Source organism: Enterococcus sp. C57 (genome assembly GCF_040887305.1).
Taxonomy (GTDB): domain Bacteria; phylum Bacillota; class Bacilli; order Lactobacillales; family Enterococcaceae; genus Enterococcus_B; species Enterococcus_B hirae.
Map to the genome: position 1 here is coordinate 1 of NZ_JBFOFP010000002.1, position 230,686 is coordinate 230,686.

Annotated in this window: 202 protein-coding genes, 1 tRNA gene, 1 other RNA gene, 7 pseudogenes and 1 riboswitch (1 of these 212 cut by a window edge); of the genes and pseudogenes, 118 read left to right on the forward strand and 93 right to left on the reverse strand. The window is 36.7% G+C overall.

Going from position 1 to position 230,686, the window contains the following annotated elements:
- Positions 1-119: 119 nt before the first annotated feature.
- Together AB5M32_RS01950 and AB5M32_RS01955 are read right to left on the reverse strand one after the other, a co-directional pair.
- Positions 120-391, reverse strand: a pseudogene (locus AB5M32_RS01950) (transposase); the annotation flags it as partial.
- A 253-nt stretch (positions 392-644) separates the two neighbouring features.
- Positions 645-1,343, reverse strand: a pseudogene (locus AB5M32_RS01955) (transposase).
- Positions 1,344-1,813: 470 nt separating this feature from the next.
- Between AB5M32_RS01955 and AB5M32_RS01960 the strand changes: the two are divergent.
- Positions 1,814-2,452 carry a hypothetical protein gene (locus AB5M32_RS01960; RefSeq protein ID WP_178286321.1) on the forward strand — a complete coding sequence of 213 codons (639 nt, stop codon included), beginning with the start codon at positions 1,814-1,816 and terminating at the stop codon, positions 2,450-2,452.
- Between the two features lie 192 nt (positions 2,453-2,644).
- Here AB5M32_RS01960 and AB5M32_RS01965 read toward each other — a convergent pair whose 3' ends face one another.
- On the reverse strand, positions 2,645-3,196 hold the full coding sequence (locus AB5M32_RS01965) for a DUF6580 family putative transport protein (RefSeq protein WP_096710395.1): 552 nt from the start codon (positions 3,194-3,196) through the stop codon (positions 2,645-2,647).
- 143 nt (positions 3,197-3,339) lie between these two features.
- Here AB5M32_RS01965 and AB5M32_RS01970 point away from each other — a divergent pair, with 143 nt between their 5' ends.
- The 10 genes from AB5M32_RS01970 to cbpB all read left to right on the forward strand — a co-directional run bounded on the left by AB5M32_RS01970 (position 3,340) and on the right by cbpB (position 18,492).
- Positions 3,340-5,838, forward strand: a complete 2,499-nt coding sequence (locus AB5M32_RS01970; RefSeq protein WP_368024263.1) for a vitamin B12-dependent ribonucleotide reductase — start codon at positions 3,340-3,342, stop codon at positions 5,836-5,838.
- 22 nt (positions 5,839-5,860) lie between these two features.
- On the forward strand, positions 5,861-6,424 hold the full coding sequence (locus tag AB5M32_RS01975; RefSeq protein ID WP_034699997.1) for a cob(I)yrinic acid a,c-diamide adenosyltransferase: 564 nt from the start codon (positions 5,861-5,863) through the stop codon (positions 6,422-6,424).
- Between the two features lie 111 nt (positions 6,425-6,535).
- On the forward strand, positions 6,536-6,934 hold the full coding sequence (locus AB5M32_RS01980) for a DUF4430 domain-containing protein (protein ID WP_223603268.1): 399 nt from the start codon (positions 6,536-6,538) through the stop codon (positions 6,932-6,934).
- A gap of 477 nt (positions 6,935-7,411) precedes the next feature.
- Positions 7,412-7,891, forward strand: a complete 480-nt coding sequence (locus AB5M32_RS01985) for a hypothetical protein (protein WP_178286317.1) — start codon at positions 7,412-7,414, stop codon at positions 7,889-7,891.
- Positions 7,892-8,016: 125 nt separating this feature from the next.
- Positions 8,017-10,245, forward strand: a complete 2,229-nt coding sequence (locus AB5M32_RS01990) for a hypothetical protein (protein ID WP_368024264.1) — start codon at positions 8,017-8,019, stop codon at positions 10,243-10,245.
- 561 nt (positions 10,246-10,806) lie between these two features.
- Complete coding sequence (locus AB5M32_RS01995) at positions 10,807-14,931, forward strand: hypothetical protein (RefSeq protein ID WP_368024265.1); 4,125 nt, start codon at positions 10,807-10,809, stop codon at positions 14,929-14,931.
- 269 nt (positions 14,932-15,200) lie between these two features.
- Complete coding sequence (gene racE / locus AB5M32_RS02000) at positions 15,201-16,022, forward strand: glutamate racemase (RefSeq protein WP_207432275.1); 822 nt, start codon at positions 15,201-15,203, stop codon at positions 16,020-16,022.
- Positions 16,023-16,025: 3 nt separating this feature from the next.
- Positions 16,026-17,375, forward strand: coding sequence for a ribonuclease PH (rph, locus tag AB5M32_RS02005; RefSeq protein WP_010737495.1), 1,350 nt, complete (start codon positions 16,026-16,028; stop codon positions 17,373-17,375).
- Entirely contained in the window at positions 17,372-17,884 is a 513-nt protein-coding gene (locus tag AB5M32_RS02010) for a metallophosphoesterase (RefSeq protein WP_010737496.1), read from the forward strand. Before rph ends, AB5M32_RS02010 begins: the two co-directional genes overlap by 4 nt.
- 107 nt (positions 17,885-17,991) lie before the next feature.
- Complete coding sequence (cbpB, locus tag AB5M32_RS02015; RefSeq protein ID WP_010719279.1) at positions 17,992-18,492, forward strand: cyclic-di-AMP-binding protein CbpB; 501 nt, start codon at positions 17,992-17,994, stop codon at positions 18,490-18,492.
- A gap of 90 nt (positions 18,493-18,582) precedes the next feature.
- On the opposite strand, the gene AB5M32_RS02020 is transcribed toward cbpB, so the two are convergent.
- The gene (locus AB5M32_RS02020; RefSeq protein WP_034697771.1) at positions 18,583-19,497 is read right to left on the reverse strand and encodes a mechanosensitive ion channel family protein; all 915 of its coding nucleotides are present in this window, start codon (positions 19,495-19,497) and stop codon (positions 18,583-18,585) included.
- Between the two features lie 168 nt (positions 19,498-19,665).
- Here AB5M32_RS02020 and AB5M32_RS02025 point away from each other — a divergent pair, with 168 nt between their 5' ends.
- On the forward strand, positions 19,666-20,679 hold the full coding sequence (locus tag AB5M32_RS02025) for a branched-chain amino acid aminotransferase (protein WP_010719277.1): 1,014 nt from the start codon (positions 19,666-19,668) through the stop codon (positions 20,677-20,679).
- Positions 20,680-21,127: 448 nt separating this feature from the next.
- Here AB5M32_RS02025 and fabI read toward each other — a convergent pair whose 3' ends face one another.
- Complete coding sequence (gene fabI, locus AB5M32_RS02030) at positions 21,128-21,883, reverse strand: enoyl-ACP reductase FabI (RefSeq protein ID WP_010719275.1); 756 nt, start codon at positions 21,881-21,883, stop codon at positions 21,128-21,130.
- Positions 21,884-22,099: 216 nt separating this feature from the next.
- Here fabI and fabZ point away from each other — a divergent pair, with 216 nt between their 5' ends.
- On the forward strand, positions 22,100-22,540 hold the full coding sequence (fabZ, locus tag AB5M32_RS02035) for a 3-hydroxyacyl-ACP dehydratase FabZ (RefSeq protein WP_010719274.1): 441 nt from the start codon (positions 22,100-22,102) through the stop codon (positions 22,538-22,540).
- Between the two features lie 127 nt (positions 22,541-22,667).
- On the opposite strand, the gene AB5M32_RS02040 is transcribed toward fabZ, so the two are convergent.
- The gene (locus AB5M32_RS02040) at positions 22,668-23,426 is read right to left on the reverse strand and encodes a peptidylprolyl isomerase (RefSeq protein ID WP_010719273.1); all 759 of its coding nucleotides are present in this window, start codon (positions 23,424-23,426) and stop codon (positions 22,668-22,670) included.
- A gap of 184 nt (positions 23,427-23,610) precedes the next feature.
- Here AB5M32_RS02040 and AB5M32_RS02045 point away from each other — a divergent pair, with 184 nt between their 5' ends.
- The 4 genes from AB5M32_RS02045 (at position 23,611) to AB5M32_RS02060 (ending at position 28,338) form a co-directional block, all read left to right on the forward strand.
- On the forward strand, positions 23,611-24,705 hold the full coding sequence (locus AB5M32_RS02045) for a DUF871 domain-containing protein (RefSeq protein ID WP_010719272.1): 1,095 nt from the start codon (positions 23,611-23,613) through the stop codon (positions 24,703-24,705).
- 342 nt (positions 24,706-25,047) lie between these two features.
- Positions 25,048-25,983 (forward strand): alpha/beta hydrolase, encoded by a 936-nt coding sequence (locus tag AB5M32_RS02050; protein WP_368024266.1) that lies wholly within the window; start codon positions 25,048-25,050, stop codon positions 25,981-25,983.
- A gap of 355 nt (positions 25,984-26,338) precedes the next feature.
- Positions 26,339-26,479 carry a hypothetical protein gene (locus tag AB5M32_RS02055; RefSeq protein ID WP_010719270.1) on the forward strand — a complete coding sequence of 47 codons (141 nt, stop codon included), beginning with the start codon at positions 26,339-26,341 and terminating at the stop codon, positions 26,477-26,479.
- A gap of 29 nt (positions 26,480-26,508) precedes the next feature.
- Positions 26,509-28,338, forward strand: a complete 1,830-nt coding sequence (locus AB5M32_RS02060; RefSeq protein WP_368024267.1) for a hypothetical protein — start codon at positions 26,509-26,511, stop codon at positions 28,336-28,338.
- Between the two features lie 131 nt (positions 28,339-28,469).
- Here the strand turns inward: AB5M32_RS02060 and gap are convergent, their stop codons facing one another.
- On the reverse strand, positions 28,470-29,480 hold the full coding sequence (gene gap / locus AB5M32_RS02065; RefSeq protein ID WP_010719268.1) for a type I glyceraldehyde-3-phosphate dehydrogenase: 1,011 nt from the start codon (positions 29,478-29,480) through the stop codon (positions 28,470-28,472).
- Positions 29,481-29,809: 329 nt separating this feature from the next.
- Between gap and obgE the strand changes: the two genes are divergently transcribed.
- From obgE to AB5M32_RS02100, 7 genes are all read left to right on the forward strand, one after another.
- Positions 29,810-31,123 (forward strand): GTPase ObgE, encoded by a 1,314-nt coding sequence (gene obgE / locus AB5M32_RS02070; protein ID WP_010719267.1) that lies wholly within the window; start codon positions 29,810-29,812, stop codon positions 31,121-31,123.
- Positions 31,124-31,390: 267 nt separating this feature from the next.
- Positions 31,391-31,942, forward strand: coding sequence for a hypothetical protein (locus AB5M32_RS02075; protein ID WP_010737501.1), 552 nt, complete (start codon positions 31,391-31,393; stop codon positions 31,940-31,942).
- A gap of 164 nt (positions 31,943-32,106) precedes the next feature.
- Positions 32,107-33,060, forward strand: coding sequence for a ribonuclease Z (gene rnz, locus AB5M32_RS02080; RefSeq protein WP_010719265.1), 954 nt, complete (start codon positions 32,107-32,109; stop codon positions 33,058-33,060).
- A complete protein-coding gene (locus AB5M32_RS02085) occupies positions 33,044-33,832 on the forward strand; it encodes an SDR family oxidoreductase (RefSeq protein WP_010737503.1) in 789 nt (262 codons plus the stop codon). The genes rnz and AB5M32_RS02085 overlap by 17 nt, the downstream gene beginning before the upstream one ends.
- A 10-nt stretch (positions 33,833-33,842) precedes the next feature.
- Positions 33,843-34,280: a lipopolysaccharide assembly LapA domain-containing protein gene (locus AB5M32_RS02090; RefSeq protein ID WP_034697790.1), complete on the forward strand. Its 438-nt coding sequence runs from the start codon at positions 33,843-33,845 to the stop codon at positions 34,278-34,280.
- A gap of 207 nt (positions 34,281-34,487) precedes the next feature.
- A complete protein-coding gene (recJ, locus tag AB5M32_RS02095; protein ID WP_094940435.1) occupies positions 34,488-36,785 on the forward strand; it encodes a single-stranded-DNA-specific exonuclease RecJ in 2,298 nt (765 codons plus the stop codon).
- A gap of 13 nt (positions 36,786-36,798) precedes the next feature.
- Positions 36,799-37,311: an adenine phosphoribosyltransferase gene (locus AB5M32_RS02100; RefSeq protein WP_010719261.1), complete on the forward strand. Its 513-nt coding sequence runs from the start codon at positions 36,799-36,801 to the stop codon at positions 37,309-37,311.
- 275 nt (positions 37,312-37,586) lie between these two features.
- Here AB5M32_RS02100 and AB5M32_RS02105 read toward each other — a convergent pair whose 3' ends face one another.
- Together AB5M32_RS02105 and lexA are read right to left on the reverse strand one after the other, a co-directional pair.
- Positions 37,587-37,805, reverse strand: a complete 219-nt coding sequence (locus tag AB5M32_RS02105; protein ID WP_010719260.1) for a hypothetical protein — start codon at positions 37,803-37,805, stop codon at positions 37,587-37,589.
- 507 nt (positions 37,806-38,312) lie between these two features.
- The gene (gene lexA / locus AB5M32_RS02110; RefSeq protein ID WP_010719259.1) at positions 38,313-38,936 is read right to left on the reverse strand and encodes a transcriptional repressor LexA; all 624 of its coding nucleotides are present in this window, start codon (positions 38,934-38,936) and stop codon (positions 38,313-38,315) included.
- A 148-nt stretch (positions 38,937-39,084) separates the two neighbouring features.
- Here lexA and AB5M32_RS02115 point away from each other — a divergent pair, with 148 nt between their 5' ends.
- From AB5M32_RS02115 to nth, 10 genes are all read left to right on the forward strand, one after another.
- Entirely contained in the window at positions 39,085-39,339 is a 255-nt protein-coding gene (locus tag AB5M32_RS02115; protein ID WP_010719258.1) for a DUF896 family protein, read from the forward strand.
- Positions 39,340-39,437: 98 nt separating this feature from the next.
- Positions 39,438-41,432 (forward strand): transketolase, encoded by a 1,995-nt coding sequence (gene tkt / locus AB5M32_RS02120; RefSeq protein WP_010737506.1) that lies wholly within the window; start codon positions 39,438-39,440, stop codon positions 41,430-41,432.
- A gap of 273 nt (positions 41,433-41,705) precedes the next feature.
- The gene (locus AB5M32_RS02125; protein ID WP_034697803.1) at positions 41,706-42,566 is read left to right on the forward strand and encodes a glucosaminidase domain-containing protein; all 861 of its coding nucleotides are present in this window, start codon (positions 41,706-41,708) and stop codon (positions 42,564-42,566) included.
- A 136-nt stretch (positions 42,567-42,702) separates the two neighbouring features.
- Complete coding sequence (gene cysK, locus AB5M32_RS02130) at positions 42,703-43,629, forward strand: cysteine synthase A (protein WP_010719255.1); 927 nt, start codon at positions 42,703-42,705, stop codon at positions 43,627-43,629.
- Between the two features lie 164 nt (positions 43,630-43,793).
- Positions 43,794-44,234 carry a Fur family transcriptional regulator gene (locus tag AB5M32_RS02135; RefSeq protein ID WP_010719254.1) on the forward strand — a complete coding sequence of 147 codons (441 nt, stop codon included), beginning with the start codon at positions 43,794-43,796 and terminating at the stop codon, positions 44,232-44,234.
- 286 nt (positions 44,235-44,520) lie between these two features.
- Complete coding sequence (locus AB5M32_RS02140; RefSeq protein WP_010737508.1) at positions 44,521-45,873, forward strand: NADH oxidase; 1,353 nt, start codon at positions 44,521-44,523, stop codon at positions 45,871-45,873.
- A gap of 211 nt (positions 45,874-46,084) precedes the next feature.
- Positions 46,085-47,341 carry a hypothetical protein gene (locus AB5M32_RS02145; RefSeq protein ID WP_053766071.1) on the forward strand — a complete coding sequence of 419 codons (1,257 nt, stop codon included), beginning with the start codon at positions 46,085-46,087 and terminating at the stop codon, positions 47,339-47,341.
- A 314-nt stretch (positions 47,342-47,655) separates the two neighbouring features.
- Complete coding sequence (locus AB5M32_RS02150; protein ID WP_014834686.1) at positions 47,656-47,943, forward strand: DUF5960 family protein; 288 nt, start codon at positions 47,656-47,658, stop codon at positions 47,941-47,943.
- A gap of 227 nt (positions 47,944-48,170) precedes the next feature.
- On the forward strand, positions 48,171-48,872 hold the full coding sequence (locus AB5M32_RS02155) for a DnaD domain protein (RefSeq protein WP_010737511.1): 702 nt from the start codon (positions 48,171-48,173) through the stop codon (positions 48,870-48,872).
- Between the two features lies 1 nt (position 48,873).
- A complete protein-coding gene (gene nth / locus AB5M32_RS02160) occupies positions 48,874-49,536 on the forward strand; it encodes an endonuclease III (protein WP_010737512.1) in 663 nt (220 codons plus the stop codon).
- Positions 49,537-49,581: 45 nt separating this feature from the next.
- Here nth and AB5M32_RS02165 read toward each other — a convergent pair whose 3' ends face one another.
- Entirely contained in the window at positions 49,582-51,963 is a 2,382-nt protein-coding gene (locus AB5M32_RS02165) for a PBP1A family penicillin-binding protein (protein WP_010719246.1), read from the reverse strand.
- Complete coding sequence (recU, locus tag AB5M32_RS02170; RefSeq protein ID WP_010719245.1) at positions 51,953-52,600, reverse strand: Holliday junction resolvase RecU; 648 nt, start codon at positions 52,598-52,600, stop codon at positions 51,953-51,955. The genes AB5M32_RS02165 and recU overlap by 11 nt, the downstream gene beginning before the upstream one ends.
- A 62-nt stretch (positions 52,601-52,662) precedes the next feature.
- Here recU and AB5M32_RS02175 point away from each other — a divergent pair, with 62 nt between their 5' ends.
- The 9 genes and pseudogenes from AB5M32_RS02175 to AB5M32_RS02215 all read left to right on the forward strand — a co-directional run bounded on the left by AB5M32_RS02175 (position 52,663) and on the right by AB5M32_RS02215 (position 62,257).
- Positions 52,663-53,202 carry a DUF1273 domain-containing protein gene (locus AB5M32_RS02175; RefSeq protein WP_178286305.1) on the forward strand — a complete coding sequence of 180 codons (540 nt, stop codon included), beginning with the start codon at positions 52,663-52,665 and terminating at the stop codon, positions 53,200-53,202.
- 90 nt (positions 53,203-53,292) lie between these two features.
- Positions 53,293-53,706, forward strand: coding sequence for a cell division regulator GpsB (gene gpsB, locus AB5M32_RS02180; RefSeq protein WP_010719243.1), 414 nt, complete (start codon positions 53,293-53,295; stop codon positions 53,704-53,706).
- Positions 53,707-53,724: 18 nt separating this feature from the next.
- An RNA gene (rnpB, locus tag AB5M32_RS02185) (RNase P RNA component class B) lies at positions 53,725-54,095 on the forward strand.
- Positions 54,096-54,333: 238 nt separating this feature from the next.
- Positions 54,334-55,497 carry a class I SAM-dependent RNA methyltransferase gene (locus tag AB5M32_RS02190; RefSeq protein WP_178286303.1) on the forward strand — a complete coding sequence of 388 codons (1,164 nt, stop codon included), beginning with the start codon at positions 54,334-54,336 and terminating at the stop codon, positions 55,495-55,497.
- A gap of 30 nt (positions 55,498-55,527) precedes the next feature.
- A complete protein-coding gene (locus AB5M32_RS02195) occupies positions 55,528-57,051 on the forward strand; it encodes a carboxypeptidase M32 (protein WP_025480194.1) in 1,524 nt (507 codons plus the stop codon).
- Positions 57,052-57,735, forward strand: coding sequence for an HD domain-containing protein (locus tag AB5M32_RS02200; RefSeq protein WP_010719240.1), 684 nt, complete (start codon positions 57,052-57,054; stop codon positions 57,733-57,735).
- A gap of 851 nt (positions 57,736-58,586) precedes the next feature.
- Positions 58,587-59,695 (forward strand): annotated as a pseudogene (locus AB5M32_RS02205) (aminotransferase class I/II-fold pyridoxal phosphate-dependent enzyme).
- Positions 59,696-59,884: 189 nt separating this feature from the next.
- Complete coding sequence (locus AB5M32_RS02210) at positions 59,885-60,838, forward strand: L-threonine 3-dehydrogenase (protein WP_178286299.1); 954 nt, start codon at positions 59,885-59,887, stop codon at positions 60,836-60,838.
- A 66-nt stretch (positions 60,839-60,904) separates the two neighbouring features.
- Complete coding sequence (locus AB5M32_RS02215; protein WP_010719237.1) at positions 60,905-62,257, forward strand: APC family permease; 1,353 nt, start codon at positions 60,905-60,907, stop codon at positions 62,255-62,257.
- Positions 62,258-62,349: 92 nt separating this feature from the next.
- Here the strand turns inward: AB5M32_RS02215 and AB5M32_RS02220 are convergent, their stop codons facing one another.
- Positions 62,350-62,676 (reverse strand): hypothetical protein, encoded by a 327-nt coding sequence (locus tag AB5M32_RS02220; RefSeq protein WP_010719236.1) that lies wholly within the window; start codon positions 62,674-62,676, stop codon positions 62,350-62,352.
- Between the two features lie 131 nt (positions 62,677-62,807).
- On the opposite strand from AB5M32_RS02220, the gene AB5M32_RS02225 reads away from it, so the two are divergent.
- Together AB5M32_RS02225 and AB5M32_RS02230 are read left to right on the forward strand one after the other, a co-directional pair.
- Positions 62,808-63,953 carry a VanZ family protein gene (locus AB5M32_RS02225; RefSeq protein WP_094940252.1) on the forward strand — a complete coding sequence of 382 codons (1,146 nt, stop codon included), beginning with the start codon at positions 62,808-62,810 and terminating at the stop codon, positions 63,951-63,953.
- 100 nt (positions 63,954-64,053) lie between these two features.
- Positions 64,054-65,403 carry a DEAD/DEAH box helicase gene (locus AB5M32_RS02230; protein WP_034697842.1) on the forward strand — a complete coding sequence of 450 codons (1,350 nt, stop codon included), beginning with the start codon at positions 64,054-64,056 and terminating at the stop codon, positions 65,401-65,403.
- A gap of 130 nt (positions 65,404-65,533) precedes the next feature.
- On the opposite strand, the gene AB5M32_RS02235 is transcribed toward AB5M32_RS02230, so the two are convergent.
- Positions 65,534-65,965, reverse strand: coding sequence for a GNAT family N-acetyltransferase (locus AB5M32_RS02235; RefSeq protein WP_010719233.1), 432 nt, complete (start codon positions 65,963-65,965; stop codon positions 65,534-65,536).
- Positions 65,966-66,328: 363 nt separating this feature from the next.
- Here AB5M32_RS02235 and alaS point away from each other — a divergent pair, with 363 nt between their 5' ends.
- From alaS to AB5M32_RS02250, 3 genes are all read left to right on the forward strand, one after another.
- Positions 66,329-68,971, forward strand: a complete 2,643-nt coding sequence (alaS, locus tag AB5M32_RS02240) for an alanine--tRNA ligase (protein WP_088745154.1) — start codon at positions 66,329-66,331, stop codon at positions 68,969-68,971.
- Between the two features lie 488 nt (positions 68,972-69,459).
- Positions 69,460-70,056, forward strand: coding sequence for an ECF transporter S component (locus AB5M32_RS02245; protein ID WP_010737525.1), 597 nt, complete (start codon positions 69,460-69,462; stop codon positions 70,054-70,056).
- Positions 70,057-70,094: 38 nt separating this feature from the next.
- Positions 70,095-71,216 (forward strand): cation diffusion facilitator family transporter, encoded by a 1,122-nt coding sequence (locus AB5M32_RS02250; protein WP_368024338.1) that lies wholly within the window; start codon positions 70,095-70,097, stop codon positions 71,214-71,216.
- A 50-nt stretch (positions 71,217-71,266) separates the two neighbouring features.
- On the opposite strand, the gene AB5M32_RS02255 is transcribed toward AB5M32_RS02250, so the two are convergent.
- The gene (locus AB5M32_RS02255; protein ID WP_010719229.1) at positions 71,267-71,668 is read right to left on the reverse strand and encodes a ribonuclease HI family protein; all 402 of its coding nucleotides are present in this window, start codon (positions 71,666-71,668) and stop codon (positions 71,267-71,269) included.
- A 77-nt stretch (positions 71,669-71,745) separates the two neighbouring features.
- On the opposite strand from AB5M32_RS02255, the gene AB5M32_RS02260 reads away from it, so the two are divergent.
- Entirely contained in the window at positions 71,746-72,168 is a 423-nt protein-coding gene (locus tag AB5M32_RS02260; RefSeq protein WP_034697854.1) for an EbsA family protein, read from the forward strand.
- Between the two features lie 577 nt (positions 72,169-72,745).
- Positions 72,746-72,976: a hypothetical protein gene (locus tag AB5M32_RS02265; RefSeq protein ID WP_228011854.1), complete on the forward strand. Its 231-nt coding sequence runs from the start codon at positions 72,746-72,748 to the stop codon at positions 72,974-72,976.
- A gap of 852 nt (positions 72,977-73,828) precedes the next feature.
- Here the strand turns inward: AB5M32_RS02265 and AB5M32_RS02270 are convergent.
- Positions 73,829-74,035, reverse strand: a complete 207-nt coding sequence (locus AB5M32_RS02270; RefSeq protein WP_010719225.1) for a cold-shock protein — start codon at positions 74,033-74,035, stop codon at positions 73,829-73,831.
- A 182-nt stretch (positions 74,036-74,217) separates the two neighbouring features.
- On the opposite strand from AB5M32_RS02270, the gene AB5M32_RS02275 reads away from it, so the two are divergent.
- From AB5M32_RS02275 to AB5M32_RS02415, 29 genes and pseudogenes are all read left to right on the forward strand, one after another.
- Positions 74,218-75,888 (forward strand): formate--tetrahydrofolate ligase, encoded by a 1,671-nt coding sequence (locus tag AB5M32_RS02275; RefSeq protein ID WP_178286297.1) that lies wholly within the window; start codon positions 74,218-74,220, stop codon positions 75,886-75,888.
- Between the two features lie 330 nt (positions 75,889-76,218).
- Entirely contained in the window at positions 76,219-76,671 is a 453-nt protein-coding gene (locus tag AB5M32_RS02280) for an LMxysn_1693 family intestinal colonization protein (RefSeq protein ID WP_178286295.1), read from the forward strand.
- A 362-nt stretch (positions 76,672-77,033) separates the two neighbouring features.
- Positions 77,034-77,267: a CPBP family intramembrane glutamic endopeptidase gene (locus AB5M32_RS02285; protein WP_229060502.1), complete on the forward strand. Its 234-nt coding sequence runs from the start codon at positions 77,034-77,036 to the stop codon at positions 77,265-77,267.
- Positions 77,268-77,624: 357 nt separating this feature from the next.
- Positions 77,625-78,010 (forward strand): annotated as a pseudogene (locus AB5M32_RS02290) (hypothetical protein).
- Complete coding sequence (locus AB5M32_RS02295) at positions 77,997-78,695, forward strand: CBS domain-containing protein (RefSeq protein ID WP_010719220.1); 699 nt, start codon at positions 77,997-77,999, stop codon at positions 78,693-78,695. Before AB5M32_RS02290 ends, AB5M32_RS02295 begins: the two are co-directional and overlap by 14 nt.
- 4 nt (positions 78,696-78,699) lie before the next feature.
- Positions 78,700-79,164, forward strand: coding sequence for a signal peptidase II (gene lspA, locus AB5M32_RS02300; protein WP_010737534.1), 465 nt, complete (start codon positions 78,700-78,702; stop codon positions 79,162-79,164).
- Positions 79,161-80,072: an RluA family pseudouridine synthase gene (locus tag AB5M32_RS02305; RefSeq protein WP_034697864.1), complete on the forward strand. Its 912-nt coding sequence runs from the start codon at positions 79,161-79,163 to the stop codon at positions 80,070-80,072. Before lspA ends, AB5M32_RS02305 begins: the two co-directional genes overlap by 4 nt.
- 238 nt (positions 80,073-80,310) lie before the next feature.
- On the forward strand, positions 80,311-80,850 hold the full coding sequence (gene pyrR, locus AB5M32_RS02310) for a bifunctional pyr operon transcriptional regulator/uracil phosphoribosyltransferase PyrR (protein WP_010719217.1): 540 nt from the start codon (positions 80,311-80,313) through the stop codon (positions 80,848-80,850).
- 13 nt (positions 80,851-80,863) lie between these two features.
- A complete protein-coding gene (locus AB5M32_RS02315; protein ID WP_053766058.1) occupies positions 80,864-82,147 on the forward strand; it encodes a solute carrier family 23 protein in 1,284 nt (427 codons plus the stop codon).
- Between the two features lie 12 nt (positions 82,148-82,159).
- On the forward strand, positions 82,160-83,086 hold the full coding sequence (locus AB5M32_RS02320) for an aspartate carbamoyltransferase catalytic subunit (RefSeq protein WP_010719215.1): 927 nt from the start codon (positions 82,160-82,162) through the stop codon (positions 83,084-83,086).
- An 18-nt stretch (positions 83,087-83,104) separates the two neighbouring features.
- Positions 83,105-84,385, forward strand: coding sequence for a dihydroorotase (locus AB5M32_RS02325; RefSeq protein ID WP_034697867.1), 1,281 nt, complete (start codon positions 83,105-83,107; stop codon positions 84,383-84,385).
- Positions 84,386-84,390: 5 nt separating this feature from the next.
- Positions 84,391-85,467, forward strand: a complete 1,077-nt coding sequence (locus AB5M32_RS02330) for a carbamoyl phosphate synthase small subunit (RefSeq protein ID WP_010737537.1) — start codon at positions 84,391-84,393, stop codon at positions 85,465-85,467.
- A 2-nt stretch (positions 85,468-85,469) separates the two neighbouring features.
- Positions 85,470-88,655: a carbamoyl-phosphate synthase large subunit gene (carB, locus tag AB5M32_RS02335; RefSeq protein WP_368024268.1), complete on the forward strand. Its 3,186-nt coding sequence runs from the start codon at positions 85,470-85,472 to the stop codon at positions 88,653-88,655.
- 178 nt (positions 88,656-88,833) lie between these two features.
- A complete protein-coding gene (locus AB5M32_RS02340) occupies positions 88,834-89,610 on the forward strand; it encodes a dihydroorotate dehydrogenase electron transfer subunit (RefSeq protein ID WP_178286293.1) in 777 nt (258 codons plus the stop codon).
- A complete protein-coding gene (locus AB5M32_RS02345) occupies positions 89,607-90,536 on the forward strand; it encodes a dihydroorotate dehydrogenase (protein WP_034697879.1) in 930 nt (309 codons plus the stop codon). Before AB5M32_RS02340 ends, AB5M32_RS02345 begins: the two co-directional genes overlap by 4 nt.
- Complete coding sequence (pyrF, locus tag AB5M32_RS02350; RefSeq protein WP_063627082.1) at positions 90,533-91,249, forward strand: orotidine-5'-phosphate decarboxylase; 717 nt, start codon at positions 90,533-90,535, stop codon at positions 91,247-91,249. Before AB5M32_RS02345 ends, pyrF begins: the two co-directional genes overlap by 4 nt.
- Positions 91,231-91,881, forward strand: a complete 651-nt coding sequence (gene pyrE, locus AB5M32_RS02355) for an orotate phosphoribosyltransferase (RefSeq protein ID WP_164445105.1) — start codon at positions 91,231-91,233, stop codon at positions 91,879-91,881. The genes pyrF and pyrE overlap by 19 nt, the downstream gene beginning before the upstream one ends.
- 593 nt (positions 91,882-92,474) lie before the next feature.
- Positions 92,475-93,116, forward strand: coding sequence for a YfbR-like 5'-deoxynucleotidase (locus tag AB5M32_RS02360; RefSeq protein ID WP_010719207.1), 642 nt, complete (start codon positions 92,475-92,477; stop codon positions 93,114-93,116).
- 31 nt (positions 93,117-93,147) lie between these two features.
- Positions 93,148-93,852: a carbonic anhydrase family protein gene (locus AB5M32_RS02365; RefSeq protein ID WP_053766052.1), complete on the forward strand. Its 705-nt coding sequence runs from the start codon at positions 93,148-93,150 to the stop codon at positions 93,850-93,852.
- Positions 93,849-94,757, forward strand: a complete 909-nt coding sequence (locus AB5M32_RS02370; RefSeq protein WP_053766051.1) for a LysR family transcriptional regulator — start codon at positions 93,849-93,851, stop codon at positions 94,755-94,757. Before AB5M32_RS02365 ends, AB5M32_RS02370 begins: the two co-directional genes overlap by 4 nt.
- A gap of 723 nt (positions 94,758-95,480) precedes the next feature.
- Entirely contained in the window at positions 95,481-95,654 is a 174-nt protein-coding gene (locus AB5M32_RS02375) for a hypothetical protein (RefSeq protein WP_179133717.1), read from the forward strand.
- Between the two features lie 243 nt (positions 95,655-95,897).
- A complete protein-coding gene (locus AB5M32_RS02380; RefSeq protein WP_368024269.1) occupies positions 95,898-97,130 on the forward strand; it encodes a hypothetical protein in 1,233 nt (410 codons plus the stop codon).
- A gap of 146 nt (positions 97,131-97,276) precedes the next feature.
- Positions 97,277-97,836 (forward strand): annotated as a pseudogene (locus tag AB5M32_RS02385) (transposase); the annotation flags it as partial.
- A 405-nt stretch (positions 97,837-98,241) separates the two neighbouring features.
- Positions 98,242-98,964: an ATP-binding cassette domain-containing protein gene (locus AB5M32_RS02390; protein WP_178286288.1), complete on the forward strand. Its 723-nt coding sequence runs from the start codon at positions 98,242-98,244 to the stop codon at positions 98,962-98,964.
- The gene (locus AB5M32_RS02395) at positions 98,961-99,632 is read left to right on the forward strand and encodes a methionine ABC transporter permease (protein ID WP_178286286.1); all 672 of its coding nucleotides are present in this window, start codon (positions 98,961-98,963) and stop codon (positions 99,630-99,632) included. Before AB5M32_RS02390 ends, AB5M32_RS02395 begins: the two co-directional genes overlap by 4 nt.
- A gap of 11 nt (positions 99,633-99,643) precedes the next feature.
- Positions 99,644-100,456: a MetQ/NlpA family ABC transporter substrate-binding protein gene (locus tag AB5M32_RS02400; RefSeq protein ID WP_161637818.1), complete on the forward strand. Its 813-nt coding sequence runs from the start codon at positions 99,644-99,646 to the stop codon at positions 100,454-100,456.
- A 262-nt stretch (positions 100,457-100,718) separates the two neighbouring features.
- Complete coding sequence (locus tag AB5M32_RS02405; RefSeq protein ID WP_178286284.1) at positions 100,719-101,528, forward strand: YusW family protein; 810 nt, start codon at positions 100,719-100,721, stop codon at positions 101,526-101,528.
- 172 nt (positions 101,529-101,700) lie between these two features.
- Positions 101,701-102,036 (forward strand): PadR family transcriptional regulator, encoded by a 336-nt coding sequence (locus AB5M32_RS02410; RefSeq protein ID WP_034697908.1) that lies wholly within the window; start codon positions 101,701-101,703, stop codon positions 102,034-102,036.
- Positions 102,017-103,576: a DUF4097 family beta strand repeat-containing protein gene (locus tag AB5M32_RS02415; protein ID WP_178286282.1), complete on the forward strand. Its 1,560-nt coding sequence runs from the start codon at positions 102,017-102,019 to the stop codon at positions 103,574-103,576. Before AB5M32_RS02410 ends, AB5M32_RS02415 begins: the two co-directional genes overlap by 20 nt.
- 145 nt (positions 103,577-103,721) lie before the next feature.
- On the opposite strand, the gene efbA is transcribed toward AB5M32_RS02415, so the two are convergent.
- Positions 103,722-105,431 carry a fibronectin-binding protein EfbA gene (gene efbA, locus AB5M32_RS02420; RefSeq protein WP_178286280.1) on the reverse strand — a complete coding sequence of 570 codons (1,710 nt, stop codon included), beginning with the start codon at positions 105,429-105,431 and terminating at the stop codon, positions 103,722-103,724.
- A gap of 202 nt (positions 105,432-105,633) precedes the next feature.
- On the opposite strand from efbA, the gene AB5M32_RS02425 reads away from it, so the two are divergent.
- From AB5M32_RS02425 to AB5M32_RS02485, 13 genes are all read left to right on the forward strand, one after another.
- A complete protein-coding gene (locus tag AB5M32_RS02425; protein WP_126343964.1) occupies positions 105,634-106,278 on the forward strand; it encodes a hypothetical protein in 645 nt (214 codons plus the stop codon).
- A 356-nt stretch (positions 106,279-106,634) separates the two neighbouring features.
- Positions 106,635-107,675: a tryptophan ABC transporter substrate-binding protein gene (gene trpX, locus AB5M32_RS02430; protein WP_034697916.1), complete on the forward strand. Its 1,041-nt coding sequence runs from the start codon at positions 106,635-106,637 to the stop codon at positions 107,673-107,675.
- A complete protein-coding gene (locus tag AB5M32_RS02435; protein ID WP_010737553.1) occupies positions 107,672-108,553 on the forward strand; it encodes an ABC transporter permease in 882 nt (293 codons plus the stop codon). The genes trpX and AB5M32_RS02435 overlap by 4 nt, the downstream gene beginning before the upstream one ends.
- Before the next feature lie 2 nt (positions 108,554-108,555).
- Complete coding sequence (locus tag AB5M32_RS02440; protein ID WP_010719188.1) at positions 108,556-109,326, forward strand: ABC transporter ATP-binding protein; 771 nt, start codon at positions 108,556-108,558, stop codon at positions 109,324-109,326.
- Between the two features lie 265 nt (positions 109,327-109,591).
- Positions 109,592-110,455, forward strand: a complete 864-nt coding sequence (locus AB5M32_RS02445) for a shikimate dehydrogenase (RefSeq protein ID WP_063627093.1) — start codon at positions 109,592-109,594, stop codon at positions 110,453-110,455.
- A gap of 127 nt (positions 110,456-110,582) precedes the next feature.
- Positions 110,583-111,770 carry an LCP family protein gene (locus AB5M32_RS02450; protein WP_368024270.1) on the forward strand — a complete coding sequence of 396 codons (1,188 nt, stop codon included), beginning with the start codon at positions 110,583-110,585 and terminating at the stop codon, positions 111,768-111,770.
- 264 nt (positions 111,771-112,034) lie between these two features.
- Positions 112,035-114,224: a type IA DNA topoisomerase gene (gene topB / locus AB5M32_RS02455; RefSeq protein WP_178286278.1), complete on the forward strand. Its 2,190-nt coding sequence runs from the start codon at positions 112,035-112,037 to the stop codon at positions 114,222-114,224.
- A 102-nt stretch (positions 114,225-114,326) separates the two neighbouring features.
- Positions 114,327-114,611: a hypothetical protein gene (locus AB5M32_RS02460; RefSeq protein ID WP_174270245.1), complete on the forward strand. Its 285-nt coding sequence runs from the start codon at positions 114,327-114,329 to the stop codon at positions 114,609-114,611.
- A gap of 555 nt (positions 114,612-115,166) precedes the next feature.
- Entirely contained in the window at positions 115,167-115,502 is a 336-nt protein-coding gene (locus tag AB5M32_RS02465; RefSeq protein ID WP_240187933.1) for a hypothetical protein, read from the forward strand.
- A 32-nt stretch (positions 115,503-115,534) separates the two neighbouring features.
- Positions 115,535-116,878, forward strand: a complete 1,344-nt coding sequence (locus AB5M32_RS02470) for a hypothetical protein (RefSeq protein WP_368024271.1) — start codon at positions 115,535-115,537, stop codon at positions 116,876-116,878.
- Positions 116,879-116,983: 105 nt separating this feature from the next.
- Complete coding sequence (locus AB5M32_RS02475) at positions 116,984-118,657, forward strand: hypothetical protein (protein WP_368024272.1); 1,674 nt, start codon at positions 116,984-116,986, stop codon at positions 118,655-118,657.
- Positions 118,658-118,745: 88 nt separating this feature from the next.
- On the forward strand, positions 118,746-120,794 hold the full coding sequence (locus tag AB5M32_RS02480; RefSeq protein ID WP_178286276.1) for a hypothetical protein: 2,049 nt from the start codon (positions 118,746-118,748) through the stop codon (positions 120,792-120,794).
- 510 nt (positions 120,795-121,304) lie between these two features.
- Positions 121,305-122,312, forward strand: coding sequence for a hypothetical protein (locus tag AB5M32_RS02485; protein WP_178286274.1), 1,008 nt, complete (start codon positions 121,305-121,307; stop codon positions 122,310-122,312).
- Positions 122,313-123,123: 811 nt separating this feature from the next.
- Here AB5M32_RS02485 and AB5M32_RS02490 read toward each other — a convergent pair.
- From AB5M32_RS02490 to AB5M32_RS02525, 8 genes are all read right to left on the reverse strand, one after another.
- Positions 123,124-123,321 (reverse strand): hypothetical protein, encoded by a 198-nt coding sequence (locus AB5M32_RS02490; RefSeq protein ID WP_155727568.1) that lies wholly within the window; start codon positions 123,319-123,321, stop codon positions 123,124-123,126.
- 214 nt (positions 123,322-123,535) lie between these two features.
- Positions 123,536-124,243 carry a hypothetical protein gene (locus tag AB5M32_RS02495; protein ID WP_063627102.1) on the reverse strand — a complete coding sequence of 236 codons (708 nt, stop codon included), beginning with the start codon at positions 124,241-124,243 and terminating at the stop codon, positions 123,536-123,538.
- A gap of 545 nt (positions 124,244-124,788) precedes the next feature.
- Positions 124,789-125,310, reverse strand: coding sequence for a hypothetical protein (locus tag AB5M32_RS02500; RefSeq protein ID WP_063627103.1), 522 nt, complete (start codon positions 125,308-125,310; stop codon positions 124,789-124,791).
- Between the two features lie 995 nt (positions 125,311-126,305).
- The gene (locus AB5M32_RS02505) at positions 126,306-126,995 is read right to left on the reverse strand and encodes a hypothetical protein (protein ID WP_368024273.1); all 690 of its coding nucleotides are present in this window, start codon (positions 126,993-126,995) and stop codon (positions 126,306-126,308) included.
- Between the two features lie 247 nt (positions 126,996-127,242).
- The gene (locus AB5M32_RS02510) at positions 127,243-128,187 is read right to left on the reverse strand and encodes an L-lactate dehydrogenase (protein ID WP_010719177.1); all 945 of its coding nucleotides are present in this window, start codon (positions 128,185-128,187) and stop codon (positions 127,243-127,245) included.
- 170 nt (positions 128,188-128,357) lie between these two features.
- The gene (locus AB5M32_RS02515) at positions 128,358-128,588 is read right to left on the reverse strand and encodes a hypothetical protein (protein WP_178286268.1); all 231 of its coding nucleotides are present in this window, start codon (positions 128,586-128,588) and stop codon (positions 128,358-128,360) included.
- Positions 128,589-128,759: 171 nt separating this feature from the next.
- Entirely contained in the window at positions 128,760-129,053 is a 294-nt protein-coding gene (locus AB5M32_RS02520; protein WP_034697939.1) for a hypothetical protein, read from the reverse strand.
- Between the two features lie 158 nt (positions 129,054-129,211).
- Positions 129,212-130,249, reverse strand: a complete 1,038-nt coding sequence (locus AB5M32_RS02525; RefSeq protein ID WP_178286267.1) for a Gfo/Idh/MocA family oxidoreductase — start codon at positions 130,247-130,249, stop codon at positions 129,212-129,214.
- 201 nt (positions 130,250-130,450) lie between these two features.
- Between AB5M32_RS02525 and AB5M32_RS02530 the strand changes: the two genes are divergently transcribed.
- The gene (locus tag AB5M32_RS02530; RefSeq protein WP_096709126.1) at positions 130,451-131,323 is read left to right on the forward strand and encodes a MurR/RpiR family transcriptional regulator; all 873 of its coding nucleotides are present in this window, start codon (positions 130,451-130,453) and stop codon (positions 131,321-131,323) included.
- 127 nt (positions 131,324-131,450) lie between these two features.
- On the opposite strand, the gene AB5M32_RS02535 is transcribed toward AB5M32_RS02530, so the two are convergent.
- From AB5M32_RS02535 to AB5M32_RS02550, 4 genes are all read right to left on the reverse strand, one after another.
- Positions 131,451-132,029: an SGNH/GDSL hydrolase family protein gene (locus tag AB5M32_RS02535; protein ID WP_368024274.1), complete on the reverse strand. Its 579-nt coding sequence runs from the start codon at positions 132,027-132,029 to the stop codon at positions 131,451-131,453.
- A 208-nt stretch (positions 132,030-132,237) separates the two neighbouring features.
- Complete coding sequence (locus AB5M32_RS02540; RefSeq protein WP_368024275.1) at positions 132,238-132,852, reverse strand: TetR/AcrR family transcriptional regulator; 615 nt, start codon at positions 132,850-132,852, stop codon at positions 132,238-132,240.
- The gene (locus tag AB5M32_RS02545; protein WP_368024276.1) at positions 132,845-133,534 is read right to left on the reverse strand and encodes an ABC transporter ATP-binding protein; all 690 of its coding nucleotides are present in this window, start codon (positions 133,532-133,534) and stop codon (positions 132,845-132,847) included. The genes AB5M32_RS02540 and AB5M32_RS02545 overlap by 8 nt, the downstream gene beginning before the upstream one ends.
- Positions 133,535-133,537: 3 nt before the next feature.
- Positions 133,538-134,611: an ABC transporter permease gene (locus tag AB5M32_RS02550; RefSeq protein WP_368024277.1), complete on the reverse strand. Its 1,074-nt coding sequence runs from the start codon at positions 134,609-134,611 to the stop codon at positions 133,538-133,540.
- 306 nt (positions 134,612-134,917) lie between these two features.
- Here AB5M32_RS02550 and AB5M32_RS02555 point away from each other — a divergent pair, with 306 nt between their 5' ends.
- The 5 genes from AB5M32_RS02555 (at position 134,918) to AB5M32_RS02575 (ending at position 139,818) form a co-directional block, all read left to right on the forward strand.
- Complete coding sequence (locus AB5M32_RS02555) at positions 134,918-135,937, forward strand: tyrosine-type recombinase/integrase (protein ID WP_368024278.1); 1,020 nt, start codon at positions 134,918-134,920, stop codon at positions 135,935-135,937.
- 159 nt (positions 135,938-136,096) lie between these two features.
- The gene (locus AB5M32_RS02560; RefSeq protein ID WP_368024279.1) at positions 136,097-137,617 is read left to right on the forward strand and encodes an AMP-binding protein; all 1,521 of its coding nucleotides are present in this window, start codon (positions 136,097-136,099) and stop codon (positions 137,615-137,617) included.
- Positions 137,618-137,954: 337 nt separating this feature from the next.
- A complete protein-coding gene (locus tag AB5M32_RS02565; RefSeq protein ID WP_034697951.1) occupies positions 137,955-138,755 on the forward strand; it encodes a hydroxymethylpyrimidine/phosphomethylpyrimidine kinase in 801 nt (266 codons plus the stop codon).
- Positions 138,756-138,758: 3 nt separating this feature from the next.
- Positions 138,759-139,247 (forward strand): ECF transporter S component, encoded by a 489-nt coding sequence (locus AB5M32_RS02570; RefSeq protein ID WP_178286263.1) that lies wholly within the window; start codon positions 138,759-138,761, stop codon positions 139,245-139,247.
- A gap of 16 nt (positions 139,248-139,263) precedes the next feature.
- Complete coding sequence (locus tag AB5M32_RS02575; protein ID WP_368024280.1) at positions 139,264-139,818, forward strand: TIGR01440 family protein; 555 nt, start codon at positions 139,264-139,266, stop codon at positions 139,816-139,818.
- A 168-nt stretch (positions 139,819-139,986) separates the two neighbouring features.
- On the opposite strand, the gene AB5M32_RS02580 is transcribed toward AB5M32_RS02575, so the two are convergent.
- The 11 genes from AB5M32_RS02580 to AB5M32_RS02630 form a co-directional block, all read right to left on the reverse strand.
- A complete protein-coding gene (locus AB5M32_RS02580) occupies positions 139,987-141,636 on the reverse strand; it encodes an alpha-glucosidase (protein WP_368024281.1) in 1,650 nt (549 codons plus the stop codon).
- Between the two features lie 380 nt (positions 141,637-142,016).
- Positions 142,017-144,251 (reverse strand): AAA family ATPase, encoded by a 2,235-nt coding sequence (locus AB5M32_RS02585; protein WP_368024282.1) that lies wholly within the window; start codon positions 144,249-144,251, stop codon positions 142,017-142,019.
- 21 nt (positions 144,252-144,272) lie between these two features.
- Positions 144,273-144,752, reverse strand: a complete 480-nt coding sequence (locus AB5M32_RS02590) for a DUF6530 family protein (protein WP_010719161.1) — start codon at positions 144,750-144,752, stop codon at positions 144,273-144,275.
- A gap of 158 nt (positions 144,753-144,910) precedes the next feature.
- Positions 144,911-145,759, reverse strand: coding sequence for a DegV family protein (locus AB5M32_RS02595; RefSeq protein WP_010719160.1), 849 nt, complete (start codon positions 145,757-145,759; stop codon positions 144,911-144,913).
- Positions 145,760-145,916: 157 nt separating this feature from the next.
- A complete protein-coding gene (locus AB5M32_RS02600; protein WP_368024283.1) occupies positions 145,917-147,530 on the reverse strand; it encodes an oligosaccharide flippase family protein in 1,614 nt (537 codons plus the stop codon).
- A 151-nt stretch (positions 147,531-147,681) separates the two neighbouring features.
- On the reverse strand, positions 147,682-147,999 hold the full coding sequence (locus tag AB5M32_RS02605; RefSeq protein ID WP_010737579.1) for an AzlD domain-containing protein: 318 nt from the start codon (positions 147,997-147,999) through the stop codon (positions 147,682-147,684).
- Positions 147,992-148,780 (reverse strand): AzlC family ABC transporter permease, encoded by a 789-nt coding sequence (locus AB5M32_RS02610; RefSeq protein WP_368024284.1) that lies wholly within the window; start codon positions 148,778-148,780, stop codon positions 147,992-147,994. The genes AB5M32_RS02605 and AB5M32_RS02610 overlap by 8 nt, the downstream gene beginning before the upstream one ends.
- Before the next feature lie 191 nt (positions 148,781-148,971).
- Positions 148,972-149,904, reverse strand: a complete 933-nt coding sequence (locus AB5M32_RS02615) for a cation diffusion facilitator family transporter (RefSeq protein ID WP_010737580.1) — start codon at positions 149,902-149,904, stop codon at positions 148,972-148,974.
- A gap of 138 nt (positions 149,905-150,042) precedes the next feature.
- Entirely contained in the window at positions 150,043-151,110 is a 1,068-nt protein-coding gene (locus AB5M32_RS02620) for a hypothetical protein (RefSeq protein WP_010737581.1), read from the reverse strand.
- The gene (locus AB5M32_RS02625) at positions 151,110-152,006 is read right to left on the reverse strand and encodes a hypothetical protein (protein ID WP_010719154.1); all 897 of its coding nucleotides are present in this window, start codon (positions 152,004-152,006) and stop codon (positions 151,110-151,112) included. Before AB5M32_RS02625 ends, AB5M32_RS02620 begins: the two co-directional genes overlap by 1 nt.
- A 329-nt stretch (positions 152,007-152,335) precedes the next feature.
- The gene (locus AB5M32_RS02630) at positions 152,336-152,527 is read right to left on the reverse strand and encodes a hypothetical protein (RefSeq protein ID WP_010719153.1); all 192 of its coding nucleotides are present in this window, start codon (positions 152,525-152,527) and stop codon (positions 152,336-152,338) included.
- A gap of 156 nt (positions 152,528-152,683) precedes the next feature.
- Here AB5M32_RS02630 and AB5M32_RS02635 point away from each other — a divergent pair, with 156 nt between their 5' ends.
- The 3 genes from AB5M32_RS02635 to AB5M32_RS02645 all read left to right on the forward strand — a co-directional run bounded on the left by AB5M32_RS02635 (position 152,684) and on the right by AB5M32_RS02645 (position 156,358).
- Positions 152,684-154,186, forward strand: a complete 1,503-nt coding sequence (locus AB5M32_RS02635; RefSeq protein WP_010737583.1) for a DUF1846 domain-containing protein — start codon at positions 152,684-152,686, stop codon at positions 154,184-154,186.
- Between the two features lie 230 nt (positions 154,187-154,416).
- Positions 154,417-155,598 carry a NupC/NupG family nucleoside CNT transporter gene (locus AB5M32_RS02640; protein ID WP_010719151.1) on the forward strand — a complete coding sequence of 394 codons (1,182 nt, stop codon included), beginning with the start codon at positions 154,417-154,419 and terminating at the stop codon, positions 155,596-155,598.
- 202 nt (positions 155,599-155,800) lie between these two features.
- Entirely contained in the window at positions 155,801-156,358 is a 558-nt protein-coding gene (locus tag AB5M32_RS02645) for a guanylate kinase (RefSeq protein ID WP_178286258.1), read from the forward strand.
- 74 nt (positions 156,359-156,432) lie between these two features.
- Here the strand turns inward: AB5M32_RS02645 and AB5M32_RS02650 are convergent, their stop codons facing one another.
- The 38 genes and pseudogenes from AB5M32_RS02650 to menB form a co-directional block, all read right to left on the reverse strand.
- Positions 156,433-157,422 carry a sce7725 family protein gene (locus AB5M32_RS02650; RefSeq protein ID WP_178286257.1) on the reverse strand — a complete coding sequence of 330 codons (990 nt, stop codon included), beginning with the start codon at positions 157,420-157,422 and terminating at the stop codon, positions 156,433-156,435.
- Positions 157,423-157,428: 6 nt separating this feature from the next.
- The gene (locus AB5M32_RS02655) at positions 157,429-158,118 is read right to left on the reverse strand and encodes a hypothetical protein (protein ID WP_010719148.1); all 690 of its coding nucleotides are present in this window, start codon (positions 158,116-158,118) and stop codon (positions 157,429-157,431) included.
- Between the two features lie 234 nt (positions 158,119-158,352).
- The gene (locus AB5M32_RS02660) at positions 158,353-159,801 is read right to left on the reverse strand and encodes an amidase (protein ID WP_178286256.1); all 1,449 of its coding nucleotides are present in this window, start codon (positions 159,799-159,801) and stop codon (positions 158,353-158,355) included.
- A 325-nt stretch (positions 159,802-160,126) separates the two neighbouring features.
- A complete protein-coding gene (locus tag AB5M32_RS02665; protein ID WP_034697978.1) occupies positions 160,127-161,059 on the reverse strand; it encodes a dihydroorotate oxidase in 933 nt (310 codons plus the stop codon).
- Positions 161,060-161,134: 75 nt separating this feature from the next.
- Positions 161,135-161,767, reverse strand: a complete 633-nt coding sequence (locus AB5M32_RS02670; RefSeq protein WP_178286255.1) for a PepSY domain-containing protein — start codon at positions 161,765-161,767, stop codon at positions 161,135-161,137.
- Positions 161,768-162,007: 240 nt separating this feature from the next.
- A complete protein-coding gene (locus AB5M32_RS02675) occupies positions 162,008-162,856 on the reverse strand; it encodes a MetQ/NlpA family ABC transporter substrate-binding protein (RefSeq protein WP_178286254.1) in 849 nt (282 codons plus the stop codon).
- A gap of 12 nt (positions 162,857-162,868) precedes the next feature.
- Positions 162,869-163,522, reverse strand: coding sequence for a methionine ABC transporter permease (locus AB5M32_RS02680; protein WP_161652411.1), 654 nt, complete (start codon positions 163,520-163,522; stop codon positions 162,869-162,871).
- Positions 163,515-164,461 (reverse strand): annotated as a pseudogene (locus AB5M32_RS02685) (methionine ABC transporter ATP-binding protein). Before AB5M32_RS02685 ends, AB5M32_RS02680 begins: the two are co-directional and overlap by 8 nt.
- 355 nt (positions 164,462-164,816) lie before the next feature.
- Positions 164,817-164,913 (reverse strand) — tRNA-Sec (locus tag AB5M32_RS02690).
- A 110-nt stretch (positions 164,914-165,023) separates the two neighbouring features.
- Positions 165,024-165,566 carry a CD3073 family putative ECF transporter S component gene (locus AB5M32_RS02695; RefSeq protein ID WP_178286253.1) on the reverse strand — a complete coding sequence of 181 codons (543 nt, stop codon included), beginning with the start codon at positions 165,564-165,566 and terminating at the stop codon, positions 165,024-165,026.
- Positions 165,559-166,059: a CD3072 family TudS-related putative desulfidase gene (locus AB5M32_RS02700; protein WP_034697986.1), complete on the reverse strand. Its 501-nt coding sequence runs from the start codon at positions 166,057-166,059 to the stop codon at positions 165,559-165,561. The genes AB5M32_RS02695 and AB5M32_RS02700 overlap by 8 nt, the downstream gene beginning before the upstream one ends.
- A complete protein-coding gene (gene selA, locus AB5M32_RS02705; protein WP_178286252.1) occupies positions 166,056-167,456 on the reverse strand; it encodes an L-seryl-tRNA(Sec) selenium transferase in 1,401 nt (466 codons plus the stop codon). The genes AB5M32_RS02700 and selA overlap by 4 nt, the downstream gene beginning before the upstream one ends.
- Before the next feature lie 14 nt (positions 167,457-167,470).
- A complete protein-coding gene (locus AB5M32_RS02710; RefSeq protein ID WP_178286251.1) occupies positions 167,471-168,595 on the reverse strand; it encodes an aminotransferase class V-fold PLP-dependent enzyme in 1,125 nt (374 codons plus the stop codon).
- 1 nt (position 168,596) lies between these two features.
- On the reverse strand, positions 168,597-170,492 hold the full coding sequence (selB, locus tag AB5M32_RS02715; protein ID WP_178286250.1) for a selenocysteine-specific translation elongation factor: 1,896 nt from the start codon (positions 170,490-170,492) through the stop codon (positions 168,597-168,599).
- A 12-nt stretch (positions 170,493-170,504) separates the two neighbouring features.
- A complete protein-coding gene (locus tag AB5M32_RS02720) occupies positions 170,505-170,762 on the reverse strand; it encodes a DUF3343 domain-containing protein (RefSeq protein ID WP_010737598.1) in 258 nt (85 codons plus the stop codon).
- A 10-nt stretch (positions 170,763-170,772) separates the two neighbouring features.
- Positions 170,773-171,372, reverse strand: a complete 600-nt coding sequence (gene yedF / locus AB5M32_RS02725) for a sulfurtransferase-like selenium metabolism protein YedF (RefSeq protein ID WP_178286249.1) — start codon at positions 171,370-171,372, stop codon at positions 170,773-170,775.
- Positions 171,373-171,441: 69 nt separating this feature from the next.
- Positions 171,442-172,473 (reverse strand): selenide, water dikinase SelD, encoded by a 1,032-nt coding sequence (selD, locus tag AB5M32_RS02730; protein WP_178286247.1) that lies wholly within the window; start codon positions 172,471-172,473, stop codon positions 171,442-171,444.
- Between the two features lie 199 nt (positions 172,474-172,672).
- The gene (locus AB5M32_RS02735) at positions 172,673-173,545 is read right to left on the reverse strand and encodes a sulfite exporter TauE/SafE family protein (protein WP_010737601.1); all 873 of its coding nucleotides are present in this window, start codon (positions 173,543-173,545) and stop codon (positions 172,673-172,675) included.
- 116 nt (positions 173,546-173,661) lie between these two features.
- The gene (locus AB5M32_RS02740) at positions 173,662-174,678 is read right to left on the reverse strand and encodes a proline racemase family protein (RefSeq protein WP_126343891.1); all 1,017 of its coding nucleotides are present in this window, start codon (positions 174,676-174,678) and stop codon (positions 173,662-173,664) included.
- Positions 174,679-174,691: 13 nt separating this feature from the next.
- A complete protein-coding gene (locus AB5M32_RS02745) occupies positions 174,692-175,171 on the reverse strand; it encodes a glycine/sarcosine/betaine reductase component B subunit (protein WP_034698007.1) in 480 nt (159 codons plus the stop codon).
- A 21-nt stretch (positions 175,172-175,192) separates the two neighbouring features.
- Positions 175,193-175,930 carry a proline reductase cluster protein PrdD gene (gene prdD / locus AB5M32_RS02750; protein ID WP_178286245.1) on the reverse strand — a complete coding sequence of 246 codons (738 nt, stop codon included), beginning with the start codon at positions 175,928-175,930 and terminating at the stop codon, positions 175,193-175,195.
- 12 nt (positions 175,931-175,942) lie between these two features.
- On the reverse strand, positions 175,943-176,668 hold the full coding sequence (prdB, locus tag AB5M32_RS02755) for a D-proline reductase (dithiol) protein PrdB (protein WP_080292465.1): 726 nt from the start codon (positions 176,666-176,668) through the stop codon (positions 175,943-175,945).
- Positions 176,669-176,977: a CBO2463/CBO2479 domain-containing protein gene (locus AB5M32_RS02760; RefSeq protein ID WP_010719135.1), complete on the reverse strand. Its 309-nt coding sequence runs from the start codon at positions 176,975-176,977 to the stop codon at positions 176,669-176,671.
- Between the two features lie 13 nt (positions 176,978-176,990).
- Positions 176,991-178,886 (reverse strand): D-proline reductase (dithiol) proprotein PrdA, encoded by a 1,896-nt coding sequence (gene prdA / locus AB5M32_RS02765; RefSeq protein ID WP_368024285.1) that lies wholly within the window; start codon positions 178,884-178,886, stop codon positions 176,991-176,993.
- 26 nt (positions 178,887-178,912) lie between these two features.
- The gene (gene prdC, locus AB5M32_RS02770) at positions 178,913-180,262 is read right to left on the reverse strand and encodes a proline reductase-associated electron transfer protein PrdC (RefSeq protein WP_178286241.1); all 1,350 of its coding nucleotides are present in this window, start codon (positions 180,260-180,262) and stop codon (positions 178,913-178,915) included.
- Between the two features lie 460 nt (positions 180,263-180,722).
- The gene (locus tag AB5M32_RS02775) at positions 180,723-180,893 is read right to left on the reverse strand and encodes a hypothetical protein (RefSeq protein WP_158000810.1); all 171 of its coding nucleotides are present in this window, start codon (positions 180,891-180,893) and stop codon (positions 180,723-180,725) included.
- A 51-nt stretch (positions 180,894-180,944) separates the two neighbouring features.
- Positions 180,945-182,111 (reverse strand): class I SAM-dependent methyltransferase, encoded by a 1,167-nt coding sequence (locus AB5M32_RS02780; protein ID WP_010719132.1) that lies wholly within the window; start codon positions 182,109-182,111, stop codon positions 180,945-180,947.
- A gap of 149 nt (positions 182,112-182,260) precedes the next feature.
- Entirely contained in the window at positions 182,261-183,076 is an 816-nt protein-coding gene (locus AB5M32_RS02785) for a maltodextrose utilization protein MalA (RefSeq protein WP_034698022.1), read from the reverse strand.
- A gap of 12 nt (positions 183,077-183,088) precedes the next feature.
- Complete coding sequence (locus tag AB5M32_RS02790) at positions 183,089-183,940, reverse strand: sugar ABC transporter permease (RefSeq protein ID WP_010719130.1); 852 nt, start codon at positions 183,938-183,940, stop codon at positions 183,089-183,091.
- A 3-nt stretch (positions 183,941-183,943) separates the two neighbouring features.
- On the reverse strand, positions 183,944-185,242 hold the full coding sequence (locus AB5M32_RS02795; protein WP_010719129.1) for a carbohydrate ABC transporter permease: 1,299 nt from the start codon (positions 185,240-185,242) through the stop codon (positions 183,944-183,946).
- 393 nt (positions 185,243-185,635) lie between these two features.
- Positions 185,636-186,895 (reverse strand): extracellular solute-binding protein, encoded by a 1,260-nt coding sequence (locus tag AB5M32_RS02800; protein WP_010737611.1) that lies wholly within the window; start codon positions 186,893-186,895, stop codon positions 185,636-185,638.
- A 98-nt stretch (positions 186,896-186,993) separates the two neighbouring features.
- The gene (locus AB5M32_RS02805) at positions 186,994-188,763 is read right to left on the reverse strand and encodes a glycoside hydrolase family 13 protein (RefSeq protein ID WP_368024286.1); all 1,770 of its coding nucleotides are present in this window, start codon (positions 188,761-188,763) and stop codon (positions 186,994-186,996) included.
- Between the two features lie 331 nt (positions 188,764-189,094).
- On the reverse strand, positions 189,095-190,204 hold the full coding sequence (gene menC, locus AB5M32_RS02810; RefSeq protein ID WP_368024339.1) for an o-succinylbenzoate synthase: 1,110 nt from the start codon (positions 190,202-190,204) through the stop codon (positions 189,095-189,097).
- Positions 190,194-191,030, reverse strand: a complete 837-nt coding sequence (menH, locus tag AB5M32_RS02815; protein ID WP_368024287.1) for a 2-succinyl-6-hydroxy-2,4-cyclohexadiene-1-carboxylate synthase — start codon at positions 191,028-191,030, stop codon at positions 190,194-190,196. The genes menC and menH overlap by 11 nt, the downstream gene beginning before the upstream one ends.
- A complete protein-coding gene (menD, locus tag AB5M32_RS02820; RefSeq protein ID WP_368024288.1) occupies positions 191,023-192,771 on the reverse strand; it encodes a 2-succinyl-5-enolpyruvyl-6-hydroxy-3-cyclohexene-1-carboxylic-acid synthase in 1,749 nt (582 codons plus the stop codon). The genes menH and menD overlap by 8 nt, the downstream gene beginning before the upstream one ends.
- Positions 192,768-194,129 (reverse strand): isochorismate synthase MenF, encoded by a 1,362-nt coding sequence (locus tag AB5M32_RS02825; protein WP_368024289.1) that lies wholly within the window; start codon positions 194,127-194,129, stop codon positions 192,768-192,770. Before AB5M32_RS02825 ends, menD begins: the two co-directional genes overlap by 4 nt.
- Positions 194,110-195,636 carry an o-succinylbenzoate--CoA ligase gene (menE, locus tag AB5M32_RS02830; protein ID WP_178286231.1) on the reverse strand — a complete coding sequence of 509 codons (1,527 nt, stop codon included), beginning with the start codon at positions 195,634-195,636 and terminating at the stop codon, positions 194,110-194,112. Before menE ends, AB5M32_RS02825 begins: the two co-directional genes overlap by 20 nt.
- Positions 195,581-196,396: a 1,4-dihydroxy-2-naphthoyl-CoA synthase gene (gene menB, locus AB5M32_RS02835; RefSeq protein ID WP_178286229.1), complete on the reverse strand. Its 816-nt coding sequence runs from the start codon at positions 196,394-196,396 to the stop codon at positions 195,581-195,583. The genes menE and menB overlap by 56 nt, the downstream gene beginning before the upstream one ends.
- Positions 196,397-196,523: 127 nt before the next feature.
- Between menB and AB5M32_RS02840 the strand changes: the two genes are divergently transcribed.
- From AB5M32_RS02840 to bsh, 6 genes are all read left to right on the forward strand, one after another.
- On the forward strand, positions 196,524-196,913 hold the full coding sequence (locus AB5M32_RS02840) for a PaaI family thioesterase (protein ID WP_010719120.1): 390 nt from the start codon (positions 196,524-196,526) through the stop codon (positions 196,911-196,913).
- 289 nt (positions 196,914-197,202) lie between these two features.
- On the forward strand, positions 197,203-198,051 hold the full coding sequence (locus tag AB5M32_RS02845) for a YitT family protein (RefSeq protein WP_010719119.1): 849 nt from the start codon (positions 197,203-197,205) through the stop codon (positions 198,049-198,051).
- 208 nt (positions 198,052-198,259) lie between these two features.
- Positions 198,260-198,670, forward strand: a complete 411-nt coding sequence (locus AB5M32_RS02850; protein WP_010719118.1) for an organic hydroperoxide resistance protein — start codon at positions 198,260-198,262, stop codon at positions 198,668-198,670.
- Positions 198,671-198,728: 58 nt separating this feature from the next.
- Positions 198,729-199,160 carry a MarR family winged helix-turn-helix transcriptional regulator gene (locus AB5M32_RS02855; RefSeq protein ID WP_088745335.1) on the forward strand — a complete coding sequence of 144 codons (432 nt, stop codon included), beginning with the start codon at positions 198,729-198,731 and terminating at the stop codon, positions 199,158-199,160.
- A gap of 131 nt (positions 199,161-199,291) precedes the next feature.
- A complete protein-coding gene (locus AB5M32_RS02860; RefSeq protein WP_010737621.1) occupies positions 199,292-200,317 on the forward strand; it encodes an AI-2E family transporter in 1,026 nt (341 codons plus the stop codon).
- A 304-nt stretch (positions 200,318-200,621) separates the two neighbouring features.
- On the forward strand, positions 200,622-201,599 hold the full coding sequence (gene bsh, locus AB5M32_RS02865; RefSeq protein WP_178286227.1) for a choloylglycine hydrolase: 978 nt from the start codon (positions 200,622-200,624) through the stop codon (positions 201,597-201,599).
- Between the two features lie 124 nt (positions 201,600-201,723).
- On the opposite strand, the gene AB5M32_RS02870 is transcribed toward bsh, so the two are convergent.
- The gene (locus AB5M32_RS02870; RefSeq protein WP_178286225.1) at positions 201,724-203,049 is read right to left on the reverse strand and encodes an LPXTG cell wall anchor domain-containing protein; all 1,326 of its coding nucleotides are present in this window, start codon (positions 203,047-203,049) and stop codon (positions 201,724-201,726) included.
- 143 nt (positions 203,050-203,192) lie between these two features.
- Between AB5M32_RS02870 and AB5M32_RS02875 the strand changes: the two genes are divergently transcribed.
- From AB5M32_RS02875 to AB5M32_RS02910, 8 genes are all read left to right on the forward strand, one after another.
- A complete protein-coding gene (locus AB5M32_RS02875) occupies positions 203,193-204,740 on the forward strand; it encodes a helix-turn-helix domain-containing protein (protein WP_368024290.1) in 1,548 nt (515 codons plus the stop codon).
- A 212-nt stretch (positions 204,741-204,952) separates the two neighbouring features.
- Positions 204,953-205,516 carry an alkyl hydroperoxide reductase subunit C gene (gene ahpC / locus AB5M32_RS02880; protein WP_096710313.1) on the forward strand — a complete coding sequence of 188 codons (564 nt, stop codon included), beginning with the start codon at positions 204,953-204,955 and terminating at the stop codon, positions 205,514-205,516.
- An 11-nt stretch (positions 205,517-205,527) separates the two neighbouring features.
- Positions 205,528-207,066 carry an alkyl hydroperoxide reductase subunit F gene (gene ahpF, locus AB5M32_RS02885; RefSeq protein WP_063627144.1) on the forward strand — a complete coding sequence of 513 codons (1,539 nt, stop codon included), beginning with the start codon at positions 205,528-205,530 and terminating at the stop codon, positions 207,064-207,066.
- 148 nt (positions 207,067-207,214) lie between these two features.
- Positions 207,215-207,562 (forward strand): DUF2200 domain-containing protein, encoded by a 348-nt coding sequence (locus AB5M32_RS02890; RefSeq protein ID WP_010737628.1) that lies wholly within the window; start codon positions 207,215-207,217, stop codon positions 207,560-207,562.
- 70 nt (positions 207,563-207,632) lie between these two features.
- Positions 207,633-208,157 (forward strand): DUF308 domain-containing protein, encoded by a 525-nt coding sequence (locus tag AB5M32_RS02895; RefSeq protein WP_053766849.1) that lies wholly within the window; start codon positions 207,633-207,635, stop codon positions 208,155-208,157.
- A gap of 246 nt (positions 208,158-208,403) precedes the next feature.
- Positions 208,404-209,555 carry a cation:proton antiporter gene (locus AB5M32_RS02900; protein WP_010719107.1) on the forward strand — a complete coding sequence of 384 codons (1,152 nt, stop codon included), beginning with the start codon at positions 208,404-208,406 and terminating at the stop codon, positions 209,553-209,555.
- A 71-nt stretch (positions 209,556-209,626) separates the two neighbouring features.
- Complete coding sequence (locus AB5M32_RS02905; RefSeq protein WP_178286223.1) at positions 209,627-210,079, forward strand: MarR family transcriptional regulator; 453 nt, start codon at positions 209,627-209,629, stop codon at positions 210,077-210,079.
- A gap of 175 nt (positions 210,080-210,254) precedes the next feature.
- Complete coding sequence (locus AB5M32_RS02910; protein WP_178286221.1) at positions 210,255-211,457, forward strand: MFS transporter; 1,203 nt, start codon at positions 210,255-210,257, stop codon at positions 211,455-211,457.
- Positions 211,458-211,570: 113 nt separating this feature from the next.
- Here AB5M32_RS02910 and AB5M32_RS02915 read toward each other — a convergent pair whose 3' ends face one another.
- The 4 genes from AB5M32_RS02915 to AB5M32_RS02930 form a co-directional block, all read right to left on the reverse strand.
- Entirely contained in the window at positions 211,571-213,607 is a 2,037-nt protein-coding gene (locus AB5M32_RS02915) for a penicillin-binding transpeptidase domain-containing protein (RefSeq protein WP_178286219.1), read from the reverse strand.
- Positions 213,608-213,728: 121 nt separating this feature from the next.
- Positions 213,729-214,610: an LCP family protein gene (locus AB5M32_RS02920; RefSeq protein ID WP_010737634.1), complete on the reverse strand. Its 882-nt coding sequence runs from the start codon at positions 214,608-214,610 to the stop codon at positions 213,729-213,731.
- A 79-nt stretch (positions 214,611-214,689) separates the two neighbouring features.
- Complete coding sequence (locus AB5M32_RS02925; RefSeq protein ID WP_368024291.1) at positions 214,690-215,883, reverse strand: FtsW/RodA/SpoVE family cell cycle protein; 1,194 nt, start codon at positions 215,881-215,883, stop codon at positions 214,690-214,692.
- 113 nt (positions 215,884-215,996) lie between these two features.
- Positions 215,997-216,162, reverse strand: a riboswitch (M-box (ykoK) riboswitch).
- Between the two features lie 458 nt (positions 216,163-216,620).
- Positions 216,621-217,235: a flavin reductase family protein gene (locus AB5M32_RS02930; protein WP_368024292.1), complete on the reverse strand. Its 615-nt coding sequence runs from the start codon at positions 217,233-217,235 to the stop codon at positions 216,621-216,623.
- 228 nt (positions 217,236-217,463) lie between these two features.
- Between AB5M32_RS02930 and AB5M32_RS02935 the strand changes: the two genes are divergently transcribed.
- The gene (locus AB5M32_RS02935; RefSeq protein ID WP_368024293.1) at positions 217,464-218,234 is read left to right on the forward strand and encodes an ankyrin repeat domain-containing protein; all 771 of its coding nucleotides are present in this window, start codon (positions 217,464-217,466) and stop codon (positions 218,232-218,234) included.
- A 282-nt stretch (positions 218,235-218,516) separates the two neighbouring features.
- Here the strand turns inward: AB5M32_RS02935 and AB5M32_RS02940 are convergent, their stop codons facing one another.
- From AB5M32_RS02940 to AB5M32_RS02985, 10 genes and pseudogenes are all read right to left on the reverse strand, one after another.
- Positions 218,517-218,990, reverse strand: coding sequence for a YbaK/EbsC family protein (locus AB5M32_RS02940; protein WP_368024294.1), 474 nt, complete (start codon positions 218,988-218,990; stop codon positions 218,517-218,519).
- A 201-nt stretch (positions 218,991-219,191) separates the two neighbouring features.
- Positions 219,192-220,952: pseudogene (locus AB5M32_RS02945) on the reverse strand (1-deoxy-D-xylulose-5-phosphate synthase).
- A gap of 282 nt (positions 220,953-221,234) precedes the next feature.
- Complete coding sequence (locus AB5M32_RS02950; protein ID WP_010719097.1) at positions 221,235-221,477, reverse strand: GlsB/YeaQ/YmgE family stress response membrane protein; 243 nt, start codon at positions 221,475-221,477, stop codon at positions 221,235-221,237.
- 36 nt (positions 221,478-221,513) lie between these two features.
- Complete coding sequence (locus AB5M32_RS02955) at positions 221,514-222,026, reverse strand: Asp23/Gls24 family envelope stress response protein (protein ID WP_223603608.1); 513 nt, start codon at positions 222,024-222,026, stop codon at positions 221,514-221,516.
- A 45-nt stretch (positions 222,027-222,071) separates the two neighbouring features.
- The gene (locus tag AB5M32_RS02960) at positions 222,072-222,260 is read right to left on the reverse strand and encodes a DUF2273 domain-containing protein (RefSeq protein ID WP_010719095.1); all 189 of its coding nucleotides are present in this window, start codon (positions 222,258-222,260) and stop codon (positions 222,072-222,074) included.
- 12 nt (positions 222,261-222,272) lie between these two features.
- Positions 222,273-222,836 carry an alkaline shock response membrane anchor protein AmaP gene (amaP, locus tag AB5M32_RS02965; RefSeq protein WP_010737641.1) on the reverse strand — a complete coding sequence of 188 codons (564 nt, stop codon included), beginning with the start codon at positions 222,834-222,836 and terminating at the stop codon, positions 222,273-222,275.
- A 690-nt stretch (positions 222,837-223,526) separates the two neighbouring features.
- Positions 223,527-223,685, reverse strand: coding sequence for a cyclic lactone autoinducer peptide (locus tag AB5M32_RS02970; RefSeq protein WP_081127549.1), 159 nt, complete (start codon positions 223,683-223,685; stop codon positions 223,527-223,529).
- Entirely contained in the window at positions 223,669-224,265 is a 597-nt protein-coding gene (locus AB5M32_RS02975) for an accessory gene regulator B family protein (RefSeq protein ID WP_368024295.1), read from the reverse strand. Before AB5M32_RS02975 ends, AB5M32_RS02970 begins: the two co-directional genes overlap by 17 nt.
- A 108-nt stretch (positions 224,266-224,373) precedes the next feature.
- Positions 224,374-225,120 carry a LytTR family DNA-binding domain-containing protein gene (locus AB5M32_RS02980; RefSeq protein WP_034698101.1) on the reverse strand — a complete coding sequence of 249 codons (747 nt, stop codon included), beginning with the start codon at positions 225,118-225,120 and terminating at the stop codon, positions 224,374-224,376.
- Between the two features lie 2 nt (positions 225,121-225,122).
- Positions 225,123-226,409 (reverse strand): sensor histidine kinase, encoded by a 1,287-nt coding sequence (locus AB5M32_RS02985; protein WP_368024296.1) that lies wholly within the window; start codon positions 226,407-226,409, stop codon positions 225,123-225,125.
- A 640-nt stretch (positions 226,410-227,049) separates the two neighbouring features.
- Between AB5M32_RS02985 and AB5M32_RS02990 the strand changes: the two genes are divergently transcribed.
- Together AB5M32_RS02990 and AB5M32_RS02995 are read left to right on the forward strand one after the other, a co-directional pair.
- Entirely contained in the window at positions 227,050-227,523 is a 474-nt protein-coding gene (locus tag AB5M32_RS02990; protein WP_010719090.1) for a DUF2975 domain-containing protein, read from the forward strand.
- Positions 227,524-227,531: 8 nt separating this feature from the next.
- On the forward strand, positions 227,532-227,753 hold the full coding sequence (locus AB5M32_RS02995; protein WP_010719089.1) for a helix-turn-helix transcriptional regulator: 222 nt from the start codon (positions 227,532-227,534) through the stop codon (positions 227,751-227,753).
- Positions 227,754-227,918: 165 nt separating this feature from the next.
- Here AB5M32_RS02995 and AB5M32_RS03000 read toward each other — a convergent pair whose 3' ends face one another.
- Positions 227,919-230,686, reverse strand: the 3' portion of a protein-coding gene (locus AB5M32_RS03000; protein ID WP_368024297.1) for a Rib/alpha-like domain-containing protein. It continues 2,137 nt past the right edge of the window; only the last 2,768 of its 4,905 coding nucleotides appear in the window; its start codon lies beyond the right edge, outside the window; its stop codon occupies positions 227,919-227,921.

Here is a 230,686-nt window from a genome sequence, read left to right on the forward strand (position 1 = left end):
AAAACTCTACTAAACCAAAATGTACAACAAAATAATCATTTACCTAAAAAGTCAGATGGATTTAGTCGATGAACAATAATTGCTGGCTCTTTGTCAAATGATGTTGGTAAAGAGAAATCTTAGAATAATTTGGACGAGATTGGGCCAATAATACTTTTCAAAAAGAAAATCAGGCTGATTTTTCTTATTTTAGACACTTTTTCCTTCATATATTTCCCCAATTTTCTCAAATTAAGTGCCATGAGTGCCAAGCCAATATCAATCGTTGCTCCTTGTTTCCCACGTAAGTGAAAACGGCCAAGTGAGCCTTTAGATGCTCGAACACTGGTTCGACATCAATTTTTCGTTTCCGATAAATTGAACCGGTTTTCTCCTCTAAAAGCTTTTTCCTGCATTCTGCTTTGAAATAGCACCAATTATTATTTAAAGGCAACATCCGTTTCTGGAATATATTATTGTTCTACATCTAGTGGTAAAGTTGTTTGATTGATGGTATAATTTTTAAACATAAAAGCATGCTCCTTTTTGATTGGGTTGGGTTACTTTAATCTCACAAGGTTGCGTGCTTTTTGTGTACCTTAAAATCAAAAAAATGGGGCAATAATCAGATTTTTTTTCTGACTATTGTCCCAGTTCAGTTCTTTTTATTTGGTTAAAATAGTTTTACCGTGTCGAATCATGATCCGTCGTTTGAAATTATAAAAATTTCGAAAACAATAAGTATTGTGTTTTAATACTTTAATATGGTTGTTTAAACATTCTAGTGGTCCGTTTGAATAACTGTAGCGGAGGACATTTTGGATCTGTGGCAGAAACTTTTTAAATGTTCGCAAAGTTATCGCATAAGTTTCAGGTAACTGGCTGACTTCTCTGGATAAACAGTCCTCAAATAGTGAATGATCTCTTTTCTTTACTCATAAAGAACATCTTGGTATAACTGATAGCCTTGTCGTAGATCGGCACAAGTAGCTAACAATCGGTCGACAATCTCACTTTCAGTTAAGTAATCTTTGAAACTGGAACACCAAACCCGTTTTTCATAGTTCAACTTTGCTTCTTCTTTTTGTAGGAGTTTCCAATAACGTTTCATTTTTCTACCAAGCCCACGTTGGTATTGAGAAGTACTTTTAAGTCGTGCATTGGTATCCTTCACTCGGTGGTTTAAAAAAGTTCTTCCTATATGTTGAATAATGTGGACACTCTTCGGGCGTGTATTGAAGAGTACCTTTGTAAATCAAGCAAAATTTCTCTTTATATCTTTCTTTGGTTTAACAATTTACCTCAAAATAGATAGTTAGGTCTAGAATATTTAGGGGATCTTTGATAAGCTGAGTACAAGACATCTTGAATTATCCTATGAATTGGTTCGTCAAATTAATTCTAAAGGATTTCAGGGTGTCTTTTCTATGTTTTTACATCATGAAAAAGATGTTGGTAAATTTCACCAACATCAAAAAATATAGAGCCCAAATTACATAGTATATGAGCTCGGGTCGTTAATCAGAAAAAATTGGATGAACGACCCGATTTTTATAGCTAAATCAAAAATAGGATTAAAGAATCAATGAAATATTATGAAAGGAACTGTTATGTATAGGACTTCTCAAATACAATTTTTTGATGCATAATTCTTTGAAAATACTATTCTTGACCTTGTATTCTCAGAAACTAAATGTAGTAACCTAGAATTTTAATCAATTAAATGGTATTAAATTACAAAAATTTCTTTTCCCGGAAATAAAAGTTTTTTATGTATTCTTTTTTTTTGATAAATTGATGAAGTAGTATATAAAATTTTAAAGGAGAAGATAATATGCCAAACAAGGAACAGGAAAAGACAAAAACTATTCAACAGGAACCAACTGAATTAAATTCGAATACAACTAAAGAAAAAGAGAATAGTCCATTCATAAGTAAAAAGAGAGCAGAAGAAAAATTGAAGAATAAACTTAGCAAAAAAGAGGATAAAGCGGTTAAACAAGAGATAAAAACAGTTATGAAGGATGCAGACAGGACTCAAGATCCTTCCCAAATATTTAAGTATCTCACATATGGATTAGAGCATAATCCATTCATAAGTAAAGAGAGAGCAGAAGAAGAATTGAAGAAGTTTAAGGGTAAATATAGAAAAAAAGAGGATAAAGCGGTTGAGCAAGTAATAGCAAAAGTTATGAAGAATAGAGCCATCCCTCGAAGTAGTGTATTGAGGTATCTTAAAAATGAGTTGAAAAAAAGTCCACACATAAGCCGACAGAGAGTAGTAGAAGAAATGGGGAAGTATGAGGGAGGTAATAATGTTAGAAATAGTTCTGAAGTTCCAGTGAACAAAGATAGAAGAGAAAATCTTAAAGAAAAACTAAATAGAGTATCTAAAGAAGAAAACTCATCCCCAAAAAGAGCAGCTGTATCTCAAGACCTACAGCATAAGCAGGATAACCCGTTACATAGATAATAATCAATAAACTCTAAAAATGATTACATAATAAATGAGTGTGGGATATTAATCAGAAAAAATTTGATTAATATCCCACTTTTTATGGCTAAATGAAAACTGGGACAGAAGAATCACTTCTGATTCTATACCCCAAAAAAAAGTTAGACAAAAATAATCAGAGGGCTGATAAAATAAGGATTCTCACGTCATTTATTTTTTATATCTGTCATCAAGCGTCTTACTGTATAGCGGAAATAGTATTCGTTGAAATACGGGAAAGAGAATCAAATAAAAAAAGAAATTACCTATACCATGGGCGAGATCAAAAGGAAGTCCTTGAAAATAGTAAGCCCAAAAAGAGGGAAGTTGATAGATGAAAGTTTCAATTCGTGAAACAATCAAACCGTAAATTAATCCACAAATAAAGCTCAAAATTGCTTGAATAGTTACATGCTTAGCGACTATAGGTAACTGATTCATCCAATGAAAAAACAAAACAATCCCGCTGAAGGCGAGCATTTGACTGATTGTCCAAGTCCCTAATCCTAAATATAGATTAGTGATGAATAAGCTCAATATGGAGACGATTAAAGCATCTGTTAAAGAACCAAATGCCGCAAGTAGTAAAAAAATTGCTGTCATAGGTTGAATATTTGGTAACCAAGCAAAAAAAATTCTGCCTACGACACAGGCAGCAATTAATAATGACAAATAAGCAAATTTGTGAATCGTAAAGTAAGGTTTTTGTTTAAATGTGTTCATCTTTTGAGGCTGCTCCTTCACTGATAATAGTTCTCATTATATCATAAATTTTTTTTATTACAAGATTGAAAAACACATGATGTAGTGTGATAATAATTAACAAACACTATATATAGTGTTTTTTATGATAAGGTGGCGATGGAATGGGAATTTATTCAAAAAAATATATAGAAAAACTTAATCAGGATATACGGAATTATCCAGAGGTCAAACCTATTGATCCACAAATGAAACTGACATTTGAAGGGATTTCACGCTTGATCATGTTGGATCGATATACTTACAAAGATCCACATAATCAGACGTTAACCATAGGTGATCTAGTCGTCTTGACGGTACATGCGGATCCACAATACCCGGCTCGTGGAATTGGAACGATCATTCAGCACTCTGGAGACGATTTAACGATCGAAGTGGAAGAGGAATTTCGCTCCTCTTTGACTGATCCTGAAGAAATAGCTCGTGGATTCGTTAAAAGAAACAAAAGTGAAGTTGAAAAACCTTTAGAGCTGTATTATGAACAAATTGCTGCTCGGGTTGCTTCCGGAATTAGTCAAGTCGAGGGCGATAGAAAAGCAGAATTTTTTGAAGATTTTTACAAACAATTGACTGAACAAAATTTGATTCCTGCCGGAAGGGTGTTATATGGCGCTGGTACGCAATCAGAAGTCACATACTTTAATTGTTTTGTCATGCCATTTATTCAAGATTCTCGCTCTGGTTTAGCAAAACACCGAGAAGAAGTCATGGAAATCATGAGTCGTGGTGGTGGAGTAGGAACGAATGGCTCAACCTTGAGACCAAAATCAGCTGTCGTACATGGCGTAAATGGAAAATCTTCTGGTGCTGTTTCTTGGCTCAATGATTTAGCTAATCTCACCCATTTAGTCGAGCAAGGAGGAAGTCGCAGAGGGGCGCAAATGATCATGCTAAATGATTGGCACCCAGATATTTTTGAATTTATTATTTCAAAAATCCAGAATCCATTGATCTTGCAACAGTTGATAACTACAAGTAAAAATCCGCTAATCAAACAGTTGGCAAGTGAGAAACTAGCTTTTTCTCCTTTAACTCAAGAAGAAAGGGAGCTATTTGAAGTCTTGCTTAAGGAAGAGGGGCTTTTGCAATTTGCAGAATATACTTTCATCAAAGAGGCTAAGCAAAAATTAAAAATGGGTGGAAGTTATAGTGTCAAAGATCCTGACTTCTTAACAGGGGCGAATATTTCAATCTGTCTGACAAAGGAATTCATGGCAGCTGTCGCACAAGATAAGACCTATGATTTGCGTTTTCCTGCTATTGACGAGTATACAGAAGTAGAAATGGCTGATTATGATCAACATTGGGCTGAAATCGGTGATGTTCGTGAGTGGGAAGCGACAGGACGTAAAGTGAAAGTTCATCAAACAATTCGAGCCAGAGAGCTTTGGGAATTGATCACTTACTGTGCTACTTATTCTGCGGAACCAGGGATCTTTTTTATTGATAACGCCAATGAGATGACTAATGCTGCTGCCTATGGTCAAAAAGTCGTTGCAACAAATCCTTGTGGAGAACAGCCATTGACACCGTATGCGGTATGTAATCTTGCGGCTATCAATTTAGCGAATATGGTAGATGAGCACCAAGAAATCGATTTTCAAAAAGTTGCAGAAGTGGTTAGAACCAGTGTACGTTTCCAAGATAATGTTATTGATGCGACCACTTATTTTTTTGACAAGAATGAGCAACAAGCAAAAGGGGAACGTCGTATTGGTTTAGGGGTGATGGGCTTAGCCGACTTATTGATCTATTGCGGCAAAACGTATGGCTCTAAAGAAGGAAATGCGTTAGTCGATCAATTGTTTGAAACGATTGCCGTTACAGCTTATCAAACGTCGATCGAATTGGCAAAAGAAAAAGGAAGTTTTCCTTATTTAGTTGGTAAGAACGAAGAAGAAACACGACAATTACGTGAGCGTTTTATCCATTCTGGGTATATGAAAAAGATGCCAGAACATATTAGGCAAGGTGTCTTAACTTATGGAATCCGTAATTCACACTTATTAACCGTTGCACCAACTGGCTCGACAGGTACGATGACTGGTGTTTCCACGGGATTGGAACCTTATTTCTCTTTTTCCTACTTTAGAAGCGGTCGCTTAGGAAAATTCATTGAAGTACACGCTGAAATCGTTGACGAATATCTAGCGAAACATCCAGAGGCAGATGCCTCAGAGTTACCGGAATACTTTGTCTCAGCAATGGAGCTTTCACCAGAAGCTCACGTGGATGTCCAATGTACGATCCAACGATGGGTTGATAGCTCCATTTCCAAAACAGTCAACGCACCTAAGGGATATCGTGTTAAAGAAGTAGCTGATATTTACGAACGACTTTATCAAGGTGGGGCAAAAGGCGGTACGGTATATGTTGACGGTAGCCGAGATTCACAAGTCCTGACTTTATCAGCGGAAGAAAATAGTTTTACCGATGAGCTAGTAACATCAGAGGTACACCCAGATGTTTTGCTAACAGAAGCTTCAAACGACTCAGCAACGAGTGAAGAGCGCTGTCCGATTTGTCATGAAGGTACAATTGAAGAAATCGGAGGTTGCAGTACTTGCACCCATTGTAAAGTACAACTAAAGTGTGGATTATAAGGTTAAAAAGGAGCATGGTACCATGAAAATCTATACTAAAAGTGGTGATGCTGGGATGACTAGTATTATCGGAGGGCAACGGCTAGCTAAGTCAGCTTCTCGTGTTAGAGCTTATGGAAGTGTGGATGAAATCAATTCTTGGGTAGGAACGATCGTTGCAGAATTAGATCCTGATAAATTTGCGCTTTTGATCGAACAATTAATCCAACTTCAACGATTACTATTTGATATCGGAACAGATTTTGCCACACCAACGGAAGTCAAAGAACGGATCGTGACTAAAAAAGATTTGGAGAAAATGGAAGAAATGATTGATTTTTATCAAGAAAAACTACCGGTGATCGACAAATTTATCTTACCTGGTGGACATCCAGTAGCAGGGCATTTCCATCTTGCCCGAACAGTGACCCGAAGAGCGGAACGTGAAATCACTGAATTGATTTTGGAAGAAACAGAAACGAATCAAATGAGTTATAAACTGATTAATCGGTTATCGGATCTCTTTTTTGTCTTGGCACGTTATGTCAATGTGGTTTATCATATTAAAGAACCATTCTATGAGCGAGCTGGGAAAGTATTCCATTAATTATTTATCAGACCTTACTGTTTGGATTAAAATCTAACTGTCTAAGAATCATATCTATAATGTTTAAAGTGATAACTTAAGTAAATTCTTTTTACAAATTAATAAATAGGAGTGTTTTTTTTGAAGAAATTCATAGTATTATTAGCTGCTTTATCAAGTATGATCGTTATGACTGGTTGTCAATCACCTACCACGACAGAACAATCAAGCGCTCAATCACAAGCCACTACAAAAAAAGTGACCATCACTTTGCAAGAAGAGGGAAAAGAACTATCGGCAAAAAACGTTACTTACCAACCAAATCAGACCTTGTTGGAATTACTAAAAAAACAGTTTTCAGTGAAAGAAGACAATGGTTTTGTGACGGCAATTGATGGGCACGCACAAGACAAAGATAAAGGATTATATTGGACGTTCACAATCAACGGCAAAATGGCGGAAAAAGGAGCAAATGATATTAAATTATCACCTAACGATCAGATAGTGTTCAATTTAGCAACATTCAAGTAAGAGTGTAACAGTTCAAAAATTAACTTGAGCGTGCGATCAAATCTTTCGGATGAACAAGCCTAAAAAGACGAAAATCAGGAGAACTGATTTTCGTCTTTTTATCTAGCTTTAATAAATATTGTGGTAGAAAATAGGCTCCATGTCATTAAGAGTCGATGAATAGTACAAAAACCAGTCAGGGTCATAAATTTCCTCTTTTTAACCAACACATGTAGTTAAGCAAATATTCAGAAAAATAGTTTAAAGGAATAGTTATGTACAGAGGTACTTAAATAAAATTCTTCTGTAGCATAATCCTTTAATAACACTAATCTTAGCCAAATATTCTCAGAGATTAAAAACAATAATCTAGATTCTGAATAAATACAATGGTATAAAATGCCAATAATTTCTTTCTGTGGAAATAAAAGTTCGTGATGTACTTTTTTTTCTGATAAATTTATAAAGCGTATATAAAATCTCAAAGGAGAAAACAGCATGCCAAACAAGGAACAGAATATAAATAAAGACAACGAAGAGAAAGTTAGAATACAGTCTCAAGATCAGCATGGTATTTTTAATAGAATAATTAATAAGCTTGAACTTAAAAAAAAGCAACTGAATATAGAAATAAAGAAAAAAAACGGAGAGACAGTAACAGAAACACCTAAAGATCTAGCAAATAGACTAACCAAAAAGTATAAAATTAAGAAACAGAAACATACTAATCTAGAAACTTTAGCAACATTGGGTGAAGATCTTTCTGAATATGATCCAGCTTCAATCGAAGGAACCCTCTCCTATCTTAAACTTTCTCCAGCAGAGAAAAAGCTGTTACAACAAAGAACTATTGAAATGAATAGCAAAGATAGAATAATAATAAATAGTCAAAATAGACTCCTGTTTATTAGCTTTCTTAATGAAAAACATAGACTTAAATCAAACACGCCTTTATCAGAAAAAAAAAAGCTGCACTAATTGAAGACCTTGATAAATTCTATCATACTCCTTTGAAACTTAGTACGTATCATAACTTTATTCTCGATCTGGATATAGTAGCTAGAAGGGATGTAGGTAGGCTTATAAATGATCAACTTCCAAAGGTGAATGAATTAATAACGCAGGTAATAGATGATGTTGCTATAGATATTACAAATAAATACCAACTTTTAGAGAACCACACAGTCTCCGAAGAAAAACTAGAGGCAACAGCAAATGAGGTCATGGATTTAAATCTTGATGAGGAAATGAAAAGGGCGGTTATAGCTAAACTTGAACTATCAAAAGAAGATCGAGCCACTCTTCGGAAAATATACAGAAAAAAACAAGACACATTGAAAACACAGGAAAGTAAGACAGATGCTAATTTAAAAGAGATTACAAAAGATGACGATGAAATATTATTTTATCAGCAAGTAGATGATGCAGCTATAGCTATCATAAATAAATATCAGCTATCTATCCCCGAAAATAAACTAAAGGCAATAGCAGATGAGATAATGGATTTAAATCTTAGTGGGGAACAAAAAGAGGAGGTTATTTTCCAACTTGGACTACAAACAGAAGATAGTGCCACTCTTTGGAAAATATACAAAATAAATTTGATGAAAGCAGAACAGTTATTTTATCAGCAAGCAAACAATGCTGCTATTCATGCTACTATAGCTATTATCAATAAATATCAGCTTTCAGAGAACCAATCTGTCCCTGAAGAGAAACTAAAGGCAATAGCAAAGGAAATTATGGATTTAAATCTTAGTGAAGAATACAAAAGAGAGGTTATTTTCGAGCTTAAAATATCAGAAGAAGATCGAGCCACTCTTCAAACAATATATAGAGAAAGACAAGACTTTTTAACAGCGCAAGAAAGTAAGACAGATGCTAAATTAGATGAGAACACAAAAGGTGAAGATAAAGTATCATTTTATCAGCAAATAGGTGATGCAGTTATAGGCATTATAAATAAATATGAACTATCTATCCACGAAAGGAAACTAAAGGCAATAGCAAAGGAGATTTTTAATTTAAAACTTAGTGAGGAACAGAAAGAAGAGGTTATTATCCGTCTTGGAATACAAAAGGGATATAAAGATACTCTTCTCGAAACATTTAAAGAACTACAGAAATGGCCAACACCAGCCCAAAGTAAGTCAGAAGTTATAATAAGAGGAGCTAAAGCATTACAGTTATTTAATCAGCTAGTACATGATTCAGTTACTTATATTACAAATAAATATGAACTTTCAGAAGATCAAGCTACTCATCATAGGAAACTAAAGGCAATAGCAAAAGAGATTATAGATTTAAACCTTAGTGATGAACAAAAAAGAGAGGTTATTAATGGTCTTGAAATACCAGAAGCTGATAGAGAAGCTTTTTGGAGAATATACAGAAAACTTGAGATATTGCCAAAAATAAAAGAAAGTAAGACAGACTCTAGAGTCAATGATCGGACACAAAATGGACATGGTGGCGATGGGGCACAATTAGTTAATAAAAATAACAATAAGAAACGAATTATCCGAAGAAATTTTGCCGAAGCAGCACCATTTTTTTTTAAGGGAATAAATGATGCTACTATAGCTATTACAAATAAATATCAACTTTCGAATGACCGACCTACCTTCCGAGATAAACTAGAGAAAATGGTAAATGAGATTATAGATTTAAATCTTAGTGAGCAACAAAAAAGGGTGGTTGTTAGAGTACTTGAAATATCAAAAGAGGATAGAGTCGCTCTTAAGACAATGTACAGAGAAAGACAAGACTTGTTAAAAATACAAAAAAATAAGACAGATGATGAAGTGTTCTTTTATCATGGAGTAGATGATGCAACTCTAACTATTATAACCAACTATCAACTTTCAGAGGACCAACCTAATCCCCCAAAAAAACTAGATGCAATAGCAAATGAGATTTTGAATTTAAATCTTAATAAGCAACAGAAAAGAGAGGTCATTTTCGAACTTGAAATACCAGAAATAGATAGAGATAAACTTAATGAATTAATAAATAAAAAAACAACGTTGCTAAACCAGGTAGAAACTTTACAAGAATCAGCTAAAACGATCCTAGGCTCAATATTAAGTCAGGGACTAAATAATCTTGAATCAAAACCCACTACGCCACTACAGACGTCATTAAAATCAAAATTAAGATCTCTACTAAAGAAAAGTGAGGATAATCTAGGATCGGAACCACCGATATCGCTAAAACCAAATGCATCAAAAGGTAATCCTTTAAAAATAGTAAACAGTCTAAGCTCGAAACCACAGACTCCACTAAACCCAACGATTCACTTATCTAAAGGTTTAGATGAATTTAGTCGATGAACCATAATTGCTCAAGCCGAATCATTTTCTGAAAAGGGATTGTTCGGCTCTTGCTGTTTTAGGGATGATTAATATTTTTCATCTCTTCGTCAATAAGTACTGATGAGTGATGCAAAATCAAATCTGGGCAAGAAGGTACCCCATTCTTTCTCAGATTTTTTTGTTTTCTCACATTTGTTCGTTAATTAATCAAAAAGTTTCTATTTTTCATGATGTCATTGAATTAAATCCGTAAATTACGTATTTCTATATTTTTATACAGGAATACTATTTTTTTCAAATCACTACACGTGGTTACGCAAATATATTCAGAAAAAAATTATGAAAGAAATAGTTATGTATAAGTGGACTCAAATAAAACTTTATTCATGCATAATCTTTTTGAAAACACTATTCTTGACTAATTATTTTCAGAAATTAAAAATAATATTCTAAAATTTGAACAAATACCATGGTATTAAATTCCAAGAATTTCTTTATTTGGGAATAAAAGTTTTTGATGTCCTTTTTTTTCTGATAAATTTATAAAGCAGTATATAAAAGTGCAAAGGAGAAAACAACATGGAAAAACTAAATAAAAAAAATGGAGAGAAAGTAAGCGTACAGTCCAAAAATCAGCGTGGTATTTTTTATAGACTAAAAGATAGGTTGAAACTAAATAAAAAAAACGGAAAAAAAGTAATTGTACAACCCGAAGATCAGCTTTCACTTGCTTATGAACTAACTAATAAGTATAAACTTGAGAAAAATAAATCTGATGATATGAAAGCACTAGTAGCATTAGGAAAAGATCTTTCTAAATATGCCCCAGCTACAATCGAAGGAATCCTCTTCTATCTTCCATTGACTCCAGAAAAGAAAAACCTGTTTCAACCAAGAAATAGAATAGTACAGCCTGAAGATCAGCAAAGTCATGCTTATAGACTAACCAATAAGTACGAACTAAAAATGGAACGTACTAATCCGGAGAAATTCGCAAAATTAGGTAGAGAACTTTCTAGATATGATCCAGCTACAATCGAAGGAATCCTGTTACATCTTCCACTGATTCCAGAAGAGAAAGACCTGTTACAACCAAGAAATAGAATAGTACAGCCCGAAGATCAGCTTGAACTTGCTGATAGATTAATCGATAAGTATAAACTAAAAAATAAACATACTAATCTGAAAACAATGGCAGCATTAGGAAAAGATCTTTCTAGATATGATCCAGATTCAACCGAAGGAATCCTCTTACATCTTCCATTGATTCCAGAAGAGAAAAAACAGTTACAACCAAGAAATAGAATAGTACAGCCCGAAGATCAGCTTGAACTTGCTTATAGAATAACCAAAAAGTATAAACTAAAACATCAACATACTAATCTAAAAACATTCGTAGCATTAGGAAAAGATCTTTCTAGATATGATCCAGATTCAACCGAAGGAATCCTCTTACATCTTCCGCTGATTCCAGAAGAGAAAGACCTGTTACAACCAAGAAATAGAATAGTAAAACCCGAAGATCGACTTGAACTTGCTGATAGATTAACCGATAAGTATAACCTAAAAATGGAACGTACTGATCCGGTGACATTCGCAAAATTAGATAGAGAACTTTCTAAATATGATTCAGATTCAACCGAAGGAATCCTCTTACATCTTCCGCTGATTCCAGAAGAGAAAAACCTGTTACAACCAAGCAATAGAATAGTAAAACCCGAAAATCAGCCTAATCTTGCTTATAGATTAACCAAAAAGTATAAACTAAAAAATCAACATACTAATGTGAAAACATTAGTAGCATTAGGTAAAGAACTTTCTAAATATGATCCAAATTCAACCGCAGGAATCCTTTTACTTCTTCCATTGAATCCAGAAGAGAAAAAACTGTTACAACCAAGAAATAGAATAGCACAGCCCAAAGATCAGCCTGCTCTTGCTTATGAACTAACTGAAGAGAAAAAGCAATCTACTAATATAGAAACACTAGTAGCATTAGATAAAGATCTTTCTAAAGATGATCCAACTTCAAGCGAAGGAAACATCTCCAATCTTCCATTGAATCCAGAAGAGAAAAACCTGTTACAACCAAGCAATAGAATAGCACAGCCCGAAGATCAGCCTGCTCTTGCTTATGAACTAACTGAAGAGAAAAAGCAATCTACAAATACGGAAACACTAGTAATAGATAAAGATCTTTCTAAAGAGAAAAATCTGCTACAACAAAGAACTATTGAAATGGATAGCGAAGATAGAACCTTTTTTATTGACTATCTTAATGAAAAACATAACCTTAATTCAAACACGCCTTTATCGGAAAAAACAAAAGCTGCACTAATTGAAGACCTTGATAAATTCTATTATCTTCCTTTGAAACCTAGTACGTGTTATAACTTTATTTCCGATCTACATATTATAAATAGAGATGATGTACGTGAGCTTCTAAATGATCAAATTCCCAAGGTGAATAAATTAATAACACAGGTAATAAATAATGCTACTCTAGCTATTACAAGTAAATATCAACTTGTAGAGAACCAATCTGTCCCTAAAGAGAAACTAGAGGCAATAGCAACTGAGATTATGAATTTAAATCTTGTTGAAGAACAGAAAAGGGAGGTTATTGCTAAACTTGAAATCTCAAAAGAAGATCGAGCTACTCTTGGAGAAATATACAGAGAAAAACAAGACTTGTTGCAAACACAAGAAAGTCAGAAAGACGCCGAAATAAAAGCTGCTACTATAGCTATTACAACTAAATATGAACTTTCAGAGGATCAATCTAACTCCCCAGAAAAACTAAATAAAACAGCAAAAAAGATTGCGAAATTAGATCTTAGTGATGAACAGAAAAGAGAGGTTATTTTCGAACTTAAAATACCAGAAAAAGATCAAGACACTCTTCTGTCTATATACGAAGAACAAAAGAAAGCTGCTAATATAGCTATTATAAAAAAATACAAACCTAACGCCCAACATGATCTAAAGGAAATAGCAAAACATATTGCGAATGAAAGACGTAATAATGTCAAAAAAAAATCAACAGAATCAGAACAATTATTTCAGCAGAATGTACATGCTGTTGCTACTACTATTACAAATAAGCATCAGCTTTCAGAGAAACGACCTGCAAACCCGAATAAACTACATAGAATAGCAAATGAGGTTGTGAATTTAAACCTAAATATAGACCAGAAACTGGAGCTCATGCGTACGCTTGCCTTGACACAAGCAGACAAAGACAAGCTTCGGAATATATTCTCAAATAGTGTAATAAATGATAAGATCGTATCCCTATTGGCTGAAGAAATAAAAGTAGCTTACCAACTTTCAGAGAATAAAACTATCTCTCCAAAGGATTTACATAACATAGCAATTACCATTGAGAATAGTTATCTTGATGAAAAGTATATGGATACAGTTTCTGATAATCTTGTCATGAGAAGAGAAGATAAAGAAGCACTTCGGGATATAATCAGAGAAAGAGCGAAACAACAAACAGAAAAAAAACAAGAAAATGAGGCAGATATTAAAATAAATGGGAAGACTATGGCTGAAGTACTAGATGACAACGCGCTTTTGTTATCTCGAGCAATGAACACTGCATTAGCACTTAAAGAGAACCAAAAGGTAGAACCAAAAATGCTATCTACGATGGCGGAATTTATTGGTAGCAGAAAACTTAATGAAATAAATAGACGCAATATACCTTATATGCTTACTCTGACTAAAGAAGATAAAAAAGAGCTTAATGAAATAATAAATGAAAAAACAACATTGCTAAATAAGGAACTCGAAATTTCACAAGAACCAGCTAAAATGAACCTAAGTTCAACATTAAGTCAAGGACTAAACAATTTAGATTCAAAACCAAAGAATCCACTACAGACATCACCAAAACCAAATTTAAGAACTCTACTAAATCAAAGTGAGAATACTCCAGGCTTGGAACCAAATACGTCGCCAAAACCAGGAACTTTACCAAAAGCACCAGCCCGAATTAATCTATTAAATGTTGTGGTACAGAATAAGATAGTCTCCCTATTGGCTGAAACAATAAAAGTAAATTATCAACTTTCAGAGAATAAAACTATCTCTCCAAAGGATTTACATGAAATAGCAATTACCATTGAGAATAGTTATCTTGATGAAAAGTATATGGATACACTTTCTGATAATCTTGTCATGAGAATAGAAGAAAAAGAAGCACTTCGGGATATAATCAGAGAGAGAGCGAAACAACAAACAGATAAAAAACAAGAAAATGAAGCAGACATTAAAATAAATGGGAAGACTATAGCTGAAGTAGTGGATGACAACGCGCTTTTGTTATCTCGAGCAATGAACACTGCATTAGCACTTAACGAGAACCAAAAGGTAGAACCCAAAATGCTATCTACGATGGCGGAATTTATTGGTAGCAGAAAACTTAATGAAATAAATAGACGCAATATACCTTATATGCTTACTCTGACTAAAGAAGATAAAAAAGAGCTTAACGAAATAATCAATGGAAAAACAACTTTGCTAAGTAAGCTTCCCGAACTAGATAGAACAAACCCAAATCCAATAGATCAAGTTCCATTACCATTGAATCAAAGACTAAGTAATCTAGGATCGGAACAAAATACTCCACCAAAACCAAACAAAAATATAAAACAAATGAATTCTTTATCTCAAGGATCAGCTGAAGTTAGTCGATAAACCATAATTGCTCAGAGACTGGGACAAAACTTGTCTCAGTCTCTTCTAGTATCTCTAAAACGAATCGCAATCATTCATGATAAGTGTAGATAAAGAGCAATCTTCATCTGCTAAAAACAACTAACTTAAGATCATTAAGTCAAACTAGTGATTCTTTAGATCGACTGTGTGAGCTATTCAAGCTTTATGGATAGAAGTACAAAGGTAGTACTTGAAAAATCACCTTAAAAAGTCCACAATAAGGAAGATAGAATTTATTGAGAAAAAGGATGATACTATTGACTGATAATCGCCCGATTGGTTTTATTGATTCAGGTGTTGGTGGATTGACGGTGGTCAAAGAAGCATTGAAACAATTACCAAATGAAAATATCTTATATGTTGGAGATACTGCCCGTTGCCCCTATGGTCCTAGACCGGCAGAACAAGTGATCGAATTTACTTGGGAAATGACGAATCATTTGGTGGAACAAAACATCAAAATGTTAGTGATTGCCTGTAATACTGCTACTGCGGTTGCTTTAGAAGAAATCAAGGCGGCACTTCCTATTCCAGTCATTGGTGTGATCTTACCTGGGACAAGAGCAGCTGTTAAACAAACAAGAAATAAACAAGTAGGGATTATCGGAACCCTCGGAACGATCAAAAGTCGTGCTTATGAAACAGCGCTGAAAACGAAGGTACCTGAACTTGCCGTGACTAGTTTGGCTTGTCCAAAATTCGTTTCGGTAGTGGAAAGTAATGAATATCATTCGTCAGTTGCAAAAAAAATCGTTGCCCAGACACTAGCGCCATTGGTTACTAAGAAAATCGATACATTAATATTGGGTTGTACCCATTACCCTTTGTTACGTCCGATTATCCAAAACGTTATGGGAGAAAGTGTAACATTAATCGATTCAGGTGCAGAGACTGTCGGGGAAGTTTCGATGTTGCTGGACTATTTTGAAATCAGCAATTCAGTCAGTGAGGGTCGGACGTTATGTCAATTCTATACGACTGGTTCAGCTAAGCTTTTTAAAGAGATTGCACAAGATTGGCTGATGCTCGATCAGTTGAATGTTGAGCATATTGAATTAGGAGGGAAATAACAGATGCGTCACGATGGAAGACAACCTCAGCAGTTAAGAAAAATAAAGATTGAAACAAATGTTTTTAAACATCCAGAAGGTTCTGTTATGATTCACTTTGGTGATACGATCGTCAATTGTTCTGCTACGATTGAAGAAAACGTTCCGCCATTTTTAAGAGAAACAGGAACTGGTTGGGTAACAGCAGAATATAGCATGTTGCCACGTGCGACTCATACTAGAAATCGAAGAGAAAGCAGCAAAGGAAAACTTTCAGGACGCACAATGGAAATCCAACGGTTGATTGGTCGTTCGTTAAGAGCGGTCGTTGATCTGAAAAAGTTAGGCGAACGTAGTATTATCATTGATTGCGATGTTTTGCAAGCAGATGGTGGGACAAGAACGGCTAGCATCACAGGAGCTTTTATTGCGTTAAAATTAGCAGTCGAAAAGTTACTTCAAACAAAAGTTTTACGTGAAGACCCAGTTATTGAACATTTAGCTGCTATCAGTGTTGGGATTTTACCCGATCAGACATGTGTGGCAGATTTAGATTATGAAGAAGATGCTGCAGCGCTAGTCGATATGAATCTAGTCATGACTGAATCTGGCAAATTTGTCGAGATTCAAGGAACTGGGGAAGAAGCAACCTTTGATGGAGAACAATTAAACGATCTGCTCTTTTATGGGAAAACGGCGATTGAGCAATTGATTCTTGAACAAAAAAATGTCTTGTTCGAGCAACGAGCAGAAAGAGAGGACGATTTGAAGACGATCGTTATTGCTACCAAAAATGCTGGGAAAGCAGAAGAATTTAAAGCGATGTTTGGCAAAGCAGGTTATGAAGTCAAAACATTGTTTGACTATCCTGAATTACCTGATGTAGAAGAAACTGGTTCAACGTTTGAGGAAAATGCTCGTCTGAAGGCGGAAACGATTGCTTATTTGTTGAATCAACCTGTATTAGCTGATGACTCTGGTTTGAAAGTAGATGCTTTAGGCGGCATGCCAGGGATCTACTCTGCACGATTTGCCGGCGAACACAAAAGTGACGCAGGAAACAATGCGAAATTACTTTATGAGATGACGGAGATTCCAGATGAGAAAAGAACGGCGCAATTTCATTGCACCTTGGTTTTTGCTGCACCGGATAAAGAAAGTCTAGTGGTGGAAGCGCAATGGCCAGGAAAAGTAGGAAGAATCCCAAGAGGAGACAACGGCTTTGGGTATGATCCACTATTTATTCCTGACGGTTCAACTGAAACTGCAGCCGAAATGTCAAGTGAAGAAAAAAACCAAGTCAGCCACCGGGCACAAGCAATGAAAAAATTGAGCCAAGTATGGCAAAGCTGGTTGGAAGGTGAAAACAAATGAAATATTTAGTTGTCAGTGATAACCATGGTGATCGGGAAATCTTAGCTGATCTAGTTGCTCGTTATCAAACGAAAGTGGATTTCTTCTTTCACTGTGGCGATTCAGAATTATCGCCAGAAGATCAATTGTGGACGCACTTCCATGTAGTCAAGGGAAATTGTGATTTCGGACCGGGATTTGTTGAAAAAGAGTGGGTTGATACTGGGAAAGATAAAATATTTATCACTCATGGACATTTGGCAAATGTTCGTTTTGGTCTTACTCAATTAGCGCTTGAAGCGCAAGCCAACCAAGCAACGATGGTCTTTTTTGGTCATACGCATCAAATTGGTTGTGAGGTAGTAGAAGGGGTCTTGTATTTGAATCCTGGAAGCATTTCGCAACCACGAGGACCGATCCAAATCCCTTCTTATGCCTTGATTGAACACAGTGGAGAACAAGTCAATGTTCAATATTATAATCGAGCGCATCAACCTGTCGAGGAACTGGCTTTCACTTTTTCCTTGTAAGCAAAAAATCTCTAATTTTTACTAAAATCTCGATTTTTTATATGAATTTTGCATCCGTTTTCGGTAAAATAATTATGTTGAAATGAAATTGAAATGGAGGCCCTCCAATGATTGGACCGATTGTAAGAGAGTTATTGCTACAAAATCGAGAGACTTTTTTGATCTCGGCTGAAAATGTAGCGAATGTCATGTATCAACATCCATTATCACATGGTTTGCTTGTTTTATCGAAAGTAGGTTATACGAAGATCCCTGTACTAGGAAAAGATGACCGTTTCGTGGGATTAGTTAGCTTATCTGATGTCGTCAATAAAATGATCGATCTACAAACGATCAGCATGGACCCATTAGAAGGACTAACCGTTGCAGATGTAATGGAAACGAATGTTGCAACGATCGATGAAAATTGGGAACTAGAAGAAGTTCTCCATTTATTAGTTGATTCACCTTTTCTACCGGTTGTTACAGAAGACAAAGTTTTTAAAGGGATCATTACTCGAAAAGAACTACTAAAGGCAGTCAACTATATGGTGCATGAATTGGAACGACGAAACATTGTTTCGCCTAAAGTCGAAGAATTAAAAGAAAAGTTAGACATCGTTAGTTAACGATTAAAGCAAAAAAGATTGAGACTGATTACACTTATTTCTCCATTAAGGTCATTTAATGGAAAGCGTAAGGAATCGTCTCACTCTTTTTTATTTCAAGCTGATCGGGCTGTTAGGAATGGTAAATCCTGCTGTTGTCAATTCTTTTACATAAGAACTCAAAAATTCTTCTTTCAAAACAAATTGTTTCCCATTCAAGGCATAACAAATGGTTCGAATCGCAAAATTACTGTTCCCTAAATCGACTAATCCAAAAATTGTTGGTTCAGTTTGTAAGTCGTCTTGGTATTTTTCAGCTAATCGTTGATTTACACGATCGATGATTTCGTAGATAGAATCATAGCCTTCTTCCGGCACGATGCGAATATCAAGTAGAACTTGCATATTCGCTCTGGATAGATTGCTGATAGTCGTGATGTTTCGATTGGGAATAAAGTGGACCGTACCGTCTACGGCTTTTAACTGTAACGTCCGAATACCGACAGAAGCCACTGTTCCTTCAATTGACAGATTCGCTAATTTTACATAATCTCCGACATCCATTTGTTGTTCCATAATAATGAAAAAGCCAGTAATCACATCACTCATAAAGCCTTGTGCGCCCAATCCAATTGCTACCCCAGCAATTCCCGCTCCTGCCAACAATGAACCAATCGGAACACCAATGACGGATAAAATCGCATAAATAAAGAAAAAACCCATCGTGTATTGGAAAATCGTATTTAACAGACTGTGTAACGTTTTTAAACGACTTTCATTCAAAACCGATTTCTTAGAATATTGTTTAAAAGATTTATCAATTAAATATTTTCCGACACGGTTGAGTATGGCAAATAAAAGAATTAAAAAAACTAAATAAAGTCCTTTTTGGATGAAGGTTGCAAAAATTGCATCCCAATCGATCGTATTCCAGAAACGTTGAAAAGCATTCACTTGGTGGACTGCTTGGTCAGTTAATGTTTCACCAGTGGAAGTGGTTGCTGTTGTCGCTAGTTGTAAAAACATAAGATCCCCTTTTCTAAAATATATACTCACTACTGTATTGTAACAAGAACGAGGGAAAAAGAAAATCAGCAAAACTGTTTCAAATTTCAGAAATTTTCCAAAAAATAAAATGACAAACCTCAAGGATAGTGCTAAAATATTCACAAAACAAAGATAGGTGGAATGAATATGCAATTGGATTGGAATAATTTAGGTTTCTCATATATCAAAACTCCTTGGCGTTACGTTGCAAAGTGGAAAGATGGTCAATGGGAAAAAGGAGAATTGACGGAAGACAACTATTTAACAATCCATGAAGGTTCTCCAGCGCTTCATTATGGACAACAATGCTTTGAAGGATTAAAAGCTTACCGAAGAAAAGATGGCAAGATCAATCTTTTTCGACCAGATCAAAACAGCCGTCGTTTGAATCAAAGTGCTAGACGGTTATTGATGCCGATGGTACCAGAAAAAATGTTCATTGAAGCTGTGAAAGACGTAGTCAAAGCGAACGAAGCATTTGTACCACCTTATGGAACAGGCGCAACATTATACTTACGTCCTTTTCTGATTGGTGTCGGTGAAAACATTGGTGTACACCCAGCGCCAGAGTACTTATTTGTCGTTTTCTGTACACCAGTTGGTGCTTACTTTAAAGGTGGTTTGAAACCAACGAACTTTATCGTATCAGAGTACGACCGGGCAGCACCTAATGGAACAGGGGCAGCAAAAGTAGGAGGGAACTATGCAGCTAGTCTGTTGCCAGGTACACAAGCGAAGGAATTAGATTATTCAGACTGCGTGTATTTAGATCCTGCTACTCACACGAAAATTGAAGAAGTCGGTGCAGCGAATTTCTTTGGTATTACTAAAGATGGGCAATTTATCACACCGCAATCGCCATCGATTTTACCGAGTATCACGAAATATTCACTCTTACAATTGGCTGAAGAGCGTTTAGGCTTAACTGCTGTCGAAGGGGATATCTTTATTGATCAATTAGATCAGTTTGCCGAAGCAGGAGCGTGTGGCACAGCAGCGGTCATCTCACCGATCGGAGGGATCTATTATCAAAATAACTTACATGTTTTCCATAGCGAAACAGAAGTTGGTCCTGTAACTAAACGATTGTATGATGAATTGACAGGGATCCAGTTTGGCGATGTAGAAGCGCCTGAGGGTTGGATCGAAGTAGTCGAATAAACAACAGTATAATCTAATAAAAAAGAGATGCTACGATTTCTAGGACAGATATAGATGATCTGTCCTAGTTTTTTTATAAATTAGTTTTACAAGCTTTCTTGCCACATACTACTTTAGAAGAGTTTATCCATCACCAAATAGAAGATACAATTTCACTCATATTAAAATATAAACTGTTTATATTTTAACAATCAATTGGCTTGTAATCTGCCGCATTAATCTAGATAGGCATATTTCATGCGTATCATTGTCTGGGTCTCATATTTTTTTAGGGATCAATAAAAATAAGACGACCCAATATTGATAAGCCTATCAATAGTAGGTCGTCGTTTAAAGTTTATTTGAAACCGGTGAGTTCGTTAGTGTTAAACGAATTTTCCGTTATCTTACTTAAATAAAAAGCGATTCGCGTTGTTTTAATGGGATGACTAAAGTAAATAGGGTTCTCTTAAGATAAGTGGACGCCTTTATCTACATAAACAATGTCGCCAATCATTCCGCTTGATAATGGGCTAATTAAAAAGGCACAGGCATTTCCGACTTCTTCGATCGTCACACCTTGTTGATCTGGTGTACGTGATTCAGATAATTGGATCAATTTTTGGTAATCTTTCACGCCAGTAACCGCTAATGTTTTGATCGCCCCAGCTGAAATACCGTTGACACGAATGCCTTTAGGAGATAGTTCTGCAGCTAAGTAACGGATGGCTGCTTCTAAAGATGCTTTTGCAATTCCCATCATGTTGTAGTTAGGAATAGCGCGTTCTGATCCTAAATAAGACATGCTTACAATTCCGCTGTTATGTGCTAGATACTTTTGTGCATATTTTGTTACAGCGATTAATGAATAGCTACTGATATCTTGCGCTAATTGATAGCCATCACGTGAGATATCGGATACGTTTCCTGATAATTCTTCTTTGTTTGCGTATGCGATCGCGTGTACTAGGCCGTGGATTTCTCCAGCATATTCGCCGATTGCATCCATTGCTTTTTCAATACTTTCATCACTTGATACATCACATTCCACCGTAAAGGCATCTTCGCCGACTAATTTAAGCAATGATTTTTTCATGCGTTCATTTTGATAAGTATAGATGATCTCAGCACCTTGTTTCATCATTGCTTCGGCACAACCCCAAGCAATACTTCGCTTATTTGCGACGCCCATAATGACGATTTTCTTTCCTTCTAAAAAAGACATATTGACACTCCTTTGATCTTAAAAAGATTTAATAGGTTGTATAATAAACAATAATTGCAAAATAATAACCTCTTGATTTTCTATTATTAGTCAAAATGCTTTGATTGTCAAACTATTTTTTTTAATAATAAAAAAAGATTGCTAAAAATTTAAGAATATGATACTTTGATAATCAAAGTAATAATCAAGGCAATTAGCCAAAAGAAGGAGTATATTATGTCTTACGTATTATCAGCTACTGAAGTAATGGATTTGATTCCCAATCGTTATCCAATATGCTATATCGATTATGTCGATACCTTAGAACCAGGAAAGAAAATCGTCGCAACGAAAAATGTAACAATCAATGAAGATTTCTTCCAAGGACACTTTCCTGATAATCCAGTAATGCCTGGTGCATTGATTCTAGAAACCTTAGCGCAAGCTGGATCGATTCTGATTTTAAAATCAGAAGAATTTTTAGGCAAAAGAGCGTATATCGGTGGGATTAACAAAGCGAAATTTCGCCAGAAAGTGGTTCCTGGTGACGTGATGAAATGTCATTTTGAAATCACAAAAATGAAGGGTGCAGTAGGGACCGCTTTATCTGCGGCTTATGTCGAGGATAAAAAAGTTTGTGAGTGTGAGTTTACTTTTATTGTGAACAAAGATGCTTAATTGGGTAAAGCGGCTTTTTTTATAAAAGCAGAATTTACAAGGACCCAGTTATCAGTAAAAGCCGAAGAACAGCGAAGGGCAATGGAGTACCTTTCGTTATTCTTCGGCTTTTACTTAATGATTCGTCTTATGATTCTTTCGCTTCTTGTAAGATATTGATTTTTTCAATTTTAACCGCTTCTTTTGGTTTATCTGAGGCATCTGTTTCAACCTCTGCGATTTTATCTACAACGTCCATTCCTTCGATGACTTGTCCAAAGACCGTATATTCACCATCTAAACTAGGATAGCCACCATTTTTATACGCATTGATGATTGCTTGAGGGTAATCATCTTTTAATAGTCCGTCATGCATATCATCTGAGTTTTGGACGATAAAAAATTGGCTCCCATTACTGTTAGGATCTTGGGCACGTGCCATGGATAAAGCTCCGCGGATGTTGTAAAGCTGGTTAGATATTTCAGTTTCAAATCCTTTGCCCCAAATACTTTCACCGCCAGTACCATCCCCTTTAGGATCGCCTCCTTGGATCATGAAATCTTTGATCACTCGGTGGAAAGTCAAGCCATCGTAATAGCCATCTTTAGCATGTGTCATAAAATTCTCAACTGCTTTAGGGGCCAATTCAGGGAATAATTTCATTTTGATTGTCCCTTTTGATGTGACCATCTCAACCAGATCTTCATTGGCAGCGACCTCATTGCTCAATTGAGGAAGAGGGAGTGCGTTTAAATCGACACTTTCTTTTGTACTGCTTTCCGTTGTTTTTTCTGTTGAACTTGTTGTTTCAGAAGTGTTTGTTTTTGGTTCACTTTGATTACACCCTGCTGCAAATAGTAGGGTTGCAACCAATCCCATACTTAAAAGAAGTTTTTTTGTTTTCATTTTTGGTTCCTTTCAAAGATAATCAGTTTGTTATCTATAATGATAACAAATAATGTTCAATTTACCTATTCTTTTTCTCATAATTTCTTCGTTTATGATCACTTTTCTCAAAGGTGTAGACCATTTAAAGCGATTTTGTTATAATGTAAGTGGATACAAAAAAGATTTTGGGAGGATTCAACTGATGGGAAAATTAGGTATTTCGATTTATCCGGAACGTTCAACGTTCAAAAAGGACAAAGCATATTTGGATTTAGCACATAAATATGGATTCAAACGTGTATTTACTAGCTTATTACAAATAGAAGATGACAAAGAGAAGGTTTTAGCTGATTTTTCTAAAGTTGTGGAATATGCAAACCAATTAGGAATGGAAGTTATGGTAGATATCAACCCAGCATTATTTGAACAATTAGGGATATCCTACGATGATCTTTCCTTTTTCCATAAGATGGGAGCGTACGGCATCCGTTTAGATATCGGGTTTACGGGAGCTGAAGAAGCAAAAATGACACGTAATCCATACGGTATTAAGATTGAGATCAATATGAGTTCTGGAACTAGTTATGTTGACAACATCATGAGTTATTCTCCGAATACTAATAATTTGTTAGGGTCTCATAATTTTTACCCTCATCGCTATTCTGGTTTGAGTTATGATCATTTTGTGTATTGCTCAGAAAAATTTAGAAATTATAATTTGAATACAATGGCATTCGTCAATTCTCAAACCGCTGATTTCGGACCATGGCCAACGCAAGACGGGTTGTGTTCGCTTGAAGATCATCGAAACTTAGAGATTTCTACACAAGTCAAGCACTTGATGCTTACGGGTTTGATCGATGATATTTCTATCGGCAATGCTTATGCGAGCGAGGAAGAACTAAAAGCGATGGCAGAAGCATTTAATGCAGATTATCCAACGTTGAAAGTAGATGTTGAAGAAGATATCACCGAAGATGAACGGATTTGTTTGTTTGATAATCTCCACAGCTATCGTGGTGATCGTTCAGAATATATCCTTCGATCAACAATGACACGAATCTACTATAAAGATAAACCATTCCCACCACATAATACCCGGGACATGTCTCGCGGGGATGTCTTGATTGATAATGTGGGGTATGACCAATACAAAGGTGAAACTCAAATTGCGCTAAAAGAGATGAAAAATGACGGTCGTGTGAATGTAGTCGGACGTATTTCAGAAGATGAATTGTTCTTATTAGACTTCTTAAAACCGTGGTCAAGTTTTAAAATGATCGAAAATAAAAAATAATGGTTCCTAACTTTTAAATTTTTTGTTTAAAAGCTAAGAACATCGGGGAAACTTCAAAGCCGGTTAATTCAACTGGTTTTGAAGTTTTTTTTGTAAAAATGATTGAAAAATTGATTAGTCTAAATAATTTGTCAAGATGTTATGTCTCTGAGATAACAAGACTGATCTTGATAGATTAGTTGTGTGAAGATGGTTTTTTTTACAACTATTTATAAATGAAATTTGAAGAGAAATGGGTGATGTGGAGCTTTATATTTACTCTTGGAAGGATTGCATCGAATAACTTCTTTGTTTATACTTAATCAAGAATTAGTATTAATAATGGAATAAGGAAGGAAAGCGATGAAACTTTTGACAAAAATAATAATCGGAATTGCTATTGTCGTGATAGTGGTTCTATTATTTGCAGGCAACTATTTTTATAATTATGCAGTTGTCCCATCAGAAAAGGATTTTTTAGAAAACGATACGCCGGGAACTTCTCAAACAACAAAAGAAAACGAGGCGACAAAGTGGTTCAATCAGAAAGAGAATCGCACTTACTGGTATCTAACATCAACAGATCATTTGAAATTGTCTGCGATCTATCTGCCAGCAGAAAAGAAAAGTGATAAAACAGTTATTGTTGCCCATGGTTATATGGGGAATGCAGAAACAATGGCAAATTATGCAAAAATGTTTCATGATTTAGGCTACAATGTGTTAGTTCCAGATGCTCGAGGCCACGGGCGTAGTGAAGGGGATTATATCGGATTCGGTTGGCCAGAGCGAAAAGATTACGTCCAATGGATCGATAAAATCTTAGCAGAAACAGGGCAGTCGCAACAAATCGTGCTTTATGGAGTAAGTATGGGTGCAGCAACTGTGATGATGACGAGCGGTGAGAAGCTACCAAATAACGTGAAAGCGATCATCGAAGACTGTGGGTATTCGTCAGTTGATGAAGAACTTGCATATCAACTAAAAGATATGTTCAACTTACCTTCTTTTCCATTGATCCAAGTGACTAGCTTGATTACAAAAATTCGAGCAGGGTATTTTTTTGGGGAAGCAAGTGCCGTTGATCAATTAACTAAAAATACGAAACCGATGTTATTTATCCATGGTGATGCGGATACATTCGTTCCCTATAATATGTTAGCAAAAGTATATGCTGCAACCAAGGGACCAAAAGAAAAATACGTGGTCAAGGGAGCCGAACACGCAAAAGCGTATCAAGCAGACCCAGAAAAGTATCAGCAAACCGTCAAAGAGTTTTTAGCAAAATATGTCCAATGAGTTGTTTGCTAATAGCTAATACAAAAATAATTTTAGGATTCTAATAGAGAGAACTCATTCTTTTTATTTACCGGCAGTCATCCGTTCACAATAGAAATATGGGTGACTGCTTACATATATAGTTGAGAATTTTACATAAATCAGACAAAAAAACGAACGAAAATCAAGAATAGGCAAAGAGGAACCTTTCTGTCATTATCGAAAAATACATTGTGAAGAATGAAAATAGAGAAAATGAATTTAGGAGCCTTTTTGACATAAAAACGGATATAAAATCGTTTCATGAAAAAAAGCGAATCAATCGCACGAAACGATTTTTATTATAAAAAATGATCTCAAGAAAGGGAGCGAAAAAATGCCACTGGCAAATAAACTAGAACTAGAACAAGCTTTGCGCGCACGATTATTAGTCAATTCAATATCCTCTAAAGATACTAAACATTCAATTGTGAACCGCACAAAACGTTTGTTCAAAAAAAACCTTCGATTGAAGTAAATAAGCAAGACAAATTTGGGAATTTCAAAATGTATGAACAATTTTTTGATCTTCCAGTTGGAGATATTCGGCATATTCCTGATTTGAATGAGACGAAAGCGATGTTTAAAGAGAATTTGAAAATTTGGGGTCATATGATCAACGGGAGTGCCGATCCTAACATAACAAGTTTAGTTGAAGAAAAAGGTCAGTTTACAATGTACGATTCATTCGAACGGAGTAGCGATGCTATCCAAGATACACAAAAAATAGAACAGGAACTTTTACACTTAAGTGGAGATGAAGCTCGTTTTCTCGTATTACCACTCCTAAGTGGGAGACCGTTACATAAAGAGGAAAAAGAGTTGATTAAAGACACCACTGAAAATGAGCCTATATATACTAGTTTAACAGGAGCAATTATCCAAAATCAAAAAAATAAATATCTCGTTACATTGGTGGCTTCGAATGACCAAGAGCTCACGATTCGCAAATACGCAGTCGATCAAGACAAAACCAAAGAGTTAGCCAATCTATTGGGCACGCCTTTACACTCTAGCCATGTGAATGAGACTACACTAGTGGATAAATTTGAGAATCTTAGGAATAAACAAGAAATAAAAGAAACGGCAAAGAATATATCACATTCAAAAAAATTTCATTTCTTACTTCCGCAACTATATTACACCGTTGACTACATTTTTTATGGGAATGCTATTGATCAAATTCATGAGGATGTTCAAAAGAACGGTCAAATACAAGATCAGAAGGGGAAGGCAATTGATGAACAAACGAAGCCCCCAATGGATTACTTCAATCTTACACCAGCAACTCAACAAAATAATCATAAACGTTTGATGAATGAGTTTCATTACGCAGCACTTAAGAGGATGAACCAATTACAATATTCGGAAGATCTTCTTCATTCGATGGTTATTGTACATAATAAAACTGAACAAGTGGAAAATATGGATAAGAATTGGAAAACAAAAATTGAAGATACAATACTCACAACTTCTCAACAAAGAAAATCGCCGTATAGACAAGATTCAGTAGAAGTAGAAGACAGAGGGATTTACCTAGCTGAGCTGCGGGAACCAAAAGAAATATTTGAGAAAGCAGAAGAACAATTAAAACAGTCAAGAGGGATTGTTCTGCCAAATGAAGTGGCAGCAATTAGCCGTTCACTTCAATATAGTAAGTATTATCAGTTAGAAAAAAATTCGATTGTACAAGAACTCTCTCGATTAATGCCAGGCGATCCAACTTCTTTTCTAGTTACTTCTCATGATATTCAGATCAAGTTGAAGGACAAGGGTCCTCATGAAAAACAGAATCTTGGTTGTGTGATACGGAAAAATACTTTCGGGAACTTTATCGTTTCAGTGGTTGATCCCACAGGTTACTATCAAAAAAGAACGCAAGTAAATGGTCTGTTACCTTGTGTACATGAATTTGAAATTTCTAAATCTAACCTATCAGAACTAGCACAAGCACTCAATAAGCGCAACGATAAGAACAAAAGTGACTTTATCCTTCAAAGGGATTTATCTTTAATTAGCAATGGAGGAAAAGTTACAGATTATATCATTGATCAAAGTGCTTATTTAAAATCAAAACAGGGATTTCATCATTTTTCTGCCGCAGTAGATTTTGCTATTTTTTCAAGTACAATGCAGTTAGGGCGTTATGTTTATATTAATGATCTTGAGAAATTGAGTGGAAAAAATACAGAGTTAGCGAATAATTTAGGAGAAGAAAGAGCATTGAAAATAGCTTATCCAGAACACTTTGCTCAAAAGAAAGTGAAAAAAACACGAGCTAGTAATTCGCAAATAAGGGATGTTTATAAAAATTCTATCTTTGATCAAGAGAGATGACAAGGTTTACCATCACTCGTTCTTTTTGAATCAGTTTAGAAGAACTAGACAAAGAGACCGTTTGAACCACTCAACGAGTCGTTCAAACGGTCTCTATTTTCTATCTTTGAAAACATGTGATTTTTTGGTGATTAAAGATTGGCAAATTTTTCCAACAAACGGATCATTTGGCAAGTGAAACCATATTCATTGTCATACCAAGCAACGGTTTTTACGAGTTGGTAATCGCCAGCCGTTGTGACTTCTGTTTGAGTTGGATCGAAAATCGAACCTTGTGTGGTACCGATTACGTCACCAGAGACGATTTGACGATCATCGTAACCAAATGATGGATTGTCTTCGGTATGTTTCTTGATCGCTTCGTTCACTTGTTCAGCGGTCACTTTTGTTTTTAAAATGGAAACTAGTTCTGTTAATGAACCATCCACTACAGGTACTCGTTGTGCGTGACCTTGCAATTTCCCTTGAAGCTCTGGAATAACTAAGCCAATTGCTTTTGCCGCACCTGTTGAGTGAGGGATCGTGTTGTCAGCTGCTGATCGAGCTGCCCGTAAATTTCCACCTTTTACTGGTCCGTCTAATAACATTTGTGTAGAAGTATAAGCATGAACGGTAGTCATAGTCCCCACTTCGATACCAAATTCATTATTTAAGAAATAAGCCATCGGTGCTAAACAGTTTGTCGTACAAGAGCCTGCCGAAATGATTTTATCATTAGCATCTAACGTATCATCATTTACATTGTATACGATAGTTTTCATTGCACCAGCAGGAGCAGAGATCACTACACGTTTTACCCCAGCGTTCAAATGGGCTTGTGCTTTTTCTTCCGAAGTATAAAAACCAGTACATTCCAGTACGATATCGACCCCGTTTTCTTTAACCCAAGGGATTTTACTTGCATCTGGTTCAGCATAGACACGCGTTTCTTCACCATCTACTACGATTGAGTCTTCTGTTGCAGTAACTGTACCGGGATAGGTTCCATGAGTTGAATCAAATTGTAGCAACTGTGCCAACATTGTTGGGCTAGTTAAGTCATTGATTGCTACGACTTCAATATCATCAGATACTTCTTTGATTCGGCGGAAAGCTAAACGTCCAATACGTCCAAATCCGTTAATACCTACTTTTACTGTCATAATCAAAAGTTCCTCCTTTAGTGATATTGAGGGTGCAAACTTCGCATCCTTGATTAATACACTGTCATTTTCCTCCTGTTCACAAAATTTGTCAAAAAAAGATACTTACAAAAGTAAAGTGATAAAATGGTCTGAGAGGTGAAAAGCACTAGGAGATCTTTGAAACAATTTCCTTAAGTAGAATAGAAAAAATGAACAAAACCTGGAAAGTTTAATTGAAACGATAGACAAAATAGCTTTTGACCGATAAAATAAATAAGACTTTTGTTTATTGTGGAAATTCAGGCAGTCAAATGAATAATAGATAATTAAAATAGGAGGACTTAAAGATGTCCATGTTTTTAGATCAAGTAACCATCGATGTGAAGGCCGGTAAAGGCGGCGACGGAATGGTCGCTTTTCGCAGAGAAAAATATGTACCTGATGGAGGACCTGCTGGTGGTGACGGCGGTCGTGGCGGTGACGTCATTTTGATCGTTGATGAAGGTTTACGTACATTAATGGATTTTCGTTTCAATCGCCATTTTAAAGCACAGCCAGGAGAAAACGGAATGAGTAAAGGGATGCACGGTCGGGGTTCAGAAGATACTTATGTAAAAGTCCCTCAAGGAACGACTGTCCGTGATGCTGAAACAGGCGCTTTGTTAGGCGATTTGATTGAAAATGGTCAAACCTTAGTCGTTGCTAAAGGCGGTCGAGGGGGACGAGGAAACATCCGCTTTGCTTCTCCACGAAACCCAGCACCAGAAATTGCAGAAAACGGCGAACCAGGTCAGGAACGCAGAATCGAATTAGAACTAAAAGTCTTGGCTGATGTTGGGCTGGTTGGCTTTCCATCTGTAGGTAAATCAACGCTGCTTTCAGTTATTTCTTCTGCTCGTCCTAAAATCGGCGCGTACCATTTCACGACATTAGTACCAAATCTTGGTATGGTAACAACTAGCGATGGACGCAGTTTTGCAGCAGCGGACCTTCCTGGATTGATTGAAGGAGCTTCTCAAGGTGTTGGCTTAGGAACGCAGTTTTTACGTCATATCGAACGTACTCGTGTTATTTTACATGTGATTGATATGAGTGGGATGGAAGGCAGAGATCCTTACGAAGACTATTTGGCGATCAACCATGAATTGTCTACTTATAATCTTCGTTTATTGGAACGACCTCAAATAATTGTAGCCAATAAAATGGACATGCCAAACGCAGAAGAAAATTTGAAAAAATTCAAAGAGCAGCTTAATAAAGAAAAAACAGATGAATTTGCAGACGATATGCCGATTTTTCCAGTTTCAGGGGTAACAAGAAAAGGCATTGATCCATTGCTGAATGCGACAGCGGATCTTCTAGAAGTAACACCAGAGTTTCCGTTATATGATGAAGAAATCGAAGAAGAAACAGTTCAATATGGATTCAATCCAGAAGGGCCAGAATTTAAAATCGATCGCGATCCTGATGCTACTTGGATCTTATCAGGAGAAAAAATTGAGAAACTATTCCAAATGACGAATTTCGATCACGATGAAACTGTTATGCGTTTTGCTCGTCAGTTGAGAGGAATGGGCGTTGACGAAGCTTTACGTGCTCGTGGAGCAAAAGATGGCGATCTAGTGAGAATCGGTGAATTTGAATTTGAGTTTGTCGAATAAGATTACCTATGTTCATGAAAAGAGCCCATGTTAACACTCAATATCAACAAAGCGTCAAACCAGAAAAATGGTTTGGCGCTTTTTTGGTTTAAGCAATGGTAGGATTTGTCTTTTGGTAAAAATTTTTAAGCTATCACCAATAGTATTCAGAAAGATTTTTTAATAGGAAAAATTTATATTTCTTATGTGTTATTTATTAAAGGGTTTTTCCTTTTGTTTTTTTAAAATAAAAGTTAGAATAAAGAAAATGAATAGAGGAGTGTTTTTATGAGCAAACGAGTGATTATTTTGAATTTCCCTGTAGAGAGTCAAGCTTACCAAGCATTTTCTGAAATCAAACGATTACACGCTTCTCGTGCCATCAAGGGTGAACAAATGGCAGTGATTAGTCATGATCCTAATGGAACGCATCAATTCAAAATAGAGGATTTTTTGGATTTTACTGGAAACAATAAATCTTCAAAAGGTGGTTTAATCGGGATGTTAGTCGGTGTCTTGGGAGGCCCACTAGGGATTCTTTTAGGCTGGTTTGCTGGCGGGATGATCGGTGCTACGCAGGATGCCAAGGAAATCCAAGATGCTCAGACAGTTTTTGATTTTGTGGGCAATAAAATTGGCGAAGGAGCAACCGGTTTGATTTTGATTGCTGAAGAAGAAGATAATCGTCCTTTGAACCAATTAGTCATGATGGATTTAGGTGGCGAAATTACTCGCTTAGATTATGAAGAGGTCGAAGAAGACGTCCACGCTGCCAAAGAAGTCGAAAAACAAACACAAGAAACGGCACGGAAATCGTGGAAAGACAAACATCCTCAATAAAGAGACGAACAGAATAAAGAAAGAGAAACGCGTGAAAAAGGCGTTTTTCTTTTTTTAGTACCAATAAAAATGCAATTATTTAGGAAGCAATACGGACTTTCGGTTGATTATCCGACACATTTCCCATAAAATTAATAGTGAGTTTAAAGAAAGTCAGGTAGATTATGGAATTACAATTTTTAGGAACTGGTGCAGGGGTACCTGCCAAACATCGAAACGTTACCAGTATTGCATTAAAACTTTTGGATGAAAGAAATGAAGTCTGGTTATTTGACTGTGGTGAAGGAACGCAAATGCAAATCTTACGTACCAACATTCGTCCAAGAAAGATTGAAAAGATATTTATTACTCACTTACATGGTGACCATATCTTTGGGTTGCCAGGCTTGTTAAGCAGTCGTTCATTCCAAGGGGGAGATACGCCCCTGGAAATCTACGGACCAAAAGGAATCGAAACATTTGTCAAAACTTCGTTAGCTGTTTCGCAAACACGTTTAGGCTATCCGTTGAAATTCATCGAGTTAGTTGAAGATCAGCCGATTTTTCAAGATCAGCATTTTTCTGTCTATACTAAAAAATTAGATCATGGAATTGCCAGCTATGGCTTTCGGGTTGTGGAACATGACCATAAAGGAGAGCTTCAAGTTGAAAAATTACAAGAACTGAATATTCCGGCTGGACCAATATATGGAAAGTTGAAAAAAGGAGAATCTGTTCAATTACCTGATGGAAGGGTTGTGGACGGGAAGCAGTTTGTGGGACCAGACAAAAAAGGGCGGATCGTTACGATTTTAGGTGATACGAGGAAGACAGCAAATTCAATCGTATTGGCCCAAGACTGTGATGTTTTGGTTCATGAAAGTACGTTTAACAAAAATGAAGCCAAGTTGGCAAAGAACTACTTCCATTCGACGACTTATCAAGCGGCTGAAGTAGCTAAAGAAGCAGCAGCGAAAAGTTTGTTATTAACCCATATTAGTGCGCGCTATTTAGGAAAAGCTGCGCAAGAACTAGAAGAAGAGGCACGTGAGGTCTTTGCAAATACAAGGATCATGAAAGATTTTGATACTGTCGATATTCCATTTCGTGAGGAGGAAAAGAATGAATTTAGAAAATAAAGTTGTCTTAGTTACCGGTAGTTCTGGTGGATTGGGCGCTCAAATCTGTTATGAAGCTGCAAAAAAAGGTGCTATCGTCATTGCTTGTGCTCGACGAAGCCAATTGATTGATGAGGTTAAAGCAGAATGTCAGAGATTAAGCGGAAAGGAAGCCTATGCTTTTCCAGTAGATGTGAGTGATCCTGACAGCGTCGATCGGCTCTATGAACAAGTGATGCAAACAGTCGGGCGTGTAGATGTGTTAGTCAATAATGCCGGCTTTGGCATTTTTGAAGATTTTTTAACTTTCGATTTAGGAAAAGCTTACGATATGTTTGAAGTAAATGTACTAGGAATGATGGTCTTAACCCAAAAATTTGCGATTGATATGGCTGAAAGAAGGCAAGGACATATCATCAATATCGCTTCAATGGCTGGGAAAATGGCGACGGCGAAATCAACGATCTATTCAGCAACAAAATTTGCTGTCTTAGGCTTTTCTAATGCCTTACGATTAGAATTAAGACCACTTGGAGTGGCAGTCACTACGGTGAATCCAGGACCGGTTGCTACTGAATTTTTTGATAAAGCTGATCCTACCGGCAGTTATTTAGAAAAAGTTAGTCAACTTGTTTTAGAACCGGAGAAACTAGCAAAAACAATTGTACGAACAATGGAACATCCAAAGCGTGAAGTGAATCGTCCTGTCCTTCTTGAAATAGCGGCTAAATTTTACACTCTCTTTCCGACTATTGGCGACTACCTCGCAAGTGGGATTTTTAATAAAAAGTAGGTGAAAGAGTATGAAAAAACAAAGTAGTGTGATTATTGGATTTTTGCTTGTCTTGATTATTGTCGTATTTGCTGTATTAAACAACAGAAATGTTCCTGTTAACTTTGGGATCGCTTCATTTTCTGCACCGTTGATTTTAGTTATCATTGGTTCGGCGATTATTGGTGCATTGATTGTTTTTGTTACTGCATCAACCACTCTATGGCAACAGAAAAAACAAATCAAACAATTAAAGCAGGAACTATCAGATTATCAAGAAAATCTTGATAAAAAAATTGCTGAAGCAAAGGAAGAGCAACAACGAACATTCCGAAATGAACGAGCAGAATTAGAAGCTGCTTATCAGGCAGAATTACAAGCAACGAAAAAACAACTACAACAAGCGCAGTCGACAACATCTGATACGCAGAAAATTTCAGCAAAGCAAAGCTATAATTATTTTGACTAAAGTTTCATGAACGAGATCAAAATAAAAGATGGCAGGAACCATTGTTACATTTGGCTGAGAGGTAAAAGGCTGAGTTTCGGGTTTGTCAAATGGTCTTCAAAAAGTGAGTAACGACTTTTTGAAGACCATTTTAATGTGTTTGTGGCTATCTTTCTTCTTTTTTTTAAACTTTTCGTTTGCTATAATAACTAGGTTAGGGGTGAGCAAGTGAGACAAGCAAATTATGATTGGCAATTAAGTGAATCAGAACCGACTGAAATGTTTCTTCAAAGTATAAAGCAAGAGAATCTATCGCCTTTTATTGGCAAATTACTTTGGCAACGAGGCTATCGTGATGTAGAGAAAGTAAAAGAATTTTTGAATCCCAAACATCAAGAATTGCATGATCCTTACTTAATGCATGACATGGATAAAGCCATCAGTCGAATCCAAGAAGCGGTGATCAATGGTGAAAAAATAGTCGTTTATGGTGACTACGATGCAGATGGGATTACAAGTACGACAGTGATGAAAGAAACATTGGAGCTACTCGGCGCCAATGTCGAAACATTTTTACCCAATCGTTTTATCCATGGCTATGGACCAAACAAAGCCGTTTATCAAGAAAAAATCGATGCAGGTGCGCAATTGATCATTACAGTGGACAATGGTGTGGCTGGTCACGATGCCGTAGCTTATGCGCAACAAGCAGGTGTGGATGTAATCATCACAGATCACCATGAAATGCCCAGTGAATTACCTGAAGCCTACGCTATCGTGCATCCACGACATCCACAAGGGAATTATCCGTTCCCTGATCTAGCAGGTGTCGGAGTAGCTTTTAAAGTGGCAACAGCATTATTAGAAGAACCTCCTGCTGAATTTTTAGATCTAGTGGCGATTGGAACGATTGCAGACTTGGTATCAATGACAGGCGAAAATCGCACACTTGTTGCTTTAGGGTTAGATACGATCAAAGAAACCGAACGGATCGGTTTACAAGCTTTATTTAATGAAAGTGGCGTCTCTATGAAAGAAGCAGATGAAACGACCATCGGCTTTTCAATTGCCCCTCGGCTCAACGCGATTGGCCGAATGGGTGATCCTAATCCAGCTGTCGAGATGCTAGCTACCTTTGATGAGGAAGCGGCACTCACGTATGCCAAAAAACTCAACACGATCAATGAAGAAAGAAAAGCAGTCGTTGAAAAAATTACCCAAGAAGCATTGGAAATGATTGATGAAACGAATCAGATCCACCTTCTTGCCCATCCTGGGTGGCATGAGGGAGTGTTGGGGATCGTAGCTGGTAAGCTGATGAATGCCACTGGTAAACCGACGATCGTCTTAACGATCAAAGAAGATGGTACAGCGAAAGGATCTGGCCGAAGTGTCGAAGCCCTGAATCTATATGAAATGTTAGATGCGATGCGTGACTTATTTACTTTCTTTGGAGGACACCATGCTGCTGTAGGGTTAACGATGCCTAGTGATAATCTTCAAGAATTACAAAAACGAATGAATCAGTATGTTTCCGAACAAAAAATAGATTTGACAAAAGGCGCAGCTTTACCGATCGACGAAGTCCTTACACCCAAAGATGTAACCATTGAATTGCTTAATGAATTAAAGTTACTTGCACCATATGGTACAGACAATGCGGTACCTCACTTTCTGTTTCGCCAAATCTTGGCTGAAAATGTGAAAAGAATTGGTACGAGTCAGCAACATTTGAAGTTAACATTGATGGAAGAAGCTAGTCCGTTAGATGCGGTAGCATTTGGTTTTGGCGACCAAGAAGCTGAGCTGTTAAATAATCCAGTGGATATCGTTGGGAAATTAGCTATCAATGAATGGAACGGTCGGAAAAAACCGCAATTGCTGGTATCAGACTTTGTTGTTGATGGATTTCAAATTTTTGATTGGCGTTCAAAGAGATACCGTCAGTTAACGAAGGTTGATCCACAAACATTGTATCTTGCGTTTGATCGCTCTTCTTTAAAAGAAATCTCTGGACTGGCTACAGACAATGTCCACGTGTTCGAAAGTGTGGAACATATCAAGCAGTTGATCCACGATAATTCATATCATTCCTTGTTGGTAGTTGATTGTCCAAATGATTTAGAAATATTAAAAGAAATCCTTGCCTTTGGTTCTTTCGATCGAATGTACTTATTAGGGATTTCTTATGAAGAAGCTTATTTGAATGGAGTTGGGTCAAGAGAACAATATGCCAAATTGTTCAAACTGATCCATACACAAGAAAAAATAGATATTCGCTATAAATTAGGCTCAATTGCTCAATATCTAAAAATACCACAAAAATTATTAATTTTTATGATTCAGGTGTTTTTTGAATTGAAATTTGTTACAATAGAAGATGGCGTTTTGCAAAAGATCGCTAATCCCAAAAGTCATCCGTTGACTGATAGCGTGCGTTATCAGCAACGAATAAAAAAAATCAAAGTAGAGGAATTCTTATTGTTAAGTGATATTCCCTCTATTAAAAAAAGGTTAACAACCTAGGAGGAGACAAATAGTGGATTTAAAAAAATATATTGCAAGTATTCCTGATTATCCAGCAAAAGGAATTATTTTTCGTGACATCTCGCCCCTTATGGCTGATGGAGATGCCTACAGAGAAGCAACGAAACAGATCGTAGATTATGCGAAAGAAAAAAGAATCGATATGGTTGTAGGACCAGAAGCGCGAGGATTCATCGTTGGCTGTCCTGTAGCTTACGAATTAGGAGTTGGATTTGCACCTGTACGTAAAAAAGGGAAGTTGCCTCGTGAAACGATCGAAGTAACTTACGGACTGGAATACGGTACAGATACATTGACACTCCATAAAGACGCGATCCAACCTGGACAAAGAGTCTTGATTTGTGATGACTTATTGGCTACAGGGGGAACGATCAAAGCAACGATCGAATTAGTAGAAAAATTGGGCGGTGTCGTTGTTGGTTGTGCTTTCTTGATCGAACTAATGGACTTAGATGGTCGTGAAAAAATCGAAGGATATGATATGATCACCTTGATGGAATATTAAACGATTTTTTGCTTAATAAACATTAAAAATAAATGTAAAAAGAAGTGGGACATTAATCAGATTTTTTCTGACTAATTGTCCCACTCTCTTTTTTGTCAAGCAATCCCAAGTACGCTTGCTCACTATTTTTAGTTTGTGCAGGTGTATTTGTAAAAGTAGTCAATTGTTTTTTGATGGGGGGAACAATCGACTACTTTTTTGTGCATGAGCCGTTTTCTGACTCTTACATATGTGTTTTTTTTATTTCGTTATTCAGGATTCTTTATGGGTCAAGATCAAGAGTGTCTCGATCGATAATAGGAGTCTGGATAAAAAGTGTCATCATGAATCCGACGCCGTTCAGACTGACGGTATTTCTTTTCATCCCACAACATAAACCATAAAGCAAACAACGGAACAAAGATCAACAATGCTGTACGCATACCAAAATTACCAATAATAATGCCTAAAAATAATACCATTAATACTAAGCCAAGACGTCTCATTGATTTCATGATTTCTCACCTCATTATTTTATGCGAACAAAAGTTCGTATAATTAGTATACGAACTTTTGTTCGTTTTGTAAAGAGGGAAGAACAAAAAAGATCGAAATCTATGTGTGTAATACTCAGAATTTTTTTAAACCAGCACAGGTCATTTGCTTATTCACCGTATTCAAAGCAGTTAGCGGTATTTGATCTAAATCATGCCACAGATCATGGTAGGTAAATGACGATTGTAGTTGTACCAAATGAAAAAAATCGAAATGGAAATACGACAAAGATCGACAAAAAAGTAGGAAATCGGTGCATTTTATTTAAGGAGTGAGGAAAGCACAAGAGAAAAAAATCAGGCCGTTTATGGACACTTAATCATCGTTTATCCATCTTAATGCCCATTAAAGAACCCGAGACACTTTGCCCCGGGTTTTTCAGTCTTTATTGATAGATATAGCAGTTACTGCAAATAAATGAGTATGCGAGTAAGACCTTCACTTAAGTCTAGTCAAAAAAATCGTCTTTAATAGATATGACTGCGGTAGAGCCCAACGACTCGACCTAAAATAGAGACTTGATCTAAAATGATCGGTTCAAGAAGATCGTTTTCCGGTTGTAAACGAAAATGATTTTTTTCTTTATAGAATCGTTTACAAGTCGCTTCATCTTCTGCGGTCATTGCAATCACGATATCCCCGTTTTGGGCAGTTTCTTGTTTACGGACAATTACATTATCTCCGTCTAAAATTCCTGCATTGATCATACTTTCTCCGCGGATCGTCAACATGAACAAGCTTCCATCTTCAGAAGAAAGGTTAGGAGGGATCGGAAAGAAATCGGACGCATCTTCAACTGCTAAAATCGGTTCACCTGCAGTGACCACACCAAGCACTGGAATCGTGGAAGGTTTTACCCCTATTTTGGCTAATCCTTGTTTTGTTAATTCGATTGCACGTGGTTTCGTAGGGTCACGTTGAATAAATCCTTTTTTTTCCAATCGTGCAAGATGACCGTGAACTGTGGAGGTAGAAGAAAGCTGAACCGCTTCTCCAATCTCCCGAACAGTTGGTGGGTAGCCTTTTTGGGAAACTTGCTCGTGGATATATCGTAAGACTTCGATTTGTCTGGTTTCGGTTTGTCGGGCCACAGAGTACACCTTCTTTCAATTAATAATTAAATAGTACCACATAAAACTACTTCTTTCAAACAAATGTTCGTATTTAAAATATTTTATACTAGTTGTTTTTTTCGTGATTTTTATATAATATGAAGTAGAGTAAAAAGGAGGACTTGCTATGTTATCACCGGAAAAAATTACCCGCATCAACGAACTGGCCCAAAAAAAGAAAACAGAAGGCTTAACAGCTGACGAAGAAAAAGAACAATTGGCGTTAAGAGAAGAGTATCTGTCTGCTTTTCGTTCTGGGATGCGACACCATATCGAAGGGATGAAAATCGTTGATCCAGAAGGTAACGATGTCACTCCAGAAAAATTGAAAGAAATCCAACGTGAAAAAGGCTTACATCGTCGAGGAAATAAGTTTCAGTAATAATTACTAAAAAACATTGCTTTTTCTAGACGTATCTAATAAAATTAGTAAGTAAGAAATAAAGGTAAAAAAAACCTAAATTAATAGGAGGGGTTATTTTGTTCGACAAAATCGACCAACTTGGCGTTAACACGATCCGTACATTAAGTATTGAAGCAGTTCAAAAGGCAAATTCTGGACACCCAGGGTTACCAATGGGGGCAGCCCCAATGGCATATGCACTCTGGACGAAACATTTGAAAGTGAACCCAACGACTTCAAAAAATTGGGTTGACCGTGACCGTTTTGTCTTATCCGCAGGACATGGTTCGGCAATGTTATACAGCTTACTACATTTATCAGGTTATCAAGTCACAATCGATGACTTAAAACAATTCCGTCAATGGGATTCAAAAACACCTGGACATCCAGAGGTCAATCATACTGACGGAGTAGAAGCAACAACTGGACCGTTAGGACAAGGAATCGCTATGGCTGTAGGTATGGCAATGGCAGAAGCTCACTTGGCAGCAACATATAACAGAGAAAACTTCAAAGTGGTAGATCACTATACTTATTCTCTTTGTGGCGACGGCGACTTGATGGAAGGCGTTTCGCAAGAAGCAAGTTCAATGGCTGCTCACATGAAATTAGGTAAATTGATCGTATTGTATGATTCAAATGATATTTCATTAGATGGTCCTACTTCAAAAGCTTTCACTGAAAATGTAGGAGCTCGTTATGAAGCTTATGGCTGGCAACATATTTTGGTTAAAGATGGAAATGATTTAGAAGCCATCAATCAAGCGATCGAAGAAGCAAAAGCTGAAACTGAAAAACCAACATTGATCGAAGTCAAAACAGTGATCGGCTACGGAGCTCCTAAAGAAGGAACTTCTGCTGTCCATGGGGCACCAATTGGCGATGATGGAATTAAAATGGCTAAAGGAGTGTATGGTTGGGAGTATCCTGATTTCACAGTTCCAGAAGAAGTAGCTGAAAGATTCCACCAAACAATGGTTGAAGAAGGGCAAAAAGCTGAAAATGAATGGAAAGAAATGTTTGAAAACTATAAACATGCTTATCCAGAATTAGCTCAACAATTTGAAGATGCGTTTGCTGGAAAACTTCCAGCTGACTGGGATGCTGAATTACCTTCTTATGAAGTAGGCGAAAGTCAAGCTAGCCGGGTTTCAAGCAAAGAAGTGATTCAAGAGTTATCAAAAGCAATCCCAAGTTTCTGGGGCGGATCAGCGGACTTATCAGGTTCGAATAATACGATGGTCACTGCGGACAAAGACTTTACTCCAGAACATTATGAAGGTCGTAATATTTGGTTTGGCGTTCGTGAGTTTGCGATGGCAGCTGCGATGAACGGTATCCAGCTTCATGGCGGAACTCGTATCTATGGCGGCACATTCTTTGTTTTCGTTGATTACTTACGTCCAGCAGTCCGTTTAGCAGCTATTCAAAATACACCGGTCATCTACGTGTTGACACATGATTCAGTGGCGGTTGGTGAAGATGGACCAACACATGAGCCAATCGAACAATTAGCGTCTGTAAGATGTATGCCAGGTGTTCACGTGATTCGTCCAGCCGATGGGAATGAAACACGCGCTGCTTGGAAAGTAGCAATGGAATCGACTGATACACCAACGATCTTGGTTTTAAGTCGTCAAAATCTTCCAGTTCTGCCATCAACGAAAGAAGTGGCAGACGAAATGGTGAAAAAAGGAGCTTATGTACTATCACCAGCTCAAGGGGAAACACCAGAAGGTATCTTGATCGCGACTGGTTCTGAAGTGGATCTAGCAGTCAAAGCACAAAAAGAATTGGCAGCAGCTGGAAAAGATGTTTCAGTCGTTTCAATGCCAAGTTTCGATTTATTTGAAAAACAATCTGCAGAATACAAAGAAAGCGTCTTACCAAAAGCCGTAACAAAACGAGTAGCTATTGAAGCAGCAGCTTCATTTGGTTGGGAACGCTATGTTGGGACAGAAGGAACAACTATCACGATCGATCATTTTGGTGCTTCTGCTCCAGGAAATAAAATTCTTGAAGAATTTGGTTTCACTGTGGAAAATGTTGTAGCAACTTTCAACCAATTATAAAATGAGTTAAAGAAGTTTTACGACAAACGTTTAAGAACATCTGAAAAAGGAAACTATTTTCAGATGTTCTTTTTTTGTAGTAGAAAATTAGAATAATGATTCGTGTTTAATATTACTTAATATTTCTTTAACATTACGTTCGTGTTACAAAAAGAAAAATAGTAAAGATTGATTTGAGTTTCCCATAAATTAAAAGTATAATTTAATTAATTAAGATTGTTTAAAGATGGAAACTTTATCAAGAGTTTTTTATTTTTTTGAGGAGGAATTCGAATGCAAGAGCTGAAAACCCGCAGTGCCCGACACCAAAAGAATAAAAGAACCATGGTGATCAATAAAAAAGCGATTGCTCCTTTGATGGGGACAACTCTTTTAGTGGGGCCAATGATGGTTACAGCAGCACCGCAAAATGTACGAGCAGATGAGCAGGTCACACAAACGACTGCAGATCCACAAGCTTTCATCAATCAAATCGGTTGGGCAGCTTCTGAAGTGGCTGCAAACAATGATTTATATGCATCGGTCATGATTGCCCAAGCTTTATTAGAAAGTGCTTATGGCACATCTAGCCTGGCAAGTGCGCCAAACTATAATTTATTCGGAGTTAAAGGAAGTTATAGTGGTCAAGTCGTTTATATGGCTACAAAGGAATATCTTAATGGACAATGGGTCACGATGAATGAACCTTTCCGTAAATATTCTTCTTATTGGGAATCTCTGCAAGATCATGCCAACGTTTTGCGTTCAACTAGTTTTTCAACTGGAGACTATCATTATGCTGGTGTCTGGAAAAGTAATACCACGAGTTTTTATGATGCGACAGCATATCTAACTGGTCGTTATGCAACAGATCCGGGTTACGGAGCAAAATTGAACTCATTGATTAATACGTATAATTTAACCCGATTTGATACGCCTTCTTCTGGTACCACAACGACGACAAGTACTACCACAACGACTACTACGTCAACTACCTCTTCAACAAGTGGTAGCCAGACCTATAAAGTGGTTTCAGGTGATACTTTGTGGGATATCGCACAGAAATTTGGTTTGTCAGTTGATGACTTAATGGCTAAAAATGGGATGACGATGTCTAACTATTCCTTATTAGTCGGACAAGAAATAAACGTTTAGTTAAATTAAGAGATAAAAACGGGAAAGGCTCTTCGCAGCTTTCCTGTTTTTTTACGTTGAAAAGGCGAATTATTCGCCAGAAGTTTCTTAGTTGTATTATCATTGAATAGAAGAAAATATTAAGGAGGAACTTAAAATGACACAAATTTATCATTCGATTACAGAATTGATTGGTCAGACACCGATCGTTAAGCTTAATCATTTGGTTCCAGAAGATTCAGCGGAAGTTTATGTGAAATTGGAATTTTTTAATCCTGGTGGTAGCGTAAAAGACCGGATTGCATTAAGTATGATTGAAAAAGCAGAACGGGATGGCCTTCTTAAGCCAGGAGACACAATCATCGAACCGACTTCAGGAAATACAGGGATCGGATTAGCCATGGTTGGGGTAGCTAAAGGGTATAAAGTGATCATCGTGATGCCAGAAACGATGAGTATCGAACGACGCTTATTGATGAAAGGTTATGGTGCTGAATTACTGCTCACGCCAGGTAAGGATGGAATCAGTGGCTCAATCAAAGAAGCGAAACGTTTAGCAGCGGAAAATGACTACTTCTTGCCGCTTCAGTTTGAAAATCCAGCCAATCCTTCTATCCATGAGAAAACAACTGGACATGAGATTCAAGAGGCGTTTGGTGTGAATGGGTTAGATGCTTTTGTAGCAGGGATTGGCACTGGAGGAACGATTTCTGGTGCTGGTAAAGAGTTGAAGCGAGTCTATCCAGCAATTGAAATCATTGGAGTTGAACCAGCCGAATCAGCGATTTTAGAAGGGAAAGAAGCAGGACCACATAAAATTCAAGGAATTGGGACAGGGTTTGTGCCAGATACTTTGGATACGAGCGTCTATGATCGGGTAGTTTCTGTAACAGGGGATCAAGCGTTAGCCACTGCTAGAGAAGTTGGAAAAAAAGAAGGAATCTTAGTAGGCATTTCATCAGGCGCAGCGATTGCTGCTGCTTTGGCAGAAGCGAAAGTGTTAGGTAAAGGGAAAAAAGTCTTAGCGGTTGTCCCAGATAACGGAGAACGCTATTTGTCAACAGCGCTTTATCAAGAAATGTAAAGAATTCTTACCACAACATTTAGACGTAATTAAGGAGATTTTTTCCTTAATTGCGTCTTTTTTCGCAATATTATGATTAATTTGAAATTTCTTTTCATGAAAAGTAGATTTTAAAAAGTAAAAATAGTATGATAGGACGAGAATAACAACGCGGGGTGTTAAAAATGGAGAATAAACTATTAGTTGAAGAAACAATCGAAAAATTGAAAAAGGAAAATATACGGATCACACCTCAGAGGTATGCAGTTTTAGAGTATCTGATTGAACATCATTCACATCCAACTGCTGACGAAATTTATCGTGCTCTGGAAGATCGTTTTCCGAATATGAGTGTGGCAACAGTTTATAACAATTTAAGATTGTTTACTTCAATTGGCTTTGTACAAGAGATGAAATTTGGGGATTCATCTAGTCGATTCGATTTTAGTTCAAAACGTCACTATCATGTGATATGCGAAAATTGTGGAAAGATCGTCGATTTTCATTATCCTGATTTAGCGGACATCGAAATGGCAGCTGGTCGATTGACGAACTTTGAGATCAATGAGCATCGTTTGGAATTATATGGTCGCTGTCCTGAGTGTCAAAAAGAACAAGCGATTTAGTTTGCTGAAAGTATTGATAAAAATATGAAAAAATAAAAAATTAGTCAGTTTGATAAACAAATCACTGACTTTTTTTTATTTTTTTCTCTTTCTTTCACAAAGGTTATAGTGTATGTTTTTGTTTTCACAAGTAAAGCGTGGAGTAATCAGCAATTGCGCAGGAGAATGAACAGAAAACAACAAGGTTGAATTTGTGAATTCACAAGCATTAAACTGTTGTATCCGTTTTATTTTTGCTATATTTAAACTTGTCGAAGGACAAATCGTTAATCGGAGGGATTCACATATGAAAGTTGTAGTAATTGGCTGCACGCATGCGGGTACAGCAGCTGTTAAAAGTATCTTAAAAAATCACCCAGAAGCGGATGTTACTGTGTACGAGCGAAATGATAATATTTCCTTTTTATCATGTGGGATCGCATTATACGTGGGTGGTGTAGTAAAAGACCCAGCCGGTTTATTCTATTCTAATCCTGAAGAACTACATTCTTTAGGTGCAACTGTAAAAATGGAACATGATGTAACTGACGTGGATACTGAAAAGAAAACTGTGACAGCCAAAGATCTAAAAACTGGTGAAGTTGAAACAGTTTCTTATGATAAATTGGTAATGACTACTGGCTCTTGGCCAATCATACCGCCAATCAAAGGAATTGAATCAAAAAATATTTTGTTATGTAAAAACTATAACCAAGCAAATGAAATTATTGCACAAGCAGAAGATGCAAAACGGGTGGTCATCGTAGGTGGTGGTTATATCGGTATCGAATTAGTCGAAGCTTTTGTTGAATCTGGTAAACAAGTTACATTGATTGATGGTTTAGATCGTATTTTAAATAAATATCTTGATAAACCATTCACAGATGTATTAGAAAAAGAACTTGTCGACCGTGGGGTTACACTAGCATTAGGTGAAAATGTATCTGAATTTATTGCGGATGAAGAGGGAAAAGTGAAACAAGTAGCAACTGCTAAAGAAACTTTTGACGCGGACATGGTCATCTTATGTGTTGGTTTTAGACCAAATACGACATTAGTTGATGGAAAAGTTGATACGTTACCTAATGGAGCCATCAAAGTTAATGAATACATGCAAACAAGTGATCCAGATATCTTTGCTGCAGGGGATTCTGCTGTAGTAAGTTATAACCCAAGTGGTACCCAAAATTATATTCCTTTGGCAACTAACGCAGTTCGTCAAGGATTGTTAGTAGGAAATAACTTGACTGAACATAAAATGGCGTATCGTGGAACGCAAGGAACGTCTGGACTTTACCTATTTGGTTGGACGATTGGTTCAACAGGGGTGACAAAAGAGAGCGCACCTATGAATAATTTAGAAGTCCAAGCAACGGTCTTTGAAGACAATTATCGTCCAGAATTCATGCCGACAAATGAAAAAGTGATGATGGAATTGGTTTATGAAAAAGGGACAAACCGCATTGTCGGTGCCCAATTCATGTCGAAATATGATATCACTCAATCAGCAAATACGATGTCACTGGCTGTTCAAAATAAAATGACCGTTGAAGATCTAGCGCTATCTGATTTCTTCTTCCAACCTCATTTTGACCGTCCATGGAACTACTTGAACCTATTGGCACAAGCTGCATTGGGCGAAATCGAAACTGCGCAATAAGCAATCAGCGAATGGTTGAACATTGTTTATTTGCTTTATAGCTATCAACGAGTCTAAGACGAATTTTCGTCTTGGACTCTTTTTTTTACATAAAGGTATCAACGGGTATTATCGAAACAAAAGAATCTTTTTTTCTAAAGATAAGAAAAAGAGATTCTTTTGTTTCTTTTTTATATGATAAAATTCAACTATTCTAATCAGGAGTGATGTTATGAACTTGTTTGAACGATCTTATATGTTGTTGGCACTAGCTTATGGGTTGGCTGATGCAGGAGATTTTAAAGCAGTCGGTGAAGAAGGAAAAAAAAATTATCAATTGTTATTCTCAACTTTTATTAAAATGCTTGAAAATGATGAACAGGAAGCATTGATTGACCGAGAGAAAAAACCAGCAATCATTGATTCCTTGAAAAGAACGATTAAATTTTATGAAATGAAAAATCCCAAAGAGTTACAGCAAATGATGGAAAACATGAAAAAAGATGATCCAACAGATTTTATAATTTTTCCAGCATATATCACTAAAAAAATTCAGGATCATGTATTTGGATTAATCCTTTATAGAAAAGAAGGACATTATTTAGTAGCGATGATTGATAAATTGGAAGATACGAACAGTGATCGTCCATCAGGTGTATTCACAACGATTCTTCCAGAAAAATTAAGTACTTTAAGTAAAATCATTTTCCAGACAAAATTTGAACATCACAAAGATAGTCGTTGCAATACAGCAAAAGTTATTCAGCAATTAGGCGAAGAAAAAATAGACCCTACATACCTCAACCTTAGTATGAGGGGATATAATGGAATGGCAAATTGTACGGTTAAAGAACTTTTTGGGACTTTTAGAGTCGTTCTCTACAACAGTCAGAAATCTATTTTTCAAGAGACAATAGCTACTGGGTTAAAAAAACTACCAGTAGAATTAAAAAGTAGAACAATTAAGCCAAAGGTAGGAAATACCAGAGATAATCGTAAGATGTTACTTGAAGCTTTTATAAAAGAAGCGAGATTTAATAAAAAACAAGTCAGTGCGTTGACTCATCTATATAACGTTTATTTAGAGCTTAAAGAACAACGAGAAAAAAGAATTGCTGAAAACCCCTATTATTTTTTGGAATACTCTCAGGGAGAATTTACAGCAAGTTTTACCAATAGTATAATCAACGACTCAAGTTCGCCGCTTACTTTCAAAAAAAGTCAATCGTTTGATAATTTTAAGGTGTTCACCTCGTCAAAAAGGCAATTACCAAACTTGGGGGAGATTTTAAAAGGAATACTTGATGAAGAAAATATCCGTAAGAATCTTCATCATTTAACAAGAAATGCTAGTATAAATGCTAGTGTGAAAAATGAATTACATACAAGAAAACAACTGACATCAGATGATAAAAATCTGAGCGTCAGCAATAACAAAAAAAACGATTGTATTGATTATTACAGTAAAATGGATGTCAAATCCAAGTGAAAGTATATAGATAGTCAAGTCTATCAATTGAATGAAATAATTTGAAAAATTACTGTTTTCTATATTTAAAAAATAGCGTCTTTTTAAGATGCCTAGGTTTGTAAGGGGATAAGTGAGGAAGTAGTTTGAAAAAATTTAGGTCTAAATAAGCACATAGATAACAAAGTAGACAAAATTTAATATTATTTTGAGATAAAGTATTCTTTTAATTCTTAGACATAAAAGCTATAAGTTGTCTTTCAATTCGTTTTCTGACAAAATAAATATAGGATGATGAAAATCATGTCAAACGATAACGAAGGAGCAATCAAATAATGGAAAAAGAATATTTTGTACAACAAGCAGCATTTCTGGATGATTATAAAAAAGAAGCAAAAGATGAAACGATCAATGTCGATCAATTAGCAGATCAAGTAATCAACCAATTGAATGAAACACAAGAGGATTATTATCTAATGAGTGGGGAAGTAGCAAAAGATGGCAATTCCCATCGTTTCCCATTCAGTCGTCGCGTTTATTCAGATGAAAACGACGGAACAATCAATACGGAGTATACTTATGAAGGAGAACCTTACGTCTTGCAAACGGAAGAAGATAAATAAGCAGTTCTCTAATCATTTAAAAAAAGTTCAGGTTTTTCAATCGAATGATGATTGGGAGACCTGGCTTTTTTTGCGACGGCAGATGCTCTTTGATAGAGCGAATATTATATTTATTCCGAAAAGTGAAAAAGTGGAACAAAAAATAAAAAACATATAGAAGTAAAGGAAAGCTACCTTGCCTCGAACAAGCTTTTTCCGTATACTGGATTTGAAGTGAGGGAAAAATCATGTTGAACTTAGAAAATTATTTAAAAGCGGGTCAAACAACGATATCAAACTTGTTGTTAAAAAATTATCATCGTATCGGATTACAAGCAGAAGAGTTTTTATTTATTTTGCAATTGCAAAGGGCGCAACTCGAAGGAGACTTTTTCCCAGATTTACACTCGATTGCGTTGGATATGGGTGTCAAACAAGAGCGTATCTATCAAATTTTAAATCACTTGATCAGTAATGGGTTTATTAAAATTGAAACAGCAACAATTGATGGTAAGCAAGCTGATCGTTACAATCTATATCCTATATATGAAATTTTAGGGAATTTTTTGGAAAGTCAAAATCAAAAACAAGCTGATTTAAGTCAAGAAAAAATGGTGCAGTCTGTTTATCAGTTATTTGAACAGGAATTTGGTCGCCCATTGTCAGCCATCGAATTTCAACGGATCGGTCAATGGTTAGAAGAAGATCATTATCAACCGGAAATTCTGAAACTTGCTTTACGTGAGGCTGTTTTGAATCAAGCGTATAGTTTTAACTATGTGGATCGAATCTTGTTGTCTTGGGAACGTAAAAATTTAAAGACGAAGCAACAAGTAGAAGAAGATCAAAAAAGACGAAAACAACAAATGTTACAAAAAGAAGTGGAAACCACTAACGCACAACCAGAAGCCTTGCCAAAAGTTACGTTGAAAAATTGGCTGGAGGAATAATATGTTAAGTAAACAAAAAACAATGGAAGCCTTGACAAAAATGTACGACATGTTCCCAGAAGCACATGGTGAATTAAAACATCGAAACCCTTATGAACTGTTGATTGCTGTCATACTCAGTGCTCAAGCAACCGATGTCTCAGTTAATAAAGCGACTCCAGCTCTTTTTGAAGCTTTTCCAACTCCTGAAAAGTTGGCTGCGGCTCCGATTGATGACATTATCCCTAAGATCAAAACGATTGGTCTTTACCGCAATAAAGCAAAAAATATCAAAGCATGTGCCCAACAATTGATGGATCGCTTTTCAGGTCAAGTTCCTCAAACTAGAGAAGAATTGATTTCTCTTCCAGGAGTTGGACGAAAGACAGCGAATGTCGTTTTAGGTGATGCTTTTGGTATACCAGCAATTGCTGTGGATACTCATGTCGAGAGAGTAACAAAACGTTTAAGGATTTGTAAGTTGAATGCCTCGGTGTTGGAAGTAGAAGAAACGCTGATGCGCAAAGTACCAAAAGAATTATGGGTCAAGACTCACCACACTTTAATATTTTTTGGTCGTTATCATTGCACGGCAAGAAGTCCACGGTGTGAAGTTTGCCCCTTGTTAGATATGTGTCAAGATGGAAAAAACAGAATGAAAGAAAAAACATTGAACGTAAAATAAAAGATAAAAAAAGGAAGTTGAGGTTTTTCTCAACTTCCTTTTTTGTTATGTGCCAGAAGACGTTGAACGACTAGAGGACTGTCCGGACTGTGCATTGTTCTCCGGAGGTGTTTGCGCTGGTGGTGTCGTGGATGACTCAGGAGTTGCCGAAGATGAAGAGCTTTGACTACTGCTGCTATTTTCTGGCGTTTCAGCTGAACTACTTGAATCATTTTTTTCACTTGAACTATCTACCGATGTCGAAGATTCGGCAGATGACTCAGTTGTTGAAGTTTCTGTCGATTCCGACGAAGAAGATACCGGTGTCGAACTTTCAGGTACCAGTGTCACTGATGAAGATGGCACCGTTGTTGAAGGGATCGTCGTACTTGGTGTTTTCTTGAGTTGATCGGTAAAGTATAATTCACCGCCAGATCTTACCAGACCGCTAGGCATTTGCCAATCGCTATTTGTGACGCTAGATGATACATATTTCATTAATTCTCGATAAACATCAGAAGCAACATGAGACGAAGCGGAGGTGACAGGTGTCATTTTGTTGTTATAACCGGTCCATACTGAGATGGCGTAGTTTGGTGTATAACCAGCAAATAAAATATCAGGATACACACCGCTAGAAGTTCCTAATTTTGCGTACTCATCATCCGTATAGTTGGAAGTCCCGGTTTTCCCAGCTTGGTATAATCCAGGAATCAACGCATTCGTCCCAGTTCCTTTTGTTAATGTATCTTTTAAAATATCTGTGACCATATAGGCTGTTTCTGGAGACATAGCTGTATTACCATCGGGATCGAACGTTTCTTCTGTGCCGTCTTGGAAGACGATCTTATTGACATATTGTGGTTTATAATACGTTCCTCCATTAGCGAAAGCAGCATAGGCAGCCGCCATTTTTAAGGAAGAAGCGCCATATTTTGTGCCGTCTTGTTTTTCTGTGTTACTTGAAATCGCATTTGATTGATGGATCGTACTATATTCAATTCCAAGATCTTTTAAAAAGGTGCTAACTTTATCTGCGCCGACTTCATTGAACAATTTGACAGCTGGAACGTTTCTGGAAAGATACAAGGCTTGTCTTAAGGTGATCGTCCCCATAAAGCGGTTATCCCAGTTGCCTACTGGTGTTGAGGTTCCTTCATAGTTATAAGGAGCATCACTGATCGTTTTTCCTGTAGAGTATTTTAGATATTCAAAAGCTGGGCCATAATCTGTGACTGGTTTCATTGTCGAACCGAAGTCACGAGAAGTATTAACAGCTAAGTTCATACCTAGTGTGACATCTTCTGCAATATGGCGACCGCCAATTTGTGCTTTTACTTGACCAGTATTGACATCGATCAACGTAGAAGCAACTTGCATTTCATCATCAGGATAGTTGACATAGTCATCAGTGTTGACAATATCATAAAGATGTTTTTGTGCGTCTAGATCTAAGTTAGTATAGATATCCAATCCATCAGTAAATACATTTTTATCCGTTTTTTCTTGAACTTCATTGATGACTTCTTTGACATAATTATCAACGATTTTTGAATTATCATCTTCTTTTTTCATCTCTTGAAGACCATCATCGATTGGTGTATTCACTGCAGCATCATATTCTGATTGAGAGATTTTCTTGTTTTGTAACATGGTATATAAAACAGTATCTCGCCGTTTTTTGGCTTGTTCTGGATATTGGTATGGGTCATAGGCAGAAGGCGCTTGTGGCATTCCAGCTAACAAAGCAGTCTGTGGTAATGAAAGTTCTGGTAATCTTTTACCAAAATAATTTTCTGCTGCCGTCTCCATTCCGTATAATCCGTTGGACATATAGACTTTGTTCACATAGTAAGTCAATATTTCTTGTTTTGATTTTTGTTGTTCTAATTTTACAGCTAACCAAGCTTCTTGTGCTTTTCGTTTCAAGGTTTGATCTGAAGCGTTGGTAGAGAAGTAGGAGAGCTTAATCAATTGTTGGGTCAATGTACTACCACCTTGAAGTCCTCCAGAAGTAAAGTTAGAAAGTGCAGAGCCGACGATCCGAACTGGGTCGATCCCGATATGTTTATAGAAACGACGATCTTCAACAGAAACGATGGCGTTTTCTAACGTTTTCGGCAATTCGTTTGCGGTAATCTTTTCTCTTTTTTCTGCTCCTAAATCTTCAAATAATTCGCCATTTTGTGTGTAAAGTTTAGAAGAAACAGTCGCATCTAATGCAGTGTCCGTTAATTTTGGAGCATCTTTTGCATAAAACCAAAATAATCCGACACCGGCTAGGAAAGCGATACAAATCAAAGAAAATAAAATCAAGATGATACGGATGAAAAGCCCACGCTTCTTATGCCCGGAACCTTTGCCAGAGGTTTTATTTCTTGTTTGACTCGTCTTTTTAGAAGAAGAGGGACTGTTTCGTCTGGAAGTTCTTGTTTGCTCATTTGCCATTCTTGCGATCTCCTTCGATAGTTAATGTTGATAAGTATTGATCTACCGCTTTTAGATAAGGGATACGTGGCGAAAAACCTGTTTGGATCTCGATCCCTATTTTTTCGATCAATGAAAGCGGAAGCGACTTTTTCCCCTGATCATTTTGCGCATGCCAATAATCGATCAGATAAGTACTATCTAAATAAAAGCAACGCTTCAACGTAGAAAACCATAATAGGACAAAACAAATTCCTTGTTGCTTTAGACAAGCTTCCATATGGTCAATTTGATGCGCATGGAAATTTTTGAAGGGAAAAGATGTCTTATTCTTTGTTTCTTTCGCTTCAAAATCCAAATAGAAACCTCGATATACACCGTTATAATCTGTTGTGGAGGCCTGTGAGAAATAAGCTTCCTTAATAACAGCGGCGCTACGTCGAGGATAATCTACTTTAACAATTTGAATGGGGGTTGGTTTTTTATGGATAACAGCTACTTGGTGCGCTAAGTAATACTGGTTACTTTCGTTAATTGCTTCTTCAAAACGCATCCCTCGATTGCCAAATTCAATGGCTGATTCTCTTTTTTCTTGAACTTTTTCCTTTAAAGAGGCATTCTTATGATAGGGTTGGCCGTTTGGATAGCGTAAAACCATTTTAATCACACTCCTAGCCAACATTATAGCAAAAAAGAATCAAGAAAGAAAAGGAAACTCAAATGGACCGATTAAAAGTGATGTATATTTCCGGTTATCGAAGTTTTGAACTTGGGGTTTTTAAGGAAAATGACCCTAAAATAACGGTTATTAAAAAAGTCTTAAAAAAAGAGATACAGCAATTAGTCGAAGAAGGACTTGAATGGGTTCTTACTAGTGGAAACTTGGGTATAGAAACATGGGTCACGGAAGTAGTTGCTGAATTAAAGCAGGAATACCCTGAGTTAAAGTTGGGGATCATCTATCCATTCAAAGAGTTTGGAAATAATTGGAATGAGAATAATCAAGAAAAGTTAAGAATGGCAGAACAGTTAGCAGACTACGTTGAAGCAGTTAGCCATCAAGCCTATCAGTCGCCTAGCCAATTAAGAAACCACACGCGTTTTTTACTTGACCATACCGATGGCTGTCTATTAATTTATGATCCTGAGTTTCCAGGGAAAACCCTGTATTTTCTGAAAGAGGCGCAAACCTATCAACAGGATCATTCTTATGAAATTCGGCTAGTCAGTATGGATGATTTACAAAATTTCAGTGAATAATTCAGATAGTGTTTGATTTATCAAGTTATTTCCGATACAATGATATAGGTAGAAACTGTTATTATGTAAATGAAAACTAGAGGTGTAAATATGGCGGAATTGGTTTATAGTCCTAAAGACATTTTACAACAAGAATTCAAAACAAAGATGCGTGGCTATGATCCCATCGAAGTGGATGAATTCTTAGACAATATCATCAAAGATTATGAAACTTACAGCAAAAAACTCCTTGCTTTACAAGAAGAAAATGATAAATTAAGTGCCAAAGTAGCACAATTATCAAAAACACAAGGAGCAGCACAAACGCGTGTTCAACAAGTTGAAACACCGAAAAGTGCAGCAGTCACAAATTTCGATATCTTGAAACGTTTGTCAAATCTTGAACGTGAAGTATTTGGAAAAAAATTGGATCAACAATCATCAACAGTGAATGTTTCCCAACCTAACCCAAACAACTACACAAATGCAAGTGACGATGATAACGAAAAGACACGTCAATTCTAAGATTGATGATACATTGCGGTTTTTGGGTAATCGCGGTCTGACATGATCAGGCTGAGGAAAGTCCATGCTCGCACAGGCTGTGATGCCTGTAGTGTTCGTGCTTAGCGAAACAATAAGCTAAGGTACTCTATTAGAGTAACGGCAGGAAAACAAGCTAAGGTTTTTAACTATGCTTAAGTATCCTTGAAAGTGCCACAGTGACGAAGCGAATAGGGAAACTTATTCGGTGGAACGCGGTAAACCCCTCGAGCGAGCAACCCAAACAATGGTAGGGGCGCTTTTTGTTGGGAATTAAGAACGAGACAAAAAGGCAGGTTAACTGCAGATAGATGGTTACCACATTGCTTTTTCTCCCTGGAAAAGTAGTGTACAGAACATGGCTTACAGAAAACCGCAATATAACAGGGAATACCTTCCAACCATGTTGTGAAGGTTTTTTTTAACATTAGAGTGTCACCACTGATTTATACCATTCAATAAATGGCTTGTTTGTTCAGGAACACAAAAATGAACGAGTGAAGAATGGCAATTTAGAGACAAGTATGAAAAAAATACTGATTCATTTTTCGGTTTGATTTTGCAAAAAGCTGGACGACCACGTTCAGCTTTTCTTATAAGGAGATAAGTATGGATACGACTAGAGAATTTAATCTTGTGGCAACGGCTGCAAGTGGGTTAGAAGCCCTTGTTGGAAAAGAACTACGTGACTTAGGCATTGATTGTCAAGTTGAAAATGGACGGGCACGTTTCAAAGGAACGATGGAAACGATCGCTACAGCAAATTTATGGTTACGAACAGCTGACCGGGTAAAGATCGTTGTTGGGGAATTTGATGCGTTTACCTTTGATGAACTATTTGAGAAAGTTAAAGCATTACCTTGGGAAGACTTTCTACCTTTAGATGCTGAATTTCCGGTTGCAGGAAAATCAATCAAGTCTAAGCTTTATAGTACACCTGATTGTCAGGCGATCACTAAAAAAGCGATCGTTGAACGATTGCGTAAGTATTATCACCGTCCGGCATCTGTTCCATTAACGGAGACAGGCGCACATTTTCAATTAGAAGTCGCTTTACTAAAAGATCATGTCATGATCACACTAGACACAACTGGTCCTAGTTTGTTCAAACGGGGATATCGTATGGAAAAAGGTGGCGCACCGTTGAAAGAAAACATGGCAGCCGCTTTAGTGATGTTGACAAATTGGCGAAAAGATCGTCCGTTTTATGATCCAGTGTGTGGTTCTGGTACGATCTGCATCGAAGCTGCCTTGATTGGACACAACATTGCACCAGGATTTAATCGTGAATTTGCTTGTGAATCATGGGATTGGTTTAGTAAAGATGTTATGGAAAATGTTCGAGCATTGGCAGAAGAGCAAGCAGACTATGATGTTGAACTCGATATCACAGGTTCTGATATCAATGGGCGGATGATCGAAATTGCTAAAGCGAATGCGGAAGAAATTGGCTTAGGCTCTTCAATCACGTTTAAACAACAAGCAGTCAAAGATTTCAAAACGGATAAAGAATACGGCGTAATCGTCGCGAATCCGCCTTATGGAGAGCGTTTAGGTGAAGAAGAAACGGTTCGTCGCTTGTATGAAGAAATGGGCGATGTTTTCCGTCCATTAAAGACATGGAGTAAGTATATTTTGACAAGTGATCTTACTTTTGAAGAGTATTATGGGCAAAAAGCTACTAAAAAACGTAAACTGTATAACGGAGCTTTACGGACTGATCTCTTCCAATACTGGGGAACGCGGCCACCAAGAAAAGACAAAACGATTTAAAATTATATTGGATGGATGGAGGAATAAATGATGAATGAAAAAGAATTGATGAAAGAACTAAAAGAAATCAATCTCTTGCAACAAACTTTGGGCATTTTAGATTGGGATATCCAAACGGGTATGCCAGAAAAAGCGAGTGAGGATCGTAGTGAAGTCAATAGTTATCTTTATAGTCTTTATTTCTCAAAGAAAATTGGACCTAAGATCAAAGAAGCCATCCAATATTTTTCTGAACATCCCAATGAATTATCTGAAACGGGAAAAATCGTGTTTGAGAAGGTCAAAGAAGACTATGAACTTGAATATAAAGTTCCTGAAGAATTGATGACTGCATTGACAGCAGCAACTTCTACCGCACAAGTGCAATGGCAGCAATCTCGTGAAACGAAAAATTTTGCGGATTTTCAAGAAGCATTGACTAAAAATATTGAGTTAACAAAACAGTTGATACCCTATTGGAAAAAAGACGAAGCAACTGATTATGATGTGTTACTCAACCAATATGAACCAGGGATGTCTGTTGAAATCTTAGATCGTGTTTTCCAACAAGTAAAAGAAGGGATCATGGAAATTAGAAAAACCTTAGCAGAAAAAGGTCATGAACCAGATACCTCTTTTCTTTCTCGAAAAATGACTAAAGCCCAACAAAAAAGGTTTGTCACAGGCGTGATTGAACAGTTAGGTTATGATTTCTCAAGAGGACGTTTAGATGACACAATCCATCCTTTTATGATCGGGATCAATCATAATGATGCACGTATTACGACTCGTTGGAATGAACATGACTTTAAAATGGCAGTCTTTGGCGTGATCCATGAAGCTGGTCATGGAATGTATGAGCAAGATATTGACGAAAAATTTGCTTATACTCCGATTTACCAAGGTACTTCAATGGGAATCCACGAATCTCAATCACTGTTCAATGAGATCATTATTGGTAGCAATCGAAGTTTCTGGGAAAAACAATATCCATTTTTCCAACAATGTGCAGAAGGAACATTCGATGATATTTCATTTACTGACTTTTATCGCTCGCTGAAACAAACCCAAGCAAGCTTGATTCGAATTGAAGCAGATAGTTTAACCTATCCATTGCATATCATTATTCGTTATGAAATTGAGAAAATGATTTTCAATGAAGGCGTGGACGTGGCTCAGTTACCAACTATTTGGAATCAAAAGTATGAAGAATATCTAGGAGTACGACCTGCGAATGATTTAGAAGGAATCTTGCAAGATGTCCACTGGTCAGGAGCTAGTTTTGGTTACTTCCCATCTTATGCTTTAGGATATATGTATGCTGCGCAACTGCTTCACGCATTAGAAAAAGAGCTTTCGATCGATGAAGTGTTAGCATCCGATGATTATCGACCAATCAAAGAATGGATGAAAGAAAAGATCCATCAATATGGTGCATCTAGAAAACCAACGCAATTGATTCAGGATGCAACCGGTGAGGTACTAAATCCGCAGTATTTGATCGATTACATGAAAAAAATCTATTTTTCGGTCTATCAAGTAGCTGAATTCAGTAGCGAGAAAGAAGGAAAATAAATGGAGAAACTGCAGGAAATTGCTGATTACAGTTTCAAGCAATTAGCAATGGATCAAACTGGACACGGGATTGATCATACGGTACGAGTCGTTAAATTAGCAGAGAAAATTTTAGCAACTGAACCGCAAGCTGATCCATTGATTACCCTTGCTTCTGCTTATTTGCATGATACGATCGATGATAAAGTTGTAGCCGATGAAACGAAAGCAAAAGCAGAGTTACATCAATTTTTGCAACGTTTAGAGCTATCAGATGCAACCATTGAATCAATCTTTTTGATTATTGAAAACCTGTCTTTTTCAAAAGGGTTGTCAGGTGAAGAAATGGCATTACCTATTGAAGGAAAAATTGTTCAAGATGCAGATCGTCTTGAAGCCTTAGGAGCAATTGGTATTTTGCGTACGGCTTATTTTGGTGGTGGACATGGCCATCCCATTTTTGATGAAAGTCGGCACCCAATCAGTTATCAAAATAAAAAAGATTATCGCAAAGGGTCTACTGTGATCAATCATTTTTACGAAAAATTGTTCTTATTACCAGATAGGATGAACACCCCATATGGTATAAAGGAAGCAAAACGACGAGAAGCCTTTATGCGAGAATTTATTGATGAATTCTTCAATGAATGGTCAGTAGGAGACCCTGATTTTACTCCCGAAAGCTGGTTGGCAACAGGAGGTTGAGACAAAAGTGTTTAGCATCAAGAAATAAGAAGGAATTTCCGAAAATTGACAAGAAACACAAAAACTCGTTTTTGATGTTGATTGTTACCTACTTGGTGCTTCTCAAATTTTTGGTAAATTTCGGCAAATTTTCCGAAGATGCTACTTTTGTCTTACCGTGAACAAGAGGTCGTGAAAAGAGTGCCTTGACCTGAGCGCTCACCAAGTAAAAACTGCGACGAGTAATCGCAGGAGCATTAAGGATGAAAACCTCGAAACAGCTCCCCATGTTTTGAGATTTTTTGACTTATCGCCGAAGGTCAGCTCTTTGAACACCGTTTATTCGATTTTAGAGAGACCAGAAGAGACTGAGGCAAGGTTTGTCTCAGTCTCTTCTTGTGGTCATGAGTAGTAACTGATGACCATAGGGAACGTTTTTTGTGTTGGGAGAAAGACTTCTGAAAATAGCTACAGGTAAGCGCCTTGGACCAAGTAATATATAGCTAGAGAAGCAAACATTAAAAGAATCTAATATACAAATAGAATATTCGTTTTTTTATTTCATAACAAAAAACAAGGCTAACTAATGGCGGAAAATTCAGAATATATGGAATATTTATTGGAAAGTTGATTAAGTTAAGGGTTGATATTAGCTAGATGTGATCCTCTTAAAAATAACGATAGTTACTAAAATAAGTAAAAAAATATTTCGTTAGTGGAGTACCGATTGTTTTGTTATGTAAGAAAATACTCAGTTAAATAACTCTCATAATTTGTGTAAGCGCTATCAGAAAAGGTATACTTATAAACAGGAATGAAAGGCTGCATATTCGTTCCTCAACCTTGAAGGTTAGAAAAATGGGGGTGGAGACATGTCTTCTGAAGTATTGTCAACTTATTTAGGACAGGAACTGGCTTTATTGAAGGAAAAGGGACTATACAACACGATTGATATCCTTGAAGGTGCAAATGGTGCGATCATTGAGGTAGCAGGGAAAAATTTGATCAATCTAGCATCGAATAATTATTTGGGGTTTGCTGATCGAGTGGAGCTGAAACAAGCGTGTATCGACGCAACGAATCGCTATGGTGTCGGCGCAGGTGCTGTCCGAACAATTAATGGCACATTTGTAATATGGGAGCTATTTCAGCCATTATGACTAAGGAGGATGCGATCTTATCAGATGAATTGAATCATGCTTCGATCATCGATGGATGTCGCCTCTCTGGTGCCAAAATCATTCGTGTTAAGCATCAAGATATGAACGATCTAGAAGAAAAAGCAAAAGAAGCGGTAAATAGTGGGAAATATAACAAAATCATGTATATCACAGACGGTGTTTTTTCAATGGATGGCGATGTAGCTAATTTACCCGATATGATCCCAATTGCCGAAAAATACGGGTTGATTACTTATGTGGATGATGCCCATGGTTCTGGAGTGATGGGAAAAGGAGCCGGCACAGTGAAGCATTTTGGTCTCCAACAGAAAATTGACATGCAAATGGGTACATTGTCTAAAGCAATCGGTGTCGTTGGTGGCTATGTCGCAGGATCTAAATCGTTGATCGACTGGTTAAAATCACGAGGACGTCCTTTCTTGTTTTCAACATCACTTACACCAGGTGCTGCTGGCGCTGCTCTAGCATCGATTCAACTGATGCAAGATCATCCAGAATTAGTCGAAAAAGTTTGGGAAAATGCCATTTATTTCAAAGAAGAACTGAAAAAAATCGGTTATGACATCGGAGTGTCGGAAACACCAATCACTCCAGTGATACTTGGCGATGAGAGTCTAACACAACAATTTTCTAAAAAGTTGATTGAAAATGGACTATATGTGAAACCAATCGTTTATCCAACCGTACCATTGGGAACAGGTCGTGTTCGTAATATGCCAACTGCAGCTCATACCAAAGAAATGCTCGATCATGCTGTAGCGATTTACCAAAAAGTCGGAAATGAAATGGGCATCATTTGATTTAGTAGAAACGATCTCGCCTGAAACCTAAGTGAAAGAAGATCATAGGATAGGGCATTTCGGTTGTGTTTCTGTGAAAATCGAAGAATCACCTTTTTTATATTTTGCTCGTCGATGGAATGGTCGATGGAATGTAGGTAGCATTTATTTTTAATAGATAGTGAAAATGAACTAAAAAGGAGTGTTTGTATGAAAAAAGTATTAGTTACTGGCTGTCTTGGACAAATCGGATCGGAATTAGTTTTACGTTTAAGGGAAGATTTGGGTAATGAAAATGTTGTCGCAACGGATATTCGTATGCCTGAAAAGCTAGAAGATGGTGAACTATTTGAAATTTTAGACGTCATGGATTACGAAAAAATGCGAGCGTTAGTCGAAAAACATCAGGTAGATACTTTGATTCATTTAGCAGCGCTTTTATCAGCTGTCGCTGAAGCAAAACCAAAGTTCGCTTGGGACCTCAATATGGTTGGGTTAGTCAATGCGCTGGAAGTCGCAAGAGAATTTAAGTTAAAATTCTTCACGCCAAGTTCAATCGGCGCTTTTGGACCTAATACACCAAAAGATGAGACTCCTCAAGATACACTCCAACGACCAACAACAATGTATGGCGTGACAAAAGTCGCAGGCGAGCTTTTGTGTGACTACTATTATACAAAGTATGGCGTAGATACACGAGGTGTACGCTTCCCAGGATTGATTTCTTATAAAACTTTACCTGGTGGTGGGACAACAGACTATGCAGTGGATATTTATTATTCAGCTATTAAAGAAGGAAAATACACGTGCTTTATTGATCGTGGTACAGCTATGGACATGATGTACATGCCAGATGCCATTGAGGCGATTATTCAGTTGATGAATGCTGATCCTAAAAATTTAGTTCATCGCAATGCATTCAATATCTCTGCGATGTCTTTTGAACCAGAAGAAATCAAAGCGTCAATCAAAAAAGTGTTTCCTGATTTTGAAATGGACTATGCAGTTGATCCAGTGCGACAATCGATCGCAGACTCTTGGCCAAATTCATTAGATATTAGTTGTGCGCAAAAAGAGTGGGGCTTTCAACCACGTTACGACCTAGATAAAATGACTCAAGATATGTTGACCAAGTTGCAAGAGAAATTGACAGCAACAGTCTAATTACTATAGTTTATCGTAAACTTCCGATCGAGTGGTGGGGAGTTTACGATAAAGGGAGGATAAGCGATGGAACGTAACCAAGTATCGGTTGAAAAAAACAAAGTCGAACTAAAGCGAACGATGGGCTTTTTTACTGCTTTATCGACTGTTATGGGAACAGTGATTGGAGCGGGAGTATTCTTTAAAGCAGCGAGTGTCGCAGAAGTTACAGGATCAGTTAGTTTACATATGCTTTCTTGGTTTTTGGGAGGTATCATCTCCGTCTGTGCAGGTTTAACTGGTGCAGAACTTGCCGCAGCGATCCCCGAAACAGGTGGTATGGTCAAATATATCGAACGAACCTATGGTCAAACGGCTGCTTTTTTGTTAGGTTGGGCACAAGTTGTGATTTACTTTCCTGCAAATGTAGCGGCACTATCAATCATCTTTGGGACACAATTTGTGAACTTATTTGCCTTAGAACAGCAATGGATTGTCCCCATCGCTATTATAGCCGCTGTGACGATCATGCTGATCAATTTTTTAGGATCAAAAGTTGGTGGAACTTTTCAATCCATTACCTTAATCTGTAAATTGATCCCACTGGCAGTCATCGTCTTGTTTGGCTTATTTCGCAGCGGTGGAGTAGAGTTTCAGCTGTTTCCCATAGAATCAGGAAAAGATCTGCCATTGTTTTCAGCATTAGGTGCGGGCTTGTTAGCGACAATGTTTGCTTATGATGGTTGGATTCACGTTGGAAACATTGCAGGAGAATTAAAAAAACCGGCAAAAGATTTACCGAAAGCCATTTCTATAGGAATCATCGGGATTATGGTTGTTTATTTATTCGTTAATACCGTCTTTTTAAAAACAGCTTCGATTGGAGGAATCAGTGGCAACAGTAATGCTGCTAGCGAAGTGGCTACCATGATTTTTGGTGGCGTAGGTGGGAAACTTGTAACTGTCGGGATTTTGATTTCAGTCTATGGAACAATCAATGGCTATACACTTACTGGGATGCGCCTGCCCTATGTGATGGCCCAAGAAAAACGGTTACCTTTCAGTCACCACTTAGGAAAATTGAACGATCGAACGAAGATTCCAGTGGTTGCTGGTGTTTTGGAACTAGTGATTGCGATCGGTATGATGATGGTCGGTGGATTTGATATGCTGACGGATATGCTTGTTTTTGTGATTTGGATTTTTTATACGATGGTATTTGTAGGTGTAATTATATTGAGAAAAACAGCTCCAAAACTTGAAAGGCCTTATAAAGTTCCGCTATACCCAATCATTCCGCTAATCGCCATTCTTGGTGGTGCTTTTATCGTGGTTAGTACGTTACTGACACAAACACTTTTAGCATTTAGCGGAATCGCTTTGACATTAGTCGGAATCCCTGTTTATTTATATTTGAAAAATAAATATCCTGTAGTTTAACATATAAATGATAGTTAAACGTGCATTCTGTTGTAGCGTGTCAAGTTAAGCAATGCTAACTTTACCAACCAGCTACAAGAGAATGCACGTTTTTATCCTGTTTTTTTTCTTAACTGTTTTAGTCGGCGCCAAGCACGAAAAAGGTTTAATAAGACGAGAAAACCAGCAACAGTAATGGGAATCCAAATCAAGTAGATCGGATAACCTAATTGATCTGATAAAGATCGAGAGGAAGCTTGCTCCATTTCAAGTAGTGCTTGTTGCCATGTCTGTAAGTTAAACACGAGCATGAAACTAGCAATAATTAACAAGATAAATCCAAGATAGCGGATGGTCGTTTTTTTACGTATATACGCAAAAATGAGATAGAGAATCAATAAAAAAGCGGGTACGCCAAACACAAAATAAATATTAAGCACGCTAATCGCCTCCTTTTGTTAATGATACTTCAATTAATATAAATTTAAAAATAATTACCCCATAACTTGCATAGTTTACAAGAGTACTGATAAGATGAAACCGTTAGTTAAGATGAAAAAGGGGGATGTTTATGGCTAGTTATATTGAACCGATTCGCTTTGCACTTATTGTTTTTCCATTTTTGGCATTAGCGATTTCTTCGGTTTTTTTCATTTATGAATATCGAAAGTATGGAACGTTTATTTTTTCGAGAGCGGTTATCTTATATTCGTTTGTTTTTTATTTGTTATGTGCTTATTTTTTGATCATTTTACCGTTACCTTCAAAGGAAGCCGTTGCTCAAATGACCGGACCTAAAATGGAATTACATTTATTTGCATCATGGGTCCATTTCCGAGAGAATACCGTCTTGGTTTTATCTGATCCAAGTACGTATTTACCAGCGATGCGACAAAGCGTTTTTTTAGAACCGGTATTTAATGTTTTGCTTTTATTACCTTTTGGGATCTATTTAAGATATTATTTTCGATTATCTTTTGTGAAAACCATCATTGCAAGTTTTTGTCTTTCCTTATTTTTTGAATTGACACAGTTAAGTGGGTTGTATTTTATTTATCCTCGACCTTATCGGCTATTTGATGTCAATGACTTATTGACGAATACGATCGGAGGAACGTTAGGGTACATTATGACACCAATCTTTACCTTCATGTTGCCTACGAGAGCAAGAATGGATGAAGTGTCATACGAAAAAGGGAAAACAGTTTCTCTAACGAGACGATTAGTTGCCTATCTCATTGATTGGGCTTTCTTATCGGTTTTATCCGTACTGATTGCTGTGACTCTTCAATTGTCTTTGAAAATAGGTGATATCACTTCAAGTAGTTGGTGGGTATTTTTAGAAGTCTTGCTTTATTTCATGGTCATACCATATGTAACAAACGGTCTCACTTTAGGTAAAAAAATCGTACGCATTCGTGTGGTTTCAGATAACGGAAAACGACTTTCTTTTAAAGCACTGTTTATCCGTTATGGGTATCTTTACTTTTTATTTTATGGGTTAGCTTGGCTTAGTCAGACGATCCAACATATCACTGACCATACGACAGGTGTATTACAGGTAAGCGGGATTTTTATTGTGTTGGGTGTTGCATTTGCACAGTTTATCTTCATGCTGAATCTTTTCTTGTCATTCCTTCGTAAGAAAAGAGTGCTGTTCTATGAAAAAGCCAGTCAAACACATACGATTAGTACCATTCAACCAAAAGGGAACTAGTGGATCGTGAGCGACTTTGAAAAGGATCAAGCAAATTGCTTGAGGATGTGGTATAATGCGAAAGTCGTGTAAAAAAGAAAGAGAAGAGGTGCTTACTTAAATGAGTAATTTTGAACAATTTCATTTTAAACCATATATAAATGAGGCGTTAGCAGAAAAAGGTTTTGCTCAACCAACTGAAGTACAAGAGCGTTTGATTCCTTTGATCGCTAAAGGAAAAAATATCATTGGTCAATCACAAACTGGTTCGGGCAAAACGCATACATTTTTATTGCCTTTATTTCAAAAAATCAATGCGGAAAAAGCCGAAGTACAAGTAGTAATCACTGCACCAAGTCGTGAACTAGCTACTCAAATTTATGATGCTGCTAGTCAGATCGCTAAATTTTCCGATCCAGAGATCCGAGTGACGAATTTTGTAGGTGGAACGGATAAGCAACGCCAATTGAGCCGCTTGAAACATCAACAACCACAGATCGTAGTGGGAACGCCAGGTAGAATCTTGGATATGATGAATGAACAAGCATTAAAAATCCATACAGCATTTGCATTTGTTGTAGATGAAGCAGATATGACACTGGACATGGGCTTCTTGAATGAAGTGGATCAAATTGCTAGTCGCTTGCCTGAAAAACTGCAATTTTTAGTTTTCTCAGCGACGATTCCTGAAAAATTACGACCATTTTTACGTAAATACATGGAAAATCCAATCATTGAAGAAATCAAACCGAAAGCAGTTATTTCAGAAGATATCGAGAATTGGCTGATCTCTACTAAAGGGAAAGATAAAAATCGAATGATCTACCAATTGTTAACAATTGGTCATCCTTACCTTGCAATTGTCTTTGCAAATACGAAACAACACGTGGATGAAATTGCTGATTATTTGAAAAATCAAGGCTTAAAAGTAGCCAAAATCCATGGAGATATCACTCCAAGAGAACGAAAACGAGTGATGCGCCAAGTTCAAAACTTAGAATATCAATACGTGGTTGCGACAGATCTAGCGGCACGTGGCATCGATATTGAAGGGGTTTCTCATGTGATCAATGCAGAAATTCCTGAAGACCTTGACTTCTTTATCCATCGAGTAGGTCGGACTGGACGTAATGGTTTAAAAGGAACTGCGATCACTTTGTACTCACCAAGTGATGAACAAACGATTGACAGTATTGAAAAAATTGGTGTCACATTTGAACCGATGGAAATCAAAAATGATGAAATCATCAAGACTTATGACCGCAATCGTCGGACGAAACGGGAAAAATCCAAAGATACACTGGATCCTACATTGATCGGCTTAGTGAAAAAGAAAAAGAAAAAAATCAAACCTGGATATAAAAAGAAAATCGATTGGGCAATTGCTGAAAAGAACAAAAAAGACCGTAAAATCGAACGCAGACAACAAACTAGAACTGCAAGAAAAAATAAGAAAAACTCCAATAAGTAAGTCAATGACCAGACCCTTTAAAAGAGACGTCATGACTTCACGCTCAAAGACCAAAGGATTGCATGTCTTCTGCATTCCTTTGGTCTGTTTTTAAGTGTTCATTTAGCAGATAATCTAGTGATAATAGATCTTAAATCAATTCTTTTTGCATCCCTACGCAGGTAATCCCATCCTCGATAAAAGGATCTGTACAAGTCTCGTAACCTTGTTGCTGATAGAAACTAAGGGCAGTCATTTCTGCTACTAGGTAACTTGACAGCAAGCCTTCTTTTTTTGCTTTCTGTTCAGCTAAGGACAACAGCTGACGACCGAAACCTTGTTGGCGATAATTTTTGGCGACGCAAAAACGATCGGGGTTAAGACAAGTGGACGATTTTTTTTGATAACGTAATGTTGCAATTGGAACATTGTTTTCCATTAACAGAAAGTAGTTATCAGAAGTGTCCGTTTCGTCAAATTCTAATTCTGGCAAAATGCCTTGTTCCAGAACAAATACCTGATAACGAAGATAAAAACTCGCCCCTCTGATCCAGGACTTGTTTCCAAAATAAACTTGCATCATCGATTCTCCTTTTGATTAATAGGCGTAATTCAAGCTTAACAAAAAATATTCTAGAAAGAAATAAGAGTTGAAGGAAAAGAGCGGTTGACAGAATAAAATAGAATACGTATACTTGTAAAGTACGAAAAGGACATGGTTTGTTTAAGTCTGACTTACAGAAAATTCTTTCCAGGCTGAAAAAAGAATAGTCAAAAAAACAAATTGCTCCCTTTTTTATTGATAGAAATATCAACGCTACTCAGCGTTATCGAGTTCAAGAGGTAATGATCGAACATCATTGCAACCAAGGTGGTACCGCGAGTTTTCGTCCTTGGCTGTGAGGGTGTTTTTTTGTCGTTTAAAATAAAGAAAGAAGGTAATAAAATGAAACAATTAAGTAGTGCACAAGTTCGACAAATGTTTTTAGATTTCTTCCAATCAAAAGGACACACGATTGAACCTAGCGCATCATTAATTCCGGTCAACGATCCAACGCTTTTATGGATCAACTCAGGGGTTGCTACGTTAAAAAAATATTTTGACGGCTCTGTCGTACCAGAAAATCCACGCATCACAAACGCTCAAAAATCAATTCGTACGAATGACATTGAAAATGTAGGGAAGACAGCACGGCACCACACAATGTTTGAAATGCTTGGGAATTTTTCTATTGGTGATTATTTCAAAAATGAAGCAATCCATTGGGCATGGGAATTTTTAACAAGTCCTGAATGGATGGCATTTGATCCGGAAAAATTATATGTTACCGTTTATCCAAAAGACACAGAAGCAAAACGAATCTGGCATGAAGAAGTCGGCTTACCACTTGATCACATTGTAGATGTTGAAGATAATTTCTGGGATATTGGTGCGGGTCCTTGTGGTCCTGATACAGAAATCTTCTATGATCGAGGCGAAGCATACAATGATGTCGCAGAAGATGATCCAGAAAACTACCCTGGTGGAGAAAACGAACGCTATTTAGAAATTTGGAATCTAGTATTTTCTGAGTTCAACCATAAACCAGATCATACATTTGAACCTTTACCACATAAAAACATTGATACGGGCATGGGGCTGGAACGGATGGTTTCGATCGTTCAAGACGCACCAACAAACTTTGAAACAGACTTGTTCTTACCGATCATTCATGCGGTAGAAAAACTAAGTAACCAAGTAAAATATGGTGAAAACCCGACAACCGACATTTCTTATAAAGTAATTGCGGATCATATCCGAGCATTATCTTTTGCGATTGGAGATGGGGCGCTTCCTTCAAATGAAGGTCGTGGCTATGTTCTTCGTCGTTTATTACGCCGAGCAGTGATGCACGGGAAAAAATTAGGGATCGAAAAAGCTTTCTTATATGATCTTGTTCCAGTAGTTGGCGAAATCATGGTTAGCTATTATCCGGAAGTCCTTCAACAAAAAGAATTTATTGAAAAAGTAGTTCGTACCGAAGAAGAACGTTTCAATGAAACGATCAACGAAGGTCTTGAAATCTTGAATCAAGTGATCGCTGAAGTCAAAAAAGCAAATGGAACAACACTTGCTGGAAAAGATATCTTCAAATTATATGATACTTACGGTTTCCCAGTGGAGTTGACCGAAGAAGTGGCAGAAGATGAAGGCTTGAAAGTCGATCATGAAGGCTTTGAAAAAGAAATGGAAGCACAAAGACAACGTGCGCGTGCTGCTCGTAGTACAGAAAAATCAATGGGAGTCCAATCTGCCCTATTAACAGATATCAAAGTGGATAGTAAATTTATTGGCTATGATCAAGTTGAATCAGACAGCAAACTATTGGTGATTATCAAAGATGAAGAACTAGTGAGTGAATTGTCTGCTGGACAAGGTCAATTGATTTTTGATCAAACACCGTTTTATGCAGAAATGGGTGGACAAGTGGCTGATCAAGGTTGGATCATCAATGCCTCTGGAGAAACGGTTGCGACAGTTGTTGACGTTCAAAAAGCACCGAATGGACAATTTATGCATACCGTAGAAGTGCTATCAACATTGACTGAAGGCGAAGTTTACCACTTATTGATCGATGTACCGATGAGAAATCGCATCATTAAGAACCATACAGCGACTCACTTATTGCATAAAGCTTTAAAAGAAGTTTTAGGGGAACATGCAAACCAAGCTGGTTCTTTAGTTGCTCCTGGACATTTACGCTTTGACTTTACTCATTTTGGACAAATCACAGCAGATGAATTAGTAAAAATGGAACGAATCGTTAATGAGAAGATATGGGAAGCAATCCCAGTAGAAACCATTGAAACAGATATCGATACCGCTAAGAATATGGGGGCTATGGCTTTATTTGGTGAAAAATATGGTCAAGAAGTCCGTGTAGTGAACATTGGTGGATGGTCTATCGAACTTTGTGGTGGAACCCATGTAACAAATACTGAAAATATTGGGATCTTTAAAATCGTTTCTGAATCAGGAATCGGTGCCGGTGTTCGTCGGATCGAAGCTGTAACAAGTAAAGAAGCTTATGAGTTATTGGAAGCGGAAGAAAAACAATTAAAAGAAGTTGCCACAATTGTCAAATCACCTCAATTAAAAGAGGTTGTATCAAAAACGGAACAATTACAACAACAATTAAAAGAACTACAAAAAGAAAATGAACAATTAGCAAGTAAACTAGCGAACCAACAAGCAGGCGATGTCTTTAAAAATGTGGAAACAGTTAGTGGTCATTCAATGATTACTGCACAAGTAAAAGTAAAAGATATGAACCAATTACGTCAATTAGCAGACCAATGGAAACAAAAAAACATTTCCGATATTCTTGTTTTGGCAAATGAACAAGACGGAAAAGTTAGTTTGTTAGTCGCTATGACGAAAGAAGCAAATGATGCTGGGCTAAAAGCTGGTGACTTGATCAAAGCAATCGCACCAAAAGTTGGTGGTGGCGGTGGTGGTCGCCCTGATATGGCGCAAGCAGGTGGGAAAAACCCTGCTGGTATCCCAGATGCTTTATCAGAAGCTAAAACATGGTTGTCTAATCAATAATCAACTTTAAATACTTTTCCAAATAAAATGGGAAAGCGTCGAATAGCTCAGATGATAATAACCTCCTTTTGAAACGGTATTTTATGTTTGGGAGAGAAAAAACTTATTTCAAGGAGCGAATGCTTGACCTTGTTTTAGCAAATAATGGGGAATAGGATGCTTTCATTGAAGCGAGTAAGCGGTCATTTTTTAAACAGCTTTTCATAGTTTAAACACTGATCGCTTATCGCTTAAGGAAGCACCGATAATACTATGTATTTTCATACATGCTAAAGGGCTCAAGAACGACCTTTTTTGTTCAAGGAGTATTGAATCCTCCTATTTGTTAAAGAAAAGTTCTACCGAATTTGTTTGAAACGGAAATCCCGTTGACAAATTCGGTTTATTTTATGAGAACTGAATGCAACCAATCAGCATTTTCTTTGAGAGTAATTAATTGACAAAAAAGCAAAACCTTTTACGATTAGAATAAAAAGGAGGGGGTAAAATTGAATAGTAAAAATAAAACTTTTCGTCTAGTTTTACGAGCGATTTTATTAGCAATCATTATCGTTCAAGCAATGGTTCCATGGTTAGGGTTTATTCCTTTAGGATTTATTAGTTTGACGATTATTCACATAACAGTTATCGTTGCTGCGGTTGTATTAGGACCGAAAGACGGCATGGTCATTGGTTTGTTTTGGGGGATCGCCACGATCATTCGTGCTTACGCCATGCCTACGACCCCATTTGATACCCTCGTCTTTACCAATCCGATCATTTCAGTTGTTCCTAGAGTGTTAGTTGGCTTAGTTGCAGGAATCATTTTTCACTGGATTTATCAACGTTATCATTCTGTAGTCGTTGGTTCGGTTTTAGCAGGAGTATTTGGCTCACTCGTGAATACACTTTTAGTTCTAGGGTTTATGGGACTGTTTTATACTGGGGCAACTGCTGATGCGTATGGCGTAGATGCGGATCTATTATTTAAAACTTTGGCAGGAGTTGCCGCAATCAATGGGATTCCGGAAGCGATAGGTGCCGGAATCATTACGCCACTGATTGCTAAAGCGCTGTTTGCTGCAACGCCACTTAAACCAGAATAAAGAATAAAGGAAGCGAAAAAGTGTCAAAAGAACAAAAAATGATTAGTGGGCAAGAACGTACCAAAAAAGGTATTATAGCTGGAATCTTAGGTCTTATCTCAAATATGTTATTGTTTGTTGCGAAGTTTATGATCGGCCTTTTTTCTGGCAGTGTTTCGATCATGGCGGATGCTATCAATAGTTTATCCGATACAGCTTCATCCATTTTGACGCTTGTTGGGTTTAAGATTGCTGCAAAACCCGCAGACCAAGAACATCCATTTGGACATGAACGATTTGAATATATCAGTGGCTTATTTGTTTCAATCATCATTACGTATGTAGGGTTTCAATTTTTGGACACTTCTATACGGAAAATTTTTCGGCCGGAACATTTAGTCCTGACACCGATCGTGTTTCTTGTCCTGATATTTTCGATTCTGTTAAAACTTTTACAAGGACGAATGTACACTAGATTTTCAAAAACAATTCAGTCAGAAGCACTAAAAGCGACAGCCAAAGATAGTTACAATGATGTATTCACGACGTTAGCTGTTTTAGTATCTGCAGGTATCGAAAGATTCACTGGCTGGCGTATTGATGGCTATGTTGGTTTTGTCTTAGCCGGGTACATTATTTTTAGTGGGATCATGATGTTACGTGATTTTGTCTATGAATTACTAGGTAGCCGTCCAACAGCTGAAGAAATCAAAACAATGGAAAAACAATTAAGTTCTTATAAATCGATTTTAGGTTTTCATGATCTGTTGGTTCATAATTATGGACCAAATAAAAAGTTTGCTTCTGTTCATATTGAAGTTGATGACAGTTTAAACTTGAATGAAGCACATAAAATCATTGATATTATCGAAAAAGACTTTAAAAAGACTTTGGATGTAGATTTAGTTTGTCATCTAGATCCGGTAGCAATCCATAATGAACAATACCGTGAAATATTGAAACAATTGAGACAAATTATCAAAGAGTTGGGGGAAGAGTTGAGGTTGCACGATTTACGGATCATACGTAAAGGGAAAGAGTTGCAATTCGATATTGTAGTTCCTCAGAATTTCAAGTTACCAGATGATGTTTTAGAAGAAAAGATTCGTCAAGCTATTGAGAAAAAGGTTGGTTCTTTTGAACTCGATATTACTTTTGATCACAATTATCTTCTCTATTAAATCAGAAACTTTAAAAAGACTTTTTAGTAAGTAGCTAAAAAGTCTTTTTTTTATGGATTTAATTGTTTTTGAAGCGCTTGGCGTGCCAGATTATCCGCCCCTTTATTCTTACTCTCGGGAATCCATTGTAAGATGAGTAAATGGAACTGAGCGAGTAATTGTTGGATCTCATATAGAAGGGAAGAGAAACTTTCGTTGTTCGTGTGGTTTTTGTCGATTGTAGAAACAAGTACTTTGCTATCGGAATAACAGAGAATTGTTTCATTGACCCAGCCTTTTTCCTTTAAAATTTCTAAAGTTTTTAAAAAGACTTCGAATTCAGCTTGATGATTGGAGCCATCCGAAAGTGGGACGGTAAGCTGTTCTTGTTTATTTTCATGGATAATTAAAATGCCTCCACCACTAGGTCCTGGATTGCCTTTTGTGGAAGCATCAATGTATACTTTGATCATAATAAGGAAGCTCTCCTTTTTATAAAAATAGTGTTATGCTATAATTATACCATTACAAATAGATGCGAGGTTAAAGAATGAAAAAAATAATTCGCTGGCAGCCGGAATGGGCGCAGACGATCATCTATTGGTCTTTATCTTTGATCATTTTATTTTTTAGTTTGATTTTATCACTTGAAAACACTAGACCCTATTGGAAAAGTAACTTAGTGATGGGGCTATTTTTAATTTTTCTTTTTCTTGGGTATCGTCGGTCATTTATTTTGAAAAACCATGCAATCAAAATTAAATATGCTGCTTTTTGGAAGGACCAAAATATCCCGCTACAAGATATTGACTCTGTAACACCGGTCAAAAGAGGTGTAAAGATTAAATATGTAGGGAAGGCTGAGCCAACCTTCTATCTGATGCGCAAAAAAAGTCAGACAGCTTTTTTGTCCTACTATTCTGAAGGTAAAGAGCAACAAAGCACTAACAACCAAGTAAATACAACTAGCTGATTGATTTTACTTGTTTAAACCAATTGATTCAGCAGATATAAAATAGCTGCGAGAAAAACATAACTATATATAACCTCTGAGAAAACAAGCCGAAGAATCCGAAGATCATTTTATGATCAGGGTGAGATTCTTCGGCTTGATTGTGTCTTGCTGACGTTTGTATGAACTTGACCCTAGAAAAATGGATGATATGATGTTCAACCAGTAACTTTCGATAAAGTAATGGACACCTGACCATTCAACCAAGGGATATATAACTTAATAACATAAAGGATATTATAAAAAATTTGCACTAAATATTTTTTAAAGGAAAAAAAGAAGTAAGATAACATTTTTTCTTATTTATAATAAAACTTACAGAAAAAGTATAAGGAGAAAAACGGACGTGGAAATAAAAAAAATGTTTGAAGATCTCTACCGAATTTGGAAGAAAACAGGCATTCTCAAGAGAAGAGGTGCGAAGCTATCGAGACTATGGCGGAGAAACGGTAGGAAGATAGTGAGACTATGGCGGAGGAACGGTAGGAAGATAAAAGGAATATGGAAAACGAGAGGTACAAAACTACGGAGAATGCACTTGGAAAAGCTAAATAAAAGAAAGGAAAATGGCAAAAGAACACAGATGAAAAAAGCACAGACATCAAGAGTGAAACAAGGTAGTTCGAATAATAAACAAGAAATACGTTCGCTATCTGTCCGTGCAACAAATCAAGCGAGTTGGAAAAATGCGCAAATTTCAAGAAATTTAGCGAATCAGCAGAAGGGCTACTCCAGGAGTCAACAGACATCTATCACCTCAACGAGATGAATCTTTCTATGGGTTCACATAGTTTTGATGTCAATCGTTGGAATCAGTGTTTTGATCGACTTGGAGTGATAAATGGTTGGCAATTTTTAAAAGAAAACAGCAAAACACAGGGTTATAACCTTCAGGACTTAAAAAATATCATGGCTGGATTTGATTCGCAGGAAATAACTTCAGGAACCAGTTCAAGAAGATACATAAATGAACGAATCATAAATAGTGAAAGTGATCGTTGAAACTAGTTATTAGAAAAGCTCGGTAAAAAAATGGTATAAAAGCAATCAAAAAAGATTATCAACCAAGGCTATATAACAATCAAGCCCTTGCTCGGATTGTCGATTCTTTAAATCCGTTGTCTCGATTTAGAAAGATTCTTTTAAAATGGCAATTAATGTTGAAAAGAAAACAATCTGATGCGAAAGACATCATTCACTCGGAAATAAGTGAGAAGGATGCATAGGTACAACGAGAAGAAATAATAGCGAAGAAAAAAGAAAAGAAATTTGTAAAAAATATTAAAGCAAACGCTAGAAATCAAGTTTTCAATACAGTCGAGCAGTCTTTTTCAAATCATCTGATAAATTCGAGATAACCTTCTTTCGATAGGATTAGAAAACAAACAGAAATATGTATCTTTTTATTTAAAAGTGAGATTTTGTAATATTAGTGAACGTTGTACTGTATGGAAGAGACGCAGCGTAAGTTGATTTTCTATCGTTCAAGCAATTATAAAATTATAAAAAAGCCGATACTTTGCAAAGAACATTTTGCGGAGTATCGGTCTTTCTTTAAATTGAATATTTTTGATGCAATCTCTTCTGTTTTGAAGAGAAGTTACTTATTGTTGAAACTTTCTTATAAGATCATTTTTTTGACATGAGCGGCTTGTGCCCCACGGTTTCCTTCGATTATTTCAAATTCTACAGATTGATTTTCTTCAAGGGTTTTGAAACCTTCTTCTTCAATTGCAGTAAAATGGACGAATATTTCTTCTGTTTCATCATAACTAATAAATCCATATCCTTTTTTGTTGTCAAACCATTTCACAGTTCCTGTGGTCAAAGCTCTCACGACCTTTCTAAAGTCTGATCATAACTAACATTATAAAGAGTATTTATATATACGTCAATTAAATTAAAAAAGCAATCTTGCCTATTTTGTTTTAAAATAAAAAAAGGTATAATAGATATAACTGAACAAATTCTTTTGTTTTGGGTATAAAGTTCGTGTAAAGGGGTAATTTGATGAAGAGCGATCTACAAATATCACAAGAAACAGAGTTAAAACCGATTATTGAAATTGCGGAAAAATTGGATATCCAACAAGATGACCTGGAGCTTTACGGAAAATATAAAGCGAAAATCGATTTTTCCACCATCAAGAAATTAAAGAAAAAACCAGATGGTCACTTGATTTTAGTTACATCCATCAATCCTACACCAGCTGGAGAAGGTAAATCGACCATCACGGTAGGTCTTGGGGACGCATTGAATCAAATTGGTAAAAAAGCAGTGATTGCGTTAAGAGAACCTTCCCTTGGTCCAGTCATGGGAATCAAGGGTGGTGCTGCCGGCGGAGGCTATGCACAAGTATTACCAATGGAAGATATCAATTTACACTTTACTGGCGATATGCATGCGATTACGTCTGCTAATAATGCATTGTCTGCACTTTTGGACAATCATATCCATCAAGGGAATGAACTGAGAATCGATTCACGTCGTGTGATCTGGAAACGTGTCGTCGATTTGAATGATCGCGAACTGCGAAAAGTGATTGTTGGCTTGGGCGGTCCGATTCAAGGTGTGCCGAGAGAAGATGGCTTTGACATCACCGTAGCAAGTGAAATCATGGCGATTTTATGCTTAGCAACAGACATCGATGATTTAAAAGCGCGTTTAGCTCGAATTGTTGTCGGTTATACCTTTGATCAAAAGCCAGTGACAGCTGGTGATCTCAAAGCAGAAGGTGCATTGGCACTGCTATTAAAAGAAGCGATCAAACCAAACTTAGTACAAACGATTTATGGCACGCCAGCATTTGTCCATGGCGGTCCTTTTGCCAATATTGCTCACGGGTGTAATAGTGTTTTAGCTACCCAAACAGCTCTTAAATTAGGGGAGTATGTGGTGACTGAAGCTGGATTTGGTGCAGATCTAGGTGGAGAAAAATTCCTAGATATCAAAGTTCCGAATTTGAAAAAGGCACCTGATGCGATCGTGATCGTAGCAACAGTTCGTGCATTGAAAATGCATGGCGGTGCAACTAAAGAAGAGTTGAAAACGGAAAATTTAGCAGCATTGGAAAAAGGATTCAGTAATTTAAAACGTCATATCCACAATATGGAGAAATACCATATCCCCGTAATTGTTGCGATCAACGAATTCGTGACAGATACGGAAGCTGAATTTACTTTGTTAGAACGTCTTTGCGAAAATCAAGGGGTGATCGTACAACGAGCAAGTGTTTGGGAGCATGGCGCAGATGGTGGAATTGAACTTGCCAAAGCGGTCGTTCGTGCGATTGATAGTCAGCAAGCAGATTATCAGCCCTTGTATCAACCGACAGCGACTATTGAAGAAAAAGTGGCAACGATCGTCCAAGAGATTTATGGTGGAAAAGGTGTCAGTTTTAGTAAAAAAGCAAAAAAACAAATCGATGAGTTTGTCCTTAATGGTTGGGATAAACTGCCAATTTGTATGGCGAAAACCCAATATTCATTTTCTGACGATCCGACACTTCTAGGCGCTCCTGAAGGATTTACGATTACCATCAGAGAGTTCGTTCCCAAATTAGGGGCTGGGTTTATCGTTGCGCTAACAGGTGATGTCATGACTATGCCGGGACTTCCCAAAAAACCAGCTGCATTGAATATGGATGTTACCAGTGATGGGGAAGTACTGGGATTATTCTAAAAAAGAAAGAGGATAGGGTGCTTCATAAAAAAGCCATCTATCAAAAATGTTTAGTGAGAATACACAAAAAACGAGTAAATACCTAAAATTAGGTAAAGGCTCCATTTCGATCAAAAAAAAGTATAAAGTCAGCTCTTGTATATGTTCATACAAGGGCTGACTTGTTTTTATACATATTGTGTTAGTCAACAAGTAAATAATGGCGGTTTCACGGATGATTTTGAGTTCAAAACAGCTTTTTATGATAGCAATCATATGTCTAAAATAAAATGATTTATAATCATTGTGAAGAAAACGTTCTCTTTAATACTAAAATAGGAGTGCAAATTTTTGAAAAAGTATTTATTTAGAACAATTTTGGTGTCTACGTCACTTTTGACTTTAGGAACTGCTGTAACTCCGTGTGTTACAGTATTAGCCGATGAAACGAATAGTTCTGGCATAGCAATTTGTAGTGATGATGAGTACTATGTATTAGACGAACCATCGATTCAGACAAAAACTTGGTCACAACCTCAAAGTTGGCGTATTTCTAAAGGAAATCGTACATATTCGGGTACAGAAACCCACAATAGAAAAACCACATTAGCAATTGGTGCAACGATCTTCGGAATGAATATTAAAATCGGGAACGAATACTCAGTAAACGGAAAATTCAAGAAGTATTGTCAAAATGCAAGGATAACGGTCACTTACCGAGTTTATCGTAAAGTAGACAATAAATATATTCGTACTCAAACTGCTACAGCAAATACACAATATATTGATTATGTAGCAATATGATACATAGGAATACTAAGAAACATTGGAAATTCATTCTTTGCTTGAGTTACTTTATTATTTATTTTATGATCCCAAATATAGGGATCCCAATCAAATATGATTTCATATTTGATTGGATTTCTTGGTTTCCGTTGATCCTAAGTTTTATGTTTTTGGTGTTGTTCCACCAGCTTCTCTATCAATCATTAGTAGAAATACAATGGCTGAAACTCATATTTATTGCAGTCTTTTGTATCGTTAGTATTATTGTCATTAATACTGCTTTGCCTGATACAAATAGCTTACCCCTAAATTCTTTAGCTAATAGTGAATTGAAAAAATATATAATAAGTGCTACAACGTACGGTGTATTTTTAGAAGAAATGATTTTTAGATTTAGTCTAATCAGCTTACATTCTGACAGGAAAACAAAGGCTTCTCTCCTCATAATCTCTTCATTCTTGTTTTCAATCGTACACGGAGGAAATTTCAACCTTTTTTTCTGCGGCGTTCTATTTGGATTCGTTTATATAAAAACTTCTAATGTGTGGTACGCCATATTGACCCATGTTTTTTATAATGGTGTGGGTATATTTCTTTTTTTATTCTTTACTTAGTTGTTGCAAAGCAATGAACGATAAAGTAGTTAAAGCAAGTGGAGATTTACAAAAAGTGAGGTTGAAAAAAATACTTCTAAACAGTAAAAAAGGATGACACAATTATTCATTACGGATAGTTGTGTCATCCTTTTATTTTCGATCGAACATCTTTAATGGATATATAAGGAGTGAAAACGATGTTACAACAGATTTCTAATAGATTTGCTGGTTGGCTACTTTTGCTGTACTCGCTGCATTTGAGCAAAAAATGTCTATAAATTAGTTAAATATAGGGAACTCAAACACTTTGAGACATCTACTTTCTTGTTCGGGTGTTTTACGGTATACTAAGAAAGCATCAGGAGGAGGGGCGTTATGGACGTACGAGTGACAAGACGAACAGGTTTTTATGGCATGGGTAGTCCGATCCAACTGCGGATCAATGGAAAGAAAAAAGGACAATTGAATCATAATCAATCGGTTTTACTTAAGTTAGAAGCACCTTTTACAATGCAAGTTTCGTTTTATTGGTTAAAAAGTCCAGTGTATACAATAACGCATCCGTCCAAAGGATACGTCATTACAATGACCTCTTATTGTTACAGATTTATCCCTTTTTATTTTTAGGAAGTGGATTAAGCGCATTGTGGTTACACAATCTAATTTATAGTATGTTCGTGGTACTTGTAATGATTGGCTTCTTTTTTTTCATCAAAAACCAAGCCTATGTGATCAAGGAGGAGAAAGATGGCAAACTCTGATATTTTTTTAAGTAGTTTTAATCGGATCGAAAAATGGATGAGAGATGAAATGGGTAACGCCCGCAATATGGGATTTACTGAGTTAGTTCGACGACTTGCCCAACGCAAAAAAGCAGTGATTCGTCAATATGAAGAAGATTTGCTTCAGCTGGCGCAGTTACGAAATGCCATTGTTCACGATCGGATTGCTGTGGACTTTGTGATTGCTGAACCCAATGATTGGGCAGTCAATAAGATCCAGCAGATTGAAGAAGACTTGATTCGTCCAGCAAAGGTTTTACCTCGCTTTGCGAAACATGTCACAGGTTTTGAACGAGATCTTCCTTTACTTGATTTGTTAGGAACGGTTGCCAAAAAACGATACTCACAGTTTCCTTTGTATAATAAAGGGAAATTCGTAGCGCTTGTGACATTGCGGGTCATTGGTTTTTGGCTAGCAAAGGAAAGTCAAAAAGGGACCATTGATTTAACAGATAAAAAAGCGGCTGATTTGATTTTTAGTGATGGTAAATATACGAATTATCGTTTTGTAGCTGAACATACTTATGTTTATGAAGTGGAAACAATGTTTCGGGAACAAGGAACTCTAGAAGCAGTCCTGATTACCAAAGATGGTCATCCTGACGGCAACTTACTGGGGATCATTAGACCTAGAGATATTTATCAACAAATAGAAAAGGAATGATTTTTTGTTAGCAATTTATTTTATGATCAGTGGATTATTAGTGGCTCTTGATCAGTGGGTCAAATGGTGGATCGTCAATGATTTATCTTTAGGCGAAACGAAGACATTGATTCCAGGCGTCTTATCGTTGAATCATATACGCAATACTGGGGCAGCTTGGAGTATGCTTGAAGGGAAGATGTGGTTTTTCGTCATAATCACAGTGATTGCTGTCATTGTTGTCGTGACATTGATGGTCAAGAATCGCAAACAGGGCAATCGATGGTTGCTGACAGGGCTAAGTTTTATTTTGGCAGGAGCTATTGGGAATTTTATTGATCGTGTTAGACTGGGATATGTCGTCGATATGTTCCAAACAGATTTTATGAATTTTCCGATCTTCAATGTAGCTGATATGACACTTGTTTGTGGTGTGATTCTTATTTTGATATACATTATTTTAGATGAAAAGGAACAAGGGAAAAAATGACAGAATTAAACGCAACGATTCAAACAGAAACAGGACGGATCGATAAAGTACTCACAGGTTTATTCAACGATTATAGTCGTTCACAAATCCAGCTTTGGCTCAAAGATGGTGCCGTTTCGGTCAACGGACAAGTGGTGAAAGCAAATTATAAAGTGAAGAAAAATGATGAAATCGTGATCGCTGTGCCAGAACCAGAGACCCTTTCAATTGAAGCAGAAGACATTCCATTAGAAATCGTTTATGAAGACGAAGCGGTTGCTGTTGTCAACAAACCACAAGGCATGGTCGTCCATCCTTCAGCAGGTCATCCGAATGGTACGATGGTCAATGCTTTAATGTATCATGTAAAAGATCTTTCGTCGATCAATGGTGTGATCCGTCCAGGGATCGTCCATCGAATCGATAAAGATACTTCAGGTTTGTTGATGGTAGCGAAAAATGATTTAGCACATGAATCTTTGGCCAAGCAATTAAAAGATAAAACTTCTTTACGTAAATACGTAGCGTTAGTCCATGGAGTGATTCCTCATGAAAAAGGAACGATCAACGCACCGATCGGTCGATCAAAAGTGAACCGTAAAATGCAGGCAGTTAGAGAAGATGGCAAACCAGCCGTGACCCATTTTAATGTCTTGGAACGATTCAATGATTTTACGTTGGTGGAGTTGACGTTAGAAACAGGTAGGACCCATCAGATCCGTGTGCATATGAAATATATAGGCTATCCTTTAGCTGGAGACCCAGTTTACGGACCAAGTAAGACATTGAAAGGGAATGGGCAATTTCTTCATGCGAAGCTCTTAGGTTTTACCCATCCAATCACAGGTCAGAAAATGGTCTTTGAAGCACCGCTTCCAACAATCTTTGAAAAAACTTTAGAAAAACTAAGGAAAAGTGTTGCATTTTGATTTAGATAACGGTATAGTATTTAACAACGAAAGCATAAAAACTTCATATCAGTTCCTTTAAGTTTAGTCCCGTGAGGCTAAGAAGGGTGTGGGTAAGAGAGCTATGGTGCGCCATAACATCGATTACTCAATGACGTAGTATAACTATCAGTGTATTTAAATGTACACTCAGTCTAGACATTCCTCCTGTCCTCTTAGGGCAGGAGTTTTTTTGTGTATAAAAAAGGAGGAAACAAACATGCAAGCAAAAGAAGTTGTGGATCAAGTAACCATGAAGCGGGCATTGACACGTATCACTTATGAAATCATTGAAAGAAATCAGACGATTCAAGATGTTGTCTTAATTGGGATAAAAACAAGAGGCATTTACATCGCATCAAGAGTTGCCGATCGTTTGAAGCAACTAGAAGGCATCGAAGTTCCGGTCGGAGAGCTGGATATCACATTGTATCGTGATGATAAAAAAGAAACACCAGCTGAAGCAGAACTTCATTCTTCAGATATTCCCGTTTCACTAGAAGGAAAAGAAGTGATTTTGATCGATGACGTCCTTTACACTGGACGAACGATTCGAGCAGCGATGGACGCAGTAATGGACTATGGTCGTCCTAGAAAAATTTCTCTGGCTGTCTTAGTAGACAGGGGACATCGGGAGTTACCGATTCGAGCAGACTATGTTGGGAAAAACATTCCCACAGCAAAAACAGAAGAAATCTTAGTCGAAATGCAAGAACTTGACGGCAAAGATCGAATCATGATTTTGAAAGAGGAAGAATAGAGGAGCAATTGATATGTCAGAACAGAAAAAATTCCATAATCACGATGCGGTTTTAGATATCCACGATCGCCCAAAAACAGGACATTGGATCGGCTTAAGTTTACAACATCTCTTTACGATGTTTGGTGCTACTGTACTTGTGCCGATTTTAGTGGGGATCGATCCAGGGATTGCCTTAGTCAGCTCAGGATTAGGAACATTAGTTTATCTTTTTACTACTAAAGGAAAGATTCCAGCATACTTGGGTAGTAGCTTTGCCTTTATCGCAGCTATGCAAATGCTGATGAAGACTGACGGATACCCAGCGATCGCCCAAGGAGCCGTAACAACTGGTCTGGTTTACTTGATCGTCGCATGGATCATCAAAAAGATCGGTTCAGCATGGTTGGACAAAATTTTACCACCGATTGTCGTTGGTCCCGTGATCATGGTAATCGGTTTGGGGTTAGCAGCGAATGCTGCAACGAACGCAATGTATAACCAAGGCAACTATGATTTTAAATATATTGCCGTGGCACTGATCACTTTAGCATTGACGATTTTTTTCAACATGTGGCTAAAAGGATTTTTAGGACTTATTCCAATTTTGTTAGGGATCATTTGCGGCTACCTCGTTGCTTTACTCTTCGGAATCGTCGATACAAAGCCGATCGCTGATGCTGCATGGTTCGCTTTACCAAACTTCGAGATTCCATTTGTTCAATATGAACCGAAGCTTTACTTAGGGGCAATTACGACGATGGCACCTATTGCTTTCGTTACGATGACGGAACACATTGGACACTTGATGGTCTTGAATAAATTAACAAAACGTAATTTCTTTGAAGAGCCAGGTTTACACAAAACATTGATGGGAGATGGCTTAGCGCAGATCGTCGCAGCTTTCGTCGGTGGCCCTCCAGTTACAAGTTATGGGGAAAATATCGGTGTGTTAGCAATCACTCGTGTACACAGCGTATTCGTCATCGGTGGTGCAGCAGTCTTCGCTGTGATTTTAGGATTTGTGGGCAAATTAAGCGCTTTGATCTTAAGTATCCCCGGACCCGTAATTTCCGGAATCAGCTTTATCTTGTTCGGAGTGATCGCAGCGAGTGGAATGAAGATTTTGATCGAAAATAAAATCGATTTTGATAAAAAGAAAAATCTGTTGATTGCTTCAGTGATCTTAGTGGTCGGAATCGGCGGCTTGGTTTTTGAAGTAGGCACCTTCACGTTATCAGCAATGGCTTTAGCAACTGTACTTGGTATCATTCTGAATCTTATCTTACCCGAAACTTCACGTAGCGAAGAAAACTAAGGAGGAACTATCATGATCATCAAATCAGAACGCATTAGTTTAAAACATTTATTGACAGTGGAAGCTTTAACGGATCAAGAAGTCATGGGCTTGATCCGACGAGGTCAAGAGTTTAAACAAGGAGCAAACTGGACACCACAAAAACCGCAATACTTTGCGACGAATCTGTTTTTTGAAAATAGTACTCGTACGCATAAGAGCTTTGATGTAGCCGAAAAGAAACTAGGCTTAGAAGTGATTGAATTTGAAGCGAGTACGAGTTCTGTACAAAAAGGGGAAACCCTTTATGATACGGTCTTGACGATGTCTGCGCTCGGTGTGGATGTTGCAGTAATCCGCCATGGAGATGAAAATTACTATGATGAATTGATCCAAAGTAAAACAATCCAATGCTCGATTATCAATGGTGGTGACGGAAGTGGTCAACATCCAACACAATGCTTACTTGATTTGATGACGATCTACGAAGAATTTGGTTACTTTGAGGGATTGAAAGTAGCGATCGTTGGGGATATCACACACTCACGAGTAGCAAAATCAAACATGCAAATGCTGAAACGATTAGGAGCACAAGTCTTCTTTTCAGGTCCACGCGAATGGTACGATGAAGAATTTGAAGTCTATGGGCACTACCTGCCATTAGATGAATTATTAGAACAAGTGGATGTCATGATGATGCTTCGCGTACAACATGAACGTCATGATGGGAAAGAAAGTTTTTCAAAAGAAGCCTATCACCAAGAGTATGGATTAACAGTCGAACGTGCGAAGAAATTGCAAAAGCATGCGATCATCATGCACCCAGCGCCAGTCAATCGTGATGTCGAATTAGCTGACTCCCTTGTGGAAGGACTACAATCACGAATCGTACAGCAAATGAGCAATGGCGTCTTTGTTAGAATGGCGATCTTAGAAGCAGTACTAAACGGAAAAGCGTAAAGCTAGGAGGAAGAAAAGATGAAAACACTCATTAAAAACGGTCAAATCAATACACGAAAGAATGAAACAACACCTGCAGAAATTTGGATCGAAAACGGAAAAATCAAAGCAATCGGCGAAGGATTTTCCGAGGCTGAATTTGATGAAGTGTTTGATGCCAAAGGACAACTGATCACACCTGGTTTAGTGGACGTCCATGTCCATTTAAGAGAGCCAGGATTTACATACAAGGAGACGATTGCAGCTGGTACTAAAGCAGCAGCAAGAGGCGGCTTTACAACTGTTTGTGCCATGCCTAATCTGAACCCTGTACCTGATACCCCGGAAAAATTAGAACAGGTCTATGACTTGATCAAACGAGATGCAGTGGTCAAAGTCTTGCAATATGCACCGATCACTGAAAATCTTCGAAGTGAAGTCTTAGTGGATCAAGAAGCGATGATTAAAGCAGGAGCATTTGCATTTACGAATGATGGCGTGGGTGTTCAGACCGCAGGAACGATGTATCAAGCCATGAAAGAAGCAGCAAAAAATAACAAAGCACTGGTAGCACATACGGAAGATGAATCATTACTATTCGGTGGAGTGATGCATGCTGGTGATAAAGCAAAAGAACTAGGTTTGCCAGGTATTTTAAGTGTAACTGAATCCTCACAAATCGCACGGGATCTCCTTTTAGCTGAAGCAACAGGTGTGCACTATCACGTCTGTCACGTTTCTACCAAGGAAAGCGTGCGGGTCATTCGTGATGCCAAAAAAGCGGGTATCCACGTTACAGCAGAGGTTTCTCCCCATCATTTGATCTTGATTGATGAAGATATCCCCGAAGACTTCGGCTTTTGGAAAATGAATCCCCCATTAAGAGGAAAGGAAGATCGAGAAGCGTTGATCGAAGGACTTCTTGATGGAACGATTGATTGTATTGCGACTGACCACGCGCCACACGGATTAGAAGAAAAAAGCAAAAGTTTCTTAGAATCACCATTTGGGATCGTAGGAAGTGAGACAGCTTTCCAACTGATTTATACGCACTTTGTTGAAACCAATCGTTTCACACTCGAACAAGTGATCAACTGGATGGCTACCAAGCCAGCGGAAATCTTCCAGTTAGAGGCTGGGACATTGACAGTTGGGGCACCAGCTGACGTAGCTATTTTCGATATTGAACACTCAAGTACAATCGATAAGAAAGATTTCTTATCGAAAGGCGAAAACACACCTTTTGTTGGATGGAACGTCAAGGGCGAAACATTAGGAACATTCGTTGATGGAAAATTGGCGTGGCACAAAGGGGAGTGAAGCAAATGGAACGATTATTGATTTTAGAAGATGGGACAGTTTTTAAAGGAAAAGCATTCGGAGCGAATAATAATGTGTTTGGCGAGATCGTGTTTACTACTAGCATGACAGGCTATCAAGAAACGATCACAGACCAAAGTTTCAATGGGCAAATCATTACCTTTACGTATCCGATGGTGGGAAATTACGGTGTCAACCGTGATGATTATGAATCTATCGCACCAACTTGCAAGGGCGTAGTCGTCAAAGAACATGCGAGAGTGGCTTCTAATTGGCGGAGTCAAATGACATTGGACGAGTTTTTGAAACGAAAAGGTATCCCTGGAATTTCAGGGATCGATACTCGGGCATTGACACGAAAAATTCGTCAAGTTGGAACGATGAAAGCGAGTATCGTGGATGCTGGTGATTCCTTTGAACATGCTTTTGATCAATTGAAAGCGACCGTTTTAGCTACAAACCAAGTGCAACAAGTCTCAACGAGTAAACCATATCCAAGTCCTGGAACTGGAAAAAATGTGGCTGTCATTGATTTTGGTTTGAAACATAGTATTTTGCGTGAACTAAGTAAAAGAAACTGCAATTTAACCGTATTACCTTATAATACGGATGCAAAAACAATTCTTTCCCTAGCACCAGATGGCGTCATGCTGACGAATGGACCAGGAGATCCAAAAGACGTACCAGAAGCTATTGAAATGATTCGAGAAATCCAAGGGAAAATACCAATTTTCGGGATCTGTTTAGGGCATCAATTGTTTGCCTTAGCTAATGGTGCGGATACCTATAAAATGAAATTTGGTCATCGTGGCTTGAATCATCCTGTCCGAGAAATCGCGACTGGAAGGATCGATTTTACTTCTCAAAATCACGGCTATGCTGTGGATGAAAAAACAGTTGATCCAGATCAGTTGCTGATCACCCATGTAGAAGTAAATGATGGGACTGTGGAAGGAATTAGACATCGCCATTATCCAGCGTTTAGCGTCCAATTCCATCCTGACGCAGCTCCCGGTCCACATGACGCCCTTCATTTATTTGATGAATTTATGGAAATGATGGATGCAGGAGAGGAGAAATAAACATGCCAAAACGTACAGATATCAAAAAAATTATGGTGATTGGATCAGGTCCGATCATCATTGGTCAAGCGGCGGAATTTGACTATGCCGGAACCCAAGCTTGCCTTGCTTTGAAAGAAGAAGGATATGAGGTCGTTTTAGTAAATTCCAATCCCGCAACGATCATGACTGATCAAGAAATTGCCGATCAAGTGTATATCGAACCGATCACACTAGAATTTGTTTCAAGGATCTTGCGAAAAGAACGTCCTGATGCTTTGTTACCGACATTAGGCGGACAAACAGGCTTGAACATGGCAATGGAACTAGCAGAATCTGATATTTTAGATGAACTAGGCATTGAGCTGTTAGGGACAAAATTATCTGCTATCGATCAAGCAGAGGATCGTGATTTATTTAAAAAGTTGATGGAAGAACTGAATCAACCAATCCCCGAATCTGAAATCGTCACAACTGTTGAAGAAGCAGTCGAATTTGCTAATAAAATTGGCTATCCAATCATCGTTCGTCCCGCTTTCACATTAGGTGGAACGGGTGGTGGAATGTGTAAAAATGAAGAAGAACTTCGAGTGATCGCAGAAAATGGTCTGAGCCTTTCTCCGGTGACCCAATGTTTGATCGAACGCAGTATTGCAGGATTCAAAGAAATTGAATACGAAGTCATGCGTGACTCGGCTGATAATGCCATTGTTGTTTGTAACATGGAAAATTTTGACCCAGTGGGTATCCACACAGGCGATTCGATCGTCTTCGCCCCAAGTCAGACCCTTTCAGATCATGAATACCAGCTGTTGCGTGATGCATCATTAGCGATTATTCGTGCATTGAAAATCGAAGGCGGCTGCAATGTCCAACTTGCACTTGATCCACATAGCTTCAATTATTATGTGATCGAAGTTAACCCACGTGTTTCACGCTCTTCTGCTTTAGCAAGTAAAGCAACTGGTTACCCGATTGCAAAATTAGCGGCTAAGATCGCTTTAGGTTTAACACTTGATGAAATGAAGAATCCGGTAACTGGAACGACTTATGCAGAATTTGAACCAGCTTTGGACTACGTCGTTGCTAAGATTCCTCGTTGGCCATTCGATAAATTTGAGAATGGGGAACGAGTTTTAGGAACTCAAATGAAAGCAACTGGCGAAGTAATGGCGATTGGTCGTAACATTGAAGAATCCCTATTAAAAGCTGTCCGCTCTTTAGAGATCGGGACACACCATTTGGAACTACCAGAACTAAACATGATCGATGATAGTGAATTGATCGAAAAAGTTGTCCGTGCCCAAGATGATCGCTTATTCTATGTCGCAGAGGCGATTCGCCGCGGCTATCCAATTGAAGAATTGGCGGAGTTGACAAAGATCGATTTGTTCTTTTTAGACAAGTTGCTCCATATCGTTGAACTAGAAACTGAACTGTTGGAACACCCGCAGGATGAAAACGTCTTACGTACTGTGAAACAAAACGGGTTTACGGATCAAAAGATTGCTGAACTGTGGAAAACTGAAGCAAAGCAGATCAGAGAGCTTCGTGAAAAATCCGACATCAAACCCGTATACAAAATGGTCGATACGTGTGCGGCTGAATTTGCTTCACAGACGCCTTATTTTTACAGCTCATACGAAGTTGAAAATGAAAGTGAACGATCCGAAAAAGATTCTGTTCTTGTCTTAGGCTCTGGACCCATTCGAATCGGTCAAGGGGTCGAGTTTGACTATGCAACGGTCCATTCAGTTAAAGCGATCCAACAAGCAGGTTATGAAGCGATTATCATGAATAGCAATCCAGAAACAGTTTCAACCGATTTCTCGATCTCTGATAAACTGTACTTTGAACCATTGACTTTTGAAGATGTGATGAATGTCATTGAACTTGAACAACCGATTGGGGTAATCGTCCAGTTTGGTGGTCAGACAGCTATCAATTTAGCGGAGCCGTTAGTTCAAGCGGGGGTCAAAATTTTAGGTACTACAATTGAAGATCTAGATCGAGCTGAAAACCGTGATTTATTTGAACAAGCGTTAAGAAGCCTGGAAGTACCTCAGCCACTAGGTGATACTGCAACTAGTAAAGAAGAAGCAGTAGGGATCGCTTCAAAAATCGGTTATCCTGTTCTTGTCAGACCAAGTTATGTCTTGGGCGGTCGAGCAATGGAAATCGTTGAAAATCAACAAGATTTGGAAGATTATATGGAACATGCAGTGAAAGCTTCCCCAGAACATCCTGTTTTGATTGACCGTTATTTGCTTGGAAGTGAATGTGAAGTAGATGCCATTTGTGATGGGGAAACAGTTCTAATCCCTGGAATCATGGAACACATTGAACGTGCAGGGGTCCATTCGGGGGATTCCATGGCTGTTTATCCGCCACAAGCACTCTCAGCAGAAATCAAACAAACGATCGAAGACTATACGATTCGCTTAGCTCGTGGATTAAACTGCATCGGTATGATGAATATCCAATTCGTGATCCACGACAATCAAGTTTACGTGATCGAAGTCAATCCTCGTGCAAGTCGAACGGTTCCGTTTTTAAGTAAAGTTACAGGAATACCGATGGCTCAAATCGCCACAAAAGCGATCTTAGGTGAAAAGTTAAGTGACTTAGGCTTTACGAATGGCTTATATCCAGAATCAAACGCTGTCCATGTGAAAGCTCCTGTATTCTCGTTTACTAAATTGCAACAAGTGGATACCTACTTAGGTCCTGAAATGAAATCTACTGGAGAAGTCATGGGCTCTGATCAAAACTTAGATAAAGCACTATATAAAGCGTTTGAAGCATCAGGTCTACGCCTGCCAGATTATGGTGCCGTCTTGTTCACGATCGCTGATGAAACTAAAGAAGAAGCGTTAGCGCTAGCTAAACGTTTTTCAGAAATTGGTTACAGCCTATTAGCTACCAAGCATACGGCAGCTTATTTTGAAAAAAATGGGCTGATCGTCACGCCTGTTGCTAAAATCTCTGAAAAAGCAACGGAGAAAAATGTTGTTGAGTTGATTCGAGAAGGAAAAGCACAGGTCGTTGTTAATACCATCGATAAAGATCGAGGAAATGCCTCGAAAGACGGATTTATCATTCGCCGAGAAGCAGTTGAACATGGTATTCCTTTATTTACTTCATTAGATACAGCGGATGCGATCATTCGGGTAATGGAGTCTCGAGCTTTTTCAACACAAGCGATTTGATCAGCATGTTCTAAAATGACAGTTCCTATAATGATTAAGTAATAGTTAAAATAGCTTGTAGGCACCTAAACAGAGATAAAAGTGATCATTTTCGTTCGCCTTGTTACTGACATTGGTTGAAAGGATCACTTTTGTCGAGATGTTTGGCAATGAAAAAATCCCAAAGAGGAGAGCAGATATGAAGCAAGAAGTCATGACAATCATTCAACAAACACAACTAGCACCACGTATTTATGAATTGACTTTAAAAGGAGAATTGGTCAAAGAAATGTTAATACCTGGGCAGTTTTTGCATATTCGAGTACCTAGAGCAGATTTGCTTTTACGCCGCCCCATCAGTATCCATTCGATTGATCAACAAAACTACACTTGCCAGATCATCTATCGAATCGAAGGTGAAGGAACGAAAGAATTTTCTACGTTGAAAGCTGGCGATTCTTTAGACGTTTTAGGGCCATTAGGCAATGGCTTTGATCTATCTGGGTTGTCCGCAGGAGAGGAAGTGTTCATCGTAGGGGGAGGAATTGGTATCCCACCTTTATATGAATTAGCCAAACAACTGAATATGCGGGACGTAAAAGTCACCAATTTTTTAGGATTTGCATCAAAAGAAGTCATGTACCATGAAGCAAAGTTTCATGAATTAGGTGAAACCAGAGTAGCGACGGATGATGGTACTTATGGGATCCATGGAAACGTCGGGAATCTGCTAATGAGTACTCATAAGCAACCAAAAGCTGTCTTTGCTTGTGGTGCAAATGGTCTCTTAAAAACAGTCGAACAACTTTTTGTGGATCACCCAAATGTCCAATTGTCCTTAGAATCACGAATGGCTTGCGGTATCGGTGCTTGTTATGCGTGCGTTTGTCATCGACCGGATGATGAAACTGGAACAAAAAGTGTCAAGGTGTGTGACGAGGGGCCAATTTTTAAAGTAGGAGAGGTTGTCTTATGAGTAATCCCTTAGCAGTTAAGCTCCCGGGTTTGGAATTGAAAAATCCGATCATGCCAGCCAGTGGATGCTTTGGATTTGGAAAAGAATATGGGAAATATTACGATTTGAATCAATTGGGGTCGATTATGGTCAAGGCGACAACGCCGCATGCAAGGTTTGGTAATCCCACCCCACGTGTGGCGGAAACACCCTCCGGTATGTTGAATGCGATCGGATTGCAAAATCCCGGTCTGGAAGTTGTCATGAATGAACTGTTACCAGAATTAGCTGTCTATCCAGATTTACCTATCATTGCGAATGTCGCTGGTGCCTGTGAAGAAGACTATGTCGAGGTTTGTCGTAAAATTGGAGAAGCGCCGAATGTCAAAGCGATCGAGTTGAATATTTCTTGCCCAAATGTCAAACATGGCGGCATTGCCTTTGGGACAGACCCAGACGTTGCCTTTCAATTGACACAAGCTGTCAAAAAGGTTGCAAGTGTACCAGTTTATGTGAAACTTTCCCCTAATGTGACGGATATCGTGCCCATTGCACAAGCAATCGAAAGTGGAGGGGCAGATGGCTTTACGATGATCAATACACTACTTGGTATGCGGATTGATCTGAAAACACGTCAACCTATTTTAGCCAACCAGACAGGCGGTCTTTCTGGTCCTGCGATCAAACCAGTGGCGATTCGTTTGATCCATCAAGTCGCCGCTGTTTCCGAGTTACCGATCATTGGTATGGGCGGTGTCCAAACCGTTGACGATGTCTTAGAGATGTTCATGGCAGGAGCCAGTGCCGTGGCAGTAGGAACAGCTAATTTTACGGATCCGTACATTTGTCCGAAACTGATTGAAGAACTACCTGTACGAATGGCAGAATTAGGGATCGAATCCCTCCAACAACTAATCAAAGAAGTAAGAGAGGAACGAATGAAATGAACCAACGACCAATTATTGCTTTAGACTTTTCGACGTGGCAAGAAGTGGAACAATTTATGCAACTATTCCCTGAAGAGGAAAAATTATTTGTAAAAATCGGAATGGAATTATTTTATCAGGAAGGACCGATTATTGTTCGTTGGTTGAAAGATGCCGGACATGAAGTATTTTTAGACTTGAAACTTCATGATATCCCTAATACGGTGGAAAAAGCCATGCGTGGGTTAGCAAAACTAGGCGTGGATATCACTTGTGTCCATGCAGCTGGCGGAATCAAAATGATGCAAGCGGCACTACGTGGGTTAGAAGAAGGAACACCTGCTGGCAAAAAACGCCCATTGTTGTTAGCGATCACTCAGCTTACTTCAACGAGTGAAGCGGATATGCATCATGATCAATTGATCCAAGTTCCCTTAGAAGAAAGTGTGATCCATTATGCGAAATGTGCCGAAGCTGCTGGACTGGATGGCGTTGTTTCTTCTGCCTTAGAAGTGAGTGGCATCAAAACAGCCACCCGCCAAGATTTCATTTGTCTTTCTCCGGGTATCAGACCAGAAGGAAGCGTTGCAGGTGATCAAACGAGGATCGTCACGCCTGCCCAAGCTCGAGGAATTGGTTCAACTTTCATCGTGGTTGGACGACCAATCACTCAAGCGAAAGATCCCTACCAAGCCTATCAAACAATCAAAGAAGAATGGAGTCGATCAATTTGAATACGATTGAAAAGAACATTGCCAAAGATTTGTTAGCTATTGAAGCGGTTTTCTTAAGCCCAAATGAACCATTCACGTGGGCAAGTGGACTAAAAAGCCCGATTTATTGTGACAACCGCATCACGATGAGTTATCCAAAAGTCAGAAAAGCAATTGCTCAAGGGTTAGCAGAAAAAATCAAGCAAGCATTCCCTGACGTGGAGGTCATTGCTGGTACAGCAACAGCAGGAATCCCTCACGCTGCATGGGTGGCAGAAATCTTGGACTTGCCTATGGTTTATATCCGTAGTAAAGCGAAAGATCACGGTAAAGGCAATCAAATCGAAGGACGGATTTTTGAAGGTCAAAAAATGGTTGTGATCGAAGACTTGATTTCGACAGGCCAAAGCGTTTTAGAAGCAACGGAAGCAGCCAAAAGAGAAGGCGCTAATGTATTAGGTGTAGCAGCGATCTTTACGTATGAACTACCAGCAGGTGAAGAAAATTTTGCCAAAGCAGAGTTACCACTATTTACTCTCACGAATTATTCTGTCTTGATTGAAACAGCGTTAGCCGAAAAATATATTGATGAAGCGGAATTAGCCTTGTTAAAAGAATGGAAAAAGAATCCAGCGGACTGGTTAAAACAGTAACGAAGGAAATGAAGATGGAACAAAAACAAAAGACTCAAAAAAGGGCTTTCGTTGAACAAAATCCATGGTATACTAGGATCAAACAAAACAACTGAATGAAACAAAGGAAGCATCCAAGACGAAAGTTTTGCTATGGACGAGTAGCGCGATTACGGAATTTCGTAAGAAAAATATTTCCTGCGAGGTTTTAGAGCTATGTTGTTTTGAATGCTTCCAAAACTGCCAAAATATTCTACTTCCCAGTCAGCATGTTTTAGAGCTATGTTGTTTTGAATGCTTCCAAAACTCAACAAAGGAACTTTATATATGCTCTTTTGTTTTAGAGCTATGTTGTTTTGAATGTTTCTGAACTAATAGTTGCTGTGCTTCGCTTGTCGTTTTTAAGGCGAGGAGCTTGCACAGAGCTGGTTTTGAATTTTATGATTATGTTTAATGGAAACTAGAGTTGTTTTTCTGGTTTCTATTTTTTTATAGCAAGAATGGCATGATTCTCATCAAAAAAATTAATTTTTCGTTGATTTACAAACGGGATGTTTGCGAAAGATAGTTATTTAATGATAAAATCATCGGAAAAGTAAAGGGGAGGCTATTTTATGGGATTGAATGAATTTATTTTAGGTTTGAATAATTTGGAAAAAATTACACGAGCGCCAGGGTTCTTTAAATTTACTGAACATACGGTAGCCGCTCATTCTTATCGAGTGGCTTCGATTGCTCAAGTCTTAGGTGACATTGAAGAGGTTCATGGTCAAGCGATCGATTGGAAATTACTTTATGAAAAAGCGTTAAATCACGATTACACAGAACGTTTTATCGGGGATATCAAAACACCGGTCAAGTATGCAAATAAAGAGTTACGGGGAATGTTACAAACAGTTGAAGAAAAGATGACGGATGAGTTCATCAACCAAGAGATTCCGGAAGAGTTTCAAGAAGTATACCGCCGACGATTGTTTGAAGGAAAAGATGACACAGTGGAAGGTGAGTTATTAGCAATCTCTGATAAAGTCGATCTATTGTATGAATCATTTGAAGAGATCATCAAGAACAATCCAGAAAAAGTATATAAAGAGATGTTTATTGAAGCGGTAACTACGATCAAAGGGTTTGAGCATCGTCCTTCTGTCAAGTATTTCTTCAACGAGATTTTCCCTGAATTACTGAATCAAGAATTTTATGGGAAAGAAGACTTTTTAGCGACTGTTTCCACGATCGTTAAAAATAGTCAACAATAGAAAATTTTGCAAAGATGCAGGAGGAATAAAAGTGAAAAAGAATATGGATGTTGAATGGGGATATACGGGAGAAAGAGGACCAGAACATTGGGCTGAATTATGCGACTGGTTTGCTAAAGGTGCGGCGTTTGAATTGCAGTCGCCCATTCCATTGACCACTTGTGAACCAGCGAAGGATCAATCAGATACCATTGCTTTTCATTATCAGAAGCAACGGTTTACAGATAAAGAATTTAAAAATACGATCCACTTGGTTCCTTATGATCAGCTTAGTTATGTCGAATTTAAAGGTCAGAAATATTATCTCACAGATATCCATTTTCATATGCCTTCTGAACATCTGATCAATGGGAATCAAGAAGATATCGAGTTCCACTTTGTTCATATGAATGCCAAAAAAGAAAATTTAGTTGTTGGTGTGATGTTTCAGCTAACGACGGATGAAGGTTGGTTGTATGATCGAGACAATGGCGATAGTTGGGATGTAGAAAAACATGAACATTGGACCAATCCATTGGTTCTTTTTCCTGAACAAAAAAGCCATTACCATTATGTCGGCTCTTTAACTACGCCACCAACGAGTGGGCCAATCCAATGGTTTGTCATGGATCAAGTGCAAAAACTAAATAAAGATTTCTTGATTCCTTTTAAAGGACAGTATGCACAACCAAACAACCGTCCGCTCCAACCGTTGAAAAATCGTCCAATCAGTTATTTTGTGAGGGATCATCAGTGAACTTCCAACAATTAAAATATGTAATTGCTGTAGCGAACAATGGGAGTTTCAGAGAAGCAGCTAAAAAACTCTATGTCGCACAACCAAGTCTTTCCGCAGGAATCAAAGAATTAGAAACTGAGTTAGGGATCACGCTGTTCACTCGAACGAATCGAGGGGCGTATCTAACCGAGGAAGGACAAGAGTTTTTAAAAAGAGCGGAACGGATCCTCTTACAGTTAGAGTCTTTAGAAAATTATTATTTAACGAATGAAAAGCGTGAAAGCTTTTCAATTGCTTCGCAACATTATGATTTCTTAGGTCCTTTAACAGCAAAGTTGATCTCTTCTTTCAAAAGTGAAATCAAACAGTTTCGAATCATTGAAACAACGACTGCTAATGTGATTGAAGAAGTGAAGGATCAGCATAGTGAGATTGGGATTCTTTATATGAATGAACACAATCAAGCGGGGATCAAGCGCTACTTAGAACAAGGGGAGCTAGTTGCCCATTCATTAGGAGAATTTCAAACGCACATTTTTTTACGTCAGGGACATCCGCTCAGTGAGAAGAAAGAAATTTTTAAAGAAGAATTACTTCCTTATCCCCAAGTGAGATTTACACAAGATGGCAATAATTTTCCTTATTTTTATGAAGACTTGATTGAAAGTCCTGATCAAGAAACGGTGATCTATACGAGTGATCGGGGAACTTTGATGAATATCGTGTTAGAAACAGATGCTTATGCTTCAGGTTCTGGGCTGGTCATTGGTGAGATCAAAGAGTATTTACGTTTGATTCCGTTGGCAAATAGTCCCCAAAATGAATTGTACGTGATTTATTCAGCTAAGCGCCAATTAAGCGAAATTGCACAAAAATTCATGGAAAGTCTAACCGTTTTACTGAGTCAGATCAAAACAAATTGAAAATGCTCTTTGTCAATAAGGGCTGATGAGTGGTGTAAAATCAAATCTGGGTCAGAATGAACCTCATTCTGTCTCAGATTTTTTTTGTGTTTTGAAAGACAATGAGACAAAATAAATACCAAATAATATTTTTTTCTTCACATTATTTAAGTTTCCTTAAAAGGTGTTAGATAGCACTTTCAACAAAAAAACGTTTTCTTATTCTGATATATTATATACTTTAAGTTATGTAAAAAAATTTCATAAAATATGTGTTTTACGTCATAATCGCTAATATTTACTTCTCCGTAATTGTTTAACTAAACCAATTTTTCATGGTATCTTTTTAGATATCTATCACTACATTATCTCTCGCTACTCCTTATAGTAATTTATCTAGTTGATTGATTTGTAAAATACGATCAACCTGTACAAATGAACAATGAATAAATTTATAAATTACCTTTATAAAATATAATAACAATTGTAAATTATTTGTATGCAAAAAATTTCGAGTTTTTATATCAACACCTTAATCTATATCCTAAAATGAATTGAATTTCGTTGTTCTTATTGACTGTGGATGTGGAAATAATTTTTTATAAATAAAGGACAATACAGAAAAAATGAACGATTATGACATGAAAACTATTTTTTATGACTTTTATATATATAATTTGATTTCTCTGTTATGATTTATTCAGAAAGCGCTTTCTGTTTTTTTGGATTTCGAGGTAATAGAAAATGAAAAATAAGTTTATCTTATCTTTAGATATTTTAACTATTGGAATTTGCGTATCTGAAAGCAAAATCTCTGGATATGCTTCTACAATAAATGAACCATCTACTGTGGCAGATAGTAGCCAAGAATTAACTCTTTTAGATAAAAATGTAGTAGCTAAGGTAAATATCTATTAAAAGTGAAGCGTCTCTATGTGCACTCTATCGTTGGGTACAAAAATAGGAACGTGAAGGACTAGTTGGTTTGATTAGAAAGACTCGAACAGACTTTGGGCAAATTAAAGTTCCAGACGTTAGATTTTTGGTCTAACTTTTGATGATCGGTGCATTATGGCTTTTGAAACAGAATTTTTTCTGTATAAGTTTTTATTTTCCGTAGGATAAGTGAAAATCATTAAATGAAAAGGAGATTGATGGCATATGAGATTAGACAAAATGATAGTTACTTTTATTAATGCTTTAAGCATAGCAAGTGGAATAGGCGGAGCAAGGGCACTGCCTAGTTTAGACAACCAAAATCAAGGGAGGGGATTAGGAAAAGTACTAGATTTAGAAAACAGGAATGAAACCACCCGTTTATCTGATAAAACTTATCCACACAAAAAACTACACTCAAAACACAGAAATAAGGGGAACTTAAAACATTTAGATAAAATACAAGATGATGTTTCAAGACAGCCATATTCTGCTAAAAAATTTTTACATAAAAAAATAAAGAATCTTATTAAGCAAGAAGAGACAGATTTTAAAAAATTAAAAGAGGGAATTTCTACTGAAAGTTCTATAGAAGTTAATCAATTACAAACGAATCTCCGGCGGGTTCAAAATTTTTGCTCGAAATTCCGTAAACTAAGAAATGATATAGTAATTGAATATGGTAAAATGACACAGCAAAAGGTAAATTTAAGAAAGCATAAAATAAAGAACAAAAAAATGCTTAAAGAATGCTATAAAGAAATAAAAGTTTTAAGTACAAATAAAAAGCATATCGACTATCTTATATCCAATTGTAAAGACATGGTAAATCAATTACAAGAGTCTATAGAATCAAAGAAAACCCATTCTGTGAGCACAAGTAAATCAACTATGACAACATCACACGCAGAGCAACCTACGACAACATCACACACAGAGCAACCTACGACAACATCACACACAGAGCAACCTACTATTTCTCTACAAGAAACAGAACGTATTCTAATGAGAAGTAAAAAACTTATATCCCAGTTCAACGAGGGAACTCAAGAAATCAATGCTTTCCGTAGGCAAGAAAAAGAGTTACTTTTACTATTACAGGATCAGTATAGGACTCAATTTGAAAATCCTCGTAATATTAGTGACGTAAAAGCAGACCTTAATGAGATAAATCGTAACATAATTCCAAAATTAGAGTCGGAAAAATTTCATATTCAAGCTGAAATAATTAAGGAGGTAAATCATATAAATTCGCTTGAAGGCCAAGGGAAAATAAGTCCTTTTGAAGCAAAAAAGTTTCTTAATGAGTATAATAAACTCAATATTAACTTTGCTAAAGAAAGAAATAAAAGAGACATATCATTGAAACAGAACCTTTCAAAAAAACTAGAAAGTATAGTTATAAATAATTCAGAGAAACCTATTGCACAAAATACAACTATATCTATGACAAGATAGTCTACAAAAAGTGTGTAAACCTTGGCTCTTTGTCAATAAGGACTGATGAGTGGTGTAAAATCAAATCTGAGACAGAATGAACCTCATTCTGTCTCAGATTTTTTTGTTATTTCATGTTGATTAATTGATTAATCAAAAAGATCCTAAGTTATCACAAAGAAAACAAAAAGAAATACAAGGAGAATCCATTTAACGTGGAAAACTGGCACTACCTTGAAGAACAAGATGAATACATTTGCCCAGCGAATCGTCCGATACCGTTCAAAAATGATAGTCGAAAGATGAAGGTGGCTTTATTCAAGATTTCAAAATCTATGAATGTGAGGATTGTCGGAACTGTCCAGTCCGTCGTTAATGTACGCGTGCGAAAAGTGAATAAAAGCGAAAAATTCAAGTAAATAATAATTGGCGCTATTTCAAAGCAGAATGCATAAAAAAGCTTTTAGAGGAGAAAATCGAAGTCGAACTAGTGTTCGGGAATCTGAAGACTCACTTGGCGTTCCATCGTTTCCATTTGCGTGGGAAACAAGGAGCAACGATTGATATTGGTTTGGCACTGATGGCATTAAATTTAAGAAAATTAGGAAAATATATGGAGAGGAAAGTGTACATAATAGAAAAAATAAGTTCGATTTTGACACTAGCCATCAAAGTCAAACTTATTTTCTTTTTGAGAAAGAACTATTGTCCCACTCTCAAATTATAGAGCCATTGAAAAAGTGGTTGAACGATCGACAACAGCGATCGTTTGACCGCTTTTTCTTTTCCTCCAATTTTTCGTTTTTATGAAAAATAAACTGAATTTGTTGAAAAAAGAAATAACAACGTTGTTAGCTTATGGTGATTAATGGCAATAGATGGAATACATGCTTGTTACAGTGAGGGTTCTTAAAAGATACAGATAAATCGGTTTATAAAACACCATTATTAATACAGTTAAAAAACAGATAGAAGATGAGTAAAAAAGTTGCTTTTTTACGAATACTCCGCCATTATAGAAACAGTTAGTATTTAGGAAGCGTTTTTTATTCAAATAGAAAATCAATAAGCTGATTTATCTATTTTTATCAAACAGTTTGATAAGGTGTACTATTTTTCGTTGGAGGAACAGATGATTGAATTGATCAATGTAACTAAAAGCTATGAAGGCACGCAAGCGGTAAAGAATATTCATTTGACAATCGAACCAGGTGAGATCATCGGAATCGTGGGAAAAAGCGGTTCTGGTAAATCCACGTTACTTCGTTTGTTAAACTTGATGGAAGAACCTAGTAGTGGGGAAATCCTAATCGATGGTGTGGCCGTTCAAAAGTTGAACAAAAAAGAAAAAAGGCAGCAAAAACAAAAAATGGGGATGATTTTCCAAAACCATAATCTATTAGATAACTTGAAGGTCTATGAAAATGTGGCATTACCATTGAAGTTGCAAAAGAAAAAGAATCGTGAAAAAATCGATTATTTATTAAATTTTGTTGGGATGGCTCATAAAGATGCTGTATATCCAGTAAAACTATCTGGCGGTGAAAAGCAACGAGTGTCGATTGCTCGGGCGTTGACACGTGATCCAGAAATTTTATTGTGTGACGAAGCCACCAGCTCACTAGATGAAGAAAATACGGAAAGTGTGATTCGTTTATTGCATAAAGTCCATGAAGAATTCCAGCCGACAATTTTCTTTGTTAGTCACGAATTAGAAACCGTGAAAAGCTTATGCCAACGAATTTTGGTCATGGAAAATGGCGAGTTGATTGGCGAATTAAGAAATCACCCACAACGATTTACGGAAGAAAACTTGACGTATTTTGAAAAAATAAAAAGGAGCTTAGCGCAATGATTCATTCACAAAGCATGATGGAGTATTGGCCAGCGCTACTGACCAGTCTCGAAGAAACGGGCATCATGATGGCTATTTCGATGGGCGTGTCTGTGGTTGGAGGATTGCCACTAGGTTTAGGGTTGTTTTTGACGAACCCTAAAGTTCGAGGTCGTTATCCTTGGATTTATTGGACCTTGAATTTTTTAGTCACAGTGATCCGCTCTTTTCCATATCTATTATTTGTGATTGCGTTGATCCCAGTAACTCGTGCAGTATTAGGCAAAGCCTTTGGTCCTATACCAGCTTCTGTACCACTTAGTATCATTGCGATCACTATCTTTGCCCGGCTAGTTGAACAGGTCTTGCTGGATGTCTCTGACGAAACTTATGCATTGGCTAATTCATTAGGGACGACTCGCTTCCAATATATCTGGCATTTTTTACTAGTAGAAGCGAGAAGTGGTTTAGTCTTGGCGTATACGACGACGACTGTCAGTATGGTTTCCTATTCGACAGTCATGGGAGTCATTGGCGGTGGCGGAATCGGTGATTTTGCTGTTCGTGTCGGTTATCAACGCTATGAATATGGGGTCATGTATGTCGCCATTGTGATCATGATCATTTTAGTCTTTATTTTACAAATGCTGGGAAACTTTGTTGCTCAGACACTGGATAAACGAAAATAGGAGGAAGAAGAATGAAGAAGTTTTATTTGATTGGTTTCGCAATGATTGCGATCTTAACTTTAGCAGCTTGTGGAGGTCATTCAGCGGATAAAGACAAAAAGGAAATCAAAGTGGCTGTTCAGTTAGAGTCATCAAAAGATATTTTGGAGATTGCCAAAAAAGAAGCGGAGAAACAGGGTTACACCATTGATATTATGGAAGTAAGTGACAATGTGGCTTATAATGATGCCGTTCAACATGATGAAGCAGATGCCAATTTTGCACAGCATGAACCGTTTATGGAAATGTTCAATCAAGAAAAAAAAGCAGATTTAGTCGCCGTTCAACCCATTTATTATTTTGCGGGGGGCTTTTATTCCAAAAACTATAAGAATGCTGATCAATTGCCCAAAAATGCTAAAGTCGGTATTCCAAGCGATCCAACAAATGAAGGTCGAGCATTAGCGATCTTAAATAAAAATGGTGTTATCAAATTAAAGGATAACATGGGGTTCAACGGTACAGTGGCGGATATCGTTGACAATCCTAAAAATCTTCAATTTGAACGAATCGATTTATTGAATCTAGTAAAAGCCTATGATGAAAAGGACATTGCGATGGTCTTTTGTTACCCTGCTTACTTAGAACCAGCGGGCTTATCGACCAAAGATGCGATTTTACTGGAAGATGAAGCTGCCAGCAAACATTACGCTTTGCAATTGGTAACGAGAGAAGGGGAAAAAGACAGCGAGAAAATCAACGTATTGAAAAAAGCAATGACGACGAAAGAAGTCGCTGAGTATATTAAGAAAAATTCTAAAGGCGCAAATATTCCAGCTTTTTAAAAGAACGAAGTAAGTGAGAAGGAATCAACAAAACGCCTGTTTTTAACAAACGAGTAAGGGTGGCATTCGTCATCCTACTCGTTTTTTTGCTGTCATGAAAGACAAGAGTGAAGTGCTTGGATGAACCCGTTCAAAGATAGCAACAGATAAACCAAACGCTAACGATTAACTTGTTCACTATTATTTGACACTAAGTACTATTCATTGTATATTAGTGGTGCAACACAGAAATACTTACATATATCAGAAAGAAGGAATACATATGAAAATGAAAAAATTGACAGGTTTATTATTAGCGGGAATCATTCTATCCACTGGAGCCACTACTTTGGCAAGCTCACCAGATGTTTCTGCTGCAACAGTAATTTCAGAAAACCAGTATGAGAAGGTCATGAGTTTTACCAAAGCAGACTTAACAGCTGTAACGGGAATAGTGTTAGAACCAACAGAAGCGTCCATTCAGCGCATGTATGATTCATTGAAAAAAGAACGTGTTTGGTTGGCTCTTGGTTATTCTTCGACTGAAGCACAACGAATTACTAAAAGAATGGCGCAAAGTACATATCAAGCAATAGGTATTTTGACAAGTATGGCAAATAACCAAAATATCCAATTGAAAGTCGTTGTCATCAACAAACCTAATTACAGCACAATAAACATTGGGACAATTGGATCTGTCGACAAGCCAACCGTCCCAAAAGATGAACCTGAGAAAGAAGAAGACACCAACGTACCAGGCGATTCAGCGCTACGTTCATTGGTAAAAGAAATTGAAATTGAAATCGAGTATCAGAAAGAGAAAATCAAACTAGATTATGAAGTCAAGTCAAATGGCAAAATCAAAGCAGAAGTCAAAAATGAACAAACAGGTCTTAAGTTACAGGATGCAAAAGCGCAGACCTATGTCGAAACACTGTTTGTAGGACTAGATGCAAAAACAAGCAGTCAAGAAGAAATCAAAACGCATATCATGGAGCAGTTACATGCGAATCAAAAAGGGTTGAAAAAATTTGCTTTTAAAGTGAAATATGCAGATAAAACAAAAGTAGATTTCAAAATCAAGTATAAGTAGATCAGGAAAAAAGGTGTATAAGGAATAAATGGGAATGCGTTAGAGAATCAGTCTAACACAAGGTTCTCATGACTTTCTGTCCACCTTTTTCTTTTCTAGGGGGGGAAAATAAGGTAGACTCAAAATAGAGAAAAAGAAAACATGGCAGCATGGATTATGGAAGGTGAAGTTATTGGGAAAATCAAATCAATTTAAAAAAGGTGTATTGGAATTATGCGTTCTTTATTTACTGAAAAATAAGGATCGATATGGTTATGAAATTACCCAATTGGTCAACAAAAATATTCCGCTTACAGAAGGAGCGCTTTATCCAATATTGAGACGATTTGTCAAAGAAGGGTATTGTGTGACCTACCTTAAAGAATCAAAAGGAGGGCCTGCACGCAAATACTACCAAATCACTTCACTGGGACAAGAATATCTGGCAGATTTAAATAAGGAATGGATGGTGTTTGTAGAAAATGTGGCGTTGTTAAAACAGGAGGAAGATGAGAGAGCAAATGAATGATTTTTTTGAAGCGTTAGAAGGATTATTTTTAGAAAAAGACAAAGAAGCTTTTCTTGAAATAAAAGCAGATCTTTCAAGAGAAATCAAAGTAAGGATGGCAGAAGGAGAATCTTGTGAAGCGATTTTAAAAGCTCTGGGAAGTCCGCAAGAAATTGCTGAAGCTTATTATGAGGACCAACGCTTAGAAAAAGCGATGAAAGCAAAGCAAGATATAATTGCTGGCGAAGACCTGGTACGTGAATATAAATTGAAGCGTAATTCTTGCTTAAAACGTTGGATGATCAAACTAGGTAAGTTATTCTTGTTTTTGTTCCAAATTTTATTGCTAGTGACTAGTTTCTATTTTTTGATGATGGTACTATACTATCTGATTTATGAACAGGTTATGATGTGGGGAGCCGTGGCTTCGTCGTTATTTTCGGTATGTTTCGTTATTGTATTAAAGAAACCTGAGCAGGTAAGGAAAGGTCTGTTTCTAGTTTATTTTGTGGGAATAGTTAGTTTTCTATGTAACCTATTACTTGTATTCAGCCACAGCTGGGTTTATCAAGGACAATTTTTGACAAGAGACATAGAACTTAAAGCAAATGCGATTGAGTCGTTGAATGTGTCTTCCACATATCCAGTAGATATTAGTGTAATCCAACTATCCGAAAATGAAACAGCGAAAGTAGAAATCAAGGGTCATATCAGAAAGCAAGATCAAAAACAGCTATTCAGCATGAGTAGCAACAAAATGAACTTGACCATTGGACACCCAAGTTTTTTTGACTGGTCACAAAACATGGGGAAAGTTGAGATCATTTTTTATCTTCCGGAAAATACCAAACATAAATTCCTTCGTTTTAATTTAGAACAAGGAGAAGTAACATTAAATCATACATATGCAGAAAAGATTAATTTGACGATGAAAAAAGGACGAATAAGCATAACCGATGTTTATAGTAAAATGATCCAGATAAACAGCCAATCTTCCGATGTTAGCGTCCATCAATTTTTCTCTGAGCTGGCTATAAAAAATAAAGTTGGAAAAACAATTCTTTCTGATGGTCAAGGAAAAATCCGGGTAGTGACTGACAGTGGGGTAATAAAAGTTCTCTCAACGATGAGTGAAAAAATGGAATTGAATAATATCGAAGGAAAAAATATTGTTTCATCAGGAGCGATTCAACGATTGACTGCCCGTAATATGAAAGGGACTACGATTATTGAAAAACAAGCAGGAGACACATCGATAAAAAATGGCTCTGGGAAATTGGTATTGACGGATTTAACTGGTGGTTTATCAGTAGGAAATGATTCAGGGACGGTTATCGTCAGTCAGCAAGTCCCTTTAGAAGCAACAGTGAAAAGTGCTAGTGGTCATGTGAAGTGGGTGCAGTCACAAGACGTTGTTAGTCGTTTTGATTTAAGTAGTACGTTCGGGGAAATAACTAATCAGTTTAAAGAGCAGACAAAAGACGAGGCGAACACTATAAACATCTCCACTGAAAAAGGCAATATCATGGTCTTAAAAAAGGAACTTGAGGGGAAAAGCTAGATAATAGAAACAAGTGCCTGCTCCAAAAAAATCATCCGATATTTTCTGGAACAGGCACTTGTCATGTTAGCGAATAAAAAGGGGAGTGCTTACTCATCGATGATGGCCAGATGCGATACTGTTGACTAGATTAAATTGCATTACATCAGTTAGGTATCTGTTTCATCTTGTTGATCTTTTCTTCTTCCGGAGTAACAATGATCGTTTTTTGATTTTCATAAATCACATAGCCTGGTTTTGCGCCATTCGGTTTGCGCAAATGCTTGACTTGAACCAAGTCCACTGGTACTTGGGCGGAATGACGGTATTTTGAGAAATAAGCAGCTAATTCAGCGGCTTCAGTTATCGTTTCATCAGATGGCTGGTCACTTTTGATAATGACATGAGAGCCAGGGATATTTTTGGCATGGAGCCAATAGTCTGTTTTCTTCGCCGTTTTTAAGGAAAGTTGATCATTTTGAAGATTGTTTTTCCCTACCAAGATCAACGTACCATCAGTAGAAAGATATTGATCTGGCTGTGAAGGTTTCTTGCGTTTTTGTTTTTTCGAAGATTTCTTTTTTAAATAACCTTCTGCTGTCAATTCTTCTTTGATCACTTCGATATCCATAGGTCCAGCAATCTCTAATTGGGACAAGACAGATTCTAAATAATCGATCTCATTTTTGGCTTCTTCGATCTGTTTACCAATCAATTTGACGGCATTTTTTAGTTTTTGGTAGCGATGGAAATATTTTTGGGCATTTTGATTGGGCGTTAATGCTGGATCAAGCTTGATTGTGATCGGCCGATCTTCTTCATAATAATTAGGCAATGTTACTTCATTTGCGCCCCGAGGTACTTGAGCCATAAAAGTAGTTAATAGTTCGCCATCTCGACGATAATCTTCGGCATTTTCCGAATCTTTTAAGGTCTGCTCCCGTTTTTTCAGTTTATTTCTGTTTCGCTTAAGCTCGTTTTCAATCTTGCGGATGAGCTCGCCACCTTGTTGTTTGGCACGGTCTTTTTCTGCTTTTTCTTGATAAAACGCATCTAATAACGCACTGAGAGTCGGGTACATCTTTTTTTGTTGCGTATTTGAGTCAAAGAAACGATAGTTGATCGGCGTAAAATATTCTTTCTCCGCTACTTCATAAAGGCTAGGGGAGCGTTGGGTGTCGATTGCTGTGAAGAATTCTTGCCATACCAACATTTTTTCATTGGGGCGTTCTGTTAAGCGAGCTACCAATTCTTGCGCAGTATCAAAACCGATTCCTTGAAATTGTTGTTGGATTCCTTTTGGTGTCAAGTCCATTTGAGAAAGCCGATGGAAGACTTTTTCTTTTTCCTGACTAAAGGGATTCAGCTGGTTTTGTTCAGGTGGAGCAATATAGTCTACACCAGGGAAAAGGGAACGATAGGTGTTTTGTGAACTACCGATATGCTTGATCGCATCTAAGATTTTTCCTGATTCTTTATTCACTAAGATGATCGTGCTATGACGTCCCATGAGTTCCACAATTAAAATGATATTTTGGAGATCTCCTAGTTCGTCTCGTTTCGTGAAATGAAAGTGGATCACTCGGTCGTTTTCGATTTGTTCGATCGACTCCAAAATTGCCCCATCAAGATGCTTGCGTAACATCATCACAAAGTTTGGTGGTGTGTCTGGATTTTGATAGTCGATCTGAGTGATCTGGATTCGAGCATAACTAGGATGTGCAGATAAGAGCAAACGCTGATTTTTACCACGTGAGCGAATCACTAATACGACTTCATTTTCGTAAGGTTGGTGGATTTTAGAAATCCGACCAGATAATAGAGTCTCACGCAATTCATTGATCATTGCATGAGTAAAGACACCATCAAAGGACATGGTTCATTCCTCATTTCTTTTCATAAGTAGTTTCATTATAACGAAAAAAACGTAGAAAGACCAATTTACTAAGTAGTTATCAACTGATTTGATCATAAAAAGATACTGGATTGAAAAATAATCGATATTCTTTAAATGTATTTTTTTCTATCTACCTCAAACTTAGGTATAATAAAAGAAAACGAAAAAGAAGGTGATCGCTATGTGGAAAGAGATAAGTGAGACCATCAAAGTCAAATACCATCATTTTTTGGCTGATTTCGATACGCATCCACAACGCTATTTTATGCGTTTATTGTTCGTATTCCTTGTTTCACTGGTCATTACGATCACGATGTTTGTCTTTCCTAAAAATATTAGAGAAGCACAGGTGGAGAGCTTAGTCTATGCAGAAATCAATTCTCCTAAGCTTAAACCTTTGAATATCAATGAAGCCTCGCAAACAATTGAAGAAAGTAAAGCTATTTCAGTTTTGTTCAGTGTGCCAAGTGGAGAAATGTATCAAGCATTAATGGACATTTTTCATGATCCAAAAAAAATGGCGGAATTGAATCGCCCTATTTATTTTTACCCATTGGTTTATCAGGTCAATGAATTAGAACAACGCTACGATTTAAAGCAAGAGCATTTGACGGTAATCTTTTTCCAAAATGGCAAAGAAACCAATCGCTTAGTCTATAACGCAAATCAGTTAAGTGATTTCCCTACGCAGCTGATTCCCGAATTAAATCGTTTGCCATTAGCGAATATCAAGAAATTAGAAGAAGAACTTGGGAAAGAAACGCAAACGACTTCGACAAATACTCAACTGGGAACAGATCTTAATGCTGGAAATAAGACGGAATAAAAAAACAGTTGACGAACATGCTAAATTCGATTAGACTTAGATTAATTATTAAGGAAAGGGTGATCCACAATGAACTTATCAAACCAATTTTTAGCAGGAACAATTCAAGCTTGGCGTAACTGGCGTAGATAAGTTGTATTGATGGCGAACTTTGACCGTAGATACAACTTTTTAGAGTACAAATCTAAAATTTGTATCTATGCTGGACAAGAAATTTGACTACCGCATAGATTCGATCTATGCGGTTTTTTGTATGTAAGAAGACAATTACCGTTGGGGTGATTGTCTTTTTTTGTCAGTTCGTGTCAGAAACCAGACTTGAATAATGATGATTAAAGGAATGAGGGGGAAGAAAAATGAAAAATAAACGTTTGATCACAGTTGTTGCACTTATTATGCTTTACTTAGTAGGAACCTTTATTTATGAAAAAATAACGCCTGCTTCTACTGAATCGAAACCAAAAGAAACGGATCAAACTGTTTCCGTTGGGGTTTTGCAATATGTGAGCCATCCGGCATTAGATGAAATTTACCGTGGGATCAAAGACGGTCTCGAACAATCAGGGCTTGAGGAAGGAAAAAATTTAACGATCTCCTTTCAAAACGGGCAAGCAGATCAAAGTAAATTAGCCACTATGAGTCAACAATTAGTACAAGCTGACCCAGATGTCCTAGTAGGGATCGCTACTCCGGCTGCTCAGTCTTTAGCTAATGTAACGAATACGATTCCACTAGTCTTAGGTGCGGTCACAGATCCAGTTGGTGCCGGCTTAGTGAAGTCTTTAAAAGAACCAGGTGGAAACATCACAGGCGTATCTGATCAGCCTCCTGTTGAAGCGCAAATCAAGTTAGGTGCTGAATTGTTGCCGAATGCGAAGAAAGTCGGGATTTTATACGCTTCTTCAGAAGATAATTCCAAATACCAAGTAAGCCAAGCAGAAAAAGCGATTCAAAAAGCAGGTTTGACTTCAGTAAAATATGCTGTACCTTCTACGAATGAAATCGCCCAAACTGTCCAAGTGATGAGTCAACAAGTGGATTTCATTTATGTTCCTTTAGACAATACAATTGCTAATGCTATGCAGACAGTGGTAAAAGAAGCCGATAAAGCGAAGATCCCAGTGATCCCTTCAGTTGATTCAATGGTCGAACAAGGTGGCTTGGCAACTATTGGGATCAATCAATATGATTTAGGTGTTCAAAGTGGGAAAATGGCGGCGATGCTTGCACTAGGAAAAGAAAAACCAGCAACGACACCTGTTTACGTCTTTGATAAAGGCGATGTCATCATCAATGAAAAACAGGCGGAAAAATTAGGGATCACGATTCCTGATTCTATAAAGCAAGAAGCTAAAAATGTTTCAGAAGAACCGAAAGACGAGGGGGATGAACAATGATCGTATCAGCAATTTCACAAGGGATGTTATGGGCAATCTTAGGATTAGGAATCTTTATGACTTATCGGATTTTGGATTTTCCTGATATGACGACTGAAGGATCATTTCCATTAGGTGGAGCAGTTTGTGTGACAGCTATCACTCATGGGATCTCACCAGTTTTAGCAACACTGCTTGGCGTGGGTGCAGGCATGCTTGCCGGACTAGTTACGGGGCTGTTGTATACCAAAGGAAAGATCCCCGTGATCCTTGCCGGAATCTTAGTCATGTCTGGATTAAACTCGGTGATTTTATTCGTGATGCGCACACCAAATCTTTCTTTATTGAATCATTCGATTTTACAAGATACGTTCAATGGTCTTCATTTACCTGACTATTTTGATACCGTGTTACTTGGCTTGCTTGCATTAAGTCTCTTGATTGGTGTCTTACTGTTCTTTTTCAATACCGATTTAGGTCAAGGGTATATCGCGACAGGAGACAACGAAACGATGGCTCGTTCCTTAGGGATCAAAACAGATCGAATGAAAATCTTAGGATTGACTCTTTCAAATGGTGTTATTGCTTTATCAGGTGCATTGATTGCACAAAATGATGGGTATGCCGATGTCAATAAAGGAATTGGTGTCATCGTGATCGGGCTAGCTTCTATCATTATTGGAGAAGTGATTTTCCACGAATTAACGTTAGCAGAACGCTTGATTGCCATTGTCGTGGGAAGCATCATCTATCAATTATTGATCCTGATCGTCATTAAACTTGGGTTTGACACAACATATCTCAAACTCTTCTCCGCTATTATTTTAGCCATTTGTTTGATGATTCCTCAGTTAAAACAAGCATTGAAACTTAAAACCGGTTTTGAGAAGGAGGTTTGACCATGACAGCGATCATCACAATTAAAAATGGAAAAAAAGTCGTTAGCAATGGAATGAATGAAGAAAAAGTATTATTAGATGGAATTGATTTGACAATCAATAAAGGCGATTTTATTACGGTCCTTGGTGGAAATGGTGCGGGAAAAAGTACGCTGTTCAACACGATCGCAGGAACATTACAATTAAGTCAAGGATCAATCGCTTTTAAAGAGCGGAATATCACGAAAGAAACAGAAGAAAAACGGGCTTCTTTTCTTTCTCGAGTGTTCCAAGATCCTAAGATGGGCACAGCTCCAAGGATGACAGTAGCAGAGAACTTGCTTTTGGCTCAAAAAAGAGGAAAGAAAAGACCCCTTCGTCTCCGTAACCTAAAGAACCAAAGAGAAAAATTTTATCAATTGTGTCAAGAAGTTGGAAATGGGTTGGAGCAGCATTTAGATACGCCAGCTGGGGAATTATCAGGAGGGCAACGCCAAGCATTGAGTTTGTTGATGGCGACCATTGAAGCGCCTGAGTTGCTGCTATTAGATGAACATACAGCAGCGCTCGATCCTAAAACTGCCAAATCATTGATGCAATTAACCAATCGCAGGATTACTGAACAACACTTGACTTGCTTGATGATCACCCACCGGATGGAAGATGCCTTGAATTATGGGAATCGTCTGATCGTTTTACAAAAAGGACGAATCGTGAAAGATTTGTCTAAAGAAGAAAAAGAGCAATTGTCACTAGCGGATCTATTACAATTTTTTGAAGAAGTGTTAGATTAGTTTTTGATTACTGACTGCTTTTCCTTCTACTTATGCCTAGTATGCCTATAGTAGATTGATTTGTTTTAAATGAATGAGAAAGAGGCCCCGCTTGTTTGACAATCATGTTGACAAGTTTCTCATACCTCCTTTAAACTTAGAAAGACTCGTCAATCATAGACATAAGAAAAAGCACAAGAAACAGAACTAAACAATCGACCATCTGATGTCTCGTGTCATGTTTACGAGGATTGGATGGTTGTTTTATTTTATAAGGAGGAAAAAGATGATCTCTGGTAAAACAAAACTCACAGGCTTTTTTGCAAAGCCTGCTTCTCATAGTCTTTCACCGCTCATGCACAATCTGGCATTTTCACATTGGGGTATTGATGCCGTTTATCTGGCTTTTGAGGTAGATCAAACGAACCTAAGACAAGCCGTTGAGAGTATCCGCACATTAGATATGTTGGGCGTAAATGTTTCAATGCCGAATAAAACGGCTGTCTTGGCATACCTTGATCAGTTAAGCCCTGAAGCGGAATTGATCGGAGCGGTCAACACGATCGTTCACCAGGAGCAACGTTTGATTGGCTACAATACAGATGGTATGGGATTTGTACGTTCCGTCAACGAAACGGGGCATCCAATCAAAAATCAAAAAATCGTTGTTCTGGGAGCAGGTGGTGCAGCAAAAGCAATTGTCGTACAAATGGCACTAGAAGGCGCACAAGAAATCACGATCTACAAACGTTTGAATGCCACTTTTTTACCACTAAAAGAGTATTTTGCGAAAGTCTCTGAGAAAACAGGTTGTCCCATCCGATTACATGATTATGCGGACGAAAGTCAACTGGCATTAGATTTGAGTCAGGCGAATCTATTGATCAACGCAACTGATATCGGAATGGGAAGCAAGAAAGACCAATTACCGATTGCTGATGTAAAGTTGTTGCATTCGCAATTAGCCGTCTTTGACTTGATCTACTCCCCTAGTGAGACACGTTTGATCCAAGAAGCCAAAAAAATGGGAATCAAAGCCTATAATGGTTTAGGTATGTTGATTCATCAAGGAGCAATTGCTTTTGAACTGTGGACACATCGAGAAATGCCAGTCCAGAACATACGAGAACGATTAGAACAAGAAGTGTGACGAGCTTTACGTGTAATGGCTTGTCTCATTTCGTTATTTTTTATTAAATTGTGGTTCAAATAGCTGTTTTTATCACGAAGATAGCGTATCCTTTATTTACTTGTACAGATAGCAGGGAGGAAACAAAATGAGTCGGATGGATCGTTATAAGAACATCCATAAAAAAGCAAAACCATTAAAAAAAGAATCAACCGGTTTTTTTAGACGTGAACGTCAAAAGGACAAAGCGTTGAATGATTTAAGAGATGAAGCTACTCGGATCTATCAACCTGATCAGGATTCTTCTTATTCTTCCAGAGAAGGACAAGCTAATGACTATCAAACCCCTTATTCCTATGCAAAAGCTGGAAACAAAAAAGGATTTAATCAAACGAAGAAAAGCTTTTTTAAGAGGAAGAAAGAGCCAAAAGAAGTTCGTCCAAAAAAGAAACGTTCGTGGGGGAAAATCATTCTAGGCATTATCCTATTTTTATTCTTATTTTCAGTCATTTCCTTTTTTGTCGGGAAATCCATGGCAGAACATGATACCAGTTTGCCGAGTGTTACAACGGAATCATTTGATGGTGTACAGTCTTCGAATGGCGCACATAATATTCTGATATTAGGTAGTGACACGAGAGGTGAGGATGCTGGTCGTGCAGATACGATCATGGTGTTACAGTTAGATGGACCTGCTCATAAACCAAAATTGATCTCATTTATGCGTGATAGTTTTGTAACAATTCCAGGAGTTGGTCAAAATAAGATCAATGCAGCTTATGCTTATGGCGGTGCTGATCTGGTCCGTCAAACCATCAAAGAAAATTTTGGACTTGATTGCCAGTATTACGCAAAAGTCGATTTTAAATCGTTTGAAAAAGTGGTCGATGCATTGTTTATGAATGGTATCAAGATCGATGCAGAGAAAGATTTGAATCTGGATGGTGTTGATATCAAAAAAGGTGTCCAAAAAATGGATGGTCATACACTTTTACAGTATGCACGTTTTAGAAAAGACGAAGAAGGTGATTTTGGTCGAGTAAGACGGCAACAACAAGTCATGAATACGATTTTTAGTCAGCTAAAAAATCCCCTAAACTTGATTCGTGCCCCTTACGCTGCCGGAAAAGCCATTGGTTATACCTCAACGGATGTTTCATCATTGTTTATTATCAAAAATCTCTTGTCGATTGCTCGAGGTGTCGGTGGTGTGGATCGCTTAAGTGTGCCTGTTGAAGGTTCATGGAACTTCGGAAACAGCAGTTATGCCGGAAGTATTTTGGTGATCGACAACAACGCGAATCGCGCAGCAATCAGTGATTTTTTAAGTAAATAAATGGAAGAAAAGAAATAGGAAGTTACTCTCTGTAATCATCTATTTCACTTCGTTTAGGTAAAAGTCCTCCATTTTTAATAGGTGGACGATGCAACACTTTGGATTTTCACCAATTGTAAAAGCTAAGTTCATAAAACGACTGTTAGACAAGGGTCTTCAGTCGTTTTTTTCTTTTGAAAAAATAGTTTTTGGGTTGTCATATGCGAATGTTTGTTCCATAATAAAGAAGTCTGTTCTAAGACTGAGAATCATGGAGGGGATAAAATGAAAACTGTTATACTGGCTGAAAAACCTTCCCAAGCAAAAGCTTATGCTGAAACATTTAAGAAACGAATACGTCACGAAGGGTATTATGAGATCGTTGATCCGTTGTTTAGTGGGGAAGTAACGATTACTTATGGATTCGGTCACTTAGTGGACATGGTCCCTCCTGGTGCATATGAAGAACGCTGGAGTAAATGGTCCTTGGCTAACTTACCAATTTTCCCAGAAACCTTCCGCTATGAAGTGCCGAAAGAAAAACAAGCACAATTTTCAATCGTCAAAAAGGAATTACAATCAGCAGATACGATCATTATCGCCACAGACGGAGACCGTGAAGGAGAAGCCATTGCTTGGTCGATTATCATTCAAGCACAAGCCTTCTCCAAAAGCAAAAAGTATCAGCGTTTGTGGATCAATTCGCTGGAAAAAGAGGCGATTTATGAAGGCTTTAAAAACCTTCGTCCAGGCGAGAGCTATTTTCCTAAATATAAAGAAGCGAAAGCTAGACAGAATGCGGATTGGTTGATCGGGATGAACGGGAGCCCCTTATACAGTCTCTTACTGCAACAAAAAGGGATCGATGGCAGCTTTTCTTTAGGACGTGTCCAAACGCCAACCTTATATATGATCTATCAGTTACAAGAAACGATTAAAAACTTCAAAAAAGAACCATACTATGAAATAGAAGCGACGATCAGTTGTGATGATGGTCGGTTTACAGGGAAAATCGATCCCAAGCAGAATTTTAAAACCCTCGAAGCACTACATCAAGCAATTGAAAAATCAGGCGCGCATCTAGGGAAGCAATCAGGACAGATCTTGTCGGTGATTAAAAAAGAAAAACAACTAAGTAGTCCACGTTTATTTTCTTTATCTAGCCTCCAGACAAAAATGAACCAATTGATGAAGGTGAGTGCCAAAGCGACATTAGATGCTGCCCAAGGGCTCTACGAAAAGAAATTTTTAAGCTATCCTCGGACAGATTCTACTTACATTACTGAAAATGAACATCACTACTTGGTGAAAAACCTAGTACGTTATAAAGATTTTTTAGGGATCAGCAGCGTAGAGACTCCTGAAACATGGTCGAAAAAAAGATATGTTGATGCGACAAAAGTCCAAGAACACCATGCAATTATTCCAACAAAAACGATACCTTCCAAGGAACGTTTTGCGCAATTATCACGTCTGCAACAAGCCATCTATTTACAAGTAGCGAAAACGACTATGGCAATGTTTGCCGAAAATTATGTATATGAAGAAACAACGATTTATACTGGTGTCCAAGAACTTCGCTTAAAAAGTACAGGGAAAATCCCAATCAAAAAAGGGTGGCAAATGATCTTGGCAACCAAAAGCAAGCAGGAAGAAGTCCAAGTATTACCAGATGTGGTAAAAGGTCAGGTGGTCGGCGTTGATCTGAAAAGTATTCAAAAAGAAACACAACCACCAAAACCATACAATGAGGGAACACTGATCACTGCGATGAAAACGGCAGGGAAAACATTGGATGATGAAGAAGCACAAGAAATCTTAAAAGAAGTTGAGGGAATCGGAACAGAAGCGACTCGGGCCAATATTATTGAAAATCTAAAGCAACGTCACTATATCGAGGTCACTAAAAATGAAATCACTGTTACGGCTAAAGGAATCACTCTTTGTAAAGCGGTCGCTCAAGAACCTTTGTTGACTAGTGCGGAAATGACTGCTCAGTGGGAAGGATACCTCAAAAAGATCGGTAACAATGAGGGCACACCCGAAGTCTTTTTAGCAAATATCAAAAAATTCATCCTTCATTTACTCGAATCCGTGCCAAAACAACTGACTTCAGTCGATTTATCTGAAGAAATCACTGGAACGCGCCAAATCAAAGCGCTGGAGAAGAAAAATGATCAACTAGGCAGATGTCCAAAGTGTAAACAAGGGATCGTCATGTTGTATCCAAAAGTAGCAACTTGTACCAATGCTTCTTGTGATTTTAAACTTTGGCCAACGATTGCAAAGAAGAAGCTGACGAAAACGATGATGCGGGAATTATTGTCTAAAGGTAAGACTAGTAAAGTAGTTAAAGGGTTGACTGGCAAAAAAGGGAAGTTTGATGCGGTACTAGAACTAAAAGCAGATTATTCGATCGGTTTTTCTTTTCCGTGGATGGAAAAATCAGGAGAAAAAAATAAAGAAGAAAAATAATTATTCCGAAAAGTGTTGGTTTATTTATCCAAAAATAACATGCGATTTATAAATAAGGAGTTTAAACGTTTGAAAAAAGTTCATTCATTGTTAAATTATTTGATGGGAACGATCACGATCGTTGCTGTTTATCAAGCATTATTGAAATATCCAGAATATGGTACGAAATTATTGTCTATCACGAAAGACCCTACGGCTTACTCACCTACACTGCTACTATCAACACTAACAGCTGGAGCGAAAAGTGCCACATACTTTTTACACAAAACAAGTAGTCTATTGAAACGAAAGAAACAACGTAAGCAATTACTGATGGTCATCGCAGCACTAGTAATCATTTACTTTCTACCCGTATTGACACAATTATGGCATCAGTATTTTGGTTGATTACCGGAAATAAACCACATTCACAGCTATAATAGAGCTTGATGATTCACTTTTAAATTTCTTTATCATAAAAGTATCATGATAAATTAGTAAAATATATAACTAAAGATCTTAGAACACATTTGTGTTTTAAGATCTTTTTTTATTGGAAATGCTAGGTTAAGTCCGTTTATTATCAAGGAATTAAGCTCACTTACTTATAACAATAGTGAATATGTCGGTTATTGATTTGTTAGTGATTATAAGATTTGAACATTAGATGTTTAAGAATGAAAATTGTCGTTTTAGACAAGTTAACAGCTAAAGCTCGAAGAAGTGGGTACGACAATTCAAAAATATTAGAGAATAACAAGTTATTTCTTGTGGTGCTTTTTATTTCTATTTATGGAAATTAATGGATTATTTCTCACTAATAATAATTATAAAATAAAAGCGCATTAAAAAATCTTTTGTTTCGACAAAATCTTATATGCCAGATATTTAATAAGGTTAAGAACTAAACAAATGATTATTTTTTTATGCAAAAAATAACATAAATAGGAAGGTGCAATCATTATGCCGGAAACAAATAATCAAATCGAGGGTTCAACGTTAACGAATGATCAGGAGCTGTATGAACATCTGAATTTTTCTGAAGAAGAAATCGAAACAGATCAACAACAAAAAATAGGTGAACGTATTGATGTGAATGATCATATATTGTTGGATGGTATGATTTCAAACCATCAAAATGAGTTCTCTAAATTGCCCGATGATATAAAAATACCAAGCGAAAAAATACGTAATATTCATGATGATAATCCAATGAATAAACTACTATGCTTACACAAAGGCAAACTCTATTATATTGAAAATTTGGACCCACAAAAAGGAGAAAAAAAGCTTATGTAATTGCTGAGGAAGTATGGTATGGAGATAAACGATTGTTCCAAGCGAGCATTCAGCATAACATCAACCAAACCTTAATTAATTTTACTAAGATGACAAAAAATAAGAAAAATGGTACTCGCACGTTACTTGCTAGTCCAAGTTTAGTGTACAATATTATCAAGAATAATGAAATTTTCGAAAATGCAAAAGAAACTCAGGGGATAGCTCGTACAGTAGCACAACCAGATCCAACATATATTGGTGAGCGTCTTAAGATAGGGACCCCTGAATATGGCACTAGGGATCCGGAAATGAAAGTTCAATTAATGTTGCATGAAGATAAGCTCTATCAAATTGACCGCCAAAATAAACAGTCAAAACTACTCGCAGATAACGTAAAATTTCAAGATGGAACAATCTATAAGAGAAATGAGCAAGGGCTAAGAATGGTGCTATTCAGACCTAATACTCTTAAAGAGTCTCACAATATAGGTTTGATAAAATCATTTTTTACTAAAGAAAAAAGAGAAAAAACTCAAACGAAGTATGTAAGAGCTGATACCCTAGAGAACATCAATCAGCGATTACAATATTTTAAAAATATGGAGAAGAAGGAACAGATAGAAAGTAAACCTTGGCCTGAGGTGGATGTTGATAGCATATCATCGTTAAAGAAGTTAACAATAGTAAAAGATCCAAACCTTCACAACGATAAAGACCTAATCTATTATGATTACGACAAAAGTGCTCTTTATAAGTTAGAGATTAACGATCGTGGGAAAGTCCAAAAAGCTTATTTGCTTACTAATAAACACCTTGATAAACAACTTCATAAAAGCGAACTTGCATTAAACGATATCAATAAAAGTATAAAATTGAATTTATTTCCTGTACCAAAGTTGTTTTCCGGATTGGTGTGGACACAAAAAGGGGAAATAGAAAAGAAAGTGGCGCATTTTATTGAATTCCAAAAAATGATTACTCATGAAAATAGAAACAAAGATGTATATACACTTTTGTTGAAAGATACCAATTTGTATTTAGTTGATCATAGATCAAAGGTGGCTATGAATGTTGCCGCTAATGTCAATTTTGAAGATGGTAAGATCAAATCAGATAATAAAATACTCTTATCCAACTTATCGCATAATGAAAATATGAAATGGCCAATATCTTCATACAAAGCTTCTAAAATTTTTGAAATAGCAAAAATAAACCAATCGAGGAACATCGTTCAAACAAGAAACTCTTTAGAAGGTTTAACAATGCACGCACAAAACTTCACTAAAACTGAAAAAAATGTTCAAAACCAAACTCAATCCCTTACTAAAAATAGTCCAAAAAAGACACGTATGGCTCCGACTCTTTCCGACAGACCTGTGGGAACGTCTAGATAAAATGATTATAGTATTCGGATTTATTGCATTATAAAGAAGAACGAGAGTTTCTTATTAAAAATGCATTAAATAAAGTATATTTTTAGATAGGAAGGTGTAATCACTATGGATAATATAAATATTCGAAGTGAAGACCCCACGTCAACAGGTGAGAATCAACTGTATAACCGGCTAAATTTTTCTGAGGAGCAAATCAAAGAAGACCAACAACAAGCAACGCATGAATGGATTAAGGGAAACGATCATATATTTTTGGATGATCTTATTTCAAAACATAAAAATGTTTTCTCCGAATTACCCAATAATATAAAAATACCAAGCGAAAAAATCTATGGGATTCATCATCGTGAGCCAGGGGATAAACTATTATACTTACACCAAGGCAAACTCTATTACATAGAAAATTTGAACCAATTTAAAGAAAAAGGAAAAGCTTATGTAATTGCTGAGGATGTAAGTTATCGAAAAAACCGCTTGTTCCAAGCAAACAAAAAGTTTAATATCTACCAAAATTTAGTTACTAATGCAAAGATGACAAAAAATAAGACAAATGGTGCTCACACGATGTTTGTTCATCCGGATTTAGTGTGTAGTATCATCAGAAATAATGAAATTTTCCAAGAAGCAAAAAATAGCAAAGGGGTAGATCGTAGAATAGCGCAACCAGATCAAACTTACATTGGTAAAGGACTTAAGATCGGGATCCCGAAGTATACATCAAGTAATCCCAAAATGACTGTTCAATTAATGTTGTATAAAGGCAGTCTTTATCAAATTGACCCTAAAAATAAACAGTCAAAATTTCTCGCAGATAAAGTAGAACGTCGAGGTGTTCATTTTTTCAAGAGAAATGAGCAAGGTCTGAGAGTGGAGCTATTTCAAGGTTATGTTGAAAAGGCTCAAAAAAATAATATTTTAAAAAAATATTTTAAGAATAAAAAAAGAAATAAAACTGAAACAATCCATATGGAATCGCATACTCTAGGGAAGATTAATCAGAATTTGCAAGATTTTGAAACTATGGGAAAGAAAGACCAGATAGCAGGTCAACCATGGTTGGAGGTGAATCCTGAAGACTTTTCATCGTTAAAAATACCAGAGAGTCCGACTCCTCAGAATGATAAAGACCTAATCTATTACGATCGAAATAAAAGAGCTCTTTATAAATTAGAAACCAACGTTCATGGGAAAGTTAAAAAAGCTCACTTGCTTATTAATAAACACATCTATGATCTGCAAGATGCAAAGCGTCTTGCATTGAAGGATTCTGGAAAAGATTTAAAATTAGATTTATTCGCTAAAGCAGAGTTGTCACACGGAATGATGTGGGCGCCAAAAGGGGTAATAGAAGAGAAAGTGGCGTATTTTGTTGAAGCCCAGAAAACTTTTACTCATGAAAACAGACATACGGATAAACATACACTTTTGATGAAAGATGCCACTTTGTATTTAGTTAATCATAGACTAAAGGAGGCTATAATCGTTGCTGATAATGTGTATTATGAAAATGAAAAGCTCAAATCAGGAAGTCAAGTACTCGTATACAGCTTACCATTTAATGAAAACATGAAATGGAGAATCCCGCCCTATGTCGCCTCTGAGATCAGAGAAATAGCGGAGATAATCCAAGCGAAGAACATTACTCGGTCTAATACTATAGTTGCTTTGCAAGAGCACGCAAAAAAAGAAATCAAAAACCACGCTCATGGTGTACAAGAGCAGGACATGACAACTCGTTCATGCGTTTCAATCGGAGCAAGACCTGGAACATCTAGGTAATTATTGAAATTTATTGAAGGATTATTTCTTGCAGATATTAAACAAATGATCTTTTTAGAAAAACAATAAATAGAAAGGTGTGCTCTCTATGATAGAAAATAACATGAGCAAAGAGGAACTATATAATCATCTGAATTTTTCTAAGGACCAAATCGCAGAAGACCAAAACAAAGAGCCTTATAAAAATATTGTGGTGAACGAGCATGTATTTTTGGTTGATATAATTTCAACCTATAGAAATAAGTTTTCCCAATTGCCCAATAAGGTAAAATTACCAAGCAAAACAATAGATAATATTCACCAAGGTGATCCAATAGATAAACTATTATGTTTATACCAAGGGAAACTTTATTTCATAGAAAATTTGGACCCACAAAAAGGAGAAAAAAAAGCTTATGTAATTGCTGAAGATGTAGAGTATATAAATGGTGAATTGACGCAAGGAAGTAAAGAAAAGAATAGCTACCAAAATTTAATTGGACCTGTAGAAATGGAGAATAATCCCTCAAAGGACGCTCAATCGTTATTTGTTCATTCACGCGTAGTATACGATATTATCAAAAAGGATAACGAATACAAAAAAGCAAAAAAAGCCGAGAGAACAGCACGTACAATAACAGAACCAGATGCAACTTACATTGGTGAAAATCTCAAGATAGGAATCCCGCAGCGTACGTCATCCGATCTTAGTGTAAATGTTCAATTAATGGTACATAAAGGCAAACTTTATCAATTGGACACTGAGAGCAGCAAGTCGAAACTCCTCGCAGATAACATAGAAGAGAAAGAAGGGATATATTATAAAAGAAATAGTCAAGGGTTGAGAGTTGATCTGTTCTCGCCTTCCAATGTGACAACGGTTGATACAAATAATTTCATTCAAAGACGTTGGACTCGGGAGGGTAAAAATAGAGATAGAACGGCAACGATGTACGTCGATTCGCTTACTTTAGAAGAGATTAATCAGCGGCTAAATGGGTTTAAAATGATGGAAGATAGACAACAGATAAAGAGTAAACCATGGATTAAGGTGGATGTTAGAGCATTTTCATCATTATCAATACCAAAAAATCAAAGTCACAATAAACAAAAAGATCTATTTTATTATAAAGAAGGGACCATGAGGGATAAACTATATAAATTAGAGATTGAATCTCAAGATGGTAAGAATGTGAAAATCAAAAATGCTTATTTGCTTGCTGATAAGGATCTCTATAATTCACCAAATGCAAAACATATTGCAGTCCAAGACTGGGATACAAATGTAAAAATAAATTTATTCCTTAAATCAAAGATGTCAAACGGATTTATATGGATAGATAAAGGAGAAGTTGAAAAGAACATCAATTATTTGAATGAGGCCAAGAAACATTTTCCTAGAAATCGTTCTCCTAGAGATTTACATAAACCCCGAGAGCATGAAAACAGAAATGTAAATTCGTGTACACTTTTGTTGAATAAGAACAATTTATATTTAGTTAGTCATAAAGGAAAAAAGGCTATCCTGATTACTGATAATGCACATTTTCAAGACGGCAAGCTCAAATTAGGGGATAAAGTAATTGCAGACAAATTACCAAAGACGTCTAATAAAGATGCCATGATATGGAGTCTCTCTGCTGAGAATGCCACGAAATTCTTAGACATAGCGAATATAAACAACTTCGTTCAAGGTAGAAATTTGATTGATTTGACAACACCCGCAAAAGCATCACACGAACTTGGCACTAGTCACATCGTTCGAGATAGTAAGTCGTTAGAAGATTTGACAAAGTACAAACAACCATTACCCGAACGACTTACTAGTAACATTGCTCAAGGTAGAAATTCGTTAAGAAATTTGATTGATTTGACAACACACGCAAAAGCATCACACGAACCTGGCGCTAGTCACAGCATTCAAGATAGTAAGTCGTTAGAAGATTTGACAGGGTACACACAACTATTACCCGAACGAAGTACTAGTAACATTGCTCAAGGTAGAAATTCATTAAGCAATTTGATTGATTTGACAACACACGCAATAGCATCACACGAACTTAGTAGCAATACTCAAAGCAACACTGTTGGACACACTCAAAAGCGTCCTGCACCGCAACCTCCTCAAAAAGGTAGTAATGAAGCCCCATCTAGATAAAATGATTGTAGCATTCGGATTTATTGAATAAGAAGAACGAGTGATTTTTATTTGCTTTACTAGTTATGTGGTAGCCTTAAAGTGGGGAACATTAGTACAAAAAATTTTATTTCCATTATTATTTAATTTTTGCTATTTTTATGCTGAGCTATTTACTAGAAAATAGAATATTCTAACCGTGTTTAAGGACATCAAAGACAGTAGTAGCTACTATCTTTGATGTTTTTTTATTAGTTTTTGAATAGAATGATTCAACGAATGATCGTTCAAAAATATGTGATTACGTCTTGTATGTAGGTGAATAGACTATCTTCAGATAACAAAATTAGAATCACTGACCTTTTTGTTTTGTCATTTTGAAATAAAAGTTTTATTTTAGCTGAAGTGTAGATATAGAATGGAAAGCGGATAAAAGCTGTTTGTTTCAGTAATTACTTGAAAAACGCAAAGAAAACTAGTACGACTGTAAATAAACGAACTTTTATACAAGGCCATAAAAGGAGAGGGAATATGACGATGAGGAAAAGCGACAAATTATCACCAGAGGAACGATATTTATCTCTGGCATTTTCTGATGATCAAATCCAAGAACATAAACATTTAACACAGGAGAATGGGTTAAGGTTTCATCAGCAATTTGAGCAGAGAGACGAGAACGACTTTCATGAACAACTACACATGAAACTGCCCAAAAAATCGAAAAATACCGAGAAAAATCAGTTATTATATTATGATCATAAAGAGGAGAAGCTTTATAAGATCATTTCAAGCCAGGAAATTGTTAATAAAAAAAAGTCCTACTTAAATTGTCATGGAAAATTGATTACGAGTAACGTTAAATTTAGTGACGGTTCAACAAAACTAGTCATAGACAATAAACAACAGAATCAAGAAACAACCTTAATTAAATTTGGTCTGGACGAACTGTTTAATAGAAAAAAATCACGGTTTATATGGGTGACAACAGAAAAAGAAAATGAACTAATAAATATAGTTGGTTCTTTAAACGATAAAGACCAGGAACATCACCAAAATGATGGAGAGGTACAACATACTGATCACTCAAAACGTAAACTTCAGGAATGGCTGAGTAAAAATGAACCGGTAGTATATTATCCATTAGATGCTAAAAACAAGAGCGGTTATGACAAAGACGAGCCATTACTATATTTTGGGAACAATAACCTATATAAGGTTGACCATGAAAAGGGGCGGGCGACCTTAATTGCTGAAGGTGTGCAGGAAATTAATCGAAGTTTTGTATGGAACGATGTGGCACTTCTAAAAAATTTACCGAAAGAATGTGGGGAAAATCAAGCCGTAAGAGTCGATGAAAAATGTTTAGAATCGATTCGAAAGGTAGTTGATATAGTTAAAAGAAAACAAGTTTTGGAAAACAAACCAGAAAACAATCTCACACAAGGCTCTTTAGCTGCTAAAGCTACTAAAGCAAGAAATGCACAAACATCTCCTAGTTTGACTTTGACATCACTAAATTATACTAATATAGACAGATAAAAAACTAATGTTCCTCAATTATAGTATCTCTTTAAAAAATTAAGTTGAATTGTTGCACAATAATGATGCAAATGGATTCTTAAAATAGCATGAATGATTGCTATAAATCATAGTCTTATTTAACAGTCTATAACCCCATATAATCGTTCTTACACTTTAAAGGTATATTAATCAACTGATAAAACACTACTTTCTAGGATACATCTATCAATCATTGCTCTAACAAAATATGGATAGATAAATTCACATCAAAATCTATTTTTGGTGTGAATGATTTCTAGATAGCTTTAATTCTAAATGGTTTATGCATGCGTAGATATATAACTGATTAGTTGAACAAGAAAAGAATCGTTTTTATACTATCTGGTAAAAAGAAATAGAATAAATAGCAAGAAGAGAGGGTTTGTGGCTTTTTAAAGGAAGGAAATAAAAATTTTATATTTTAGTTTACATAATATATATTATACAAAGTAGATTCAAAGTGAATTAAACCCCCATCAAACCGAAATCAAACTAAAAAGATAAAAAAATGACTCTTTCGAACCATTGCAAAATTTTAAAATTATTTTGTATTATAAAATATCAATTAAATCGTGTTTGACAAGATTTAAACACGATTTAATTTTTTATCTGTCTATAAAGTCCATATCCATAATTTACAAAATTAGAAACAAAAACTCCACAATATTCACATGTGACATTCTCTACAATAAAACAATCATAATCTGGACAACACTTTTTTGATCTTTCCACAAAGAGATACATTTTTCCATACTACAATCACAATCTTTACATTTCAATTTCATACAAGTCACTCCTTACTAAAGATCATATCAACAGCGTTCTTATAATTCTCGATCATTTGTTTGTGTTGTTTTGTCATACGTTTACGTCCGTTAGCAATCAAACCAGCGACATAACAACCTGAATCATTCCAACACTCGTCTAAGACCGCTAATGATACCGATACTTGTTTTTCTACCCACTTTTTAGTTCTATAAAGCGACATTAGGAATTTCAATGAGAGATTTCTTTGATTTTGAACTGTACAATGAAGAATTATTAAACAAAATCCATCTGACAACTTTAATTTAGAGAATAAATCTAATTTGACAGTTTTACCGAAGAAATAATAAAAAGAGTAAAATAAAAAATAAAGAAAGAGCAACTAGACATACAGATTAGTCGCTCTTTCTTTATTTTTTATTGTTTATGTATGAATTCTATCTTTCTACGAAAGAACCTTCTGATTTTTCTTTGGAAGGGTTTTTATTGATTGCTTTATTTTGTTCGTTTTCGGAAAGTTTCTTGACTTTCCTCATAGCTCTGATTTCGTCAAATTTTTTTGATTGATTTTGTAATTTTTTAATGTTGTCGTCATGATCAGGTTGTATTGGAGCAGGTCCATTTATCCAAACACGTTGCGTTTCATTGAATAGAGAAAAAAATTTTACCCATGCTTTATTTTCTTTAGACAATTCTTCTTTTGGGCTTGAGTTATCTTGGGCAGACAGTCCGGCTAGTGCTATTTTAAGAGCGTCATTATATCGAAATTTTTTTTGAGAGGATAATATTTCTGAAACATCTGATCCTGCTTCTTTAATAAAGTTTTCGTAAATTTCTTGTCGATCTCTAAGGTACAGGCCTTTAAAGTCATTTTTGTTTAAATTTTTGTTAACTTCGTTCATTTCTTCAAGCAACATTATTAAACGTTGACTGTGTGGGTCATCTCCAAGCGATTCTATCTTGTTTAAGAAATCTAAGTATGTTTTTTTACTTCTAGAAAAAATATTTCTTGATACTATTGGACGATTCCCACCATTTTGTTGCAAAACTTGATTTATACGATCTTCGATATCTTGTTCGTTAACAGGATTTGTAGTTTGTGATTCTTGTTCGCTAACAGGATTTGTAGGTTGTAATTCTTTCATTTTTTTCTTCCTTTATTTTTATTTGTAATTATAAATAAGAAAAACCAATAATGGTGTTTCTTGTTTTCCCCTGAATTAGAAAAATTAACATAAAATTAAATCCCTGCCGATCTAAATGAAACAAAAAATGTATCGTATTTCTGATATAGCATTTCTCTATTATACACTGTAGGGATCAGTGCACCACTATTATACAAGTAGCGAGTCACTAAAAATTGATTACATTGTATACATTATGCCAAGTAGATCCTTAACATAATAAAAATTCACTCTGTTGTTCGTCCACGTTCTGTCTTTTTTGAGAATCATTTTCATCTATAATTTTTTCATACTCGTGTTTTCCAGAAATATGCCTATCGCAGCTCTATGTAATATCCCCTCATATAAAATCAAATATACATGATCAACGTGATACAGATCCGGCCTACGCCCTTCAAGTGCGTTTAGTTGATTCATACGGCGCTGATGACGTTTAAATTTAAATCATCTCCTTAAATTTTTACATTATTTTTTCAATTGTTTATCTCATCAACCGACCATGCAGGTTACCTATTGATATTATAAGAAGTCTGTGAAACGGGAGAAGCTATATTGGTGTCAGATCCAGTAGTTTTATCAATATTGTGTCTTGTCTCGGGCGTGACATTTGTAATAATGCCTGCTCGTCCATTCAAATGATACAGAGATTTATTTATCATAACGGACTGAGAATTCCCACTGCTCAAGATATTGTCAGTCTCTACCCCATTTGCTGAATTTTGTACACTCTTTCTTTCCGCTGATTTGCGGATAAGTTCATTTAAAAAAGACTTGTAATGGCTGTTAGTTTGCGGATTAGGTTGTGTTTTTTCAGAGTATCTCTCTGTGGTGCCCCATCCCGTATTTTCATCCATGTCTAACTTATTCTTTTTAAGGGACTCCCCTATATTATTTATCGGTTTCTGTTTAACTCTTCCTTCAGGCAAGCCTACTAGCTCTGCATCTATCATCTTCGATTGATCTTTGTCTAAAGTATTTTTCTGCCCATCAGATACGCTTCTTAACTCCTGAGAATTCTGCTTTTCCATATACTATCTCCTTTCATTTATTTAGTAATTTTACCAGTCATCTTTTATTCTTTTTAAGCTGATCACGCTCTAAATCAATCACCTCCTTCATTTTTTTGTTGTTTCAAATGCATTTCCCGAAAACTTTACCTAATATGCTACCATTTTATTACAATTCACTTTCTACTAGAGAATTATTTTTTCTAAAACAAAAATAAAAAGGACAACGAGCAAAACACTCATTCTCCTTTTTTTCATTCAATTATCTCACGGTGTTTAATACGTTTCTTAAATCATTGACAGACTGTTTAAACATTTCTTCTTCTGGTGTAATTGATAATTCAATGACTTCTCTTCTATATATTATGCTAAGTAGTTTCTTTTTTTCTTATTTATGTATGAAGTCTATCTTTCAGCTCTAGGTGGCAAAACAGGTGGTCTATCCATATTAGGGGTAGAACGCGGCGATGGAACAGGTGGTTTTGAGCCTCCCATAGTGCTATCTTTTATTTGTTCAAATGCCCGAGATGGACTAGTGGGCTGTCTATCCATATTAGGGGTAGAACGCGGCGATGGAACAGGTGGTTTTGAGCCTCCCATAGTGCTATCTTTTATTTGTTCAAATGCCCGAGATGGACTAGTGGGCTGTCTATCCATATTAGGGGTAGAACGCGGCAATGGAGCAGGTGGTTTTGGGACTCCCATAGCGCTATCTTTTATTTGTTCAAACGCCCGAGGTGGTAAAGTTGGAGCTGGCTTCATATTTCGAAGTACACTACTTCGAAACGGCGAAGGTGGAACTGGTGAAGGTGGAGCTGGCTCCATATCCTGATGTAGTGAAGCAGGTACTCCTTGTTTAGACTGTGCATTTTTCTTTTTTATTGTTGGATCTTCTGTATAGATATTTTCTCTTGGCATTAAATTTCTTCCTTTCCTCTTTATGTCTTAAATTATAAACAAACTATATATTATCCAACTCACCTCTTTTCATCTTCAATCTAATTTTTAAGAAGCTCTCACCTATTACCTATAGTACTTATTACCTCATTTACTTGATTTTTCACCCTTTTCATAATCTGTGCGTTCTTTTCTCCCATAGTTCCTCCTAATTGCATTTCAGGCCTCTCTCTACCCTGTCTGGATGTTACTTCCCGGGAATGCTCAGCAGATTGTCCTTTAGCCATAGGTAATAGGTCACTCATGGAATTCTGACTGCGAAAATGCTCATTTTTTACTATCTCGGACGTGATATTTTTAAAAATTCCTGCTTGTCCATTCATTTTATTTGTGGCTACATTTTTACTTCTATCTATTTTTTTATTGAATTTCTGAGCTGGCTTCTTACTTCGAAGCGATAAAGGTGGAGCTGGATCCATATCCTGATGTAGCGAAGCAGGTGCTCCTTGTGTTGGAAGCAGATGTTCATAAGAATGTGACGATGTTGTTGATGGCTTTATAAGCTCACTCAAAAAAGCTTTAAACTGCTCTGGAGTTTTGTACACAGGCTGAACTCTTTTTCCTGGAGTTACTGAAATCTGGTTGACATCCGCTTTAGGCAAACCTACTAATTTTACATACATCATCTCTGATTGATCTTTTTGTTGCCTATCAGATACGGTTTGCTCTGTATGTATAGAGTGAATATCTTGTTGAACTGCAGATTCTTCTAATCCGCTTCTTGACTCCTGAGTATTCTGCTTTTCCATATACTATCTCCTTTCGTTTATTTAGTAATTTTACCAGTCATCTTTTATTCTTTTTAAGCTGATTATGCTCTAAATCAATTACCTCTTTCATTTTTTTATTGTTGTTTCAAATGCATTTCCCAAAAAAGTTACCTAATATGCTACCATTTTATTACAATTCACTTTCTACTAGAGAATTATTTTTTCTAAAACAAAAATAAAAAGGAAAACGAGCAAAACGCTCATTCTCCTTTTTATTTTCATTCAATTATCTCACGGTGTTTAATACGTTTCTTAATTCATTGACAGATTGTTTAAACATTTGTTCTTCTTCTGGTGTAATTGATAATTCAATAACTTCTCTTACACCCTTTTCATCAACGATGGATGGAACACCTGTAAAGATATCTTTCACTCCATATTGACCAGATAAATAAGCAGAAACTGGTAATACAGCTTGTTCATTGTTTAATACAGCCTTGACAATTCGTGCTGTACTCATACCAATTCCATAATAAGTCGCTTTTTTTCGATCGATGATTTCATAGGCAGCATTTTTAACTTTATCAGCAATGATATCTAAGTCCTTTTCGTCGATTCGATGATCTTTTTCGACAAATTCCATGATTGGTTTTCCGCCAACTGTTGTATGGGACCAAGCTGCTACTTCAGAATCGCCGTGTTCACCTAAAATATAGCCGTGAACGCTACGAGGATCGACAGAAAGTTTCAAGGCAATTTCTTTTCTAAAACGAGTTGTATCTAATGTTGTTCCTGTTCCGATTACTCGAGAAGAAGGTAACCCTGATTCTTTCCACGCAATGCAAGTCAAAATATCTACTGGATTAGAAGCAACAACTAATATTCCGTTGAATCCTGCTCCCATGATTTGTCGAACAATATCCTTCATAATTCCAGCATTTGTTTTCACTAAATCTAAACGAGTTTGTCCTGGTTTTTGGTTGATACCTGCTGTGATTACTACTAAATCGGCATCGCTGCATTCGCTATAATCACCTGACCAAACAGCAACATTCTCTTCACCCCATGCCATACCATCTAAAAGGTCTAAAGCTTCCCCTTCCGCTTTTTCTTGGTTGACATCGATCAAGACTAATTCATTCGCAATTCCTTGATTGATCATGGCATAAGCAATACTTGTTCCCACAAAGCCTGTTCCAACGATCACTACTTTTCTACTGGTTTTTCTCATGTTGATACACGCTCCTTTTCATCTCATATGTTATTTTCATGAAAATTATAGTTCGAATACAAACATTTTTCAATATAATGATATTTATAGTTACTATAATATTTATTTATAGTTATAACAAAAAAACAGATTATTAGTAAACTAACAATCTGTTCAAAGTAAAATAAGATCTATTTCATTCGTTTATATTGGCTTTGCTTAGAAGCACCTTTTGAAGATGCACTTTTATTTGCAGGCTTATCGGACATTTTTTTACTTAATAACAACATCAAAATAACAAATAGAACGGCTCCACCTAAGAACAAATACATATAATCTGATAAATAAGTCGTGAATAGACTTATGAAATCGGTTTGTCCAAGCACACTCGAATTGATTAACTGTAACCCAAAATTTTCCATATATTACCTCCTAATGTTTAGCTGAGAAAAAATTATTCTCATAAATAAAGCATAATACAAAGAAGGTAAGCGCAGACACCATTTTTTTCTAAAATCGGAAAAATAGTTTTTGGATAATAAAAGACAGCGTAAAAGCTGTCTTTTTCATAGGATCACTAGCAACTGACAAATCTATTTTTTAGTATCTTTTTTAGATGTCAATTCTTCAAATTTTTCTTTTACTTCTTCCGCTAATTTTTCCACTTCTTTTTCAAAAGCATTCGGTTTCTTTGGTTCTTCCTCTTCAACCGAATTAGAACCAGATAAAGCGACATCTTTGGCTTCGCCAGAGTTTGTGCCAGATAACGATTCTTGTTTGTTTTCTGTTTCACCAGAATTTGTCCCTGCTAATGCTACTTCATCATCGGTTTTAGGCGCCATCGAACCTCTTAAACGTTTGCCTTTTTCGCCGTTATAATTTGTCATGAGAATTCCTCCTTACAGTTATTTATTTTATAGTACATAAGAACAAAATAACTGTCAAAACATGAGGTGTCCTCCCCATCATATTTTAATGGTTTTGTTTTTTTGTTTCTCATCAATCTTTGCTTAATCCTTCAGAATAATCATAAACAGCGAATGGCTTATTTGTTTGCTTGCGCTTCTTTTTCCTGGATCTCTTTGATCCCTGTTTCTAAAATGTTCATTTGTAGAAGTGTTTCTTCGTCTTTCACTACTTTTTCGGCTCCGTTTATGAGCGTTTCATAGACGCCCTCATAGACCCGACTATAGTCCCCTACTTCAGAAATCACTTTTTCCTCATGATAGTATCCGTTTTGGTCCATATAGGTAAGTGTGCCGTAGTGTTCTGGTAAATCAATACCAAAATCTTGATGGTCTGGGAAATAAAATAGTTTAAGATGCTCTTCTTGTCGATCTTTTGTCTGTTTTACAAACATCCCTTTCTTCCCATAAACCACAAAGCTTGGGCGTTCCTTAATACGAAAATAGCTTGATTTGACAGAGATTTTCATTGTTCCATAATAAAAATCTAAATCGAAATAATCATTCATTCGTCCCGTTCCTAATAATTGGCGCACATCATAGTGGATGTCATCTGGTTCGCCAAAGTAAGAAATTACTTGATCTACTGTGTGACAAGCATGACCATAGAGATAACTATTGACTGTTGAAAATTCCGTTGCCGATTCAGGAACTTCAGGTCTGAAATAATCATAATGCATCTCAATTTCTAAAATATCGCCTAATTTTCCACTTTCTAACACTTTTTGTACGGTCAAGAAATCAGAATCAAAACGACGATTTTGATAACACTGGATAAATAAATCTTTTTGCTTCGCTAGCTCAAATAACTCTTTCGCTTCTGCAGAAGTTTCAGCAAACGGTTTTTCAACCAGGACATTTTTTCCATGCTCTAATGCTAATTTAGCATATTCATAATGAAATTGGCTCGGAGTCGTAATGACAACTAGTTGGATTTCTGGATCGTTCCATAGATCTTCCAATTGATTGGTGTAATGGATATCCTCAAATGTTTCCCAAGTGGGTTCTGAACGTGAAAAGATCGTTTTGATTTTGATCTTATCTTTTAGTTTTCGTGAAAAAGGTAAATGATAGCGGTTGGTACTTTTTCCATTTCCTAGATAGGCAATTGTTAACATACGTTTTCCTCCAATTTTTGTTTTTAACTACTATCAGTATAAATGACCGGTCCCTTTAAAAGTTAATTTGAGCGCAGTTAGAAAAAAATGTTCAAGAAAGTGATCTTTTTAAGTGAATAATCGACAGGTATGTTTAACCTACACAAAAAATAGTAGTCAAAAAGAGGGATATTCAGTAAGATGGATGAGGAAGGTGAGCATATGTTAATCGAAGACCAATTGATACGACAAGAAGCATTTACAACAACAGAAAAAAGAATTGCTGATTATCTCAAAGCAAACAGAGAAACAGCTGTTTATATGACGATCGAGGAATTGGCAAAAGCGACGTATACTTCGCATTCAGCCATTATTCGCTTATGTAAAAAATTGGGTTTTTCTGGTTTTAGAGAATTTCGTTTTGAATTTGGTCGTGAAGTACATCAGATGAAAGCCCAGTTCAATCAAATCATTGATCCAAACTTTCCTTTTACTGATAAAGATGATAGTCAATCGATCGCTAAAAAAATGGCCGATTTGTCGATCCAATCTATCAAAAAAGCACAGCTTCAATTGGAGAAACAGTCAATTGATGCGATTGCCACAGCATTGAATCAAGCGAATCGCATGTTTATTTTTGCCAAAGGGGATTCTCAAATCACAGCACGTAAATTTCAAAATAAACTAATCAAGATCAATAAATTTTTGATATTAGCTGAAGAGTATAGTGATTCTTCTTGGAATGCAGCTAATTTAACGGAAAAGGATTGTGCCATCTTTCTAACTTATAGTGGAAGGATTCACCATTATGAAAAAATTATGATGCATTTAAACCATGTGGGTGCTAAAACTGTATTGATCACTGGAAATGAACATTCAGAAATGGCAAAACAAGCAACGATGAAACTCATCGTTACGCAAGATGAATTAGATTTTGCTAAAGTGGCAACATTTTCCTCACAAATTGCCTTCGACTATGTTTTAAACACTCTTTATTCCGTGATGTATGCACAAAACTATCAAGAAAACATCCAGAATCTCAAACAAAAACAAGACTTGATCCAAAAAGGTTTGTTGAAGGAATATCGCCATTAGAAAACAGTTGTTTATTACCGTATGTCAAAGCCAATAGAGCGCGCTTCATTCTTTTTGTCATGATAAAACTTGAAACTAAAAATCTACAGACCGAGTACTGCAAAGATTGAGGTACTCGGTCTGTAGATTATTTTTGTTCTTTTTGCTGGATACATTGTGCAATCAAAGCACCTAGCAAGTGATAGCCTAACTTCGAAGGATGCAACCCATCGTCTTGCAAGTAAAGTGTTGGGTCCTCAAAAGATTTTTCATAATGATAAAAATCAATAAAACTTACTTTGTTCTTATCTGCTACTTCTTTTGCGATCTGAGTATACTCTACTAAGATCTCAGGAATTGTTTGGGTTTTGATCTTTTCATCAACGTAACTAGGCCCTATCAAAATCACTTGGCTATGTTTAAAAAAGTTGATCAATTGTTCCAAGTTTTTTCGATAGGTTTCTTGGTTATCTCTTTGATTGATTGCATCATTAACGCCAACATTAAGAACGACGTAGTCAGCTGTACGTTCATCTTGGGGAAGTTGAGACAATCGTTCAAGGCTGCTTGTCGTTGAATCGCCTCTTTTTCCTAAGTTAATGATCTTAAAATCAGCTTGTCCTAAAGCATTTAAGGTCGCTGATAACGCATGGTCCAATGCATGGACGACCTCCCCCTGGTACAATCCAGCAGCAATGCTATCACCAAATAGTATAATTTTCTTCATCTGTGTCATCCCTTTTCTTTTCTTACAATAAAAATTCTATCACGGAGAATCAAAAAGGAAAAATCGTTGCTCTCAACTATAAGAACTTTCTATCGAAGGTTTTTATTTGGTTATCGATGATGACACAAAGAAGTATCGAAGTGTTTTTCTGAATACGGACACTACTTACCAGTTAAAAAGAAACGGCTAACAAATGAATCGAGTGGATTCAAGATTCACTTCGTTCGGTTTTCAAACCTCTTTGCAGCCATTTTACCTTGTAACGATAATCTTGCAACAACTCATCAGTAGTCCAGTCATTCGCAATGTAATCCGTCAAAGAATTGATCACAAGATCCATGACGAAATATAAAAAGCTAATCGCTTCTTCTTCCGAAGTAATGTAAAAGCCATTTGCCTTCAGTAACTTAAACCATTCCTTTAATCTTCCTGATCCAGCAGAAGGCTTGGTTCTTTGGTGATTGGTAAAATCATCACTTCTCGTTAAAAAGCGGATGGCCTGCCAATAACTACTTTTTTGTTCCAGTTCACTACACCACGCAAGGTAATTTTCAATTCCTTGAAAAAAGTCTTGCTTGTTTTGACTGATATATTTCAGAATATCTCGATGGATTTGAATCGAATAATACTGGATCGTGTAGGTATAGGCATCTTCCAAGTCTTCGAAGTACTTATAAAAGGCCCCTCTTGACATAGCCATATCTTCGACAATATCTGCAACTTTTACTTGGCTAATATGTCGAGCTGAAAAATTTTCAAGTAAAATTTCAATAAGCCGTTGTTTCTTCTCATTCGGCAGATTAAGAAATGTCGATTTAGGCATCCCACCCCTCCGTTTCTTCGATCAATTCACCATCTTTCATTCGGTAGACACGATCGCTCCATTTGATCATCCGAGCATCATGTGTAACCATGACTGTTGCTTTTTGTTTTTCATGTGCTTCTTTGACAAGTAACTTGACTACTTCAAAGGCATGATCTGTATCTAAGCTAGCGGTAGGCTCATCTGCTAAGATCAAACTAGGGTCATTGAACAACGCACGAGCAATCGCTACACGTTGTCTTTCCCCACCAGATAAATCTCGAGGATAGCTTTCTTTTAGATCATAAATATCTAATGATTTCAATAAGTCATCAATGACGGTTTCGTTTTGTTTCTGATGGCTGACTCGATCAACTAAATAAAATTGTTCTTTGACCTTTAAAAATGGAATCAAATTAGAACTTTGTAAAATAAACCCAATTTCTTTAAAACGTAAATCGGCTCTTTTTTTCTCAGATAAATCGGAAAAAGACTGACCATTAATGGCGATTTCTCCAGAAGTAGGTGTTTGTAGCCCACCGGAAATGGTTAAGAAAGTACTCTTTCCTGAACCAGAGGGACCGATGATGCTGACAAATTCTCCTTGTTTGACATTAAAATTAATTCCTTTTAGTGCAGTCACTTCGGTATGTCCACTACCAAAAGTCTTGACGATATTTTTCATCGTTAAAATATTCTTCATTTTTTACCCTCCTATGGCGGTGATTGGGTCCACTTTTGTGATCGTGCGTATTGAGAAGACGCCGCCTACAACTGCTACAACGAGTAAGACCCCACTATATAGCAACCATTGTGTCCAAAAAATAGCGAATGGCATCGCACTTGGTAAAAACAAGCTAGTTAGATAAGCAGCTAGAACTGCTAAGGCGACACCAATGACTCCAATAACAAATGACTGTGCAATCAACGATTTAGCAATAAATGAATTGCGAATCCCTTGAGCTTTCATTACGCCAAAGATCGCCGTTTTTTGTAAAGTGATGACATACATAAAAATGCCAACTACTGCTGCTACGACAAGAAACAAGAAGTAAACCATTGCATTTAGTGTCATATTTTGTGCAGAATAACCTGGAAGACTTTCAATAAAATCAGGAATCGTCAGTTTTTGTAAATCTTTTGATGCGCCATCTTTATCAATTGCAGCTGATTGTTTGGTCACGATCGCATTGATCGGCTTTTTGTCATCTGAAGCAAACGGTTGGGCTCCATATTTTAATTGTGTCCAAGTTTCTAGATCTGTATAGATGACTGGTGAGACCGTATAATAAGTGGCAGGAAAAATTCCAACGATCGTAAATGCTTGGTCATCGCTACCGATTTTGATTTGATCTCCCAACTTATATTGATCTTGTGCCAGATTTTGGGAGATAATTATTTCATTTTTCTTATCAAACATCCGACCATCTGTGATTTTAGGTAATAAAAAGGCATCGTTAGTCGTACCAAAGACTGTCACATTTTCTTTGTTTTTGCCCTTGATTGCTCCACTGAACAAGCCAATTGGGGCTTTATCTTTTGCATCTACTTGATTAAGATCGCCTCTTGTCAATTGAGATGCTGCAAACACTTGATTAGCATCTTCGGACAAAACGATTTCTTGAGCACCCCAATCATCAATCGCTTTTTTAAATTCTTCTGCTAATCCACTTGCTAGACCTGATAGCATGAAAACGACATAAGCAATCAAGAACATGATACCGATAATGAGTCCGTATCGTAGTTTTGCGTATTTCATTTCTTTCATTGCTAAAAACATTACTTTCCCTCCTACATTTTTCTTTTTCGATAGTGACATTTTGTCACTGTAGAAAAGTATAGCGCAACAGTGACAAAATGTCACTCAACAAAACTCATAAAACAATTCGTTCATACTACAAGATAATTGTCTTTCTGTTTATTGGTTACAGTTTTTCTTATAGTTGGCGATGTTACTATATATATGAATCATGAGCAAATAAACGTTGGTATAAATAGATATCAGTAAAAGTAAATAGAAGAAAAACGAAAAATAAGCTACAATAATAAAATAGAACACCAGTTTGAACAAAAAGGAGGTTCTTTTATGGATCAAAAAACACGAAAACACATTCAAGAAAAGTTAAAACAACGCATCGCACAGCTTCCTCCTATTTTCCAAGAATTTTTAAAAGAAAATCAAAAAAAGCTTTCATTAAGCAGTCGTTATGAATATGCAAAAGATTTTCATTTATTCACGGATTATCTTCACGAAGCTTTAGATCAAGAGATCACAGATGAAGTTATTCTTCATCTTGAAAAACAAGACTATTTAAATTTTTTAGATAAAGTCTATCAGCATACTCGTTCGTTTCAGACCACAGCTGATCAACAAACAAACCAGTTATTTAAAAATAGCTATTATGGTCTTTCACGAAAACAATATTCGTTAAATCATTTTCTACGATTTTTGTATCAAAAAGGATTATTGACTGAAGAAATATCTCTATTAGGAAAAACGCTTCCTGAAACTACTGCTGCAGCGCCTCGATTCATAGACGCCTCTTTGTTTCAAGACTTTGAGCATCTGTTTATTCCTATGAATGGCTTTAACTCTTCACGAGAAGCACGCTTTGAAATAAGGAACCGACCAAGAAATTTAGCGATTGCAGCTATTCTTTTATATTGCGGGTTAAAGATCCATGAAGTCGTTGAATTAAAAAGAAAAGATATTGACTTAAATAAACAAATCATTCATCTTAGCCGTAAAAAAAATCGTCTTAATCAGTCGCCAATTCCCAATGAAGCACTGCCATTCATTAAAAACTATTTAGCAATAACTGATACTGGGACAGGACCTGATTCTTTTGCTTTTCGTTCATCTCATGACCAGCAAATCTCTCCACGGACGATTCGCCAAATACTAAGTAAAATCACTGTATATAAAAATATTTCGCCAGAATTATGTCGTAAAACTTACGGGTACTACGTTTCCCTTTATTTTGATGATCTGGATATCGTCAATTTCCTTTATGGTAATCGTTATATCAATGAACATTCATTTGAAGAAGTCCATCAAAAGATGTTAGAGTTCTCTTACAAGGAAATAACAAGTAACAAAAAATGAAATAACGAAATATAATTCATTTTTTCACAAAGAAAGCTGTTTTTTATTCAAGGTTTGTGCTAAGATTATAGCTGAATTTGCAAAGTAAATGATTTAATTCACAAATTTTTCTTACTTTGCTTACCAACTTGTTTATTAAATGAAATCGGAGTGTGACTTATGGAAACAATCGCTTATTCCCCACTAAATCTTTTTTCTAATTTTCAAGAAGCAGCGAATGCTACACCAGATGTACCAATCATCTTTGACCAACCCTTAGCAGCTTTTCCGGAACTTGGTTTTAAAAGCACTTACAAAGATACCTGTCAACTCGTTTTGACTCGTGCCTATCAATTAGCTCATTTGGGTGTCGGACTTGGTGATAAGGTCATGATCTACAAAAGTTCAGCTTTTGATACTTATTTATTAGCTGTAGCAACAGCTTATCTTGGGGCGGTACCAGCAATGATCTCTTATCACTTCCCTACCCCCACTTTAGAAGTCTTTGTCGACCGTTTAGAAGATCCATTTATCCTTTTTGATGATGAAACGGCTGAACGAGTGGCTGGCATTTCAAATGGATCAAAAGAAAAACAAATTGCTGTTTCTAAACTATTGACTCAATCAGCAGAACCAGTGGCACAAAATCAATTGGGGAACGATGAAATTTCTTATATGACCCATACTTCAGGAACAACAGGTATTCCTAAATTGATTTGTCATTCTGCTCATTCAATGGGCTGGCGCACCAAATGGCAAAAAACTGTCTTTACTAAGATCGCAGAGAAAAAACTTGTGGCTTTCCATATCTCTCCTGTTCATTCTCGCTTCAATATTGGTATTTCTTCGTTAATGGCGATGGGCTTTCCAATGATGCCGTTAGCGGATGCTCAAGGGGAAAACGTTGTGGCCATGTTAAAAGAAAATCCACCGATTGCACTTGAAACACATCCAAACAACTTTGTTCAGTGGAGCTTTACAGCGAAAGAATATCCAGAAGCTTTTGCTGGTATTCGTTATTACCATTCCACTTTTGATGCGATCAACAACTCTACTATGGAAACATTCTTACGGACTTCTCCTAATCAAGAAGCTGTTTTCTTACAAGTTTATGGCCAAAGCGAATGCGGACCGATGATTTTAAAAGCTCATACATTAGAGAGTTTAAAAACGAGTAATGCGAGAGACATGGGTGTGGGACTTGGCGACTTAACCAAAGCGCGGATCGCAGATGAAAATGGGAACGTCTTACCTGCTAATACAGATGGACACATCCATTTATTATCAAAAGGTCGTGCATTAACTTATTATAAAGAAGATGCTCGTTTCCAAGAAAATGTTTATGGTGCTTGGTGGGACAGCGGTGATTACGGCAGCATGGATGAACAGGGGCATTTGTTCTTAAAGGATCGTCAAGTGGATTTGATCGATACAATCAATAGCAATTTAGCGATCGAAGATTTCTTGTTAGACTCATTAGAATTTCTATCGGAAGTGGTCATCGTTCGTGATAAAAACAATGCACCACAACCATTGATCGCTCTTGCTCCTAATCACGAAATGGATTGGGATCGTTGGTGGAAACAAGTGCATGAGTTACCTCGATTGAATACGCCAATTATCAGAGATTATGAAGATATCCCACGGACTGCAACGATGAAAGTCCGTCGACTACAAATTGAAAAAGAATTAAAAGCATAATAAAAAGAACACTGACGTTATCCTCTTACCTAGCAGGTATAACGTCAGTGTTCTCTTTTGTTTAACCATTTTTCAGTTGTTAAAATTGTAGGAATGACAAAAAAAGATTCAATTTATTGATAATGATATCTAATGAAGTTGTTCATTTGAGTATGCATAGCTTATGTTTTCTTCTAGCTGTTAAGTTGCCAACAATACAGTGTACTTGTTTCATTCAGATGATAGATAAATTTTGGTGATCTAAAGACTACGCAAAATTGGATGACATAAAAATATGCCAATTGGCTGTTTTCTTTTCTAACAACTTTCGTTATACTCTTTTCGTGGAGGGAAAACAATGAGAAAAATACTTACAATTGGTGGTTCTGACCCTTTTGCCGGTGGAGGAATTCAATCCGATTTGAAAACTTTTGAGAATTTTCAACTTTTTGGAATGAGCGCGCTCACCTGTGTAGGCATGTTAGACGAAAACAACGCATTCCTCTTAGAAAATCTACCTGCTAAGTGGTTGGAACAGCAACTTGCTTCGATCCAGAAGATGACAGACTTAGCGGGTATCAAAATTGGCTTATTGCATTCTCTTGAAGCAATCATGATCGTCCGAGATTTTTTAAAAAAGCACCCTCAAATCCCAATCGTTCTTGATCCGGTTTTAGCTTTTAAAGAAACTACTTCATTAGCGAATCAACAGTATATTGAGTGCTTAGTGAAAGAACTCTTCCCCCTTGTTGATCTTGTCACGCCCAATCTTAAAGAAGCGGCTCTCCTTTCTGGAAAGAAAAAAATTTCAAGCATCAATGAAGTGATAGAGACAACCAAATTTATTCATACTTTAGGAAGCAAAGCGGTCGTTGTTAAAGGTGGCTCTGGGATCCATGGCGATGAAGCAATCGATGTTTTGTATAGTCATGACGGACTAACCACTTTTACAATGGAAAAATTAACACGATCAACGGTGAATGGCGCAGGATGTACCTTTTCTTCTGCTATTACAGCGAATCTCGTCCATGGCTATACGCTCCCACAAGCCATTCAACGAAGTAAAACTTACGTTTATCAATGTATTTTAAACGGTGTTGAAATGAATGATCAAACAGGCAGTGTCTGGTCTGGCGGTAACATCAAAGGAGGGATTTAATCGTTGAATACGAAACGAATAACAATATATGCCATGCTGATCGCTTTAACAGTAGCATTATCTTTAACAATTTTAGTTCCAATACCAGCAACTAACGGCTTTGTCACGCTCTGCGAAGCTGGCATCTACACCACTGCTTTATTATTTGGTCCATTTGGTGGGTTCGTTGTCGGTGCCTCAAGTGGTTTATTCATCGATTTACTGTCAGGTTATCCGCAATGGGCCCTTTTTTCATTATTGATCCATGGTTTGCAAGGATTGGTCAGTGGCTATTTTGCCGAAAAAACAAGCAAAGGTCGATTTGTCGGTCTTTTTATCGGTAGTTGTCTGATGATTAGTGGCTATTTTTTAGCTGGTTGGTTTTTATATGATTGGCCTGCGGGGGTAGCTTCTATTCCTGGAAATATTTTTCAAAATATTGTAGGGGTTGGATTGGCTTTACCACTCACTCAAGCTCTAAAACGAACAAGAGTACAAAAAGAAAGTAAGTAATGAAAGGAAGAATAAAATGAGCATCACAGAAGAATCTTTAAAACAAGAATTAACCAAAATGGTCAACGAGGTATTAGCAGAAGCAAATTTAAAATCTGGCGATTTATTTGTATTAGGATGTAGTACCAGTGAAGTGGTCGGTGGACAAATTGGTAAAAACTCAAGTGCTCCAGTTGGACAGTGGATTATCCAAACGATTAGAGAAATATTACAACCTTTAGGAGTCGCTTTAGCTGTTCAAGGATGTGAACACATTAATCGAGCCCTTGTCGTCGAACGCTCCGTAGCAGAGCATAAACAATTTGAAATTGTTTCTGTTGTACCAGCCTTACACGCTGGTGGCGCTTGTTCAGTAGCAGCGTTTGACCAATTCGATGATCCAGTAGAAGTGGAACATGTGGTAGCGCAAGCTGGGATCGATATCGGTGATACTTCCATCGGTATGCATGTCAAACACGTTCAAGTACCTGTTCGACCAAGCAGTCAAACATTAGGAGCCGCGCATGTTACAGCTCTGCGTTCACGTCCAAAATACATTGGTGGTCCGCGAGCTGAGTATGAAGTGATTTAAAAGAATCAATTAACTGATAACCTACCTAATATTTATGTAAATGTTATTCTTTATTATAAAATATTCACTTATTATCTAATTTCTATAAAGGTACAGTCACCCAACTTCATACAGTATGTCAAAAAAGTTTGCCTTGGACTTCATTAGAAAGCTCAAGACAAACTTTTTTTAGTTTCTTTTTTTACTGTTTACAAATAATTTCGCTTCATAAGGATCAAGCTTACCCACTCGTTCAAATACACGTTCTTCTTGATTCGTGAGAAGTAATTCCCAAGGAACATCAACTTCATTCGGTAATGAATATTCCGCTACTTCACTCGTAAGATTGACCATAATCAGATAGTTTTTATCGGTAAATGATCGTTCATAAACATAGAGTTGGTCGTGTTCAGCGAGATATTCTTTGAATGAACCATAGATCAATCCTTGATTTTCACGACGGATGCGGATCATTTGTTTGTAGAAAGATAAGATCGACGAAGGATCATTTTCTTGTTCTTCTACGTTAAGTGTATGATAGTTGGGATTTACCATCAGCCAAGGTTCGTTTGTTGAGAATCCGGCATATTTTTCTGATCCCCACTGCATAGGTGTTCGGCTATTGTCTCTTGTTGTATCAGCAACGATATCTATAGCTTCCTCAGGAGATTTTCCTTCTTCTAGCAATTGGTTATAAAGACGTCTTGAATCGACGGCATCGATTTGTTCGATGGCAGTAAACGGCATATTCGTCATACCGATTTCTTGTCCTTGATAAATAAATGGCGTGCCTTGCAGGAAAAAGTACATCATTGCGACTGCTTTTGCTGATTTTTGCCAATAATGTTCAGGATCACCAAAAACAGAAACTGAACGAGGTGTATCATGATTTTCCATATAAAGTGCATTCCAACCCTTACCGTCTAAAGCGGTTTGCCAGGCACTTAACGCTCTTTTTAAATTGATAACATCAAGTTTCCCTTCTTTTTCGTGCTTCCAAATCGAGATATGGTCAAATTCAAAGATCATGTCAAAATACCCATCAGCGCCGACCCATTCTGGACCTTCTTCAGCCGACACCCCGCTAGCTTCGCCAACAGTCATAATGTCGTAGTCATCAAAAACATCTTTTAATTCATTTAAATGTTCATCGATCCCGGAAACATTTTGAAAAGGAGAAAAGGGGTTTTCAGTTGCATTAACAGAATATTCATCTTTTTTCACATGGGAAATCGCATCTAAACGAAACCCATCGATTCCTTTATCTAACCACCAGCGAATCATAGAAAAAAGTTCATTTTTTAATTTCTCGCTTTCCCAATTCAAATCAGGCTGCTCTTTAGCAAAGACATGCAGATAATATTGTTTTGTTTGTTCATCATATGCCCAAGCTGAGCCACCAAAAATCGATTGCCAGTCATTCGGAGCGTTTTCAGGTGTTCCATCTACCCAGATATAGTAATCTCGGTAAGGATTATCCAGTGACTTCTTTGATTCAATAAACCACTCGTGTTGATCAGATGTATGATTGATTACTAGATCCATAATGATTTTGATTCCTTGTAGATGTGCTTCTGCCAGTAATTGATCAAATTCGGCCATTGTTCCAAATTTTTCTAGAATATTTTGGTAGTCACTAATATCGTAACCGTTATCAATAAAAGGTGAAGAATAAACTGGATTGATCCAAATAAAATCAATCCCTAATTGTTTTAAATAAGAAAGCTTTTCACGAATCCCATTGAGATCCCCAATGCCGTCTCCATTACTATCCATAAAACTGGCAGGATAAATCTGATATCCGACCGCTTCTTTCCACCAAGCTTTTGTTTGAGTCATTGTTTTCTTCCCTTCTCTTTTTCTCTATTATAAAACAATGCCACTATTTTTTGTTGATGTTACCGATAACATCGTTTTCTCTTTAACAGTTTCCTTTTTGTTTCGTTATCAGGTTTGCAGAATGTCAGGATTTAACAGTCGATTAACGATCAAAAAGAGTCTGATAGATAAACTAAATGGTGTTTAACCATTCGCTACAATGCGTTCATAACCTCTTCCCGTTGTTCCAACAGTCACTCTAACAAAAAAACAAGCCGGAAAATCCAAAAATAGGAACTATTTTCGAATTCTTCGGCTTGTTCACAGAGCTAGACACTTCTGTCACAATCTCTCTTAGTCGATGAATGGACTTATACGTGACTCCAGCTATTTTCAGCTATTTACAAATAGCGAGCAATCAATTGGATCAATTGCTGTGGTAACTCGTTGATGTCTGTCATATCAATGAAACGATTTTCCCCATATATCTCTTTGATTTCTTTTTGATCCTGTCCAATCGCAGCAGCCACAAAGATGACTCCTTGACGGTCATATTCAGACAGAACGCTTTGGATATCTTCCCTTGCCTTCTTCCCAGTATAGTCTGGCAAAGCTTTAGGCTGGCCATCACTAATCGAGATCAGCAATTTAGTCGTGGCAACTTCTTGGCTTAGTTTGTTAGCAATTAGTCTCAAACTGGCACCATCACGATTGTTTTGTCGTGGTTTCATCGTCACTAACTTCTCATCTAACCATTGGAAATCATCACTAAATTCTTTATAAGAAAAAATCGAGGTCTTTTCTCTCGTTGAGACATCTGCTGTATCTCCATAAATCATTAAAGGAATATTTACACGTTTAGCAAATTCTGCGATGGCGATCGCTGCTTTTTTTGCTGCTTCGATTCGTTCATCTCGAATCATTGAACCAGATTCATCAATCCTTAAAGCCACTGCCAATGAAGGTTGTTCGTGGGGGGGATTTTTCTTATCAAAATAACCTAGGTCATTATAGGCCACACGACTCGCATTGAACCGTTGTCCTTCATATTTTCCTTTTTGATAAGTCGTTGATTCATCATTTTCCAACAAATCTAAAATTTGACGGCTTAATGTTTCAACGATCGGTAAAACTTGTTGTCTGATTTGTTCTGCTTCTTGTGCTTTGAGTTCAAATTTTGGTCGATGAACGATCAGTCCTTCTTTTTCGTGCATCGTCCCCTTCATTATTTGTCGTGCTTCTTTCGTTAACTCACGTTTGATTTCTTTGTCGTAAGCCTCCATATCAGAGGCAGACATTTTTTCTGAATTATCTTCTGCTTGTTGCTCCTGTTGCCCCTGACCTGAAACTTCTTGACTTCGTTCTTGTTCAAATGAAAAAGACTCTGCCTTTTTTTCCTCTTCAATCTCAGCATTATCCACTGGTGGAGTTTCTTCTTCGATCTCAGGCGACTCATTTTCCATTAAAGACAACGTTTCTTCTGCTAGTTGATCGATATTACGTTCATCAGCTTCTTCATCGTTAAGGATTCTGCCTCGATTTCTTGAAGCTTCTTCTGAAAGACGTCCCCACTTTATTTGCCGTAATAATTCACGAAGTTCTTCAAGAAGCCCACTTTGTTCTAATGCTTGGGTTAATATCTCCAATTCTTCTGGAACAGTGGTCAATTTATAGAGAACTTTAGGATAAATCGATTGGAAAAGATCTTGCCCTTGTTTCCAAGTATTTGCCCAATAAAAATAGGAACGCATACCAGCAACTCCCTTGATAGCATTCGCTTTGGCAGTATCATCTAATAATCGAATGATCTCCGCTAATTTCAAGAGCAGTTCAGGTTGTTGAATCTTTGTCTTACCTAAGGCTCGCTCAGCCATTACTTCAAGTGAAGGTAAATCCATCTTCTCAGCATGTTGCATCCGATCTCTCAAAGATTCATTCAACGGACGATTACCTTGGTAGTTCCGATTGGTTGTGATGATGATGACGCAATCTGGATGACGGACGACGACACCCGTGGGTAAATTCAATAATCCATTTGGCTCAAGAGCGGAATTTAAAGCAACTAATACGGAAGCATCACGGATCACCGTTGGCTCTTGGATTTCTAACAAATACCCTTTTTCGATCGCTCGAACAATTTCAGAGGGATAATATTTATAGCGAACGTTACTATTTTCACTATGTTCCATCCGCTTGATGAAATCAGCCAGTTTGGATTTAGCCATTTCTGTACTAAGATTATAGTGATTTTTGATTAACCGTAAGACAGCCTCTAATGTCTCTGTTTGGTTGATTGCATCAATCAATTCTTGATCTTCATCTACGTCAGACTCAACAATAGGCAATAGCGCACCAAAGACATCTGATTTATCCATATCCGCAAAACAAGTTATTTTCGTATAAGGAAGTTGTAAATCAGCCGAAAGAGCTTTAGCCAGTTGCGTTTTTCCTGACCCAGCATCCCCTTCAAGCAAGATGTTACTGATCTTCATTTCAGGATCATTCCAGTTTTCAAAGATTTCAGCTGCGATTCTTTGTTCTTCTTGACTGGTTCGATGACTCGTTGGCTTTTGCCAAATCATTTGTTTTTCAACACTTGAAAATTGACGGTCTTTTGTCAGTGAGAAATCTTCCAATGTACCTCACTCCTTTTTTCCTTAATACCCTAAATCATCTAATAGACGTTTCAAAATTCGGAAACGTTCTCCGATCAATTCGCCATCTTTTTGTAACGTGTCATAATAGAGCATAATATCTTCATCGATCTTAGGATTTTTGGTATCCACTTCAACCGTCATTCGATTTCCTTGAAGTCCAATAATATCGACAACTGGATTTTCAGGATCATAAAATTTTTCATAGCGATACGCATCTTGAAAATACAAACTCCCTTGCGCAGCTAAAATTGCTAGATCTAAGATCCGAGTGATTGGTAGTTCTTCCGATTGGCGTGACCATTTTTCACCCGTATGGCGCCATACCTTGCCTGAAATATCAACTTTTCCACGATCATTCCATTGTGCTAACCCTAAAGATAGTCCTTTAGCATCCGTATGCAAAGCATTTCTTCCATCAACTTGATCATAGTCTTCAACGACAATAACAGGTTTGTGTTTTAAATTTGTTGGGATTTCCATCTAAATCCATCCTTTCTCTTTTAGTAAATTACTAACCTAGTGATTTACTTATTTACTAAACTTTTAAGGATTATACGCCTTATATAGAAAAAATGCAAAAAAAGCATCGTATCCCAATGAATGAGAGACGATGCTTGCATTGAATTGAATAATCTAAATTATTGCGCAGAGATGGCAAGCCCGATTGCTTTTTCTCCTAAGTGACTACCAATCACTGGACCAAAATGACCAATCTCAATGTCAGCATGCGGGTATTGCTTTTGTAATTTTTCTTTTTCTTGTATGGCAACTTCCAAATTATTTGCATGAATCACATAAAGTTTAACAGGTGGTGCAATTTCCTCATTTCGCATGCCGATGACTTTTTCGGCACGAGCGAAAGCTTTTTTACTTGAACGGATTTTTTCAAATAAAACGATTTTTCCTTCTGAAAAAGTCAAAATCGGTTTGATTTTAAGCAATCCACCTATCAATGCAGCCCCATTAGTCAAGCGTCCACCGCGTACTAAGTTGTTCAAGTCATCCACGATGAGATAAGCATACGTATTATCTCGGATACGATCGATATGTGCGATAATTTCTTCAAGAGATTGACCTTTTTGATTTAAATCTAGAGCAGCTTCTACCATGTGACCCATTGGCATACTCGTGATCTTAGAATCATAAGGAACGATTTTTACACCGTCAATGTCGTTTTTCATAGCATGTAATGTGTTGACAAAGCCGGAGATCCCAGAGGATAAATGGATACTTAAGATGGTATCGTATCCTTTTCTTTTCAGTTCTTCGTAAAGCGCCAGTACTTCTCCAACTGCAGGTTGTGAAGTGGTCGGGAAGTCTTTGCTTTTATTTAGAAGCCCATAGTATTCGTCAGCTTCTATGTCTATTCCTTCATTGTAGATTTTCCCATCCAAAATGACAGGGATCGGAATAACGAACAAATCAGGATGATTTTGGATTCGTTCAGGCAAATAAGCCGTACTGTCAGTAACTACTGCAAGTTTCATTTATTTAATTTCCTCATTTCAAAGAATTTTACCAGTCTATTTAACTATATCATAAGAAAGATGACATTTGAACCTCTCACTCAAAAAGTGAGAGAAACAATCACGTCCCTCTCACTTTCTGTAGCTTTAAAAAATTATCATGAACTGGATGTTGTTCCTAATTTTTGGTTGAGTGATGCCGATGCTGGAAGTTTTTAAGTAATTGGAGCCCATTTCTGCCAAATTGAGCAAAGAGAAATGTCAGCCCACCTACTCCACCAAGGCCAACACAATAAACAACAGCATGGGCTTTCGACGTCATCGTCAATTGGAGGTTCAATAGGATAAATACAATCGAACAAAGAACCAGCATCAACAAGGTTGAGCGGAATGTTTTAAGAAAGAAAAATCTGATTTTAGCTAGAGGTGCGATTCGATACTCTTTACACATATAGAAATAACCTCTGATAAACACGATCGCAAAAGCCATTGTGTTTGAAAAACTCATTCCATAACCGCCAAATAGTGCTAATCCAATCACTTGAAAGACAATTTTCAAAATAATCGCTTCAACGGTCAGCCGAATCGCAATCATATGATGGCTAAGTGATTGTAACATCGTCGAAAGAATCGTGAACAATGAAAAGAATAATGAAGCGAGTAAGGCAAATTGGAAATAGCCGACACTATCAGGATCATATCCAAAAAATAAGGTATACAATGGACCCGCCAATAATGACATCCCCGCAAGAGAAGGAAGTAAAATCAAGACAGCAATTGAAAAACTATCTCCTACTGTCTTTTCAATTTGCAAACGATCTTTTTTTCTCAAAGTACTTAAAATCGGCAAACTGCTGATTGCGACTGTACCAACCATAGAAATCAAGATCAATGTCAACTTATTGGGATTAACTGAAGCTCGACTAAATAAAAATTCCAATTGTTGATTCGTGATTTCAGGTCTGAAAAAATGCAACAACGTCTTCATCGTCACTTGGTCAATCATTTGCACGATGGTAATAACAGATCCCACAAAGATGAAAGGTAAAGTTTCACGAATGATCGATACCGACTCTGCCCGATTCTCATGCTTGAAATAGCGACTAGAAATCAAGAAATCTTTTAATTTGAAATAATCATTTTTTATTCCAACGAAATACATATGGATAATTGCTGCTAACCCACCAAAGAAGGATGCCACTGTACTGATCAGAACAGCTTCTAAAATCGTTCCATCGGTCAAGACGCGTAAGTAAAACGTTCCTGCTAAAATGACCAGGACACGAACCGCTTGTTCAATGATTAGTGAGGTCCCATAAGGTCTCAAATTGTTTTTCCCTTGAAAATAACCTCTCATTGCACTTAGAACTGGAATGGCGATCAATGACGGACACAAACTACGAATTGCTAAGATCCCATTATTTACATTTGCAATTGGGCTGATTCCTGCAAGCATCGGGGCAAAAAGATACATCAGCACAGCAGAAATGATCCCAATGACAAACATGATATTGATGGTACTGCGAAAAATCGTTCGACAGCCCTGTTCATCATTTTCTTTCGTTGCTACAGCGACTTTTTTAGCAATCGCATTAGGAAACCCAACTGTTCCCAGCATCAGGAACAAGCCATAAGGTAAATAACCTACATTGTATAAAGTGGTCGCTAACATTCCTTCTTGATTGTTCCCCATCATACTTAGCCATGGGATCAAGTAAACGACACCTAATACCTTACAAAGCAAATTAGCAAAGGTTAACCAAAATGTTCCTTGCATCAATTTTTTATTCATTAAATTTTCCTCAACTATCTATATTTAAATCAATACCTTTCCCATTATAGCAAAAATTCAAAGAAGGACAAATCATCCTTAAAATTTTAATAAAAAAGGCAAAAAAAAAGCCATTCTCTAAAACTAAGAGAAGGCAAAATTTTGGAACTGTTTAAAACATCGACAGTAAAAATACTGAAGCAAGTCCAGTTACTACTGATAATGCCATAGAATGAGTTTTATACGCCACGCCAACTACGAGAACCATAGCTAAGATTTTGATATTCCAAGCAATGGCTAAATGTTCATGGGTAATAAAGACATCCTTGAATGCTAAAGCTGCGAATAGCGCCACTGGCACATATTTCATCCATTCACTAAACCATGAAGGGACTTTCCGATGGGTAAAATAGAGCATCGGGAATAGTCGTGGCACATAAGCTACCACGAATAAACTAAGTACTAAAAGAATAAGATACGTCTTAGTCATGATGTTGACTCTCCTGTTCTGGGAAGTTGAATAGTGGTTCATTGACATGTTTGCCACGGTTTTTTAATCGTTTTAATTTTTTTGCCTTCTCTTTTTTGAAAGCTTTCTCTAAAGCAAACCCTGCAAAAGAGGCGATCACCGTCGCAGCAATTAAACCTAATGTATTTTGGAACATGACCATGAAAGTAACGCCTAATACACCAGAAAACAATCCTGTAAAAATGAGCAGCTTATTTTTCATTTGCATGACAAACATGAAGATAAACATCGCAGTCAGTGCAAAGTGAACGAGATCAGCATCTACATGGATAACAGAACCAAACGTGTTTCCAATCATGTTACTACCTGTCCAAGAAGCCATCGAAAACCAATTTACATATAAAGCTTTACGCTTATTCCATGTAGGATCAGTTGAATATTTAAGATAATTAACCGCATAATTTTCATCATTTAACGATTGTGAAAATACCGCCAAGAATAGTCTCTTTTCTTTCTTCATAAAACCTGAAAGACTCGACCCTAACAATGTGTAACGTAATTCCAAGAAAAATACCATCAAAAGTGTCGTTGCAAAAGATGCTTGAGTTGTTAGCATCGAAGCAACTAAAAATTGCGCTCCACCCGAAAATACTAATATGGACAACAGACCGGTTAAGATTGGATCAAAACCCACTTTTTGCAATAAGACACCACAAGCTAACCCAACTGGTATATAACTTAAGCAAAGTGGCATTACTGCGTGCAAAGCCTGAAGCCATGGCGCACTTTTCTTTTTATTCATCAAAATGTCTCCTTCAATTACAACAAATAAACAGCGGACTCATTGTAACATAAAAAAACGAAATTGTAGCCGTTTTATCTAAAAACAATATTATATTTTTCTCATTTTAAGCTTGAATCTTGAAATTTCAAATCATAAACAAGTTATTTTTAAGCAACATAAAAGCATTTTTTGCTGAAGAATCAGCATGGTCATCTTCGATAATTAGGGTCATATTTATCAGTTTCAATATAAATATAAACTTTTTTATCATTTAAAGACTGCCGAATCGTTTCTTCAATGTTATTGATGATTGCATACGATTCATTCTCTGGGTGATCAAAGATATCAATTTTAGCAGCTACCAATACCTCAGTTGGGCTCAGATGAACGGTCTTTACATCGATCAAACGAGAGACTTCCGGACGCTCAAAGGCTTGCTTTATTTTAATCAAGTCACTCGTTGTCACACTTTCACCAACAATCAAACTGTAAAATTCTTTTGCTAAGAAAATGGCAGCTCCCATCAACAATAATCCGATCAATAGGCCGCTAATCGCATCAAACGCCGCAATTCCTGTTACCATCGTCAAGACTGTTCCTAATAAAGCAAGAATGAGTCCGATCACAGCACAAAAATCTTCAGTAAAGATGATCAAAATTTCACTGTGACGACTTTCTCTCAAAAATTTCATCAATGATAACTTTTCGGTATTCAACTCATGGATTTCTTTCATAGCGATACGTAATGACGTTCCTTCAATGGCTAATCCAAAGATTAAAATAATGATAACGATCAATGAGTTATCAACTTCATGCGCTGGATGGGTCAATTTTTCAAAAGCTTCCATGACTCCCAAAGCTCCCCCACCAAAAAAGAGCATGGTTGCCACAATTGTGCTAAAAAAATATTTTGCTCTTCCTTCGCCAAATTGGTGTAATTCGCTTTGCCCTCTATTCGCTCGTTTATCCCCAAAAAGCAAAAGGATTTGATTGCTGCAATCGACGATACTATGAATACTTTCATTCAGCATTGCCGCACTTCCACTAATGGCATAACCGACAAATTTACTGATTGCAACTAAAATATTCGCACCTAATGCAGCAATCACAGAGAACATCCCGCTCTTTTTAAAATTTTCCATCTTATTTCCTTCTTTCTTTTCTTCTCAACAGTTTCTCAGTTAACTATCTCTCGGAAGAACCGTGTGATCTATTGCCTGCAGACGGAACAAAAAACATGCGACAATCTCTCTAAGGATTGCCACACGTTTATATCCTGTCTAAGCCTTTCGAACCATCAAAGGAACCAAAAATTCGTAATTGATAAAGAAATCAATCACTGATCGATGGTACTCCCCAGAAGAAACTTCAAGCATTGTTTGGTTTTTCTGATTTTTGGAAATGATCATGGATTGTCCTTTATCTAATAGAACTTGGTATTTTTCTTCTCCAATTTTTTCAAAATCATATTGAGGATTTTTCATCGCTACGATAAAGATGTCATCTAGTACCTGGTCAGTCAATTCAAATTGACTTTGAAGATTCAGATGTAATGGTTGGGTGTTATCTAGTAAGGTTTGCTTGACTAAGAAACCTAAGTGACGTGCATGAGCTAATATTTGGTTGAACTTATGATTGAAAATAGTCAGTTGACCAGCAGAGAATACCCGTTCAACAGACCAATAACGAATCAAAGATAACACACGGTCATCCTGAACCGTGATTTCCATCGTTTCTGGTGAAACTTCCAATAAGTTGAGTGATTCCACTTGGTATCGTTGATCAATCGTCGGAAGAACAAAAGAAAATACTAATTGATTGGAATCATTCAAACGATAGTTGATCGAAAAATGTCGTGTTTCCCAAGTATCATAAGTGGTATTAGAGAATTTCAAACCAATATCATTTAAAGGTTTTAGCAACTCATAAGTAAAGTATTCGATCAAACTTGTCTTGCCAATCGGGGAAATAGGTTCTGCTTTTAAGATATAGCGTTCAAAAGCATCTAATAATTGTGAAAAGTCCGATTCAAGTAGATATTTCCGTAAGCGTAAATCCGCTAATTCTGCCTCTGCTGTTTCAATCAAAAGAACAATGTCTTGATGGTCTTTTTCTTTTGTTTCTAAATAGACTTGATTTTCCCTCGCTTCATGTGGATGACTGGATTCAATTGCCTCTAATTGTTCAGAAGTGACCTGTTCATTTTCATCAAGCAAATCATCTTCAGAAGCAGAGTGATTGCTGGAGTTTTCAGGATCTGTTTCTATTGCTTCTTCCGTCACAGTCGTTTCTGCTAACGATTGTGCTTCCAGCTCTTCATTTTTTTCTAACTCTTCATGCTCATTCATTACTCTACCCCTCCCTCTTGCATCGATACTTCTGGGTTTTCATGTGGATCAACATTACCTAAGTAATTCATTAGGAAATGATGGATGGTTTGACTGAACCCTTCTATCCCACCGAAGTAGCGATTGATTTGTCGTTGTTCTTTTTCAACGATCGCTGCACGTAATTGATTCGCTTTTGCTTCGTTAAGTAAAGCAGCTTTTTGATTTTGGATTTTTTCAGGTGCTTCAAGATAAGGCATCCAGCCTAATTTTTCATTCGATAATGCTTGTTTTTGTTTTTTTAGTTCTTGGATTTCTTCATCAATTTTTTTCCGATTTAAGAATCCTTTAGTGTCATCCAGATCAGAGATTTGGCGATCCACTTCTTTTAATTCTTCATCCAGACGATCGATCTCGGCTTTTGCAGTGATGACTTTAGCATCAAGTTCGTTAATTTGTTGACTGTAGTCATCCGGTTCCTGGTTTGCATAGGTGCCCCACTCTTCGTCAATTTGGGGCAAAACGAAAATTTCCGGTAGACTAGCATCGATGCCAATTGTTGGCCTTTCGTGATAATACGTACCGATCTTGTAATAACTCATCGTAGGAGAAATCTTTTCGACTAGCTCCATAAATGGAAATTCTTGAATAAAGCGATCATGGATTTTCCGCATTAATAGCTGATCGATTTCATGGTTTTCATTCGAACTTTTTTTCAATTCCTCATTTAAATGACCATTATACAGTTGATAGATTTCTGGAATGTTTTCTTCACGAACAGCTCTTTCAAACGCTTGTAAATCCTCTAACAGTTGAGATAGATTCGTACTAGCTTTTTCTTTGATATCAAAAAAAGTAGTGTCATCTTCTTGCTGAATGATGATTTCTTCGTTATTTTCTTGTGGTGTTTCTTTCATTTTGATTACCTCCTCACAGTTATCCACTTTCTTGGACAGAAGCACAATAGGTTGAGTTTACTTACTATTGAATTGATAATTTAATAGTACCATTTTATAGAAAAAAATGTTACAAAGGGCTTCCTCCTCTATGTATCTTTTAATCAATATTCATTGATTATCCACCGTTTTGATAAGGTCTGATTATTGTACTTTCACTATTGAATAATCTTACGTATCGAGAGTAAAACAAAAGAGTGGAAAGAGGATTGAAGCGACCTCCAAAAGTTAGATTCTAACTTTTGGGGGTTACTACAGATCCCCCCACTCTTTTTCACTCAGTAATTTTTTTATTTTTGAGGCAGATCTCTGGTTGTGAAGTGAATGCGCTGATTTTCATCACGAGATAATAGTGTTTCTTCATTCAAATAAGTAAACTTCATCTCTTCTAAATCAGTATTTTCGAGCATTTTTTCATAACCGGTAAAAATCGAACGGATATATTGTTTATATGCGTTTTTCTTTTTCTGTCTTTTTTTCATGTGACACCTTCCTTATCAAAACTATCATACCAATGAATTTAAGATGAAACAAGCCAGATTTGAGATTTTATCTGTTGTTTTAATCCGGTGTTAGTTACTAGTTGACGAAAATCAAAAAAAATGAAAAAATGCTTTAGTACTTAAGGAGGGAATCTCGTGAAAAAAATCGGTTTTGATTCAGAGAAATATATCGAAGAACAATCAGCATATATCCTTGAACGAGTGAATCACTATGACAAATTATATTTAGAATTTGGAGGCAAATTGGTCGATGATAAGCATGCCAAACGTGTTTTGCCTGGCTTTGAAGAAGATGCAAAAATCAAATTGTTACAAAAATTAAAAGACCAAGCAGAAATCTTGATTTGCGTCTACGCTGGAGACATTGAACGTAATAAAATTCGTGGGGATTATGGTATCACTTATGACATGGATATTTTACGCTTGATCGATGAAATGCGTGGCTACGGATTATCTATCAATAGTGTCGTCATTACTCGTTACAATGGTCAGCCAGCTACGAATGTCTTCGTCAATAAATTAGAAAGACGTAATATCAAAGTCTACAAACATTCAGAAATTGAAGATTATCCAATTAATGTTGAAAAAATCGTTTCTGAAAACGGCTTTGGCAAAAATGAATATATTGAGACCAGTAAGCCAATCGTTGTTGTTACTGCTCCTGGACCTGGTAGTGGCAAACTAGCAACATGTTTGAATCAGCTTTATCATGAAAGCCAAAAAGGACAATCAGCAGGTTATTCAAAATTTGAGACCTTCCCTGTTTGGAATGTCCCATTGAAACATCCACTAAACATTGCCTATGAAGCTGCCACTGTGGATTTAAAAGATGTCAATATGATCGATTCCTTCCATTATGATGCCTATGGCAAGGTTGCTGTAAACTATAATCGAGATGTTGAAACCTTTCCAGTAATCAAACGGATCATTGAAAAAATCACTGGTAAAGAATCAATCTATCAATCCCCTACCGATATGGGTGTGAATCGTGTGGGATTCGGAATCGTTGATGATGAAGTTGTGCAAGAAGCTTCTCGACAAGAAATCATCCGCCGCTATTTCCAAACAGAGTGTGATTTCAAAAAAGGATTGATCGATGAGGAAGCAGTAAATCGAATTAAATTGATCATGGAAGAAGTAGGTCTTCAACCTGAAGACCGTCAAGTGGTATTGCCTGCTCATGAGTATGCAAAAACTGTTCAAAATGACAGCAACGATCCTTCTGCGGTGATCGCGATCCAATTACCTGATGAAGTGATCATTACAGGACGCACCAGTTCTTTAATGAATGCTTCTGCTGCCGTCATTTTAAATGCGATTAAACATTTGGCACATATCTCAGATAATATTCCATTGTTGTCGCCACTTGTTTTAGAACGGATTCAAGGGATGAAGTCTGCTGCACTGCATTCTTCCGTTGATACATTGAGCCTAAATGAAGTACTGATTGCTCTTTCAATCAGTGCGGTAACCAACCCTATCGCTCAAGTAGCTTATGACAAACTTGCTGAATTAGATGGTGCTCAAGCTCACTCGACAGTCATCGTCAATAAAAATGATGAACAAACGTTGAAACAATTAGGTATTGATATCACAAGTGCTCCCTTCTATCCATCGGAAAATTTATTTTATCAATAAGCATTGTTTCTTTATAAACAAATAGCTGAATAAACTCTTAAAAGATTTTATTTAAATTGCACCTGAAAAAGTGCAACTGATAATCTTTTAAGAGTTTTATTTTGTTGTATCCGTTTCAATTAAAATGTATGCGTTTCAGTCTAAAAAAGCGATGATAATCTTAGCAAAAAATTAGTATTTTAACGATAAAACGTGTAAAATTAAACGGAATTTTGATTAGGAGTGATAGTTTGAGTCAGATTTTAGGAATTATTGGATTACTTTTTATTTTTAGCCTTGCTTTTTTGATTAGTACCAACAAGAAAGCCATCAAAGTAAAACCTTTACTATTGATGATCGTATTGCAATTTATTTTTGGTTTTATTTTGTTACGAACGACTTTTGGTACAGCAGTCGTTTCCATGTTAGCGAAAGTATTCGATCATTTACTGGCGTTTGCAGGTGAAGGAGTCAATTTCGTTTTTGCTGGGGTAGCCAATAAAGGCAGTGCGCCGTTTTTCTTAAATGTTTTGATGCCGATTGTTTTTATTTCTGCAATCATCGGGATTTTGCGTTATATCAAGATCTTGCCATTATTCATGAAGGCAGTTGGATTGGGTTTAAGTAAAATCAATGGTATGGGGAAATTAGAATCTTACAACGGTGTTGCTTCAGCAATACTAGGTCAATCTGAAGTTTTTATTTCAATAAAAAAAGAATTGCCTTTCTTATCTGAAAAACGTTTATTTACCATGAGCGTTTCTGCCATGTCGACTGTTTCGATGTCGATCGTAGGTTCTTATATGGCGTTGATCGATTCTAAGTATGTAATTACTGCGCTGGTATTGAACTTATTCGGTGGGTATATCTTGGCCTCCATCGTTAATCCTTATGAATTAGAAGAAAAAGAAGATGAGTTGATCATTGAAGAAAACAAAGAACAAACTTTCTTCCAAATGCTTGGAGAATATATTCTTGACGGCTTTCATGTAGCGATTACAGTCGCTGCTATGTTGATTGGATTCGTTGCTCTTATTGCTATGATCAATGCCATTTTTAGTGGAATCTTTGGGATCTCTTTCCAAGAAATTCTTGGTTATATCTTTGCTCCACTAGCATTTATCAGCGGGATTCCTTGGAAAGAAGCTGTGGATGCGGGTAGTATCATGGCGACGAAACTTGTGACAAATGAATTTGTTGCGATGACAGAACTAGCTACTGGGAACCTGCATTTTACTGAACGTACAACAGCTATTCTATCTGTCTTTTTAGTATCTTTTGCTAACTTCTCTTCCATTGGAATCATTTCGGGTGCTATGAAAGGTCTAAATGAAGAAAAAGGAAACTTAGTTGCGAAACATGGATTAAAAATCTTATTGACTGCCACATTAGTCAGCTTTTTAAGTGCGATCGTCACTGGTTTACTAGTCTAAATGATTAAATTTAATTGAACTGTATATTTAAAACACTCTCTTTGCTCTTTAGACGATTTTCTAAAGACTCAAGAGAGTGTTTTTTATAAGACAAAATTTATTGTCGTACAACTGGAATATCTATGCGAAAAGAACAATTGCTAAAAGAAACTTTCTCGTGTATCGTTTAATAAAAGAAATAAAGGGTTAAAGGAGATTCATGATGAACAAATGTTATGTATTTATTGGTCCTTCTGGTTCAGGAAAAACTTCCATTGCTAATGCTCTTTTTGAACCAAAAGAAAAAATTGTCACTTCGACGACTCGTCCTCCTCGAAAAGGTGAAACCGATCAAAAAGATTACTATTTTCTCTCTGAAGACAAATTTGAACAGTTGATCACTGAACAGGCATTTGTGGAATGGGATGAATATGCGGGACATAAATATGGTTCAACTAAGAGGGAGATTGCTCAAAAGTTGAAAAATGGTGATTGTTATACAATTTTAACAGCTGCTGGTTTTTGGGCACTCTATCATGCATTTGGGGAACAGATCCAACCAGTATTTGTGACTATCGCTAAAAACAAATTGAAGCAGCGCTTAGAACAACGCGGAGATGCTCGGGATCAAATCAAAAAAAGGCTCGCTCTTTTTGAGCAAGACACGAAGGAATTAGATGAGTTAAAAAAACTACCAAACCTCATTGTTTTAGCAAATAATGAAGGGTTAGAATCCACCAAAAACCAATTTAAGCGACAAATAAAAATGCTCAAAGAATGATCTTATTTTGATAAACAGGATTGATTAGCAAAAAAATCTCTCACTAGCTTCAAAACATAAACTAGTGAGGGGGATCAAACCAATTTATGTCGTTCTGTATCTCCAATACCACAAATCAGCGAATGTAGTTCTTCTACTTTAGAATACATACGTAACCAATTAGTCGGCTGGTCTAATAATAAACTGAGCAGTTCTAAATGATGGACCAATGTCCATTTTTTCAATACACCTAAGCCAGGAAATTTTTTTTGTTGTTTCAAAGAAAGCAGGGCTAATATACCCGTTGTAATCAACAGTTGATCTTGGTTCCTCAATACCCACTGTTGCATTTTTTCAACAGCTTCAAAAAACTTTAGTGCTTGATCCTTAGCTGAATCGTTCGTATCAGAAATAAAATGTTTTACTCTGAGATTACCATATGCATCAACATAGGTCAGATGAAGTGCCAATGCCCGACTAGGAAAGCCTTTATCAAAATAGCGACTTCCTTCAATCGTAAAATCTGAAAAGCCATGATTCCCCTCTTCTTTAAAAAACAAATAGTCGTCGCTAAAAAAATCATCTATTTTTTCGCTATAATCTTCTACGTGTTTTCTTGGTTTAAAGGCTTCTTTTATGATGATTTTGTTTTCTGGTAACCAGATATGGAACCGACTATGGTCTGGTAACAAAAAATGAGTATCCATTTTTGAAAGTTCTTTCCATATTTTTGGATCACGAGGCTGATGTTGTCCATCGAAAATGATCAATTTAGGTGGTTGCTCCATGATCTGTTGGTAATTATCGGATGTGATGATCATTGCATGTTGAATGGAACTATTTTCTTTTTCTTCCCATAAATGTAAATGTTCATCAAAAAGTTTGAACTGACCCACTTGGGGATTATCGATGATGATCAGCGGGTGATTTGCTTTTTGGAATAGTTCGACAATGTTTTTAAAGGTAGCTGAATCACGAACTGGTTCGATGATAGGAACAACCTTTTTAGATAATAGATTCTGTTGAATCATTTCTTTTAATGCTAAAAGATCAAACTGTTTCCCTCTCAAATAAGGATAGTACATACTTATTCACTCCAATGGCTCTGTTGGCAAGCGTCTAACTTGCTGCTTTTGTCGCAGATTCTCATAGTCTTGCTGTAAAGCGCTGATTTCTGCTTGTAAATCTTGGATCGCTTGATTTTCTGTTTCTTCAATAAAGCGTTCGTAGTAACGCTCTTTGGCAAATGGATCTTGAGAATCTGAACGTTTTTTTAATTCTTTATACAACTGATCAGTTGGAAAATATTTGACGCCTCGTTCCATCTGTTTGGCTTTTCTTACTTCTCTAAATAATGAAGCCATAAAACGGTTGAGCAGCGCCTCTTCTGCCACTGCTAACGGTTGCTTCATTGCTTTTTTAGCAATAATGAATGTGCCAGAAGCTGGCATCTCTTCTGCTATCCCGTAAGGTCGATAAACTAAAACACCGATACCAGTGGGGATTTCAGCTTTGACTTCATCAAAAAGTGTTTGAGGTAATACAAAATAATTGTAATTCCCGACAAACGATAATTTTGCAGTGGAACGAAAGTCCGCTTTTGATACTTTCAACTCATAGCAACGCCACTCTCTTGTACCATCGAACTTTGTGAGACAACTTAACGTATCCACGATACCATGGTCGTCAGGCATGGTCACCTCTTCTACGACAATGCCCCCTTGTTCGATACAGTATTGATAAAGAGAAGTTTCCATCTCGATCGTTAAAGGAGTTTTCAATCCCTCCACCTCCGAACATATTTTCGCCTACCCATTCTACCTTAGATCCAACAAAAAATCTATCGTTAATTATTATTTGAATCGATTACTTAAAAATATTTAGAATTAGTTTTTGTTCACTTTAATCCTGCGAAATGAATGGGACAAAACATCGTCACGAGGTAGCTGACAGCCAGAAAAAAACAGTCGAGTCTAAATTTTTCTTAGTCCCAACTGCTTTTCTTTAACTGACGACTATTGATAACTTGGCGGTAAATAGAATTTTTGATGATTTTCAAAGATTTCACCAATGTGAAAGAGCAAGTCTTCTCGTCCTCTGGCAGCCATGAATTGGATACCCAAAGGCAGACCTTCCTCACTGATATGTGTGGGTAAACTGATTGCTGGTTGTCCCGTCAAATTTGCCAGTTGGGTGTAAGGCGTGATCTTTAAACTTTCCTCAAACATTTCAGAAATAACTGCTAAACTTTCTTGTTCGTTGCATTCGTTGATTCCAGCCATTTTTGCCCGAATTTCATCGCTTTGAAGATCAGTGGAAATTTCTGGAGCAGTAAATGCTGTTGTCGGCGAAAGAAAAAGATCAACAGTTTGAAATAGTTCTTCCATTGTGATTGCTGCATGATCCCAAACATGAAGCGACTGGATATAGTTCGCTGCAGAAACCTTCTTGCCGTATTCTAGTAGTACCCAAGAAATCGGTTCAAGTTCATTTTGAGCAACCGACCGTCCTAACCCAGATTCAATCGAGTGAATCATACTAGCTGTTTCTGCTCCATTCATTTGGTAATAAGACTGGATCAAGGCTCTTCCATCAAGAGGGTAATTGATTTCAATGATTTCATGGCCTTCTTGTGCTAAAAATGTCACCGCATTGGTCACTGCTTGTCGTGCTTCATCGCTGATTTTTGTGTGGATCGGTGATTCTGTGCAAACAGCGATTTTCAACCGTTTTTTTTGTGGATGCTCTTGCCATTCCGCTGGCGAAACTTGATAAGGCGCTCCTGAATGGATACTTCGCAGTCCTGCAAATAAAGCTTTGGTGTCTCTCATAGAAATGGTCAAACCAAAATCAATCGCTGCTCCTTGCCAACCTCGCCAAGCATGAGGACCAACTGGCATCGTTCCTCGTGAAGGTTTTAACCCAATCAGACCACAAAAGGAAGCAGGTATGCGAATTGATCCTCCACCGTCACTAGCACCAGCGATCGGTAAAATGCCAGAAGCAACAACAGCTGCTGCCCCACCACTTGAACCACCTGGCGAATGCGCAAGATTCCAAGGATTTTTAGCTGGACCATAAAGTTGTGGGTCGGTGATATTCTTAAAACCAAACTCTGGTGCATTTGTTTGGCCAAGTGGGATAAGACCAATTTTTTCAACTTGCGAAACAAAATTTGAATTTCTAGATGAGCGATGAGTTTGAAAAAGCTTTGAGCCTGATGTAGCTAACCAGCCTTGCTTTTCCTGTCCTAACATTTTCAACGGGAAAGGTAAGCCGCTTAAAGGCTGTTCATCCTTTAGAATTGATGCCTCATCTTTAATTGGTTGATCTGTTTCAAAAGTAACGAACGCATTTAATTCTGGATTTAATTTTGCTACTTTTTGGCTAACCTCTTTGACTAATTCCTTGTAACTGAACTGCTTATTTTTTAGACCCTTCACGATCTCCATGCCATCTTTCAAATAAATCCCTCCTTTTATTTGTCATACCTTTGTGCCATTTTCTCATATTTCTATTCAACAAACAAAAAGAATGATTACGCTTCATGTTACAAACGGTGGTGCTATTATCAGTAATTATATACACCTATTGTATCCTAATAGCTAAGGTACTATTCATGGCAAACCAACGAATAGACTAAAAGCTAACCACCAGTTATTATTCTAAAACCACCGGATTGCATAAAAATAAGCCAAAGATTTCCAAAATAAGAGAAACTATGTTTGGATTCTTTGGCTTATTTTTTATTGTTGTCTTTTATTTCATCACTTAGAGAATCGTTAACGATTAGATCGTTTTTAGTTTCCCTCTAAATTCATCGATGGTTCGATACCCTTTTTCTGTCATGATCTGTTCGAGTTCTTTCGTGATGCGATCAAAAATTTTCGGTCCTTCTTTGTGAAGTTCGGTACCGATTTGTAGCATAGTTGCTCCACATAATAAATGTTCAAAAGCATCCTGTCCATTTCGAATGCCTCCAGTACCAATAATTTTGATCTCTGGTTTCAAGCGAGTATAAAAAGCACGGACATTCGCTAAAGCGGTTGGTTTCACATATTCTCCACCAAGTCCACCGAAACCCTCTTTAGGTTTGATCACGACTGCTTCTTTTTGAGGATCGATATACAAACCATTGCCGATACTATTAATAGAATTTACATAAGTTAAAGGAAATTGATTCAAAATTTCAGCCATTTGATCAAAATGCGCCAAATCAAAATATGGGGGCAATTTGATTCCTAATGGTTTGGTGAAACGGGCAAAAACTTGTTGCAATAAATCTTCCGTCGCCTCAAAATCATAGGCTAACTGTGGTTTGCCAGGAACATTGGGACAAGAAAGATTCAATTCAGTGATTCCTTGAAAGTCACTCTTTTCAATCAATGTCAACATTTCCAAATTTTCTGCTGCACTCATGCCTGCAATAGAGAAAAAAAGCGGTTGTGTCTGCTGTTTTTCATAGTTCAATGCATAATCTAAGTAATAATCAAATCCACGATTAGGTAATCCCATGGAATTAATACTTCCAAGAGGTACATCGAAATAACGAGGTTCTGGATTTCCAGCACGTTCATTCAGTGTACAACTCTTTGTGATAAAAGCGCCAGCATTGGATTGTTCCAATTCAACTAGTTCTGTCGTTGTCATGCAATGAACACCGGAGGCATTCATAAAAGGGTTAGCAAAAGTATGATTAAAAAAAGTCGTTTCTAAGGTCAAGTCATTCTCTCCTTTGATGAATCATTTTTTCTAGTTTATCATCAAGTCAAGCAAAAGCAAATAGGATCAAGACAATTAATCATCATTTTCAGTTGCTAAAACTTCTCCCGTTTGACTATTGAGTTTTACTTGAGTACTCTTATTCCCGTTTTTCACTTTCACTTCCCAGTAAGTGGTACCAAGTTCCTTACTAAGATCCCAGTCAGTGGCTGTTCCCCCACCCGCTTGTTTTTCAGCGATTTTCGCTGCTTCTTCAATACTTAGAAGTTTACTTGTGTCCAAAGCATCTTCTTGTTTCTTCTGTCCATTTTGTTCATCTTGATCTAAACGCTCAGGATTTTGTTTTTGAATTTCTTCGTTTGCTGCATTGATCTTCATTTCGTATTCATTTTGGTCATCAACACCATCGATTTTATAGAAGAAACTTCCCCAGCTACTATCTAATTCTAAACTGGTAATCGCTGCATTTGGATATTCTTTTTGAAACAACTCAATCGCTTTTTGTGCAGATACTTTGATCTCTTTTGTTGCATTCGTCCCAGAATTCATTGTTTGATTTGATGCTTCGGTTGAAGAAGTTGCTTGTTGTCCAGTACTTGTTGATGTAGTCGCTGGCGCTGGCGTTGATTCTGGTGTAGCCTGATTCGATTGACACCCTGCTAACAATAGTAAAGAAAATAGCCCACAAAAAATAACATTAGTTTTCATAAAATTTATTTCCTTTCTTGAATAAAAATCACTTTAATTTAAGTATACACAAGTAAAGTTGTTCTGTCATTTTTAAACAAATCAATCATTAAATAGCAAAAAAAGACAAGACTAAAAAAGTAATCAGTCTTGTCTAAAAAATCAAAATAAGAAAAAAATTGTCTCCGCTTCTACGAACAAGCAAAACATGTTTTAAGTAAAAACGCAACGCTTCCTTTCAATTGCTAATATGTAATATCTTTATTGGCTGCTATTCTCAGTTTCAGAAATGTCAGGTATGATCCAGTAATTATCTTTATTATGACTATTGATATATGTACGAAATTTTTCTGATTGGTAGGCTTTCTTAATCGCTTTTGCCCAATCCGTTTTTTCATTTTCTTTTGTCACAGCAGCTACGATTTGTAATTCAGGCACCATTTTTTCTAGCTCGATCAAATGAAGTTGTTCTCGAATTCCTGCATCTTCAACTGTGCTTCCAGGTATGACTTCAAAATCAAGGTCATCCAACACGTGTGGTAAAGTGTTCGTGTCCATCTCTTTGATATTTAACTGATAGGGGTTATTTGTGATTGCTTTTGCAGTCAAGTCGGTACTTTTCACTTGTTTATCCACTTGAATAAAACCAGCTTTAGCAAGAACTGCATAGGCTCGTGCTGCATTACTCGGATCTTGGGGAATCCCAATCATCATTCCTTTTTTCACCTCTTCTTTACTTGTATATTTGGAAGAGTACAAATTACACGGAACAGAGGGTGTAGCAACTAAAGGAACTAAATCAGTCCCATTCTCCTTATTGAAAACATTCATATAAGCGGAGTGTTGAGCAACATTTACATCAATCTTTCCTTCACCTAAGGCAGTATTTGATTGGATAAATTGAGAAAATTCAATTCGTTTAATCGTATATCCTTCCGATTCTAATATAGGTGCAATCGCATCATCAAATAAATCGTTATACGGTCCTCCAGTTACCCCCATGACAATTTCATGTTTTTTCTGAGCGTGTGATGATTGATCTTTTGAATGACAACCACCCCCAATGAGAACCAATACGAACAGACAGACTATAGTCATTATTTTTTTCATGAAGTTTACTCCTTAATATTTAATTTTATGATAAAGATAATTTCCCAGAAATTGGATACTGTTTATTAAAACAATTAAGATAACTACCGTTACAACAATCATCCCACTATTAAATCGTTGATAGCCTTGGGAAATAGCTAAATCCCCGATTCCTCCTCCACCAACAGTTCCCGCCATAGAAGAGGCATTAATTAGTCCAATCATTGAATTAGTAATAGCTAATATAATCGCCGGTCGAGCTTCAGGTAGAATAAAGTAAAGAATGATTTCCAATCGGTTTGCCCCTAAAGTTTTGGCACATTCGATAATTGTAGGAGGGATTTCTAGAATGGCTTGCTCGATTAAACGGCCCATAAAGGGAACAATATATAACGTTAGCGGGACAATAGCAGCAGTTGTTCCAATGGAAGTTCCAACAACTAAGCGAGTAAAAGGCAAAATAGCCACCAATAAAATGATAAATGGCACTGAACGCAAGATGTTGATAAGCGTCTGTAACACCGTGTACATAGGAGAATTAGCTAAAACACCTTGTTTTCTGGTCTCTGCTAATAGTATGCCTAAAGGAACTCCTAAGCCGATAGCGAACACCAAAGAAATACTGACCATATAAATCGATTCATAAGTTGCTTTGAGAATGATTTCTGATGAAAGTATTTCAAACATCAACGGTCACCTTCTCATAACTAATTAGTTGGTCAATAAATTCATTATCAGGAATTTTATTCGTTAGAAAATACATCGCAAAAAAACGTTCTCCGCTAATATGTATGGTTTTGATATCATAGACCGTCCCCTCTATTTTACTTTCTTGAAAACGAGCATAATTTGTGGCATTCATCAGGAAGTATAGGACATAATTAAAAGAAATCGATTCTTTTTTTGGATACTTAGGATAAATCATATCGGCTAAAAATTCACGAACTAAATTGCTTTGAGGACTTAAAAACATTTTTTTGGTTGTTGCCTGTTCAATAACTTTTCCTGAATCAATGACAGCCACTTCATCACAAATTTCTTTTATCGCCTCCATTTCATGGGTGACTAAAATGATGGTGGTTCCTAGTTCCTCATTCACTTTTTTTAACAAATTTAAAATACTTTTTTTAGCGGTTGGATCAAGAGCGCTAGTAATTTCGTCGCATAATAAAAGCGAAGGCTCCGTTACTAACGCTCTAGCAATCCCCACTCGTTGTTTCTGCCCACCAGATAAATGGGAGGGATATGTATTTTTTTCTCTATCATCGATACATAACGTAAAACGTTTTCAATTCTTTTGTCGTATTCCTGCTTATTGACTTTGCTAAATCTCAGAGCAAGTCGAATGTTATCAGCGACAGTTTTTGACTGCAATAAGGCATAATGTTGAAATATTGTGCTGCTTTTCACATCTTTTGATAGAGATATCTTACCTTTTGTTGGTTGATCTAATCCGTTTATTAAACGAATCATTGTACTTTTTCCTGCACCACTTCGTCCAATGATACCAAAGATTTTACCTTTTGGTATAAATAAATTGAGATCATTTAGGATCATGGTACCTCCAAAAGACTTTGAAACGTGTTCAAATGAAATCAAGCTCTCATTCCTTTCCGGCGCATTCATATAAAAACTTTAACTATGTGGGAATTAATAGAAAGACGATAAAAATCCTTAATAATTAAGTCTTTTTATGTAATAGATGCGCACATCTATATTTTGATTTCTTCTTTTCGAATTAAATATAGCATGGAAAAATAGCCATGTCGAGACTAATATGTGATGTTGATCACATGATCATTGATAAAAAGCGAGAAGCAGAATGTTCCTTTCTTACACTTGATGAAAACAGTGATCAAGCAATGAACTAGCTCGAAAAATAATCAAATGCAGTGGAAATGCAGTGGCGACAAAAAAATAAAGCTAAAAACATCAACAGAACGGCTCTTTATCAATGTTTTTAGCTTTGTATGTATTCAATTGGCGGGAATGTGTAGGAATCGAACCTACCCAAGAAGCTCTTAACTCCTCATACTGGTTTTGAAGACCAGAGGGAACACCAGAACCCATCCACTCCCCTAATAAAAACATTCTAACATTTTTCGTTTGTTCAATCAATATCAAATGCTAGAATGTTTGTAGTTATAAAAGACTGGACTAGCTTTAATATCTGTTAGTTGTTCTCTTTTTATTTTACTAGGATACGTTGCGGTAAACGTTTCATAAACCAAGCAACGAGTAAACAAGAAAGCATCTTATCCACAATATTTCCTGCAACAGTTGCCCAATAAGTTGCAGTGATCATTTCTTTACCGGAAGCCTTGAAAGCAAAAATGAGGATGTCCGTTCCTGAACCGGTAAAACCACCAAATAAAGCTAAACGGATCGGCGCACCGATCATTGGACAAACAACGGCTAATAGTCCCCCTGCTATTAGAGCTTTTTTGTAAGAAAATCCATTCTTCGCTAGTAAAGAACAGATAATTGCTACAACAATATTTACGAATACAAAAGGAACAGCCAACGGCCCACTGATGATCCCCATTAATAAATTAGTGGCAATCCCAGTCATTATCCCATAACTCATACCAAAATTGGCTGAAATATAAATCGTTCCCATCGTATCTAAAAATAATAAGGGGATTTTCATTAGTGAAACAGCCTCACCTAAAACAACATTTAAAACAACGGCCATTGCACATAAAGTCAATATTTTCATTTTATTATTCATCGTTTACTTTTCCTTCTAAAAATAGTTTTAATTTCTGATATAAATCGCCTTGTGATTCTTCTGTATACCAAGTTGGAACTTCAAAATAAGGATTAACAATCCCATGATTCTTACATAATTCAAAATACTCTTCCATTAGCACGCCTCGCTGTGCTGAGATGGAACAATTAGGACTTTCATTGATCCCGATGATTCCCAAATAGCGATAATCATTCGCTTGATACTCTTTGATTTGTTGAATGACTGGTTGCAACATACTTTGACATTTTTGACGATAGCCTGGTATAGCAACATATTCTTGATAAGTCATTGGTGGTCTCTCTTTTCCTAAGGTCAAAAATTCAGGACAAGGCAATTGTAGCAACGCAACGCCTTGATTTAATAAAGAAATGGCCAAAGGAAAAGCACCACGAGCCCGTTCCCATCCAGGTATCACCGCATGTTGATTCAAGATGCAGTGTGAAACAACCACAAATTCTCTCTTTAATTTCATGTTATTTCCTCACAAAAAATCTTTTCTAAACTGACGAACACCTGATGAAGTTCTTCTTCAAAAATCGTGCGCATATCTAAATAGTTTCGCTCATTTTTTACCCGACTAATCACTGGAACAATTCCTTTTCTTAGTCTTCGTTGCAGCTCTTCCGCATGCCATTGCTTACTTTTTACTGTTACTGCATAGGTAGGTAATAAGCTTTCTGGATACGTTCCACCACCAACCGTACTATAATCTTTTTCGATAGCGACTTCGAGTTGCTCGATTTTTTTTAACTTTTCAGCTAATATTTGTGCGCGATTCAAACAATTTTCGATCTTATCCGATAGCATTTGCAAAGTAGGCAAGGATCGAATGGCTTCTTCTTCATCAAGATAAAGTTCTAAAGTTGCTTCTAATGCACTTAGAGTCATTTTATCGACTCTTAATGCACGCAGTAGTTGATTTTCTTTCATCCTCTGAATATACGTTTTTTTACCTACAATAATTCCGGCTTGTGGTCCGCCTAATAATTTATCTCCACTAAAGGAGACCACATCACACCCTTGCTCGATTACTTCTCGAACAGTCGGTTCATACGGTAAGCCAAAGCGGCGCATGTCAATGAGTAGACCGCTACCCAGATCATTGATTAACGGGACTTGATGTTTTTGTGCTAAGAGAGTTAACTCTGATAAGTGAGGAGTTTCTGTAAATCCAATGATTCGATAATTACTGGTGTGGACTTTTAAAATCGCTCCAGTTTCAGAAGTCAAAGCCTGTTGGTAATCTCTAATATGCGTTTTATTGGTTGTTCCAACTTCTCTAATTTTTCCACCTGTTGCGGTAATTACCTCTGGAATACGAAAAGATCCTCCTATTTCAACAAGTTCCCCTCGAGAAACCAATACTTCTTTATCAGTAGCCAAAGTATCAAGAATTAACATAACAGCTGCTGCGTTATTATTCACCACTAAGACGTCTTCTGCTCCAGTAAGTTTTTTTAGAATATGCGTTAAATGACTGTATCGGGTACCTCTCTTGCCACTAGTTAAATCCATTTCTAAATTTGAATAGGAAAAACTTATTGTCTTTAATTGTTCCTCAATTTTCTTACTAAGTAAGGAACGTCCTAAATTTGTATGCAGAATCGTACCTGTCCCATTAATTACTTTTTGTAACGAATATGTTCGTTGTTTCACTTTTTCAATCACTCGAATACAGAGTTCTTCAATCGCTGGAGGTAACACTTCTTCTTTTAAAACAGTTTTTCTAGTTTGTTCTAAAACACTTTGTACCTGTTGTTTGACTACTCCGTAAGAATACTTCTTTTCTAATATTTGCAATTCAGGAGTTTTTAATAAACGATCCACTGAAGGCAAATCTGCTAATCGTCGTTGTATTTCTCTAGCCATCGTTTACCTGCTTTCTATCGTTTTGCAATTATTCTCAACGCCTTTATGGTTTTTTCTATTTCTTCTTCTGTTGTAAAACGGGATAAAGATACTCGAACAGTTCCAGTATTTTTAGTTCCTAAATCTTGATGTATTAGCGGTGAACAATGGTAGCCTGAACGTGTGGCAATGCCAAACTCTTCCCACAGAATGTCACTGATTAAAGCTGATTCTGCAGATCTGATATTCAACGAAAAAACGTCTATATGCTCTTTCGTGAAATCTCCATAAAACGTTAATTCTGAAATCTTCATCGCTTCTTGGTAGAAGTAGTTTCCCAATGATGGTGTCTCTTGGGACATTAGCCAACCTACACTGGCTGCTAATCCAGCAATTCCTGGCACATTTGCTGTCCCAGCCTCCAACATTGCTGGCAATTCATCCGGCTGCTCCTTAGAGAAGGACTTCATACCATCACCACCAGTTATTATCGGTGTAAGTTTCAGTTTTTTGTGAATACAGATGCCCCCAGTTCCTTGTGGTCCATGTAACGCTTTGTGTCCAGTGAAACAAGCCGCTGCGACCTTCCCATCACTTAAGTCAATTGGTAGATGACCAGCTGTTTGAGAAATATCTAAGATTAAATACAGCTGATGTTTGTGGCAAAAACGTTTTATCCATTCAATATCTAAAAGATTCCCTGTCACATTACTTGCATGATTGCAGACCACTACTTTGGTTTTTGCGTTTAATTTTTCAGTAAATTCTTCATAATTCAACTGTCCAGTGATCGGATGACTACTGATAATGTCGTAGGAAACGCCTAGTTTTTCTAATTGATAGAGTGGTCGCAGCACGGAATTGTGTTCCCAACTTGTGGTCAATACATGATCACCAGCTTGAATGAACCCTTTTAATACTGCATTAAGAGCAATAGTCACGCTTCCAGAAAAAATAATTTCATATAAATCCCCGGTATGAAAAAAACTTTTTAATGTATCTCTTGCCATTTCTATTAATTGATAAGCACGAATGGAATAGCTATGAGCGCCACGAGCTGGGTTGCCATACCTCTCACTTTCAAGCACATCTAGGATTGTTTGTTTCATACAAACCGGCTTTTGGACTGTCGTAGCTGCATTATCTAAATAAATAGTCATACTAGTCTCCTTCTTGTTTCCCTAAAATCCGATAATTTTCTACTCGTTTTGTGATGCCGAGTTTATCGATTGATTCTAAAATAAGCATGGAAGCTTTTCGGCTCGAGTTTGTCATATCACGAAAATCAGCTAGTGTCATTTTCTTGTTTTTCTTGATATAAGTCTGGATTTGTTGAATAGCTTGCTGGTAAATCTTTCCTGACAGAACATATTCGTGGGTTAAAAAAACAGCGCTGGTGGCATCTAAAGCTTCCAATACTTCTTCAGCATTTTTGTCTAAAAGGGCTAACTCTTCTTTTTTTATCGGCATATAACCACTGTTTTTTAGGTAACGTTCAATTTTTTGTTTGGCGACTTGTTGATAGCTATTAAATTGTACTTGAAAATCATAAACAGATAATCGTTTCTGTTGTTCTTTGATTACGTTGAATTTTTTTAATAATTGAATCAAGACGAAAACTTCTTTTTCGGTCAAGCCATTTCGTATTTTAGAACGAAATTCTTCTAAAGGCATACCATCCCGTAGACGGTATTTTTTGTGATACTCTTCTAAGATCTTTTGTGCTTTTACTGCTAATTGTTGATATCTTTCATAAAGTAAAAACCCACAAGAGGTAAAGAAGATTTGACTTTTATCCTGTAGTTCTTCTAATGAATGGCTTAGTTGATCAAGGGGGACACCCAGATAGGTCAACAATTCTTTTTCTACTGTAAATGGCTGTTTCTTATTTAACATAAAATCAATTATCATACTGTTCAGATTGCCATTTTCTTTCGCTTTTAAGCTTTCTAAAATCGCCTGTTTGAATCGACGATGTTTTTTTGGAACGGCGTTTAAGACTTCACCTCCAGCAATCGTATGCATGGGTGAATAAGAGCGTAGAATAAAACGATCTTTTTCTTTTACAGAAACTTTTTCTTCTAATCGTAACTGCAAAAAGCCTTCTTCGTTTGGCCCAATCCAATCTAATCCTAATGGAACAGTACGAGCCATTATTTCTTTTGTTCCGATCAACACTCTAACCCGATCCCATAGATTAATTCCCCCATCCGTCCCTGCCAAGCAAGATACCTTAACATCCAACATCCAGCTTTCCTCTAAAGAATCCGCGGTTGATAGAACATCCCCGCGCGTGACTTCTTCACGGGTAATGTTTGCTAAATTGATAGCAGTTCGTTGTCCAGCATATGCTTTTTGAACGTTATTTTCATGTACCTGCAGATTTCTTATCCGAACTTTTCGCTTATTTGGGTAGAGATAGCAGTTTTCTCCAACGGTTAGTTCCCCTTCCAGCAAAGTGCCTGTAACTACTGTACCGAAGCCTTTTACACTGAAAACCCGATCGATATTTAACCTTGGTGTTCCACTACTTACTTGTTCTGATGTTTGCTCCGTGTAGGCTTCGATTTTTTTTAGTAATTGTTTGATCCCTTTTCCACTAATGGCATCGGTTTCAATTATTTCCGTTTTTTCTAAAGGCGTGTGAAGTAATTGATCACGTATATCTTCGATGACTAGTTCTTTCAATTCAGCATCAATCGTATCAATTTTTGTTAATACAATTAAAAAATGGTGGATTCCTAATAAATTCAAAATATCAATATGCTCTTTTGTTTGAGGCATGATTCCTTCACTAGCATCAATGACTAATAAAATAAGATTAAGACCAGGTAGTCCAGCAACCATATTTTTAATAAATTTTTCATGGCCAGGAACATCTACGAAACCCACACGTTGTTGATTTGGTAAATTTAAGTAAGCAAATCCTAGATTAATCGACATGCCCCTTTTTTTTTCTTCTTTTGTTGTGTCAGTATCTATTCCAGTCAGCGCTTTGATCAATGTTGTTTTTCCATGATCAATATGCCCAGCTGTTCCAATTACAATATTTGCCATTTCTTTTACCCCTTATAATAAGTAATACGTTACATCCAGTCCAACTTGAAGCGCTTTATAAAAACCTTCTGATGACACATTATTTTTAGCTAAAATATGCCGTATCTGATTTTCAGCTTCTAGCGGAAATTTTAAAGAAAAACCACAGCTAAGATATATTTTTTCGGGTGTAGGAATGATTCTTACAGATAGTTTAGCTGATTGGCACATCAGCTCAGCTCTCATTGCTTCACGTGTCGAATGAAATAATACCACTCCATATGACTTCATTGTTTACTCCTTAAGGTTTGATGATTTTTTTAGATTGTCGCATCATTTCAACAATATGATACATATTGGTCACTTCACCGACTTTACATTTTTCACTGAGATTATAATAGTTAAGACAGGCTCCACAAGCATAAATTTCTACCCCATTTTCCGCAAGAATCTGTAAATCCTCCAAGGAATCCGAGTTGTCGTTTACTAAATGGACCCCACCATTGTAGAAAATGATTTTTTCGGGCAAATCAGGTTGTTCGGTTAAAGAATAAATAAACATTTTTAATAATTGTTTCCCTAATTCTTTCGACCCTTGCCCCATCATATTCGTGTCGACAACAACTATATAATTGTCTTCAATATCATTTTCTCTTGTAAGTTCTTGTTCATAAATAGAAGCTATCCCTCCGTTTTTCTTGGAGATACGTACAGTAAACGATTGTGCATCATTTTGCTTTACTTGATAATCATAACCTAGTTGTCCCGCCATTTTTTTTAGGTTTTGTGCAGCAATCTCATTATCGACAGTTGTTTCTACTGTATCGTTTTCTTCCAAAGCTTTCTTTGTTTCAATCACTGGAAGGGGACATACTTTTCCCAATGCGTTAATTTTAACCATTTTGATTCTCCTTTCCATGTGTAGTGAATCATGGGATCAGTTTATTAGACTAATCGAACAATTTTTTTCTTAATAAACCATGATTTCTGCTGTCTTTTTTTTCGTAACAACGCCAAAATCTTTGGCTAAGATATTGGCTGATTTCAGATCTTCTTCTAATTTTTTTGCTTCTTTAGCCGGGATACTTACCAATAATCCTCCAGATGTCTGTGGATCATATAGCAACTCTTCGATTCCTAAGTCATCGACATAAAAGGCCATCTTTTTTTCCATAAAATTTCGGTTTCGTTGTCCTCCAGCAGTAAAAAGAAAGGCTTTTGCTCCTTCATAAGCTTCTTCAAAATATGGCAGTTTTTCTGAATAGATTTCAGCTGAAAAATTGTCATGTAACATTTCATGAAGATGTCCTGCTAACCCAAATCCTGTTACGTCGGTACAACTAGTGATTGGATATTTTCTGATGATAGCCATCGCATATTTATTTAAGGTTTCCATACTTTTTGTTGCTTTGGCAAACCCTTCTTTGGTTATTGCCCCGGCGCTGTAACCAATGGTAATAATGCTTACACCTAGAGGTTTTGTTAAGATTAAGTGATCTCCTTCTTGACAAGTATTATTTTTGTAAATATTGTTTGGATGAATTGTGCCAGTTACAGAAAGTCCATATTTGACTGAACGGTCATGGATTGAGTGCCCACCTGCTAAGATTCCACCTGCTTCTTGAACTTTTTCAGCCCCACCTCTTAAAATCTCTTTTAAAACCTGTAGTTCTTTTTCTTCAGGAAAAGCAACAATATTTAAGGCAGATAATACATCCCCTCCCATCGCATAAACATCACTCATCGCATTGGCAGCAGCAATTTTGCCAAATAAATAAGGATCTGTCACCATAGTAGGAAAAAAGTCTAACGTCTGAATAATTGCTAATTCATCGGTCAATTTGATAACGGCTGCGTCATCTGTTGCATCAAAGCCCACTAACAATTTTTCATCTTGGGATTTAGGGAGGTCTGCTAAAATATTCCCTAGATTTCCAGGACCAATCTTAGCGTTACATCCACCACAAATAATTAATTGTTCGATTTCTTTTTTCATTGGCATCCACTTCCTTTTCATATAGTGTAATAATCGATGACTTTTCCTCTGCTGCTTACTGTTTCATTTTCTATAGTTACACCAACAATCAGAAAATAGCGGGCAAATCATTAAAATAACTATGCTAGTTTGGTGTACTAAAAATGAAGAAGTGGCTGTACAGTTCTTTCCACTCCTTCACATTTTGCTACTAGATTAAGCTTTTCTATTTTTTAGAAAACATTCCTTTTCGCATATATGTAATTCCTGAGTAAATAATTACAGCAATGATTACCCAAGTCAGCATATTCAAATCTAAACTTGTGACGAATTTAACAGCAATAATTACCCCAATTACTCCACCAATCGTAATTGCCAAACTAACTTTACGCGCATAATCACCAGATTTAATAAAGTTACCTGAAGCAACGGGCATCAATCCTGCACAAGAAGCCATCATAATAGGAAAAGCAACAAGCGGACTTAACCCCAACATGTATACTAATGCCATACATGGTGCATATAAACCTACGCCAATCGTCATTAATGCACCTAATAGGAAATTACCGATGACGCCGATGATTAGCTTAAGACCTGTTAAAGCAGTCGCTTCATTTCCAGAGCCTAAGAGATCCAGCATTCCAGCTTGTTTTAGCCCCATTAAAATTGCTGTCACAATCAAAGCAAGTCCCATAAAAAACTGCACCTTTTTTTCAGGTAGCTTACTGACTGTTTTCGAACCCACAAACGAACCCACAATTGCTGCTGCAACTAATGAAAACAGAGTAATAGGTGATACTTTAACAACAGTAATGAAAATAAAAGCTTCAATGATTACCGGAATAGAGTGTGCCACATTGAGCGTTCCTGGTAATTGTCGATCGTTATCTAATTGCTTGGTAAATTCTAGTAACATGGTTGTTGGCGCAAAACTACCAATCCCTAATGTATCTAAAAAATCGGTAATTAACCCAATTGTTCCAGAAATAAGATAATTTCCTCCACCCCAATTTCCTTTATTTGCAAGTAAGTCGAGAACAAAAAAGAATAAGAAATAGAGTAATAAAACGCTTAATAAACCCAACAGTAGTTGTACCATGATACCTCCTTAATAGTAAGCAGAGTTTTACTAACCCATCATTTTTTATGTAACCATCTGTTAATGGCTAGGACTAGAGAATTCAATTCACATTTTGGATGGTTATACCTTGTATTTTAATCAAGTAAAAATCCATTTTTTAATGAGTCTTTAGGATCGACAAGGAATTGATTAAATCCTGTAATATAAGCAGATCCCGTCACTTTGGGAATAATCGCTTGATAATTTCCTACACGTGTTTCCTTTGTAATTTCTCCCTTAAACATCGTTCCTAAAATACTTTCATAGACAAAACTTTCACCAATTTTCAACTCGTTTTTTGCATACAAAGTTGCTAATTTAGCACTCGTTCCCGTTCCGCAAGGTGAACGATCAACTTGTCCATCCCCGAATACCACGACATTTTGATAAGTAGCTTCAGGACTTTTAGCAGGACCATAAAATTCGACTAAGTCAACGGTTTTAATATGTTTTAATCGGGGATGTTGGATCTCGATATTTTGATTAATCGCTTCGCGAATTTTTAGACCTGCTTCAGTAAATCTTGACGCATTCTTCGGCTCAATTGTTAAACCAACTTCTTCGGCTTTTAATATGGCAAAAAAACTTCCGCCAAAAGAAATATCCACATGAACTGTCCCAATATCGGGCACACTCACTGCCACATTTTCTTTATATAGAAAGGATTCCACGTTTTCAAAAGAGACCGATTCCGCAGAGTAATCTTCATCCAGATGAACCTCTCCGCAAACAATCCCCGCAGGTGTATCTTGCGTTACTTTAACCACACGGGTTCCTTCTCCTACATCTACCCAGCCCAATTCTACAGCTGCTGTCATTGCCGCAATGGTGTTGTGACCGCACATATTTAAATAGCCACCAGAATCCATGAAAATAATCCCGTAGTCTGCCTCGTCATGAACCGGTTCACAAATAAAAGCCCCGAACATATTTTTATGCCCTCGTGGTTCATGCATTAGCATTTTACGTAAATCATCTGCTTGTGTTTCCAGGTATATTTTTTTATCCGCCATCGTTTTTCCATGAAATTTAGGAATGCCTCCTACAATTAACCGAGCGGCTTCACCAGCTGTATGGGTATCTACTACTGATATCATTTTTGATACTTTCATACTAACCTCCACGTTACTTCAATTTTTGATTATCTTTACGCATCTTTAGTTTTATAAAAGCGAGCGCTTTAACTGCATCATAGAAAGTGATCGTATTTTCTCCAACCACTTCCGTTTCAATCCCTGCTTGTGATTTATTAAAATCCAGCACATATTTTGTATAATCATTTTCTACGACAAACTTGGCTTGTTTCCCAATAAATTTGAGCCCAATAACACTGATGCCACGACGACCTATTTCTTCTAGGGTATTGGCAAAATCGATGTCTGAATTTCCCCAACCATCTGTTGATAAAACAACGCCATCTGTAGCCATCGCTTCTAGCCAAGTAGCTGTTCGTTGTCCGACTAGATGCTTCATTTCATTGCTTTGAGGCGTGCCAATAATAATAACACCTTGGAAATCAATGTCAGGATCTTTGCTTAAAACATCCAGTAAAGGATCTTTAAAAAGGTGCATCGAAGTTTCTTTAGTTGATGGTCCTATTCCCATACAAATCCCCTTTTCTAACAATTAGACCATTGAACGAATGGCACCATCACGATACTCATTGGCAGATAAAAAGATGGGCATATTATTCATATCGATAATCGAATGACCACCCTTAAACCCACTAGGTTCATCTGGAAATAATAACATATCGTACATCGCACCTTGGCCAGCTACCTGCTTGACCAACGTCACTTTTGGCTTTCCCGGATTTTTTTTTTCTTCATAGATATGTGTTTCCGTTGCTTCCTTACCATCTAGCAACTTTAATTGTTCTCGGATTTCCTGCAGATAATTGTCAACTATCCGAAACAATTTTAAACATAACTCACGATCGAAAGGTGTTCCTTTCTTGACAAGTAAGTCAATCAAAATAATGTAATCCTCTGCGTTAGGTGTGCCCGGTCGATTTAAAAATAAATGATCACGCAATACACCATCAGAAGAACCAAACTCATGGAGCTGTTCACCCTCATCGATTGTGCCGGTCATTATGACCGACACTCCCGTTAATGTATGGGTGATACCCGTCCCCAAAACGCCTAATACTTTAGCAGAAATTGGTAAAATATCCATGATAGTATTTGTTTTTAGGTCTAACTGATGGGGTTCTAACAATCGGATCGTCAAGGATTTGACATCCTTACACAGACAATCAAATTCAGTTTTTATCTGTAGTTGATTGTGATCAAGCTTAAATTGATTTCCTATGGAAACTTTTTCCATATGGAAAACTTTCATTTTTAATGTTTCTCCTTGCATGCTGAACCCTCTTTACACATGAGCGATATATTCATAAGGCAATGGCACAATTTTCCCTGGTGTTTCAATTGAAACTAGGCTTTCTAAAGTATCTTTTAAAATACCCGTTTGCATGTCAATATTATGTGGTTCTCCGGCATTAGCGCCCATCGGCACACGTGGTGCTACAGCTCTAGGTGAACCATTTTGCCGTACTACTGGTGGTAATGCGGCGATTAAAATAGTAGGAATCCCTGCTTCCTCAATTGCTCTCTGCACGATCACGGCAGTTCTATGACAGGTCCCTCAACCAGCAGTTAAAACAACTGCGTCAACTTCTTCTTCCACGAGTTTTTGTGCGATTTCTGGTCCCGTCTGTTCATTAAAGGCATCTTGGTCACCGCCGCCTCCCATAAAGCCATAATGTACAGGGGCTGCTTCTTTAATAAAGCCGTCTTTTACTAATTCATGTAATCGGTCAATCGGAAACATCGCATTGACATCCCGATTAACGTCTGCGTTGTCATATCCACCATGTGAGACCATTAAATCTTCACTTGGTACTCCATCTGGAATCTCACGATACGTTGTATCTCCTGCCAAATTAAAACGTGTATCACTTTTTAAGTGGACACCAGCTGCCGTTGCTAAAGCAATCCGCATCTCTTTCAGCTCTTTTTTAACGGGCGTAAAGACGGATTTGGGTGTGATTGGTACAAAAATTTCTGACTGTAATCCTTCGAATACTGTTAAACTCATCTACTCATTTTCCTCTCTCATTTTTATTTTCTTCTGTTGATTTTTTAAACGTCGACGTTCATGTTCTGTGATTGCTTCAACGTAATGAGTATTGGCTGCTTCTTCCAAAACCTCTGGATAACTCATCAAAAATCCAACTTCTTGTCCTATTTTTAAATCGTACTCTGAAATAATCATGCGCCGCGGAATTTTTAATTGACCTAGTCGTCCTTTGATATCAATAGTTACGCTCGCATCTCGAACTTCAACAAGTATCCCTTCAAACATTTGTTCAGTAGAGACATACTTTAATTTTTCGATTCTATCCATTTTGCACCTTATTTTATTCTTTTTCATAAATTTCTTGACGTTTTTTACTTTTCGGCAAAGATTGCTCATTTTCTTCCAGGTCTATTTTTCTTCCTGTTGTTTTTTCGATAATCTCAATGTTGTTTTGTTTGACATTCGGATTCCATTTACGTTCAGCTGGTTTAATTGTTCCTCCACCCATTAACGTTTTTAACATAGCTAAATCACGAATGGCGTCTTCTCTACACAAGGTATTATTTGATAAAATTTCATTTTCAATCCCTTGTTTTGATTTATTATTATCAACCATTGCGCCCATTTCAGAATTACCAACAACTAAGGCTCCTTGAACAGCACTATAAGAGTCGCCAACCACTTTGATTCCACGTTTTCCAATTTCTTCCATGTGAGAAGCGAAATCAATATGATTATTTCCGAAACCTTCAGTGGTTACAATGGCACCATCAATGTCCATGGCTTCGACAGTCATTCCTAAACGTTTTGAAACATAATATTTTTCAGTATTCGCTTGTGGAGAGCCGACGAACATAACACCGACTAAATCAATTTCTTCATCTGCCATTGCTTCTTTAACAAGCGGTTCCCGCCAATAATGGCGTGAAGTTTCTTTCGAAGCCGGTCCAATACAAGTTAACGCGTGGATTCCTCCATCTAATACTTCTGTTGGTGCCAATAGGATTGGCAAATTGCCAAGGTCAACATTTGGTTTTGCGCCAAATGTTCCAACTGGCTCGATGGGCATAATCAAATTATCATGCATCGCACCTTGCCCCATTATTTCTTTGATGATCAAAACTTTCTTATTGCCAATTCGACGTTTCTGTATAATTTCTTCTGAATGTATCACCAATGATTCATCCGCTTTTTTGAGGTCTTCACGAATTTCTTGAGTGATGTAATCAGAAGCTTTGTGAGCGGCTAGCGGACCCGGACGTTCCATATTCGCGTGTTCTTTGATTGTCACTTGGGTTTTAATAAAGATTTCTCCTTTATCTGGTGCTCCAGGTCGTCCCCACATAATGTTACGATCTAATTCTCCTTCAGAAGAACCAAATTCACCGATTTGAACTCCATTAGCATCCGTCCCTGTAACAACCATGACGACACCATCCAGTACTCGGGTAATTCCATGCCCAAGATCGCCTTCAACTTTTGCGGCAATTGGCTGAACGTCCATAATCGTTTCACTATATTCAGTGTATTTATCTGGTGTAATGATTTCTAAAGTCATATCTTCAACGAGCTGTTCCAGTTCAACTGCTTCAGCACAAATTTCTGTCATTTTTCGTAAAATTAAAGTTGTTCCTTCGATTTTTGTTTCTTCCCCAAAAATCACCTGATCAATTTTTAGATGATCATGTCGTACAGAACGAATCACTTTTTCTTTCACCTGATTTGAGTTTTCCAAAACCGGTGCTGGTATTACTGGCGTTACTTGCTCAGGAATTATTGATTCCGGTGCAGGATTTACCGTTTCGGTTAACTGAGTAGCCATCATTAAAGGAAGCTCTAAATCAATTCCTTTTCCTTCAGCAATATGAATTTTAATAGTCTGACCACTCGTTACAGAAGATGAAGCAGTTTGAATTGGCGTCGCAATTGTTTCAGAAGTCTCAACTTCTTTTTTTTCATTTAAATGAACTTCTTTCATTCCTTCAGATACACCTTCCAGTAATTCTTTTGTCAATGGAATCAACGCATCCGTTGTTTCTTTTAATGTTGTACCAAGTACTTGTTCAATCGTTAACACATCTTCAGAAAATTCAAGCAACCCTGATTCTTCCAGATCAAGAAAAATTGCGGGGTCCTCTAGATTTTCTGGCGTAATCACTGTGCCTGCTTCCGCACGACAACAGAGTACAGCTAGATCTTTTGCATGTTCTTGGGCAGTTTCAGCCGTAATAGACATTCGTTAAATCCTCCTAAAATTTAAATTTATTTCGTTGTAGGTAATTTACGATATAGTCTGTGCCCATCTGCCCGAAGTACATGATCTGTATGATGATAAACCGGAACTCCTAACCTAGGAGCTACACCAATAACGGTGTTCGTTCAATCAGAACAAGTTCCAGTCATCACAACTTCAGCACCTGCTTTTTTCAAAGCAAAGACTGTTTGTGCTTGTCCTGGACATATACCTGGCAAGGTACATCTATATCTTCCATTCACTTTTACCATTCGCTTACAGCGTTGTGTAGCAACAACTTCAGCACCCATGTTTTCAGCTATTTCAGTCATTCTTTCTTCTGAACCGCCGCATTCACAAAGTAATAGTCCTATTTTTCGGTGTTCTTGAGGAAATGGCATAGCAACCAATACCCCTCCGCTGGTTTTCGTAATGGGGGTTTCTTCCGTGCCGCTATGACCAGTCATTGGTCCACCGATCACAATTTCTCCATGGGGCTCAATAAAACCTCCAACTTGATCAATTAATTGCTTGACAGGTGTTCCAATTGGGACATCTTTAAAGACTGTTTTCTTTTGTTTTACACGACCAGATACCGTAAGATCTTTATCAATAAATGGTTTTCGCTGTTCAATCGCTTCGACAATGCGTTTAATTGTTTCAACATTATCCACTACTGCTCCGATTTCGATTGGTAGTTGACCAGGGTCTAAAGTGATGTTCAACACTTCACGAATCACTACACGTTCATCGCCTGCAGGATAGATGTCAGGTAATTGGTAAACATCTATTGTCGGTTCATTGTTGGTAAACTTTAACAATTGTATGACTAACTCTCGATGTTTTCCTTTAACGGCAATGATTCCTTTGGGTGCTTTCGTAATGCTCATGCAATACTTTATTCCACGAATCAATTGTTTGATTTGACTTTTCATTTGCTTTACGTTGTGAAGTAATAAAGCTTCACATTCTGCACCATTTGCGATAAAGATGCCTTCTGGTATTTCACAAGATAATTTTATATCTGTCGGAAACCCAGCTCCACCAGCTCCGACAATTCCGGCTTCTTTGATTGCTTGAATATAAGAGGATGTTTCTGGAATAGGAAGATAACTTGAAAAATTTTGCTTTTCATCAATCTTTAGCACAATCTGATCGTTGGTTACTTCTGATACAACGCCTGAAAAGCTAGAATGAATATTTGCTCCTAATCCATCTGGTTTAGCAATTTTTTGTCCACGTTGCACATATTCGCCTATTTTTACCATACTCTTTGATAAAGCGCCTACATGTTGTTTTAATGGTATAAGAATTTTTTCCACTCTTTTCACCTCCCTCGTTTTACTTGAACTTGAGTAAACTAGCCACCCACAGCTCATGTTTATAATATCACAATATAGAGGTTTGATGAATGATTTATTTATAAACAATTGTTATTTATAGTTCTACAAATGCTTTTATAACAACAAAAATATATGTATTGTTTTTTATTTAAATATAGAGAAAAAATAACAACATGCACTTAATGATTATATACATAGAGTGAGAACTGATGGAAAATCTTTTTTCACTTTATTGAACGACACGTATAGTCTATGCAATTTTGATTATCATAATTTTTTCATTTTCATCCATCAAAAAATACAGTTTAGCACGGTTGCTCTTTCAATATCTGTTCTATTCTATTGGCAAAATCAGCTTGATAATCATCTCCTTTTTAGCTAATAAAAAATCAAAAAAATATGTTAGAGAGCAATAGACATTTTCACAATAAAAAAGGGACTGGGACAAAAGTTGTCTCAGTCTCTTCTAGTATCTCTAAAAACGAATAAACGGTGTTCAAACATCAGCCCCTTGAAATAAGCCTGAATTTTTCAAAACATGAGAAGCTGTTTCAAAAAATTCTTTCTTATTGTCATCAGAGCTACCCGATGTTTTTACGACCTCTGATTCACGGCGTTCAAGAAGCAACTCCTCAATAATAAGGGAGGAGCTAAACGCTTCTTTCAAAGCCTCTTTTCATGCGAATCTTAATTAATATTTTTTATTAGGTTTCTCCCCTTATGCACGATGCATTGGAAGATCATTATTACTTGGTTGAACAAGTAAGTATTGGATAACATCAATGTTACTTGATTCAAAAGATGCTGCACAAGCTTGAAGGTAAAGATCCCACATTCGATAGAAGGAATCGCCCATAGTTTCTGTTACCTTGTCTTGTACTTTATGGAAATTATTTGTCCAATGTTCTAAAGTAAGCTGATAGTCCCGGCGCAAACTTTCTAAATCAATTAACTGTAAATCATTATCCGTAATATCTGTTACGATTTCTGCTAATCCTGGAATGTATCCACCCGGGAAAATATATTTGTTGATCCAAGCATTAACTGCCCCACCTTGCTGACGAGTAATACCGTGAATCAACGCTGTTCCTTTAGGAGCTAGTAATTTTTGGATGACACCAAAATACTCTTTTAAGTTGTCTGCTCCCACATGTTCAAACATCCCGACACTTGTAATATGATCAAACGTTTCATCTTTAAGATCACGATAATCCATTAATAAGACCCGACATTTATCTTCCAGATGTTCTTCTTTGATCCGATTAGTAATATGGTTATATTGTTCTTCACTCAAGGTAATACCAGTTGCTTTTACATTGTATTCTTTGATAGCTGTAAACATCAAGGTTCCCCAACCACAACCGATATCTAATAACGTATCATTATCCTTGATGAAAAGTTTATCTAAGATGTGGTGGACTTTATTGATTTGGGCTTGTTCCAATGTATCTTCAGGTGTCTCAAAATAAGCACAAGAATAGGTTAATGTTGGATCTAGCCACATTTCATAAAAATCATTTCCTAGATCATAATGTGCATGAATATCTGCTTGATTTTGTTTTTTTGTGTGTTTTTGCTTTTTAGGAAGCCATTTTAAATAGTCGCTCCCTCTTAAAAAGCTGTTTGCTTGTTGGTAAGCATCGTTGATCAACGCTTGAATACTTCCCTCAATCTCAATACGATGATCCATGTAAGCTTCACCTAGAGCTAGAGAGGCGTTATTTGTGATTTCTTTCATTGGTATTTCTTCATGGATCTTAATTTTGATTTGGGGAGGATTGTCAGTATCTCCATAGCGTTTTGTCGTACCATCCCAGTAGGTAACTTCAACTGGAAGGGAGAAAGAACGTGAAAATAATTGATTATATACTGTTTTTTCTAACATGATTTTCCTCCTTAGAATTGCTACTATTTAACGTTAATACTAAAAATTAAAAGAATCAACTCAGAAGGGTATTTTTCAGAAAAAAATCTTTGTTACCTATCAAATTTTCATTATTTTCACATTTAATTTCTCATAATTAGTTGATGATCTTAGGCCTTGACTTCATCTTTAAAGCCAGTTTTAGCAAAAATCCATAGCAATAAAAGAACTGAAACAGTTGATTGAATACCTAACATCAAAACAAAATCAAAATAAAAGAATCCAACAATCGTGGCAATAATGGAGCCAACTCCAATCACATTCAACATTAAATTGGCACTTTCTTTGAATGTTTGGATGGAAGAAAAACGACTCTTTCTAGTTAGCCATAAAAAGAAAGAAGCACCAAATAAAATGAAGCTAGTCATTATAAATAAGATGATTCCTAAACTCATACTATAAGATAAAATAATCATTGGACGATTACTGGCGTAAAATTCCTGTTCTAAAAATGCTTGAAACTCTTGTGGCGTTCGGACTGATTCGGGATTGAAAGACGCTTGGTAATTCATTTGATAGGTTCTTATACGCCCCTGTTCTTTTTGCTGGATTGTCCAATGATTTTTTGCGAAATCAATAAAGGCGTTTTTTTCGTTTTTTTGTTCTTTCGTCAATCCTGACCCAATCAGTATTTCGTTATTCTGATAAATCGTTATTGGTGAGTGATTTATTTGCCCATTCTCCATGGGTAATTCTGAAAATTTATTTACTCCATCTTGATCAATTAGTTGGTGAACTGTCAAAAATTGCTCCATAGGGATTGCTTTTACCTGATTGGTATAATACATGGTAATCGGCATAACCATCAACGCGACCAAGAAAAGAAAGATCAGACTCAATTTAGGCCATGACAACTGTCTTCTACCAGCAAATAGACGTCTAGGACTATTTAAATGAGAAAAGTAATTCAAAGGAAATGTTTGCATCAAAACCTGCTCCTAACCTTTTGTGCCACCAGAAGTCAAACCAGTGACAAAGTTTTTTTGTAAAAAGAAGAACAATAAACAAATCGGTAATGCAATGAGGATCGCTCCTGCGGCAAATAATGAAACCCGTTGATTTGTCACATCAGAAATGAATGTTTGCAAACCAACTGCCACTGTTTGATTTTCTGGTGTGCGTAGTAAAAATTTAGCGAGCATGAAGTCTCCAAACGGTCCCATAAAGGCCCATAATGCTTGAACGGCAATCATTGGTTTAACTAACGGTAAAACGATTTGTAGAAAAATCCGGAAATGACCAGCTCCATCTAATTTAGCAGATTCATCTAAATCAAGTGGAACAGTATCAAAATAACCTTTCATTAGCCAAGTATTCATCGGAATTCCCCCACCAATATAGATCATTGTTAAGAACCAGTATCGATCTAAGGCGTTAAGTAGAAAAGCCATGACGTAAAAAGCGGTCAATGCAGCCATCGTTGGAACCATTTGAATCACCAGGAAAAACATCAAGCTTGATTTGCGTCCAATGAAACGGTAACGACTATAAGTGTAACCAGCCAAAGTTACAACAGTCACTTGGATAACCATTGTTAAAATGGAAATAATCAAGGTATTTTTATACCAAGTACCATATAACGTTTCTGAGAATAGCCGTCTAAAATTTTCTAGTGTCCAGTCACTGGATAAATCCAGACTAAAAGCAGCGATATTACCTGATTTAAATGCTGTACTGGCTGTAATCAACAATGGATAGATAATGATGATCGACAAAAGAATCAAAAAAACATAGGTCAAGAATTGTGACAATCTTCGTTGGAATTTAGCACTTGAATTAAATTGTTTCATCGCTTAGTCCTCCATATTAAATGCATTAGTCTTTTTAAATACAAGTAAAGAAACACAAATGACAATTGCAGAAATAATTAGTGTAATGGCTGAAGCCATGGAGTATTGTGGCGAGGTTCCCGTCGTTAGTTTATAGATCCAAGAAATCAAGATGTCTGTTGAACCTGCGCCCCCTCCTACACTTCCAGGACCACCGTTGTTAAATAAATAAATCATCGAGAAATTGTTGAAATTACCAGTATACTGAGTAATAAACGTTGGCGCTGCTACTAGAAAAATAGCCGGTAACGTGATATTAGAGAAACGTTTCCAAGCATTTGCACCATCGATTTTTGCTGCTTCATATAAATCTTCAGAAATGGATTGTAAAATACCTGTTACCATGACATAGATATAAGGGAATCCTAACCACCCTTGAACCATAATGATCGCAACTTTCGTCCAAAATGGATCTGTTTTCCATGAAATCGCGCTAATGTCTACGAATGGCAGATGATTGATAAAAGGAATCACTTGGGTGTTGATCGCCCCCACACTATCATTGAAGATATTAGAGAAACTCATAATTGTTATAAATGCTGGTACCGCCCATGGTAAAAGGAAAATAATACCAAAAAAACGTCTAAATTTAATAAATTTTTGGTGAGCAATAACGGCTGTAAAAATACCTAATGTGATTTGAAGTGTCGTTGCACATAGTGTCCAAATAACAGTCCAAGAAAACACAGAGAAAAAGGTATTACGGTAAGAACTTAAGAAGAAGATACTAAAAAAGTTTTTTACTCCGATCCAATCAATCAAACTAGCAGGTGGGATATGTTTGAAATCATAGTTGGTAAATGCTGTAAATAATGTGACTAGAACTGGAAAAATAATCGTAAAAATCATCAAAAGATAGGCTGGAAGTGTAAGCAAATAAGGAAAACCCTCATCACCAATATTATGTATAACTTCCTTCATCGTTCGGTTGATTTTCTTACCTTCTTTGCGTAAAACTGCGACACGTTTGGCATCTAACAGATTCAGTCCATAGAAAATAAAAAAAATAACCGTAATGATTAGTTGCAGCGTTCCTTGAATCAAAATAAATAAGGAGTGATCCTCCATCGGAACCGTTCCCAGTGTGACTAAGCCAATCAACGAGTGGAAGCCACCAACTATCAGTTGTAGAATAAATGCTACGAAAATACCTAGAAATACGATTCCTTTGAACGCTTGACCATTAGCAAATTGCCCTAAGCCAGGTATGAGAGACATAAGTGTAATTTTTCTTACATTGATATTATTTTGTTCGTCTTGCATAACGATACCCCCAGTACTACTATTTTATTCTTTGCGCAAGGAAATGAATCAGTCGGCTATCCATAATAGCCATCTATAAGTAACTATTCATAGCAGTTATACATAGTAACTATAAATAGTAGCTATCCATGACAGTCATCAATAATTGCTATCAAAAACCATTTTCCATTCATTTGTAGTCCTCACTCAGTTGCTATAAAAAACTCTGCTCGTGGATGTTATTCACACGAATCAATGTGAAACAGTTAAAGAAAATACACCGTTCAACTGTTTCACCTATTGATCCATGACTTGTTTTATGATTTGGTTGACCAAATGAGATTTAGTGGTCTACTATCACCACATCTAGTAAAAATATCCATTTGATCGTGAATAGAGATCGCTTTGTTACTTTTAATATTTTTGCTCAATCGCTTCTTTTATGGTTTTCACTGCTTGGTTAGCAGATTCTTTTGGCGATTTAGAACCTGAAGCTGCATCAAACATTAAGTTTTCAGCACCAGTCCAAACTTCAGCCATTTCTGGAATATTTGGCATTGCTTGCGCAGTTTCATACTGATCAATCACCGCAGTTGTCAATTCATCATTTTTTGATTTAGCTGTTTCACGTGCTGCTTGATTGGCTGGAATCTCATTGACCATTTCAAAGAATTTTTCTTGATTTTTTGTGTTTGTCACATAGTCTAACCATTTTTGTGATAATTCTTTGTTTTTAGAATAGTTACTTGCTACCCAACCTTTTCCTCCACCAAACGGTTGATAAGATTCGCCGTTGTTCAATGTTGGAATTTTTGCTACCCCATAATTGATTTTGTTGTCTTTATAAGTTTGTGCTTGCCAAGGACCATCAATGATTGCTGCTGCTTTGTTAGACATGAATTGTTGGCTAACGAAATCGCCTGCACTCTTGATATCTTGCATCCCTTTTGGCCAAACATTTTGGAACCAGTTTGTAGCATAAGTGATTCCTTCGATTGATCCTGCATTATTTAGACCAATATCTGATGGATTAGTTCCGTTGTCACCAAAAACATACCCGCCATAGCCTGCTAGTAAACCATAAGAATAATAAAAATCAGTCCATTTTGCTAAGAATCCAGTATTTTTTCCTGCTTCTGATTCAAAGGCAAAGCGTTTGTCTTTGGCTAGATTTTCTAATTCTTTGAAAGTGGTTGGTGCTGCATCTACTAGATCCTTGTTGTAGTACAAGACTAATGTTTCGATCACCGCTGGTTCGCCGTAAATTTTTCCGTCATAGGTCACTTGTGCTTTATCTGTTTCATCATAGTCGGCTTCATTTCCTAATTTGACTTCCGCTAAATGGCCTTGTTGTCCTAACGCACCAATTCGATCATAGGCTGCCATCATCACATCTGGTCCTTTACCGGCAGGTCCATCCAAAGAAAGCGCTTCTAATTGATCGAACATATCTTTTTCAACTAGCTTGATTTTGACATCATTCTCTTTTTCAAAATCACCTTTGATCTCATTGATGTAATCTTTATAACCAGAATCTACCGATACAGTTAATGTTTTTTCATCATTTCCACCGCTAGCTGTATCAGCTTTTCCATTACCACAAGCTGCTAATCCACCTAAAATACCAAGTGACAATAAACCCAACCCTAATTTTTTAACATAGTTTTTCTTCACTTTTTGTTCCTCCATTTCCATAAATGTTGTTTGTATAAAGAGTATACTGTTATAAAACGACAACTTGCAAACGCTTTCTGCATGTTACCGGTAACAAGTTATTCACACATCAAAATGAATCCGAATTGTTGAATTTCAGCTTTCCCATCATTTAATAATTCACTATTTTGGCTTAAGATAATTTCATTTTTCTGATCAACCAAATAACTTGTAGAAGATTGATTAAAAATAGCATGGATCTTTTGGCCGTTCAATTCACGAGAAAAATGAATCACGTCTTGACTATCATCAATTAGCTCCCAGCAAATCGTACCTGTGATTAAAATTTCAGATAATCGTTTCCGAAGATAAATCAATTCTTTAATAAAACCGTATAATTCCGTATCTTGTTGCTCTTTCTCCCAGATCATACATTTACGACAATCAGGATCATCTTCTCCAGTCAATCCGATTTCCGTTCCGTAATAAATACAAGGTGCGCCTTTTTGTAAAAACATGAAAGTAAGTACAGCTTTCATCAACTCTTTATTTCCATTACACAAGGTTAGGATTCTCGCAGTATCGTGGGAATCTAATAAATTAAATGTTCCTTCGTTTACTTGATCTTGGTACAGCATCTGCTGATGGTTCATGCCACTTGCCATTTGTGAAGCAGTGATTTTTCGTTTGACAAAATAGTCTTTGATTGAGTCTGTAAACGCATAGTTCATTACAGCATGGAACTCATCTCCTTGTAACCAAGCTTGGGATGAATGCCAGATTTCGCCTAAAATATAAATATCTGGTTTGATTGCAGTGACTTTTTCATGGAACAATTTCCAGAAATGATGATCGACTTCATTAGCGACATCTAAACGCCACCCATCAATATCAAATTCTTTCACCCAATAAGCAGCAATATCTAGTAAGTACGATTGAACCTCAGGATTTGCTGTGTTGAGTTTAGGCATGAAAGGTGTAAAAGCAAACGTATCATAAGATAAATTTGCTGCTGTTTCGGGTAAATTCGTCATTTGATAGGTATCCACAGGAAAAGAATGAAAATGGAACCAATCTTTATAAATTGATTTTTCGCCATTTTTGATCACATCTTGCCATTGGGGCGAGTCACTACCAATATGATTGAAAACAGCATCTAACATAATGCGGATACCCTTTTTATGCGCTTTTTCGATTAATTCTTTTAACAGACGTTCGTCACCAAAGGCTGGATCAACCTTCAAATAGTCGATCGTATCGTATTTATGATTAGACATAGCTTGGAAAATCGGGCAAAAATAAATACCATTGATTCCCAAATCGACTAAGTAATCGAGGTGATCAATCACACCCTGTAAATCACCACCAAAGAAATCATCTCGGTCAGGTGCTTTACTTCCCCATGGTAGCGTATGAGCTGGATCGTTAGTTGAGTCGCCATTCGCAAATCGTTCAGGAAATATTTGGTACCAAATCGTTTCTTTTGCCCATTGCGGCACTTTGAAACGATCAATTTCATGAAAATAGGGTATCCGGAAATAGTAATTTGCTTCTGCTAAGTTTGCTGGTTCATACGCAAAAATCCCTTGATCCCCGTAAAAACATTCTGTGCCATCAATCCCTACGATATGAAACCCATATTGTAACCTTCTAGTCGAGCTTGTTTGTTCCACTTCCCAGTAATCATGAACTAAAGTACTCAGACTTTTTTTCATTGGTATTTCTTCCAGATACCATTTTTGTGAATCAATTGTATAAGGATCGCCACTAATAAGATAAACTTTTTTTACATCGTCTTTACAAGTACGTAAACGAATTCTGAAAGTATCAGCTGTATATAAAAAAGCATATTCACTTTCCGGTCGATGATAAATTGCTGCGGTGTTCATGTATTTCCTCCTTCATATTTAAGGTTACGTGTTCACTATAAAAGAGTGAACCACAAAAGACAACGCTTTCATTTATGTTATCGGTAACAGAATTCTGTTTCTCCTCTTTATCTGATCGAAGGGGAAAGATGGGTCAAGAACGACATTAGCTAAATTAATGGCATCGGGAAAGTGTAATCCTATACCCATTCCCTACTATTTCATGACAAAAAAAGTTCAACAAAAAGAAAGAATCCAAAAGAGAAAGAGCTGCTTTTGGATTCTTTATGATTACTTGGTGTATCTCTCTACGACGACCACAGTGATTATATTATTTGTCAAACGTTTATTATTAAGAAAAAAGGAGTTCCTTTTTGTAGCAATAACGTTCTATTTTTTCTTGATCAAGAACTGCCCCATTGCCTTTTCCTAAGGGAACTGCAAGTTTCCCATCAGTGAGGCAAGCTTTATTTTTGATGATATCATCGTAGTAATAGCGATCTGATGCCGATATATCGCCAGGGAAAGTAAAGTCATTTTGGCTGGCAAATTGTATATTTAAGCAACGTCCTACTCCTGATTCAAACATTCCACCTAGCCACACCGTCAAGTTATGTTCACGACAAAATGTTACGATGGATAATGCCTCAGCGATCCCACCCACTCTGGGGATTTTTAGATTAATCCCACGACAACTTCCCAAGGTATGAGCGGTTTTAACATCATTTAGTGTACGAATATTCTCATCTAAACAAATTGGCGTTTTTAATTGTTTCTGTAAATACGCATGCTCGATAAAATCCCGTTGATTAAAAGGCTGTTCAATCATCGCTAGGTTTAATCGATCCAATTCTAACAATATCGGTAGATCCTTTAATGTATAAGCAGAATTGGCATCTGCCATCAAAAGCAAGTGAGGAAATTCCTTTCGTAATAAGGTTAATGGTTCGATATCGTAACCTGGTTTGATCTTTAACTTCAACCGCGTATAGCCTTGAGAAACATACATTCGAGCATGTTTTAACAATTTTGCAGAATCTGTGTGGATACCTAAACTAATCCCAACTGCTAATTCTGTTTTCGTACTTTTGAAAATTTCTCGGAAACTGACATTCTTTCGTCTGGCATATAAATCCCAAATAGCTGTTTCCAAGGCTGCTTTTGCCATAAAATTCCCTTGCACTTTCGTCAATCGTCGCTGAACTTCGAAAGGCTCTTTGATTGGAGACATAGTAAGTAAAGGAATCAATTCATTTTTGATGATCAAGCGACTCATGTCGATCGTTTCTTCAATATAGTCCGCTTGTTGGAAAGAAACCAACTCTCCTACTCCTTGATTGCCTAATTCATCCTCGATTATCAATAAATCAAACGCTTTTTCAGTTAGAATTCCATAACTCGTTTCAAAAGGGGTAATCAAAGGTAATTTAAGTTGTAATTGCTCGATTTTTCTAATTTGTATCACTTTTTTCTTTCTCCATTATCCATTGATTTACTAGGGAAACAAATTTCGTTGGCTGTTCTAGATGAATACAGTGTCCACTTTTGGGAACCAACGCCATGGAAAACAGACTATTTTCTTCAACCAATTTTTTTCCGATTTTTTGAAACTTAGTATCATATTCTCCTGCTAAATAAAGGATCGGTCTTTGGATATTACTAAGCGATGGCCAGTAATTCGTCTGTTGCCCAGTTCCCATGTACATCAAACTAAGCGCCAAACCAATTGGTTGTTGCATAAGTCTTCCTTGGCGAATCTTTCTTCTTGTCGAATCAGGTAGTTCTTTTTGACTTTCAAATAATGGAATCGATTCCCAATAATCCACAAAACCAGATAATGGTTCAGTCATGATCTTTTGCGCTAATAGAAGATCTTTTTTTTGACGTATGAGTCTTTCGCTAAGGGAACTGATGCCTGGTGTACCACTTTCCATAATGATGCCTAAAATTCCTTTTGGTTGTTCAATCAGCCAAGTTAACGCGGTACGGGCCCCCATGGAATACCCCAACAAATAAAAGGCATCGATCTTTAATTGCAAAACCAATTGTGCTAAATCTTGAACAAGTAATGGAAGCTTATAGCGATAAGGATGAACATAAACATCCGTCTTACCATGCCCGATCAAATCGATTGCTAAAATATTTAAATCTTGAAAAGGCAAAGAAAAGCTCATGGAAGTTCCGGTAAATCCGTGTAAACAAATGATAGTAGGTCTCATTGGAGATGTTCGCTGTAACCAACGATAAGCATAATTAACACCATTGATTTTTATTTTTCCCTCACTCATTTCGATTACCGTATCCCTCAATCATGTGTTGCCAAAGCTCTGCTGGTGCTTTTTGTTCGCCAACGACTTCAATCAACGTCCAAGTTGAATTTTTTTTCTCTTCTCTGTTGTCTTTACTGTCTATTCTTTCTCTACTTTCACAAACTATTTGTTCAAATTCAGTCAGCGATTTGGGCTTTTTATAAGCGCCGCAGTAGAGATCTGCCACTTTCTCCAAGTCTAGATGTAAGGGTGTTGAAAACAAAGGATCAAAAAAGGAGTTATCTAATTCCCTTTGAGGAAGGAAAGAAAAGATACCTCCCCCGTTATTATTCAAAACGATCACAGTCACCGGCAGCTCAAGTTCTTTGATTATTTGTAATCCATTCATATCATGAAACAAAGCTAAGTCACCAATCAACAAAAACATCTGCTGTTTCTTAGCCGCACAAATACCTGCAGCTGTTGAAATAATCCCGTCAATACCATTTACTCCCCGATTCCCATAGACTGAAAATCGTTGTTTTGAAAAACCAGCGTAGCGATCAATAAAACGAATAGCATTACTATTGGACAAGAAGAGTGTTTCGTCAAACTTTAACGATTGAAAAAGACGCTTACTAGCATTGCTTTCGTTATAGGCATCTAAGGGTAAGGTTGTTTCTATCGTTTGTCGGGCAAGCTTTGCTCTTTCTTGCCAATAGGATAACCAGTTTCTATCTGCATGAGTATGAAATGCTTCATCGCTCATGTTCTTAACCATGCTACAAAACGTCAGTGGATCAATTGGTAAAACATAATTACTTTGATGTAACCAGTCTTTCCAAGATTCGCTTTCATCAATGATGACATAAGTCAGGTCTTTTGACTGCTTTAAATAAAGCATGAGGTTTTTGGCCAATGGCAAGTTACCAAACTGCCAAACGATTTCGGGTGTTTCTAAGCGTTGATCGGCAAAGATCAAATCAACATGAGAAATATAATTGTCGCTTTCTTTCCCGCAATTTCCTAAATTTGTAAGTGGATCACCAAGAAGAGGCCATCCTACGATTTCAGCTAGTTCAATCATTTTCGTTGCCTGTTGTGTGGTCAATTCTTTTCCAACAATAATCAACCCTTTTTTGGTCAACCAAGAATCAAGTTCTGGTAACGAAAAGGAAGTTACTTTATTGATCGTTTCCCCTTTTCTTGAATAATGACGTGTAAATGATTGTGATAAATCCGGCAGTAAAGGTTCTCGAAAAGGTAGATTCACATGTACAGGTCCTTTAGGAATTTTTATTGCAGCAGCCGCACTCTCCCAACCCTGAAAAAACGCATATCTTTCAAAAGATTCTCCTTCTTCTGGCAAAGCCATTCCGATATACTTTTTGACATGGCTTCCATACAAATGTTGCTGATCCATCGTTTGTGGTGCTCCTACGCCTTGCGCCTCTGGTGGACGGTCAGCGGTCAACACAACGAGTGGAACATTTGACGCCTCAGCTTCACAAATGGCTGGATAATAATTTGCTGCAGCAGTTCCTGATGTGCAAATCAGACCAACAGGTTCCTTTTGTGCTTTTGCTAAACCAAGCGCAAAAAAAGCAGCCGAACGCTCGTCCACATTGATATAGCAATTGATTTCCGGGTCACGATAAGCCAATAAGGCCAGTGGTGTCGAGCGTGATCCTGGGCTAATGACCATTTCTTTTAATCCACTTTCTTTCAATCCATGGATAAATGCTAATAAATAAGTAGTCAGCTCTTTTGTGTTCGTCATTCTTTTACACCTCGAATCATCGGTTGAAATTTTAGAGCAGTTTCTAAGTATTCCGCTTCAGGCGTTGAATCTGGCACAATTCCACAGCCAGCATACAACTGGACCTCAGTATCACTCACTACTCCAGAACGAATACCAACTGCAAATTCACCAACATCCTCAGTTAAACTACACCAGCCAATTGGACCCCCGTATAACCCTCGCCCAATAGGTTCTTTTTCCGCTATCCAATCAATGGCTGCCTGTTTAGGTACACCGCCTAAAGCTGGTGAAGGATGTAGTTGTCGTATGACTTCTAAAAATGAGAAACCGTCCTGACGGCTCCCTTTCAACGTCAAACAAAGATGTTGAATGTCTCGGTTTTTTAAAAGACTTTTTTCTGATACTGTTAGTTTCCCCTTAATAAATGAGTGCATCTGTTCTGTTAAACGTTCGACGACTAATTGGTGTTCTCCAATATTTTTAGAGTCTTTTAAAAGTTTCTCTCCCAATGTAACGTCTTCTCTTTCGTTTGAACTTCTAGCGATAGAGCCAGCAATGCTAGCGGTCAAGAAATGGGTATCAGTCGCCTGAAGCAAACGTTCAGGTGTTGCGCCAATAAACGCTTGACCTTTTGCTTCTAAAACAAAGTGATAGGTGTTTGGTTGTTGACTAATCAGATGAAGTAAGATTTTTTCAACAGAAAATTCTTTGCCAACTAATTGCATCTGTCTTGCTAAAACCACTTTTTTAAGTGCTGATTTTTTATTTGCTGTGACTTCGATCGTCTCTTCAACAGCTTTTAAGAAATGAGGAACAGCTACTTCAGTTTCTTTTAATATTTGACTTGGCGAAAAATCTGGGACACATCGCTCTTTCATTTCATTAATGAGTCTCATTTTTTCTTTAATAAACTCATCGAGTTTTTTTAAAGTTTTAAAATGATTCCTTGCGGTTATTACAACGGTTAGTTGCTGATGATTTTGCTTGATTAATAGTTCGGGTAGAATAAAACAGCCCTCTGCCAATTCTCCCCAAATAGGCGCTTGTTTTTTGTTTTCAGCATCGAAAGGTAAACCTCCAAAAAGAATCGGAGTCTCTTTTTCAGGAACCAGAAACGAAAGTTTTTTAAAAAACTCTTGTTTAGCATTTATCAGGTCTTCGGTGGACCAGTTTCCACGCTTCTTTAAAAGATTACGCCCAAATCCCAAGAAACCGACATTTTTGTCTGGCGTTTGCCAAAAGAAACGTGTGCCTTTAAAGTCACTCGCTTTTGCAAAGAGATTTGCTAACGGTTCATAAGGAATCTTAAAGCTATAACATACATAGTCAGCTTCAGGTACTTCCTGTAGATTTAGATTAAATAAGTTGGTAGTCAATATAGTTCACTCTTTCTTCTGTTAAAAAAAGTCGTTTTAATGGTTTTCCTGAGGCTGTTTTTGGTAGATCATGGACGACAAAAATTTCGTCAGGATGTTTGTAGGAAGCAAGTGGCTCCATGAGATTGCAAATTTCATTAACGCTGACCTTATCTATTAATTTCAAATAAGCTACTGGGCGTTGCCCCCAGTTAGGATCGGCTCTACCAATAACAATAGCCTCTGTAATTTTCTGACTTTTTAAAAAAATTGCTTCAATCTCAGCAGGGTAAATATTTTCTCCGCCAGAGATGATTCGCTCACTCATTCGACTAAGAATTTTTAGTTCACCAGTATCTGTTAAATAGCCCCAATCACCAGTACAAAACCAGCCCTCTTTCGTCCACGAATGTCGATCTCGTCCGTTGAGATATCCTTTAACGATCGACGGACCTTTCAAAAGAATTTCTCCAGATTCATTCGCTTGATCTGTCCCATCGATTTTAATTTGCACACCCATTAGCGGACGACCAACCGTGTCTTTAAACTTTGAATGCAAATTGATTTTACCTGCGACAACTTGGGAACATGTTTCTGTCATGCCATAAGACAACATAACGGGTAGCTTCAACTGGCAACAGTCTTCAAGTAAGGTAGATTCAATCGGACCGCCACCTAATAAAACTTGCTTCAAAGAAGAAGGATAACCGTCTTCTGGTACAAACGGCAACAGATCTTTTAACATTTTCGTGACTAACGACAAATAAGCGGTTTTTTCGCTTAAAATCAGTTGGTTGACTTCTGATGGGTGAAATTTTTCACATAAATGAACGCTAATTCCTAAAACAAGGGAACGTAAAAGAATCGATAACCCACTGATATGGTACAACGGGACGCAACAAAGCCAATTCTCGCCAGACTCGATAGCCATACTTTTTTGTGTAGCTAGGCTACTTGCTTGATGGTTTGAAAAAGTTTGAGGTACTCCTTTTGGCTTTCCAGTAGTCCCAGATGTATACATGATCGAGGCTATTTGCTCCAATTGATAGCCGAAATCAATTGGTGGTTCATTAATTCTCCCGATTAGTTCCTTTTTTTTCGGGAAAGAAATGATGGTTACATTTTCAAAGGAAAAATGTTCAGGATGTTCAGTGATCAATAGTCGTGTATTGGCATCTTTTAACTGATAAGCTAATTCTTCACTGGTTAACCTTGTATTTAGAAATTGGATCTCCATTCCTAATTCCCATAGAGCTAAGATCGACTGATACATCATTGTCTGATTGTCGCTCAAAATGGCTACTCTTTTAATAGTTTTTTGTTGATTGCTTATAAAACGTTTGAAATAATAAGCAAGTTGCTGTACATAGTGATTCAATTCACTAAACGTTAGACAAACATCTTTCGTATAAAAGGCTGGCTGATCTGGCTGTTCTAATGCTTGTCGTTGCAACCAACTATTTGGTTTTTGTTTAGGGAAATTTAGGAAATTGGTCAAAGTCAGGCTCTCTCTTTTCTTTGAATGCATCTCGTCCTTCTTGAGCTTCAGCCATCGTGTAGTAAAGTAAAGTGGCATCCCCTGCTAATTGTTGGATCCCCGCTAGTCCGTCTGTATCTGCGTTCATTGCAGCCTTGATCATTCTTAATGCTAAAGGACTTTTCTTCAACATTTCTTCTGCCCACTCTATCGTTACGTCTTCAATTTCGGCTAAAGGTACCACTGTGTTGATCCAATTCATTGCTAAAGCTTCTGTTGCGGAATACTGTTTCGTCATAAACCAGACTTCTTTTGCTTTTTTATGACCGATTACTCGAGCTAGATAGCCTGATCCATAACCGCCATCAAAACTTCCTACATTCGGACCTGTTTGTCCAAATTTCGCATTTTCAGCGGCAATTGTGATGTCACAAACAAGTTGTAAGACATTGCCTCCACCGATCGACCAACCTTTGACCATAGCAACCACAGGCTTTGGAATGACCCGAATCAGGCGCTGGAGATCTAGCACATTCAAGCGAGGGATTTGATCATCACCTACATACCCGCCATTTCCTCGAACTTTTTGATCTCCACCAGAACAAAATGCTTGATCTCCTGCTCCGGTTAAAATAATCACACCAATATCTTGCCGCTCTCGACAAATAGTAAAAGCTTCAATCATTTCAAACACTGTCTTTGGAGTGAATGCATTGTGTACTTGAGGTCGATTAATTGTTATTTTTGCTATTTTACCATGTTTTTCAAAAAGTATTTCTTCATAGTCTTTAATTGTTTGCCATTCTCTCATTTTATTCCTCCTCTAAGTTGAACATTCTTATTATACACAAAAGCCAAAGAAAACGTTTGTAATTTTATATTTTTTAAGAATTTCTGTTATACTATTCAAAAAACAAAAAAAGGAATGAAACCTAAAAATGAATTTAATCGAATATTTACAGATTGAGACAATGTCTATCTCAAAAGAACAGGTTGAATTGTTACTACCGATTTCTGACATCCATCTCCAACCTTTTGGCTTCCTTCATGGCGGAATCAACGGTATCTTGATTGAAACCGCTTGTAGTATTGGTGCTAACCAACATTTAAGCTCGCCACAATATGCGGTAGGTGTAGATTTACACGTCAACCACCTTAACAGCGCTCAAAATGGACAATTACGAGTGATCGCACGTCCGACTAAAATTGGACGCTCTATCCAATTTTGGGCAGCTGAAATTTATTTAGAAAAAGAAAACAAACTAACCCCTGCTCATCTTATTGCCAATGGTTCTTGCACACTAACTGTTCGTAACGAATCGACATGACGTTGCATTTATGTCCAACCTTTCATTCATTAAATTTCCATCTTTATTTGCTCTTTATCGAAATAAGGAAAAGTAAAAGACATCTTTCATTTTTATTTCAATCGATAAAAAATATTAATATTCACTATCTATAGCAACATAGTGAACTCATAGCTCCTCTATTTCTCGACCCAAAATGTTAGACTAACCTAACATTTTTTTAAAATATTAGTTAACTTTAGGTGAATATTACGTTATAATGAAAAAAGCACAAAAAAATTAAAATACAATAATGAATGGATGTGAATGGATGAAGCAAATGAAAACGATGATTTGGACATACATAAAAATAATGTTTGCCTTAACCATTTTAGGCGTAGGTATCAATATGTTTTTAGGGCCTCACCATATCGCAGCAGGCGGTGTGAGTGGTTTAGGTATTCTCTTAGAATCGGCTTTAGGTTTTGATCGTGCAATGGTCATTTTAGTATTAAATATCATCATGTTGGTATTAGCTCTTGTATTTCTTGGAAAAAAACCTTTTTTCAAAGTGCTTTTTGGAAGTCTTGTCTTTCCGCTGATTATTGCGGTTGTCCCTGAAATGATGGTTACGTCGGATCGTTTACTTTCAGTGATCTTTGGTAGTGCGATCTTTGCTCTGGGTGTCGCTATTTTATACAAAAATAATTCTTCAAGTGGCGGAACAACTATTCCACCACTGATCTTCAAAAAGTACTTTCATTTGAATACTTCGATTGGTTTATTGGTAACAGATGCGTTTGTTGTATCACTTAATTTATTTATTTTTGGGTTTGAAGAGTTTTTATATGCCATTCTTTCGATCGTCATTACCTCGATTGTAATGTCTTATATTGAAACAGGAATGAATCGTAAAAAATCGATAATGGTGATGAGCGAAACCTCTATCGAAGAAATCCGCCAACGTTTAAGTGCGGAAATTGGTCGTGGCTTAACTTTATTAGAAGCAAAAGGTGGCTACAACCGCAAATCTAAAGAAGTTTTATTGATCGTCGTAACAGACCAGGAGTTTTCAAGAGTCAAACCATTGATCGAAGAAATCGACCCTACTGCTTTTGTGATTGTCAGCAGTGTAGCTGAAGTAACTGGTAGTGGCTTCACTTACCATCCAATTGAGTAATAAGAAGCTTATTCATAAATACTTCCTCTTCTATTTTTGTATTTCTTCTAAAAATTGATTCTGCTTAAATAATTTATCTAAAACGAGTGATGCCATAACGTGTAGTCGCTCGTTTTTTTATGCCCATGCTGAAACGAATTAGTTGCCTTTCTCAATTAAATTGTATACAATTTAATTGTACAAAATCAAATTTAAAGGAGTGTTTTTTATGAAAAAAATGTATTCTACAAAAATGATCAATACTGGTGGTCGTTCAGGTGAAGTTCATAGTCCAGATCATTCATTTGAACTTGCAATTGCGGCTCCTGGACGTCGTGTAGCCGATGCAACGAATCCTGAGCAATTATTTGCAGCAGGTTTCAGTGCTTGTTTCAATAGTGCGTTAGAATTGATCAAAAATCAAAAAAATATCTCTGGTGCTTCTACCATCAGTGCTCAAGTATCTTTGTATGCTGAAAATGAAATGAGTTTTGTTTTAGGCGTTGAAATTGAAGGCCATGTTGAAGGTCTTTCTTTAGAAGAAACACAAGAATTATTGGAAGCAGCTCATAAGGTTTGCCCATATTCTAAAGCAACTGCAGGTAATATTGAAGTGACATTGACTGCTGTTAACAGCTAGACATTTATTATAAAATCAGCTATGCTAACAAGGAACTACGAGAATCGAGGTGGAGAAAATGGAAGATTTATATTTAGAAAACCAGTTGTGCTTTCCTTTATATGCCACCTCTAAAGAAATCATTCGCTCGTACAACCCTTTGCTGAAGCCTTTAGATTTAACTTACACGCAATACCTGGTAATGCTTGTTTTATGGGAAAACCAACAAGTCACAATGAAAGAACTTGGTAGCTTACTTTGTTTAGATTCTGGAACCTTGACGCCCGTCATAAAAAAAATGGCTGACAAAGGCCTACTTCAAAGAAGAAGAGCAGATAAAGACGAGCGTATTACGATTCTATCACTGACTTCTAATGGAAAAGCTTTAGAAGAAAAAGCAAAAGATATTCCTGCTAAAATATTCGCGAGTCTTCCACTTGAACCGGATGAGCTTGTTCTTTTGCAAAAACTCAGCAAGAAAATGCTAACTAATTTTCGGGAAAAACACTAGGAAATAAACAGTCAAACTGCAGACATTGCTCATCAATGTCTGCAGTTTTTATTTTTTTCTTCCTAATTCCCTATTTCCGCTTTATAATCAAATATGTACGCTATGACTTAAATTACTTGGAGGTTGTTGATTTGTCTGTTTACCAACGCTTTTTGGCGAATGAAAAAATTCGTCGTATGACTGTTCTATTAATCATTATTGTAGTCCTTTTTCTTGTAAGAAGCATGATTACAACAATTTTACTAACTTTTATTTTTACGTATTTAATGATTCACTTAGTGCAAATTATCCAACGATTCATTAAGGTTCCAACCGGAGTATTAACCATTATTGTTTATGCTCTTGTGGTTTACCTAATCTATTTAGCATTTACAATTTATATTCCCGTCTTGGTACACCAAACATTTGACATGGTCAAATCAGTCATCAATTTCTATGAACATCAACCCAAAGACGCTGATCCGGTTTTACTTTATATCCATAATTACATTGAAAGAAATGATTTCTTTGAACAATTACAAAATGGTGCATCAATTGCTTTAGGCTATTTGCAAGACTTTGGTAAGATGGCTGTCGCCTTTACTATGTCTTTTATCTTAAGTTTCTTTTTTATGATCGAAAAGAAAAAAACAATCCTATTTTCCCGCTTATTCTTAAAAGGCGAATTTTCTTGGTTCTTCCAAGACATTTATTACTTTGCTGATAAATTTGTCAATACCTTTGGATTAGTATTAGAGGCACAGTTCATTATTGCTTTATTAAACACGATCCTCACAACGATTGCTTTAGCTGCTTTTGGTTTCCATCAGTTGCTTAGTTTAGCAATTATGATCTTTATTTTAAGTTTGATCCCAGTTGCTGGTGTCATTATCTCTTGTGTGCCCTTATCCTTTATTGCGTATTCTCAAGGTGGCATAAAAGATGTGGTTTACATCTTATTAACGATTTTAATCGTCCATTTACTTGAATCTTATGTTTTGAATCCAAAATTGATGTCTAGTAAAACAGAATTACCGATTTTCTATACCTTTATTGTATTATTGATCAGCGAACGCTTTTTAGGAGTATGGGGTTTGATTGTTGGTATTCCAATTTTTACATTCTTATTAGATATATTAAAAGTGAAAGAAATTCCCAACCATCCCCTCAAAGAGTGACTTTCTTTGAATCAGAACCTGTAAGATTTACTTCAGTTTAATTGTCATAAAAATTTTGTGACGTCTCTAGCTCTGAGAAATAAGTCGAAGAATCCCTTCTAGTTAGGGCATTCTTCGGCTTATTTTCCGCTAAAATTTTCTAGAACACCGCACACTTGTCTTGTTAATCCTTACAAAGTAAATCCATCTTAGAAAAGATCTTTTTTTATAATAGGAGTTTTTTTAATCAAAAATCAGTTTTTCTGGTAAAAAACTAAAATTGGTATTATCATTAATTTATATTAATAAAAGGAGGAGATGTATCATGTGTACATCCATTGTTTATGCAACTAAAGATCATTATTTTGGACGAAACTTAGATTTAGAGCTTTCTTATGGACAAGTAGTGACAATTACGCCTAGAAACTATCCTTTTAAATTTCGTCGAACGGATCCTCTACCCTCTCACTATGCGTTAATTGGTATGGCTGCAGTTGTTGATAATTATCCGTTATATTTTGAAGCAACAAATGAAAAAGGACTTAGCATGTCAGGTTTGAATTTCCCTGAAAATGCTCATTACTTTGAAGAAGACTCTGGTAAAACCAATATCTCACCATTCGAATTTATCCCTTGGTTATTAGGAAAATGCGCAACAATCGATGAGGCAAAAAAATTACTTGCTGAGATCAACTTAGTAAATATCAATTTTAGTGAAGAACTTCCACTTTCTCCTCTTCACTGGATGCTTGCTGACCAAAATGAAGCTCTCGTGATCGAATCAACCATTGATGGTTTGAAAATTTACAATAATCCAGTCGGTGTATTAACAAATAATCCACCTTTTGATTATCAATTGTTTAATTTAAATAACTACCGTCATGTTTCTCCTACTGTATCTTCCAATCATTTTGCGAAAAATCTAGAGTTGGATGTGTATAGTCGTGGAATGGGTGGATTAGGCTTACCAGGCGATTTATCATCTGCTTCTCGTTTCGTAAAAGCTGCCTTTACAAAATGGCAATCAGTCTCAGGAGATTCAGAGATGGAGAGCGTGAACCAATTTTTCCATATATTAACATCCGTGGAACAACAAAAAGGATTGTGTGATGTAGGAAATGGGAAGTTTGAATATACGATCTATTCGTCTTGTTGTAACATGGACAAAGGGATCTATTACTATACTACTTACAACAATCACCAAATCACCGCAGTTGAAATGCATAAAGAAAATCTCGAAGGCACTGAACTGATTACTTATCCAGTGGTTGATCAAGAACAAATACATTATTTAAACAAATAAAAAATAAGTGATTTAATACTTATGGTTCATCACTTATTTTTCTAGTAATTTTCTATTTTATAAAGAAGAGAATGAGGATGTGCTCCTCATTCTCTTCTTTTAATAATAATGTTATTTGTTTGCTTTAACTTTGTTTTTCACTATTTCGTAACTTTCTCACTCCGAAAATAGAGAAAATGATAAGTGTAAACCCAAGATACATAAAACTTGGTGTTGCTTTATCTGCTGTTTTTGGTAATTGACCACTTATGCCATTACCAAGAGATTTTTCATTATCTGAGAAATTATCATTTTTTATTTCATAATCGTTTTCATTTTTAGGCGTTAAACTACCTGATAAAGACATCTGATGCGATTTTTCTTTGATCATATCTGGCAAAATTACTTGATTTTTCGTATTAACGTCAATTAAAGATTCCCCCACAGTTGGAAATTCTTCTTTCTTAGGTATCTCGATTTCCACTTGAGGTTTTTTCATTTCATCTGGCGTTGGATCAGTCGGTTCGACTGGATCTGGCTTTTCTTCTGGCGTTGGATCAGTCGGTTCAACTGGATCTGGCTTTTCTTCCGGTGTTGGATCAGTCGGTTCGACTGGATCTGGCTTTTCTTCTGGCGTTGGATCAGTCGGTTCAACTGGATCTGGCTTTTCCTCCGGTGTTGGATCAGTTGGTTCAACTGGATCTGGTTTTTCCTCCGGTGTTGGATCAGTCGGTTCAACTGGATCTGGTTTTTCTTCCGGTGTTGGATCAGTCGGTTCAACTGGATCTGGTTTTTCTTCTGGCGTTGGATCAGTCGGTTCAACTGGATCTGGTTTTTCTTCTGGCGTTGGATCAGTCGGTTCAACTGGATCTGGTTTTTCTTCTGGCGTTGGATCAGTCGGTTCAACTGGATCTGGTTTTTCCTCCGGTGTTGGATCAGTTGGTTCAATTTCTGGTAATTCGGTAAAATTATCCTCATCAACATTAAGCATTTCTTCAACTGTCTGACGTTGACTATAAGGCGTAAGATGCTGATTATCTGTCGGACTGCCATCAGCTACTTTGATCGTAAATAATGCTGGCTTTGTTAAATGTTGATTTAATGTTACAGTAAAAGTAAAACTAGCCTTATGTCCATTAATCTGAAGCGTAGTTGGATCGTACCCAATCGTCAATGCTGGATCAACATTCTCAAATACTACATTGGATTGTGAGATTGGTTGTCTATCGCCTGAATAGCTGACACTGGCTTTGACTGGTACCGTTTTTCCCACCGGAAATTTCATGATTCCTGAATTTGTTGTGGAAAATTCATCCTGTAGTGTGATACAATTCACGTTTGCCCACCCAGGCTCTTTCGTTTTAGTAACGATTGGGTGGTGCTCTTCAATCTTTACTTGTTGCGTTGCTTCGGCAGTTACCGATAGGCCTGTCAAAGCAACAGTAGCCATTATAAGTTTTAAGTGATTCATTTTTACATCTCCCCCGTTTCAAACACTTTTGGCTTGCAATACATAAGATAATACAAACGGCTAAAATATTATTACTGTTTTTTTGTTCAAAATAGCTAATTTTTTAGTAAAATGCTGGATGGAAAATCAAATGGAGGAATAACATGCAAACACAAGAAGCAATCAAAAAGTATCTTTTAAATAAAAAAAGTGTTACCAAGCTCAATATTTTTCTTTTTCTTGCAGAACACCCATTCTTCATTACCACTCACTACCTCGCTGATTATTTTGAGATGTCTGATTCTAATTTTTTGCTTTATCTCCAAGAATTAGAACAGGATTTTATGACACTTGATTTAGAAGATGTTTCTTTGATCAGGCAAAAGAAATTTGTTCAGTTAGATTTAAAGAATACAGATAGTGCAAAATGTTATTATGAATTATTTGGTAAATACTGTTTAGAATCGACAAATTTTAAAATTTTAACAGCCCTGTTAGAACCAACTGGTCATTCAATTCTTAGCATTAGTCAAACAACAAATTACAGCTCCTCTTATCTTTATTCCAAAATGAAAGCTGTCAATCAGTTCCTTAAATTGTATGGGATTGCATTTAAATTTACAGCTAAAGGAAAAAAAATCGTAGCAGGAACGGAAGTACAGATCCAGTATTGTTTTTTAGATGTTTATTGGAATATTTTTTCAAATACTTCTGTCCCCTATGGTATGGAAACCCCACAATCTATTACGTATGAACTAACAACTTATTTTAAACAAGAATTACTTGATGCCCTAAGTGGAGGGATGAAAGAGAAATTATTTTTACTATTAAAAATCTGTGTAGAGAACTTTCCAGTTACATCGTTGAAGAATGTCCAAAGAGAGTTTAAAGAATATGACTATATTGAATACTTGGTTACTCCAGAATTTGATTTGCTTAACGATCATTTATCTATTTGTCATGAACAGCGGGTTTTAATCAACCTGTTAGCAAGATTAGCGATTTCAAAACTAGAAAGTGACGAGCTTAGCTTTCAACATTACCAAATGTTACTAGAAGCTAATGTTCCTTACATCGTCTACTCTAAAAAGCTAGTGGAGTCTTTTAGCCGACACTTTCATTTAAAAGTACCAGTAAACCAACAAAAACTTTATGCCTTGAACTTTGCTCGAAATAAACTTTTCAGTACTTTTTTGAATCCTGATCAACCCAATACTCCTTTACCTACCTATACTTTATATGAAGGAAAAGAAAATTTTGAAAACTTACAAAATGAGATCAAACAATTCTATGTCACTTTTAGACAAAAAATCAGTAAAGAGCTGCCAGATCTATTGATCAAAGAAAATATGCAATGGATCGTTGAAGACTTACTTCATTTGTATGATCGCTTTAAACCTCAACACTCGATCGTCATAGGTATCAATTACACCAAGGATTTTTATGTGAGTAAAGATTTGATGGTCAAAATCGAGCAGATCTTTTCTTCCGAGTCGATCATCATCCAAAAAAATTATATGGAAGAATGTGATATCATCGTCAGTGACTGTCCCTTAGAGCATCTGCCATCACACATAAAAAAAATCTATTTATTGGACAATTATGTAACACCGCAAGAATGGAAAAAAGTAATTACTCAAATTGCTGGATATATCTTTGAATTAAAACAAGAAAATGATTATACATCTTGCACACCATTTTCTAATAAATGATCCAATGCAGCCGTTCATGAAAAAATAGTCGACGAATCCTACTAAACAAAGGAAGCAGCCACTATTCCCATGTACGGCTTTTTCTATTCTACCTATAAATAACCTCCTATTTTTACGAGACATTCTTAAAATAACCAAAAAACCTTTGACTTTGCAACCGTTATTAAATTATATTAATTATAAATAAAGTAAAATAAATTGGAGGTTTTCATATGTCATTGATTGGAAAAAAAGTTGGAGAATTTACCGCACAAGCTTATAAAAACGGAGAATTTGTCGATATCAGCGATGCTAATCTTACTGGTAATTGGAGTATTATTTGCTTTTATCCAGCAGATTTCACTTTCGTATGTCCAACAGAATTAGAGGATTTACAGGAACAATACGATGAATTAAAATCACTAGGCGTCCAAGTCTTTTCTTGTTCAACGGATACCCACTTTACACATAAAGCATGGCATGACTCATCTGAAGCTATCGGAAAAATAGAATATGCCATGATTGGCGACCCTTCTCACCACATTTCTCGTCTATTTGATGTATTGAATGAAGAAAGTGGACTTGCACAAAGAGGAACTTTTATCATAGATCCAGATGGTATCGTACAAGCAATGGAAATCAATGCTGATGGTATTGGACGTGACGCAAGTGCCTTGATTGACAAAATCAAAGCCGCACAATACGTACGTACGCATCCTGGTGAAGTTTGTCCAGCGAAATGGAAAGAAAGTGGTGAAACACTAAAACCTAGTTTCGATCTTGTTGGAAAGATTTAGAGGATGAGCCGATGTTAGATAAGGAAACGAAACAAAATTTAGCTCAATATCTTGATTTAATGGAAGCACCAGTCGTTTTTTCGGTTAGTACAGATGACACAGCCAATTCCCAACAATTATTCGAGTTTGTGAACGAAGTGGCAGATATGACTGATAAAATTACGGTTGAACAAAAGACGTTGCCACGTACCCCTAGCTTTGAAATCAATTCTTTACAAAAGACTAGCGGGATCACTTTCGCAGGTATTCCTTTAGGCCACGAGTTTGCATCTTTCCTCCTTGCTTTATTACAAGTAAGTGGACGACCACCTAAAATAGCTGATACTTTGATTCAATCCATTTTAGAAATCAATCAACCTCTACATTTTGAGAGCTATGTCAGTTTAACTTGTCACAACTGCCCTGATGTTGTTCAAGCGTTAAACATTTTAGCGGTTTTGAATCCGTTGATCACCCATACGATGATCGAAGGTGGGATGTATCAGCATGAAATCACTGAAAAACAAATCATGGCCGTGCCAACCGTCTTTTTAAACGAAAAAGAATTTGCTAGTGGACGAATGACGATTGAACAAATTTTAGGAAAAATAGCTGGCCCGAATCTAATGGAACAAAAGAAAATCAATACAAAAGAATTATTTGACGTTCTAGTTATCGGTGGTGGTCCAGCAGCAAGCAGCGCAGCGATTTACGCAGTTAGAAAAGGCCTCCGTACTGGACTCGTAACTGATACACTTGGCGGTCAAGTCGTAGAAACGTTAGGCATCGAAAATCTAATCGGTACACCTTACACAGAAGGTCCACGATTGATGAAACAAGTCGAAGAACATTTACGGTCTTATCCTGTTGATGTTATGACAAATCAACAAGTTGTGTCACTAAACAAAGGAGCAGATCTCTTTGAAATCAATTTAAAAAGCGGCAATCAGCTGAAATCAAAAACAACGATTGTTGCAACAGGAGCTCATTGGCGTTCAATCAATGTTCCTGGTGAAAAAGAATTTAAAAACAAAGGAATTGCCTATTGTCCTCATTGCGATGGTCCCCTCTTTGCCGGAAAAGAAATCGCAGTGATTGGTGGCGGAAATTCAGGGATTGAAGCTGCCATTGATTTAGCTGGGTTGGCGAAACATGTATATATTTTAGAGTTTCTTCCGACACTTAAAGCAGACCAAGTATTACAAGATAAACTAGCTACTTTAACAAATGTCACTGTCATTCTAAATGCCCAGACGAAAGAAATCAGTGGTCAGACAAAGGTTGATTCGTTGAGTTATATCGACCGTTCCACCCAGGAAGAACACACAATAGCTGTTTCAGGTGTGTTTATTCTGATTGGTTTGGTTCCTAATACGGATTGGTTAGTTGGAACACTAGAGTTAAATGATCGAGGAGAAATCATCACTGATGCCCATGGTGCTACCAGTGAAGCAGGACTTTACGCTGCTGGTGATTGCACAGATAGTGCTTATAAACAGATCATTATTGCTATGGGTTCGGGTGCTACAGCAGCCCTTGGTGCATTTGACTATTTGATGAGAAAAGAATAACTTTGCTACAAATCTCAAAAGGTTAAGACAAGTTTATTCATCAACTTGCCTTAGCCTTTTATTTATTCTTTTTTTACAATTGCGATAAGTACACATTTATTGAACAAACGAATATAATAAAAGAAAACTTATCGTAGGAGGTGCTATCATGAATCAACGAATTTTCACCATGAGTTTCTCAAGTGTCTACCCTCTCTATGTAAAAAAAGCTGAGAAAAAAGGACACTCTCGGTCAGAAGTGGATGAAATCATCCGCTGGTTGACTGGTTATACCGAAGAAGAATTACAAAAACAACTGAAAAATGAAGTAACGTTCCAAGTCTTCTTTGAACAAGCACCCAAACTGAATCCAAACAGACAGTTGATAACTGGGGTGATTTGTGGTGTGCGAGTGGAAACGATCAAAGACCCACTGATGCAGGAAATACGTTATTTAGATAAGCTAATTGATGAACTTGCAAAAGGCAAGAAAATGGATAAAATATTAAGAAGCTAAATAAAAAAACTGGTTTTTGTTTGGTAGAATAACCGTTTACCGTTACAATAGAATAAAAGGAGGTTATGTTATGTTTGAAATGATACGTACTAATTTTCAGCGTTACGCATTGCTAAGGTCAGCCATTTACATCATTGCCGGACTTGCAATTGTGATCAATCCGACAGCTGTATTCCATTTTATTGGCTACCTCATTACAGCGTATTTTGTTTTATTGGGGATTTTGAATCTTTTAGAAGCAAATAAAAACCGAAAACAAACGGGTGCATGGGGATTTGGTTTAATTAGCGGGATTGCATTTTTTATTCTCGCACTAATCGTGTGGGTCTTTGCAGCAGCAATCGTCTCGCTCTTACCAGTTATCTTAGGTTTAGTTATTATCCTAAAAAGTCTCTTTCAATTATTCGTCGGACTTAACACCCGTTCGAAAGGTTGGAGTGCTTATAGTATTCTCTTATTGATTGGTGGTTTGATTTTATTATTCAATCCATTCAAAAGCGTCATGATACTCTTCCAATTATTTGGTGGGCTATTAATTTTCATGGGTATCTCAGAAATCATTACCTATTTCAAAGTGAACAAGAGATATTCTTAAGGAAAAAAGAGGTTGCATGTGTATTAGTTTGCTTAACTAGAAGATAGAAAAAGCTAATTTTCTAAAAGCTTTTCATTTCTAAGAGTAAAACTTTCTGAATGCTGCCTCTTTTTATTTGCTCTTAAAAATTTTTCATTTTCGAGTCTCTTTTTGCAGTTTTCTAGATAATCTCTTTTCACCACAAATAAAATAATTAATGTTATTATATATTTGAGACTATTGAATAAAGAAAGGTTTGACTATCTTATGGAGTTTATTGGTATTTTATGTTTAATCCTTGTTGCAACTACAATTGGTTCGCATATTTCGAGAAGATTTGGAATTCCGGCTGTTATTGGACAATTGTTAGTTGGTGTATTACTAGGACAAGCAGGACTTGGCTGGGTTCATCCTAATATTTTAGTTCATGATTTTTCTGAAATTGGTGTCATTTTGCTGATGTTCTTAGCAGGTTTGGAAAGTGATTTATCCTTATTGAAAAAATATTTTAAACCAGGAATGTTTGTAGCACTTTTAGGAATCCTCTTCCCTGTCTTTTTCGGTTGGCTTACTGGCGAGGCGTTTCAAGTAGCGAACAATGAAGCAATCTTTTTTGGGATTATTTTAGCTGCGACTTCTGTTAGTATCTCTGTCGAAGTACTAAAAGAACTGAATGTTGTGAATACGAAGGAAGGATCAACGATTCTAGGTGCCTCTGTTGTTGATGATATTCTGGTTGTTCTAGTGCTAAGCTTCAGTTTATCTTTTTTAACAGGTAAGTCTACGAGCAACCTACCCCTTCCTTTACTCTTGTTGGAACAACTATTCTATTTCTTATTTATCTTTTTATTAGTGAAATGGATCGCTCCTTTTTTAATGTCGCTAGCAGAAAAAATCTATGCGAATTCAGCCATTATCATTATGTCATTAGTCATTTGCCTAGGAATGTCTTATTTAGCAGACCTGATTGGGTTAAGTTCAGTAATTGGGGCATTTTTTGCTGGGATTGCAGTGAGTCAAACAAAAGTAAAACATGAAGTTTACAATAATGTTGAAGCTTTAGGATATGCAGTATTCATCCCCGTCTTTTTTGTGAGTGTTGGTTTAGAAGTAGATTTTTCTAACTTTAGTGAACAGATACTATTTATTTTGATTTTGACACTCGTAGCGATTCTGACTAAACTTATTGGCGGATATATTGGAGCAAAATTCTCTGGTTTTTCTTCCAACAGTGCACTCATGGTAGGAGCTGGTATGATTTCTCGTGGTGAAATGGCACTGATTATTTTACAGATCGGACAACAAAGCAACTTGATTGAAAATCACTACTACTCTCCTTTAGTGATCGTTGTTTTGTTAAGTACTCTGATCTCACCTCTGATTCTTAAATATTTCACTAAAAAAGTATACGCCAATTAACTTACTATCTATCAATGAATGTTGTAATGATAATGTCCATTCGTTATACTAGAGAAAAAGGACGGTGAAAAATGGACTCAAGACTTAAATTGATTAGTGAGATGGTCGATATGACTAACGAGATCACTTGGCGTAATAAACCAAAATTAGAACAAGTACTCGAAGGCTATTCTTTAAATGAGATCGACTTAATCGAAAAAGTAGCATCAATTCCAAATCCAAATGTAACCAAATTAGCAAATGCTAGTTACATGACTCGTGGAGCGATTAGTAAGCTAACTAAAAAAATGATCACTAACGGCTTACTTGAAAGCTATCAGAAACCTGAAAATAAAAAAGAGCGTTACTTTCGCCTGACAGCTGAAGGTCAGCGTATTAACAAAATGCATCAAAAGCTCCATGAAGAATTTCTTAAAGAAAATGAGGTCGTTTTTCAACAAATGACTAAGGAAGAGTTTGATACTGTTTTTCGTTTTATCGGTCGCTTTAGAGAAAATTTAAAAAGAACAAAACTAGAAAAATAAAGTGCATGTGTAATCAACCGTGATCTTAAGATCACGGTTGATTTTTTGCTCTCTGCTTCGTTAGATTTCATTCTTCTATCGTAGTATCTCTCTATTTATTGTTGACAAGGAAACAATAAACAGATACTATATAAAATGTTTCCTAGGAAACATTTTATAGCTAAGGAGTTTTGATATGAATACAACAATCAACAAACATGCACTCGTTTTTGGTTTCACTTCGGTCTTTTTGATTGGATTAGGGTTAACAATCGTTAATCCGGTCATCCCATTTATGGTAGAGCAATACACAAAAAACACACAGCAACAAGCAACCACGGTGACACTACTCAGTGCGATCTATGCTTTTTCCATGTTTTTAGCCGCCCCTATGTTAGGCGCACTCAGTGATCGGTTTGGTCGGAAAATTATTTTGATCAGTAGTTTGTTTGGCTCTGCGATTGGGTACTATTTATTTGGCTTTGGTGGAGCTTTATGGATACTTTTTCTTGGTAGAATAATTGAGGGGTTAACCGGCGGCGAAATCTCAGCTATTCTTGCCTATTTTGCTGATTTGACACCAATTGAAAGTCGAACAAAATATTTTGGATGGATTAGCGCGACTGTTGGGATTGGAACTGCAGCAGGTCCTTTGATTGGTGGGTTCTTGGCACAGTACGGACCAGCAACTCCCTTATACGTTGCCTCCTTTTTGTCTTTGAGTAATGCGGTTTACGGTTATTTTTTCATGCCTGAAAGTTTGACTAAACGTGAACGTACAAGAAATCTTTCTCTTCAGCAAATCAATCCCTTCAAGCAACTCCAATTGGTTTTCACTTTTCGATCAGTCAAATGGTTATTGATCACAGGTTTTTTGATTTGGCTACCCAACGGTTCATTCCAAGCGATTTTTGCTCAATTTTCAATTGATACTTTCCATTTATCGCCAATCATCATCGGTTTTACTTTCTCGTTAATTGGCATTATGGACATTTTTGCTCAACTGTTGATTATGCCGATTTTATTAAAATTTTGGCTAGAAAACCAGATCATCACTATGGGTATTACCAGTGAAATGATTGGTTATTCTGTCATCATCCTTTCCGCTTTTTATAGATCGATCCCCTGCTTTATCATCGGCATGGTCTTTTTCGGGCTAGGTGATGCGATTTTTAGTCCTTCCTATAATGGTTTGATTTCAACGTATGCTAGCAAAGAGGACCAAGGGAAAATCCAAGGGGCTTCACAAAGCATCCAAGCATTAGCTAGAGTGATCGGTCCGATGATTGGTGGTCAACTATATGCTACTTTCCATCATACGATGCCATTCATTATTGGATTCATTTTATTAGGCTTAGCTACTTTTATCGTTAAACCAAAAGTAAAAAGATCATTCTAAAGCATCCCTATATAAAAAAACTAATCGAGTGACTGTAGTATTCTAAATAATTTAGGTTTCCTAGCCCAAATGTAAGTAGTGACTACAGTCATTGATTAGTTTTATTCATTCGTCTATTGATAGTTTTGATTCAAGTATTGGAGCAACTCAGGTGCACGTTTCGTTGCAGAATCACCTTCTGCTTTATCTTCTAACATGCTGATCATGAGATAACCATTTGTATCAGGATTCACAGCAAATAGGAAGCTATTTTCTTGTCCTTTTTCATCTTGTTTTTCTTTGATTTCCGCTGTACCAGTTTTTGCTGCTATTGGTATGCCTAAAGCAGCTAAAGAATGAGCGGTACCATTCGTATCTTGAACAACATCTTTCAAATCTGGCAGAATCGTCTGTACAGCTGTTGAAGCAATGACATTTTGTTTAACTTTCGTTTCTTTATCCATCTCTAATTTTGGATAAACGAGATTTCCATTATTAGCAAAAACAGAATACATCGTTGCTTGTTGGATCGGATTGATTAACAGTTCTCCCTGCCCATAACCAGTATCTGCTAATAAGATTTCTGACTTAAAACTATCCTTATTTGAGATTTGTGCGGGATTCATGCTGATCGGCAAATCTAAGTCTTCCCCAAAAATGAATTTATTTAATCCTTCGCGGAATTTCTTCTCACCCATTTTCAAGGTTTCTTGAGCCATATAGATATTATCTGAATAAATCATTGCGTTTCTCAGATTGACTTGAGGCACATCGCTGACACGAGTAACTTGATACGATCCCCATGATTGGTCTTTTTGCCATTTCAATCCATTGATCGTCAATACTTCGTCTGGATTCAGCGTTTGATTATCTAATCCGATTGCGGCAGTAATCATTTTAAATGTAGATCCGGGAGCGTAACCGGTAGCAAAACGACTAATAAATGGTTGATCTTTATTTTCCGTATAGGCTTGATAATCTTCTTGGGAGATTCCATTTGTCATTTTGTTTGGATCATAACTTGGAGAGCTCGCTAATACTAACAACTCACCCGTTTTTGGCGAAGTCGCTACTGTTGAACCCGCTTTTCCACCTAAACTATCAAATGCGATTTTTTGAGCATCGGCATCAAGAGTTAATTTGATATCCTGACCATTTTTCACTTCTTGATCGATCAATACTTCTTTTTCTGTCCCATCAGCATCCGTAATACTCAATTTCCCCCCATTGGTGCCACGTAGTTCTTTGTCATAAGTCATTTCCAGACCAGAACGACCAATTTTACCATTACTACTTAATTCAGCATTCTTTTTGATATCTTCTGCTGAGATATCACCAACATAACCAATCAATTGCGCTGCTGCTTCGCCTAACGGATAGGTGCGACCATCAACTTCTTGGATCGCTGCTCCACTTGGTAATTCGGGGGTTTGTCCATCAATGATTTTTAGAGGAACAAAATAATCCGGTTGTACCCAACTTTGAGAGATAGCTTGATTGATTTCATCTTCTGAAAGATCGAAAGCTGCAGCAATTGCTTTGATGTTTGCTGTTTTCTCTTCTTTTTCTCCCAGCTTTCTAGGAACGATCCCTAACTGTTTCAATTTGCCCGTCGTTGCTAATTTCTTTCCATTTCGATCAAGGATATCGCCTCTTTTAGCTTCCTCACTAGTCAGACTTACTTTGTCTGTATCTTCCATTTGAGGAAAAATCAAGTTCGGCTGCCAGTTGATTTTGATCTGATCATTTTTATTTGTCAAAGTTCCTTTATATGATAGGTCTTTTAATTCGCCTAAGCTTGTATTCATTTTAGCTTTATAAGAAAAAGAATAGGTTTCACTATCTTTTTTCGTCACTTTTAAATTAGAGATTTCCAAGCCTTTTATGGCCACAGCTCCGTAAATGTTTTGGTATTTTTCAAGAGCTTCTTTTTCAGAAATTGTCTTCTTAGTCTGTGAATCAATTTGCGTGTATGACATCGCCTTTTTATAATCGCCAGTACTTAAACGTTCCGCAAACTGTTGGATCGTTTTTTCTCCTGCTGAAACCACTTGCTCTTCTTGCGTTTTTTGATAGTAAAAATACCCGCCACCAGCCGCAAGAACTAAAACAAGGGCGCTTGTTAGATAAACACCAGTCTTGCTCCTACGATGATTGTCACTTCGTTTCATTTTGTCCCTCCGCTCACATTTTCTTATCTTAACTTCTATCCATTTTACCATAAGAAAAGAAGCTAGAACACAACGACAATCGCATGTTTCTAACTTCTTACACTTTAAATAAAATGTAAATCTATTGGTCTAAAAACTGATTGATTGCTAATTGATTTTTTTCTAAATCAAGTTCTAGTACACTACCAGAAGGTGTGTAATCATTAAAATTCCAACTACCTTCAACTGGTACAGATAACGTATCAATTGGTTTGTCATCTTTTAAGAAATCAATGCCACAATCAATTAATACACTTTCAGGTAAATTCGTTTTAATACTTCCCAAGAGTTGACCGATTGCTTTTGGTAATTTAAGGATGGAAGTCACATCTTTTAATTGCTTAGAAATTGCTTTGATCACTTGTTGTTGTCTTCTGATCCGTCCAAAATCTCCTTCAGCATCTTCTCTAAAACGCGCATATTGCAATAAGGTATTCCCATCCATTGTTTGTTCACCTTTTTTGATGTATACACCATCCAAGTCTAAATCTTTCTCAGCATTGATATCTACACCGTTAGGGAATAGCTCATTGACACAATCAATGAAATCTTGGAAGGTGATACTTGCATAATAAGGTGTTTCAAATTTGAAATTTTCTTTCAATGTTTGGTTCAAAAGATCAATCCCGCCATATGAATAAGCTGCGTTGATCTTATCTTGACCATGCCCAGGTATATCTACATAAGAATCACGCATAATCGAAACCAATTTTGCTTTTTTAGTTTTTTGATTATACTGAGCAATCATCAAAGAATCTGAACGTCCATTTTCTTCTTTCGACCGGGCATCAGAGCCAATCAATGCCACATTGATAATCTTAGGAACACTTTTGGCTTCTACTTTTGGTACATCGTCTGCTCGACTCGTTGAAGAATAACCATGAACAAACTCAAAAGAAAAATAGCCGATGACAATGACGACTGCCGTCAATAGACCTAAAATCACTTTTTGAAATGTTTTCATTTTCGATTCCTCTTTCTAACCGAACCTCTTACTTGAAATATAGCCATTTTTTTATTATGATAGTCCAATTGAGAGATTCTTAATTGTTCTTGTTTAACAGTTCAGGTTTCTTGAGTTGTAACCTCTCAACCTGCTTATTTTTCTCTTTCACTTGTCGAGACGAGATATTCAAAGCTAATCCAATAGCAAAAGACAAGATTAAATAGCTTGTTCCTCCGTAGCTGACAAATGGCAATGGTACACCTGTCATTGGAATTAAACCAAGGATGCTTCCAATATTGATACTTGTCTGAACGAGTATCCATGTCCCTACACCAATTAAGATCAAAGTTGCCTGTTGGTTCTTTTGTTTTGTACTCTTTTGGAAGATTCGCATACATAATAAGAAAAGCAAAAACAAAACAAGTAATGCGCCTATCAATCCAAACTCCTCAGCAATGACTGAGAAAATAAAATCTGTTTCGGATTCAGGGAGATAACCTTTTTTAGTAATACTATTCCCCATTCCTCGACCAAATAGGCCACCGTTGTATAGTGCATAGTAAGAGTTACTCATCTGGTATCCTGCACCATGTTCATCTAAAAATGGATTATGAACCATTGCGATTCGGTCATAAGCGTGTTCAAAAAATGAAGGTAACAAATGATGCTTTTCAAGTAGTAAAACTAAGCCAGCTACTAAGATCAAGCTAGCAATCGCTACTCCGATAATTATCAGCCCTTTTTTAATGGGAATAGCTGCAGCCCAAAAGATAGCTCCAGCAATAGCTAAAATCATCAGTGCTCCCGCAATTTTAGGTTGAAACAAAACAAGCACGGCAATTCCGCCCACAATCAACACTGGTATATGAAGTTTCTCAGGAACACTTCGGTCATTTCTAAAAAAACGACTTAAATATAAAATCAAAAAAATGGTTGCGATTTCTGACGGTTGAAACTGGATTCCAGCGATTGAAACCCACCGCTGGGCACCATTAACTGTTACAGCAAAAATCCCGAGTTTCATCATCGCTAATAATAAGCCCGATACAATCAATCCAGCTTTTATTATTCTTGGTTTCAGTAGAACTTGTAATCTGATGGAATAGGTCAATACAATTACGCCCCAACTAAGAATAATAAACAAAAATTGCCGAATAAATAAGCTTTTAGGATCACTTCCTGCTACCAATAAACGATAGGAACTAGCACTATATATCTCTAAAAGACCGACAATTGACAAAGCCAAATAAGGGCCTAAAATCAACCAGTCGATCTTTCTGTTTTTCCACATCGCATATCCCCCTCCTCTTACACAAGTTAGGCGAACACGAGCAGTTAAATATAGAATCAGTTATAGAATATAAGAAAAGGTCAGAAACCTTTTCGAACAAGAATTCTGACCTAGCATCATCTCATCGTCCGAGTTTTAGCACTATACAACGTAAAGAAACACTCTTAGCTATTTGAAAAAGCCTTAATCCGACAATTCCTGTTTGACTCATTGGCGTCTTTCGACGTTTCTGAGCAATAGCATATGTTTGTATAGGAGCCTCACCTAACAAGGTTATTACTATTTTTATTTTTTACAGAGTTAATAGTAAGCTTCTTTAACTATTTTAGCAATCATTTATTTGATAAAAAAACAAAATTAATCAATCTTTAATATATTTCCCCTTTTTAGGAAGTCGTTTAGTATGAAAATACCTTGCTGACTTGATTGATTTTTCTGTTTTACTTTTCTCGTTTTCACTTTTCGGAATAAAATTTCAAGTTATCTTAACATTTACATACCAGTTTATTCATACATTAAAAAGTCTCATATTTGCCTTTTTACTTGCCTATTTTAAATAAAACTTTAAATCATTCGGTTTACCTAAAAAAACTTTATTGTTTTTTATAACTAAAAAATGTTTTAGCTAAATTTCATTTCTTTCTCCATTCATGAAAGAAATGAGCTTACGCCAATATTATAATAATATTTTTAGGATTATACATCCTCTAAAAATAACATATTTATCGTCATGTGGTTCACTTTGGCCTAGGGATGGTAAAGATTTTCCCTAAGGTTGCATAATCATTCCCTGCTAATCGACTAACTGGTTGTAGTTTCTTGGGATCGATCTTCCCAGATACTGGATCATATACCTCTTCATTTAATTGATACGTATGGATTTTTAATAAAAAAAGATCGGCAGTAACTTCTTGCTCATTTTTAATTTCGAGATGGTCATATAAATCCGTTTCAAAAACAATTTTTGACTCATTGATTGGTGGAATTGAACCATTCCTACTTGTTTTCGTAGTCAAGTTAGTCAAGGTTAGTTCACTTTCTTCTTGCGGAAGAGTTGCTGCTGTTTTATTGACCTCCACCACATTTTGCTCATCTAAAACTTGGATAATTGCTTCTTTCCTTATTAAGATATTTTTAGCAGTATCTTTCATCTGCTCATTTTTTCTTTGGACAGCTAACGAAACGATGGGTGGATTTGAACTAACGATATTAAAATAGCTGAATGGCGCAATGTTTAAGTTCCCTTTCTCAGTTAATGTTGAAACAACAGCTACTGGTCTGGGAATAATTGAACCAATCAGTAATTTATAATTTTCTCTTTCTGTTAATTGAGATGACAAACGTGTAAACATCTACTCCCCTACTTTCATTTGACAGAATCAAAAGCTGTTCACCTGTCTAGATTTAGTCAGACACTATTTTTTACTATCTATCATTGTTCTTTTTTTGTCAAGAATCCGTATTGGAAACGTTGCTTATTACGTTTTTGCCTCTATATAAAGAGCTGTGCATTGTTTAGCAAGTATTTATTTTGCTGTTTATGGCTATTTCAACTAAAATAATATGGAGGAGGCGTTTTCATGAAACCTTATTCAATCCTATGGTTATTCCCTACGTTATTGGTATTTGCAGGATGCGCCAATCAGTCCCCTCAGTCAAATGGTGCTACTACTAGCACGAATTCGATTGTTTTGGATTCTACAACTTCTGCGCCTTTACCAACTAATCCCAACCATCCATCAAAGGAGGAAACACCAATGTCAATTGCTCCAGGTCGCTTGTTACAAGCTGTTAGTGCCGAGGATTTAAATCTAGTTCAAACGTTGTTAGACCAATCAACTGCGATGATTGATGAACAAAATGAAAAAGGAGAATCCCCATTATTGATTGCTGTCCACCATAATATGATCGATATTGCAAAAATCCTCATTGATCACGGTGCGAACATCAACTTACAAGATCATATTCAAGATAGCCCTTACTTATATGCTGGCGCACAAGGAAAAACTGAGATTCTTGCTTATATGCTTGAAAATAGTGAACCTGATCAGTCGATCGTTAACCGTTTTGGTGGTAATGCCTTGATACCAGCTGCCGAAAAAGGACATTTAGCCAACGTCAAACTTTTGCTAACTGATGGTCGTGTTGATATTGACCATCAAAATCATTATGGCTATACTGCATTGATTGAAGCTGTGGCTTTGCGAGATGGCTCAAAGATCTACCAAGACATCGTCCGAGAATTATTGGCTCATGGTGCAAATAAAGAATTGCGTGATAATCAAGGAAAAACTGCCGAAGATTATGCCAGAGAATTAGGATATGATCAACTATTATCTCAATTAACTTGATTACAGGAACAAAATAATTTCCAAATAAAAAAGCTGATGATCGATGTTTTATAACAAATTGACACTTTTGTTTATAGCTTAGACATTTGCTTTTTTGTTTTACTTTCACGATCGTCTCATCGTTTTTGTATGAACCATGTTCGGTTTACTTTCTGATCAGCTAAGCTTTTTGGTATGGAACGTCACATCTGCGCCTTTACTCATACGCAGTTTTTCTATCACGAAACCTTCGTTAAACAAAAGATTTCACTTAAGATGAACCTGTTTCATTATGGTTACAGGTCACTCCACTGCTGGTAATACATACGTTTTTATTTCTAATACTTGAATGATCTTATCTAAATCTGCCACTTTGACTACCATGGTTTGATCAGGTCTACCAGGTGCAAATACTAATTTTTCTTGAGCGAATATTTCTTCATCAATAATGATAGGAACAGATGATTCATAACCAAATGGTGAAACAGCACCTGGCTTTTGTCCCGTTTCCGCTTCCATTTCTTCAGCCGAAACAACTGACACTCTTTTACCAATCAGTTTGCTTAATTTTTTAAAGTCGCTTCTTTTAGTCGTGAAGGTTAAAAAAATATAGCGATTGTTTTGTTTATCTTTTAGATACAAGCTCTTCGTCTCAGTACCACTAAACCCTTGTTCCTCTTTTACAACTAACGCATCCTCATTGGTAAAAATTGGGCGATGGCGATAAAGTTCAAACGCAATCTGGTTTTGTGTAAATATTTCTTGCAAATCAATCAAAAAAATACCTCCTTAAAAATAGATTATTTCTTTACTTTTCTATTTTATGGGATTTTTATCGATAAAAGCAATGTTTATTTCATTACTCGTTCGGTTTATCCCTAACTTTGTTTACATAATATAAATATAGTTTATTTAAGTCGGATTTCTTAAAAAAGCAGAGTAAATTCGTTGGATATCACGAATTTACTCTGTTTTATTCTATTGATTTAAACTGCTAAGACTATCTGCTACGATTTGTTTTGGTGTCAAATGATAACGTTCATACAATGTTTGAACAGGTACACTATCAGTAAACTCTTTTTGAGAACCAAAGTTTAGAACTTGGATGGTTGAATCTCCATAATAGCGACTGATTTTTTCACCAAATCCGCCCGAAAGACTACCATCTTCTAAAGTGATAATCAATTGGTGATTTTCTTTTAATCCTTCTAAAGTTTCATGATCAAGTTCGGTGATCGTTCCAGGGTTAATCAAAGTGCCTGAAATCCCCTGATTCGCAAATTCTTCTAAAGCTTGTTTACCTAATTCAAGGAAGCCACCTAGTGCTAAGATTGCAACTTTATCTCCAGCAACCAAGCGTTGGTAACTTGGAATAGCGTAGTCTTTTGCGATTGCTTCACCAGATGTCACACCATGAGCAGGGATTCTAATAGCAACCGGTGAATCGGTTTGCGATAAACTCCAATCCAACATCGAAAGTAAGTCTTACTTCGTAGCTGGCGCTAAATATTTAATATTAGGAATACTTGAAAGATAAGGAATATCAAAAGTCCCTTGGTGGGTACGATCACTTCCTGAAATGCTTGCTCCTCCAATTAGAATGACTACTGGATTTTCGTTGATCGCTAAATCATGAGATAATTGATCATATGCTCGTTGTAAAAACACACTTGAATGGAATACCACAGGTCGAATCCCTTGAGATGCTAAAGCAGAAGCAAATGTGATCGAATGTTGTTCTGCAATCCCCACATCAAAGTAGTGTTCTGGATGTTTTTTTTGAAATTCCTTTAAGCCAAACATTCCTGGAATCGCAGCATTCACAGCCACGATAGGCGTTGCACTTGTTTTCGTTTTTTCATCAAGATAGTTCATAATTATTTGATTAAAACTTTCACTAGTAGGAGCATTTTTCGCTTCGCCTGTTTCTAAATCAAACGGTACATGCCAATGATATTTCATTTTGTTTTCGACGGCTGGCTCATAGCCATGACCTTTTTCGGTGTGAACATGTAAAACGATTGGATGGTCAATGTCTTTAATTTCTCTGAAAACCTCAATTACTGTTTCTAAATCATTACCATCCGCAATGTAGCGATAATCATACCCCATCGCTTTAAATAAATTATCATTACTTGTCCCATTGCTTTCACGAAGCTCTGCTAAATGACGATATAAACTTCCCTGATTCTCATCAATGGACATTTCATTGTCATTCACTAAAACAATCAAATTAGAATTGATTGTTCCACCATTATTCAAACCTTCAAAAGCTAAGCCTCCACTTAAGGAACCATCCCCGATAAAAGCAATGATATTTCCTTTCTCCTGTTTCAAATCACGGGCTTTTGCAAGACCGACCGCTAAACTGATCGAAGTTGAAGTATGCCCCACAGTAAAATAATCATGTTCACTTTCATGTTGATTGGAATAGCCACTAATTTCGTGGTAGCTTCCCTCCTCAAATCCATTTTTACGACCAGTTAATAACTTATGTCCATAAGATTGATGGGAAACGTCCCAAACAATTTTATCCTTGGGCGAGTCAAACACATGGTGGAAAGCAATTGTTAATTCCACGACACCCAAATTTGGGCCGACATGTCCTCCGATCGCACTATTTTTTTGTAAAATCTTTTCTCTCATTTCTGTAGCTAATTCAGACATTTCGTCTATCGTTAGTTTTTTTACCTCTGTTGGACCATTGATTTGGTCTAAGATGTTTGTCTTTATACTCACTATTCTCTCTCCTTTTGCAATAACATGTCCGAAAAGAATAACTCATTTCGGCCTTAGTAATTGTTACCACAAAAGATATTGTACTACTTGGAGTCAACTCTAAGTCAAGAGGATTTTGAGTAAAACTTCACAATAACAATGATATTTTTATTCTAAACAGCTTACACGAATAAATTTTACTAACTAGACCGAATTTTTTTAAAGTAGATAAAAAAAGCTGAGACAATTATTGTCTCAGCTTCTGATTTTATTTATGATCGATCAAATGATCCGATCAAATTCTTACAGTTTACGAGCAAAGAATGATACGACCAATACAAGAATGATTGCACCAATCAATGATGGAACGATTGCCATGCCCCCGATACTTGGTCCCCAAGTGCCAAGTAAAGCTTGTCCGATCGCTGATCCAACTAGACCTGCGACTACGTTAGCAATGATTCCCATTGAAGAACCTTTATTTGTAATAGCCCCTGCAATTGCTCCGATAATACCACCGACGATTAATGACCAAATAAATCCCATTTTAATTTCCTCCTAATTTCTTTTACTAACAATCAATTACTGAACACGTGGTTCAGTGTTTTCTTTCACTTTTTGTGTTCCTTTATTCATAGCTGCTTTTGCTTTATCTGTTTGTTTTGAAGCAAATTGACCAGTTGATTTAGCAGCGTCTGTCACTTTGTCTTGGACAGTTTCTTGATCTTTTGCATATTCTTCTTGTGTTTTGATATCAACTACATTCACATTCACTTCGATTACATCTAAATGTGTCATATCATTCACTTCACGGCTGATCAAGTCTTTAATTTGATCATAGATATTTTCAATATCTTTTCCGTATTCTACAACTACATCTAAGTCAACAGCTACTTGTTTTTTACCAACTTCTGCATTGATTCCTGCTGTGACATTATCCGTGTTCACTAATTTTTCAGCAATGTTTGAGAAGAAACCGCCATCTAATGTTAATAACCCATCAACATCTTTCAAAGCATAACCGATGATTTTTTGAATTACTTTATCTTCGTAAGTTAATTCTCCACGTGAAATATGGTTATTCTCAGATGTCATTGTATTTGTGTTTTTGATTTCTTTGTTTTCCATGTCCAGTTCCTCCTAAGATTTAAAAAATTGATCAAATATTTTTGTTTCTTTCAAATAAAAACCAATGCCTGCACCTATAGCAGTCATGATTAATATTAGAAGTGTTTTAAAAAATCCAACTGTTATCCATAAAACAGCTAACAGTAAGCCAAGTCCCCCGAAGATAATAGGGAGCTTGTACGCTGAAAATATCTCTTTCATGATGGGCCCCTCCTATTCTACTCGAGCGTGCTTGTGTGCATTACTGTCGTAATCTTCAAATCCACTATAAGTAACAGCTACAGCGATGTTTTGTTCAGTACCAAGTACTCGTGCCACTTGTTGTTCAATGTCACGCATCAATTCTCCTGTTTTACCAATTAAAGAGGATGTTCGTTTTAAATCCCCTTTTACATGGACATTGATTTTATTTTTTGTTGAGCGTACTCGAACTTTTGGTGAACCAACAAATTCTTCTTCATGTAATTGTGATCGCACAAGCCCTTCGATTGCTTTCTTGTCTAAAGTCAGTTTTCCATCTTTTTGTTTTAAAACAAACGTTCCTTTGGATTTTGGATAGAAAAGAACAACTAATAACAAAATAAGCACAAGTATAGCAAAAACGACAGCTGTCCAAAATAGATATTGTTGCACGTAGTAGTTCGTTATGACAAAAAATCGAAAACGTTCCAACTGTTCTGGCATCATATACGGTGCGTTGATCAACGCAATCCCTAAAAGCACCGTCAGCAAGAATAAACTTGCAAGAATACCGACGATCTTCCACCCTTTATTCATTCTCCACCTCCTACTTCTAATTGACCGTGATCACACATGTTATTTACAAGATTTTATAGAAAGCGCTACCATGCCATGCTAATACTAATAGCCTTTTTTCACTTTCTATGACAATCATTCATAAATAACGTTTCCCTCCAATAGACTGTGTTGCCTTTTTTCTATTGGGTATATTTAAAGGATAGTAGTCTACATTAAAAAATGCAAAGATAATGCTCAGTTATTATTACAAAAAACTATCAGTTGCTATGAAAATTTTCTAATATTTATCGTTTCCTACTCTCTTTCTTCTTTCTTATCTGTAAAAAACAGATAAAATTTCTTTCCAAATATCTTTTAAATGAATTATACTTAAGTAAAGATCATTTGAAGAAATGGAACGCTTTAGCCATGTTTTTGAAAAAAGGGGTGTTGTGAGATTATGGTAAAGAAAATAATTTATGCTCTAATAACTACCTTAATTTATTTAATCGTTTCTAATGCAGGGAATTTATTTTTTGGAATTTCAAAAGAATTTAGTTGGACAACGACATTATGGGAATCTTTTTTCTTTTTTATATTTGTTTTGCTCTTACAAAATTATCGAAAAAAATAAGTCTTAGGGTCAAAATAGCAACTACTATTTTTGATCCTAAGACTTATTTCGTATGATGAATTCTTTTTATTCCACTAGTATTTCGATTTACAAGTTTATTTTTCGATTTGTTTCAATGCTTCAGGTACTTTTGGTTCATAAATAATTCCTGTACACATTGTTCCTTTACCTATAGCTTCTGTAGCAACAGCAATAGCAACAGTTGCTAAAATTCGCATATATTTTAATTTTCTTGAGCTAATTTTTTTTAACATTTTCTTCATCCTTTCTTTTTTGAACAAACATTAAAAGGGTTGAGATCATCATGCCTAACAACAGTAAGGTACGAATACGGTTATTTGATTGAATCCCACCAAAAATAGTAAGGAACAAACTGACCACTATCATCTGGCTCTTTCCATTTAGCAAAGAACTTTTCGCCGGTTTTTGTGCGATCACTATCCCTTTGAACCACAAGATCAAGCAAATCATGAGACTGCAGATCACAAAGCTGGCTCTTGTGATATCTACAGCAAAAGTAGTAACTAGATATGGTAATAAGACAAAGAAAAATAGACTTAAGACCGTACATACATTACTATCTCTTGCATGGAAACTTTTTGTTGTTCTTCTCATTAGTGTAAATGCCAAATGGGTAGTTAAAACCGGCAGAATAATATGAAGACACCTAGCTAAACAGTAGATAAAAAATATCTTTGAACTAATTACCAAAAGAACAGCTAATCCATATTCCATTTTTGCCAAGTCAATTTCTGACAATTGTAATTGTCTTCCTATCCGCTTACTAATTGTTTTTGAAACTTTTTCTTCTAAAGATATAGATTCTTCCGACATTTGATCCGCTCCTTTTCATCTATATTATATTTGTTTTTTTATAAGATAGTTGGTTTTATCAAAAGTGAACGTTATTTGATCAAAAGTGCGGAATACCTGGAGATGTAATCAACAACTGGTTAATTTCTTGAACTGATTTACTACTTTCTTTAAATGACGAGTAGAAACTAAACATTTTGCTCCATTGGACATAGTGATCACTCGTTCTTTCTTATTGATTTCTTTCACATTCATCAGATTAACTACATAAGATTGATGGCAACGACAAAATACCTCATACATACTTTCTACTTCTTTGATCTTCCCTATATACTCAATTCTGCGGTTATCTAAATAGACGATCAATTTATGGGGTGTTGGACTAGATTCAAAATAAAATATCTCATCGACATATAACTTTACATCAATTGGACCATTCTTAATCCAAATTTGGGGTCTAGTTTCCAGATTTGTATTCAAATAGCGTTCAATTGCGACGTCAATACATTCCGTCACTCTCTTTTGAAAAGTATCCATATTATCTTTGACAATGTAATCTAATGCTTCTACTTTGTATAAAAAAGTTAAATAGACTAGATCTGTATAAGTTGTCACAAAAATGATTTTTGCTGTTGGGTCGTAATCTCTGATTTTTTTTGCTAACTCGATCCCATTTAAATCCGTTTTTAGATCAATATCCAAAAAATAGATTCCTTCTGTTTTATGTTTTGAAATAAACGACAAGATCATCATTGGATCATCCGTAGCAAATTGGAATTGAACATCATAGTCTTTCATCAATAAATAATTTGTAATCATCCGAGTAAGCTTATTTCGATGAGCAATTTCATCATCACAAACAAATATTTTTAACATTACTAGCCCCTCATTCCACTAATCGTTATGATTTGTATAAAGCGATTGTTTTCAATTTTTGTTTCTAAAAAAACATTCTCGTTCAAATGAACAAGCTCGTCCAGATTCGTTAGACCTAGTCCTTGATTTCCTTTTTTAGTAGTAAAATTTACTTTTTTCAATTCATGTAATTTAGGAATACTCGAACGACATTGATTCATTAAGACAAAAAAACAATTTTTGTCTTCCTCCATAATAGTCAATTCAATTTTTCCCTTTTCTAAAAAGGCTGATTCTTCAATTGCATTATCCAGTATAATCCCTAGCATACGAACAAGTGTGACTGTTGAGATAGCGATATCCGTAATGGGTGTTGGAATCATTACGTTTACTTCGACACCCCTTTGGCTAGCCACGTATAATTTACTCAAAATAATGCTTTTTATCTCTCTAATTTTAAGATTTGAAATCGAAGCAATTGGGAGATTGTTTTCTTCAAAAATCGTTTCTGTTGCTTTGATACTTTGATAAAAATACTTTTGCAGCCCTTCAATATCCTTTGTTTGAATATAGTCCTCTATTGAAAACAAAATATTCTTATAATCGTGTTTGAATTTTCGTAACGCAAGATAGTTATTTTCGATCTGTTCACTGTATTCAATCAGGTGACGCATTTCTTTTTGCTGTTCTCGTGTTTCGAATTCTTTTTTCTTGATAAAAAGTAGTACACAATAAATTATGGTAGACATTACACCATAAAGAACCGTAAATAATTCATTACTGATAACTAGGAATCTTGCTAAAACAGAAAAACGATCACTACAAATGTTAATAAAATAAACAATAATCGTAAAAAAAACAACGATGGCCGCTATTTTTAAAGTCGTTTTATCCCTAACAATCTTTGGTATGACCATTTTTTTTAGAAAAACAGTAACGATCCACAAACAACCTGTTCCTAAAACAGCTGTAAAAAAATCGCTGATATCCCACCCTAAAATTTTATATAGATATTTGGCTGTTCCATCAATGAATATGTAGAAAAATAAAATAATCGAAGGATAAAATATCGCTATATCAATGTTTCGATCAATGATATAGATACTTAGACATAACCCAGCCCATAAGATAACTGTCGCAATGATATTGATCCATTGATATAAGGCAATATAAGCGATTACACTAATAAACGAAAACAACTGAAATTTTTTATTTGATAAAAGATTCCTTAGATAACCAAGAGCCATAAAAACAGTGTAAAGCTGACCAATCAAAATTAGGATAAATAAACTTTCTTCATTTAATTTCATTTAAACTTCCCCTAACAACCTAATAATTTTATCTGAATTTTTTATCCATACTTATATAACAATTTATATTAGCGTATTTTGTTTCTCCACTCCCCCCAACCAAACAAAATAAAACAATTAGTTATTTGTACACCTAATTTTAATAACGAAAAATAGGAATAAATTTTCCCAACCAATCATGATCTCCGCTGTTATTTGTGATTTTAGCATATTTACTTTAGATTTGGGAGGGTATAAACATGATAATGATACGTTTTTCTCCTTAAAAGTTCTGTTATTTAAAACTATCGTAAATGTAATCTAAATTAAATATCTTTTTTGCAAAAGATATGTTATAATTAATCTATTGCGATAAATATTTTATGCGAGATTTTGATTTGTTTTGATGAAATTTAATCCCACTGGCGTAACTTCAGGGTTACAAGGATGTATTAGTGGTTAGGGAATACATTGTTTAAATGAGAAATAGTCCATTTTTAGTAATAGTTTTACAGCTTTAAAATATAATATGATTCGTTAGAACGCCTTTTCTTTATTGAAAAAGGCGTTTGTCCATCCTTCCATTTATTGTTTATCGATAAATAATTATTGATAATGAACAAACCTCATGCTATACTAATAAAAATTTAGGAGGCATTTTATGAAATCCAAACTGTTCTTTATCCAATTAATTGTTTCTGTTTTTTGTTTTGTTCCCCTTCTCTTGGGAACGCTATTAACTATTCAATTGAGTACAAATCCTACAAATCCATTTAGCAACTGGCAAACTACACTATTTATTCTAGTTCTTTACCTGATCCTTCTAGTAACTTTGTTGCTCAATTTCTTCCTGCTCCGCTTAGTCAAAACCTTCCCTTCAAAGGAAACTTTTACTAAAAAGAGTCTCAAACTTAGCAGTAAAATCCGATCTTGCCTTTTATGTATCACGATCCTTGCATTTGGTATTTTGCCAAAATTTTACCAAATAGCTGATATGAGCGATAGTCCAGGAATCCTACTCATCGCTTTCGTCTTACTCTTTATCCCTTTTTTTATCTACATCCTTTCAAGCATTTTGATTGATTTACTCAAACAAGCCATTTATTTAAAAAATGACTATGATTTAACAGTGTGAGGTGTCGAATGTCTATTATTATCAATTTAGATGTCATGTTAGCCAAGCGAAAAATGAGCGTGACCGAACTGAGTGAAAAAGTAGGTCTTACGATGGCTAATATCTCTATTTTAAAAAATGGTAAAGCAAAAGCGATTCGGTTTTCTACGCTCGATAAGATTTGCGAAGTTTTAAACTGCCAACCAGGTGATATCCTCGAATATCAAGATACAAGCCAAATGAGAGAGTAGCTCATTTCTTTAGTTGAGTGACACCAATGAAAGCTAACTACTTACCAATGAAAGCTAACTACTTACCAATGAAAGCTAACTACTTTCTAATCAATCTGAAGATCGACAAAAAAGCCCACGTCAGCTGTAGTCTAGCTAACGTGGGCTTTTTAATAACTGATTATCTTATTTTTTAGAATTTTTATTTGCTTTTCTTTTTCTCCAAAACAGGATGATTCCCGCTAAACTAACAATCAAGACACCTGATACAGTAAAAACCGTATTTTTTGTTTCATTGGTTTTTGGTAAATTACCATTTTTTGCGCCACTTGTATTGTCTCCATTTGAGTTCTTTTTTTCTGAATCTGTTCCTGTGATCTCTTTATCTTCAGTCATGCTATCTTCTGTACCATCTTCTAAAGCACCATCCGTCCCTTTTTCCACCACTTCATAAGCCGCTTCAGTTTCAGTAGAAAAACCACCATAGGAACGGTCAGCTTTCACGACTAGTTTAGCAACACGATACCCCAAAGAAGAAGTATCGATTTCTGTTTCAGGATCTAATGCAACCGTATAAGCAGTTTTCGGCAGCTCTTTGCCATTGACTTTAACTTCTTTCAAAAGATTTTTAAGGTCCACACGTTTCGTATCGATAACTATTTTCGCTTCTGCTGGTGTCACGGTAAAATCTCCTGTTGGTTCAAACCCATATTCAGTCACATTGTAATACGCATAATTGGAACCATAAGTGTAATTTCGCTCTTCTTCTTCTGCCATCAAGACATTCCCACTTGGATCGGCATGATACACTTTAATTTGATCTCCCACCGAAACTTTTAATGGTTCCCCACTATTGAATCGATTAATCGATTGTTCAATTGTTTGCGTACCGCGAACTTCGTATTTATATTTACTGCTGTTATTTGTAAAAACTTCAATCCCATAGTAAATTTCCATGTCATCATATTCTGTGATACGGTTCGATAAGTCACTTCCGTCTTCTCCCTGTAATGATTGGAGTTTGATTTGTTTGTTTTCTTTTATCAAACTGTAGGCACCTACAGTATCGCCATCTTGATTTTTTAGTTGGATCGTACTTCCCCACTTCACTTCGTAAGGCACTTCCACTTCTGTAGAAGTCACCTCATCTGCGGTAGACAATTTCACTTTTAACATTTTCTGTCCAGTGGTATTTGTATCAAAGTCAGAAACTTGTTCGACATCATATAATGTCGTCTCTAATTTTTGACCATTGAAAGTGACATTTTTAATCAAATCCATTCCATCAATGTCACTGGTATCTTCGCCCAAGGTAAATTCATGCGAAACTGTTTCAGCCTCCATCTCAGTGATGGGAACAAATTCTTGACTGGCCACTTGATAATAGGCGTAGTTGGAACCCGCTGTATAATTTTTCGACAAGTCATCTCGCATCAATAAATTATTCTTCGCCTCTGCATGATAAACTTTAACGATGTCCCCTTCCTCAATCGGTAATGGTTGGCCATTATTAAACCCGTTGATCGCCTGCCACACTGTCATATTGCCCGTCACATCATACTGGTATTTTATTTGTTCCGATAATCGAGTAGTCGGATCTAAGCCCATAATATTTTCGACAGTGACACCTGTTTTTTCTTCGGACTGATTTTCTGGATTTCCTACTATTTCGATTCGATAGTAAGTATCGCGACCAAAGGCACTATTCACATGATCCGATAAAACGGTGGAATCATCCCCTTTGCCAGCTTGTATCGTCCACTCTCCGCCTTGTTCCACAATACTATAAGCGCCCACATTCTGGTTATCTAACCCTTTAAGTAAGAAAGTACTTCCCCAAGCCACTTCATAAGGAACATCCAGTTCAATATCTGCTGAGCCATCTTCTGGCTTAAGATTTAATTTGACTTCTCTTTTACCAACAGTAGAGGTGTCCATTTTAGAAAGTTGCGTAATCTTATAATTTTTGCTTTCCACCCGTTCACCATTGATCGTTATATTCGCTAATAGCTGACTCAAGTCTATATTTTGAGTGTTTTCCATTAAAGAAAAAACTTTATTTGGTCCTACAGCTTCAATTACCGGCATGGGCTCAAAACCATAAGAAGTTATGCGGTAATTAGCATATGGAGAACCATAGGTATAGTCCTTTTCTGTTTCATTTACCAGTAAGACAGAACTACCGTCTGAACGTTGGGGATGATATAGTTTTATGATATCACCTGCTTGGACATTCAATTTTTGTTTCGAGCCAAAATTAGCCATTACCTCTTCTAAAGTCGCATAACCCGGTATCTCTTGCGAGTAAACAGATCGCCCTTCACGCACTATTTCAATGGAATAGTAAAGTGAAGAATCGGTACTAATTGGTGCATTAAGATCGGTTTTTAATCCTTGGTTAAAGACTAATACCCGATTCGTACTGGAAGTTCCCGCATATAATGAAAAGGCCCCGGCTGATTGTCCATTCTGAGCTTTTATCAAAATAGTTTTCCCCCATTTGACTTCATAGGGAACGTCAAGCTCTTTTGATACCAGCCCATCTTTCGTATCAATACGTACCTTGATCGTTTGTGAACCAGCTACCGAAGTATCGAAATCACTCATCTGTTTGACTGTATATAGATTACTAGCCACTATCGTTCCATTGACCGTAATACTATTGATCAACTTCGATCCATCAACGTTACTGCTGTCTTCACCCAAGATAAATTCTTGAGGCATCGAATCAGCCGTTACCGCTAAAATTGGTTCCAAGCCATATTCAGTGACTTCATAATACGCATAATCGGAACCCATCGTGTAATCCTTGACTAATTCGTCTTTCATTAATAGATTTTTCCCAACAGAATCGGCATGGTACACTTTGATCACGTCGCCTTTACTAACCGTTAGCGGTTGCCCATTATTGAAGCCCTGGATGGATTCACGAATTGACTGATTGCCTGCCACTT

Coding starts and splice junctions, on each gene's coding strand:
- fabZ (WP_010719274.1), top strand. CDS start 22,100: ATGTCTTACGTATTATCAGCTACTGAAGTAATGGATTTGATTCCCAAT.
- carB (WP_368024268.1), top strand. CDS start 85,470: ATGCCAAAACGTACAGATATCAAAAAAATTATGGTGATTGGATCAGGT.
- AB5M32_RS02920 (WP_010737634.1), bottom strand. CDS start 214,610: ATGAAAACATTTCAAAAAGTGATTTTAGGTCTATTGACGGCAGTCGTC.
- AB5M32_RS02975 (WP_368024295.1), bottom strand. CDS start 224,265: ATGTCGGAAGAATCTATATCTTTAGAAGAAAAAGTTTCAAAAACAATT.
- AB5M32_RS02115 (WP_010719258.1), top strand. CDS start 39,085: ATGTTATCACCGGAAAAAATTACCCGCATCAACGAACTGGCCCAAAAA.
- AB5M32_RS02050 (WP_368024266.1), top strand. CDS start 25,048: ATGAAACTTTTGACAAAAATAATAATCGGAATTGCTATTGTCGTGATA.
- topB (WP_178286278.1), top strand. CDS start 112,035: ATGAAAACTGTTATACTGGCTGAAAAACCTTCCCAAGCAAAAGCTTAT.
- AB5M32_RS02090 (WP_034697790.1), top strand. CDS start 33,843: ATGAAAAAACAAAGTAGTGTGATTATTGGATTTTTGCTTGTCTTGATT.
- AB5M32_RS02675 (WP_178286254.1), bottom strand. CDS start 162,856: ATGAAAAAAATAATGACTATAGTCTGTCTGTTCGTATTGGTTCTCATT.
- AB5M32_RS02535 (WP_368024274.1), bottom strand. CDS start 132,029: ATGAAGAAAATTATACTATTTGGTGATAGCATTGCTGCTGGATTGTAC.
- AB5M32_RS02135 (WP_010719254.1), top strand. CDS start 43,794: ATGGAGAATAAACTATTAGTTGAAGAAACAATCGAAAAATTGAAAAAG.
- cbpB (WP_010719279.1), top strand. CDS start 17,992: ATGATTGGACCGATTGTAAGAGAGTTATTGCTACAAAATCGAGAGACT.
- AB5M32_RS02955 (WP_223603608.1), bottom strand. CDS start 222,026: ATGACATCTGAGAATAACCATATTTCACGTGGAGAATTAACTTACGAA.
- AB5M32_RS02225 (WP_094940252.1), top strand. CDS start 62,808: ATGGCTAGTTATATTGAACCGATTCGCTTTGCACTTATTGTTTTTCCA.
- efbA (WP_178286280.1), bottom strand. CDS start 105,431: ATGTCCTTTGATGGTGTCTTTACTCATGCAATGATCAATGAATTGCGT.
- racE (WP_207432275.1), top strand. CDS start 15,201: ATGATACTATTGACTGATAATCGCCCGATTGGTTTTATTGATTCAGGT.
- AB5M32_RS02175 (WP_178286305.1), top strand. CDS start 52,663: ATGGACCGATTAAAAGTGATGTATATTTCCGGTTATCGAAGTTTTGAA.
- AB5M32_RS02045 (WP_010719272.1), top strand. CDS start 23,611: ATGGGAAAATTAGGTATTTCGATTTATCCGGAACGTTCAACGTTCAAA.
- AB5M32_RS02125 (WP_034697803.1), top strand. CDS start 41,706: ATGCAAGAGCTGAAAACCCGCAGTGCCCGACACCAAAAGAATAAAAGA.
- AB5M32_RS02020 (WP_034697771.1), bottom strand. CDS start 19,497: ATGTTTTTACAACTAGCGACAACAGCAACCACTTCCACTGGTGAAACA.
- AB5M32_RS02490 (WP_155727568.1), bottom strand. CDS start 123,321: ATGTCGCTTTATAGAACTAAAAAGTGGGTAGAAAAACAAGTATCGGTA.
- menB (WP_178286229.1), bottom strand. CDS start 196,396: ATGAGAGAATGGCAAACAATTAAAGACTATGAAGAAATACTTTTTGAA.
- AB5M32_RS02605 (WP_010737579.1), bottom strand. CDS start 147,999: ATGACTAAGACGTATCTTATTCTTTTAGTACTTAGTTTATTCGTGGTA.
- AB5M32_RS02480 (WP_178286276.1), top strand. CDS start 118,746: ATGATAGAAAATAACATGAGCAAAGAGGAACTATATAATCATCTGAAT.
- AB5M32_RS02630 (WP_010719153.1), bottom strand. CDS start 152,527: ATGAAAAAAAGACAGAAAAAGAAAAACGCATATAAACAATATATCCGT.
- AB5M32_RS02495 (WP_063627102.1), bottom strand. CDS start 124,243: ATGAAAGAATTACAACCTACAAATCCTGTTAGCGAACAAGAATCACAA.
- AB5M32_RS02325 (WP_034697867.1), top strand. CDS start 83,105: ATGAAAACACTCATTAAAAACGGTCAAATCAATACACGAAAGAATGAA.
- AB5M32_RS02475 (WP_368024272.1), top strand. CDS start 116,984: ATGGATAATATAAATATTCGAAGTGAAGACCCCACGTCAACAGGTGAG.
- AB5M32_RS02970 (WP_081127549.1), bottom strand. CDS start 223,685: ATGTTAAAAAAAATTAGCTCAAGAAAATTAAAATATATGCGAATTTTA.
- AB5M32_RS02590 (WP_010719161.1), bottom strand. CDS start 144,752: ATGGAAATCCCAACAAATTTAAAACACAAACCTGTTATTGTCGTTGAA.
- AB5M32_RS02445 (WP_063627093.1), top strand. CDS start 109,592: ATGATCTCTGGTAAAACAAAACTCACAGGCTTTTTTGCAAAGCCTGCT.
- AB5M32_RS02680 (WP_161652411.1), bottom strand. CDS start 163,522: ATGTTTGAAATACTTTCATCAGAAATCATTCTCAAAGCAACTTATGAA.
- amaP (WP_010737641.1), bottom strand. CDS start 222,836: ATGAATAAAGGGTGGAAGATCGTCGGTATTCTTGCAAGTTTATTCTTG.
- rnz (WP_010719265.1), top strand. CDS start 32,107: ATGGAATTACAATTTTTAGGAACTGGTGCAGGGGTACCTGCCAAACAT.
- AB5M32_RS02060 (WP_368024267.1), top strand. CDS start 26,509: ATGTATGAACAATTTTTTGATCTTCCAGTTGGAGATATTCGGCATATT.
- AB5M32_RS02440 (WP_010719188.1), top strand. CDS start 108,556: ATGACAGCGATCATCACAATTAAAAATGGAAAAAAAGTCGTTAGCAAT.
- AB5M32_RS02555 (WP_368024278.1), top strand. CDS start 134,918: ATGGATCAAAAAACACGAAAACACATTCAAGAAAAGTTAAAACAACGC.
- gpsB (WP_010719243.1), top strand. CDS start 53,293: ATGGCGGAATTGGTTTATAGTCCTAAAGACATTTTACAACAAGAATTC.
- AB5M32_RS02055 (WP_010719270.1), top strand. CDS start 26,339: ATGCCACTGGCAAATAAACTAGAACTAGAACAAGCTTTGCGCGCACGA.
- fabI (WP_010719275.1), bottom strand. CDS start 21,883: ATGTCTTTTTTAGAAGGAAAGAAAATCGTCATTATGGGCGTCGCAAAT.
- AB5M32_RS02670 (WP_178286255.1), bottom strand. CDS start 161,767: ATGAAAACTAATGTTATTTTTTGTGGGCTATTTTCTTTACTATTGTTA.
- AB5M32_RS02150 (WP_014834686.1), top strand. CDS start 47,656: ATGGAAAAAGAATATTTTGTACAACAAGCAGCATTTCTGGATGATTAT.
- AB5M32_RS02320 (WP_010719215.1), top strand. CDS start 82,160: ATGATCATCAAATCAGAACGCATTAGTTTAAAACATTTATTGACAGTG.
- selA (WP_178286252.1), bottom strand. CDS start 167,456: ATGGCTAGAGAAATACAACGACGATTAGCAGATTTGCCTTCAGTGGAT.
- AB5M32_RS02505 (WP_368024273.1), bottom strand. CDS start 126,995: ATGGAAAAGCAGAATACTCAGGAGTCAAGAAGCGGATTAGAAGAATCT.
- AB5M32_RS02840 (WP_010719120.1), top strand. CDS start 196,524: ATGAATTTAATCGAATATTTACAGATTGAGACAATGTCTATCTCAAAA.
- ahpF (WP_063627144.1), top strand. CDS start 205,528: ATGTTAGATAAGGAAACGAAACAAAATTTAGCTCAATATCTTGATTTA.
- AB5M32_RS02575 (WP_368024280.1), top strand. CDS start 139,264: ATGAGCATCACAGAAGAATCTTTAAAACAAGAATTAACCAAAATGGTC.
- AB5M32_RS02615 (WP_010737580.1), bottom strand. CDS start 149,904: ATGGAAAATTTTAAAAAGAGCGGGATGTTCTCTGTGATTGCTGCATTA.
- AB5M32_RS02380 (WP_368024269.1), top strand. CDS start 95,898: ATGAGATTAGACAAAATGATAGTTACTTTTATTAATGCTTTAAGCATA.
- AB5M32_RS02415 (WP_178286282.1), top strand. CDS start 102,017: ATGAGAGAGCAAATGAATGATTTTTTTGAAGCGTTAGAAGGATTATTT.
- AB5M32_RS02250 (WP_368024338.1), top strand. CDS start 70,095: ATGATTAGTGGGCAAGAACGTACCAAAAAAGGTATTATAGCTGGAATC.
- AB5M32_RS02040 (WP_010719273.1), bottom strand. CDS start 23,426: ATGAAAACAAAAAAACTTCTTTTAAGTATGGGATTGGTTGCAACCCTA.
- AB5M32_RS02285 (WP_229060502.1), top strand. CDS start 77,034: ATGATTTTTAGATTTAGTCTAATCAGCTTACATTCTGACAGGAAAACA.
- AB5M32_RS02465 (WP_240187933.1), top strand. CDS start 115,167: ATGCCGGAAACAAATAATCAAATCGAGGGTTCAACGTTAACGAATGAT.
- AB5M32_RS01995 (WP_368024265.1), top strand. CDS start 10,807: ATGGAAAAACTAAATAAAAAAAATGGAGAGAAAGTAAGCGTACAGTCC.
- AB5M32_RS02990 (WP_010719090.1), top strand. CDS start 227,050: ATGAAATCCAAACTGTTCTTTATCCAATTAATTGTTTCTGTTTTTTGT.
- AB5M32_RS02890 (WP_010737628.1), top strand. CDS start 207,215: ATGAATCAACGAATTTTCACCATGAGTTTCTCAAGTGTCTACCCTCTC.
- bsh (WP_178286227.1), top strand. CDS start 200,622: ATGTGTACATCCATTGTTTATGCAACTAAAGATCATTATTTTGGACGA.
- AB5M32_RS02275 (WP_178286297.1), top strand. CDS start 74,218: ATGAAGAGCGATCTACAAATATCACAAGAAACAGAGTTAAAACCGATT.
- AB5M32_RS02330 (WP_010737537.1), top strand. CDS start 84,391: ATGGAACGATTATTGATTTTAGAAGATGGGACAGTTTTTAAAGGAAAA.
- AB5M32_RS02260 (WP_034697854.1), top strand. CDS start 71,746: ATGAAAAAAATAATTCGCTGGCAGCCGGAATGGGCGCAGACGATCATC.
- AB5M32_RS02195 (WP_025480194.1), top strand. CDS start 55,528: ATGAATGAAAAAGAATTGATGAAAGAACTAAAAGAAATCAATCTCTTG.
- AB5M32_RS02460 (WP_174270245.1), top strand. CDS start 114,327: ATGGGAACGATCACGATCGTTGCTGTTTATCAAGCATTATTGAAATAT.
- AB5M32_RS02530 (WP_096709126.1), top strand. CDS start 130,451: ATGTTAATCGAAGACCAATTGATACGACAAGAAGCATTTACAACAACA.
- AB5M32_RS02210 (WP_178286299.1), top strand. CDS start 59,885: ATGAAAAAAGTATTAGTTACTGGCTGTCTTGGACAAATCGGATCGGAA.
- AB5M32_RS02145 (WP_053766071.1), top strand. CDS start 46,085: ATGAACTTGTTTGAACGATCTTATATGTTGTTGGCACTAGCTTATGGG.
- yedF (WP_178286249.1), bottom strand. CDS start 171,372: ATGGTTAAAATTAACGCATTGGGAAAAGTATGTCCCCTTCCAGTGATT.
- AB5M32_RS02560 (WP_368024279.1), top strand. CDS start 136,097: ATGGAAACAATCGCTTATTCCCCACTAAATCTTTTTTCTAATTTTCAA.
- AB5M32_RS02230 (WP_034697842.1), top strand. CDS start 64,054: ATGAGTAATTTTGAACAATTTCATTTTAAACCATATATAAATGAGGCG.
- AB5M32_RS02580 (WP_368024281.1), bottom strand. CDS start 141,636: ATGACTCAAACAAAAGCTTGGTGGAAAGAAGCGGTCGGATATCAGATT.
- AB5M32_RS02960 (WP_010719095.1), bottom strand. CDS start 222,260: ATGAAAGAGATATTTTCAGCGTACAAGCTCCCTATTATCTTCGGGGGA.
- ahpC (WP_096710313.1), top strand. CDS start 204,953: ATGTCATTGATTGGAAAAAAAGTTGGAGAATTTACCGCACAAGCTTAT.
- AB5M32_RS02510 (WP_010719177.1), bottom strand. CDS start 128,187: ATGAGAAAAACCAGTAGAAAAGTAGTGATCGTTGGAACAGGCTTTGTG.
- AB5M32_RS02910 (WP_178286221.1), top strand. CDS start 210,255: ATGAATACAACAATCAACAAACATGCACTCGTTTTTGGTTTCACTTCG.
- AB5M32_RS01960 (WP_178286321.1), top strand. CDS start 1,814: ATGCCAAACAAGGAACAGGAAAAGACAAAAACTATTCAACAGGAACCA.
- AB5M32_RS02435 (WP_010737553.1), top strand. CDS start 107,672: ATGATCGTATCAGCAATTTCACAAGGGATGTTATGGGCAATCTTAGGA.
- AB5M32_RS02650 (WP_178286257.1), bottom strand. CDS start 157,422: ATGTACTATCCTTATTTGAGAGGGAAACAGTTTGATCTTTTAGCATTA.
- AB5M32_RS02980 (WP_034698101.1), bottom strand. CDS start 225,120: ATGTTAAAAATATTTGTTTGTGATGATGAAATTGCTCATCGAAATAAG.
- AB5M32_RS02915 (WP_178286219.1), bottom strand. CDS start 213,607: ATGAAACGAAGTGACAATCATCGTAGGAGCAAGACTGGTGTTTATCTA.
- rph (WP_010737495.1), top strand. CDS start 16,026: ATGCGTCACGATGGAAGACAACCTCAGCAGTTAAGAAAAATAAAGATT.
- AB5M32_RS02190 (WP_178286303.1), top strand. CDS start 54,334: ATGGATACGACTAGAGAATTTAATCTTGTGGCAACGGCTGCAAGTGGG.
- AB5M32_RS02500 (WP_063627103.1), bottom strand. CDS start 125,310: ATGGAAAAGCAGAATTCTCAGGAGTTAAGAAGCGTATCTGATGGGCAG.
- AB5M32_RS02485 (WP_178286274.1), top strand. CDS start 121,305: ATGACGATGAGGAAAAGCGACAAATTATCACCAGAGGAACGATATTTA.
- AB5M32_RS02905 (WP_178286223.1), top strand. CDS start 209,627: ATGGACTCAAGACTTAAATTGATTAGTGAGATGGTCGATATGACTAAC.
- AB5M32_RS02155 (WP_010737511.1), top strand. CDS start 48,171: ATGTTGAACTTAGAAAATTATTTAAAAGCGGGTCAAACAACGATATCA.
- AB5M32_RS01970 (WP_368024263.1), top strand. CDS start 3,340: ATGGGAATTTATTCAAAAAAATATATAGAAAAACTTAATCAGGATATA.
- AB5M32_RS02845 (WP_010719119.1), top strand. CDS start 197,203: ATGAAGCAAATGAAAACGATGATTTGGACATACATAAAAATAATGTTT.
- AB5M32_RS02805 (WP_368024286.1), bottom strand. CDS start 188,763: ATGAACACCGCAGCAATTTATCATCGACCGGAAAGTGAATATGCTTTT.
- AB5M32_RS02900 (WP_010719107.1), top strand. CDS start 208,404: ATGGAGTTTATTGGTATTTTATGTTTAATCCTTGTTGCAACTACAATT.
- AB5M32_RS02215 (WP_010719237.1), top strand. CDS start 60,905: ATGGAACGTAACCAAGTATCGGTTGAAAAAAACAAAGTCGAACTAAAG.
- AB5M32_RS02610 (WP_368024284.1), bottom strand. CDS start 148,780: ATGAATAAAAAGAAAAGTGCGCCATGGCTTCAGGCTTTGCACGCAGTA.
- AB5M32_RS02400 (WP_161637818.1), top strand. CDS start 99,644: ATGAAGAAGTTTTATTTGATTGGTTTCGCAATGATTGCGATCTTAACT.
- AB5M32_RS02595 (WP_010719160.1), bottom strand. CDS start 145,759: ATGAAACTTGCAGTAGTTACTGACAGTACGGCTTATTTGCCTGAACGA.
- AB5M32_RS02780 (WP_010719132.1), bottom strand. CDS start 182,111: ATGTTAGAAAAAACAGTATATAATCAATTATTTTCACGTTCTTTCTCC.
- AB5M32_RS02395 (WP_178286286.1), top strand. CDS start 98,961: ATGATTCATTCACAAAGCATGATGGAGTATTGGCCAGCGCTACTGACC.
- AB5M32_RS02390 (WP_178286288.1), top strand. CDS start 98,242: ATGATTGAATTGATCAATGTAACTAAAAGCTATGAAGGCACGCAAGCG.
- AB5M32_RS02520 (WP_034697939.1), bottom strand. CDS start 129,053: ATGACAAATTATAACGGCGAAAAAGGCAAACGTTTAAGAGGTTCGATG.
- AB5M32_RS02875 (WP_368024290.1), top strand. CDS start 203,193: ATGCAAACACAAGAAGCAATCAAAAAGTATCTTTTAAATAAAAAAAGT.
- pyrE (WP_164445105.1), top strand. CDS start 91,231: ATGGAGTCGATCAATTTGAATACGATTGAAAAGAACATTGCCAAAGAT.
- AB5M32_RS02895 (WP_053766849.1), top strand. CDS start 207,633: ATGTTTGAAATGATACGTACTAATTTTCAGCGTTACGCATTGCTAAGG.
- selD (WP_178286247.1), bottom strand. CDS start 172,473: ATGCCAATGAAAAAAGAAATCGAACAATTAATTATTTGTGGTGGATGT.
- AB5M32_RS02785 (WP_034698022.1), bottom strand. CDS start 183,076: ATGCAAACATTTCCTTTGAATTACTTTTCTCATTTAAATAGTCCTAGA.
- AB5M32_RS02450 (WP_368024270.1), top strand. CDS start 110,583: ATGAGTCGGATGGATCGTTATAAGAACATCCATAAAAAAGCAAAACCA.
- AB5M32_RS02925 (WP_368024291.1), bottom strand. CDS start 215,883: ATGTGGAAAAACAGAAAGATCGACTGGTTGATTTTAGGCCCTTATTTG.
- AB5M32_RS02745 (WP_034698007.1), bottom strand. CDS start 175,171: ATGGGAATAGGACCATCAACTAAAGAAACTTCGATGCACCTTTTTAAA.
- pyrR (WP_010719217.1), top strand. CDS start 80,311: ATGCAAGCAAAAGAAGTTGTGGATCAAGTAACCATGAAGCGGGCATTG.
- AB5M32_RS02200 (WP_010719240.1), top strand. CDS start 57,052: ATGGAGAAACTGCAGGAAATTGCTGATTACAGTTTCAAGCAATTAGCA.
- AB5M32_RS02010 (WP_010737496.1), top strand. CDS start 17,372: ATGAAATATTTAGTTGTCAGTGATAACCATGGTGATCGGGAAATCTTA.
- AB5M32_RS02795 (WP_010719129.1), bottom strand. CDS start 185,242: ATGCAAGACGAACAAAATAATATCAATGTAAGAAAAATTACACTTATG.
- AB5M32_RS02085 (WP_010737503.1), top strand. CDS start 33,044: ATGAATTTAGAAAATAAAGTTGTCTTAGTTACCGGTAGTTCTGGTGGA.
- AB5M32_RS02140 (WP_010737508.1), top strand. CDS start 44,521: ATGAAAGTTGTAGTAATTGGCTGCACGCATGCGGGTACAGCAGCTGTT.
- menH (WP_368024287.1), bottom strand. CDS start 191,030: ATGAGTGAGGGAAAAATAAAAATCAATGGTGTTAATTATGCTTATCGT.
- AB5M32_RS02645 (WP_178286258.1), top strand. CDS start 155,801: ATGAACAAATGTTATGTATTTATTGGTCCTTCTGGTTCAGGAAAAACT.
- pyrF (WP_063627082.1), top strand. CDS start 90,533: ATGAACCAACGACCAATTATTGCTTTAGACTTTTCGACGTGGCAAGAA.
- AB5M32_RS02545 (WP_368024276.1), bottom strand. CDS start 133,534: ATGAAGAATATTTTAACGATGAAAAATATCGTCAAGACTTTTGGTAGT.
- AB5M32_RS02985 (WP_368024296.1), bottom strand. CDS start 226,409: ATGAAATTAAATGAAGAAAGTTTATTTATCCTAATTTTGATTGGTCAG.
- AB5M32_RS02525 (WP_178286267.1), bottom strand. CDS start 130,249: ATGTTAACAATTGCCTATCTAGGAAATGGAAAAAGTACCAACCGCTAT.
- menD (WP_368024288.1), bottom strand. CDS start 192,771: ATGACGAACACAAAAGAGCTGACTACTTATTTATTAGCATTTATCCAT.
- AB5M32_RS02565 (WP_034697951.1), top strand. CDS start 137,955: ATGAGAAAAATACTTACAATTGGTGGTTCTGACCCTTTTGCCGGTGGA.
- AB5M32_RS02340 (WP_178286293.1), top strand. CDS start 88,834: ATGAAGCAAGAAGTCATGACAATCATTCAACAAACACAACTAGCACCA.
- AB5M32_RS02735 (WP_010737601.1), bottom strand. CDS start 173,545: ATGGTACAACTACTGTTGGGTTTATTAAGCGTTTTATTACTCTATTTC.
- gap (WP_010719268.1), bottom strand. CDS start 29,480: ATGACAGTAAAAGTAGGTATTAACGGATTTGGACGTATTGGACGTTTA.
- AB5M32_RS02375 (WP_179133717.1), top strand. CDS start 95,481: ATGAAAAATAAGTTTATCTTATCTTTAGATATTTTAACTATTGGAATT.
- AB5M32_RS02855 (WP_088745335.1), top strand. CDS start 198,729: ATGGAAGATTTATATTTAGAAAACCAGTTGTGCTTTCCTTTATATGCC.
- trpX (WP_034697916.1), top strand. CDS start 106,635: ATGAAAAATAAACGTTTGATCACAGTTGTTGCACTTATTATGCTTTAC.
- AB5M32_RS02935 (WP_368024293.1), top strand. CDS start 217,464: ATGAAACCTTATTCAATCCTATGGTTATTCCCTACGTTATTGGTATTT.
- nth (WP_010737512.1), top strand. CDS start 48,874: ATGTTAAGTAAACAAAAAACAATGGAAGCCTTGACAAAAATGTACGAC.
- alaS (WP_088745154.1), top strand. CDS start 66,329: ATGAAACAATTAAGTAGTGCACAAGTTCGACAAATGTTTTTAGATTTC.
- AB5M32_RS02550 (WP_368024277.1), bottom strand. CDS start 134,611: ATGTTTTTAGCAATGAAAGAAATGAAATACGCAAAACTACGATACGGA.
- prdA (WP_368024285.1), bottom strand. CDS start 178,886: ATGTCTATTACGGCTGAAACTGCCCAAGAACATGCAAAAGATCTAGCT.
- AB5M32_RS02105 (WP_010719260.1), bottom strand. CDS start 37,805: ATGAAATCAATGAGACGTCTTGGCTTAGTATTAATGGTATTATTTTTA.
- AB5M32_RS02710 (WP_178286251.1), bottom strand. CDS start 168,595: ATGACTATTTATTTAGATAATGCAGCTACGACAGTCCAAAAGCCGGTT.
- AB5M32_RS02540 (WP_368024275.1), bottom strand. CDS start 132,852: ATGCCTAAATCGACATTTCTTAATCTGCCGAATGAGAAGAAACAACGG.
- AB5M32_RS02425 (WP_126343964.1), top strand. CDS start 105,634: ATGTGGAAAGAGATAAGTGAGACCATCAAAGTCAAATACCATCATTTT.
- AB5M32_RS02950 (WP_010719097.1), bottom strand. CDS start 221,477: ATGGGATTTATTTGGTCATTAATCGTCGGTGGTATTATCGGAGCAATT.
- AB5M32_RS01985 (WP_178286317.1), top strand. CDS start 7,412: ATGCCAAACAAGGAACAGAATATAAATAAAGACAACGAAGAGAAAGTT.
- AB5M32_RS02620 (WP_010737581.1), bottom strand. CDS start 151,110: ATGAATGAGCATGAAGAGTTAGAAAAAAATGAAGAGCTGGAAGCACAA.
- AB5M32_RS02720 (WP_010737598.1), bottom strand. CDS start 170,762: ATGAAGTCATATGGAGTGGTATTATTTCATTCGACACGTGAAGCAATG.
- AB5M32_RS02235 (WP_010719233.1), bottom strand. CDS start 65,965: ATGATGCAAGTTTATTTTGGAAACAAGTCCTGGATCAGAGGGGCGAGT.
- AB5M32_RS02600 (WP_368024283.1), bottom strand. CDS start 147,530: ATGAATAAAAAATTGATGCAAGGAACATTTTGGTTAACCTTTGCTAAT.
- AB5M32_RS02930 (WP_368024292.1), bottom strand. CDS start 217,235: ATGTTTACACGTTTGTCATCTCAATTAACAGAAAGAGAAAATTATAAA.
- AB5M32_RS02345 (WP_034697879.1), top strand. CDS start 89,607: ATGAGTAATCCCTTAGCAGTTAAGCTCCCGGGTTTGGAATTGAAAAAT.
- AB5M32_RS02405 (WP_178286284.1), top strand. CDS start 100,719: ATGAAAATGAAAAAATTGACAGGTTTATTATTAGCGGGAATCATTCTA.
- AB5M32_RS01975 (WP_034699997.1), top strand. CDS start 5,861: ATGAAAATCTATACTAAAAGTGGTGATGCTGGGATGACTAGTATTATC.
- cysK (WP_010719255.1), top strand. CDS start 42,703: ATGACACAAATTTATCATTCGATTACAGAATTGATTGGTCAGACACCG.
- AB5M32_RS02295 (WP_010719220.1), top strand. CDS start 77,997: ATGGCAAACTCTGATATTTTTTTAAGTAGTTTTAATCGGATCGAAAAA.
- AB5M32_RS02740 (WP_126343891.1), bottom strand. CDS start 174,678: ATGAAAGTATCAAAAATGATATCAGTAGTAGATACCCATACAGCTGGT.
- AB5M32_RS02700 (WP_034697986.1), bottom strand. CDS start 166,059: ATGAAATTAAAGAGAGAATTTGTGGTTGTTTCACACTGCATCTTGAAT.
- AB5M32_RS02075 (WP_010737501.1), top strand. CDS start 31,391: ATGAGCAAACGAGTGATTATTTTGAATTTCCCTGTAGAGAGTCAAGCT.
- AB5M32_RS02515 (WP_178286268.1), bottom strand. CDS start 128,588: ATGGAAAATTTTGGGTTACAGTTAATCAATTCGAGTGTGCTTGGACAA.
- AB5M32_RS02305 (WP_034697864.1), top strand. CDS start 79,161: ATGACAGAATTAAACGCAACGATTCAAACAGAAACAGGACGGATCGAT.
- AB5M32_RS02165 (WP_010719246.1), bottom strand. CDS start 51,963: ATGGCAAATGAGCAAACAAGAACTTCCAGACGAAACAGTCCCTCTTCT.
- AB5M32_RS02255 (WP_010719229.1), bottom strand. CDS start 71,668: ATGATCAAAGTATACATTGATGCTTCCACAAAAGGCAATCCAGGACCT.
- AB5M32_RS02315 (WP_053766058.1), top strand. CDS start 80,864: ATGTCAGAACAGAAAAAATTCCATAATCACGATGCGGTTTTAGATATC.
- selB (WP_178286250.1), bottom strand. CDS start 170,492: ATGGCAAATATTGTAATTGGAACAGCTGGGCATATTGATCATGGAAAA.
- AB5M32_RS02760 (WP_010719135.1), bottom strand. CDS start 176,977: ATGGATAGAATCGAAAAATTAAAGTATGTCTCTACTGAACAAATGTTT.
- AB5M32_RS02360 (WP_010719207.1), top strand. CDS start 92,475: ATGGGATTGAATGAATTTATTTTAGGTTTGAATAATTTGGAAAAAATT.
- AB5M32_RS01965 (WP_096710395.1), bottom strand. CDS start 3,196: ATGAACACATTTAAACAAAAACCTTACTTTACGATTCACAAATTTGCT.
- AB5M32_RS02625 (WP_010719154.1), bottom strand. CDS start 152,006: ATGAAAGAAACACCACAAGAAAATAACGAAGAAATCATCATTCAGCAA.
- AB5M32_RS02695 (WP_178286253.1), bottom strand. CDS start 165,566: ATGAATAATAAAATGAAAATATTGACTTTATGTGCAATGGCCGTTGTT.
- menE (WP_178286231.1), bottom strand. CDS start 195,636: ATGCATTCAAAGAAAAGAGAGAGCCTGACTTTGACCAATTTCCTAAAT.
- AB5M32_RS02025 (WP_010719277.1), top strand. CDS start 19,666: ATGCAATTGGATTGGAATAATTTAGGTTTCTCATATATCAAAACTCCT.
- AB5M32_RS02790 (WP_010719130.1), bottom strand. CDS start 183,940: ATGAAACAATTTAATTCAAGTGCTAAATTCCAACGAAGATTGTCACAA.
- AB5M32_RS02850 (WP_010719118.1), top strand. CDS start 198,260: ATGAAAAAAATGTATTCTACAAAAATGATCAATACTGGTGGTCGTTCA.
- recU (WP_010719245.1), bottom strand. CDS start 52,600: ATGGTTTTACGCTATCCAAACGGCCAACCCTATCATAAGAATGCCTCT.
- AB5M32_RS02995 (WP_010719089.1), top strand. CDS start 227,532: ATGTCTATTATTATCAATTTAGATGTCATGTTAGCCAAGCGAAAAATG.
- AB5M32_RS02870 (WP_178286225.1), bottom strand. CDS start 203,049: ATGAATCACTTAAAACTTATAATGGCTACTGTTGCTTTGACAGGCCTA.
- prdD (WP_178286245.1), bottom strand. CDS start 175,930: ATGCAAGGAGAAACATTAAAAATGAAAGTTTTCCATATGGAAAAAGTT.
- obgE (WP_010719267.1), top strand. CDS start 29,810: ATGTCCATGTTTTTAGATCAAGTAACCATCGATGTGAAGGCCGGTAAA.